This window comes from Jeotgalibacillus alimentarius, assembly GCF_000829445.1.
GTDB classification, from domain to species: domain Bacteria; phylum Bacillota; class Bacilli; order Bacillales; family Jeotgalibacillaceae; genus Jeotgalibacillus; species Jeotgalibacillus alimentarius.
The window spans coordinates 115344-325740 of the sequence record NZ_JXRQ01000008.1 but is presented as its reverse complement, the minus strand read 5'-3'; the positions used below and the strand labels follow the sequence as shown (position 1 = coordinate 325740).

General features: G+C 41.9%; 244 protein-coding genes, 1 other RNA gene, 1 pseudogene, 2 riboswitches and 3 other annotated features (1 of these 251 running past the window's edge). Of the genes and pseudogenes, 58 read left to right on the top strand and 188 right to left on the bottom strand.

Annotation, left to right across the window (positions count from 1 at the left end):
- The first annotated feature begins 166 nt into the window (after positions 1-166).
- Entirely contained in the window at positions 167-778 is a 612-nt protein-coding gene (locus KP77_RS02845; RefSeq protein ID WP_041121193.1) for a hypothetical protein, read from the top strand.
- Between the two features lie 280 nt (positions 779-1058).
- On the top strand, positions 1059-1298 hold the full coding sequence (locus KP77_RS02840; protein WP_041121192.1) for a hypothetical protein: 240 nt from the start codon (positions 1059-1061) through the stop codon (positions 1296-1298).
- Positions 1299-1632: 334 nt separating this feature from the next.
- On the opposite strand, the gene KP77_RS02835 is transcribed toward KP77_RS02840, so the two are convergent.
- Positions 1633-2217 carry a hypothetical protein gene (locus tag KP77_RS02835; protein WP_041121191.1) on the bottom strand — a complete coding sequence of 195 codons (585 nt, stop codon included), beginning with the start codon at positions 2215-2217 and terminating at the stop codon, positions 1633-1635.
- Between the two features lie 160 nt (positions 2218-2377).
- On the opposite strand from KP77_RS02835, the gene KP77_RS02830 reads away from it, so the two are divergent.
- On the top strand, positions 2378-3382 hold the full coding sequence (locus KP77_RS02830; protein ID WP_041121190.1) for an NADP-dependent oxidoreductase: 1005 nt from the start codon (positions 2378-2380) through the stop codon (positions 3380-3382).
- A 135-nt stretch (positions 3383-3517) separates the two neighbouring features.
- On the opposite strand, the gene KP77_RS02825 is transcribed toward KP77_RS02830, so the two are convergent.
- The 4 genes from KP77_RS02825 to KP77_RS02815 are packed head-to-tail and all read right to left on the bottom strand — an operon-like array spanning position 3518 to position 5071.
- Positions 3518-3697, bottom strand: coding sequence for a YjzC family protein (locus KP77_RS02825; protein ID WP_041121189.1), 180 nt, complete (start codon positions 3695-3697; stop codon positions 3518-3520).
- Between the two features lie 5 nt (positions 3698-3702).
- The gene (locus KP77_RS02820; protein WP_052473927.1) at positions 3703-4653 is read right to left on the bottom strand and encodes a DUF2515 family protein; all 951 of its coding nucleotides are present in this window, start codon (positions 4651-4653) and stop codon (positions 3703-3705) included.
- On the bottom strand, positions 4650-4787 hold the full coding sequence (locus KP77_RS18055; RefSeq protein WP_160289494.1) for a hypothetical protein: 138 nt from the start codon (positions 4785-4787) through the stop codon (positions 4650-4652). Before KP77_RS18055 ends, KP77_RS02820 begins: the two co-directional genes overlap by 4 nt.
- Before the next feature lie 23 nt (positions 4788-4810).
- On the bottom strand, positions 4811-5071 hold the full coding sequence (locus KP77_RS02815) for a hypothetical protein (protein ID WP_041121188.1): 261 nt from the start codon (positions 5069-5071) through the stop codon (positions 4811-4813).
- Between the two features lie 152 nt (positions 5072-5223).
- Between KP77_RS02815 and KP77_RS02810 the strand changes: the two genes are divergently transcribed.
- From KP77_RS02810 to KP77_RS17475, 5 genes are all read left to right on the top strand, one after another.
- Positions 5224-5412: a hypothetical protein gene (locus KP77_RS02810; protein WP_041121187.1), complete on the top strand. Its 189-nt coding sequence runs from the start codon at positions 5224-5226 to the stop codon at positions 5410-5412.
- Positions 5413-5516: 104 nt separating this feature from the next.
- Positions 5517-5735, top strand: a complete 219-nt coding sequence (locus tag KP77_RS17780; protein WP_084218566.1) for a hypothetical protein — start codon at positions 5517-5519, stop codon at positions 5733-5735.
- A 46-nt stretch (positions 5736-5781) separates the two neighbouring features.
- Positions 5782-5964 carry a hypothetical protein gene (locus KP77_RS02805; protein ID WP_152614650.1) on the top strand — a complete coding sequence of 61 codons (183 nt, stop codon included), beginning with the start codon at positions 5782-5784 and terminating at the stop codon, positions 5962-5964.
- An 84-nt stretch (positions 5965-6048) separates the two neighbouring features.
- Entirely contained in the window at positions 6049-6897 is an 849-nt protein-coding gene (locus tag KP77_RS02800) for an Hsp33 family molecular chaperone HslO (protein ID WP_041121185.1), read from the top strand.
- Between the two features lie 21 nt (positions 6898-6918).
- The gene (locus KP77_RS17475; protein WP_052473926.1) at positions 6919-7647 is read left to right on the top strand and encodes a MerR family transcriptional regulator; all 729 of its coding nucleotides are present in this window, start codon (positions 6919-6921) and stop codon (positions 7645-7647) included.
- 83 nt (positions 7648-7730) lie between these two features.
- Here the strand turns inward: KP77_RS17475 and KP77_RS02790 are convergent, their stop codons facing one another.
- The 7 genes from KP77_RS02790 to KP77_RS02755 all read right to left on the bottom strand — a co-directional run bounded on the left by KP77_RS02790 (position 7731) and on the right by KP77_RS02755 (position 11762).
- Positions 7731-8381, bottom strand: a complete 651-nt coding sequence (locus KP77_RS02790; RefSeq protein WP_160289493.1) for a DUF2268 domain-containing putative Zn-dependent protease — start codon at positions 8379-8381, stop codon at positions 7731-7733.
- A 218-nt stretch (positions 8382-8599) separates the two neighbouring features.
- On the bottom strand, positions 8600-9064 hold the full coding sequence (locus KP77_RS02785; RefSeq protein ID WP_041121183.1) for a GNAT family N-acetyltransferase: 465 nt from the start codon (positions 9062-9064) through the stop codon (positions 8600-8602).
- Positions 9065-9766, bottom strand: coding sequence for a class I SAM-dependent methyltransferase (locus KP77_RS02780; protein ID WP_041121182.1), 702 nt, complete (start codon positions 9764-9766; stop codon positions 9065-9067). It abuts the gene before it with no gap.
- Between the two features lie 48 nt (positions 9767-9814).
- Positions 9815-10168, bottom strand: coding sequence for a GNAT family N-acetyltransferase (locus tag KP77_RS02775; protein WP_052473925.1), 354 nt, complete (start codon positions 10166-10168; stop codon positions 9815-9817).
- A 7-nt stretch (positions 10169-10175) separates the two neighbouring features.
- Complete coding sequence (locus KP77_RS02770; protein WP_041121181.1) at positions 10176-10664, bottom strand: site-2 protease family protein; 489 nt, start codon at positions 10662-10664, stop codon at positions 10176-10178.
- Positions 10665-10679: 15 nt separating this feature from the next.
- Positions 10680-11003 (bottom strand): DUF3784 domain-containing protein, encoded by a 324-nt coding sequence (locus KP77_RS02765; RefSeq protein WP_052473924.1) that lies wholly within the window; start codon positions 11001-11003, stop codon positions 10680-10682.
- A gap of 306 nt (positions 11004-11309) precedes the next feature.
- Positions 11310-11762, bottom strand: a complete 453-nt coding sequence (locus KP77_RS02755) for a hypothetical protein (RefSeq protein WP_041121179.1) — start codon at positions 11760-11762, stop codon at positions 11310-11312.
- Between the two features lie 165 nt (positions 11763-11927).
- Between KP77_RS02755 and KP77_RS02750 the strand changes: the two genes are divergently transcribed.
- On the top strand, positions 11928-12197 hold the full coding sequence (locus KP77_RS02750; RefSeq protein ID WP_041121178.1) for a hypothetical protein: 270 nt from the start codon (positions 11928-11930) through the stop codon (positions 12195-12197).
- 170 nt (positions 12198-12367) lie between these two features.
- On the opposite strand, the gene KP77_RS02745 is transcribed toward KP77_RS02750, so the two are convergent.
- Positions 12368-13591: an MFS transporter gene (locus tag KP77_RS02745; protein ID WP_084218563.1), complete on the bottom strand. Its 1224-nt coding sequence runs from the start codon at positions 13589-13591 to the stop codon at positions 12368-12370.
- 58 nt (positions 13592-13649) lie between these two features.
- Positions 13650-14222 carry a DUF2087 domain-containing protein gene (locus KP77_RS02740; protein WP_041121177.1) on the bottom strand — a complete coding sequence of 191 codons (573 nt, stop codon included), beginning with the start codon at positions 14220-14222 and terminating at the stop codon, positions 13650-13652.
- A 389-nt stretch (positions 14223-14611) separates the two neighbouring features.
- Here KP77_RS02740 and KP77_RS02735 point away from each other — a divergent pair, with 389 nt between their 5' ends.
- Positions 14612-15058, top strand: coding sequence for a hypothetical protein (locus tag KP77_RS02735; protein ID WP_041121176.1), 447 nt, complete (start codon positions 14612-14614; stop codon positions 15056-15058).
- A gap of 247 nt (positions 15059-15305) precedes the next feature.
- Here KP77_RS02735 and KP77_RS02730 read toward each other — a convergent pair whose 3' ends face one another.
- The 7 genes from KP77_RS02730 to KP77_RS02700 form a co-directional block, all read right to left on the bottom strand.
- Positions 15306-15860: a class I SAM-dependent methyltransferase gene (locus KP77_RS02730; RefSeq protein WP_235420646.1), complete on the bottom strand. Its 555-nt coding sequence runs from the start codon at positions 15858-15860 to the stop codon at positions 15306-15308.
- A gap of 150 nt (positions 15861-16010) precedes the next feature.
- Positions 16011-16361 carry a DUF2200 domain-containing protein gene (locus KP77_RS02725; RefSeq protein ID WP_041121175.1) on the bottom strand — a complete coding sequence of 117 codons (351 nt, stop codon included), beginning with the start codon at positions 16359-16361 and terminating at the stop codon, positions 16011-16013.
- 25 nt (positions 16362-16386) lie between these two features.
- Positions 16387-16989 carry an AAA family ATPase gene (locus KP77_RS02720; protein ID WP_152614648.1) on the bottom strand — a complete coding sequence of 201 codons (603 nt, stop codon included), beginning with the start codon at positions 16987-16989 and terminating at the stop codon, positions 16387-16389.
- Complete coding sequence (locus KP77_RS02715) at positions 16982-17209, bottom strand: type II toxin-antitoxin system Phd/YefM family antitoxin (protein WP_041121174.1); 228 nt, start codon at positions 17207-17209, stop codon at positions 16982-16984. Before KP77_RS02715 ends, KP77_RS02720 begins: the two co-directional genes overlap by 8 nt.
- Before the next feature lie 208 nt (positions 17210-17417).
- Complete coding sequence (locus KP77_RS02710; protein WP_041121173.1) at positions 17418-18284, bottom strand: AraC family transcriptional regulator; 867 nt, start codon at positions 18282-18284, stop codon at positions 17418-17420.
- A gap of 92 nt (positions 18285-18376) precedes the next feature.
- The gene (locus KP77_RS02705) at positions 18377-20329 is read right to left on the bottom strand and encodes an ABC transporter permease (protein ID WP_041121172.1); all 1953 of its coding nucleotides are present in this window, start codon (positions 20327-20329) and stop codon (positions 18377-18379) included.
- Complete coding sequence (locus KP77_RS02700) at positions 20319-21083, bottom strand: ABC transporter ATP-binding protein (RefSeq protein ID WP_041121171.1); 765 nt, start codon at positions 21081-21083, stop codon at positions 20319-20321. Before KP77_RS02700 ends, KP77_RS02705 begins: the two co-directional genes overlap by 11 nt.
- A 246-nt stretch (positions 21084-21329) precedes the next feature.
- On the opposite strand from KP77_RS02700, the gene KP77_RS02695 reads away from it, so the two are divergent.
- The gene (locus KP77_RS02695) at positions 21330-22208 is read left to right on the top strand and encodes a helix-turn-helix transcriptional regulator (RefSeq protein WP_041121170.1); all 879 of its coding nucleotides are present in this window, start codon (positions 21330-21332) and stop codon (positions 22206-22208) included.
- Positions 22209-22318: 110 nt separating this feature from the next.
- On the opposite strand, the gene KP77_RS02690 is transcribed toward KP77_RS02695, so the two are convergent.
- The 6 genes from KP77_RS02690 to KP77_RS02665 form a co-directional block, all read right to left on the bottom strand.
- Complete coding sequence (locus KP77_RS02690) at positions 22319-22879, bottom strand: PepSY domain-containing protein (protein ID WP_041121169.1); 561 nt, start codon at positions 22877-22879, stop codon at positions 22319-22321.
- Between the two features lie 121 nt (positions 22880-23000).
- Entirely contained in the window at positions 23001-23744 is a 744-nt protein-coding gene (locus KP77_RS02685; protein WP_041121168.1) for an ABC transporter permease, read from the bottom strand.
- A gap of 13 nt (positions 23745-23757) precedes the next feature.
- A complete protein-coding gene (locus tag KP77_RS02680) occupies positions 23758-24672 on the bottom strand; it encodes an ABC transporter ATP-binding protein (protein WP_041121167.1) in 915 nt (304 codons plus the stop codon).
- A gap of 23 nt (positions 24673-24695) precedes the next feature.
- Entirely contained in the window at positions 24696-25106 is a 411-nt protein-coding gene (locus KP77_RS02675) for a DUF3021 domain-containing protein (RefSeq protein WP_052473922.1), read from the bottom strand.
- The gene (locus tag KP77_RS02670) at positions 25099-25596 is read right to left on the bottom strand and encodes a LytTR family DNA-binding domain-containing protein (RefSeq protein WP_041121166.1); all 498 of its coding nucleotides are present in this window, start codon (positions 25594-25596) and stop codon (positions 25099-25101) included. The genes KP77_RS02675 and KP77_RS02670 overlap by 8 nt, the downstream gene beginning before the upstream one ends.
- A gap of 300 nt (positions 25597-25896) precedes the next feature.
- A complete protein-coding gene (locus KP77_RS02665) occupies positions 25897-26484 on the bottom strand; it encodes a PepSY domain-containing protein (protein WP_041121165.1) in 588 nt (195 codons plus the stop codon).
- Positions 26485-26701: 217 nt separating this feature from the next.
- Between KP77_RS02665 and KP77_RS02660 the strand changes: the two genes are divergently transcribed.
- Positions 26702-27544 carry an STAS domain-containing protein gene (locus KP77_RS02660; protein WP_041121164.1) on the top strand — a complete coding sequence of 281 codons (843 nt, stop codon included), beginning with the start codon at positions 26702-26704 and terminating at the stop codon, positions 27542-27544.
- A 58-nt stretch (positions 27545-27602) separates the two neighbouring features.
- Here KP77_RS02660 and KP77_RS02655 read toward each other — a convergent pair whose 3' ends face one another.
- The 3 genes from KP77_RS02655 to KP77_RS18295 form a co-directional block, all read right to left on the bottom strand.
- Positions 27603-27908 (bottom strand): TIGR04104 family putative zinc finger protein, encoded by a 306-nt coding sequence (locus tag KP77_RS02655; RefSeq protein ID WP_041121163.1) that lies wholly within the window; start codon positions 27906-27908, stop codon positions 27603-27605.
- A gap of 33 nt (positions 27909-27941) precedes the next feature.
- Complete coding sequence (locus KP77_RS02650; protein ID WP_041121162.1) at positions 27942-28364, bottom strand: hypothetical protein; 423 nt, start codon at positions 28362-28364, stop codon at positions 27942-27944.
- A 368-nt stretch (positions 28365-28732) separates the two neighbouring features.
- Positions 28733-28906 (bottom strand): hypothetical protein, encoded by a 174-nt coding sequence (locus KP77_RS18295; RefSeq protein WP_200889043.1) that lies wholly within the window; start codon positions 28904-28906, stop codon positions 28733-28735.
- A gap of 86 nt (positions 28907-28992) precedes the next feature.
- On the opposite strand from KP77_RS18295, the gene KP77_RS02645 reads away from it, so the two are divergent.
- The 5 genes from KP77_RS02645 (at position 28993) to KP77_RS02615 (ending at position 32634) form a co-directional block, all read left to right on the top strand.
- On the top strand, positions 28993-29610 hold the full coding sequence (locus KP77_RS02645) for a hypothetical protein (RefSeq protein ID WP_041121161.1): 618 nt from the start codon (positions 28993-28995) through the stop codon (positions 29608-29610).
- A 530-nt stretch (positions 29611-30140) separates the two neighbouring features.
- On the top strand, positions 30141-30704 hold the full coding sequence (locus KP77_RS02635) for an AAA family ATPase (RefSeq protein ID WP_041121159.1): 564 nt from the start codon (positions 30141-30143) through the stop codon (positions 30702-30704).
- A gap of 23 nt (positions 30705-30727) precedes the next feature.
- Positions 30728-30946 (top strand): hypothetical protein, encoded by a 219-nt coding sequence (locus KP77_RS02630; RefSeq protein ID WP_041121158.1) that lies wholly within the window; start codon positions 30728-30730, stop codon positions 30944-30946.
- 458 nt (positions 30947-31404) lie between these two features.
- Positions 31405-31713: an ArsR/SmtB family transcription factor gene (locus KP77_RS02620; RefSeq protein WP_041121156.1), complete on the top strand. Its 309-nt coding sequence runs from the start codon at positions 31405-31407 to the stop codon at positions 31711-31713.
- A 12-nt stretch (positions 31714-31725) separates the two neighbouring features.
- Positions 31726-32634, top strand: coding sequence for a cation diffusion facilitator family transporter (locus KP77_RS02615; protein WP_041121155.1), 909 nt, complete (start codon positions 31726-31728; stop codon positions 32632-32634).
- Positions 32635-33022: 388 nt separating this feature from the next.
- On the opposite strand, the gene ccsB is transcribed toward KP77_RS02615, so the two are convergent.
- On the bottom strand, positions 33023-34228 hold the full coding sequence (gene ccsB, locus KP77_RS02610) for a c-type cytochrome biogenesis protein CcsB (protein ID WP_041121154.1): 1206 nt from the start codon (positions 34226-34228) through the stop codon (positions 33023-33025).
- A 342-nt stretch (positions 34229-34570) separates the two neighbouring features.
- On the opposite strand from ccsB, the gene yiaA reads away from it, so the two are divergent.
- Positions 34571-35041 carry an inner membrane protein YiaA gene (gene yiaA / locus KP77_RS02605; RefSeq protein WP_041121153.1) on the top strand — a complete coding sequence of 157 codons (471 nt, stop codon included), beginning with the start codon at positions 34571-34573 and terminating at the stop codon, positions 35039-35041.
- Positions 35042-35081: 40 nt separating this feature from the next.
- Here the strand turns inward: yiaA and KP77_RS02600 are convergent, their stop codons facing one another.
- The 10 genes from KP77_RS02600 to KP77_RS02550 form a co-directional block, all read right to left on the bottom strand.
- Complete coding sequence (locus tag KP77_RS02600) at positions 35082-35612, bottom strand: GNAT family N-acetyltransferase (protein ID WP_041121152.1); 531 nt, start codon at positions 35610-35612, stop codon at positions 35082-35084.
- Between the two features lie 15 nt (positions 35613-35627).
- The gene (fosB, locus tag KP77_RS02595) at positions 35628-36050 is read right to left on the bottom strand and encodes a metallothiol transferase FosB (RefSeq protein ID WP_407637908.1); all 423 of its coding nucleotides are present in this window, start codon (positions 36048-36050) and stop codon (positions 35628-35630) included.
- A 19-nt stretch (positions 36051-36069) separates the two neighbouring features.
- Positions 36070-36495: a cytidine deaminase gene (locus tag KP77_RS02590; RefSeq protein ID WP_041121150.1), complete on the bottom strand. Its 426-nt coding sequence runs from the start codon at positions 36493-36495 to the stop codon at positions 36070-36072.
- Between the two features lie 40 nt (positions 36496-36535).
- The gene (locus KP77_RS02585) at positions 36536-37051 is read right to left on the bottom strand and encodes a GNAT family N-acetyltransferase (RefSeq protein ID WP_041121229.1); all 516 of its coding nucleotides are present in this window, start codon (positions 37049-37051) and stop codon (positions 36536-36538) included.
- Between the two features lie 76 nt (positions 37052-37127).
- Complete coding sequence (locus tag KP77_RS02580; RefSeq protein ID WP_041121149.1) at positions 37128-37631, bottom strand: hypothetical protein; 504 nt, start codon at positions 37629-37631, stop codon at positions 37128-37130.
- A 148-nt stretch (positions 37632-37779) separates the two neighbouring features.
- Complete coding sequence (locus tag KP77_RS02575) at positions 37780-38160, bottom strand: hypothetical protein (protein ID WP_041121148.1); 381 nt, start codon at positions 38158-38160, stop codon at positions 37780-37782.
- A gap of 420 nt (positions 38161-38580) precedes the next feature.
- The gene (locus KP77_RS02565; protein ID WP_041121146.1) at positions 38581-39579 is read right to left on the bottom strand and encodes a S66 family peptidase; all 999 of its coding nucleotides are present in this window, start codon (positions 39577-39579) and stop codon (positions 38581-38583) included.
- Position 39580: 1 nt separating this feature from the next.
- Positions 39581-41134: a YndJ family protein gene (locus KP77_RS02560; protein ID WP_041121145.1), complete on the bottom strand. Its 1554-nt coding sequence runs from the start codon at positions 41132-41134 to the stop codon at positions 39581-39583.
- The gene (locus KP77_RS02555) at positions 41103-41714 is read right to left on the bottom strand and encodes a DUF4166 domain-containing protein (protein WP_041121144.1); all 612 of its coding nucleotides are present in this window, start codon (positions 41712-41714) and stop codon (positions 41103-41105) included. The genes KP77_RS02560 and KP77_RS02555 overlap by 32 nt, the downstream gene beginning before the upstream one ends.
- On the bottom strand, positions 41711-42625 hold the full coding sequence (locus KP77_RS02550; protein WP_041121143.1) for a DoxX-like family protein: 915 nt from the start codon (positions 42623-42625) through the stop codon (positions 41711-41713). Before KP77_RS02550 ends, KP77_RS02555 begins: the two co-directional genes overlap by 4 nt.
- Positions 42626-43170: 545 nt before the next feature.
- Here KP77_RS02550 and KP77_RS18275 point away from each other — a divergent pair.
- Positions 43171-43326 carry a hypothetical protein gene (locus tag KP77_RS18275; protein WP_162483902.1) on the top strand — a complete coding sequence of 52 codons (156 nt, stop codon included), beginning with the start codon at positions 43171-43173 and terminating at the stop codon, positions 43324-43326.
- A 145-nt stretch (positions 43327-43471) separates the two neighbouring features.
- Here the strand turns inward: KP77_RS18275 and KP77_RS02545 are convergent, their stop codons facing one another.
- Positions 43472-44020 carry a GNAT family N-acetyltransferase gene (locus KP77_RS02545; RefSeq protein WP_041121142.1) on the bottom strand — a complete coding sequence of 183 codons (549 nt, stop codon included), beginning with the start codon at positions 44018-44020 and terminating at the stop codon, positions 43472-43474.
- Positions 44021-44278: 258 nt separating this feature from the next.
- On the opposite strand from KP77_RS02545, the gene KP77_RS02540 reads away from it, so the two are divergent.
- From KP77_RS02540 to KP77_RS02510, 7 genes are all read left to right on the top strand, one after another.
- Complete coding sequence (locus KP77_RS02540) at positions 44279-45004, top strand: hypothetical protein (protein ID WP_041121141.1); 726 nt, start codon at positions 44279-44281, stop codon at positions 45002-45004.
- A gap of 12 nt (positions 45005-45016) precedes the next feature.
- Positions 45017-45406 carry a GntR family transcriptional regulator gene (locus KP77_RS02535; RefSeq protein ID WP_041121140.1) on the top strand — a complete coding sequence of 130 codons (390 nt, stop codon included), beginning with the start codon at positions 45017-45019 and terminating at the stop codon, positions 45404-45406.
- The gene (locus KP77_RS02530; RefSeq protein ID WP_041121139.1) at positions 45403-46275 is read left to right on the top strand and encodes an ABC transporter ATP-binding protein; all 873 of its coding nucleotides are present in this window, start codon (positions 45403-45405) and stop codon (positions 46273-46275) included. The genes KP77_RS02535 and KP77_RS02530 overlap by 4 nt, the downstream gene beginning before the upstream one ends.
- A complete protein-coding gene (locus KP77_RS02525; protein WP_041121138.1) occupies positions 46268-47203 on the top strand; it encodes an ABC transporter ATP-binding protein in 936 nt (311 codons plus the stop codon). Before KP77_RS02530 ends, KP77_RS02525 begins: the two co-directional genes overlap by 8 nt.
- Entirely contained in the window at positions 47196-48425 is a 1230-nt protein-coding gene (locus tag KP77_RS02520; RefSeq protein WP_041121137.1) for an ABC transporter permease, read from the top strand. The genes KP77_RS02525 and KP77_RS02520 overlap by 8 nt, the downstream gene beginning before the upstream one ends.
- A 238-nt stretch (positions 48426-48663) precedes the next feature.
- The gene (locus tag KP77_RS02515) at positions 48664-49812 is read left to right on the top strand and encodes a DUF4085 family protein (RefSeq protein WP_041121136.1); all 1149 of its coding nucleotides are present in this window, start codon (positions 48664-48666) and stop codon (positions 49810-49812) included.
- Positions 49813-49847: 35 nt separating this feature from the next.
- Positions 49848-50285, top strand: a complete 438-nt coding sequence (locus tag KP77_RS02510) for a GNAT family N-acetyltransferase (RefSeq protein WP_041121135.1) — start codon at positions 49848-49850, stop codon at positions 50283-50285.
- Positions 50286-50348: 63 nt separating this feature from the next.
- On the opposite strand, the gene KP77_RS02505 is transcribed toward KP77_RS02510, so the two are convergent.
- A complete protein-coding gene (locus KP77_RS02505) occupies positions 50349-50546 on the bottom strand; it encodes a hypothetical protein (RefSeq protein WP_041121134.1) in 198 nt (65 codons plus the stop codon).
- Between the two features lie 124 nt (positions 50547-50670).
- Here KP77_RS02505 and KP77_RS02500 point away from each other — a divergent pair, with 124 nt between their 5' ends.
- Positions 50671-50904 carry a hypothetical protein gene (locus KP77_RS02500; protein ID WP_041121133.1) on the top strand — a complete coding sequence of 78 codons (234 nt, stop codon included), beginning with the start codon at positions 50671-50673 and terminating at the stop codon, positions 50902-50904.
- A 19-nt stretch (positions 50905-50923) separates the two neighbouring features.
- Complete coding sequence (locus tag KP77_RS02495; RefSeq protein WP_041121132.1) at positions 50924-51139, top strand: hypothetical protein; 216 nt, start codon at positions 50924-50926, stop codon at positions 51137-51139.
- Positions 51140-51148: 9 nt separating this feature from the next.
- Here KP77_RS02495 and KP77_RS02490 read toward each other — a convergent pair whose 3' ends face one another.
- From KP77_RS02490 to KP77_RS02475, 4 genes are all read right to left on the bottom strand, one after another.
- The gene (locus KP77_RS02490; protein ID WP_235420645.1) at positions 51149-51994 is read right to left on the bottom strand and encodes a hypothetical protein; all 846 of its coding nucleotides are present in this window, start codon (positions 51992-51994) and stop codon (positions 51149-51151) included.
- Between the two features lie 100 nt (positions 51995-52094).
- On the bottom strand, positions 52095-52604 hold the full coding sequence (locus KP77_RS02485) for a hypothetical protein (RefSeq protein WP_052473921.1): 510 nt from the start codon (positions 52602-52604) through the stop codon (positions 52095-52097).
- Between the two features lie 132 nt (positions 52605-52736).
- Positions 52737-53237, bottom strand: coding sequence for a DUF7878 domain-containing protein (locus tag KP77_RS02480; protein ID WP_041121131.1), 501 nt, complete (start codon positions 53235-53237; stop codon positions 52737-52739).
- Positions 53234-54088, bottom strand: a complete 855-nt coding sequence (locus KP77_RS02475; RefSeq protein ID WP_041121130.1) for an Rgg/GadR/MutR family transcriptional regulator — start codon at positions 54086-54088, stop codon at positions 53234-53236. The genes KP77_RS02480 and KP77_RS02475 overlap by 4 nt, the downstream gene beginning before the upstream one ends.
- A 363-nt stretch (positions 54089-54451) precedes the next feature.
- Here KP77_RS02475 and KP77_RS18050 point away from each other — a divergent pair, with 363 nt between their 5' ends.
- The gene (locus KP77_RS18050; protein ID WP_160289492.1) at positions 54452-54625 is read left to right on the top strand and encodes a hypothetical protein; all 174 of its coding nucleotides are present in this window, start codon (positions 54452-54454) and stop codon (positions 54623-54625) included.
- Positions 54626-54687: 62 nt separating this feature from the next.
- On the opposite strand, the gene KP77_RS02465 is transcribed toward KP77_RS18050, so the two are convergent.
- The 8 genes from KP77_RS02465 to KP77_RS02425 form a co-directional block, all read right to left on the bottom strand.
- A complete protein-coding gene (locus KP77_RS02465) occupies positions 54688-55953 on the bottom strand; it encodes an FtsW/RodA/SpoVE family cell cycle protein (RefSeq protein WP_041121128.1) in 1266 nt (421 codons plus the stop codon).
- A gap of 7 nt (positions 55954-55960) precedes the next feature.
- Positions 55961-56368, bottom strand: a complete 408-nt coding sequence (locus KP77_RS02460; RefSeq protein WP_041121127.1) for a PadR family transcriptional regulator — start codon at positions 56366-56368, stop codon at positions 55961-55963.
- 4 nt (positions 56369-56372) lie between these two features.
- Complete coding sequence (locus KP77_RS02455) at positions 56373-56906, bottom strand: sigma-70 family RNA polymerase sigma factor (RefSeq protein ID WP_041121126.1); 534 nt, start codon at positions 56904-56906, stop codon at positions 56373-56375.
- 130 nt (positions 56907-57036) lie between these two features.
- Positions 57037-57567: a GrpB family protein gene (locus KP77_RS02450; RefSeq protein WP_041121125.1), complete on the bottom strand. Its 531-nt coding sequence runs from the start codon at positions 57565-57567 to the stop codon at positions 57037-57039.
- 49 nt (positions 57568-57616) lie between these two features.
- Positions 57617-58051 (bottom strand): SRPBCC family protein, encoded by a 435-nt coding sequence (locus KP77_RS02445; RefSeq protein WP_041121124.1) that lies wholly within the window; start codon positions 58049-58051, stop codon positions 57617-57619.
- Between the two features lie 57 nt (positions 58052-58108).
- A complete protein-coding gene (locus tag KP77_RS02440; RefSeq protein ID WP_041121123.1) occupies positions 58109-58396 on the bottom strand; it encodes a hypothetical protein in 288 nt (95 codons plus the stop codon).
- A gap of 172 nt (positions 58397-58568) precedes the next feature.
- On the bottom strand, positions 58569-58937 hold the full coding sequence (locus KP77_RS02435; protein ID WP_041121122.1) for a DUF1413 domain-containing protein: 369 nt from the start codon (positions 58935-58937) through the stop codon (positions 58569-58571).
- A gap of 483 nt (positions 58938-59420) precedes the next feature.
- Complete coding sequence (locus tag KP77_RS02425; protein WP_041121120.1) at positions 59421-59972, bottom strand: hypothetical protein; 552 nt, start codon at positions 59970-59972, stop codon at positions 59421-59423.
- A 130-nt stretch (positions 59973-60102) separates the two neighbouring features.
- Between KP77_RS02425 and KP77_RS02420 the strand changes: the two genes are divergently transcribed.
- Together KP77_RS02420 and KP77_RS02415 are read left to right on the top strand one after the other, a co-directional pair.
- Complete coding sequence (locus tag KP77_RS02420) at positions 60103-60390, top strand: hypothetical protein (protein WP_041121119.1); 288 nt, start codon at positions 60103-60105, stop codon at positions 60388-60390.
- Between the two features lie 103 nt (positions 60391-60493).
- Positions 60494-60778 carry a hypothetical protein gene (locus KP77_RS02415; RefSeq protein WP_041121118.1) on the top strand — a complete coding sequence of 95 codons (285 nt, stop codon included), beginning with the start codon at positions 60494-60496 and terminating at the stop codon, positions 60776-60778.
- Between the two features lie 197 nt (positions 60779-60975).
- Here KP77_RS02415 and KP77_RS02410 read toward each other — a convergent pair whose 3' ends face one another.
- Positions 60976-61695, bottom strand: a complete 720-nt coding sequence (locus tag KP77_RS02410) for a nucleotidyltransferase domain-containing protein (protein WP_041121117.1) — start codon at positions 61693-61695, stop codon at positions 60976-60978.
- 376 nt (positions 61696-62071) lie between these two features.
- Here KP77_RS02410 and abc-f point away from each other — a divergent pair, with 376 nt between their 5' ends.
- The 6 genes from abc-f (at position 62072) to KP77_RS02385 (ending at position 68831) form a co-directional block, all read left to right on the top strand.
- On the top strand, positions 62072-63547 hold the full coding sequence (abc-f, locus tag KP77_RS02405) for a ribosomal protection-like ABC-F family protein (protein WP_041121116.1): 1476 nt from the start codon (positions 62072-62074) through the stop codon (positions 63545-63547).
- Between the two features lie 227 nt (positions 63548-63774).
- A complete protein-coding gene (locus KP77_RS02400) occupies positions 63775-64767 on the top strand; it encodes an LLM class flavin-dependent oxidoreductase (RefSeq protein ID WP_041121115.1) in 993 nt (330 codons plus the stop codon).
- Positions 64768-64948: 181 nt separating this feature from the next.
- Entirely contained in the window at positions 64949-65737 is a 789-nt protein-coding gene (locus KP77_RS02395; RefSeq protein ID WP_041121114.1) for an ABC transporter ATP-binding protein, read from the top strand.
- On the top strand, positions 65734-66318 hold the full coding sequence (locus tag KP77_RS17470) for a hypothetical protein (protein WP_052473920.1): 585 nt from the start codon (positions 65734-65736) through the stop codon (positions 66316-66318). Before KP77_RS02395 ends, KP77_RS17470 begins: the two co-directional genes overlap by 4 nt.
- A gap of 3 nt (positions 66319-66321) precedes the next feature.
- Positions 66322-67362, top strand: coding sequence for a hypothetical protein (locus KP77_RS17465; RefSeq protein ID WP_052473919.1), 1041 nt, complete (start codon positions 66322-66324; stop codon positions 67360-67362).
- A 527-nt stretch (positions 67363-67889) separates the two neighbouring features.
- Positions 67890-68831, top strand: a complete 942-nt coding sequence (locus tag KP77_RS02385) for an Ltp family lipoprotein (protein WP_084218560.1) — start codon at positions 67890-67892, stop codon at positions 68829-68831.
- A gap of 42 nt (positions 68832-68873) precedes the next feature.
- On the opposite strand, the gene KP77_RS02380 is transcribed toward KP77_RS02385, so the two are convergent.
- The 3 genes from KP77_RS02380 to KP77_RS02370 form a co-directional block, all read right to left on the bottom strand.
- Positions 68874-69626 carry a hypothetical protein gene (locus KP77_RS02380; protein WP_041121113.1) on the bottom strand — a complete coding sequence of 251 codons (753 nt, stop codon included), beginning with the start codon at positions 69624-69626 and terminating at the stop codon, positions 68874-68876.
- A gap of 106 nt (positions 69627-69732) precedes the next feature.
- Complete coding sequence (locus tag KP77_RS02375; RefSeq protein WP_041121112.1) at positions 69733-70152, bottom strand: hypothetical protein; 420 nt, start codon at positions 70150-70152, stop codon at positions 69733-69735.
- A gap of 46 nt (positions 70153-70198) precedes the next feature.
- Positions 70199-70546 carry a hypothetical protein gene (locus tag KP77_RS02370; RefSeq protein ID WP_152614647.1) on the bottom strand — a complete coding sequence of 116 codons (348 nt, stop codon included), beginning with the start codon at positions 70544-70546 and terminating at the stop codon, positions 70199-70201.
- Positions 70547-70828: 282 nt separating this feature from the next.
- On the opposite strand from KP77_RS02370, the gene KP77_RS18045 reads away from it, so the two are divergent.
- The 4 genes from KP77_RS18045 to KP77_RS02345 all read left to right on the top strand — a co-directional run bounded on the left by KP77_RS18045 (position 70829) and on the right by KP77_RS02345 (position 72582).
- The gene (locus KP77_RS18045) at positions 70829-70984 is read left to right on the top strand and encodes a hypothetical protein (protein WP_160289491.1); all 156 of its coding nucleotides are present in this window, start codon (positions 70829-70831) and stop codon (positions 70982-70984) included.
- 59 nt (positions 70985-71043) lie between these two features.
- Positions 71044-71259, top strand: coding sequence for a hypothetical protein (locus KP77_RS02365; RefSeq protein WP_041121110.1), 216 nt, complete (start codon positions 71044-71046; stop codon positions 71257-71259).
- Positions 71260-71520: 261 nt separating this feature from the next.
- Complete coding sequence (locus tag KP77_RS02355; protein WP_041121108.1) at positions 71521-71715, top strand: hypothetical protein; 195 nt, start codon at positions 71521-71523, stop codon at positions 71713-71715.
- A gap of 432 nt (positions 71716-72147) precedes the next feature.
- A complete protein-coding gene (locus KP77_RS02345; RefSeq protein ID WP_041121106.1) occupies positions 72148-72582 on the top strand; it encodes a hypothetical protein in 435 nt (144 codons plus the stop codon).
- Between the two features lie 76 nt (positions 72583-72658).
- Here the strand turns inward: KP77_RS02345 and KP77_RS02340 are convergent, their stop codons facing one another.
- From KP77_RS02340 to KP77_RS02330, 3 genes are all read right to left on the bottom strand, one after another.
- Positions 72659-73090: an MBL fold metallo-hydrolase gene (locus KP77_RS02340; RefSeq protein WP_052473917.1), complete on the bottom strand. Its 432-nt coding sequence runs from the start codon at positions 73088-73090 to the stop codon at positions 72659-72661.
- A 153-nt stretch (positions 73091-73243) separates the two neighbouring features.
- Entirely contained in the window at positions 73244-74542 is a 1299-nt protein-coding gene (locus KP77_RS02335) for an LLM class flavin-dependent oxidoreductase (protein WP_407637907.1), read from the bottom strand.
- A gap of 227 nt (positions 74543-74769) precedes the next feature.
- A riboswitch (TPP riboswitch) is annotated at positions 74770-74870 on the bottom strand.
- A 125-nt stretch (positions 74871-74995) separates the two neighbouring features.
- Complete coding sequence (locus KP77_RS02330; protein WP_041121104.1) at positions 74996-75748, bottom strand: 3-oxoacyl-ACP reductase; 753 nt, start codon at positions 75746-75748, stop codon at positions 74996-74998.
- Between the two features lie 155 nt (positions 75749-75903).
- Positions 75904-76004: riboswitch (TPP riboswitch) on the bottom strand.
- Between the two features lie 541 nt (positions 76005-76545).
- On the opposite strand from KP77_RS02330, the gene KP77_RS02325 reads away from it, so the two are divergent.
- Positions 76546-77250, top strand: a complete 705-nt coding sequence (locus KP77_RS02325; RefSeq protein ID WP_235420644.1) for an SDR family NAD(P)-dependent oxidoreductase — start codon at positions 76546-76548, stop codon at positions 77248-77250.
- A gap of 485 nt (positions 77251-77735) precedes the next feature.
- On the opposite strand, the gene KP77_RS02320 is transcribed toward KP77_RS02325, so the two are convergent.
- Positions 77736-78308 (bottom strand): NAD(P)H-dependent oxidoreductase, encoded by a 573-nt coding sequence (locus KP77_RS02320; protein ID WP_041121103.1) that lies wholly within the window; start codon positions 78306-78308, stop codon positions 77736-77738.
- A gap of 161 nt (positions 78309-78469) precedes the next feature.
- On the opposite strand from KP77_RS02320, the gene KP77_RS02315 reads away from it, so the two are divergent.
- Positions 78470-79015 (top strand): TetR/AcrR family transcriptional regulator, encoded by a 546-nt coding sequence (locus KP77_RS02315; protein ID WP_041121102.1) that lies wholly within the window; start codon positions 78470-78472, stop codon positions 79013-79015.
- Positions 79016-79512: 497 nt separating this feature from the next.
- On the opposite strand, the gene KP77_RS02310 is transcribed toward KP77_RS02315, so the two are convergent.
- Positions 79513-80178, bottom strand: a complete 666-nt coding sequence (locus tag KP77_RS02310; protein ID WP_041121101.1) for a hypothetical protein — start codon at positions 80176-80178, stop codon at positions 79513-79515.
- 221 nt (positions 80179-80399) lie between these two features.
- On the opposite strand from KP77_RS02310, the gene KP77_RS02305 reads away from it, so the two are divergent.
- Positions 80400-80834 carry a hypothetical protein gene (locus KP77_RS02305; RefSeq protein WP_041121100.1) on the top strand — a complete coding sequence of 145 codons (435 nt, stop codon included), beginning with the start codon at positions 80400-80402 and terminating at the stop codon, positions 80832-80834.
- A gap of 78 nt (positions 80835-80912) precedes the next feature.
- Here KP77_RS02305 and KP77_RS02300 read toward each other — a convergent pair whose 3' ends face one another.
- The 11 genes from KP77_RS02300 to KP77_RS02260 form a co-directional block, all read right to left on the bottom strand.
- Complete coding sequence (locus tag KP77_RS02300; protein ID WP_041121099.1) at positions 80913-81143, bottom strand: hypothetical protein; 231 nt, start codon at positions 81141-81143, stop codon at positions 80913-80915.
- A 114-nt stretch (positions 81144-81257) separates the two neighbouring features.
- Positions 81258-81788, bottom strand: coding sequence for a glycosyl-4,4'-diaponeurosporenoate acyltransferase CrtO family protein (locus KP77_RS02295; protein WP_052473916.1), 531 nt, complete (start codon positions 81786-81788; stop codon positions 81258-81260).
- Positions 81785-81937 (bottom strand): hypothetical protein, encoded by a 153-nt coding sequence (locus tag KP77_RS18040; protein WP_160289490.1) that lies wholly within the window; start codon positions 81935-81937, stop codon positions 81785-81787. Before KP77_RS18040 ends, KP77_RS02295 begins: the two co-directional genes overlap by 4 nt.
- Positions 81938-82050: 113 nt before the next feature.
- Positions 82051-82920 carry a phosphotransferase family protein gene (locus tag KP77_RS02290; protein ID WP_041121098.1) on the bottom strand — a complete coding sequence of 290 codons (870 nt, stop codon included), beginning with the start codon at positions 82918-82920 and terminating at the stop codon, positions 82051-82053.
- A gap of 51 nt (positions 82921-82971) precedes the next feature.
- The gene (locus KP77_RS02285; RefSeq protein WP_041121097.1) at positions 82972-83418 is read right to left on the bottom strand and encodes a hypothetical protein; all 447 of its coding nucleotides are present in this window, start codon (positions 83416-83418) and stop codon (positions 82972-82974) included.
- 20 nt (positions 83419-83438) lie between these two features.
- Positions 83439-83600: a DUF6440 family protein gene (locus KP77_RS18290; protein WP_200889042.1), complete on the bottom strand. Its 162-nt coding sequence runs from the start codon at positions 83598-83600 to the stop codon at positions 83439-83441.
- A gap of 218 nt (positions 83601-83818) precedes the next feature.
- A complete protein-coding gene (locus KP77_RS02280; RefSeq protein ID WP_041121096.1) occupies positions 83819-84478 on the bottom strand; it encodes a FusB/FusC family EF-G-binding protein in 660 nt (219 codons plus the stop codon).
- A gap of 346 nt (positions 84479-84824) precedes the next feature.
- A complete protein-coding gene (locus KP77_RS02275; RefSeq protein ID WP_041121095.1) occupies positions 84825-86156 on the bottom strand; it encodes an alkaline phosphatase in 1332 nt (443 codons plus the stop codon).
- Between the two features lie 159 nt (positions 86157-86315).
- Positions 86316-87335, bottom strand: coding sequence for a DUF1835 domain-containing protein (locus KP77_RS02270; RefSeq protein WP_041121094.1), 1020 nt, complete (start codon positions 87333-87335; stop codon positions 86316-86318).
- A gap of 71 nt (positions 87336-87406) precedes the next feature.
- Positions 87407-88123 (bottom strand): class I SAM-dependent methyltransferase, encoded by a 717-nt coding sequence (locus KP77_RS02265; protein WP_041121093.1) that lies wholly within the window; start codon positions 88121-88123, stop codon positions 87407-87409.
- 189 nt (positions 88124-88312) lie between these two features.
- Positions 88313-89935 (bottom strand): sensor domain-containing diguanylate cyclase, encoded by a 1623-nt coding sequence (locus KP77_RS02260; protein ID WP_041121092.1) that lies wholly within the window; start codon positions 89933-89935, stop codon positions 88313-88315.
- Between the two features lie 463 nt (positions 89936-90398).
- Between KP77_RS02260 and KP77_RS02255 the strand changes: the two are divergent.
- Positions 90399-91506 (top strand): annotated as a pseudogene (locus KP77_RS02255) (DNA alkylation repair protein).
- Between the two features lie 198 nt (positions 91507-91704).
- On the opposite strand, the gene KP77_RS02250 reads toward KP77_RS02255, so the two are convergent.
- The 31 genes from KP77_RS02250 to gpr all read right to left on the bottom strand — a co-directional run bounded on the left by KP77_RS02250 (position 91705) and on the right by gpr (position 121175).
- The gene (locus KP77_RS02250) at positions 91705-92109 is read right to left on the bottom strand and encodes an HIT family protein (RefSeq protein WP_041121091.1); all 405 of its coding nucleotides are present in this window, start codon (positions 92107-92109) and stop codon (positions 91705-91707) included.
- Between the two features lie 40 nt (positions 92110-92149).
- Positions 92150-92932 carry an aminoglycoside adenylyltransferase domain-containing protein gene (locus KP77_RS02245; protein ID WP_152614645.1) on the bottom strand — a complete coding sequence of 261 codons (783 nt, stop codon included), beginning with the start codon at positions 92930-92932 and terminating at the stop codon, positions 92150-92152.
- Between the two features lie 321 nt (positions 92933-93253).
- Positions 93254-94111 (bottom strand): DUF7662 domain-containing protein, encoded by an 858-nt coding sequence (locus tag KP77_RS17460; protein WP_052473913.1) that lies wholly within the window; start codon positions 94109-94111, stop codon positions 93254-93256.
- 200 nt (positions 94112-94311) lie between these two features.
- Complete coding sequence (locus tag KP77_RS17935) at positions 94312-94923, bottom strand: IS30 family transposase (RefSeq protein ID WP_268747441.1); 612 nt, start codon at positions 94921-94923, stop codon at positions 94312-94314.
- Positions 94924-94950: 27 nt separating this feature from the next.
- Positions 94951-95238 carry a helix-turn-helix domain-containing protein gene (locus KP77_RS17760; protein ID WP_084218556.1) on the bottom strand — a complete coding sequence of 96 codons (288 nt, stop codon included), beginning with the start codon at positions 95236-95238 and terminating at the stop codon, positions 94951-94953.
- Positions 95239-95417: 179 nt separating this feature from the next.
- Entirely contained in the window at positions 95418-96188 is a 771-nt protein-coding gene (gene recO / locus KP77_RS02230) for a DNA repair protein RecO (protein ID WP_041121090.1), read from the bottom strand.
- Between the two features lie 24 nt (positions 96189-96212).
- Positions 96213-97118 (bottom strand): GTPase Era, encoded by a 906-nt coding sequence (gene era, locus KP77_RS02225; protein WP_041121089.1) that lies wholly within the window; start codon positions 97116-97118, stop codon positions 96213-96215.
- The gene (locus KP77_RS02220; RefSeq protein WP_041121088.1) at positions 97108-97509 is read right to left on the bottom strand and encodes a cytidine deaminase; all 402 of its coding nucleotides are present in this window, start codon (positions 97507-97509) and stop codon (positions 97108-97110) included. Before KP77_RS02220 ends, era begins: the two co-directional genes overlap by 11 nt.
- Positions 97510-97643: 134 nt before the next feature.
- Positions 97644-98009, bottom strand: a complete 366-nt coding sequence (locus tag KP77_RS02215) for a diacylglycerol kinase family protein (protein ID WP_041121087.1) — start codon at positions 98007-98009, stop codon at positions 97644-97646.
- On the bottom strand, positions 98009-98485 hold the full coding sequence (gene ybeY / locus KP77_RS02210; RefSeq protein WP_041121086.1) for an rRNA maturation RNase YbeY: 477 nt from the start codon (positions 98483-98485) through the stop codon (positions 98009-98011). Before ybeY ends, KP77_RS02215 begins: the two co-directional genes overlap by 1 nt.
- Positions 98482-100629 carry an HD family phosphohydrolase gene (locus tag KP77_RS02205; protein WP_041121085.1) on the bottom strand — a complete coding sequence of 716 codons (2148 nt, stop codon included), beginning with the start codon at positions 100627-100629 and terminating at the stop codon, positions 98482-98484. The genes ybeY and KP77_RS02205 overlap by 4 nt, the downstream gene beginning before the upstream one ends.
- A 211-nt stretch (positions 100630-100840) precedes the next feature.
- Positions 100841-101806: a PhoH family protein gene (locus tag KP77_RS02200; RefSeq protein WP_041121084.1), complete on the bottom strand. Its 966-nt coding sequence runs from the start codon at positions 101804-101806 to the stop codon at positions 100841-100843.
- Positions 101803-102972 carry a sporulation protein YqfD gene (locus tag KP77_RS02195; protein ID WP_041121083.1) on the bottom strand — a complete coding sequence of 390 codons (1170 nt, stop codon included), beginning with the start codon at positions 102970-102972 and terminating at the stop codon, positions 101803-101805. Before KP77_RS02195 ends, KP77_RS02200 begins: the two co-directional genes overlap by 4 nt.
- A gap of 4 nt (positions 102973-102976) precedes the next feature.
- Positions 102977-103249 carry a YabP/YqfC family sporulation protein gene (locus KP77_RS02190; RefSeq protein ID WP_052473912.1) on the bottom strand — a complete coding sequence of 91 codons (273 nt, stop codon included), beginning with the start codon at positions 103247-103249 and terminating at the stop codon, positions 102977-102979.
- 52 nt (positions 103250-103301) lie between these two features.
- Positions 103302-103733: a hypothetical protein gene (locus KP77_RS02185; protein ID WP_041121082.1), complete on the bottom strand. Its 432-nt coding sequence runs from the start codon at positions 103731-103733 to the stop codon at positions 103302-103304.
- Between the two features lie 18 nt (positions 103734-103751).
- Positions 103752-104750: a flotillin-like protein FloA gene (floA, locus tag KP77_RS02180; protein WP_041121081.1), complete on the bottom strand. Its 999-nt coding sequence runs from the start codon at positions 104748-104750 to the stop codon at positions 103752-103754.
- An 18-nt stretch (positions 104751-104768) separates the two neighbouring features.
- A complete protein-coding gene (locus KP77_RS02175; protein ID WP_041121080.1) occupies positions 104769-106085 on the bottom strand; it encodes an NfeD family protein in 1317 nt (438 codons plus the stop codon).
- Positions 106086-106277: 192 nt separating this feature from the next.
- Entirely contained in the window at positions 106278-106724 is a 447-nt protein-coding gene (locus KP77_RS02170) for a GatB/YqeY domain-containing protein (RefSeq protein WP_041121220.1), read from the bottom strand.
- 28 nt (positions 106725-106752) lie between these two features.
- Positions 106753-106926: a 30S ribosomal protein S21 gene (rpsU, locus tag KP77_RS02165; RefSeq protein ID WP_039809800.1), complete on the bottom strand. Its 174-nt coding sequence runs from the start codon at positions 106924-106926 to the stop codon at positions 106753-106755.
- A gap of 240 nt (positions 106927-107166) precedes the next feature.
- Positions 107167-107835: a deoxyribose-phosphate aldolase gene (gene deoC, locus KP77_RS02160; RefSeq protein ID WP_041121079.1), complete on the bottom strand. Its 669-nt coding sequence runs from the start codon at positions 107833-107835 to the stop codon at positions 107167-107169.
- A 97-nt stretch (positions 107836-107932) separates the two neighbouring features.
- Entirely contained in the window at positions 107933-109273 is a 1341-nt protein-coding gene (mtaB, locus tag KP77_RS02155) for a tRNA (N(6)-L-threonylcarbamoyladenosine(37)-C(2))-methylthiotransferase MtaB (RefSeq protein WP_041121078.1), read from the bottom strand.
- 4 nt (positions 109274-109277) lie between these two features.
- The gene (locus tag KP77_RS02150) at positions 109278-110030 is read right to left on the bottom strand and encodes a 16S rRNA (uracil(1498)-N(3))-methyltransferase (RefSeq protein ID WP_041121077.1); all 753 of its coding nucleotides are present in this window, start codon (positions 110028-110030) and stop codon (positions 109278-109280) included.
- Between the two features lie 6 nt (positions 110031-110036).
- Positions 110037-110981 (bottom strand): 50S ribosomal protein L11 methyltransferase, encoded by a 945-nt coding sequence (gene prmA / locus KP77_RS02145; RefSeq protein ID WP_041121076.1) that lies wholly within the window; start codon positions 110979-110981, stop codon positions 110037-110039.
- Positions 110982-111038: 57 nt separating this feature from the next.
- Entirely contained in the window at positions 111039-112160 is a 1122-nt protein-coding gene (dnaJ, locus tag KP77_RS02140; RefSeq protein ID WP_041121075.1) for a molecular chaperone DnaJ, read from the bottom strand.
- 116 nt (positions 112161-112276) lie between these two features.
- Complete coding sequence (dnaK, locus tag KP77_RS02135) at positions 112277-114103, bottom strand: molecular chaperone DnaK (protein WP_041121074.1); 1827 nt, start codon at positions 114101-114103, stop codon at positions 112277-112279.
- A 25-nt stretch (positions 114104-114128) separates the two neighbouring features.
- A complete protein-coding gene (gene grpE / locus KP77_RS02130; RefSeq protein ID WP_041121073.1) occupies positions 114129-114668 on the bottom strand; it encodes a nucleotide exchange factor GrpE in 540 nt (179 codons plus the stop codon).
- A 121-nt stretch (positions 114669-114789) separates the two neighbouring features.
- A complete protein-coding gene (hrcA, locus tag KP77_RS02125) occupies positions 114790-115830 on the bottom strand; it encodes a heat-inducible transcriptional repressor HrcA (RefSeq protein WP_041121072.1) in 1041 nt (346 codons plus the stop codon).
- A 92-nt stretch (positions 115831-115922) separates the two neighbouring features.
- On the bottom strand, positions 115923-117056 hold the full coding sequence (gene hemW / locus KP77_RS02120; RefSeq protein ID WP_041121219.1) for a radical SAM family heme chaperone HemW: 1134 nt from the start codon (positions 117054-117056) through the stop codon (positions 115923-115925).
- Positions 117057-117136: 80 nt separating this feature from the next.
- Positions 117137-118966 (bottom strand): translation elongation factor 4, encoded by a 1830-nt coding sequence (gene lepA / locus KP77_RS02115; RefSeq protein WP_041121071.1) that lies wholly within the window; start codon positions 118964-118966, stop codon positions 117137-117139.
- 82 nt (positions 118967-119048) lie between these two features.
- Positions 119049-120107: a stage II sporulation protein P gene (gene spoIIP, locus KP77_RS17455; protein ID WP_052473911.1), complete on the bottom strand. Its 1059-nt coding sequence runs from the start codon at positions 120105-120107 to the stop codon at positions 119049-119051.
- A gap of 60 nt (positions 120108-120167) precedes the next feature.
- The gene (gene gpr, locus KP77_RS02105) at positions 120168-121175 is read right to left on the bottom strand and encodes a GPR endopeptidase (protein WP_041121070.1); all 1008 of its coding nucleotides are present in this window, start codon (positions 121173-121175) and stop codon (positions 120168-120170) included.
- A gap of 240 nt (positions 121176-121415) precedes the next feature.
- Between gpr and rpsT the strand changes: the two genes are divergently transcribed.
- Positions 121416-121670, top strand: coding sequence for a 30S ribosomal protein S20 (gene rpsT / locus KP77_RS02100; protein ID WP_041121069.1), 255 nt, complete (start codon positions 121416-121418; stop codon positions 121668-121670).
- A 225-nt stretch (positions 121671-121895) separates the two neighbouring features.
- Here the strand turns inward: rpsT and holA are convergent, their stop codons facing one another.
- Positions 121896-122918 (bottom strand): DNA polymerase III subunit delta, encoded by a 1023-nt coding sequence (gene holA / locus KP77_RS02095; RefSeq protein WP_041121068.1) that lies wholly within the window; start codon positions 122916-122918, stop codon positions 121896-121898.
- Between the two features lie 273 nt (positions 122919-123191).
- Here holA and KP77_RS17755 point away from each other — a divergent pair, with 273 nt between their 5' ends.
- Complete coding sequence (locus KP77_RS17755; RefSeq protein WP_041121067.1) at positions 123192-123326, top strand: YqzM family protein; 135 nt, start codon at positions 123192-123194, stop codon at positions 123324-123326.
- Positions 123327-123354: 28 nt separating this feature from the next.
- Here KP77_RS17755 and KP77_RS02085 read toward each other — a convergent pair whose 3' ends face one another.
- The 11 genes from KP77_RS02085 to KP77_RS02035 form a co-directional block, all read right to left on the bottom strand.
- On the bottom strand, positions 123355-125565 hold the full coding sequence (locus tag KP77_RS02085) for a DNA internalization-related competence protein ComEC/Rec2 (RefSeq protein WP_235420651.1): 2211 nt from the start codon (positions 125563-125565) through the stop codon (positions 123355-123357).
- Positions 125566-125606: 41 nt separating this feature from the next.
- Positions 125607-126086, bottom strand: a complete 480-nt coding sequence (locus tag KP77_RS02080) for a ComE operon protein 2 (protein ID WP_041121065.1) — start codon at positions 126084-126086, stop codon at positions 125607-125609.
- A gap of 60 nt (positions 126087-126146) precedes the next feature.
- On the bottom strand, positions 126147-126737 hold the full coding sequence (locus tag KP77_RS02075; protein WP_052473910.1) for a helix-hairpin-helix domain-containing protein: 591 nt from the start codon (positions 126735-126737) through the stop codon (positions 126147-126149).
- A gap of 90 nt (positions 126738-126827) precedes the next feature.
- Positions 126828-127571: a class I SAM-dependent DNA methyltransferase gene (locus tag KP77_RS02070; protein ID WP_041121064.1), complete on the bottom strand. Its 744-nt coding sequence runs from the start codon at positions 127569-127571 to the stop codon at positions 126828-126830.
- On the bottom strand, positions 127571-127927 hold the full coding sequence (gene rsfS / locus KP77_RS02065; RefSeq protein ID WP_041121063.1) for a ribosome silencing factor: 357 nt from the start codon (positions 127925-127927) through the stop codon (positions 127571-127573). The genes KP77_RS02070 and rsfS overlap by 1 nt, the downstream gene beginning before the upstream one ends.
- A 2-nt stretch (positions 127928-127929) precedes the next feature.
- A complete protein-coding gene (yqeK, locus tag KP77_RS02060) occupies positions 127930-128493 on the bottom strand; it encodes a bis(5'-nucleosyl)-tetraphosphatase (symmetrical) YqeK (protein WP_041121062.1) in 564 nt (187 codons plus the stop codon).
- The gene (locus KP77_RS02055) at positions 128483-129034 is read right to left on the bottom strand and encodes a nicotinate-nucleotide adenylyltransferase (RefSeq protein WP_235420643.1); all 552 of its coding nucleotides are present in this window, start codon (positions 129032-129034) and stop codon (positions 128483-128485) included. The genes yqeK and KP77_RS02055 overlap by 11 nt, the downstream gene beginning before the upstream one ends.
- A 20-nt stretch (positions 129035-129054) precedes the next feature.
- Positions 129055-129357: a ribosome assembly RNA-binding protein YhbY gene (gene yhbY / locus KP77_RS02050; protein ID WP_041121060.1), complete on the bottom strand. Its 303-nt coding sequence runs from the start codon at positions 129355-129357 to the stop codon at positions 129055-129057.
- A gap of 4 nt (positions 129358-129361) precedes the next feature.
- Positions 129362-130189: a shikimate dehydrogenase gene (gene aroE / locus KP77_RS02045; protein WP_052473909.1), complete on the bottom strand. Its 828-nt coding sequence runs from the start codon at positions 130187-130189 to the stop codon at positions 129362-129364.
- A 19-nt stretch (positions 130190-130208) separates the two neighbouring features.
- Positions 130209-131315: a ribosome biogenesis GTPase YqeH gene (gene yqeH, locus KP77_RS02040; protein WP_041121059.1), complete on the bottom strand. Its 1107-nt coding sequence runs from the start codon at positions 131313-131315 to the stop codon at positions 130209-130211.
- The gene (locus KP77_RS02035) at positions 131312-131833 is read right to left on the bottom strand and encodes a YqeG family HAD IIIA-type phosphatase (RefSeq protein WP_041121058.1); all 522 of its coding nucleotides are present in this window, start codon (positions 131831-131833) and stop codon (positions 131312-131314) included. The genes yqeH and KP77_RS02035 overlap by 4 nt, the downstream gene beginning before the upstream one ends.
- A gap of 289 nt (positions 131834-132122) precedes the next feature.
- Here KP77_RS02035 and sda point away from each other — a divergent pair, with 289 nt between their 5' ends.
- Both sda and sigK read left to right on the top strand, forming a co-directional pair.
- Entirely contained in the window at positions 132123-132239 is a 117-nt protein-coding gene (gene sda, locus KP77_RS17750; RefSeq protein ID WP_084218553.1) for a sporulation histidine kinase inhibitor Sda, read from the top strand.
- A 111-nt stretch (positions 132240-132350) separates the two neighbouring features.
- The gene (sigK, locus tag KP77_RS02030) at positions 132351-133016 is read left to right on the top strand and encodes an RNA polymerase sporulation sigma factor SigK (protein ID WP_041121215.1); all 666 of its coding nucleotides are present in this window, start codon (positions 132351-132353) and stop codon (positions 133014-133016) included.
- On the opposite strand, the gene mtnN is transcribed toward sigK, so the two are convergent.
- A complete protein-coding gene (mtnN, locus tag KP77_RS02025; RefSeq protein WP_041121057.1) occupies positions 133013-133705 on the bottom strand; it encodes a 5'-methylthioadenosine/S-adenosylhomocysteine nucleosidase in 693 nt (230 codons plus the stop codon). The two genes, sigK and mtnN, sit on opposite strands and share 4 nt — an antisense overlap.
- 196 nt (positions 133706-133901) lie before the next feature.
- Between mtnN and KP77_RS02020 the strand changes: the two genes are divergently transcribed.
- Entirely contained in the window at positions 133902-134102 is a 201-nt protein-coding gene (locus KP77_RS02020) for a YrzA family protein (protein WP_041121056.1), read from the top strand.
- 42 nt (positions 134103-134144) lie between these two features.
- Here the strand turns inward: KP77_RS02020 and KP77_RS02015 are convergent, their stop codons facing one another.
- From KP77_RS02015 to cymR, 14 genes are all read right to left on the bottom strand, one after another.
- The gene (locus KP77_RS02015) at positions 134145-134858 is read right to left on the bottom strand and encodes a DUF1510 family protein (RefSeq protein WP_041121055.1); all 714 of its coding nucleotides are present in this window, start codon (positions 134856-134858) and stop codon (positions 134145-134147) included.
- Between the two features lie 231 nt (positions 134859-135089).
- Positions 135090-135566 carry a transcription elongation factor GreA gene (gene greA, locus KP77_RS02010; RefSeq protein ID WP_041121054.1) on the bottom strand — a complete coding sequence of 159 codons (477 nt, stop codon included), beginning with the start codon at positions 135564-135566 and terminating at the stop codon, positions 135090-135092.
- 115 nt (positions 135567-135681) lie between these two features.
- On the bottom strand, positions 135682-136317 hold the full coding sequence (gene udk / locus KP77_RS02005) for a uridine kinase (protein WP_041121053.1): 636 nt from the start codon (positions 136315-136317) through the stop codon (positions 135682-135684).
- 313 nt (positions 136318-136630) lie between these two features.
- Complete coding sequence (locus KP77_RS02000; RefSeq protein ID WP_327063100.1) at positions 136631-137278, bottom strand: O-methyltransferase; 648 nt, start codon at positions 137276-137278, stop codon at positions 136631-136633.
- A 153-nt stretch (positions 137279-137431) separates the two neighbouring features.
- Positions 137432-138616: an endolytic transglycosylase MltG gene (gene mltG / locus KP77_RS01995; RefSeq protein WP_084218552.1), complete on the bottom strand. Its 1185-nt coding sequence runs from the start codon at positions 138614-138616 to the stop codon at positions 137432-137434.
- A 98-nt stretch (positions 138617-138714) separates the two neighbouring features.
- Positions 138715-138996 carry a DUF1292 domain-containing protein gene (locus KP77_RS01990; RefSeq protein ID WP_041121052.1) on the bottom strand — a complete coding sequence of 94 codons (282 nt, stop codon included), beginning with the start codon at positions 138994-138996 and terminating at the stop codon, positions 138715-138717.
- A gap of 10 nt (positions 138997-139006) precedes the next feature.
- Positions 139007-139426, bottom strand: a complete 420-nt coding sequence (gene ruvX, locus KP77_RS01985; RefSeq protein WP_041121051.1) for a Holliday junction resolvase RuvX — start codon at positions 139424-139426, stop codon at positions 139007-139009.
- Between the two features lie 2 nt (positions 139427-139428).
- Positions 139429-139695 (bottom strand): IreB family regulatory phosphoprotein, encoded by a 267-nt coding sequence (locus KP77_RS01980; RefSeq protein WP_041121050.1) that lies wholly within the window; start codon positions 139693-139695, stop codon positions 139429-139431.
- Between the two features lie 76 nt (positions 139696-139771).
- Complete coding sequence (gene alaS, locus KP77_RS01975; protein ID WP_041121049.1) at positions 139772-142405, bottom strand: alanine--tRNA ligase; 2634 nt, start codon at positions 142403-142405, stop codon at positions 139772-139774.
- A gap of 62 nt (positions 142406-142467) precedes the next feature.
- Positions 142468-142672, bottom strand: a binding site (T-box leader).
- Between the two features lie 45 nt (positions 142673-142717).
- Positions 142718-145096, bottom strand: coding sequence for an SF1B family DNA helicase RecD2 (gene recD2, locus KP77_RS01970; RefSeq protein ID WP_041121048.1), 2379 nt, complete (start codon positions 145094-145096; stop codon positions 142718-142720).
- A gap of 14 nt (positions 145097-145110) precedes the next feature.
- A complete protein-coding gene (locus KP77_RS01965) occupies positions 145111-145779 on the bottom strand; it encodes a tetratricopeptide repeat protein (RefSeq protein ID WP_041121047.1) in 669 nt (222 codons plus the stop codon).
- A gap of 102 nt (positions 145780-145881) precedes the next feature.
- Complete coding sequence (mnmA, locus tag KP77_RS01960; RefSeq protein WP_041121046.1) at positions 145882-146997, bottom strand: tRNA 2-thiouridine(34) synthase MnmA; 1116 nt, start codon at positions 146995-146997, stop codon at positions 145882-145884.
- A gap of 18 nt (positions 146998-147015) precedes the next feature.
- Positions 147016-148158, bottom strand: a complete 1143-nt coding sequence (locus KP77_RS01955) for a cysteine desulfurase family protein (RefSeq protein WP_041121045.1) — start codon at positions 148156-148158, stop codon at positions 147016-147018.
- Between the two features lie 15 nt (positions 148159-148173).
- Positions 148174-148593, bottom strand: coding sequence for a cysteine metabolism transcriptional regulator CymR (gene cymR / locus KP77_RS01950; RefSeq protein WP_041121044.1), 420 nt, complete (start codon positions 148591-148593; stop codon positions 148174-148176).
- 114 nt (positions 148594-148707) lie between these two features.
- Between cymR and KP77_RS01945 the strand changes: the two genes are divergently transcribed.
- On the top strand, positions 148708-149970 hold the full coding sequence (locus KP77_RS01945) for a replication-associated recombination protein A (protein WP_041121043.1): 1263 nt from the start codon (positions 148708-148710) through the stop codon (positions 149968-149970).
- Between the two features lie 42 nt (positions 149971-150012).
- Here the strand turns inward: KP77_RS01945 and KP77_RS01940 are convergent, their stop codons facing one another.
- The 6 genes from KP77_RS01940 to hisS form a co-directional block, all read right to left on the bottom strand.
- Positions 150013-150963 (bottom strand): ABC transporter permease, encoded by a 951-nt coding sequence (locus KP77_RS01940; RefSeq protein ID WP_041121042.1) that lies wholly within the window; start codon positions 150961-150963, stop codon positions 150013-150015.
- Positions 150956-151891, bottom strand: a complete 936-nt coding sequence (locus KP77_RS01935; protein WP_041121041.1) for an ABC transporter ATP-binding protein — start codon at positions 151889-151891, stop codon at positions 150956-150958. The genes KP77_RS01940 and KP77_RS01935 overlap by 8 nt, the downstream gene beginning before the upstream one ends.
- A gap of 92 nt (positions 151892-151983) precedes the next feature.
- Positions 151984-152742 carry a tRNA threonylcarbamoyladenosine dehydratase gene (locus tag KP77_RS01930; RefSeq protein WP_041121040.1) on the bottom strand — a complete coding sequence of 253 codons (759 nt, stop codon included), beginning with the start codon at positions 152740-152742 and terminating at the stop codon, positions 151984-151986.
- Positions 152743-152890: 148 nt separating this feature from the next.
- Positions 152891-153079, bottom strand: a non-coding RNA gene (ssrS, locus tag KP77_RS17745) — 6S RNA.
- A 57-nt stretch (positions 153080-153136) separates the two neighbouring features.
- Entirely contained in the window at positions 153137-154912 is a 1776-nt protein-coding gene (gene aspS, locus KP77_RS01925; RefSeq protein ID WP_041121039.1) for an aspartate--tRNA ligase, read from the bottom strand.
- Between the two features lie 12 nt (positions 154913-154924).
- Positions 154925-156190 (bottom strand): histidine--tRNA ligase, encoded by a 1266-nt coding sequence (gene hisS / locus KP77_RS01920; protein ID WP_041121038.1) that lies wholly within the window; start codon positions 156188-156190, stop codon positions 154925-154927.
- 82 nt (positions 156191-156272) lie between these two features.
- Positions 156273-156490: a binding site (T-box leader), on the bottom strand.
- Positions 156491-156711: 221 nt separating this feature from the next.
- Here hisS and KP77_RS17450 point away from each other — a divergent pair.
- Positions 156712-158247, top strand: a complete 1536-nt coding sequence (locus KP77_RS17450; protein ID WP_052473907.1) for an N-acetylmuramoyl-L-alanine amidase — start codon at positions 156712-156714, stop codon at positions 158245-158247.
- A 38-nt stretch (positions 158248-158285) separates the two neighbouring features.
- Here the strand turns inward: KP77_RS17450 and dtd are convergent, their stop codons facing one another.
- From dtd to KP77_RS01880, 7 genes are all read right to left on the bottom strand, one after another.
- Positions 158286-158723, bottom strand: coding sequence for a D-aminoacyl-tRNA deacylase (dtd, locus tag KP77_RS01910; RefSeq protein ID WP_041121037.1), 438 nt, complete (start codon positions 158721-158723; stop codon positions 158286-158288).
- A gap of 18 nt (positions 158724-158741) precedes the next feature.
- Positions 158742-160934, bottom strand: a complete 2193-nt coding sequence (locus KP77_RS01905) for a RelA/SpoT family protein (RefSeq protein WP_041121036.1) — start codon at positions 160932-160934, stop codon at positions 158742-158744.
- A gap of 157 nt (positions 160935-161091) precedes the next feature.
- The gene (locus KP77_RS01900; protein ID WP_041121035.1) at positions 161092-161604 is read right to left on the bottom strand and encodes an adenine phosphoribosyltransferase; all 513 of its coding nucleotides are present in this window, start codon (positions 161602-161604) and stop codon (positions 161092-161094) included.
- Entirely contained in the window at positions 161595-163946 is a 2352-nt protein-coding gene (gene recJ, locus KP77_RS01895; protein ID WP_041121034.1) for a single-stranded-DNA-specific exonuclease RecJ, read from the bottom strand. Before recJ ends, KP77_RS01900 begins: the two co-directional genes overlap by 10 nt.
- A gap of 76 nt (positions 163947-164022) precedes the next feature.
- Positions 164023-164373, bottom strand: a complete 351-nt coding sequence (locus tag KP77_RS01890) for a LapA family protein (RefSeq protein WP_084218551.1) — start codon at positions 164371-164373, stop codon at positions 164023-164025.
- A gap of 114 nt (positions 164374-164487) precedes the next feature.
- Positions 164488-166758, bottom strand: coding sequence for a protein translocase subunit SecDF (secDF, locus tag KP77_RS01885; RefSeq protein ID WP_041121033.1), 2271 nt, complete (start codon positions 166756-166758; stop codon positions 164488-164490).
- Positions 166759-166919: 161 nt separating this feature from the next.
- Positions 166920-167240, bottom strand: coding sequence for a post-transcriptional regulator (locus KP77_RS01880; RefSeq protein WP_041121032.1), 321 nt, complete (start codon positions 167238-167240; stop codon positions 166920-166922).
- A gap of 99 nt (positions 167241-167339) precedes the next feature.
- Between KP77_RS01880 and spoVB the strand changes: the two genes are divergently transcribed.
- Complete coding sequence (gene spoVB, locus KP77_RS01875) at positions 167340-168839, top strand: stage V sporulation protein B (RefSeq protein WP_041121031.1); 1500 nt, start codon at positions 167340-167342, stop codon at positions 168837-168839.
- On the opposite strand, the gene KP77_RS01870 is transcribed toward spoVB, so the two are convergent.
- Positions 168826-169464 carry a DUF421 domain-containing protein gene (locus KP77_RS01870; protein WP_041121030.1) on the bottom strand — a complete coding sequence of 213 codons (639 nt, stop codon included), beginning with the start codon at positions 169462-169464 and terminating at the stop codon, positions 168826-168828. The genes spoVB and KP77_RS01870 overlap by 14 nt on opposite strands.
- A gap of 79 nt (positions 169465-169543) precedes the next feature.
- Here KP77_RS01870 and KP77_RS01865 point away from each other — a divergent pair, with 79 nt between their 5' ends.
- Positions 169544-169918 carry a TIGR04086 family membrane protein gene (locus KP77_RS01865; protein WP_041121029.1) on the top strand — a complete coding sequence of 125 codons (375 nt, stop codon included), beginning with the start codon at positions 169544-169546 and terminating at the stop codon, positions 169916-169918.
- A gap of 33 nt (positions 169919-169951) precedes the next feature.
- Here KP77_RS01865 and yajC read toward each other — a convergent pair whose 3' ends face one another.
- The 8 genes from yajC to safA all read right to left on the bottom strand — a co-directional run bounded on the left by yajC (position 169952) and on the right by safA (position 175430).
- On the bottom strand, positions 169952-170224 hold the full coding sequence (gene yajC / locus KP77_RS01860; RefSeq protein WP_041121028.1) for a preprotein translocase subunit YajC: 273 nt from the start codon (positions 170222-170224) through the stop codon (positions 169952-169954).
- Positions 170225-170257: 33 nt separating this feature from the next.
- Positions 170258-171397 carry a tRNA guanosine(34) transglycosylase Tgt gene (gene tgt, locus KP77_RS01855; protein ID WP_041121027.1) on the bottom strand — a complete coding sequence of 380 codons (1140 nt, stop codon included), beginning with the start codon at positions 171395-171397 and terminating at the stop codon, positions 170258-170260.
- A gap of 15 nt (positions 171398-171412) precedes the next feature.
- Positions 171413-172438, bottom strand: coding sequence for a tRNA preQ1(34) S-adenosylmethionine ribosyltransferase-isomerase QueA (queA, locus tag KP77_RS01850; RefSeq protein ID WP_041121026.1), 1026 nt, complete (start codon positions 172436-172438; stop codon positions 171413-171415).
- A gap of 14 nt (positions 172439-172452) precedes the next feature.
- Positions 172453-172656, bottom strand: coding sequence for a DUF2905 domain-containing protein (locus KP77_RS01845; protein ID WP_041121025.1), 204 nt, complete (start codon positions 172654-172656; stop codon positions 172453-172455).
- Positions 172653-173651 carry a Holliday junction branch migration DNA helicase RuvB gene (gene ruvB, locus KP77_RS01840; RefSeq protein ID WP_041121024.1) on the bottom strand — a complete coding sequence of 333 codons (999 nt, stop codon included), beginning with the start codon at positions 173649-173651 and terminating at the stop codon, positions 172653-172655. The genes KP77_RS01845 and ruvB overlap by 4 nt, the downstream gene beginning before the upstream one ends.
- Before the next feature lie 11 nt (positions 173652-173662).
- Positions 173663-174274 carry a Holliday junction branch migration protein RuvA gene (gene ruvA, locus KP77_RS01835; RefSeq protein ID WP_041121023.1) on the bottom strand — a complete coding sequence of 204 codons (612 nt, stop codon included), beginning with the start codon at positions 174272-174274 and terminating at the stop codon, positions 173663-173665.
- A gap of 175 nt (positions 174275-174449) precedes the next feature.
- A complete protein-coding gene (locus tag KP77_RS01830; protein WP_052473906.1) occupies positions 174450-174731 on the bottom strand; it encodes a BofC N-terminal domain-containing protein in 282 nt (93 codons plus the stop codon).
- A gap of 63 nt (positions 174732-174794) precedes the next feature.
- Positions 174795-175430 carry a SafA/ExsA family spore coat assembly protein gene (safA, locus tag KP77_RS17445; RefSeq protein WP_052473905.1) on the bottom strand — a complete coding sequence of 212 codons (636 nt, stop codon included), beginning with the start codon at positions 175428-175430 and terminating at the stop codon, positions 174795-174797.
- A gap of 94 nt (positions 175431-175524) precedes the next feature.
- On the opposite strand from safA, the gene KP77_RS01820 reads away from it, so the two are divergent.
- Positions 175525-176061: a transcription repressor NadR gene (locus KP77_RS01820; protein ID WP_041121022.1), complete on the top strand. Its 537-nt coding sequence runs from the start codon at positions 175525-175527 to the stop codon at positions 176059-176061.
- Between the two features lie 221 nt (positions 176062-176282).
- On the opposite strand, the gene pheA is transcribed toward KP77_RS01820, so the two are convergent.
- The 30 genes from pheA to KP77_RS01670 form a co-directional block, all read right to left on the bottom strand.
- Positions 176283-177143 carry a prephenate dehydratase gene (gene pheA / locus KP77_RS01815; protein WP_041121021.1) on the bottom strand — a complete coding sequence of 287 codons (861 nt, stop codon included), beginning with the start codon at positions 177141-177143 and terminating at the stop codon, positions 176283-176285.
- 21 nt (positions 177144-177164) lie between these two features.
- Positions 177165-177620: an ACT domain-containing protein gene (locus KP77_RS01810; RefSeq protein WP_041121020.1), complete on the bottom strand. Its 456-nt coding sequence runs from the start codon at positions 177618-177620 to the stop codon at positions 177165-177167.
- Between the two features lie 16 nt (positions 177621-177636).
- A complete protein-coding gene (gene obgE / locus KP77_RS01805) occupies positions 177637-178923 on the bottom strand; it encodes a GTPase ObgE (protein ID WP_041121019.1) in 1287 nt (428 codons plus the stop codon).
- A gap of 20 nt (positions 178924-178943) precedes the next feature.
- Positions 178944-179495 carry a Spo0B domain-containing protein gene (locus KP77_RS17440; RefSeq protein WP_052473904.1) on the bottom strand — a complete coding sequence of 184 codons (552 nt, stop codon included), beginning with the start codon at positions 179493-179495 and terminating at the stop codon, positions 178944-178946.
- A gap of 108 nt (positions 179496-179603) precedes the next feature.
- Positions 179604-179894, bottom strand: a complete 291-nt coding sequence (rpmA, locus tag KP77_RS01795; RefSeq protein WP_039810086.1) for a 50S ribosomal protein L27 — start codon at positions 179892-179894, stop codon at positions 179604-179606.
- Positions 179895-179907: 13 nt separating this feature from the next.
- The gene (locus KP77_RS01790) at positions 179908-180240 is read right to left on the bottom strand and encodes a ribosomal-processing cysteine protease Prp (protein ID WP_041121018.1); all 333 of its coding nucleotides are present in this window, start codon (positions 180238-180240) and stop codon (positions 179908-179910) included.
- Positions 180241-180254: 14 nt separating this feature from the next.
- Positions 180255-180563, bottom strand: a complete 309-nt coding sequence (gene rplU / locus KP77_RS01785; protein ID WP_041121017.1) for a 50S ribosomal protein L21 — start codon at positions 180561-180563, stop codon at positions 180255-180257.
- A gap of 16 nt (positions 180564-180579) precedes the next feature.
- Positions 180580-180655, bottom strand: a sequence feature (ribosomal protein L21 leader region).
- A 66-nt stretch (positions 180656-180721) separates the two neighbouring features.
- A complete protein-coding gene (locus KP77_RS01780; RefSeq protein ID WP_235420649.1) occupies positions 180722-182101 on the bottom strand; it encodes a ribonuclease E/G in 1380 nt (459 codons plus the stop codon).
- Positions 182102-182136: 35 nt separating this feature from the next.
- The gene (locus tag KP77_RS01775; RefSeq protein ID WP_041121015.1) at positions 182137-182931 is read right to left on the bottom strand and encodes a site-2 protease family protein; all 795 of its coding nucleotides are present in this window, start codon (positions 182929-182931) and stop codon (positions 182137-182139) included.
- Positions 182918-183496, bottom strand: a complete 579-nt coding sequence (locus tag KP77_RS01770) for a M23 family metallopeptidase (RefSeq protein WP_041121014.1) — start codon at positions 183494-183496, stop codon at positions 182918-182920. The genes KP77_RS01775 and KP77_RS01770 overlap by 14 nt, the downstream gene beginning before the upstream one ends.
- A 75-nt stretch (positions 183497-183571) precedes the next feature.
- Positions 183572-184372, bottom strand: coding sequence for a septum site-determining protein MinD (gene minD / locus KP77_RS01765; protein ID WP_041121013.1), 801 nt, complete (start codon positions 184370-184372; stop codon positions 183572-183574).
- Positions 184373-184374: 2 nt separating this feature from the next.
- The gene (gene minC / locus KP77_RS01760) at positions 184375-185046 is read right to left on the bottom strand and encodes a septum site-determining protein MinC (protein ID WP_084218547.1); all 672 of its coding nucleotides are present in this window, start codon (positions 185044-185046) and stop codon (positions 184375-184377) included.
- A gap of 25 nt (positions 185047-185071) precedes the next feature.
- Entirely contained in the window at positions 185072-185590 is a 519-nt protein-coding gene (gene mreD / locus KP77_RS01755) for a rod shape-determining protein MreD (protein WP_052473903.1), read from the bottom strand.
- Entirely contained in the window at positions 185587-186468 is an 882-nt protein-coding gene (gene mreC / locus KP77_RS01750; protein WP_041121011.1) for a rod shape-determining protein MreC, read from the bottom strand. Before mreC ends, mreD begins: the two co-directional genes overlap by 4 nt.
- A 32-nt stretch (positions 186469-186500) precedes the next feature.
- Positions 186501-187502 carry a rod shape-determining protein gene (locus tag KP77_RS01745; protein ID WP_041121010.1) on the bottom strand — a complete coding sequence of 334 codons (1002 nt, stop codon included), beginning with the start codon at positions 187500-187502 and terminating at the stop codon, positions 186501-186503.
- Positions 187503-187598: 96 nt separating this feature from the next.
- Positions 187599-188294, bottom strand: coding sequence for a RadC family protein (gene radC, locus KP77_RS01740; protein ID WP_041121009.1), 696 nt, complete (start codon positions 188292-188294; stop codon positions 187599-187601).
- A 29-nt stretch (positions 188295-188323) separates the two neighbouring features.
- On the bottom strand, positions 188324-188878 hold the full coding sequence (locus KP77_RS01735) for a Maf family protein (protein WP_407637909.1): 555 nt from the start codon (positions 188876-188878) through the stop codon (positions 188324-188326).
- Between the two features lie 73 nt (positions 188879-188951).
- Complete coding sequence (locus KP77_RS01730; RefSeq protein WP_041121007.1) at positions 188952-189620, bottom strand: hypothetical protein; 669 nt, start codon at positions 189618-189620, stop codon at positions 188952-188954.
- 319 nt (positions 189621-189939) lie between these two features.
- Positions 189940-190695 carry a prepilin peptidase gene (locus KP77_RS01725; protein ID WP_041121006.1) on the bottom strand — a complete coding sequence of 252 codons (756 nt, stop codon included), beginning with the start codon at positions 190693-190695 and terminating at the stop codon, positions 189940-189942.
- A 15-nt stretch (positions 190696-190710) separates the two neighbouring features.
- Positions 190711-191151, bottom strand: a complete 441-nt coding sequence (locus KP77_RS01720; protein WP_052473902.1) for a type II secretion system protein — start codon at positions 191149-191151, stop codon at positions 190711-190713.
- Positions 191148-191942: a hypothetical protein gene (locus KP77_RS01715; protein ID WP_041121005.1), complete on the bottom strand. Its 795-nt coding sequence runs from the start codon at positions 191940-191942 to the stop codon at positions 191148-191150. The genes KP77_RS01720 and KP77_RS01715 overlap by 4 nt, the downstream gene beginning before the upstream one ends.
- Positions 191935-192522 carry a PilN domain-containing protein gene (locus KP77_RS17435; RefSeq protein ID WP_052473901.1) on the bottom strand — a complete coding sequence of 196 codons (588 nt, stop codon included), beginning with the start codon at positions 192520-192522 and terminating at the stop codon, positions 191935-191937. The genes KP77_RS01715 and KP77_RS17435 overlap by 8 nt, the downstream gene beginning before the upstream one ends.
- Entirely contained in the window at positions 192519-193433 is a 915-nt protein-coding gene (gene pilM, locus KP77_RS01705; protein WP_041121004.1) for a type IV pilus biogenesis protein PilM, read from the bottom strand. Before pilM ends, KP77_RS17435 begins: the two co-directional genes overlap by 4 nt.
- A gap of 126 nt (positions 193434-193559) precedes the next feature.
- Complete coding sequence (locus KP77_RS01700) at positions 193560-194054, bottom strand: prepilin-type N-terminal cleavage/methylation domain-containing protein (protein WP_041121003.1); 495 nt, start codon at positions 194052-194054, stop codon at positions 193560-193562.
- Positions 194055-194147: 93 nt separating this feature from the next.
- Positions 194148-195359, bottom strand: coding sequence for a type II secretion system F family protein (locus KP77_RS01695; protein WP_041121002.1), 1212 nt, complete (start codon positions 195357-195359; stop codon positions 194148-194150).
- Between the two features lie 12 nt (positions 195360-195371).
- Positions 195372-196397: a type IV pilus twitching motility protein PilT gene (locus KP77_RS01690; RefSeq protein ID WP_041121001.1), complete on the bottom strand. Its 1026-nt coding sequence runs from the start codon at positions 196395-196397 to the stop codon at positions 195372-195374.
- Positions 196398-196408: 11 nt separating this feature from the next.
- The gene (locus tag KP77_RS01685) at positions 196409-198064 is read right to left on the bottom strand and encodes a GspE/PulE family protein (protein WP_041121000.1); all 1656 of its coding nucleotides are present in this window, start codon (positions 198062-198064) and stop codon (positions 196409-196411) included.
- Positions 198065-198082: 18 nt separating this feature from the next.
- Positions 198083-199549, bottom strand: coding sequence for a VanW family protein (locus tag KP77_RS01680; protein WP_041120999.1), 1467 nt, complete (start codon positions 199547-199549; stop codon positions 198083-198085).
- An 18-nt stretch (positions 199550-199567) separates the two neighbouring features.
- Positions 199568-200278: a PRC-barrel domain-containing protein gene (locus KP77_RS01675; RefSeq protein ID WP_235420642.1), complete on the bottom strand. Its 711-nt coding sequence runs from the start codon at positions 200276-200278 to the stop codon at positions 199568-199570.
- Between the two features lie 107 nt (positions 200279-200385).
- The gene (locus KP77_RS01670; RefSeq protein WP_041120997.1) at positions 200386-201765 is read right to left on the bottom strand and encodes a phage holin family protein; all 1380 of its coding nucleotides are present in this window, start codon (positions 201763-201765) and stop codon (positions 200386-200388) included.
- A 92-nt stretch (positions 201766-201857) separates the two neighbouring features.
- Here KP77_RS01670 and KP77_RS17430 point away from each other — a divergent pair, with 92 nt between their 5' ends.
- From KP77_RS17430 to KP77_RS01655, 3 genes are read left to right on the top strand one after another with little or no spacing between them, the layout of a single operon-like run.
- A complete protein-coding gene (locus tag KP77_RS17430; protein ID WP_052473900.1) occupies positions 201858-202361 on the top strand; it encodes a PilV family protein in 504 nt (167 codons plus the stop codon).
- Positions 202354-202953, top strand: a complete 600-nt coding sequence (locus tag KP77_RS17425) for a PilW family protein (protein ID WP_052473899.1) — start codon at positions 202354-202356, stop codon at positions 202951-202953. The genes KP77_RS17430 and KP77_RS17425 overlap by 8 nt, the downstream gene beginning before the upstream one ends.
- Before the next feature lie 12 nt (positions 202954-202965).
- The gene (locus KP77_RS01655) at positions 202966-204588 is read left to right on the top strand and encodes a type II secretion system protein (RefSeq protein ID WP_041120996.1); all 1623 of its coding nucleotides are present in this window, start codon (positions 202966-202968) and stop codon (positions 204586-204588) included.
- A gap of 28 nt (positions 204589-204616) precedes the next feature.
- On the opposite strand, the gene KP77_RS01650 is transcribed toward KP77_RS01655, so the two are convergent.
- The 3 genes from KP77_RS01650 to KP77_RS01640 all read right to left on the bottom strand — a co-directional run.
- Positions 204617-205492, bottom strand: a complete 876-nt coding sequence (locus tag KP77_RS01650; protein ID WP_041120995.1) for an ankyrin repeat domain-containing protein — start codon at positions 205490-205492, stop codon at positions 204617-204619.
- 51 nt (positions 205493-205543) lie between these two features.
- Entirely contained in the window at positions 205544-209116 is a 3573-nt protein-coding gene (locus tag KP77_RS01645; protein WP_052473898.1) for a DUF5057 domain-containing protein, read from the bottom strand.
- Between the two features lie 99 nt (positions 209117-209215).
- On the bottom strand, positions 209216-210397 hold the 3' portion of the coding sequence (locus KP77_RS01640) for a sensor domain-containing diguanylate cyclase (RefSeq protein WP_235420648.1). Its footprint extends 519 nt past the window's final position; the window shows 1182 of its 1701 coding nt (coding positions 520-1701); its start codon lies off the right edge, out of view; the stop codon is at positions 209216-209218.

Here is a 210397-nt window from a genome sequence, read left to right as displayed (position 1 = left end):
AACTGATTAAACGCCGCGGTTATGGGTATCGCAATGAACAAAACCTGTTTCATCGCATTTGTTTAGAAACAGGTTCCCACGACTTTTGGTGATGAACCAGGAAATTGAAACCTTTTTACAATTCTTTCGTATATAAGGTAATTACAAATCGAAAAGGAGGCAAACCATGAATACTTTTCACGAAAACAAAACAATGTTGAGCAAATTGGCCGGTATGATGTTTTTTGTCCTCTCTGTTTTATTAATCACAGGCTGTTCAGATACAGGAGCAGCTGAAGAAACTGATAAAAGTAAGGAAGCCATTCAGGCAGTGATTGAAGAAGAGTTCAATGGCCCTGATGAGACATACATTGAATTATCCAATACTGCTATGGAATTACAGCAGGAGGCTCAGAATCAGGAAGAATATGATGTTTACCTGCAGAGTCCTGAATATCAGGAATGGGAAGATTATATGGCTGATACTTATGCTGCTTATTTTACTGAGGATGGATATGAGGATTTTTTAAATGTCACACCTGCATATTTTTATAGTCATTATGAACATGACTATAACATGAGCACTTCTGACATCGAAATCACCCGAAGCGAAAAGAATCCAAAAATATATCGTTTCACTTTTACAGTTGAATATGAGAGCGGTAACAGCGGAGCAGAACAATACGATCTTGAGGGAGAAGCCATCACAACTGAAGAAGGAAAGATTGAGCGGATTATGTATGGGGATCGCGGAGAATTAAGACAGAGGCTTTCAGATGACTCGAACAATCAGAATTGATGGCTGATGGGCAGGTGAAGGAATAATAACTGAACCTGAAGGAATCAAGTGGCTGTGCTGAAGGAATAAACGCGGACAGTGATGGAAATATGGTGATAACAAGGTCGCTGATGGAATAAATTCTAAAATCGATAGAATAATTTTTAAATTGAAGGAAATAAATACAGCACTGAGGGAATTACAAATCAGCCTGAAGGAATAAATTCCACGCTGTAAGGCTGTCCGCCCAGCCTTTCACCCCAATTCAGCACAAAACCATATTGATTCACAAGGAGGAAATATGGATCCAAAAAAACTAATCTACGCAACATTTTATATTATAGGACCGCTTCTCTACTTCACGGCCTACACAACCATACAGTATTTCAACGGAGCCCCTATCGGAGAGACAATGAGTGATGCGCTCTCAATCATCGCACTCTATTTAATCGGAGTGTCGATTCTCTGGCTGTTCACTATGGACAAGCTTGAGCAGGCAATTGAAGCTGATCGGAAAGCAAAGCAGGCGGATCAGAATTGAAATGCAAAAGCAGATCATTATATCCAAATGTTCAATCGCGTTACAATATGGGTATTTCATCCTATAAACAATCATTCAAAACAAAATCAGAAGCGAGTTTTAATCACACGCTTCTGATTTTTGCCTATGCAATTGAATTACAATGCCAAAATAGTTTTCTGGACACAAGGGGGTTTTAGCTAACTCCCAGATAAGAGGGGTTTACTTATTCTTTATTCAATAATAATCCTCTTACCGGACATCGTTATGTATACTATACGTAAATGCATACACTGGGCGATCAGTGCTGTGATTGATTATTTTCTTTTTGCATGTTCAATAAAAACCGGATTGGTTATTTTTTAATTGGCTTTTTCAATAAAGCCGGGGCAATCAAGAGCATAAGCAGCGCCAGAAGGTAAGAAATGATTCCTACATAGAACGCGCCTGTTGATTCTGCCATTCTTTCAAAAGCACTTCCCCCTAACACAGCTGCAATAAAAATAACGCCAAAAATCAGAAAGCTGGCTTTAGCTATTGCTGATTTGTGAGGTCTTTTCCAGGCACGGAAGATGACTTCACGCTGCCACAGACCTGCAGCCATGACAGCAAAATAAAGCGTCATTAACATCCAAAAAAGAGTTGAGCCAAAAGTAATTCTGAAAATCGGAAACACAGCAAAGATACAAAGGCTGCTCATCGTCATCATATATGCTGTCAACGAACGATACCTGACAATTTCCATTCCATTTTTCCACCAACGCCACGATATAATTAACTGAATACAAGTGATGATCGCAAAAATCAGTAAAAAAAACGGCCATTGATTATTCAATGGGATCATACTGAATAAGATACCAAGGATTCCATTTACAATTAAAATAGCAGATGCATTTCCATTGAAAAATCCCTTTACATCTCTGTCACTAACGAAATTCATTTGAAATCCTCCTTCTCATAAAGTTGAGTGATTAATATATTTTTACGCAACTGACTGTTAAAAGTTTCAACATTTATCCAGAACAAATCGTTTTAACTTTATGTTCAATAAGATTAAGATATGGGTATGACATATAGACACTCACTGGAGGGATTAGATCATGCAAAATACCATTCAATTAATTAACCGACCAAAAGGTACACCGACACATGATGATTTCAAGTTTGTAGATGCGCCGATCGGTTCACCTGAACAGGGTCAAGTACTGGTCCGCACGGTTTACATTTCCGTAGATCCTTATCTTCGCGGAAGAATGAACGAGGGCAAATCCTATATTGAACCGTTTAAGTTGGATGAAGTGCTTTCAAGTGCTGTGATTGCGCAGGTTGAAGAATCCAAGTCAGACCGCTTTTCAAAAGGTGACGTTGTCATCGGTTCACTTGGCTGGCAGGAATATTCTGTTGTAAAAGAAAATGAAATCCGTAAAGTCGATCACAAGCAGGCACCTGCCTCCGCTTACTTAAGCGTACTCGGTATGACAGGCCTGACTGCGTACTTCGGACTTCTTGATATCGGTAAACCTAAAGAAGGCGAAACAGTTGTCGTATCAGGTGCTGCCGGTGCAGTTGGTTCTGTTGTGGGGCAAATTGCTAAAATTAAAGGTGCACGTGTAGTAGGAATCGCAGGATCTGATGAGAAAATCAGCTACCTGAAAGACGAGCTTGGCTTCGATGCTGCGATTAATTATAAAACGGAAAATGTTTATAAATCACTGAAGGAACATTGCCCTGATGGCATTGACGTGTATTTTGAAAACGTAGGAGGCGAAATCGGCGATGCCGTACTGCCACTTCTGAACAACTTCGCCCGTATTCCTGTCTGCGGTGCAATCTCAGGCTACAATAAAGCGGAACGGGATATGGGACCTCGCGTGCAGGGCTATCTGATCAAGACCAGCTCACTCATGCAGGGCTTCACAGTCGGCAATTATTCTTCACGCTTCAAAGAAGGCGCAGAAGCACTTGCAGGCTGGCTTAGTGAAGGAAAGCTGAAGTACGAGGAGACTGTAACAGAAGGTTTTGATCATACAGTCGATGCTTTTCTTGATTTGTTCAAAGGGAAGAATCTTGGTAAGGCAGTTGTGAAGGTTAGTGAGATTCAATGATAGTAAACGATCGTTTCTAACCTATTTATAGTAATTGTTTTTATTGATACAATACGGTTAACAGAACCCACCACGCCTCTTAACAATGCGGACCAAGGTGGGTCATTTTTTATATTATGGGAAAGTTTTCTGAGATTAAGGCTTTCTCTTCGGCATCCAAACCCTATTCTGATTTTTGGTTTCAGGGAATTCATCTCCAGCCTCAAGTTTGATCTGAGCCGGATCGTTAACCTGACTTCCTGTTTCACCTATTTCAACATAATAGCCATTGTTCGGTGCTTTCTGACCCGGCTTAAACTGATGGTTCTGCCCCACATTTTTCACTCCTTTTCCCCTTTAGTATGAGCTTCTTTTATAAATTTATCTTTTAGAGATAGCAAACCCGCACCTGTCCTTACGATCGCAAGCGTACTAGCATATTTTCTGGTGACATCAAGCTTTTCAGGCAGCGTAACTTCCTCAAAATATTGAAGTGCACCACCGGTTTGATACCAGTCTTCATTCGTAAAAACGTGCTCATGGTTTTCCCATGCAGTATTTAGCTCAGGACTAAAAATACCCCTGCTCTGCCTTGAAGAAAATACGTGTGGCCAATAGTCCGATCTCGACCCTGTATGAGTTTTACTCTCAACAAAACGCAAAATGTTTTTCAGCTGGTAAGGAGAGGCATACAGCATGCCATACAATTTCTTACCAAGCTCTATTCTTTGTTCGAGTGGAGCAAAATGACTGACGTTCAACCCGATTACTTTTACACGTTGATCCACCTCATAAGGAAAAATCACATGGTTGAGATGAAAAAATTCCTGATATTTAAAGAGTAAAGATTCATACACATGCGTGCGGTAATACGCATTCGATATCAGACGTGTTTCGATATAATGCTGTTCATTAATAATTAATGCAATCGTTAAAAGCTGTGAATGTTGATGTTGCAGAAATGTTTGCCAGATAGGCTCCATAAAAGCTGATACACCAAATTGAGGAAGCAAATGCATATAGTTCTTATTCTCTTCCTTGCTTTTTTCATATAACAGTAGCTGCGGATAGGCGTCATGAAAAATAAAGGCATTGGCTTTCTCTAAAAAACTGAAAAAGTCTATTCTGGACTGTGCTGTAAAAACATGTTCAAGAAGACTGCCCTTTAAATCGGTCATATTCCAGCCGCCGTTTCTCGATACCAGATGCGCAAGTAGAGCCCAATGAACCTCGGGGTGCTTACAATAAAATTCAAAATACGCTTTCGTTCTGGTTACATTATTGAGGTTCAATAAGACGACTTTTTTTCAATATCTGAAACGATCGCCTCTTCAACGGGAAGCGGATGAGGTGCTGGTTCAGCCTGCTCTGCCCAGAGCCTGATACATTCTTCTTCTTTTGTGATCGTTAATTTGCCGGTAGACATCGATTCAGACCCTTCTTTCATAATTAATGAAGTTGATTCAGCGCATCTTTATTTTTATTCAATCTATCCTGCAGCTCCTGCACCGGTTTACTGTCACCTCTCGCTTGCATTGCATTCGTACAGCTGCGTTCCGCCCTTTCAATCTTTTCAAATGCCTCCTTAATTCTTTCGTATACAGGGTTTGTTCGCGCCTGCCTTACTGCTTCTTCTGCATTTTCAACTGAATTGTGAATCTGTATAATCACCTGATCCTCTTTCCAGCTAACATCTGTCTGCTGATCCATTTCTGATCCCTCCACTGTTTTCTATTTATTACGATGGCTGTCAGGGATCATTTTTATGCGTTTACTGAAAAATTTGGATGAACATTTAATAAATAAAATCAGCGAGGCTGTCCATATTAGTAAGGTACCTTATAAAAAAGGAGGTTTTTCTGTTGAGTCGTTCGAATCATCAAACGCCTTCAAAAAACAAAAGATCTCTTCCCCAGACGCCAAAGGGAATGAAGGTTGAGCATGAAAGAAACAGGACTGAGGAATTTGCTCAGGAACTGGGTCTGCATGGTGAGACTGATTCTGATTGCGGATGCGGGGTTAATAAGGACAAGCAGCATAGTAACAGGTAAAGCAAAGAAGTCAGGTTTCGGCCTGACTGCTTTGTTGTTCAATTTACATATTTTCGAAACTTCTTCTCCCTGAAATCGTACGAGTAACAAAGGGAGTGACTACCATGCCAAGATGTACAAACTGTCATACTAAATGGAACCAGCGTGATATCTGGAGGCTAGGCTTTTCAAACAATGGCCGTGACTGCCCTGTCTGCGGGAAGCGGCAATATATTTCCTCTGAGTCGCAGCGCATTATGACGATCGGATTTTGGAGTGTATTGTTCATTCTTATTTTCCCTTTTGCAATTAAACTTAGTGATCAGGATGAACCGTTGTGGTAAGAAGCTGTAAAATTATACTTTTACCCGGAAAGGGTGTGGAAGTCAGATGATGAAGATTTTCAAGCGTTCTTTGCTGATAGGTGTTTTGATTTTTACATTTGCTGTAATCATGCTGGATATTTTTGATGCTTCTCGACCATTTCTGACTGCTTTGATCATTGCGCTGATCATATCTGAGATTATCTTTGCTTACCGGATTGACCAGTATAAAAAGAAAGAAAATATTTAATAAATGTATTTTACTCTTGAACCTTACGTAACGTCATGTTTTATAGTGAAGTCAACGTCAGTTTATGTATGGGAGAGAGTGCAGATGAGTAATCAGATTAATAAAACGTTAGTCTTTGATGGTCAGGTACGTTTATATTTTGTAAATAATACAGAGCTTGTTCAGGAGCTTTTTGAATTACATGAGAATACTCCACTGCCGCTCAAGCTTATGCTGGGTAAAACTGTATCAGCTATGAGTATCCTTTCAGGAAGTTTAAAAGGGCAAGAACGAATGAATTTGCAGATAACAATGAGTCAGCCTGCATATCAGCTTTTTGCTGAGACAGAAGCGAATGGAAATGTAAGCGGATATTTGAATGAAGGTCTTTTAAAAGCTGAAGTTTATGAAAATGCTTTTATGAAAGACGTGATTGGTCCGAATGGCAGGATCCGTGTGATTAAAGGTACCGGAATGAATCAGTTCACAAGCTTCACAACGATGCCAAATCAGGATATCGATCTGGATATTGCGAATTATTTTGCTCAAAGTGATCAGACGCCTACTTTTATACTGACTGAACTTCAATTAAATGAGAATGCTGAGATTCAATCAAGCAATGCAGTGTATGCCCAGCTTTTACCCGGAGCACCTTCCGCCCTGCTTTCTTTAGTCAAACATGCTTTTAACCAGCAGCCTAATCTGGTAAGCAGGTTAAATACTGCTTTATCTGAAGAGTTAGAAAAGCGATTTGAAAACGTAAAAATGATTGGTTCCAGCTCAACACAATTCTTTTGCGGCTGCACAAAGGAAATGTTTTACGGCATGCTGCTGTCAATGAATGAAGAAGAGATAAAGAAAGCGATTGAACAAAATGAAGAGATTGAAGCATTTTGTCATATTTGCGGTAAAACGTATCGTTTCGGACAACAGGATTTATTCAACTTACTTTGAGGGATCATGGAGGGCAAACAAATGAATGAGCTGTGGAAAATTGGTGAGGTAGCTGAACTAACCGGCCTTACGATCCGTACATTACGTTATTATGATCAGATCAAGCTGTTTTCACCTTCAGAGCATACTGAATCCGGTCATCGTTTATATACAAAAGAGGATTTGATCCGTCTTCAGCCAATCCTGTCCATGAAGCAAATGGGCATGCCGCTTGAAGATATTCATCATTTAACATCAAACAAACCGGAGCAGACTGCTGCAGATGTTCTTAAAACTCAAATTCAGCGTGTCAAACAGAATATCCAGGCTCAACAGACGCTTCTAAAGGAACTTGAAGGTGCTCTAAGAATTACCCAGAGTAATCAGATGATGACCATTCAGGAGCTCACAAGACTGATGGAAGCGATGAAGCTGAGTAAAGAAAAATATTTTACGAAGGAACAGCTTGAAAGAATAAGGGAACATTACGACACACTTGATTCAGATACCCTGTCAGCTGCACAACAGCGGTTTGAAAACCTGATCTCCCGAATCCGCATCGAAATACAAAAAAGCACTTCACCTAACGACGGTTATGTACAGCAGCTTGCAGCTGAATGGAATGAGATGATTAATACTTTTTCAAAAAATGATCCAGCACTTCGACAACAGGCCGAGCAGTTTCATGCTGAAAATCCCGGGAATAACCTGCAGTTTGGGATGGATGTGGAAGTGTATCGATTTATAATGGAAGTACTTGAAGACTCTTGACGGCATAGAAAACAAAATAGACAAAGGTCTATTACAAACACTTTTCTTATTCAGTTATAGCAGCTCGTACGGACATTGCTCATTTATGATATTTGTTCATATAACGCTACTATTTCTTCTGTCTTTTTATACGATAGCTCTTTTAAGGAATATCCTTTCTGCAGTAATAGTGTGATGATCATCACTCCAAAGAAGTAGCCCGACTTCCCGGGAAGATCTGAGTCTGCGTTAGCCATAAAGTATTTAGCAAGGAGTTCAGGAGATAATGGGCTGTCAAAGTCATTTGTCATTTCAGAAACAATCCGTTCAGTTCTCTTTTGCAATGCTTTATATTCTTCAACAGTTATCATCATTGTGCTGGAAAGGTTCTCATTTGTCAGTCGCAGATTATTCATCACAAGCGGTGTGAGTACGGCAAGACCTTCAGCTACTGTCAGCTGTTTGACTGTAAGATGATGTAGATCTTCTACATTCTTTAAATACTGAAACCGGCAAAGGTGATTGAATTCATGTGGAATTAATATACTCAGATCAGAATGATTCATTCTCTCAAGACCAAAAAACAAGAACGGCTTATCTGAAATCGGTGCCGCTCCATCAATCCCATCCAGTCCAACAAGCATAAATACATCAAATGCTATATCCATATTAAAATAAACCATGCATTGCCTGACCATGATCTCTATCTCTGCAACAGGATGGCGTTCCAGAGAATATTCAGCCCGCCTCATCATTTCTTTTAAATCCAAGGTGTTTATGTAAGAGCTCAGATCATCCAGGGTGCTCATATATATTTTTTTAAAGAGCACATCAAATATAGTCTGATATTCTTTATAGTAAGACAACCAGCACTCGAAGTTACTTTCATATAGAGATTCCTTTCGAACAATTGACTTGAAGTGGGTTAATCCAACCGTTATATTTACTGCCACCCCTCCTAATCTCTCCTTATTTAAGTACACTCACCTCTATAAATCTTCACAAAAAAAGACAAAGATAACTGTGAATTGATTTTGATCTCTCCTGTTTTCTTAAAACGATTCTTTAAGTAAAACCTAATTGCAGGAGCATTCTTTGAAGCAGTCGCTACCTTAATCGTTTCCCTCTGTGAACGCGACTTCAAATCCGTCAGCAGCTGCTGTGCGATACCCTGTCTGAAATAATGTGGACTTACGATCAGCCTGTGAATATCAACTTCATTTTGTTCAAGTTTAAAAGAAATAACCCCTGCCAGTTTCTCATCGATAAAATAGCCCAAAAATACTTCTCCTGATTGCTGCAGGTCAGCGGCTGTATCTTTTAGCGGAGGCAAATCCTGATACCCGATGATGTCAGCTTCGATTTTATAAGAAGATAGCTGTAGCTGAAGCACTGCTTCCGCGGTTTTGTTATCCTTTATATCAATGTTTTTGATCATTTAACTCTTCCTCACCACATACGTAATCGCATTCGTCTCAAGTAAAACCTTTCTTTCTCCGCGAACTATCTCGTATACAAGTGGCTTAACCAATTCACGGAGTACTTCCCACCCTGTAAATGCGCGCTCCAGGTTGTTCATCATGACGGCCGTAGAAAGATTCACTTCCATCAATGCATCCAGCTCTTCTCCAGTAAAAAGATCCGTTTCTTTCATCTCAGAGTTCACAATCAGACAGTTGATGCCACATGGCTTTGTACCATCTGCCATCCGCTTTAAGACCTCTTCAAACTCTCTCTCAGAAGCAGTATGCTCAAGCGCTGAAACGGCAACAATTAAGTCATATTGTTCCGTGCTGATTTGATATTGACCTATATCTGCCTGATGCAGTTCAATCTCCTCTTCAACGTCAAATTCTTTCCGGTACTGATTCAGCTTTACAATCGCTGAATCTAACAAATCCACACATATCACTTTTCCGTTATGCGGTTTGACTGCCTGTGCCAAAGGTATACTGTTCCTGCCAACACCGCAACCAAGGTCCAAAATCAGTGGATGATCTTTTTCAACCATATGGAGCAAATCCATCACTGTTTGAACAGGCTTATAAAGCCATGAGCCCTGTTCAAATAATTTATAGTTATCATAGCAATAATCATGATATTTCTTCTCTTCGCTTCTGATATGATTCAGTCTGTTCAAGTTGTGGACCTCCCAGAAATATAATGGCGGATAAAATCACACTCACTATCAAATATTTGCAGCCGCTGTCCCGATCCCTTCCCCCCACAACGTAGGCTCACCGATAAACTGATCAATGCCGTAAACGTTCTGATTCTGATCCAGACCATATGTAACGAAGTCATCCTGCTGAATCGGATAATACTGAATGTAACCAATCGGCTGATTTTGATAGATGGCGATACACGACGTAACATAATGCGATCCTTCTATTCTTGGTCCGTACTTCCGCCGGACTCTTGCCATATCAGAAGGGGGTTCTTCGTAGAACTCCAGCACCTGCGGATTGTTCAGCCATTTAACCATGTGATCAAAGTCACTGGCTGTCATCAGCCTGATATGCAGATCGCCTTTTTCGATCATGACCGTCTCACCTCTTCCATATATCAGCAAGCCACTTCCCATCACTGTCATACCCAGTAGAATATGTAACCGGAATTAATGCTGAAATCATTAACACTGCTGTAAATCCAAAAAAGTAACCATCTAGGAAGTGGTGATGATTTGTATAGACCTTGAATATGATTAAACCCGCAATAGACAATAAATTAAACAAAACTCCTCCCAGCGCTACGAATGATAATCTGATTTTATGGCGATTTTGATCCAGTTTATTGTCATACCTCAGCATCCCCATCATAAAGAACACTTTATTTACCTGTATGTATTTGCCCACTGTAAACAGCGGATCACCAATTCCGACTTCAATTTTTTCAACCTTTCCACCAAACACCCTGGCAAAAGCGGCATGACCGGCCTCATGAATGCATACATTTAATGGCTGAAAAATAAATAGCGCTACGATATAACCAATCAGCATTTCAAACACATCAGCCACCCTTTCAAGAACATGATTCAATCCTGCTTAAAAGGGTTATAGCCCCTTTTTAAAACGATCACCTGTATTGCTGTAAACGACTGCGAAGATGATTAAAACAAATAGGAGTACGATTCCCACACCTAACAAAATCGGGAAATTCAATATCTCACTCAGCCCAAACAGCAACAAGCTAAAGCTCACCCCGTACATGATCTTTCCCATGAACTTGCATAAGGCAACTTCATCATACTTTGCTTTCTCATCTTCAGGCATCGTATTGTATCCCGCGATCAGTGAGGCACCTTTCCCTCTGGAAAATACCACACCTATGATCAAAAAAGGCACCATCAGCACGAAGTTCACAATTGCTGCTTCCATGGCAGTCACCTCCTGAAAGAACCATTGCTATTGGATTTTTTTCTCTTGCGAATTCTCTGTTTTATATACTCAGCGATCAGAACTGCGAGATAGGAAAGCGATATAATCTCCAAAAACAGAGTAGCTCCCAGGCCGGGAATCAGGCTTAGTAGAAAAGCTGTGAGAGAGGATATGGCGTATGCGATCAGGTCTTTGAGATCTTCACTCTCAATGAGCTTATTGAAAGCGTAATGCGCCATTAAGACACCTGCAGCCGTTACCACGATTAATAAAATCAAGTAAGATAAGAATAAGATCATAAGTCTGCTAATACCTCTTTCGCACAACCGGCTGGAATCCGCCTAACTCAACAGCAAGCTTCTCACCGTCCACAGTCACCAGATAATAATCCTCTTCATCCATCGGCTGAATATCTGTGACTGCTTTTCCCTTCTTCCCGAAAAATTCCGTGATTTCATTCCTTTCAGTTTCATCTAAAGTGCTTTTTCTGACCGTAACTTCCGGAGTCTGCTCTTCCACTGCCGGTTTTTCTACATGTGTGGTGAGGATTTGACGATTGTGGATCGACTGAAGCAATTCAATAATTTCTCCAAGCCCAATAAAGATCATCCCTGTTATAAACCCGCTGAAAAAAGTCAGCAGCATTAAAAATGTCGGATTAATCAACGGAAGCTGAATGAAAGTAATCAGGACAGTTAATCCAAAAATGACATAGCCAATCATCTTCAGCAATGATGCAATTCTGTTTTCCTTAGGCATGACACAAACACTCCTTTAAATTTCCAACTATGCTTATACTTCTCAGTTTAACCGAACCGAAATACTGATTCTACTAAACTGTGGGTTTTTTCTAAAAATTCTCATTCCGTAGTTCCTGATCATATTATTTGATGGTAGGATATATCTGTAAGGAGATGATACATAATGGAAAAATATCTGCAGGCAGTGTCAATCATGTTTCTGGGCGTTTGTATAGTAGCTGCCGCCTGGATCATGTCTCAGGGGTTGAATGAGGAATCGGCTCCGGTTGAAAATAACAGCGAGCACAGATATGAGCTGATTTCACCGAATGAGAATAACCTCATTATGTTTGATCATGAAACGGGTGAATACTGGAGAACATTTATCGAAGCAAACGAAGGTCCGACCAGTTGGGAGAAAGAGTATTCTCCGGTTGAGGATCGCGGGGAATAGAAGACTGCAGATTGACCTACCAACTCATTGTAAATATAGAAATCAAACATTCTGAAGTGCCTGATAGGTGTGCTGATGCTGATTGGATAGGTGATTGGGATGCTTGCTCAAAAAAGGTGACAGGTGGCGGTGAGGATTCTTCAGTCACCTCTTTTAACAATACACTACCCTTATCCTGCAACATGACGCCCTCTTCTCAGCCGACTTACAGACCAGCGAAAGTTCACCATTTTAAAAGTAATAAAGAACAATAGCGCAAATCCGATATAAGCAGTCCCGACTATAACAGAAGACTGCAGCGGTGAAAACCATTCAACCAGAAACCCGGCCCCGACCATAGAAACGCCCATCGAACCATTCTGTACCATAGACAACGTGCCAAACAGTGTACCGCGTTTTTCAGCAGGAAGGACTTTCATCAGCACCGTATCAAAACAAATGTTGCTGACACCTCCAGTCATTGCGATCATTTTCGCAAAAATCAGTGCCTGCCAAAAGGACTGGGACTGACTGAGCACCAGATGTCCGGCCCCTTCAAACATGATCATCAGTACACCAAGCAGAATATAGCTTCCTTTCAGCCTTTTCATCACTACAGAACTCAACATCAGACCGGCACCAAGAGAGGCATAGATCAAGCCGACACCCAGATCTCCCTGTTCAAAGACATCCAGCGCAATCAAATTAAAAATGACATTATCTACTCCATTTGCAATTGGCATTAAGAGCATGACCATAAGAAAAACGCGCAGCAACGGCACCTGCAGAATCAGCATCCCTGTTTCTCTAAATGCAACATGACCTCTATCCGTGTCTGACTGTTCTGAGCGGATTCCAATTAGCCTCTTAACAAACAGCGCAGCGATAACCAGGCAGACTGCATGAATCATAAATAATACGTAGACACTCGTCAGAAAGGAAATTACTCCTCCTAAAAGCGAGCCAATCACGAGCGTGAGACCAATGACATTTTGCTCAAGTCCGTTCACTGCAAGGAGATTTTTCCGCTTTACAATGTCAGGAATAAAGGAATATCGCGCAGGCTGATAGATCGCTTCCCCAACAGCCAGAACAAATGAACTGACATAAAGCAGCCAGATAGAATCAGATGTCATTGCAAACAGCGGCAGGACGGCAAAAGGTGTTCTCAACAAATCTGTATAGTATAAAATCTGCGCTTTATCATACCTGTCAGCCAGCATCCCGCTGATTGGAGCAAATATAATCGTCGGGAGGATCCTGACTGCCATTAAAGAACCTAAGACCAACCCTGATTCCGTTAACAGGTAAATGAGCGCATATACACCCACCTGTGAAAAGCGTGCACCAACCCCATTAGTCAAAGCACTCAGAAATAAATAACGATAATGTCTTTCTTCACTTAGCATTTTCATAGTCTCCTCCAATCTAATTAGATACTTATCGAATTAGTAAACAAAAAATGAAGCCTGCTTAAACAGGCCACATTTCCGGTGGATTCAACTCATATATCCCGTCCTGTCGGTACATGAACTGGGCCATGACAAACTCACGGCGGACAGTTGCGAAGTCCGGATAAAATTTCTTAATATGCTCATTCAGCTCTGCTTCCTTATAACTCCTGCCGGCTTCAAGATCTCTCAGCATATATTCAAGCAATATCAGTTTCTTTTTACGTTGGGCTGGAAGAGACTTCAGCGTCCCATCCGCATTCGTAAAGTTTTTAATGATCTTAGCTTTTTCACCTCCATTAAGCTCAAAGGATTCAAACATCTCATCCCCGCCAAGCCTCACTATCGAACTTACCATCTGCTCAAGCTTCCGCTCATTCAGATAAAAATAAATCGTATTCTTCTCTCTTCTCTGATACACCACATCTATTTCTTTCAGTTTGTTGAGATGATGTGTAATCGTCGGCGGCTTCAGTCCAAGCTTTCCCGCAATGGCCTGCCCGTGAAGCGGTCCATTTTTGAGAAGAACAATAATTCTGATTCGGGTTTTATCACCAAGCGTTTTATAAAATGAAACCAGTCTGATTAATTGAATGGGAATTACCTCCCTTTTGTTTTATCTAATTAGATGGTAATCGAATTAGCTTGACTGCGCAAGATGTAATTTTTTGAAGGGAGAGGAGGGAGCCATGCGATCGGGGTTCCTTCAGTGTGGTTAATTTTCTTTCAGCACATCTCCAATTTCCTTCACTAAGTTCCAGGGTTTCATCATTTCAATATTTTCCCCTTCGCCCCTCTGCTACCAGTAACTAACTTAGCAATACCGCTCTGCCTTTTGTAAGGGCAACCTTCTTCCATACCGACAATACTCTATTGCCACACTACGCCTCAGGTCCTATCCCAAATACAGCTCAGGGTCATCGTGTATGACTGAGATAAGTGGTAATATATTACACATCAAGTATTATATTAGGAGCTGAGGAAGTGAAGAAACTCTTTTTTGCAGCAATATTAATGATGGGTATTTCTATCATGTTAATGGGGTGCAGCAGTAATAAAGAAAACGATGTTAACTGGGACCTTGAAAAGGCACAGAAAATTGATATCGTGTCAGCTGATATTGCTGAAGAAGTGCTGAGTACACTTAATCATCAGGAGGAAATTGACAAGTTCGTGAACCGCCTGGAGATTCAGGAGTGGGATAATGATGTTCTACCTTCAGATGCCGTAAAGAGCCATACTTTTTTAATGTATCAGGAAGGTACAGTAAAACCCGGAGATGCTGCTGCAAGTAATAATGAGCTTAACAAAGTCGCTTCTATTACTTCTTTTGAGGGGATTCCATTCATTGAATTTCAGACTAAAAATATGAATTTTATTTTTCAAATTCCCAACGATGCTGCTGAATACCTCTGGAATATCGAACCTTAACGAAGCACTACAAAAAGGGCCTCCCGCAATCAGCAGGAGGCCTCTCACTCTATCTATTCTCAGCAACAATTAAAAACCGATGCTCTTTAGATTCAACATAACCCTTTTCCTCCACCATTCTCTGCAATTCCATCAGCTGCTCCAGCTGCTTCTCAACTGAAAACCCGGGAAATTCCCATTCAATGATCTTAGCGTAGTAAACGATTGCTCCAACATCATAGAAGCGTAGATAAGGAAATGCTTCTTTCTAATCTAATAGATCAAAGCCTGCATCACAAAACTTCGCAGCTTCATTTTTAACAGCAAAACCATCATACTCAGAACGATAGCCCGGCATTAAAAATGAAGAAAGCCATTCATTATTCCGGCCGCCCACCTGCTGGGTAATGAATAGTCCGCCCGGCTTCAGAATTCTTTTAACCTCCGAGACATCATACGCTTCATGACGGTTAATAATCAGGTCAAATGTGTCATCTGCAAACGGCAGGACAGCATCATCGAAAACCTGCTCTACCTGAATACCAAGTGGTTCAAGCTTTTCCCGGCATAGCTCCACATTCGGCTCCCATGCCTCTGTGACAGCAGTCTTTTCATACGGATGCCCAAGCTTCAGCAGAAATTCTCCGCCGCCTGTTCCCATATCAAGTAATTGCATGTCATTCTGCAAAGCATTTAATACAATGTTTTTGTAGTCCCAGGGAATAGCCTGTTCCATTGTTCGGCCTTCCAGCCTGGAAAAATCCCACCCTGAGAAACCTGCTTTTTCTTCCTTTAACCAATCTTCAATATATGTTTTCATCATAACCGCCCCTTTTTCATTTAGTAATTCAATGAAAATGGTGCAGCCATTCGGATAGCTCTATTCATAGCCTGGCACAATCCGCTATCAGAATGTCTGCACCAGGCGGTTACCTGTTTTTAAGTTCATGAATAGGTCACCCCTTTCAACGTGTTACGCCCGTAAAATTTTCTCCATCTTTTTCCCCTTGGCCAATTCATCAACCATTTTATCCAGGTAACGAATCTCCTGCATGATCGGCTCTTCAATATCCTCCACCCTCACACCGCAAATCACACCTTTGATCGCTTTTCGGGAAGGGTTCAGTTCAGGCGCCTGTTCAAAAAACGTTTCAAATTCAGTTTTCTTCTCAATCTCAGCCTCAAGTTCTTCCTGACTGTACCCTGTATGCCAGCGTATGATTTCATCAACCTCTTCTTTTGTACGGCCTTTTCTCTCCGCTTTATTAATGTAATGAGGATAGACACTGGCGAAGCTCATTGTGTAGATTTTGTGTTTAGTCATCATGCTTCATCCTTTCTGTAAACTTTTATAAAAGCGATAAGTACACGAATGCAGAATTACTCTTAATTTCTTTCATTATCTGATCAAGATTGGATAGCTCTGTATGTGTTGTATCATATAGATAACGCTGCTTTAAGCCTTTTTCTTCAAATTCCTGCACCAATTCCAGGCACCTGCCACCCATTTGGTGATCTTTGATTCTCTCTGCGTCTCTTTTCAGCAATTCATCACGATCCGCCCACAGCACAACATACATGATCTCTAAGTCTGGCATTTGGCTGGATACACGCTGCGAAAATAATTCAACTTCTTCTGGAAAAGCTACGTAATCAATGACGACATTTTTACCAGCCTCAATGAAATTAATACTGAGGTCCGCGATATTTTTCCAAACCAGTTCCAGTGAGGCTTCACTTTCCCATGGAGGAAGGTACCCGCCGACCACCATATGATTGATCACATCACCTTCAATATAAGCACTGTGCTCAAATGATTCAGCCAGCATTTTTGAGGTTGTCGATTTCCCGACACCTGCTGGTCCGGATATGATATAGATTCGCTGTATAATGTTCACCTGCTTTGTTGATGTAAATATATTGTAGCAAAAAGGACGTAATTTCTTATTCATTTATCTTAATTTGTTCAATTGACTCAATTAATTTGATCGCATTCTTTGGATTGCGCATCAAATAAATTGTTTCCATCAAACGATTGTATTCCTCCTCCGAAATTACAACTGCATTTTTACCATTGTTTCTTGAAATGACTATAGGTTCACTGTTTTGATGAACCTGATCAAGCACTTTTTTAAAATTTTTTCGTGCATTGCTGTAACTCATTACTGCCATACATGACAGCCTCCCTGATTCACATTCATATTTTAAGGGCATTATGATCGAGCCAGCTCAGCCACGTATGGTCAAAATAGCTTCCACCATTAATCGAAAACCATTCCTTCATGACTATAACCTTCTACTTTGATGTAAGAATCCCTGCCAATTTTCTACACTTTTCCAAAAACAGACCTGACCAAATTGGCCAGGTCTGCTGTATTCATCATTTCTTTTTAACAGGGATCCAAATCTCACTCCTAAAATCCGGCGAAGTGGTGTCCGGCTGCTCATTCCATAGAATTTCAGGTCCTTTTGTCTGCTCGAACTGATTGGAAGGGAACCATTCCGAATAGATTCTGCCCCAGATATTTTGCAGTGTATCAGGGAACGGGCCGACTGCTTCAAACACTGCCCAGCTGGAAGCCTGAACTTCCAGGCAGTCAAAATGATCAGGACAGACTTCGGTTGATGCCACACCTATATAATGGTCAAGCCCGCCCTTTTCTTCCATTCTGCCTTCTGAAAAGTTTACAGAGGCACTGATCATTTCTTTGGGTTCGATATCCGAAAGCTGCTTTAACTCCTGAATATGCTCTGCAGTCAGGCTGTGCCACATTTTTTCAATCTCCGGGTTCACGCCATTGAATACGATCGGCACCCTCTTTTTCAAACCAATCATACGAAATGCATCTTTTTCCACAATGCGTACATTCATATTGTCTCCTCCTCTGATTGTCAGCTGGAAGGTCATTGGAGAGAATGATTTTAACGCTTGATTTGTTGTTCTTGCTTCTGCAGGTGTGATGCCATGATAGCTCTGAAACGCTCTTGAAAAAGCATCAGCCGACTGGTACCCGTATTTCACTGCCAGATCGATGACCCGATGATCCTGCAGGTCAGAAACAGCAAGCGTCAGCCGTCTGAAACGTATATATTCAGATAACGAGACACCCGCAAGAAATGAAAACATTCTCCGGAAGTGGTATTCAGAACACCCTGCCCGCCTCGCAGCTTCTTTCATCTCAATCTCAGCCGTCAGATTTTCTTCAATATAGCTGATAGCTTCGTTAAAATCTTTTAATGTATTCATTCTCATGACCTCCTTGTGAAAAAGGATAACAGCGATTGAAAAGTGTGATCCGACAATTCATGCCGGATTTGATCTGTAAGACTCTGATCACACTATAACCCCTTCACCACAGCAGCCACCATTCTCCACTTCGAATAAAAGTAAAATATAACCTGCAGTATAAAATACAGAGCCGCTATTACCAAAAAATTGACCAGCACCCCCGGGTTCTGCAGAATCCCTCCAATATCAGTGGCCATGGCAATCATGTATAGCAATGCCAGCGTGATACCTGTAAGTGTCGGAATAAAAAAGACAGGAATAAGTTCCTTCGCTATCGCCTTTTTGATTTCAGGAACGGTTACGCCAATTCTGTGAAGATTGCTGAATCTTAAGCGCTCTTTTTCAATATTTGAGAACAAGTTTAGATAGAGAATGACAAATGAGCCGATCAGAAATAAAACGCTGAGAAAGGATATAACAAAGAAGGTCAGTCCATCTGTCTGCCGGTTGATCGCAGCGTCCTCCATTTTTGAAACAACGCTGAAGAGTCGTTCGTCCGAAGTACCTTCATCGGATTCTGATGTTACAGGAGGTGTGCGCTGATTGACCGTTGCAAATGCAGTTTCAAGATTCCTAGTCACTTCAAAAGCTGATTTCCAGTCTGCAATATTGATAAAATTCATCGTGGCATCAAAGCCGTTCAGGTGAGTTTTCAGAGCATCAAAGTCCTCTTCATTGACCAAAATGAATTCCCCTCCGAGATAGTTCAGGGTGCTCTGAACAAATGTATCATCCTGAATATAGGATTGAGCAGGAGCTGTACCTTCAAATTTCAGTTGAAACTCATATGCTCCGTCAGGATCTGCAGCAGGCTGATTGGGATGAAAAATATATTCCCCCGCCTTCACTTCAATAGAATTTGAAGTGATCTGGTTGAACGCCTGAACACTCACTAAATGAAAAGTGCTGATCCAGCCTGCATATTCATCCTCCTGAAAAAACGTGAAAACCGGCAATGTATCATGCGCCTGAACATGATTTTCTTCAGTATCTACAATGCTGTACAGCTGCTCTTCTGTCAGCTGATTCTTCTCAGCGGTTTGTAAGAAGGCAAGATCATAGGGGTGGCGCTCCTCTATCTGACGGGCGGTATCAAGGTAAGTGAATAACACAATCGTGCTATAGAGAACAGTGACCATAATCATGACGCTGACAAGCATAAGCGTGGAGGTTAACTGTTTGAATTTATAGTCCAGGCTGCTTAAGGATAATAAGTTTTTGTAATACATTCTCTTGCTCTTTTTGACCATTTTAATCAGCAGGCTTGAGAGCTGATTGATGCTGAAATAAAGCCCGACCATTGTCAGGATCATCCAGATAAAAATATAGTCATCACCCTGATTTCCTGTATAAGTAAGATAAAGTCCCGCCACAGAAAAAATGATCAGACCGGCTCCTATTCCGCCAAGAAGCGGGCTGTTCAGCTTCACCACCTCTCCGACCCTGTCACTCTTCAAAGTGAGAATCAGATTTTGTGTGAGGATCATATAAAGTGTTCTTCCTACTGCTGTAGCAAATACAAGTAAGTAGACCAGAATCGTTGCTGCAAACATCTGGACGTTCAGTCCGTAAGAAATCGTCTGTATGTTCAGTACTGTTGTTAATAATGAGAAGAATAAGCGGGAGAACAGAAGTCCGCTCATCAGACCTGTGATAATCGACAAACAAGCGATCAATCCATTTTCCATCACAAGCAGCTTCACAACATCCCGATTTGTCATACCCAGTATTCTGAACAGACCAAACTCACGATTTCTGCTTTTAATAAAAAGGTGATGGGCATGACTGATAAAAAAGATGGTAAAGACGATCAGCGCAATCCCCGGAATGGTTAATGCATACTGGATTGTCTCAGCCATCTTCGCCTTTGTGACATCATCGTTGTAAAATAACACAGCATATATAAAAAACAGCATGACAGTAAGGCTGTTGCAGACAAAATAAAATATGTACTTTCTAGCGTCGTGTCTGATCATTTTTCGAACCATCCGGCTAAAAGACATGACTGGATCCTCCAAATGTACGCTGATGATCAATGATCTGCTTTAAAAATGATTCCCGGCTGCCCGGCTTCTGAATTGAGGAATGAATAGCCCCATCCTGTAAAAAGACGACCCGCTGAGAATAACTCGCGGCAAACACGTCATGCGTCACCAGAATAACAGTTGTAGAAAGCTCCTCCACTACCTTTTCAAAACATTCCATGATCGCAGCAGACGAAGAAGAGTCCAGATTACCGGTCGGCTCATCCGCTAAAATAACCCCTGGCTCATTCACAAGCGCACGGCTCACTGCAGTTCGCTGCTGCTGACCGCCCGAAATCTGATAAGGATACTGATCAAGAATAGATTCAATACCAAGCAGTCTCGACAGATAAACAGCTCTCTTATCCATTTCATCCGCTGATTTACCTTCCAATACCATAGGAAGAATGATATTTTCCTTAACGGTTAAGCTGTCCAGCAGGTTAAAATCCTGAAAAATAAATCCCAGTTCCCTCCGTCTGAACAAAGCGAGATCGTCGTCTTTAAGCTCACTGATCTTCTCATCATTAATTGTGACATCACCGCTTGTCGGCTGATCCATACCTGAAAGGATATTCAACAGAGTGGACTTTCCACTCCCAGATGGACCCATAATCGCTATAAAATCACCTTTATTGATAGACAGATCGATTCCCTTTAACGCCGTGGTGGAATGCTCCTGACCTGACTCCCCATACACTTTTACAATATTGCCAGCCTCTAAAATCGGCATATGGCACCCCCTTGTCTTTTACACACCTCTATATGGATATAATATCCATATAGAGGTGTGTAAAGCAAATGGATTTACAGAAAAGGCTGGAGGGTGTGAGTTTTTTGTGGACATGGTCATTCGACTCTGAGGGCGGATACGAGATCACACTTTGAAGATTGCTACCCGACCTGCGTGCACTTAGCAAAAAAAGTCAAAACTACCTCAAATCAGTCTGCTATCATTGATTCAAAGGCAGGTGACAGCATGACAAATGAAGCGATCATTCAGAAGACGATTCACTGGATTGAAGAGCATTTACATGAGGACATAACGGCGGAAGATATTGCTGCTTATGCAGGGTTTTCAAAATACCACTTTCACCGTCTGTTTCAGGCGTCAGTCGGCATGTCATTTTCTGAGTATATAAGAAATAGGAGAATGACAAATGCAGCAGTAGCACTGATCCACACAGATGCACGGATTATTGATATCGCATTCCATTTATGCTTCGATTCTCAGGAAGTATTTACACGGGCATTTAAAAAGGTATACGGGGTTCCACCAGGGCAGTACCGCAGGCAGATGATGAAATTAGTGGATCATAAGGAGGAATTGCAGATGGAAGAAAAGTTAACAGGCTGGTTTCTAAGCGGCAGCCATCCATTTAATTATGAAGCGGGTGCAGATACTGAAAGCGTTCACCAGGGTAAGCAATCCGGTTATTTGAGATCAAAGACGGTGAACCCGGCAGACGGTGAATTTGCGACAATGATGCAGCAGTTCAAGGCTGACAAATATAGAGGGAGACGGATGAAGCTTTCTGCGTTTTTGAAAACAGAAAATGTGCAGCATATGGCTTCTTTATGGATGCGGGTGGACAGCGCGTCTGAGGAAGTGCTGCAGTTTGATAATATGAGTGACCGCCCGCTTCAGGGTACGTCAAACTGGAATCATTATACGATCGTACTTGATGTTCCTGAAAACAGTGCAATGGTTTCTTTTGGCATGATTCTCTCCGGCAGCGGGTGTATATGGGCAGATTCAGTTACGTTTGAAGAAGTGGATAAAAAGACACCGACTACGAACCTACAGACTGAATTTGTGGCGAGAGATGAGCCGGTGAATCTTGCTTTCGAGGAGTGACCACGGATTACTGGCGGACAAGCTGACTTTGCTACAGAAGTGGTCTACACTTGAGCCTGCAATTCATTCCACACAAAAAGCCGGCATCCCAAGCCGGCTTTTTTGCACGATCAGTCCATATCCACTTCAAGAACCTCACCTGTCACAGCATCAATATCAAGACTTGCTTCATCACTGAATGTGCCAGTATCGATTTCCACTTCGTACACAACACTTCCGTCATCACTATCCAGCTTTACACTTTCAAGAGTGCCTTCTACTTCTTCAAGTGCAATATTAATTGCTTCTTCCTGGGAAATATAATCTTCAGTTGAAGCTTCCGGATTTGCTGCCGAACCGTTATCGTCGTCATCATCGCGCTCTTCTTCCACTCTCAAAATGTCACCTGTAGACGCATCCATGTAGAGGTCGTAATCCATATCACCATTATCGATGTCAAGATCATAGACATACCCGTCACGCTTTCCTTCAAGCTCAATACTCTCAATCACACCGTCATATTCAGCGAGCGCTTTCTCCTGCGCTTCTTCCACACTGATCAGATCTGATGGTTCTGAAGCAGCAGGGTTAACTGATTCGAAGTTCTGAAACCCGTCAGTCATTGCACCTGCCCCAATCGCTCCACCTAAAATTACTGCACCTGCTATGGTTCCCACTACAACTTTCTTCATCTATAATTCCTCCTCAGAAATTAGGATATTTTCTGTTCTTGATTCTATATTATCCGGTCAAGATGAGAGGATAGCATGAAGAAGATTAGAATTTGATGAGAAACACGCAGCCTTCTGCAGATCAGCTTTTTGATAACTTTAAATAACGTGGATAAGCAGACAGTGCAATGCCAATACAGACAGCGCCATAAGCAATTAGCACAAGCAGCGAAGCCCAAACATCAAGTACATTTCCTCCGTCAAGAATCACCGTCTGGTAGCCCTGAAGCGCCCAGTAATGCGGCAGGAATTGTGCGATATTCTGCATGATATCCGGCATGAACTCTACAGGCATCCAGAGTCCGCCAAGCATTGCACCTCCTAGCGCAATGACCTGCGTCAGAGCAATCCCCATATTTTCAGTCTTTGCGATAACAGCCATGGCCATCCCGCATCCTGTTGAGACAAAGGCCAGCGCAACCGAAATCATGATCAGCGCAAATGTGTTTCCAAGCGGCATATCATAGACAGCTACCCCAAATCCGAACAGCACGGCAATCTGAATCAGCACAATCAGAATAAAAGGGATCCACTTGCCCATAAAATACTGCAGCGTCGGGAGCGGGGTACTCGCAATCCTGGCTGTCATTCCGCTGTCACGGTCTTTAATAAACGCGATCACAATTGAAATCATGATATAGAACGAAAACATCACCGTATAGCCGGGCACAATCTGAACGACAAGCTGCTCGGAATCAGCACCTGTATTGCCACCAAAAATCGAAATAAATCCAACAATAAAAACAATCGGCAGAATAAATGTCCAGAACCACAGGCCCTTATCCTGTATTTTCTTTTTAAACTCCAGCTTCGCAATAGCATTCATAACAGGCTCCTCCTTATCCTTTATCCCTCAGTTGTGTCCCGGTTAGTTCAAAAAAGATACCTTCAAGCTTCGTCTGGCTTAGTTCCAGCCGCGTCGGCTGAACAGCCTGACTGTGCAGCGCAAGTGCAACCTTTTGAAGTGTGGCCAGCGGGTCAATACTGGTAATGACATAACCATTTTCCCGCACCGTCAATTCTCCATAAGGTGCAAGAACTTCTTCTGTAATCTGTTCTCCTTCGATAAAGATAGAAGAGTGTCGATGTTTCTCGAAAACCTCTTTCATCGTCCCATGTTCAACCACCATGCCCTGATCAATAAAACCGATGCTGTCACACAGCTGCTCAACCTCTTCCATGTAATGACTCGAATAGACAATCGTCTTCCCTTCTGCCTTCAACTCGTGAATCAGTTCAAAAATCGCCCGGCGCGACTGCGGATCGACGCCAACAGTTGGTTCATCGAGGATAATGATTTCAGGCGCGTGCAGCAGAGCACATCCGATATTCAGGCGTCGCTTCATCCCACCGGAAAAAGTTGAGACAATAGACTTCTCACGCTTTTCAAGGCCAATAAGTGTCAGCACTTCACTGATCCGTTCATTCAAATCCTTACCGGATAGACCGTACAACTGACCGAACAGCAGCAGATTATCACGTGCCGTCAGCGTTTCCTCGAGACAAATATCCTGCGGCACATAGCCGATCTGACGCTTAATATCGCGGCGGTATTGATGAACCGGTTTGCCTCCGATCTCCACAGTCCCGCCAAACTCTTCCAGTATCCCGACTAATATTTTCATCAGCGTGGACTTCCCGGCACCATTTGGACCAACCAGACCGAAACAGCTGCCCTTTTCAATATGAAGATCCGCATGCTGCAACGCCTTAATCGGACCGTAACTTTTACTGACTTCACGAATATTAATCATTTTTCGATCCCCTTTCCCTTGTGTTAACGTCGTGTTTGAATGGATTGATTCATTCTTTTTTCAAGCTGTTTATAGTAGGAGTGCCATCCGAACCAGTTCAGGATATAAGTGACTGTAAAAACAATGAAGCCAATGAGCAGCGCGCGCGCATTAAGCGGGAACCACCCCGTTAACAGTGTAAATACCGGAAACATCAGGATAAGTGATAAGCTGTAGTGTATGACAGTCTGCTTCAGCATGCTCCACTTTTCAATACTGAATATCAGCGCAGCGACACTAAAATAAGCACCTGTGAGCATACTGCCCAAGAGGTTTAATGTAATCGCAGTAACTTCCACTTCATCAGACCCATTAAAGGTCAGAATCAATACTACGAGCGTAAAAACCGCTCCAACGCCAAACCCTCCAAAAATACGCAGAATCAAGTTACTCATCACGCTGTCCACCTCCATCCAGCAGCTGCTCCTTCAGGCCATGAACATATTTCCTTGTCACATATTCCTTGCTGCCTGACTTAAAATACACGCAAAGATTCCCATTAAATGAGAGCTCGAAACGGTCAACTTGATCCAGATTGCCAAGAACGGATTTTGAGAATCTAATGAAGCCGTGCGATGACAAAACCTCTTCCAGCTCATAGAGTTTCATTCTCATTTCAAGTGTACGGCCACCTGCCATCGCAAAGACCTTCCGCTTCTCTGCGAAAATATAATCTATCTCTGACGGCTGCAGTAAAATTGAACGATCCTCTTCAAGTGCCACAATCCGTTTTAGCTGAGCGGCACCTTTTGCGTCCGGCATTTCTGACTCATGCTGTCTGAGCATTTTCACAACTGCTTCCACCTCGTCTGTCCATTCCTTCACCTGTATCGTAATGACAGGCGTTTCCTCATGCTGAGGGTCAATGTCAATTTTTATCTTCATTGTGCCTCCCCTTCTTCTACTTCATTATGTAATTTGTTTTGCCAGTCTTGTTCACATTTTGCATCACATGCAGGATTCAGAACATGAGATGCAGGAAACGATACATGACCTGTATGATTGATGTCTTTCTATTATGATTCTCGGCTTCGGGGGTGGATTCCTTTAGGTGGAGGTAAGGATGCTGGGGCTTAGCGGATAACGGGCGGTGCCGGAGCTTGCGACTGGCGGACATTCCTTCACCCTGCACTACAACACGAAAAAGCCGGCCACACCCGGCCGGCTCTCTCTAACCTATTCAACTTAGTCCATATCCATCTCTAAAATTTCTCCTGTCACTGCATCAATATCGAATTCCGCATCATCATCGTCACCGCTGTCAGTATTGATTTCCACTTCATACATTGCTCTTCCATCGTCATCATCAAGCTCTACGCTCTCAAGTGTTCCTGACACTTCAGCCAGCGCAATCTCTACAGCCTCTTCCTGAGTAATGTAGTCTTCACTTGTGCTGCCTGCAGTTCCATTTGAAGCAGCTGTTGTACTGTTATCATCATTACGATCATCGTCATCCGAGTCATCGTCACGTTCTTCCTTCGCTTTCAGGATTTCTCCATTTGATGCGTCAAGGTCCAGGTCATATTCCATATCATCGTTTCTGACATCAATCTCATATTTATATCCATTGGCTTCTCTCTCCAGCTCCACACTCTCCACAACACCCTCATATTCTGCGAGCGCCTTGTCTTTCGCTTCTTCCACTGTAAGAAGATCTGACTTCTCAGCCGGAGCGGGATCTGCTGAACTAAATCCGCCTGTCATCGCACCTGCACCAATCGCTCCACCTAAAATCACTGCGCTTGCCACTGTTCCTACTACTACTTTTTTCATACTTAACGCCTCCTGAAAATTTATTTTGTTTGTTCTTACTCTTATATTAGCCAGGCAAGATGAGAAGAAAGCTTGAGTAAGATTAGAAATTGATGAGAATATATGAGAAAATAAGATTCTAATAATTTCCACAATACAGTTTCATTCTTGTCATAAAGGGAATACAATTTGAAAAAAGAAGTTATATATTTTACGAGTAGCGGAGAGGACTTATAAAATGCTGAGAGATCAAGATTTACATACATTTTTATGTAATAAAGCAGAAGCATTAACTGAAGAATGGTACGACTCATTAGATAAAAACAGAGACGGGGTATACGGATCGACTAATCCGGAGGCTATTCAGAGGATTAAGAGTCAGAACAGAGATTTCCACCTTCGTTTTTGCCATATTTTTAAACCGGACCAGGCAGATTATTTTGAAGGTTTTCAGGACTGGATTGAAAGCATCGCTACAGATGAAGCCCATCAAACCACACCTCTTGAAGATATCATTCAGGAGTTTTTCAGAACGCAGCAGCAATATATGAAAGCTATTGAAGATTTTGTGCTCCAATCTTCAGAGGAAACGACCTATCAACAAATGATGGCCTGGGCTAATAAGGTCGTTGATTCCATTAACCAGATTATCCTGGAATTTACCGTCCAGCATTCTAAAGCTGCAGAGCTGAGACTGCATGCACAACAGGAAATGATCATTGAAATGAGTGCACCTGTCATTTCATTGACAAAAGATATAGGCTTTCTTCCGCTTGTAGGTGAAATCAATACACATAGAGCACAAGTGGTTTTTGGGAAAACACTGACACAAAGTGCCAATCAGCAGTTGAAGAAGTTATTTGTTGATTTATCAGGCGTTCCAATCATAGATACGATGGTTGCCCAGCAAATCTTTCAATTGATCAGCGGCTTGAAGCTGATTGGTGTACAGACAGCTCTGTCCGGCATCAGTCCTCAAATCGCGCAGACAGCTGTTCAATTGGGGCTTAATTTTAAAGACATTGAGATTTACAGCACACTTGCCCAGGCAATGAAGGCAGAAGAATTCAACGGGCAATAATTCAAAAGGTCCGGAACCCTCCGATATATGGAGGTTCCGGACCTTTTATGTTGTTCATTCACCACAAAGGCTCCTGCTCATTTGAAAGCCTGACCGTATAAGGAATATACAAAATATAAGCAATCATAAAAAGGACAACAAGTGTTATGGAAAAGAAACTATTCATACCAATCGACTCCAGTAGCGGCCGGACAAAGAGAAGGATAATTAATGGAATCATATAAATCATATACACAGACTTTCTCGATTTGGTCGAGACATACTGCTTAACGCCACAATTCGGACATTTCCTGCTGTTAGCAAAACCTATCTTCATTGTTTCAAAAAAGCTCCATTTGTATTGACAGTTTTTACAGTTTGGCATGGATCGGTCCTCCAGACTTATTAAAACCGTAATCTACTCAAAGGTGACTTCATTCAAAAACGTTACAGTGTCATACCCTGCCAAAAAATCTTCTAATGACTCAACTGACTCTTCGTCCAGCTGATAAGTGCGGGTGCCTTCAGAGATCAGGCTTTGTATATATCCTTCACCCTGTTCCGAAATCCATAAGTGATAATCCAGATTTTCTTCATCCTGCCTTAATGAATATTTTAAAAGAGGCGGAGTATTGATCACTGTCCCCTCCTCAAGCACTTCAGCATTCTCAGTCGCACTGACAAACGTCTCTATATCGCCATCATCCTTAATAAATTCTTCATTTCCCGCCGGCTCACTCCCATCCCAAAAGCGCAGCGTTACATCATTTGTGTTCTCAAGATCAGGATTGGAGCAGGCGCTGAGTAATAGCATCGTCAGCAGTAAAGTAAACTTTTTCAATTATTCCTCCTCCACTCTTTTTAAAAGTAAACGTTCTCATTTTTAATATAAGATTACCATAACGAAATTGTCATGATAAGGGAATTGTTCTTCTAAAACCAAGCACATCTCGTTTCACAAGGATGATGTTTATTAGATGAAAAAATGACTCCACGTGAAATAGAAAACATTCTAAAGACCATATCAAACAGTAAATATCAAAACGCAATATAAGTACAATTAAACAAGACAGTGATAAGAGGAGATTCCCACTTAAAAATAGTTATTTGGTGAGGTCTTTGACTCTTAAGATCCGAAGCTAATGTTTAAGCGGCGGTAATCATATTAAAAAAAGCGTTCCTTAAGATAAGAAACGCTTTTTCACATGATCAGTTTTCTGAGGACTTTGAAAAGTTCATTCTTGTACCAAAAGCGATCACAATAATTGCTACTAATCCTATGATATTTATAGTTGTTCTAGTGGCTTCACTATCAACAAATAGGTTAATAACAAATGAACCTGCTACTATGATTAAAAGAAGAAAAAATATACTTTTTTTCATAATTACCTCCTATTAAAACTAAAATATGTTAAAATTACTAGTGACCAAATTAGTTACATACAAATACAGTGTAAAGGAGAATTCCAATGAAGAAAAGTCTAAAACAACTAGTCATTACAATGTGCTTATCTTTAATTTTCACTACAGCTTTTGCAATACCAGTAGCTAATGCAGAACAAAATGCCAATATTTCTGATGATCAAATTAATTCAGAAGTTGAACAAATACAGGATACATTAGATCCTTTATTAAAGCTAATTGACCAAATGCCCGAAGAAGTTGCTGAACAAGGCATTAACTCCGGAGTAAAATGGTTAAATCAAAACAAAGGTGATGAATTTAGAGATTATAAATTTGTGGCTGATGGAGAAAATTTAAAAACGATTGAAATAAAAGAACCTGGGCAAATAACTACAATGGGCGTTTGGTCATGTATTTCCAGTGCTGGTAAAGCGCTAGTCATCAATGCGTTACCATGGGCGAAAATTTTAAAAGTGAAGAAGGCTGCCAAATTAATGGGTGGATTAAACTCTATGACAAAAACGATTATCACAGCATACAAACATCAAAGAAACTTAGGTCTTTCCAAGACAAGTTCTATTAAAAAAGCTGTAACACTATCGACAAGAGCATTACCAGGTGAAACACAAAAGGCTGTTTTAGAGTTTTTTAGTTTGGGTGATGTAGTAGATAATTGCTTTTAGAATTTATATTTTAAATATTTTCACCTTAAATATTACACCTTTAAGTAAATAATAGTTTTATTCACAACTAAAATATAAACACCTCAAAATTGATCAACCTTGGATCATTTTGGGGTGTTTATTTGTTTTCTCTCGCAATTTACCTCGACAACAATTACGATAAAAAATTTTCTATTGTCTTTTTGAATAATTGTTAACCAAACGAAAAAATCCTCATTTTTACAATTATATTTCAGAAAATGACCATTACCAGGGAGGGAAACATTTAATTTATGGTATATTAATACAAAGTTATTTCTCAATACATAGAAGGAGCGAAACAAATAGATGGCTCTCATATTCATTACTATACCTCTACTCGGTGTACTATGGTACGTCAATCTGATCATTATTTTAAAGCGTTTAAAGCATAATCAGGACATTCACAATTATACAATCATCGGAGGATTGCTCACGTTCGCCTTTATTTGTGCCGTCATGTTTGGAGTTGCAAGCATGTATTGAAAATCATCAGAACATAGGGAGGTCACATGAAAAGACTCGCGATTATTACAGTTGGTAAAACCCATAGCGGTAAAACTACTTTCGCAAGACAGCTTGAACAAAAGCTGACTAACTCTTTCGTGATGGATCAGGATGCTCATGCTGAGTTTCTGAATACATATTATAAGATGCTGCAGCCAAAAGAAGGACCGAACATTTTAAAGCATTCCTTAACGAAATTAGTTGTTGAGTATGCAAAAGAATATACAGGATTCCATTTTATCGTGAGCAATTCCAATCGTGCTAAAAGCACAAGGCAGTATTTGCTTGAAGAAATCTACAGTGAAAATGAGTTCACCCGTATCCTCGTTCACTTTGACCTTTCAGATGACATTCTGTATAAACGGGTAGAGAATAGCGCGCGTGATACAAATATTTTCAGGGGTCCCTATACTACTTTTAAAGATGTGCTGATCAGACAGGAGAAAGAATCAGAACTGTCGGATATCGCAGACCCTGATGAAGGTGAAGCCGACTATTTATTTGTGGTCAATGATCCGGATGATGTGGATCGTGTGATTGAAGAAATTGTTGCGCTTGCAGATGTTTAACTCATACTGATGGGGTGGTTATTTTGATAAAATTCCTGATTGGATTGGTTATTGGTATTATCCTTTCATTCCTTCTCTTCGATTACAATGGCGGACAGTATTTACTGCAGGGTGTCGGTGAAACTGACTACAGAGAGGTGAGTGAATTCGATTTTAACTTTCTCTTCAATTCACTGATCACGATCATTCTTTGTATTGCCGGGACGTTTTTGATCGGCAGATTTGCTCAGCGAAGATCTTAACAAAAATCATACCAGTGTATTCACTCTTATCGACCACAATCATATAAGGGATGTTTTTTATGAAACTATTTAGAGATATGTCAGAAAGCGAAATGAAAAATTCAACACGCAGCTTAGTCTTTGGTTTTTATGTTTTTCTGTTCTTACTTGCTGGAAATAATTTTTATTACTTAATTTTCGATAAAAATTTAATATCAACCTTTTCTATATTTACGATAGGAATCCTTCTGACGTTTGGTTATGAACTTATCTTAAATAAAAGAAAAACAACATAGCAATCTATAAAAAGATTTTTGAACTAAACAAATATAATATTCAGGACATGACCAATTCAAATTTAATTGTGCATGTCTTTTTTATTTCATCAGACCAGCAAAGTCTTTTGACAAATATATATTTTTCATTTATTGTATCTATATGAACATATGATCATATAGATATTACATGGAGGTAGGATCGTGGATAAAAAAAACCATCAGTTTTTATCAGATAAAACAGTTGAGGAAGCTTCAAGAACGTTTAAAGTACTTGCTGATCCTACCCGGATCAAAATACTATATTTGCTGTCGCAGGAGGAGTGTTCCGTCACGCATATAACAGAAGTGCTGAACATGTCTCAGTCTGCCGTATCACATCAGCTGAGAACATTAAGAGGACTCAGGTTAGTAAAATCAAGACGTGACGGGAATCATTTTTATTATAGCTGCAGTGATCAGCATGTCATTAACACGCTGACTCAGGTGATTACGCATATTGATTGTGAGTAAGGAGGTTACATGATGGCTCATTCACATGACCATGGACATTTTGAAGAATTGAGAGAAGGTAACAAAAAGGGACTACTGATTGCGTTCTCCATTACAACATTTATCATGCTACTTGAGTTCTTTGGCGGTTTACTGACAAACAGTCTGGCATTATTAGCCGATTCAGGACACATGCTCAGTGACGCCAGTTCTCTTTTATTGAGTCTTGTTGCAATCTGGTTTGCCACGAAGAAAGCATCTGACAATAAAACTTATGGATTTTACCGCTTTGAGATTTTAGCAGCACTGTTCAATGGGGTCACATTATTTGTGATTTCAGGATTTATTTTAGTAGAGGCTTATGAACGGTTTCTAGAGCCGCCAACTGTAGCGAGTGGCACGATGATGGGCATTGCGGTAATTGGTCTGCTTGCTAATTTATTGAGTGCCTGGTTTCTCATGCGCAAAGGCGACGTAAAGGATAACGTTAACCTCCGCAGTGCCTATCTTCATGTAATTGGTGACGCACTTGGGTCTGTCGGGGCGATTGCAGCCGGGGTCGTCATGCTGGTGTTTGACTGGTACCTGGCAGATCCGCTTATTTCAGTGCTTGTCTCTCTGCTCATTCTAAAAAGTGCATGGGGCATTCTGAAGCAATCGGTTCATATTCTGATGGAAGGTGCTCCTTCTGCTGTGGATACTGGAGAGTTAAAAGCTTCCTTACAGAGTATTGACGGTGTGATTGATGTACATGATTTTCATCTCTGGACGATCACTTCCGGACTGGATTCATTCAGCTGTCACCTGACAATCCGTGATGAAGCAGATGAACAGCTGGTTCTGCAAAAAGCAATAGAGCTGATTCAGAAGAAGCATCAAATTAACCACTCCACGATTCAGGTTGAAAAATCAGGATTGTGTCATGGTGAGTTGCTGGTGTGAGTATCTTAACCATTTAACTGATGATGCAAAAAAGAGCAAAGCCCAAAAATCTTTAACAGAGATTTTTGGGCTTTTTACTATAACCTTGCTCCACGTTGAAATGTATAATAGTTCACACTGAATGTGATGATACTGAGAATCATTAGAGTGACACCTAATAATATGGGCACATAAGTAAATGTTTGAATCAATTCTGCAGATGTGTCCTATGCTGTCGCATTACCAGGTCTTGAAAATTGAACTGCAAGCCCATTCCCATTAATGCCCATAATCACAAGCAGGGTTCCTGATACTAAAAATAGAATAGGAAGCAAGGCTACCTCTAAAATGATTCTTTTCATCTGTACACCTCAAGTCGTTTTTATTTGACAATTACAATTTAATACATTTATGCATACGAATGCAACCCTGCTATCACCAGGTTCACAAACACCTGATTAAAGATGATTGTGCCAAAGCCGATAATCGCAAGCCATGAAGTCTTCTCACCGGACCATCCTCTCCCAAGACGCAGGTGAAGGAAAGCCGCATAGAATAAGAACGTGATCAGGGCCCACACTTCTTTAGGATCCCATCCCCAGAACCTGGTCCACGCAAGCTGCGCCCAGATCATCGCGAAGAAGAGCCCGCCAAGTGCAAATAACGGAAACCCAATGACAACTGAACGGTATGAAATCTCGTCCATTAAAGACAAATCAACTTTGCGTGTAAGAGGCTGCAGCAGCTGGGCAATCTTTTTCCGTGTGATGATCCTGATCAATAAGTATAGGAGAGATCCCACAAGAAATGACCACAACACTGTATTCAGCTTGGCAGTTTCTATGCTGTTTGGCAGTTCAAGAAGTCCGGCATAGTGATCGGCTGGTTCATAACTGCCTGGCATGCCATCAACAGGGCTGACATGAACTGAATCCATCGGCAGCACAATCGCCGGCAGGTGATAGTCATACACCTGCGTCTCCCCTTCCCGGTTCTCAAATTGATAGCTCGCACTGTAACCCATCACCCGAAATGCAGAAATAACCACGATAAAGCCAACCACGACAACCATGAAATACAATACAAGTTCTAAGAAAAACGAACTTTTACTTCTCTCATTTGTATTTATTTTTTTCAGTAAGTAGATCAATCCTGTGACAAAAGAAATTGATAGTACGGCACTTGCAACTGCTACCGTAATCACGTGAATCGTCAGCCAGTTGCTCTGCAGTGCCGGAATGAGCGGTGTAACCTCATTGTGAAACATGCTGGCATACGCAATAATCAGCAGTGAAACCGGTAAAAGGAACAGTCCCATCACTGGCTGACGGTATATGTAATAGAATACGAAGAAGCTTCCAACGAGCATAATGCCGAAGAATGTAAGAAACTCATTCAGATTGCTGACCGGTGCATGACCACTCGCAATCCACCGTAAGATAAAATAATTGAGCTGAGCGATAAAACCAGCTGCAGTTAAGGTGATTCCTATTCTTGCAGCAATCGGTTTTCTGGATTTCACGGCAATACCAAATGGAATAATCGTAATTAAATAAAGAATAAATGAAACAAATAAAGACGAACTGCTGATCGATACCATTGAACTGACAGACATATTGACACTCCTTCATAATTGATAAGAAAACCAGTATCACTTTTCAGAATGAACGGCAATACTGTTAATTCCAAATATTTCTTTCAATTTATTTTAACGCTGCTGATCGCGCACTGACACAGCAAATCAAAGAAACTGTCTGAAAAGGAGATGAATGTTAATTTATTGTGAACGTAAATCTTCAGGTATGAGCGAAAAAAGAAGGCAGACTTATATATTCATAGAAAAAATGCTGCTTTACATTTTCCTCTGATCAAGTAAGATGAGAGTATACAACATCTGTCAAACCATACAAGGTCATACAACTGGTACCTATAAAAAGAACAGTAAGGAGCGTTGCGAATGGCTGAAGTTAAGGAAAATTCATTTATGCAGGAAGATGATAAGAAACCGAGAGTAAAAGTGGAACGTAAGCCTGGCGAACCGACGCCTGCCTTTAAGGGAGCGAGCTGGGCAGCACTTGCGATCGGACTGACTGCTTACCTGATCGGCCTTTTCAATGCAGCAATGGAGCTGAATGAAAAAGGTTACTATTTTGCTGTATTAGTATTTGGCCTATATGCAGCCGTTTCCCTGCAGAAGGCTGTCCGGGATAAAGAAGAAGACATTCCCGTTTCAGGCATCTATTACGGGCTCAGCTGGCTTGCTGTGATCATTGCAATCCTGCTGATGGCGATCGGCCTCTATAATGCAGGCAGCATTATTCTGAGTGAAAAAGGCTTTTACGGTATGGCATTCGTACTCAGCCTGTTTGCTGCGATTACGATTCAGAAGAATATTCGTGATACTCAGCAGGCGAAGGATCGCGCTTGACCTCACAAAAAATTGGGACGCATGATACGTCCCAATTTTTTTATTCCTTATTCAAATCCCCAGCCAGCATCCCGTACACAATACTGTCTGTCCATTCACCTTTATTCCAGTAATCCTGAACAAAATGCGCTTCTTTCCTCATACCTACCCGCTCACATAACCTGCCGGATGCCTCGTTTCTGGCATCAAGCGTCGCCTGGATGCGATGCACTTTATACTCAGCAAAAAGCTTTTCAAGCAGTCCTTTTAACGCCTCAGTTGCAAACCCTTTTCCTGAGGCGTTCTGTGAAAATGTGTAGCCAATCTCAACTGTATCCTTCATATCTGTATACCACACAGACAGATCACCAATGACCCTGCCTTCATTCACGACCGCTACACTCAGTGCCTGGTTCTGTGTCAGCGAATGATTTGTAAGCTTTTTAGTGAACTTCTCCTGCTTGTTATCATGTGTCCAAGGTTCATGCAGAAGATATCTGCACGTTTCCTGATCACTGTAAATATTGAATACATCGTCCAGATCTTCATTCATAAATGGACGGATGGTTAATCTTTCTGTGTTAAATTCCACGTCTGTCCTCCTGCTTCATTCATCATAAAATGTCATATGCGGCTTTTCCTCTTTGTAATATCTCAAACGATCTTCCAGTGTTCCTGTATGAAATTCAAACTTATGTCCATCCGGGTCTGTAAAGTAGATAGATTGCTTATCCCGCTCATCTCTTTCACGCCCGGATAAAATATTGGCACTGTGACTCATCAGATGATGATACAAATCATCTAATTCTTTTTCGTCTACTGAAAAAGCAGTATGCGTATAAGACTTTTTGATCTCTTCACGCGGAATATCTGCTTCCTCATTCAGTGCAAGCCAAATTCCATTCAAATCAAAATAAGCTGTGCTTCTGCCCTTGACCAGAAGCTTTGCACCAAACACGTTTTGATAGAATTCAATTGAACGGTTCAAGTCAGATACTGAAAATAAAAGGTGATTGATTCCCTTAATCATGATCTACTCACTCCAGAACTTATTGATCTTTCCATTTTTCTTTGAATTCCTCATACGCGGCAGTCCAGTGATAGGGCTGTACCTCTGCCAGTGTCTTGAATGTTAAGCTTTGTGATGGAACTGTTACTGCTACCTTCACTGCCTGGCCCCAGTAAAATAGTCTTTCCTGACAAATTCCGCAGGGGGAAAGAACTTTACACGCTGATTTCTCGTCATCCCGGACTACACAGATCGAGTGTGTCACTTTTCTATTTAACTTATGAGCCTCTAAAATCGCACCTGTTTCTATACAGAGATTAGTCGAATCATTGATAATCTCCGGCGCCACACTGGTTAAGACCGTGCCGTCCTCCAATCTGACCGCAGCAGCGCCTCCCCAGCCTTTTGGATATCTTTCTGTTATTACATGAACTGCTTCATCGTATAATGCCTGTTCAATACTCAAGTAAATGCTCCTCTTCTATGAATAAAATTGATAACAATGCTTAGCTGGGCTTTAAGAGCTTATAGTAAAAAACAGTCGGGTCCAGGCTTCCCTCAGCAGACATCGCATATGAGGGTATCTCGCCGGCGCAGGTGTAACCCATAGACAGATACAGCCGGTTGGATAGATCCCCTTTTCGAGTATCAAGAACAATGAGTGATCGATTACGTTCGACGGCAGCTTCTTCAGCTTTGATCATTAACTCACGGCCGATCCCTTTCCCCTGATAATCGGGGTGGACCATTAACTTTACAAGCTCAGCCCGATGAAGACCATTTGACTTTGTACACAAATCCAACTGAACTGTCCCCACGATTGTCTGATCTATTTCAGCGATCATCAGTACAGTATCCGATCCGGCAACCTGCTGCCAGTATTGATTAGCATCACGATCACCGAATGGAGGAATAAAGCCAATGGATGCCCCCTTTTTGACAACTTCAACAAGTAAGGATGATAGCTGGTTGATATAGGTCTCGGTGACGGTGACTTCAGTGATAATCAGAGCATTTTTCAATTTAACCACCTCTTTATAATAGATGCTTAAAGCTCTTTGAAAAGTCGGCTTCATGCGATATAGTCAATCATTTCATTCACTCAACCTCTTCATCAGTTACGATTCCCTCACCAAACGAAAGGTCTTGATATTGTGTAACCCCATATTTCTTATATATGATTCTCATTTCCTTTAGATCGTTTTCAGCAAAGCCTTCTGTTTTATCTAAACGGATCACCAGGTGGATATCGTTCTCCGGCTGGAACCCATTTACCTCCAACAGCTCTTCTTTTTCAACCGTTTGTTCACCCTGCACACCAATTTTACCTTCCGCTGCGATAAAGGTTGCAGCCTGATCAGCATCAGCGGTTGTGCCGTCTCTTCTGATCAATTCTACACGCTCTAACGTCGGCGTTCCGGTCCCTTTCCACTGCAATCCGTATCCGAGATAGATGGGACTGGTTTGATCAATGAGTTCCTGGCTGGCTGATGAATGACTTTCCAGCGTGAATGTTCCGCTGCGGCTGAAATAGTCAAATAGAAGCCAGACGCCGATAGTCAACAACAGTGCAACAGATGTAATAGCAATGATTTTCTTCAAAGGTAATTCACCCCTGTATCAAAGGTTATGTACTTATTTTTTTCGAAAAAATAAAAAAGCTGTAGTACTCTATTGGCTGAAATTTGTCCTACTAACGTTTTCTACTTTATGTCTATGCCCACCTTTAAAAAGTATCAATTACTTTCATTTATTGCTGATTAAGTTGAATTGTCTCCGTCTTTCCATCCCACTCAATTGTCACCTCAAAATCAGTCTGTTCCGTGACTTTTGCATTCGTAGGGTTCGCTTCGTTCTTATCTACGAAAGTTCCATCTCCCTCTAATTCATTACCGCTCTTCCCGAAAGAGCCAACACTATCCACGTTATAATTAAATTCTCCAACTGATTCCATATCGTCTCCTGTATATGTCAAAAGAAGTTCTTGTGTTTCATAACCATCGTTCGTTTGAGAAACATTCACATCAGCCAACCAATGCTCAGATTCACCAGAAACCGTGAACTCTTTAGAGCCACACGCTGTTAATAATGCTATGATCCCTGCTACAAGTAAAAAGCTTTTAAAGCGCATTGGTTCCTCTCCTTTTAGAAATACCTTTTTAGACATTCCCTCTTCATTAAAAGATTGCCTGCCTTTTATGTCTCACTTTCTTTTCTCTTAAATTTAAAAGCTATCAATAACAACATCCAAAAGATCAGTCCTAATATAAATGGCGACATACTGAGAAAAGTTTGATAGAAGGCAGCCTCTATCGTTTCGTGCTGATCAAAAAAGACATTAGAAACGAAAGCTGAAATGATCCCAACTACATTAATAATGACAAAAATGCCGGATAATATTTTCATTTGATCATCCACCCCCTTGTTCTTTTCAAATCACAATCGATCATATCGCCCCATCCCGGATTTTTTCGTTTTTTATAAACAACTCTCTACCTGATGCAGGTGGGTAAATTTGGATTTTACCTAATTATATCACATGCCAAGCACTTTAAATATTCAGCCAGTCCTCCAAACAAACCACACTCTTAGCCGTTGCATCTAACCTTACCTTCTTACCAATCGCAATCGGATGCATCGGGTGTGTATGGCTGATATCGAATTCCGCCAAAATCGGCAGCTCCCGGCCGTCCAGTTGCTCCAGCAGAAGATCTAATGGCCGTTTATTGGTACCCATATCATCGTATTGTTCGTGCTTTCCGAGAATGATCCCACCTATCTGATCAAAAAGTCCGTGTAATTTAAGCATGGCAAAATTCTTCTCAACGATAGAAGCGGTTTTCATACTGTCCTCAATCAGCAGAATATCGCCTTCTTTGATCTCTGGAAAATAAGGTGTTCCGATAAAGCCGTACATTGCGTTCAGGTTCCCGCCGATTAAGCGGCCTTCAGCTATTCCCTCATGCCCGGTTATTAATTGGTTCTCTATCAGCTTTTTTTCTGTCGTTTTCTCAAGCCAGTTCACATGCTCATCAGACCAGAAGGCAGGAACCGGGATGTTAAATGGTGCCTGATATTGACTGGAGAAATAGTCTTTAAAATATTGATATGTATCAAGCACAAGCGGTTCAAATTCTCCAAAGGAAGGAATGAGTGCCGGACCGTAATAAGTAGTGAGCCCCGTCTTCGCATACAGTGCCAGCAATATAGCTGTTGCATCAGAGTAACCTACAATGATTTTAGGACTGGCACGGAACGCTTCATAATCCAGATAAGGCAGCATACTGTTTGAGTTGGTTCCGCCAATGGTGGACATGATCATTTTAATATCCTTATTCCTTAGCAGCTTATTGAACTCATCCGCCCGCTCTTTCGGGGTACCTGAACGATATGTTTCTGATTTACCTGTGAGCGCTCCTTCAATGATGGTGTAGCCTTTTTCCTGCAGGAATGTTTTCGCGCGCTGAAATCTCTTATGTGCTGTGACTGTTCCAGGGGCTGACGGACTGAATATCCCAATCTGATCCCCTTTTTCCAACCGATTGTACATGTTATCCAAACTCCCTTATCACATAATCTATATGTAGAAAATGAATCCCGAATATGTTCATATCATGGGTTGCCACGAGTTCCCCATTTTTTTCTTCTATCACGAAATACTCATGCAGCGGCAGTTTCAATATATACTTTCCGATCGCCAGATACGTCCCTGCATCCCCGACACCATCACTCGTTAAACGAAGCTGTCCATTTTCAGCAGACAGCTGCAGAATACCGTGCATCGAGGAAAATGGCAGCGGCAGTGCAATGTTCATTAATGTATCCTGACCTGACTGATGATGCGAATAAATGGCTGTAAATACCGTTTCTTCATCAATCATCCGCTTCCACAATCTAGGCCTTGCCCTTCCATCAAGCTTTTCATCCACCATCATGATTTCTCCAGTCATTTCAACCTGTGAGGATGAATAAGGAAGATTAAGCTGACCGATTGAACGGCTGATTAACTGCCAGACCCATGCAAACGGTCTGAACCACGCTGACCATTTTACAGAGGCGAATAGTTGAAATCTTTCAGTGTGTTCATAGAAATTAATGACCTGTGCAGACACTTCTTCCGGATTGACATACATGTTCATTTGATCGACCAGTCCGCTGTGAGGTGATCCGGTTTTTTGCAGCCTGCCACGAATCAGGCTGACAGGAAATTTGTAAGGCTGCTGCGTTGACTCAGGCACTTTTAACGCCCAGCCAATAACAGTCAACGTTCCAAACAATAGACAGTTCAGAAATCCATGAAAGTCGAGCATGTCCGGAATGTTCACGATCACCTGCCCTGATAGGTTGCCGTATGCATATGCGAGTGACCATAGAATCGTGATACATAGCGTGAGAAAAGGAATCCAGACGATTATCCTCTGAATCCCATGAAACTTCAGACGGAACAAATAATAGGTCAGCGCATAGATTGCCAGTACATAAAGCGAGACTGAAATGATTTCAACTGTACGGGAGAATGTGATCCCAATAGCAACCGTAACTGGTCCCGTAGCAATCACAAACGCACAGATCTGATACAGCTTTGTGATTTGAATCCGTCCGACCAGACCAACTGATACACTTAGCATGAAAGCAGAATAGTGGAAGTGAATTGCCGTCAGCCAGGTCAGCATATCGCTGAAGCCTGTGTCAATTCCGCTGACAGAGGCAAGAAACCACCCGCCGCCAATGGCCAGATAGATCATGCCAAGATCAATGAGCCACTCAGGCAGGTTGGTGAATCCGCGGTTTAAAAAGCGCTCAAACCCTTTCCAGGCAACCCAGCATGTCACAAGAAAATAGACGATTGCACAGATCACAGCTGCAGGATAAGGCAGATCCAGACTGATTAATGTGACAGCCAGCATCCCAATCGCAATGATCCCTTTTTCAAACGAACGAAGCTTTACAATCATATGTAATAGTGACGGCACAAAAATCAGCTGTGCAGCCGTCAGATAATAGTAGTAGTCAGCCTGTTTATTCATGGCGAGGCTGAAACAAAAAAGCAGAAGGCCAGTCAAAATCAGAGGTTTAATGAACGCTTTCTTTAAATTCTCCTGCATACATCATCACCCTCCCAAGTACAGCATTGTAAATTGATACATGAATCGTATAGACATCCTTTTGGTCATCGTAGCCCTCAAGGACAGTTACACGTCCTCTTAGGATTTTAGGCAGCGTAAATCCCGCTTTCCCAAGCATCACCTTCTGTACGCCGGACGTAATGATCAGAAAGCCTTCTTTTGTGACATCAAAATGCAGGTCTGAATAGAAGAACGGAATGTCACCCAGAAAATCCTTTACTAACTTCTTTTCCAGATCCACTGTCATCCTGGCGTTAAATTTCCGCTCAGCGTTTTGAAAGTGAAAGGTTCTTTCCCACGCGACTTCCACCTCACCATCCTGATTCATCGCACAGCGGTTAGCAATGGAGAATGGGATCTCTTGCCCGCTCTCGGGAAACAGAAAGTTCGCCTTTGAAGTCAGGCAATAAAAAGGAGATAGCAACCTGCCGCCATTTTTAATCTGACTCATCACACCTGTTGCAAAGAATTCCTGATCTAAAGGCAACGCGTAGCGATGCTGCAGCTTTGGATGCAGCTGCTGAAACTTTTCTCCAAGCAGTGTCGTATAAATCGTCACGCCGCTTTCACCCTCTTTCTTCTGCAGCTTTTCGCACTCGGCAGCTCTTTTGTCAGCAGTAACCCAATGATCGACAGCACCCAAAGCGTCACATTCAGCGTGATCACGTTAAACGGTGCTGTTGCAGTAAATGGGGCTGCAATCACTGCGCTTATTGTTAGTAGAGGGAAAATGATGACCTGGAGCTTAAGCAAATATTTTTGCAGCTTCGGGATGAGCCAGCAGCCGGCAAAAATCATTTCTGCGATCCCCACCCAGATTACTGCAGTGGAGGCCTGCCCTTCAGATAAAGAAGAAAGCTGTGTCAGCATGCTGACTTCTAACGGATGCTGCGTCAGCACTTTCGGTACCAGTCCCTGATAAAGCCAGACAAATGCAAATAAAAAACATATGGTATAAAACACAAAAAAACGCCTATACTGCGTTCCCGGGCGCTCACCTGATTCAATCCACCGCTTTAACACATCAAAGCTGAGCGCTGTTCCCCAGCCAATCAGCGGACGGAACAGCCTGTCAAAAAGCTTTCCCGCTCCACCAAAGCGGACGTCATAATCATACTGCGTCAAAAAAGTGGTACGCCCTTCACTCGGGATATACTGCCAGTACCCCTTCCCTTCAGCAATCGGCGAAATCAGCTGGTCTGTGCCAAAATGCAAAGCAGATGTTTTCTCTCCGCTCTCTTTCTCATGTGTCCCTTTACTCTCACCCCAGCCGGACACTTCAATACCCGGCATTACTTTTGTGGAATAAGTAAACGTCTGCACCGTTTCGCCCAGCGACTTTTCGTTATATGTTATCGAAGAAAACCGGACATCCCACTGCTCATGCAGATCCGGCTGCTGGGTGTAGGTCCAGACTGCATCAATGTTGTCGTGTATATCTATTTCTACGTAAATCGGTTTGTGTGGCATGGTTTCACATCTCTTTTAATAGATTTGAAGGTTAGTGGATATGTAATGATTTTACCATTTAGAGTTGAGTGGAAAAATGAGATTTTCTTTTTACTTCTTAAAGCTGTTTTTGGTAACCTGGTGACTCTTGGCTGTGATGAACGAATGTGACCGGTAAATCAAAGAATGCGACCGATAAAATTCACTTAATGACCTGTAAATATGTAATTGTGACCGATAACTCCTGTATCAGCGTCTTAGTGACCCGTAAAGTTCCTATTGTGACCGATAAACCACAACATGTGACCCGTATTTTGGAGAATGTGACCTGAAAATTTCTACGCAGCCACCTCTGAGGACACAGAGAAAAATGTCTTCTCTGAAGCTAAATCAACAAACATTTATATCAGCGGTTACTTAATGAAGTTTCAGAGATAACTTGATATTTTAGTGCTGAAGTTATACATATGCGCTGGAAATTTTATGACAAACTATGCGCGTAGCTAATATTGTAAGGGTGGATGGTTGTCACTTTTCCTTTTTCTTTCGGGGAGGAGGTGATAACTATGGACATTTTCTTTGAGTTTGCAAGAGAAGTATTGAAAGGCATCACGCGTGCGATTAGCGCGTATCTCTTTCAAAAAACTTTTCTCGACGAAAAGAAAACCACCCCTGCGCCGTCGGAAGCAAAAGGGTGGTTCTCAAAAATAACGTTTAACTGACAACCACCACCCTGACGGTAGAGGCTGCAAGGGAGAAGAGTTAGCGCTCTTCTCTTTTTATTATAATCATTTTAACGCAAAACTATGCAAACTTCAATATTACTGGAATAGCTGCCATGTCGTAAGATCCTTTTAACCCTCAACATCACTGATCAGTTCGTGACTTTGTTAACTTCTTCCATTCACCTTCCAACACACTCATCTCCCACAAACTCCAGTACCCGTCACCCATTTTTCTTGCATCTCTGAGTAACCCTTCCTTCACAAACCCTGCCTTCTCATAACAGGCAATGGCTGAAGCGTTGAAGTCAAAGACGCCAAGACTCACTCGATGTAATGTCAGTTCATCAAATGCTACTTGTAGAATTTCGTTCATCATTTGCTGTCCTGCTCCCTTACCCCTTACACTTTTATCTCCGACCAATACTCTCCCAACTCTCGCTGACCGATTCGTTCGATCAATCCTGCCTAAAGAAATATGTCCAATCACTTTGCCACTCTCTTTTTCAACCACACTATACACAAGAGAAGTTGAGCCTTCTCCATTTGCATGCTCTATGTATCGCTCTAATTGTTTTTCATCTAAAGGAAAAGTGAAATCCGGACCTCCCCATTGCATTAAAAATTCAGGGGTTTCGATCCAGTCGATTAGCTGTTGAAAATCAGAACGGTTAAAATATCTTAACTCAATCATTTGTAACACCTCTTCTATTTAACTTAATGCCATACACATATTCCCTTGAAATGACAGAAACAGATAATATCTCACTAATAAAATTCAGCGCGGCCTCCTTTTCTACTATTATTTCAACAGACATTGTTCATCATCCTCTTTATCAAATATATCCTGACTACTTTTCCAAAAACAGTTGAACTATTCCACCGACTGTTCTATAGTGTGTATATAGACATACACACTTATACACTAAAAAACGGAAAGGAGCTTTTATAGATGAATACTATGCGTAAAGCATTCTGGCTGGCAAAGCTCGAATTGGATGTATCAAAAAAACATTATTTACTCCTGCTTTTCATTGCAGGCATCTACTCTTTTTTCTTTTATCTGACGATGCCTCCTTACCTTGAAGACAACATCTTTCTGCTTGATGCCTTTCTCATTATTTACATCGGCTCCCTCTCATTTTCAATTAAGCCGAAAAACTTTCAATATCAGAAAATGGATGACGGATTATATGCTTCACCCTATGTTGCGATGCTGAACCAGCTTCCTATCAAACGTAATGTACTTGTGGCAAGCCGCTTCATACTACCTTACCTATCTATTTTAATAGGGATCACAATCGTTCTGGTTGGTACCTATTTTTTCTCAGCAGAGCTTCAGTCAGCGATTGAGCCGCTGCCCATGATTGCACTGATCATCATCTGGCTTTGTATCAGTTTTTCTATTGGCGGGATTTTCCCTGCCAGTGATCCGGGTGATCAGATTAAACGTTTTACGTTTTTCTGGTCGTATATGATCATCATCGTGTTTTTTGTTGGCATGTATCTGATTTTTCAAGTATGGCTTGATACAGGGTTTTTCAAATGGACGATCCAGTTAGCTAATGATTTCACTATTCTTTCAATCATTATGTCTATTCTTATTGCATGTCTCGTCATGTGGTACTGGTTCAATCATGCCATGAAGCAAATCCAAAAAAATGATTACTTACAATAAAGGAGGGCTGACATGAATCTTCCAATTCGGCTTTCCAAGTCTTCCCGGGAACCGATCTATCATCAGATCGAAAACCAGATTAAAGCACTGATTGCAAGCGGACAGCTGGCAACCGGAGACCCCCTTCCTTCTATCAGGTTATTGGCGAAGGAGCTAGAGATCAGCTCCATCACAATCAGAAGAGCCTATCAGAACCTTGAGTACAGTGGATTCATCCAGACCTCTCAGGGAAAGGGAACATTTGTCGCAGAGGTGGATCCTGCTATGAAAACATCAATGGCCAGTCAGGCAGTTGAAGATGCAATTTTGAAAGCAATCTCTACAGCACGGCAGCATGAATATTCAGATGAGGGCATCATTCGCATGGTAGAAACACTGCTTCAAAAGGAGGACAACCAATGACTTTTCCAATAACGATCAGGAATATCGAAAAATCCATTGACGAATTTCAATTGAACGTTCAGGACCTTACCTTTGAAGTAGGAACCATTACTGCAGTGGTCGGAACGAATGGCGCCGGCAAGAGTACCTTTTTCAAAATGCTGATGAACCTTGTAAAGCCGGACAATGGAGAGATTGAGGTGTTTGGTCATTCTGTCAGGGGCGAAGATGACGCATGGAAACAACAGATCGCTTATCAACCTCAGACAATGATTGGCTGTGATGCATTTACTGGTGAACAGCTGCGTAATCTGATGGCAGAAGTCTATCCGTCATGGGACGAATCGCTGTTCAGAAGATTCTCCGAAAAGTTGAACATTCCGCTGAATAAGAAAGTTCAGAAGCTGTCTCCCGGTGTGAAGACGAAGTTAAATCTTGCATTAAACTTTGGAAAAAATACTCCCATTCTCATGCTGGATGAGCCGACAGCTGCGATGGACATTCCGTCGAGAAATTATTTTATTCAGTTTTTACTTGAACTGATGGAAAGAGGAGACAGAACGGTGCTGATTGCATCGCATCAGGCAGACGATATTAAAAAGCTTGCTGACTACCTTGTATTCATTAATAAAGGATCTGTTACACGTCTGCTTGAAAAAGATTCGCTCGTATCATCTTACCGGTTGTTCTGGCTAAAGGAAGAGCCGCAAGTAAGCCACATACCTGGTGAAATTAAGCGTACCTATAAGAAGGTTATTTTATCAAATCACCCGGAAACTACGATGGCCTATCTTTCTAAAAACGGGCTGGTCATTGTTGATGAGCAAGTACCTGAGCTTGAGGATATTATTCAGGAAATTTTAATGGAAGGGGAAATGATTAATGTCTGAAATTGCGCTTACCGTCCAAAGTCTTCAGAAGTCATTTAAAGATCAGCAGGTGCTTCACGACGTTTCATTCAATGTAAGAAAGGGAGAAATCACAGCCCTCCTCGGTCCAAACGGTGCCGGAAAATCAACGACCATCAGAAGTATTATGGGCATTCTCTACCCGGATCACGGAACGATCAAATTCCACGGTGAGAAGGAGGGCCAGATTCCAAAGCATAAAATCGGCTACCTGCCGGAGGAACGCGGTCTGTATAAGAACGTGAAGATTATGGATATTCTGCTCTACTTTGCAGAGCTCAAGGACTATCCGCAGAAAAAGGCAAAAGAGCGTGCATTGTCTTATCTGAAAAAGTTTGGTCTTGAGGGAAAAGATAAAGTATCAATTGAAGAGCTCTCAAAAGGAATGGGTCAGAAAGTTCAGTTCATCGCATCTATCATCCATGAACCGGAGCTGTTGATTTTAGATGAACCGTTCTCAGGACTTGATCCTGTCAGTCAGGAAGTATTCAAGGAAGAGATCAGAGAGCTTGCCAGAAATGGAACGGCCATTCTTCTCTCAGCCCACCAGATGAATCTGGTTGAGGAAATGGCAGACCGTCTGATCATGATTCATAAAGGCAGAGAAGTGATTAGCGGGACAATGGATGAAGTAAAAAGAGAGTACGCAAGCTTCAAGTGCACAATTCACGGTCAAAATGATGAGAATAAACTGAAGACGATTCCTTACGTAACAAGGGTTGAGCAGCAGGACAATGTATCTGTTCTGTTTCTGGATCAGAACCTGAAAGCGGCAGAATGGATCCGCAAGCTGCCTTCAGACATTCAGATCGAGGAATTCAGACTGGATCGGATTTCGCTTCATGAAATCTTTATTGACGTTGCCTCAGATCGGACACTTGCAGCAGAGGAGGAAGAAAAATATGCGTAACAGTTTAAAGGTCGCCCGCTGGGAATTCAAACGGAATGTCAAAAATAAATCGTTCATTATTTCACTCCTGTTAACACCGGTGCTTTTCATTCTATTCGCTACCCTCCCGACACTGTTATCAGGATCAGGTGATGACGCAGAACCGGTCAATGTCTCTGTGTCAGATCCGTCCGGCATATGGGCAGAACAAATTGAGCCTTACCTCAGCAATGCTGACCTGAACTGGGAGATCAGCGTTGTAACTGCTTCTCCGGATGAATGGAGAGACGGATTGGATGAGGATGAAAGCGCGGTGTATCTTGCGCTTGATGAAGCTGCTCTTCGCGATGGACAAATCACGTACTACACAACGGAGGAAACACCTGACTCGTTTGCAGGTGAGGTCCAGCTTCTTGCAGCACCACTGCAACAGCTGAATCTGCAAAATGCAGGTTTGTCAGAAGAACAGATGGCTGCTGTGACGAACGGCATTCAGTTCAATGCAGAAGAACTGTCAGACTCAGAACAGGCTGCTGCTGATTCAGGACTTAATGAGCTCGCGCGTATTATTCCGGGGGCATTTGCCGGACTGATTTTATTCTCTATTGTGATGACAGGGATGATGATCTTCCAGAGTGCTTCACAGGAAAAGAAAGAAAAAGTATCTGAAATTGTTCTTTCGTCACTGACACCAAGTGACTTGATGCAGGGAAAAATCATTGGCTACTTCTGGCTCGGTATGCTTCAAGTTGGCGTATGGCTGCTGATTGCACTACCATTTGTGATCTGGAGATTTAATGACTTCCCGATTATGGAATACCTGTTTGTACCGGAGCTTGCGTTGCTGATTGTCATCGCGCTGATTGGCTACCTGTTGTTCGCCGCTCTCTTTGTCGGACTTGGTGCAACAGTCGAAGACATCAGCTCAACAAGTAACTTCCAGGGCATGATTATGATGCTGCCATTTTCTCCGCTGATTCTGATCGGACCTATTCTATCCGATCCAAATGGACTTGCAGCACAGGTTGGTACCTATATTCCATTTACCTCCCCTGCTGTTCTGATCATGCGATTATCATTGCTTGAAGAATGGCCTTGGGTTGAAATCGGTATTGCACTGGCGATTCTGGTTCTATCCGTGTGGCTTGTGATGAAGCTTGCCGGAAAGATCTTTGAAGTCGGCATCCTGTTATACGGGAAAAATGCTTCAATGGGCGAGATTATGAAGTGGGTTCGTTCGTAGTTGGTTAAATCATTTTAGGGCTGGGGTAACTCATCCTCTTTACTGTTTTAGCCGGGTTTAACGGTTGTGACCGGTAAATTGGTGAATGTGATTGGTAAATTTCATTTTATGACCGGTAATTCACCAGATGTGATCTGTAATTTGGCGAATATGACCTCTTTAATTTTACCCGGACCTAAAATTTGTTGTATAGGTTTCCCATCTACCTGAAACAGATAAATGGCAGGGAGCGACGATCATGACAATTGATTCAGCATATACATGGAATATAGATAAGACAGCAAAAGAATTGTTCCGCAGGCAAACGTTGCTGCCGATTCCCGAATCAGACGATGAATGGCACATGCTGTCGCGGGAGGGTGAAGAGGAAGGGATTACCAGGCGGGAGATGCATGCCTCAGAGCTGAATGAAGTAAACGAAGAATTAAAAACGGTACTGCCGGAGCGTTTTATTCCTTATCTTGAAAATGGACAGTTAAATCAGCCTGAGCTGCCTGATGACGTCCGAAAAGATTACCTGCGCTGGATACGCGAATCAGAGATCACCTTTGAACAAAAGCTGGATGCAGCCTATGAGAATAAGAAGAATGCTGCTGCTTTTTTAACTGCAGAGGCCGCGGACGTTTTCACAGATACGCTGCATGATGGCGTGATTCAGCGAATTGAACGGGCAGATGACACACTGCGGGTCTCCATTGATCTTGATAGCGGCTTTTCCCAAAAATCACTGATCATCCTCACCTTCAAAGGCATCGTCTCAGAAGAAGCAGATGAACCACTTCAGACCGGTCAATGGTATATATATGATGAGCTTCAAAAAGGCGAAGATGAATTTGCGCTAAGAGTGTTGTTTGAAAGTCCTGAAAGTCAGTGGACACTCCGCTTTACAGAAGTGGAAGCCGAATGCTTCTTCCGCCCGAAGGAATATGTAAAGTTAAGAGATGAAGAAAAACTTGATGGGCTCTCCATTCATGAATATCTTGGCCTGCTCAATGAGAATCAACACTACCGTTACATCTCACCTTTAGCCAATGAATCTATTTCTCTGACAGATGGATTGGAACCGGAATTCACCGAACAGGACAACCCGATCCGCTATATTTATACTGATATTTTCGAAGATCCTTACGCACACGTTCATGAGCCAATGCCTTCAGAGCAAATTGAACCGGCGTTGTTAAGCGATGACATTGAGCTGCAGGTACAGGCATGGAACACACTTTATCAGAACCCACAGTCACTTGCTGCTGTGATTAATCGGCTCTTGCAAAAGCTTGAACTGACAGACGAAAATGAGATGGTTATCAGTATCTATGTCCAGCATTTTTATGATCATGATGTGTTGGACCAGGAGAACATCAGAAAATTTCAGTCACTGATTGATTAGATAAATGGGACAGTCACGCTGAAAGGAGAATATACATGTCTGAAGAAGTGAAACAATTAACGACAGAACAGGAATGGACAGACGCTTTTCCGGTTATGAAGCAGCTTCGTACGCACCTTGATCTGGATACGTATCTGGAATTAGTGCGGGGAGCACACGAAAAAGACCACTACGAAATGTATGCATTTTATAGCGATGGAGAAATCGTCTCTGTGATTGGCTTCAAGCCAATGATTACGCTGTATTACGGCCGGTTTATCTGGGTATGTGATTTGGTGACTGACCAAAGTCAGCGATCAAATGGGTATGGCGAAAAGCTGATCACTTACGTTCATGAATGGGCAAAGGGGAATCATTATGAAAGTGTCGCCCTGTCTTCAGGACTGCAGCGTGAGGATGCCCACCGTTTTTATGAGGAGAGATTGGATTACGACAAGGTGAGTTATGTGTTTAAAAAGAATTTGAGTAAATAAAAGAATGGGAAGTAATACGCAAATCAATCAATAGGCGATTCACGTATTACTTCCCTTTCTGAATCACTCATCATTCCGATTAATCGTAATTGAAAACGAAACCGTATCCAGTACCCATCTTTCGAACAACTCATGTATCTTCTCTTCAACTTCTTTTTGACTCAACCCGGGTTCAAGGTTTAATTCTTCAATTGAAAAGGACTGCCTGATTTCAGCTTCTTCTCCTTTTGTACTTGCTCTGAACGTAACATGTTTAATCACTTGCATGCCTCCTTTTTTAAAACACTTATCATTCTATAATAAGTAATAGATTCCATTAAATGTATGATATGATCAAATTGAAGAATAACTGTATCAAAGTCCTGCTTTGTAAGGAGGCCGATCATTGGGTTGGAATATGGCAAGCCAGACTGATTTCAGCGGATATCAAATTGAACTTGCGGTCATATACACGATTTTTCTCATTGCTTCAATGTGGGTCTTCTATGATGCCGATCATTATTTTACCGGAATAAAAAGGCACATTTTCTGGATCATGACGCTGGTGACAGGTCCAATAGGAATGATCCTGTATCTTATTTTTAGAAGGTTAGAAAGAAATAATTCGTCTGTACAATAAGAAAACGGGAGTGATTAACATGATTCTGATCGTTCTGTTCATCTGTGCATTCGGTATCTGGATCTACTTCAAGTACGATGTACAATCCATGAACCTGCTCAGCCGGGTTATGGCGAAAGGCTGGAATGATGCGCTTGAGGATGATTCACAATATCTCCGCTGTTCTCACTGCAATGGCGTGATTAAAAGAAGGCATACGACACCTTATTGTATGACGTGCAGGAGATTTACATAGCTTAGTTGCTTATGCAATGACACCACCGTGCATAGAAAATAGATAAAAGTCATCTTCATCTGTTAGTGTCCATCCATCAAAATATGCACTGGCATGAAACACATCTAAAAAAAGATGATCAAACTGCACGATCAGCAGTGGACATTGTTCAAATAACTGCACATCTTCAATGGTTTTACCAACCAGTAATTCTTTGACTTCCTTCCATCCCCTCTGGTTTGACTGGAGGTCTGTCTCTCCCAGTAAGATCCCTCCCGCGTGACGGATTCGCCATGGGCACTCGATAATGACTGCCCCTTTTTCCAATTGAATGATGAAATGAATATCTGAATCAACATCAGTAATCTTTTGGCCTAAGAGGCTTGTAAAGTCTACTTCTTCAGGCTTCATATGCCAAAGCTTCCGTGCGTGTGTTGTAATGATTCTATTTATTTGATCAGTTGTATAACCGTTTACGTTATCTCCATACTGAAAATCATCAATCATGTCACTGACATCCTGCCACCTCACCTGCTCCTCAAAAAATTCATGTGCGATGGTGCATCGATAGATCTCTTTTGCAATCTGATCAGCATGAAGAACAGGCATTAACAATTTTGAGTGCAGTCCCTTTATATAAGCATTCGCACATTCTTCTTCAGAAGGCGCTTTCAATTGAAGACTCTTCATGGCATCATCAAACATCTTTTCAATTTCAAATAGATTGACAAGTTCTTTTAGACTCATACCTGCTAACTTTTTGATTTCACTGTCATCAAGATATAAATGATGCTGTGCCCAGTCTATATAATCTGACGCCTGCACAGTGCCAGTATATTTTTTATAGTATAATGCTAATAATTCTATCTGAACCAACTCCCTTTTAAGCCATCATCATATTCATGACGCCACCTGAATCGACATCTACCGACCATTTGTATAAATGGCTTTCAACCACGCAGCCCGCGCCCCAGAACTATTCATAAAACGTATTAAAAACCCCTGTGTATTGTTTTTTTAATTCTTCTATTTTCTTTATATCATGAGAGATAATATCGATCACATCATTATTCACATATAATAAAAAATCATGATTATAAAATGAAATATATGCCTGCTTTTGTCCTCGAAAAATAGAGATACAGTATTTCACTATGTCATAAAGATCTAAATGACTGATCGTTGTATATATCGTGCTGTCTCTTAAAGAGGGATTTGTAACAATAACTTCCCGCCAATTTTGAATATGTATATACTTCCCAATCTTCGAATTTGAAGAATAGCGCTTATGATTGACAATGTATGCAGATACAAAAATAAGATTAATCGTGTCACCTGTTTGAAAAACAGACTCTATAACGTTTTTTATTTTAGAAACACTCAGATCTTCCATACCAAATCTAATTCTTTGATCTTTTGGGACCTGAAAATAAGGCGTTTCTTGATGAATATCAAAGTTAATTTTAAATTTGCTGAGCTTGACCACTTTTATTCGTCTCCTGCTGCGCTGTCTCCTGTTTACTCATATAAATGGAGATATACATTTTAGTTTTTGAAAGCCATTCCTTTTATCAACTCAATATGCATCACTGACAGTTATCAAAAAGAAAGATGATATCTATGTAATAAAATCATCAATTTTAATCCCGTAATTGCTGATCAATGCTTTGTCTAACCTGTTTAAAAATGAATCTACAGCCCCACTGATTACATCATCAGTTAGTGATTCAGCTAATTCGTAATCCTGCCAGATTGAAAATAAAGACCATTGATTTTCTTCCCGTTTAATAAAGGCTAAAATCGGACCTTCTCTTTCATCATGTTCAATCGTAAAGTAATTAAAATTCTTTTCCTGTTCCCATTTCCTTAAAGCTATCCCAAACTCAAGCAAGGCAAGAGAAGGCTCAGAGAAGAAACCATGACCATTCACTAAAATTTCCAGTCTGCCTTGAATATCAACCAGGAGTTTTCCATTTCTCTTCTTCAGCAGCTTTGGCTCTATATAGCATGTTTGGTCTAATTCAAATTTTAAATGTAACTTATTCATTGCTTCACCAGCTTTTACGGTTGATCTCACAACAGGTATCCTGTCTTGAGTATATTCCTTACTCTTATTCATTGAGTAAATAAACTTCTTTCTTCATCCAATTGTTTAATCAGTTGTTCATCATCCATCACCCTCGCAATGTCGGACGCCTTTTGGATAAAATCTTCTGAATCCGATTTTCTCATCAATCGATTGATCATTCCTTTTCTCTGATAACTGAGTGCAAGCTGCCTGTAAGCATGTTCTTTCCTTAATTCTTCGAGCGTTTCTTCATTTAAAGCATTGGCTTCTTCAAGCATCTCTTCTTTCATCAGTAACATCACCAGATTAAATTTGAATGGAATAAATCGCTTTCTATAATCAGGATAGTTATCATATTTTTTACTCTGCTGCAGTGCGAATCTGGTAATGGAGATCGCAGTTTTAACAGGAAACAAGAACAAAATAACCGCCACCAGTTTGAAGTCATGCAAATACCAGGTATCTGCTTTTTGGAGTCTTTCCCATACTTTTTCTGCATAGGCTGTGGCCGGTTCAAAACTTCCCTCATTTTTAATGAGAATCAGCCCTTTGGATAGATGATACAGATCTTCAATGTACCGATCATCATGCGCTTTAAGATAGTTTCCAGCCAGAGACACTATTTGATTCAGTGCTTCAGTTTCAATGAATTTCTGACTGTTGAACAGATGGATGATTTTCTCCCGCGGAGGGAAATCATAGTCATGATGAATATACATAAATTCATCCAGATCCATCTCAAGTGAATCCAGGATTCTTTTAAACTTTTGTTGGGTCAGCTCAATGCGGCCCAGCTCAAATTTTGAATAGCTTGCCTGATGCATCGCTCCACTACTTACATCAAACTGGCTGTAGCTTTTTGAAAGTCTGATCGCACGCACAGTTTCACCGTAATATTTCAATATATCACCCTCTTCATCATAAGCTTTTACGCTTAAATTACATCATTCATACAAATTATTATATAGAATGAAGACAAATAATTGAAATGAGATGATATTTTGAATCACAATAACTATCTTAAGTTTTCTATTTTATTTCTCCTGTTGGGTCTGGGCGTCTGGATACCGAATTTTATATTCGATTTCGGCACTCCCCTTACCCTAATCGCACCTCTTCTCGGAGCAATAGGGCTGGTTTTTGCAGTCTTATCAAAAAGCCTGTTGTTAATCATCGGAAACAGTTTAGTCATGCTTAGTTTTTTTCTGATCATGGGTCTGGGCTATTACTATTATGCTAATGTGTAAAAGAATGAGGTGAAGCGGATGGGATACAACCTGCTGACAGTCGTTGCAATCCTGGTCGCCGTCTATGGTGTGATCAGGTTATACAAAGACAGCAAGCAAAGTAATGGGGAAAAAAGCTTTGTGAAACGCATAGGGTTAACGCTAGTCGTGTCCTATGTATTTGTCAGTATGATTATTTTTCTTCTGATCTGAAAAAACGTAACGTACTATTCCTTCATACGTTACGTTTCAGATCCAGCTCATCTATTTTGAAACTATGCAAAACTCCCTGATATCAGACTTTTACGGCGGTACACACTTAATACAATCCCAATCAAAAAGGCATTAAACAGCGTTGGCATCAGTCCGTAGCTGATAAAAGGCAGTGAGATTGACGTAAGTGGCAGCAGTCCAAGCATCATGGCGATATTATAGACAAACTGAACAATGAAAAGCGTCATACTTCCCGTGAGAAGCAGCTTGCCAAATGAACTGTTCATATGGCGGGAAATCATGATCATTCTCACGGCGAAAAGTGAGAATATCAAAACAAGAAAAACCGCTAATACATAACCATAGTAGAAGGTCATGGTGGCAAAGACATAGTCAGTGTGTCCAGATGGAATGAACTCAAAACCTCCGGTCGTACCAAACCAGCCCGCTGATGAGAAAGCCCCCTCCAGACGAAGATATAGATAGCCTGCACCATCTTCGTACTTTTCGGGGCTCAAAAACCCAAGGAGCCTTTGCATTTGATATGCGTCTGCTGTCAAAAAGAACAACACCCCTGATGCTGCAGTTAATACAAATGGAACAGCCGTCATCAACAGCACCGTTTTCTTACTGAATTGGCTCCACCATAACATCACAAACACCATCACTGTATAGATCAAGGCAGTTGAAAGGTTCGGGATAGAAAAGAATAGATAGAGTGAGAAGATAAACAACAGTGCGAGATGCCATATCTTCATTTTTGAATTGTTTAGAAAAGATGCCCAGGCGAGAAAAAAGAACGGGAGTGCCATTAAGCTTTCAAGTGTAATGATTCCAAATTGCAAATAAGCCTGTCCATTGATCATCGTCGTTGGAAAATATCTTATCGTAAGTAAAAGACATGCGCCAAGTATGTAAAACACCCACCCAAACCGCTCGATCCTCCGGTAATCAAACAGCATCATACCAACTGCTGCCGCAACACCAAGCAGTACAATGATGATCTTCTGCATTAGAAAAGCTTCTGTATAATCCAGTGTGATTATCGGTAAGAAACCAAGTCCCATTGAAGCTGTGAGCAATACAATCAGCATCCAGTCCACTTTAGGCTTATGCAGCTTATTCAGCTCCTGTCCAAGCTTAACGGGGCTGCCCATCTGTTCGACCGCCTTCTCTTCCGCTGTGTCATCACTTAATCCTTTTTCCTGCCAGAAGCCCTTTGCCTTTTTCAGATGAAATGTCAATTCTGCTGTCACAAAGTCTCTGGCTTCCTTTGATTTAATATGATTGGTGACTTCTTTTAAAAAGTGATCTCCTTTATTGTTCACTGTCCTCTCACTCCTGTGTCAGTTCTTTCAGTCCAAATTGTTTCTTACCAGCAGCTTTCTCTGATTTTTGCAGCACTTTCCTACCTTTATTGGTCAGCTGATAATATTTCGCGCCGTCATGATCCCAGCCGGAATGGATCAAGTGGTCCTGTTCCATGCGGTGCAGCAGCGTATACAATGCACCTTCATTTCTCCCAAAAGACTGGATGCCCCTCCCGCGCAGCAGCTGGGACAAATCGTAGCCCGTCTTTTCGCTGCCCAGAAGCTGTAAGACCGCTAATAGAATATCTTCTTCACGTTCATGAGACTGGGTGATTTTTTCATGTACCCTTTTACGAAGCTGATCGGAAAAATCCATCTGTCTAAAGGTGGTCTGTTTCATAGATTTCCGCAGCCCTTTCAACCGGTCTTCCATCTCGTTATTCCTCCAATCCTTCCCTCAAAAGTTCCTTCGCCCTTCTGAGTCTTGTTTTCACTGTATTTTCTTTTACGTCAATTAACTGTCCAATCTCTTTAATGGGCAATTCCTCAAAGTAAAACAGGTAGATCACTTCACGGTATTGAACCGGTAAGTTCATCACCGCTGCAGCAAGCACGTGATCCTCTTCATTACGAATCACAGCCTCTTCTATATCGTCACTCCGGACACCTGTGAATTCAGCTTCTTTTTCTGTGATGATCACCTTTTTGTGATACCAGCTTTTTACGTAGTCTTTGCAATGGTTAATCGTAATTCTCCATAACCATGTGCGCAGCTTCGCATGCCCTTTGTATGTATGAAGAGACTGATAACACTTCACGAATATATCCTGAGTCAGGTCCTCAGCGATTTCTTTGTTATGTACGTACGAATACACAAGCTGCAGAATCTCCTGCCCATATCGGTTCATGATCTCATCAATCATCGCCGCTTTATCTTCCGTTTCAAACACCTCTGCTATACATTCATCCACTTCAGTGCCCCCTTTCACATTAATAGACGACGTAGTGTGTTAAAAAGTTTTTGAGTTTGTAAAAAATCAGGCACGTAACTGGTCAGTCATTCAATCACCGAATGGCTGATCAGTTACGCGCCCGTTATTTTTAAACCGTTCTTTTTTTAAAAACATCTTTAACAAACGCTTCTTTATGATCCGTGTATTCTGTAATTCCTGCTGATGAATGCTTCAGGTAGTCTAATTTAAGATCTTCATACTGTTTTCGTGCCGTCTCATTTCCATTCAGATAATCTCTGAAGAAAATTAAATTGTTCCAAAGCTCACCTTCAAATTCAACCAGATGGATATAATGTGTTTTTTCCTGATAGGTTGTATCAGTGAATCTCGCAAAGACAATCTCTCCGGGCCTCTCAACTTTCAACCGGAAAAACCCGATCTCCTTAAAACCGCTCATGATCGCTTCATCAACATCCTGCAGATTATCCACGCCTGCTGCGATATCTAAAATAGGTTTTGCTGACATGCCCTCAATCGCCGTGCTCCCAATGTGTTCAACACGATTCCCTTCAAGAGGCGTATGTACTGCTATGTCTTTTTTGACCCTCTCAAACTCTTCTTTCCATTCCGTCGTGTAATCCACTAATCGTACTTCATTTCTTTTTAGACCTAACTTCATACAGTCATCTCCTTAGAAATGTAGTTTTGTATCGCTCATAACAATAAGCTCACTCTTCTTCCGCTAACTCCTTAATCCGCTCCAGTGCCTGCGGCAGCCTAACCGCAAACGTCTCTTCCTGTTCTTTTGGAATATCAGTTTTTATAACCAGAAGCGTACCACCGTTTTCTTCTGTAAGAGTATAGCTCTCCCTACCGCCAGTCCACTCCTGCTCCCGTTCCTGCTGTCCGGTTTCTTTTGTGTCAGTGCTATGTCTGAATGATATATACTCATGAGGACGCAGTTTCTCTACCAGACTCGTTACACCATAGCCGTTTACAGAGGAGATGAATTCGACCGTCTGTCCTTCTTGCAGGAGACCCTTCATATACGTACCTTCATCAATCAGATCAGCCCAATCCCGGAATGTCTCATCATCCCAGAGAATCTTCCAGACACGTTCTCTTGAAGCATGGATATGGATTGAAAAGTGCGTTTCTTTCATGGTGTGATCTTCCTCTCTGTAAAAAGATATGGTTCATGAGTACATTAGATATCATTGTTAATGTTTGTAGTCCTCGTAATATTCCTCTGTGCTCGCATAAGCCTGTATGACTTCTCCATCATCTATGGTGTAAGCGTATGTCACATCTGGTTCATTCTCAAAAACAACATAGAGTTCATGTCCCCACAATTCACTCAGTTCTGTACGATCGTATGTGATTTCCCATTCTTCTCCCGGGTATGTCCGGTCCAGATGCTCCTCAACCAGTTGTTCATATTCGGTATACGCTTCACTGATTCTTTGATCCAGTGTTAATTCATTCACCGTGAAGGCAACTACACACAACCATCAATCCCGCTAAAAAAATCCTCATCTTTTTCTTAACAAAGATTGAAATCATCACGAATATGATGACAGTACCTATTAACAGAGAAAGTCTGACTGCCTGCTCATCCAAGAGCATCCACTCCGTTCTTTTTAATCGGCTGTTTTTAAATCTAAAATTGTTTTACAGCTATCAATCCAGCTTTTTATACAATTGAACACCCTGAGAGTCTTTCCCATCAGGAACAATGTTTTTAAAATCTGTTCCATTATTAACTGAATAGACAACCATCCGCCCTAAGTTTTTACGTACATTCAAAGGAATCTTAGTCCATACCATTTCATTAATCAGATCACTGATTAAAAAACGTTCACCAGTTTCCATATCTTCAATACCAGTTTTTACTTGCCATAAGAGCTTTTCGTAGTCATAGCTTGGTGATTCATTGAACAGCAATTTGAATATATACTCTTTAATCGAAGGGTACTTTTCACTGAATGCTTTCTCCTGCAATCTCTCATATTCTTCATCTGTTAAATCAATTTTAATAATCGGTGTCATAATTTATCTCTCCTTTATTTAGGTTTAGGTTATAGTACCATAACCTAAAATTCATTACAAATAATTAGGAGATTATATTAGTGTAAGCATTGTTTGTAACTTTAGTATGAAGAAAATGAATATGGTTGTTTATTGATTTGAAAGCACTCTTTATCTCATCACATAGATTAAGAAAGAAAATACAGGCACAGTACAAAATAGCAGTATACCTAGTTTTGCAGAAATTTCTTTTTCCAAAAAACTGATTTTGTCTAATACATATAACAGAACTAAAACCACCTCTGCCATAGCCACGTATGTCACGATGCCGTCTACATTTACAACGAAGTCTAAAAACGACAGTATAGTCGCAATTCCAATCGCTATTACCGGGTATTTTATTTTCATAATCAAAAATTAATGCCTTAGCAGACTGATAGGCTTCTTCATGCTTTTTGAACAGTTGATACACAGCATCCGGATCCGCAAAATCAGTCAGCTTAATCAGATGAATGCCAGGCTCAATTTCTTTTGAGGAATATTCAGGCGTATACACCGGTTTTTCTTTCTATGTATCTCATAAACTGCCCGTTCCCCTGATCTATGTTCCACTTCTATTTCTCCAGCCAAAAGCATAACCGGATTCCAGTCCTGCCGCGCCACTTTTTCCTGATAAAGCTGCCTTGCATATGTATCAGCTGCCTCAGGAATGCGTTCCCTATCTACTGAAATGATTTTATCCCCTGATTGAAAACGCGTATCCTCAGACTCGGTGATGTACAGGAAATCCCGATATCTTCTCACTCGAAAACCAGCCCACTCAGCGGGACTTCCATTCTGATCAGCCACAGTAAATGAAACGTGCTTATCTCTGAAATCGAGTAAATAATCCTTCACAATGGCTGTAAAGGCAGCACGTGACGCCGAAGCAGAAGGGTCAAGTGCCTCTACCTTCTTTCTGAATAATTCAGGCTGGTCCCATCCTTTTTTATCAAGAAACCCGGAATAGTCATGGTGCATCACATCAACAATCTTCTCGAACATATCTATATACATATGAATCCCCTTTTCTTTTTCTCCCGAAAATATGTCATACTATTCTTACTATTATAACTGAAAACCTTTTGCATTTGAGGGGTTAAATGGAAATTGTGTTTATCATCATTGGAGATTAGGGGGAAATGTCATGTACAGAGAACAAGACTTCGAGGACCTGCCTGCAGGGTCAAGGATTAGCTATGATCAATTTTTGTTTTATTTGAAACAGGGAAGAGAGATTGAATTCGACTATCAGGGAGCAACATATTTTATCTCTCATTATGCAGAGGGCAGAGCATTATGGGTGGGCGAGCTTCAGTTAAGTGACTATTTCAGTGTGAGTGATCTGTCTTTTTTGGCCTCAGCAAAAATCGATGACATTCCTTTATCTGAATTGCTACTGCAAAATAAAATTACGATTAATAGTGTTTTTTAATTCAGCCCTTTGTTCACACCGCTTCACGGTTTGAAATGAGATAGAGACATACGCCTCATAATTGTTAGTCATTCAAAATACTAGAAAACACTGGAGGAGTTTGATGAAAAACATTTATTCTGCTTTATCGCTCATTTTTATCGTAATCGGAACTTTGTTATTAGGATCAATTCTTAACGAGCAAGTCGTTGCGAAAATCTTGTCCTTCGGTTACCTTGGTCCTGTAACGTTTTTATTTTTAATACTTTATAGTACAGTAGCTTTCGTGCTTGCCATTATGTCTAAAAAAATGAAGTATAAAGCATTGTTGCTGGTTTTAAGCACTATATTGCTTCTTTTTAGCATTATATTTACTTTTGTAGGAGCATTTGCTTTTCAGAGTCCATAAAGCGGAAATTGTGCTAAACCGCTTCATAGAAAACACCTTTCTGTGATGAGGGTTTGGTCGCTTCACACCGTATCATTGGGAGTTACGGAGATAGAAATTGCATACAACGATCAGAAGAGATCATGCTATATCAAAACAGCCGTTCAATCATAAACGACTGTACTCATCATTAAAAATCATTCACACAAAAACAAGATTCACTTTTTTCCCAGTGAAAAACCATTAAACAACTTCCCGCCAAAAGGTTCCAGTACATGATCTGCCAGTTGTATCACTTGTCTCTTGTCACCCGTCTTATAAAAGAGATCAAATGCCTCCACAAAATCATTTGCGAACCCTTCGTCATAATGCCTTAATGAACGTACTGTCCATTTTGATGCGCCCGTCCATTTGCAATTTGTTCTCAAAACGAATTCACTGACTAATTCAGCAAGGGTATTAGCAATAAATATTTCTTCAGTTCTATTTGATGAACCAACAAAATCGTCAAGCGTATCCGTAATAAAGTATCGTTTAGTGTCTATCGTATCTGCTGTCCATTTTGCCGGACCCTTATCCAGTAATTCCTGAGCTTCTTTTTTTATGGCATCAATTACACCCGTGTCTTTCATAATAATGCCTTCTGACACCATCCTTGGTAAAGAAGGTCTGGCTCTTTTGCAATCATCTTCAAAGAAAGGCTTATAAGAGGTTAAGTTATAGACAAAGACCTCGATCGGCCAACCAAAGTCGATTAAAGATTCTCTATATGCTGAACTGAGACTTTTATCGAAAATCACAATATCAAGATCTGATGTCTCTGTTGCTTCTCCCCTCACTACACTCCCGGCTAAAAGAGCGCCTTCACAATCCGGAAAATGTTTATGAACAAAATGATTAGCTGCCTGGACTGGGTTTAACCTATGTATCTCTCCCATTCTTTTCACCTGCCATCCAATTTCTATTTATATAAAACAATTTTCAATTATAATACCAAATAAAACCATGGATGAGGCTTTTTTATGAGCAGGATTTTTACAGCATCGCTTAATCCTGTTTGATTCTCCTGATTTCATGTTCTATACTGTACCTAACTCACAAGAAGGGATGATGGATGGCAGATGATTAACTAATTCTATTTTATACGTCAAAATGTATACGCATTTTTACGAAAAATAGGATCAGTCTGCACATATCTATTCCTTTACGATAAAGGCTTATTTATGCATACACACTTATCCTTCCGCCGCTGCGGGAGGATTTTTTTGAAAAAGATGCGTGTACATTCAACTCATCCAGACTGGAGGTTAATGTATGCCGATTGAATTAAAACATATACACTTTAGCTATGATTTACTGGACCAGCCCCTCTTTGAGGATGTGTCATTCACGCTTGATGATAAGTGGCGGTTCGGGCTTGCAGGTCGCAACGGCCGCGGTAAAACCACACTGCTCAGGCTCCTGATGGGTCAGCTGGGTTACGAAGGAGAGATTGTGACAGACCTTGCGTTTGTCTACTTCCCTCTTCCAATCCGGAGCCCTGAAAGCCCTGTCTATACTGCAATTGATGAGGTCATGCCACTTGAAGTGTGGAGGCTTGAGCGGGAATGTCAGCTACTTGGGATGAATAAAGAAATTGTCTGGGAGCCGTTCTCCCAGCTCTCAGGCGGAGAACAGACGCGCGTTATGCTTGCAGCGTTGTTCTGTGAGGAGAACCGGTTTGCACTGCTTGATGAACCGACCAACCATCTTGATCTGCAGGGACGTAAGCAGCTGGCCCGTTACCTGCAAAAGAAGCAGGGCTATATCGTCGTCAGCCATGACAGACATTTTCTAGATACAGTCATTGATCATACACTCGTCATTGAACGCAGTCAGGTGGCACTCTATCACGGAAATTTTTCAACGTATGAGGAGCAGAAGGAACGGCAGGATCAGTTCGAGCTCGATCAGAATAAATCCTTAAAATCCGAGATCGCACGCATTGAACAATCTGCAAAAGAGAAAGTTGACTGGGGTCAGCAGCGCGAGAAGCCGTCCGGCAATGACCCGTTTGGAAATGCGATTGCCAAGCGGATGATGAAGCGTGGGAAAGCGATTGAACAGCGGACCAATGCCAAAATCGAAGAAAAGAAAAAGCTGCTTAAAAACATCGAAAAAATCAGTGACTTAACGATCAATTGTGTCAGCAGCCACAGAAATCCCGTACTGCGGGTAAAGAATTTCACACTGAGCTACGGGGATGAGCCACTATTTGAGCCAATCACCTTTGAACTCTTTCAGGGTGAGCAGCTCGCGATCACCGGGCCAAATGGTTCCGGCAAAACCACCCTGCTCAACTATCTGCAGGGCATGGCAAAAGGTGTGACGGTCAGCGGAGAAGTACTGATTCCTCAGGGCCTGACAGTAAGCACTGTATCCCAGACCGCTTCACATACCGGCACGCTTAAGGACTTTGCTGAAACACAGGGAATTGACTATACCCTGTTTCTCAATAACCTGCGTATTCTCGGATTCACCCGGGATGTATTCAATGTACCAATCGAAGAAATGAGTGAAGGCCAGAAAAAGAAAGTCGAGCTCGCCAAATCGCTCGGCACTGAAGCCGAATGCTATATGTGGGACGAGCCGCTGAATTACTTGGATGTCTATAACCAGAAGCAGATTGAAAAAATGATTGAGGATTACCAGCCAACGCTGTTATTTGTGGAGCATGATCATGTATTTGTGGAGCGTGTGGCGACGAGGGTTGTTAAGTTGAGGCAGCTGAATGAGGATCGAAAATGGTAAGCCGCCTGTTAATTGTTTTCGACCCTTACATTGCGGTTAGTACAGGGAGTTGTTCAACAGAGAGCAAGCTTATCATTTTAATTGGAAGTCGTTCAGATTGAAAGAATGACTAGATACTGCTATAGTTCACCTCAAACAAAACAACAGACAGGATACATTTATTCTGTTATTTAAGCAGACATATCCCGGAGTAAATAAGGTTATTTTATAAAAAAAGGATGTTTTCAATGAGATTAAGTGTACTGGATCAAGCACCTGTGACGAAGGGCAATACAGCAGTTGATGCACTCAAAAAATCCGAGGAGCTGGCAATATTGGCTGATGAACTCGGCTACCATCGCATGTGGATGGCAGAACACCACGGGTTAGAATCCCACGTCAGCTCTGCACCTGAAATCACTGCAGCAAGACTTGCATCAAAAACAGAAAAGATCAGAATTGGTACCGGCGGCGTGATGATGATGCATTACTCACCATTAAAACTGGCAGAAGTCTTCAAGACACTGAGTGCATTTTCACCCGGCAGAATCGACTTCGGCGTCGGCAGAGCACCTGGTGGTGACAGCGGTGCCATGTATGCACTATCAGAGGGACGAAGACCATTACTCGATAACATGTATGAAAAGTTTAAAATTGCCATGCAGCTGATCAATGACGAGGTCCCGGAAGGAAAACTGCATGGCTCAACCCCTGCAGTTCCGGGGCATGTCACATTACCGGAAGCCTGGATGCTCGGATCAAGCGGCAACAGTGCAGTTGAAACAGCCAAGTTGGGTGCCGGCTACTCATTTGCACAGTTCTTTAATGGCCAGCTGAGCACAGAGATCCTCGAAGCTTACCGATACCATTTCAGACCTTCAGCACTGATGGAAAAGCCTGAAGTCAATGTGTGCTATATGGTCACAGCAGCGGAAACGCAAGAAGAAGCAGAATACGAAGCACTGCCGCAGGACATTGCCGGGCTATGGCTTTCCCAGGGTAAAATCGCTCAGCCCCTCACGCCGGAAGAAGCAAAAGACTACCCGCTGACCGAAATGGATAAAATCAAGATCCAGCACCGCCGTCCACTTCATATCGTCGGCGCAGCCAAAGATGTGGCTGACAGGCTGAAAGCAGAGCAGGAAAAGTACGGTTTCGATGAAGCCATGATCGTCAGCATCCCCCACTCTCAGAAAGCACGATTGAATGTTTATAGATTGCTTGCAAAGGAATTATTGTAAGGCAACACTAATAAAGCGCTGAAGCAGATGTTGCTTCAGCGTTTTATTTATTCAGATTACGATTTAACAGGCTGTAATAGAATTTTGAAACAATCGCTAACAGATGGACGTAATATAGATATAGAGGGAAAGAATGTCACCTGTCAGGTAATTGAGCTTAAAAATAGAAGGGAGTTTTTTGATGGAGCGTCAGGAAGTGATCCGGCTCGAACATGTAACGAAAAGATTTGGGGATAAGCTTGTTTTGGAGGATATTGACCTCTCTGTATATGAAGGGGATATTATCGGATATATCGGACCGAACGGAGCTGGTAAAAGTACGACGGTGAAAATGATGCTCGGCCTTGTCGATGGGTATGAGGGCAATATTTTGATCTTCGGGGAAAACCTGAAAAATCAGGACCATACATATAAAAAACGGATTGGATACGTTCCGGAAAATGCGGAGCTCTATGATTCACTGACCGCACAGGAATACCTCGCATTTATTGCAGGACTTTATGGACTTGAAGAGGAGACGGCCCGTGAAAAAGCGCATCGTCTAATGATGAAGTTTGAGATTGATCACGTCATGAATGCAAGGCTGTCCTCTTTCTCTAAAGGGATGCGGCAAAAGGTGCTGATTATTTCGAGCCTGCTGCACAATCCGGATGTCTTATTTCTCGATGAACCGCTGAGCGGACTGGATGCGAACAGTATGCTGATTGTGAGGGAGATTCTGGCTCAGCTGTCTGCACAGGGGAAAACAATCTTTTACTCTTCTCATATCATGGACATTGTCGAAAAGATCAGTAACAGGATTGTGTTAATTTCAGATGGTCATATTGCCGCTGACGGGACATTTGATGAGCTGAAGGAGCAGAATCAGAAAGGATCTCTTCAGGATATATTCAATAGTCTTACCGGCTTCAGTCAGCATAAGGAAATTGCAGAGGATTTCGTTGCCATCGTTCAGGAGGAGTTGGCATGAACAATTTTGCCACGCTCAGACTGCTGGACCGTTTTGCTCCTTTATTCAGACGCGCGGGAATCGATTATCCGATGCTCCGGCTGATTCTCAGCTTAAAGCTGACGATGGATACAAGAAGAGTGCCGACGGTCTTTGCCCAGTCGAAGGTCAAGGAAGGAAAAAACTACTTCATCCGCTCACTGTGGATTTATGCGCTATATGGACTCTCAGTGATTCCGTTTTTGTTTATTGATAGCTATTTCTTTCAGCTGAGCATTATTTTCGGGATTCTCATGTTCATTTTAATGACCTCGATGATCTCTGATTTTTCATCTGTTCTGCTTGATGTCAGAGACCGCAATATGATGATGACAAAGCCGGTGGACCAGCGTACGATCAGCACGGCCAAAATGCTCCATATTACGATGTATATGTCACTGTTAACGATTGCGACAGCAGGTATCCCATTGATTGTCTCACTGTTTGTGAATGGTATCGGATTTTTCCTGCTGTTTATGGCAGAACTGATTCTGTTGAATTTTCTCATCCTGATGATGACTGCACTTGTTTATTTTGCTATTCTAAAGTTTTTTGATGGGTAGAAATTGAAAAATGCCATCAATTTTATGCAAATTGCTTTAACACTTGGTATCTTCATTGGTTACCAGCTCGTGGCGCGCTCTTTTCAATTCACAAATCTCGACTGGACCTTTACCCCGGCCTGGTGGCAGCTTTTCACCCCGCCCGTCTGGTTTGGTGCACTGCACGAAGCGCTTTTGACTGGAGAGCGCAGCTTATTTGTTCTTGTGCTGGCAGCATTTGCTGTCGTTGTCCCTGTGATTGCCATGATACTTTATGTCAAAATGATCCCTGCCTTCGAATCCTCTCTTCACAAGCTTTCTACGGTTGAACAGGGAAAAGAAAAGCGGACAAATCGATTGAAGCAGGCATTTCTTCGCTTCATTGCACCTAATCAGGCGGAGCGAAATTTCATGAACTTCTCGTTTGCGATGATGAAGAGTGAACGTGAATTCAAGCTGAAGGTCTACCCTCAGGTCGGCTTTACCTTTGTGATTCCATTTCTGTTTATGTTTACGAACATTGAAAATGGATCTTTTGAAGCGCTTAGAGAAGGCAGCTCTTATTATTTGTTTTATTTTACGCTGCTTGTGATTCCGACCGTTCTTTCAATGGTGAAATACTCCGGGGCATATAAAGGGTCCTGGATTTATGCGGCAATGCCTTTAAAAGACCGTGTGCTAATTGACAGGGGTTTGACGAAAAGCGTACTGGTGATGTTTTATCTGCCGGCTATGCTGATTTTAGGACCGGTTTTCATCTGGATTTTCTCAGGGAGAATCTGGCTGGATCTTGTCGTGATCATTGCGACTGCTCTTCTTTATGCGGCGCTCTGTACACTTGTACTAAACGGAAAAAACTTACCCTTCAGCCAGCCCTTTTCGGTCGCGCAGCATCAGGAGGGCATCAAAGCATTCATGATGATGCTGGTGATCGGCGGCTTCTGCCTGATCCACGTCCTGTTTAACAACTGGACATTTGGTCTTGAGATTTATCTCGGTATTCTGTTGGTCGCTATTCTGATTGTGTGGACACTTGGGTTCAGGAGGATTCGAGTGGGTCAGTGAGCATGTGTCAGGAACAAACCTTATACAATTCATTCTGATGAAAGAGGCAGTTAGGGCGTATACCTTAAATCTTCAAAAAGTCGAATAGTTTAAGATATACGCCCCCCTTTTACTCAGAAAAAGCTTTGGAATACATAACAACCCCCAGCATCCCTATAAGCTCCTCTTATACAGTTATTAAGTTTCTCTATCGTTAAATTTTATATAAGTTGCTCCTCTTTATGGTCAATCTCCTTCAGAAAGCTTACAACCAATCTAAATACATCCAAAAACCTTCAGTATAGTATATGCATTTGATTTAAGTGTCAAATTAACAATAATTTTGGAAAAATATTTAAATTTATTGTGTTTAAAGAATTGTTCATCTATAATTATGATATGTCAAAATATTCAGTAAATAAATTTACATAGCAGCTATCAGGTTCAGGATGAATATTCGATCAATTAATCGTGAAGTTCAGCTTTGTGAGAAAGAATTAACTATGACAAGGAGTAATGATCTCTTTGTATAAAAGGGAGGTTCTCACATGGAAAACTTATTTATGGTGCTTTTTTTGATATCAACGTTGGCATTGTTTATCGGTTTGATTAAACCTGACCTGATATTGAGATGGGTACCCAAAAGCGAAAGAAACAGAAAGAAGGTTTTGCTCTATTTCGGTTCATCACTTGTTGTATTCTTTGTGTTAATCGGTGTAACCGCTGACCCTATTGAAGAAGATATTGCAGGCATTGAACAGACAGCAGTTGGCGAAGAAACAGAACAAAAAGCTGTTGAAGAAACAATTCAAGAAACTGAGGAAAAAGCCGAGGAAGTAGAGGCAAATGAGGCAGAAGAAGAAGCTGAGCGGTTAGCTGAGGAAGAAGAAGAAAAAGCAGCTGCTGAAGAGGCGGAGCGAATGGCAGAAGAAGAGGCTCAAAAACTAGCCGCTGAAGAAGCTGAACGTGAAGCCGAAGAGGAAGCTGAAAAGCTGGCAGCTGAAGAAGCCGAAAGAAAAGCTAAAGAGGAAGCAGAGAAACTAGCGGCAGAAAATGCAGAAACAGTATCTCAGCAACAAGCGGTTAATATGGCAGAAAGTTATATAAGTTATACTGCTTTTTCAAAAAGCGGACTTATTGAACAATTGGAGTTTGAAGGCTTTGACAATGCGGATGCCACTTATGCTGTAGAAAATATCGATGTTGACTGGACTGAACAAGCAGTATTGTCCGCTGAAGGTTATTTAGATTACACCGCTTTTTCAAAGAGTGGCTTAGTCGATCAACTGGAGTTTGAAGGTTTTAGTGCTGAAGATGCTAATTTTGCGGTAGAAAACATTAGTGTTGATTGGAGAGAGCAAGCTGTAATATCTGCTCAGAATTATCTTGACTACTCCTCCTTCTCGAGAGCTGGTCTGATCGATCAACTGATATTTGAAGGGTTCAGCGTGGAGGATGCCACTTATGCCGTGGATTCTATAGGACTTTAAAGAAGTAGACAGGTACGTAATGCTAGGTTACGTACCTGTTTTTTATAAAGAAACCTTCCCCAACTCAAAATACTCACTCAGCGAACACCTCCGCCCTTCCTGATCCCACTTATGATACTCTTCAAAAACTGCCTGAATATCATGCTTAAAACGGACCTCAACCAGATGCTTTACATACAGGTAGCTTCTCCAGTAATCGAACATGATGCTTGATAAGCTGGATGTGTACGAGCCGCTGCCAAACTCATCGATCGACCGGCCTCCGTATTCTTCTGAGAACACGTCCACTAACTCTTCCTCGACCGCTGTGATTTCATCACATTCCTTCTCAGTTAAAAGGAACTTTCGCGGTAAATATTCGCACATGCCCTCCTCAAACCAGATGCTGTCCTCCCGCTCATCGTCAAAATCCTCGAGAAACAAATCAGAGTGATGCGTTAACTCATGCCCTAAGATTTGCAGGATGTGATTCTCTGAAAGTTCTTCGTAAAAACGCTCGATATGAGGAAGATCCTTCCCATCTAACTGCTGTAAGAAAAGCTTTCTCCAGGCTGACAGGTCAGGTGTGATGTAAATCGTATTTTTGTTAGTAAACGCAGGTATCGGAATTTCAGAAAACACAGTAGTAGCCGCTTCTGCTGATGTCCATACGATTCCTTTTGGCTGATCCATTAATAAGTAATCCTTCTCTAATATGTATTGATATTCCTCCAGCCGCTTGCTGAAGCGCTGGATGCGTTCCTTGTGAAATTCATATTCCTTGATGTCTTCAAAAGCATAGATGTGTTTCATCATGAACAACCTTTCTTATTAAATGTTTCTCAATCAGCTCACAAAACACGAAGGAACGTAAACGCTGAATCGCAAGCCCTTTGCCATTCACATTCCGTACGCCTGCTATTTATCCTTCTGCAAGAATCCGTTTCTTTGCTATCCAGGTCGCGATAAAAACAAACAGGGTCATTAAAACAGCAAGAATTGCTCCGAAAAACAGGATCATCATCCCTGCCAGTCCAACCCATCCGCTCGTAACTGAGAGAACCAGATTATTAATCAGCAAAGCAGATACAAAGGTTAGAGCAGCTACATGATACGGTTTAATTTTCTTCCATACTAATAGAAGCAAAAGAATGAAAAGGAAGGAGACAGCAGCGTACATCAGCGCTTCATTGGGTGAAAAAAAGAAACGTGACTGTCCGGCATCAGGCCCTGTCCCCGGGTTCGCTGTCTCTACAAATGCAACGATCGTTAAGGCGATTCCAGCAAACAATGCAAAGCCATAGATAACCCAGTTTGTTTTATTAATATCAGAACGAGTCATTGGATCCCCTCCTTAATTTGTTCATTACATTTAGGGCGGTAGATTTTTAATCTTCTTCAATTAATACATGAGGAACATCTGGATATTTTTCATGAAACTCTTTGAAGTTATCGTCTTTAAGCTTAGCTGTCGCTTCTAAATATTTTTGGTATGAACTTTCAAAGTTACTTTTGTTAACTGAGTCTTTCTTCTCTGTATCCTCTTCAATCAAAACATGAGGAACACTCGGATATTTTTCATGCAGTTCCTCAAAGTTATCGTCTGCCAGTTTGGCAGTCGCTTCTAAATACTTTTTATACGAGCTTTCAAAGTTACTTTCTTTAGCTGATACATAATCAATTGAAACTACAGCTAATAAAACTGTAAACAACATACAAAGTTTTAAATATCTCACCTGCTACCCTCCTATAAATTTGACTCCCCTGACTTTTTCAAATGACATAGCGATCAGAAAAAGGTTGCAGGCAAAGGAATTTTTATTCCTTTGATCATCCAACTTGTTATTGTACTTTCACCATGAGTCATTGGATCCCCTCCTTAATTTGGTAATTATAGTATACCAATAACAGAATAGAGATGACAATTTGACTAAAAACTTTATATACTAAAAAATGGTATTATAATTACATACATTTAGCCGCAGCAGATTAGCCTGCGCGTTATGAGGAGTGAGCACATGGAAGTTGTTTTTAGTTTAATAGTTTTAAGTATTGCCCTGATCCTTTTAGGCAATAGGAAAAATGGAGACAGAACAATCACAGTCAAAAAGCTCGGATTAGGACTGGTTGCTACTATAGTGGTCATTAATGTCATCTTGTTTGTGATTTTGTAGATAAAAAAATTCAGAAAAACAATACCTGAGAAGCGTTTTACATAAGAAGGAGCAATCAAATGGATATCTGGTTTTTAGTGAAGGAACGTTCTATGCTATTCACGCTTTTTGCTGTGATCATCATCATAAATCTACTCTTGCTGCTGGCTGTTTGGAAAAAAAGAGCTCAGCTGCCTAAGTGGTTAATCATCATGACAATATTTATTTGTACTTTACTTATCGCTTTATCGATTGGTTTGCTGGTGTTTACGCTATTTGTGGGTTTCAATGGTTAACGAGACCTAAAAAACGTGGTTTATTTTTGATCACGCGTTTATTCAAATGAAGGTGGTTATGCTACTTATGACAAAAACGCCAATATACATATTTAATTTTATTAACGCCGCCACGTTTTTCATCTTGGCAATTGTATTCTCTCAATTCGACTTTAACCTCTATATTACGCTTATCATTTTTGGTTCAGGTTCACTGTATTACCTGCTGCGTGGTATTTATAATTATAAAAAGGCAGCGAAGAATACGGAAGGAGGATTATAATGACCCGACACATCGCGGTGTTCATCGTGATTACTTTAGTGTTAATCACGGTCACGATACCTGGAACAATCGAAGAGTTTAACGATAGCTTATTCAATCAGATTTATTACTCATTTATGATCGTTGCTGCTGGAGTATATTATATTTTATTTGCGTTGAAAATCAGACAGTTGCGCAGAGATGATGAAGATTGAAAGGCTCTAAGCTTCAGGTTCACCACCGCCCCTTCACGTATAAAGAAAAACTTAAAATACCTATGACGGGAGTTTGTCATGCAAAAAATCCTTTCTATACTTGTCACTGTACCCGCGCTTTTGTTTTTGTTAGGAACTTTTTATTTTCAATATGAATTTTTATTTATCACCCGGATTATTCTAGTTGTTTTTGCAATACTGTATATCGTAATCAATATAAAACAGGATTATTTTATAGAAAACAAACAGTTTTTTGTTTTTATTAGCATTGTGAGCATGATCTCTATAGCAGTAGGTCTTCTCTTGGATCTAACTGTGGTAGATAGGGTTTTTAATAGACGTGATTTCTTTATACCTTTATATGTTTTCGTTCTTATCGTGATTATGTATAAAGATTTATACGATAACGATAAAGAAAAGGAGACTGATTAGATGGAAACTTTGCAGGCCTGGCAACCCATTACAACAATGAAAGGTCGTAATCTTGCAGATTTGGGATTTTTTGAAGTGATACCTCACTTTGAATACTTGAAAATTAAATTTGATGATGCAAAAGGGAACAAATTTGAAGTGATATATGATCAGACCATTTCTCCAGTAGAGTATTATGTGTGGTCATACAGATTCTCAACCGAATACGGTAGATTTGATTTAATCAGCAAGCAAATTGACCTGTCAGGTGTGGTTGATGAAGATTCCTTGTACTTCTATAAGGTGTCCAATTCTGAATACATCAAGTGGTTTGATCAAAACCCTCTGATCAACAGTCACACCAATCCTAAATTGGAACATCACCTCTATATGAATGATAGTCAGGTCTTTGAGGTTTTATCGGATTACGAACCAAAATTTTTGAAAATCACATAATCTCGTATGATTAAAAACAGGGACGTATACCTCGAATCATTCTGTCTAATGATTCGAGATATACGTCCCTGTCTATTCATTTCGATTGAATGATTCGATCATTCACAAAAGCTTTTATAAAGAACTGCTCATTGGAATTTGGTTCTTTGCTATTTTGCTCCTCAAAACACTTCATTGCCTCTTCTAAAGAAACAGATGTGGTTGCTTTGCTGGCAGCAATCAGTTCATCCCAGTACAGATCCATCTCGGGTAAGTCACAAATCGATTCATGACCGAGCAGATAATGATCAGCATCATATTTTTGGATGTCTTTGATCATTGGCTCCAATAAAGATTGCTTGTAGTGAAACAAGGAATCTGTTGTCGTTCCGTACGCACAATCGCCTAAAAACAGCACCTTTTCATCAGGAACGTACACAATCGTGGCATCATCAGTGTGCGTACTATTGATTTTTTCAAGCACACAAAGCTTGTTACCCAGATCAATTGTAAGAGACTGTTCAAGCACGACCTCTCATGTTGTACTCATATTGACCGTTGTTATATCCGGAACATACCGGTTATCCACACATTAAACCTTATCATAAAGGTTCACTTTTAAATATATTGGAAAACACAAAAGCAATATTAGCTAAATGTGTTTTGATTAGCTGGAAATGTATTATAAATGCAGATGTTCACGTAGAGTTTTACCTGAATATTGAGTTCTGAAGATATTTCTTTTCTGTAATTCCGGCACAACTAATTCTATAAAGTCATTTAAACTTCCAGGTAAAACAGGAGGCATAAGGTTGAAGCCATCAGCAACTCCCCTCTCTAACCAAGTCTCCATTTCATCTGCAATTTTCTCAGGTGTACCAATTAATGTAAGATGACCTCCACCTGCACTCAAGTAACCCAGGAGTTCTTTAACAGTAGGTTCGGTATCGTTTATAATTTCTAAAATGGTTTCATATCTTCCTACCGGCCCTTTAAATTCCTCGACTGGGGGTAATGAAGGTACTTTCTTATCAATGTCCCAGCTTAAACAATCCTGTTGAAGAAAAAAACTCAACTGGTTTAAAGAGGTTTCCAAAGGTAGTTTTTCATCTAAAGCTGTTTTTTTTGCAAGGGCTTCTTCATAAGTACGCCCGACATATGTAACTAAACCCGGGAATATTTTGACGTGCCGGTTAACATTGTTGTTTTTCTCAACTTGTTTACTCAATTTATTTCGAAATTTTGTTGCCTGGTTCAAGTTCCATGATACAGAATAAACTGCATCTGCATATTTCGAAGCCAGCTCGATACCTTGTGCGGATGCTCCAGCCTGCATCGACACTGGTTTGCCTTGAGGACTTTTAGGCGTCGTTAATGGTCCTTTTACTTTAAAATATTTACCTTGATGATTGATAGGTTTTATATTAGTAGAATTGATCAGTTTGTTTTCTGTACGTTTGTATAAAAGTTCCTTACTATCCCATGACAAAAAGAGTTGATTCATTAAATCAGCAAATTCCTCAGCTTTTTCATATCGTTTATTGCGTGGGGGCAGCTCTTCTAAACTATGATTATGAGCTTCCCAATCTGTCATTGATGTAACTAAATTCCATCCAACTCTCCCTTTTGTTATATGATCGAGACTTAGCAACTGTCTTGCGGCAGTGAAAGGGTTAGAAAAAGTACTTGAAATAGTAGTCACTAAGCCTATATATTTCGTTACTTGCGAAATAGCAGTTAAATTAACCACCGGATCAAGCCAAAAAACCGGTAATACACGATCATTTTCTGCCCGTAAAGATTGGTTGTCAGCAAAAAATACTGCATCGAAACATCCATACTCCGCCAGCTTTGCTAAAGATTGATAATAAGAAACTTCTCCAATCTGTTCAATGCTTGAATCTTCCATTAACCAGGCAGCCTGATGATGACCACATCCGATTAACAGCACACCTAAATGTAATTGTTTTTTACTCTTCATAAGCATTTACACCTTCAATCTGTATATTTGTGTTTTTTCACGAAGATATATGTATCGATGGAAACGATAATATCTGCTAATTGTTCCGGCTTTTGCCTTCCTGTTGAGATCACATGTAATTTTTGGTTCTCATATACTTTCATTCTCAGAGCAGAAAAAATATTAGCTGACACATAAAAACCACTCCAGCGAAGAAGTGGTTTTGGCTATACCTTAAAAATTGTCTCAATATACAGCAACCACTTCCCTACGCCAGTTTCAACCAGATCAGGTTCAAAGGGTCCGGATCTCTCCATCTCAGTCTAAATAGACTCCCCCAGTGTTTTTATATAAAATTTTTAAGAATCAAAGTAATTGTAGCCTCGTCTGCAGTAGATTTATCTCATCGTATAGGGTGTTCTCTAAAAAATAATCCAGCTGAGAAACCTTCGCGCTGAAGTGTAAGTTAAGTCATTAGTTCATTGTTAAACCGCCATCTACTGTAAAATTTTGACCTGTAATGCCATCAGCATTTTCTGAAGCCAGATAAGCGACCATATTGGCTACATCTTCAGGAGTCGTTACCTTTTTTAATGGTGTGGACTGAGCAATTAGCTCAAATACTTCCGGAGTAGTGACGGAACTGGCATCAGTCATCTTTAGCAACCCGCCCGAAACTACATTTGCTTTTATACCATATTGCCCTAACTCAGCAGCGATATTACGTGTAAAGCCAATCAGTCCAGCTTTGGCTGTTGTATATTCATGGTAAGGAACAACAGGGTTCTGATATAAATTAGTTCCAATGCTGATAATACTTCCATTCTTACGTTCTGTGAATTGTGGTAACACGCTTTGAACTACATTAAACGCAGCTTTTAAAGTTCCATCTAATTGCCTTTGATAATCTTCCCAGGAAAGATCTTTAAAAGACTTTTGCCCCTGCGGATCAAATTTGAAGTCTACTAAAGCATTATTCACTACAACGTCTATTTGACCAAAGTGCTGTGTTGCCTGCTCGATTAGCGCTTCCACTTCTTTTCGATTTGTAACATCCGCGCGGATCGCAATTGCATGCTCCTGGCCGAGTTCATTAACAAGTTCTTCAGCGGCATTTTGACTCTTATAGAAATTAATAACTACTTTAGATCCCTGTTGTACTAAGGTTTTGGCGATAGTGGCTCCCAAACCTCTGCTACTGCCTGTTACTAATACTACTTTTCCCATTTTAACCACTCCTACTTATTAGTCTTGATGACACTTAAATAATAAAGTGATAGAAATAGATAAAACAAAAAACGCAGCTTTCCTATAGGAAAGCTGCGTAAATATCCATAATTACATTGAGAAATTAAGGCGCCTGTGACCTTAAAATGTGTTATGTAATGAAATCTACACTTTCCTACGCTAGTTTTAACTAGTTCAGGTTCAAAGGGTTTGAGTAAACACTCATCTCAGTTATATAACACCCCTAGTGATTATATTTAAGTTAGCCCTACTGTATAGTGTTTAGAAATTCAAGTCAAGTTATAGTTGCTTTTTTATGTACAGGATCTATTGAATATCATTCAAACCACACTTGCTCTCTTATAAAATTCACGTTATAAAAATCACAAAGCACTCCTGATTTTACATGAAAAGAAATAAGTTGATGAACTGATTGAACGCTTTGGCATTCATGCTTGTGGCGCAGAGATTCATCCACTTGTCCTTCGTACATTGATGAATATATACACCTATAAACAACTATTCAAAATAGCATTTAAAATGCCATAACAAGCAAACATCAGCCTTTAAGTAGGTTTTTCGTGTTATTGAAAAAAACAAGGAGGTATCAGGGTGAACAAAAAACTTTTTTGATTTTAGCTATTGTTTTTACGGCTGTGACCTTTATCTTGAATAATATCCTGCAAACTGCTATTGGGGGATTTTTGATGACGTTAAGTTTATTAGCATTTGTAGTGGTAATTATAGCAGCTGTATACTACATAATTAAGTTTTATATTAAACAACACTAAGCGTTGGTGACTGGCGGACGTTCAGGGATTGGACGCGCCATCGCCCGCCGATTGTATGCCGAAGGAGCGACGGTGATTACTGCACAGCGCGGAAAAGACAACGAGTTTGATTCGATCTCAGCAGATTTTTCAGATCCCCACACTCCGGAGCGACTCGTTTCAGAAGTCATCGCGCGAAGTGGGAAGCTCGATGTACTGATCAACAACGCAGGTATGATGCAAGAAGCAACAATTGAAGAAATGAGCCTTGAGGACTGGCAACGCACCCTCAACCTCAATTTGACGGCCCCTTTCTTGTTGATACGTGCTGCATTGCCTTACCTGCGCAAGACAAGGGGAAGTATCGTCAATACTGGGTCAGCGGAAGGTATAAGTGCAAATCCAAATCATGCGGCTTACTGTGCCACCAAGGCTGGCCTCCATGGGCTGACGCGTTCAGTGGCAGTGGATCATGGTCATGAAGGTATTCGCTGCAATGCTGTAGCCCCCGGGTGGATCGACACGGATTTAAACATTGAGATAATTGAAAAATCTGTTGATGCAGAGAACTTTCGACGTGATATTGAGCGCATCCATCCGGTTGGGCGTACGGGCTCCCCTGAGGAAGTGGCAGCGCTCGTGGCATTTCTCGCAGCCGCGGAGGCCGGATTCATCACTGGCCAGGTTTATACTGTAGATGGCGGCAGGATGACAAAGCTGAGTCTTCCTTAAAAGCAATAGGCTGTATTCTCACAGTTGTGTTCCATTCTCACTATATCTTTCAGTAAAATCAATAGGTTGCATAAATTTTAGTCTATGTATTAGTAATAAAGATGAGAATAAGTACAAACAATTTATCGACATAAAAGAAAATATTCGTCGTAAAAGTATATTTTTTCTGATAAAAAGGGAGATTAGATGCTAATCAAAACGCAACTTCTCTCCCTTTCTATTTATGCAGCTACCGATAATTCAGGTTATGTAAAACAATATAAAATTACTTCCTATATTGAGAAAAAATTACACATATACTTCCAAATCGTTTGAAAAACCGACTTGAACTCCAAGAAAAAGGAGAAGAGCTGTCAAACCAATTATGGATTTTTGACTAAGCTCTTTTTTCTAAAGAAATAAAATTTATGAAAACGGCATTACATTTAAAAATCACATGAAAGTATTCTTTGATAGTCAAATACATAATCTATTACGAGCGAATGTTATTGTGCAGCGTGTAAGGTAGCACCCACTTTGTCTAGAAATGCCAGCCTATGAGAATCCTCACTTGAGGTTGTAAATTCACAATTTAGCCATTCTATATTTTTTAATCCAATGGATTTAAGAGTAAGATTAATAAAAGTTTCTCCGATTGAATTACTGATAAAAGATGTTGGCACCTCTGAAGTAGTAATTACAATTGTATTTTTGATGTGAGTTAACAAACCTTCTAAACTAGCTTCTTTTTCGTGATAAGCAAAACCTTTAAGCATTACTTTATCAATAAATCCCTTAAGAATTGCGGGCGTGTCGAACCACCATATGGGAAATATAAAAACAATCTCATCTGATTCATCAAGCATCCTCTGATATTTGTGGACCTTTTCATCTGTAGTTTCGCCTCTTGAGAATAAAGAAAGGTCTTTTTTACTTAAAGCGGGATTAAAATTATCTTTGTTCAAGTCAATGATCTGGTATAATTTATTTCGCATTTTTAATTTTTCAATTGTTTTATCTAGTATTGCTCTATTGTAGCTTCCGTCCCAAGGGTGTGCATAAATAACTGTTGTTTTCATTTGAAATTCTCCTCTGTCCTTTTGTAAGTTTAGACATTTGTGTAAATTTGAGCATTTGCGCATCTGCTGTAAGTTGAAGTATAATTAAGTTAAGTTGAACAATCAACTAGTTCATATGTAATTACACACTTTTATTGATATGTTCAAATTTTGGAGGAGTTATGATTAAACAAAAACCTATTAATGCGAATTCTAAAAGATCAATTTCTCTCATTGTCAATGCTATGCTTGAATTATTGAAAAATGACTCGTTTAAAAGTATTACGATATCCCAAATTACACAACAGGCAGGAGTAGTAAGAAATACTTTTTACGCTCATTTTAAAACAAAAGAAGATGTACTTTCACATTATATCTTTGATATTTTTTCAAATAAATTTAATTCTCTTGCAGAAAAAGATGATCTCTTAGAGTTCGATATAATAGAGTTATATTTTGATGTTTGGGTTGAGCATAGTGGGTTCTTAAATCTATTGAAGAATAATAATTTATTAAGAATTTTAAATCGCTTTGAAACTCATCTTGATATTTTCTGTTTTGAATCATATATATTTGAAGGCACTTGTAGTTTTTCAAAAAAATCTACTAAGTATGCAGCTGCTTTTTATGCACATGCAATGGCAGGGATATTAAATAAGTGGATTGCGACAGGGATGAAAGAAAATTCTAAAGAGTTAGCTGATGTTTTTCATGAATTAGGAAGCTAAATAATTAGTATTTATAAATAATAAAATTTCTTATAAAAGCACATACTTAACGTATTACAAAATAAAAAGGTACGTTTTGAAAATTTTCAAAACGTGCCTTTGTTATTAATGGTGGCGTTGTGATTTGTCGTGATTGAAAAGTATTACTTAGGACGTATGCCGATCAATGCATTAGTACAACTTCACATGAAGAGTTAGAATCAAAGGAAAATGTTCACTTTGTTCATTTCCCTTTCTCTCCTTATAAAGTATTACACAAGAAAGTTCCTTAACTCATCGCTTTTTAGTTCGTACACAACATAATCTATATTTTCAGAGAGAAATTATGATGTCGAAAGTAACGTTTTCACTTTATAAGTTAGCTGAGCCGTTGCTATAATTGAATTTGGCAACGTATATGCCATAGGGATGGTTACACGAAAAGCCTTAGAAATAGTTTAGTATTGTTTGAATTAATAGAAATATAGTTTAATACACTGCAGTTACGCCCTTCGAACTTACTTTAATGGCGCATTCCATATCAAATCAAAGAAATGAACATTCGCATAATCTTTATTATAGACTAGACTTTGACCCCTTGCCCGCCACTCTTCTACGAGATCAGTTCTTTCTTTTTCTCTTGCCAGCTTAGCTGCTATTCCATAGACAGCTCCCGATTCCTTATCATTTCCTTCCAAAGTTTTTCTTTCGTATCTGCCTGAAATGGCTCCTTTAGTACTCCACTCTTGTTGAAGCCATTCCCAAAAATGCTTATTTTCAAAATCTAGTTTTTCTAGTTCCAATGCGATTAGCAATTGGTCAACCATATGTACCTCATCTGCCTGCTCAAACTCCTCATGCTCAATATTGTAATATTCATTTTTGAAAATTTGACCTGACTGAGCTATCTGCTGATACAGTTTTTTCATGGAGTCTGCATGAAGTTCGGAAATATTCTCTGTACCATAACTTAGTACAACTCGATTACTGGATTGTTGTTGCTTCCAATCATAGAAATCTGCGGTCATGCCATCTGTCATCTGATATTTTTTTATTGTTTGAATGATACTTTCATTATACGATAAGTAACCCATTACTCTTCTGTCATCAATCCAGGAATTTGCATTAGCTTTTTCATCCTTTTCGATTTGACTACAGCCAAGGGATAGATCCAGTGTTGCCAATACATCGCACTGTTTATCGTTGTTACTTTAGTGTTGATCACGATCACGATACCAGGGACAATCGAAGAATTTAACGATAGCTTATTTAATCAAGTGTATTACTCATTTATAATTATGGCAGCCGGAGTATTTTATATCTTATTTACGATGAAAATTAGCAAGTTGCGCAGAGATGATAAAGATTGAATACGAATGTCTTGTCTAAAAAGGGAGATAATTAGATGGAAACCTTGCATGCCTGGCAACCCATTACATCGATGAAAGGTCGTAATCTTGCAGATTTGGGATTTTTTGAAGTGATACCTCACTTTGAATACTTAAAAATTAAATTTGATGATGTAAAAGGGAACAAATTTGAAGTGATATATGATCAGACCATTTCTCCAGTAGAGTATTATGTGTGGTCATACAGATTCTCAACCGAATACGGTAGATTTGATTTAATCAGCAAGCAAATTGACCTGTCAGGTGTGGTTGATGAAGATTCCTTGTACTTTTACAAGGTGTCCAATTCTGAATACATCAAGTGGTTTGATCAAAACCCTCTGATCAACAGTCACACCAATCCTAAATTGGAACATCACCTTTATATGAATGATAGTCAGGTCTTTGAGGTTTTATCGGATTACGAACCAAAATTTTTGAAAATCACATAATCTCGTATGATTAAAAACAGGGACGTATACCTCGAATCATTCTGTCTAATGATTCGAGGTATACGTCCCTGTACATTTTTATGCCGACTTAATCATTTTCTGCGATAAGAAGTAAGCGATCGTTGCGATCAATAAGATTGCCAGAAAGTGAATCGCCGGAGAACCGCCAAGCGCGACTTCCCCGCCTGTACTTATGCTGCTCATTGATAGATCAGGAACATAGAGAGCTGTTAAAACCAGTCCTGATATGATTTGATAGCTTATGTATAAGACAGCTAAGCTTAAAATAAAGACTGCATACTTCTTCATATGTTACACCCCCTATTTACTGTATACGGGCTCTTAAGTAAAATGTTTCGTTTTGCTTCCCCTGTGGAAATCAAATAACACCCTGCATTACATACTCTTAAAAGTTCAATTCACCTATACTTTATAAACCGACCGATTCAATTCACGACTCGTATCAGATAACTTTTGATTCTGATATTCCATCCTTGATTTCAACCTGAGCAGCCGGGGCCTATTGTACCTTTGAATCAGACAGAATGGTATTTGGATTAACAAGTTAATGATAGAACAAATTAAGGCCATAACCACATAATCAACCGGGTTGACCAGCACACAGGCGAACCCCGCTACAGCCATACCCAGATGACCAACTTCCGAGTACTTTGTTTCTAAAATAAATTGATCAACATATTTCAAACTAAGTTCCTTATCGAGGTTTTTCTTTTCAAAGTTCCACACTTTCCCCCATTCAGGAAGACGGTCTTTCCATTTATTCAAACGAATGATCTTATACAACTTTTTCTCAAACGGGTATTTCTTAAAGAACCACTGATTTTTTGTGTATAAAGATTTTGGAATGAGTCTGACTAAGTAAGCCACTCCAAAGCAGCACACTAACCAAAATGAAGTATTGATGACTACCATCCATAATGTAAACCAAGTCATTGACCCATCACCCAACATAATTCATTTATGTATGTTTCCCCGTCTATATGCAACCTGACATCAGACAAGGTTTTTGCATCTTTCTCATCTGCAGATCTTGTGATGTAACGCAAATCATAAACTTGATATTCTTTCTGTTTGATGATCAAGTCATTTCCTCCCTGGACACCTGATTTCTCACTATGTTTTTTCATTAAATAACAAAGATTTAATTATTTTAAAATAACTTCTAATGCTCTACTTCACGCCATAAACAGGTTATTTACACATTCATTTCAGCCTTTAACAGAGAAAGATTCTGCTCATAAAAAGATCTATTCTTCTCAATCCCGCGTCGCTGGCACCATCCAATACTGTTAAAAGCATCAGTGAAACGATAAAAGTTCAGCACGCGATCCAGATCGATCAGCGGACGGATGCTGCGATAACCATCCTGATACGCTTGATAGAGTGAGGGATCCAGACTCAAAAAATCCCGGTGAATTTTTGAAAAATCCATTTCTGTCGCACCAAAGCGGACACTTTCAAAGTCAATAGAACCGATGATCTGGTCATTCTTAACTAAAATATTTGCCGGACGAAAATCCATATGGATAAAAGCAGGTCCATCCGGGGCAGGAAGCTCTTTTTTCATGTCCATATATTTTTGAATCGATCGCTCATATAAGGACGGTTCAATCACTTTGATCGTATCTTCTGCAAAACCGTAAAACATCCGGTCCACAAACTCAGACCAGTTTGGAAATTCATTATCAATATGTAAAAGGTCCATCCCCGGGGGCGGCTGAATGGCGTGCAGTGACGCATGATACACACCTATTTCATACGCAAGAGCAGTGGAAATCTTCGGAGTGAGAGGCTTACCCTTCAGCTCTGACAATAGCAGCGCTCCGACCGTCTCATCGTCCCCCTCCCAAACATCAAGCAGACGTGGAACCGAAATTCGCCCTTCAAGAATGCTATAAGCCTTTATTTCTCTATGAAACTTTAATTCATTGAACGGAATCTTAATGTAGACAGTTTCTCCATTTGTGAGAAGAACTTTGTAAACCGTTGAACTGTGCGAGTCGGCTACGTCACTGATTGACTGAGTGGACAGGCCGAAATGTTTGATGATGCTAGTTAAAGTCATATGTAATAAGTCCTTTCATTGGAGGCTGGGACAGACCCCAACTTCCACATTTTACATCCAATTCACACCCCGTAAGCTCTGAATCAAAGCCATATAGAGAATCATGATGATACTAAGTCCGATGAACAGTCCGATCATCACTCTATAGCGGTCTGTTTTTCGAAAAGCCATGATCAGTATGAACAACACAGCTGCTGTGACAGCGTAAAACACAAAAAACATGGCATATATCGTGAATGGTCCTACATACAAACTAAAGACGATCAGCTGCAGCAAAAAGGCCGCGATGGCTCCTGCTGCCCACTTTAACGACCCTTTCGCCGCTGCAGTATTCCAAAGTGCAAAGATCATTAGCACAGCAACAAGTGCGTAATAGCTCCATTCGAACATCCAGAAAAGACTCTCTGCATCAACAGCGAACCTATACCCCATGATAAACAGCGGAACCAGCAGGAGCATCAGCCATGCATTTGTTTGAATTCTTTTTGCTTCAGTCATATATCGATTCCCCCTCTACGTCACTCCGGCTTCTCTACGATCACTTCCCCATTCTCGTCCAGCAGAAGCGTTAACCCTCCGCTCTGTCCCATCCATGTATTCATATAGTGCACACCCGTTTTTTTATCAACTAATATAGTAATTCTTCCGTAATCAGGTATGCTTTGGTAGGACTTCACCATGAAACGATCCTCTTCCTGACGGTGGTTACCACGAAAAATTATTCTTCAACACCTCTTTGTATTTCGTTATCAGTTTATTCCTAATATTACCTGTAATACTGTCTGTCTACAAGCTGTCCAAATGAAAATTGGCTGGCATGAGTCCGGTTCACTACCGTCTTCATACCAGCCAATCGGCTACTCTCTATCTTTTCGCGGTATCAACTCTGACCGCCTGCTTACTGAAAAAGATAACCCAGAAAATCTTCTAGCTTTTGTATATCTGTCATATTTTCATTGCACGCCTGACTATCTTTACAAATATAGTTGCCTCTACTAGTGTAAGTCTCTTTTCCGCTTTTAACCTTTGTCATGAATAAAGCAACTTCACCCAGGTGGTTACAAATACTGCAAATGCCTTTGTTATTGCTGTTGGCAAAGTGGCCTGAAATGCCCTTTAACTTCCCCTGATATTCTACGATCAAATACTGTTTATGGGCCCGCGTATCAAACCATCCAAGGTAAGATAACCGCTGAAAGTCCAGGGTATCCAGATCCGGCATCTGAAGCTTTTTCGCTTTCGGAAATAACTTCTCTACTTTTTTCTTAGACAATGTCTGAAACGGGATCACATAATCATGTTTCAACTCACCCAGAAAAGTCCGTGCTTCAGATTCGCTTTCCAGTTCAGTTATACGGTTCAAAAGCGTTTCCTGCTCCTCTGTCAGATCAGGAATCATCTCCCTGACTTTTGCCATCGAATGAAGCCTGACTCCGTCCCGGGTATCCTTGTGATTCACAGTGTTTTGAGTGTGAATAATAAAGTAGACCTGTCGTGCAATATAATTATATTGGTCATTTCGAATAAACATCTGTTCCGTTTTTTTAGCTGTATCCATTTCTATCCGCTCCTTATCTTTTAACATCATTAGATAAGTGCAAAGCCTGAATAGAAAGATACATTGATTGGCGATTAATATACAACCCTTAACCCCACGCAAAGTATCGCCTACTTATTCAGGCTTTGCATGAGTCGGTGCCAATTCTGACGCCTGCATATTTCTTGCGGTTGTCATCAGGTATCACCTCCGAATAGTTATAGAATATACATAAAAAAACATTCGTGCAATACCCCGTAGCAGGCTGGGACAGACCCCAACTTCGCTGCACTGATATATAAAAACGGTGGTTATGCTCTATTTCAGCGCATAACCACCGTTCTGTTAATCTATCGCACTTCACTTTTTAAAACTCAATCTTCATCGCTTCACCCATCAGTTTCGGCAGGTCAGTGTTGTCTAGCAGGCCTGAGAATTTATGTGCCTGCGCACCGTAAGCATATACTGGTACATCTGTTCCAGTGTGTGCTGATGTTGTCCAGCCGACAAGCGCCCGATCACTGATGATGCTGTTGATCGCAGTGGCAGCGTTGTCCGCCTCTGTAATCAATGCAGCTTCTTCTTCCGTCAATTCAATGTTTGCATATTCTTTCAATACATCAGCAGCATTCGAACGATCTTCGTTCAGCGCTGCAGCCATTGTGTCCCCGGTTGCTTTCACACCGTGAAGGACGTCAATATTCAGATCATACTCTCCGTTTGAACCAACAGACATACCGCCTGTTTCGTGGTCTCCCGCGACAACGACGAGTGTGTTTTTATCTTTCTTAGCGTACTCGATGGCTGCTGCTACCGCTTCATCAAATGCCTTTGTATCGTTCATTGCCCATGCGGCATCATGAGCGTGCCCTGCCCAGTCAATCTGGGATCCTTCAACCATCAGGAAGAAGCCATCTTTGTCCTGCTCAAGTGAAGTGATTGCTGCATCAGTCATGTCAGCAAGACTTGGCTGATCTGTGTCGCCGCGCTCAAGCTCCGGTGCCATCGCATCATTTGCGAAAAGTCCGAGCAGCTTGCCGTTTTTAGCAGAAGCAAGCTCTTCTGCATTGGTTACATACTCATAGCCATCTGATTCAGCTGAGTCAATCAGGTTCAGCTCGGGCTGTTTTCCTCCTTCTGATACAGGAAGGAAATAATCACGCCCTCCACCAAGAATGACATCTACTCCATTTTCGAAGTACTGAGGAGCAATTAACGCCTGATCTCCACGGGACTCAACGCTTGATCCGAAAACTGCCGGTGTCGCGTGTGTGATGGTTGAAGTAGCCACAAGCCCTGTAGATTCCCCCGCTTCTTCAGCCGCGTCCAGGATTGAATCCACCTGCTCTCCATCCGGTGTTACACCAACCATTCCATTATTTGTTTTCACACCAGTCGCCATCGCAGTACCCGCTGCAGCCGAATCCGTTACCTCCGTATCTGCTGAATACGTCTGCATCAGCCCTTTTACATAAGGGTCAAATGAAGATTCTTCCCCTTTGAACCAGCGGTAATTCGTCGCATAAGAGGCATTGTAACCATCCGGAATCATATAAATCACATTATGTACTTTTCCATTTCCCTGACCTGCCCAATCCGGCTTACCAGACGCCGTCGATTCTCCGTCCTGCATGCCAATCGCTATCCCCGATAAAACAAGTCCTCCCGAAAGCGCAAGTAAAGCTGTTCTCTTCAACATATCCCTGTCTCCTTTCAAAATAGCTTACGGTTAGAAGATTAACAGGGGATTGTAAAGAGACCATGACAGAATTGTAAATGCTGATAAAAATGGAACTAATATACTTATAATTAGTAGAATATGTAATATAAACAGGAAAATTATTTGGAAATCAATTTTTTATAGAGTCTTGTCTTCTTTCTTTTTCACACTGTAATGCCTCATACTTTTTGGAATTCCTTTAATTTCAAAGACACCACTGTATAAAAGAGTTCTAACCCTATATTCTAAAAACATATCACTGATAACATCATCAATTTGCACCATGGCCTCTCCAACAAGTCTGGCTACTCTAACAAATCCGTCATCCTGATCATTTGTCACATCCGCAGCAGTTAGAATAAAAGAATCATAATAACCCTCATTCACAAAATGAATTTGTTGATCCTTCCATATCCTTAATGTCCCATCCATGCTTGAGAGCGACTCCCATTCCTGTTCATAGCACCTTCTCTCAAAAGTTGTTAAAGGTTGCAAAGCTTTTTCAAGATAAATCTTTTTTAGCTTTTCAGGTTCGATTCCACCGGTATGAGAGTAAAACTCCTGAACTGTTTCAGTAGGATACAGTTCCTGAAAAGCGCTAATAGAATTGATGAGAAAGATGGCGTTTTCCTTTTCCCTGATCAAATAAAGAAAAAAGCGAATACCCGTCTGTTCATCCGCATTTTCTCCACTCCATACAATAATCGGTATATCCTCCGGGATCGCTGCAATTTCTTTTAAAGCATTGGCAAACCTCTTTTCATATTCTTTTTCGAAATAATCATCCTGCCCATTCATATGGTTCCTCAACCACTCAACACGCTGCTTCTGACCGCTATCCTGGTCAAGATGACTGATTGGGCCTTCTGCAAAGAAATCAGGAAAACCAATGACTTTCTGATTACGATCAAGCCCAACCTTCAGAGAACCGGCCGGAGATTCACCACAAACAAGATGAACCGCTTGATACGGTCTTTCTAAGTGACGACTTCCCGCCGAGCGAAGAACTTGCTGTTGCCAGCGATATAACTCCTGAATCATCTTCTCTTTTTCTTCTACCCCTTGAATCGTCTGGATGCGAACCACCGTCTGCAAAAGTATACGCTTTGCATCCTCCTCAGATAATCGTTCAATTAAATCTTTTAAATCATCCATCATTAATCCCCCCGGTAAATTAAAATGATTTTATCATACGAATATCCTGCATGATTCAGGAGGTTCGTCTCAATTTAAACTGTCTTTCTCGAACTCCCTTTAATGATCAGAAAATGAGGACTGGTCATGAGGTAATGATACGACTTTTCCTTCACTTCCTTCATCTTTTCCTGCGGCTGGGGTTCAATTAGCTGATCAAGGTTGAAGAATTGAGTGGTTTCATTCAGGATGCTTTGCATCGGTCTTCTGTAATAGCTGACATCAATCGTGATCGTCGGCTTTTTCCAGGTTTCTGATAAGGAATGAGTGTTAAAGTAATCCTCACAATTGTGCCTGGTGTAGTCCATGAATGGGTGATGTACTGAAAACAACAAGGTTCCGCCAGCTTTTAGCACACGGTTGAATTCCTGAAATGTGTAAGTCCAATCCTTTAGATAATGAAGCGTAAGTGAGCTGACAATGACGTCAAAAGCATCATCATCAAACGGGAGTGCTTCCTGCAGATCATGACAAAGAATCGTCGCGTTTTCACCTACACGCTGCTTCGCTGCTTTCACCATTTCAGGACTTACATCTATACCAGTCACTTCAGCTCCGTACTGCAATAATTCAGAGGCATACCATCCAGCCGAGCAGCCGGCATCAAGCACTTTTTTTCCTTTTAAATGAGGAGGCAGCGCTGCCATCATAGCTGGGCGCTCATAATAAGCGTTGTAAGGACTACCCTCATCAATATCGTGTTGATATGTATGAGCCAGCTGATTGTATATATCTCTTGTATAATGTTTCATTTAATCCCCTTCTTCAGATCAGTCTGCTTTCTTTACCAATGGACACGCTCATTTCATCTCTACCGTTATAGCAGGTACTTTTCCTTCGCGTGTTAATCACTCGTTTCTAAATCTTACTTATGCAATCTGCTTATATTGTCAGAGTTCCTCATTTTTCTGCAGGTCGGGAACGATGCTTTATGACTGATTCTAGGCTCCATAAAAGTGAACATGATTCTTTCCCTGCTTCTTCACTTGATATAAAGAGTCATCTGCCCTCTTGATTGTTTCTTCTATGCTGACAGCGCTTGATTCTGTCCAGAAAGCCGCTCCAATACTGCAACTGACAGAGGCAGATTGGCCATTCAGCCAGTAGGGTTCGCTGATTGCTGAAAGCATGGTTTCCCCCATCCTTTTTCCTTTGGCAGCCATTTCTTCTATTGGGTAATGCAGCACGACGATGAATTCATCGCCGCCTACCCTTGCGATCATTTCTTCCTCTCCTACACTCTCTTTCAGCCTGGCTGCTACTTGAACGAGTAATTGATCACCGGCAAGATGCCCTAATGTATCATTGACTGCTTTGAACCCATCCAGATCAATATAAAAAATAATCGCTCTATCGTAAGCTTGCGTGTATTTGTGTAAAAACAATTCCAGCGCATATCGATTGGACAATCCTGTCAGTTCATCCTTGTGCGCAACTTCCTCCATTTCTTCCAAAGCCGATTCTGTTTTGGTCAGATTGGCGATCAGCTTTCTTAAGGAATCTGATAAGGACTCAAGCTCGGAAATCCCTTTATAGTGTGGAATCTGGACACGTTCTCCAAATCTAAGCCTGTCAGCTGCTGTTGCCAGATTTTTAAGAGGAGAAGCGATTTTTCCAGCAAGAAACCAGCCGAGAACTGCAAAAAGCAATACGAATATGATGCCGGCTATAACGAAGAAAAATAGCATTTCTTTGATAGGTGTAAAAGCAACTTCTATGGGTTGTCTGACTAAAATGGTCCACTCCATACCCGGATACTCATTGTAACCATCTTCAAGCATATAGCCGGTTACATAGTCACCGCCATCCGGCCAGGTTTCAGTTACCCAACCGTGCTGGCTGGTTTGTGCCAAATCAATACTTTCCAGCTGCAGCGTTTGTCCAATCATCTCATCAGGGCCTAATATAATGGCGTTATCCGCTTTACTGACGATAAAGAATTCAATGCTGTCACGGTTTTTAACAGCGTCAAGCATAGCTGCCTCTACTTCTTTCACCCATTCCCAGCTTAAGTGGGTAGCCAAGACCCCAATAAACTGATCGTTGTAATCATAAATAGGGGTACTGATATCAACGAATTTCATTGCTTCTCCTGTCGGGTTCGGCAACAGATCGGCGAGAAGGACTGCTTCATGAACATCCCCGATAAACGGTTTTTCCAATGCTTCCTGATAGACGGGACGAGCGGAAATATCGGCGCCCTTCAGTATCGAATCAGTAGCTGCCAATACTGTGCCATCCTGGTCTGTAAAGCCGATCCAGGAGAAAGAAGGGATCGTTGACTGCAATTGATTCAGCAGATCTTCGATTTCATCGGCACTATCCGGCTGTCTGATAGTAGGCAAGCCGCTTAATAAGATGGTTTCTCCATACCTCGACCACATATACTGATTCAGGTTATTCTCCATCATATAAGCTGTATCGCTTAGTGAATGTCCAATTTCATTTTCCATTTGATTAATGGAACGCTGGCCATACACGATACTGAAAATAAGGATTAATAGAATGGTGGTCATAGCAAATATAATGGCCAGGCGTGCTTGAAGACTTAAAGAAACATTCATGGTTTTCCTCCGAAACTCTTTATGTCAAACGTAGTGATTAGATTAAATTCTCCAAAAGCTGCTGAAAGGGAATTCTAAAGTAAAATGTATTCCCGACTTGATTCGTTAAACAGACCATTCCAGTTGCTCCGATTCAATAAACAAAATCTCGCAGCGAATTTACTCTTCATTTATTTATCGTGCCAGAAAGAGCGTACTTTAATAAGTTTGTATATTTTATCTGAGAGTAACTTGCATGACGGACATATTTGTCGTGGTGCAGTCCTCAGGATCATCAACAACTCATGAGGCTCAGAGGCTGATATCCACCGCTTAAAAATCTGCTGGTTCATGATGCTTAGGTGGACTGTATCAATACGATGAAATGCGTAGGGGTTTGTATGATGACTATGTTTTAAACTATCATCTATCACACTGTTGTGAGGTTATATCTTTTATAATGGATTCAGGGAGATGATGAAAAATGGCCGCACAATTAAAAGATATTTATACGAAAGATTTTTTATTGGATTTCAGTAAAAAAAGTACAATCGGTATACCCTGCTTTTCATCAAGCAGACTTTATCGATTCGATTATGGATGAAACATGGGACAACCTGGCACTCAAGGGTCGTACCAGACGGATTTCAACGCAGCTTGGCGTGTTTTTGCCAGATAAATATGAAGATGCTTTAGACATCATGTTTCAAATCGCGGATGATTGCGCAGGGTTTCCCTACCTTTTCTTCCCGGATTTTGTTGCCGTCTACGGACAGGCAGAAGAACATTGGGACCTTTCTATGAGCGCACTTGAAAACTTCACGCAGAAATCATCTTCTGAGTTTGCCATCAGACCGTTTTTACTGCGTGACCCTGATAAAGTCATGAATCAAATGGCATTATGGGCAAAGCACCCCAATGAGCACGTTCGCCGATTGGCCAGCGAAGGCTGCCGCCCCCGTCTTCCATGGGGTGAGGCACTGCCCGTATTCAAGAAGGACCCGGCACCGGTTTTGTCTGTTTTAGAGATACTGAAAGAAGATGCTTCGTTATATGTACGCAAAAGTATCGCTAACAATCTGAATGACATCTCAAAGGATCATCCTGACCTCGTGCTTGAAACCGCACGCCGGTGGGCAGGTAAAAATCCCGATACAGACTGGATTATCAGACATGGCTGCCGGACATTAATCAAACACGCCAATCCTGAAACGATGGCATTATTCGGTTATGCAATGGAAGCCGCGCTCACCACCCGTGCTTACATATCAGCACAGCCTGACTTGTTAACAATCGGTGAGAAATCCGAGTTCCATTATCAAGTAACGATCCGTCAGGGTGAACCCGTCTATCTTCGGATCGAATATGCGATCGACTTTATCAAAGCCAAAGGAAAGACAAGCCGCAAGTCATTCCTCCTGTCGAATAAAACAGTATCCGGCGGTGCACACCTCACAGGAACGCGGACACATAACTGGTCAGATATGACGACTCGCCGCCACTATCCGGGCGAGCATCGCATTGTGCTTTTGGTTAACGGACAGGAGGTTGCTCATACTGTGGTGAGTCTGCGGCAATCAGCGGATGAATAAGGTTTTAATAGATGTGATCTGTCACTCAGGATGTAAGAAGAACCCATTTTGGATAAAGTTTGATCAAAATGGGTTCTTCTCTTTTACTTTAAAGCTATGATTTGATTAAAATATGCAAAGTCCTCGCCATCTCAGGAAAATGGACGCATCTCACCTTCAGATTCTTGATGAGGCGCATTACTCGAGACTGATGTAGAATCAAGCTTTCTTCCTTCTATTATTCTCCTGCTTCAACCAATATCTAATACCCTTGCCCGCCAAAGGCTCATCATCATATCTCGGAATCACATGAAGATGACTGTGGGAAATTTCCTGATTTGATACCTTCCCTACATTCCACCCCAATGTATAACCATCCGGAGAATACGTTTCATCTAAAAACCGTTTCGCCTCATGCAGGATCTCATAAGTATCCTTCCATTCCTCAGGCGTTAACTCGAACGCATCCTTATGATGATTCTTGGGAACAATCAGTCCGCTTCCCTCCAACACGCCCTGATGTTGATTATGCTGCAGAAAATAGCAGGTTGAGTTCTCCAGTACAATATTTTGCTCGCTATCCTGGTCCGGATTACATAACGGACAGTTTTGATCGTAAGCCATTCTTTCACATCCTAAATTTGATATGTATACTGATAAGCGTTCACTCTAAAATCTGTTCCCTCATATATTCTCTAAACGCAATTAATTCACCTTGATCAAACGTCCTAAAATTTCCAGTATTTTTATAACACAACAGTGCTTTTACAACAGTCTCTCTTTCCCCACCACTAAGCCCTGACACACCCCACTCGCCAGCCTCCTGCTTCGAAGAAATCACACCACTTTGTATGTACCAGTAAACTCTAAGTATATTCAGGATGCAGTAAACGGGGTCCTCTTCAATCTGCTCAAAGCAATCCCGGACGTCATTCATAATAGACGACAGATAATCATCAGCCGGAACCTCAGGGAACACCTGATGAATCGGCCTGCCGTATAGACAAAGCCCCCGATGATTCAAAATCGTAATGTGCGCTGCAAGGTCCGGATCATGACTCACACGATCATTCAAATACTCATCCGTCCCCTCCGACAAATCCTGCTCATACCGCTCACTCCAAAACTCACTATAATGAAAATCGAATGGACACGGATGACTCCAGCTCTTTAATTGACCAGTATTCAAAAAACTGATTTCAATAGGAAAAGAAGAACGATTGGACTGCATCAAAAAGAACCCTGCCAGCTCCCTCTTTGTCTCCAAACTGATCGGCTCTTCCGTCACTACCAGCAGATCAACATCACTGTGGTTCGGGTTGAAGCCACCCATGGCGATTGAACCGTGGATGTAGATGCCGGTTAGGTTGTTTTGGAGGATGTTTGAGATTTTGTTTTGCAGGGTTGATAAAAGGGGTTTGATGGCGTTTCTGTTTAGTTGGTTCATTATATACTCACCTAATTTCGTAACACTTGTTAGATTAACAATTACCTTGAAACATGTAAGGTGACGAGGCGTCTAATAAGACTGCCACTCCATCTGGATGTTATGGCATTAAATGGCCATTTGTATCTACGTCCACCCACTGAAAAAAGGGAACGTGAATTACGAATCATTCGTATGTCTAATGATTCACGGTATACGTCCCCACGCATTGAAACCCCGAACGTTTCTGGTTATATAAAAAATTAGAATCGTGTGGAAGTTGTGTTCAATACGGGTACAAAAGTTAATGTTCCCCATGTACTGATCTTTTTACATCTATATTTAAGAATACGAAACAATAAACTGAGAATTTGAAATGGCTTGTGGTAATAAAACAAGATTTACCCCTTTAAGGTATTGGTGATATTTATTCTGTACAATATCAAATGTCTTGGGTTCAGTTACAAAAAAATATTTATAATCAGCCTCGTTATGCTTTAATTTCTCAAAATCCTTTATGAAATTGCTTTTTTGGTTTGAACCGAGATCATTCTCGTTATATGGAAAAGTAGTCTTCAATTCACCAATTATTCGTTTTCCATCACTTGTATTTTCATCAACGTCTAAACCTGGAGAACCTTGTGGCTTTAATGCCATATTTAAAGCAGAAAATGAATGTCTTTGGTTTAGAAACTCCTTTATAAGTAAACAACCCAGGAAGCTCATATCATTATCTATATTACCGATAATTCTTCTAAAACTTTTTATTACCTCGTGTTGTTTGACCAAATTTTCATTGACAAAGTTCGATGGCATGTCCTCTGTAAAAAAGTTCCTAACTTTATCCAACTTTTTAGATAAACTTTCTATATAGTTTATCTCCTCATTTGATAAACATTCCAACTGAATCACTGAGTCTCTCTTCTGTATTTGATTTCCCTCGTTTTCTTCACTTATGAACTTAACATATTCACCAAACTTTACTTCCCCCACTATGTAATTCGCTTCAAGCCAAGTTGAAGCATGAGAATGAGCGTTACGACTGTTTACCCACCAGGCTTTATATTTATATGCAGATTTGGGTAACGGAGCATTGAGTATAATTTCTATTTCATTAAAAGTTAAAGCAACGTGTGATGATGTTGATTTCTTCAAATAGTTTTGTAAGGGCATGTATTTTCCTTCTACTATCCTTGTCACTTCATATCACTCCAATAAAAATTCATTCACAATCTAAACATTTCAAGCTGATTCTTCCGATCTTTTGATAACTGTATTGATGAATTAGCCTAGATAGGAAACAACTCAGCGTAATTCCAAAACTGTTTTGCTACACTTAGTTGTTTGCTCCCTGTCCTGAAAACCATTTCCACAAAATTCATTCTAGTTATATCAACAAATTAAATTGTGTTAAAGATGTGTTTAGGACAGGGAGTTTTTTTAATGCCATTGTGACGTTCATTTGTGCCACGCTCGAAGGAGGCGTACGGGTGAGAGAAGTAAATGGCGATATTTTCCTTTTCGAACGCTGCGAGCTCGCTGAATTCAGCACCATTGTCAGCTGTGATGCTTTTAAAGACAGCTGAACAGTTGTCCTGGTAAGGCGCGAGAAGTGTCCGTACAGCTTCCTGAACAGCTGAAGCACTCTTACTCGAAATCCTAACCAGTAACTCTTTACGAGTTTTCCTTTCAATCAGCGTCAGTAATGCTTCATCTTTAGACTTTTTACCAAGCACCGTATCGATTTCCCAATGCCCAAACTCTTCACGGGAGTCCACGGATTCACATCTTTCTTCGATACTCTTCCCGTGTATCCGCTTGTTTTTCCGTGCAGGTGTTTTCTTTGTCGAGCGTCTCAGTTTCAGCGGCAGATCAATGTTTCTTACTGACAGCTTACACTGATCAATTAGGTTATAGATGGTTTTGGTGGCTGGGATATAGCTGTCTTTAAAAGCCTCGTGTCGTGTTGCGTGACCGACAATCGCATCCGGAGACCACTTGTCCTCAAGTATCTTTTTCTCTGCGTAACGCAGAAAGTGCTAGGCTTTTAGCGTGACAGACTGGGCTCCGCAGTGCCGACGGTTTTCCCGATAGACACGGGCAGCTGTATCCGGAAAATATTTCGCGAACGGTTTTCTGTTTGTATCCAGCTGCACAACTGTTCCCCGTTTTCTCTCACGGGAAATGGTACTGGGGTGACGCCCGGTTCTTTTAGCGATCTGTCTCAAAGAGAGCCCAAGGTTTAGATAAGCAGAGATTTCTCCTCTTTCTGCATCGGACAAATGTTTAAAGGTTTTCTGTTCTGTGCTAGAATTACTTTGAGCCATAGTGATGACCTCCGTGTATTAATTGTTTTAGTCGACATTAATGTTACACGGTCTCACTATGGCTTTTCTATTTTCAGGTGTTGCATTTCATTTTACAATTAACCACTCAGAACTAAATCTTAATGTCATATGATAATTTGTTGACTTAGTTAATAGTCTTCGTACTAAAATTATACTCTTTACTTGTTCTCAGGACCTTCCATTGTACGTTTCATGCGCTCCATCTGATCAAGGAATGATCTGGATTTTGCATAGACGCCGACGTATTCATCGTAATAGGTTCTGATCACTTTTTTTAACTCCTGCTTGGTCTGTTCCTGCAGGGACACTTTTCCAAGGCGGTGAAGATCAATAAAGTAAAACAATCTTAAAATCCTTACTGCCTTTCCTGAGAGTGGCAGTCGATAGTCATCAAGATGCTTACAGCGATGGCACAAAAAACCGTTCATTCTGAAAGAAAATGAAAAATCCCCTTCACCTGCCCCGCAGTTTGCACACTCATTCAATACTGGCTGAACACCGAACAGTGGAAGAAGCTTCAGCTCGAAAATGTAGCAGATTACTTCTTCATCATAGCCCTCATTAATCAGTGCAAAAGACTGCTGGAGTAATTCAAACAGAAAAGGATCCGGTTTTTTATCCTCAACAGCTTTATCAAGAAGTTCTGCCATATATGATGCATAGGCTGCTTTATAAAGATCTTCTTTCATTGTTCTTGAAGAACTGATCATGTCACCCTGCTGCAGAGATCCCATCCCGCTTCCTCCATGATACATGTAGATCCCATGAGTAAACATTTGTGATACTGAAGACAGTCTGCTGTTCGTTTTTTTAGCCCCTCTGGCCATTAAGGCTACTTTTCCGAGCTCTCTTGTATAAAGAATTACAATTTTATTTGTTTCACCGTAATCCCTTGTCCGGATGACAATTCCTTCACACTTATGAAGCATTCGTCAGGTCTCCTTTAGTGCGGCTTAATATTCCTTATCGTTAAACCCGAAGTCTCTTAAGCTGTTCGCTTTATTACGCCAGTCTTTCTGAACTTTTACCCAGAGTTCAAGATACACTTTTGATCCGAGCAGATTTTCGATATCTTCTCTGGCACGCTGACCAATTTCCTTCAGCATTGCGCCTCTTTTACCGATGACGATTCCTTTTTGTGAGTCTCTCTCAACAACAATTGTAGCCATAATATCTATGACTTCTCGGCCTTTTTCTTTTTTAATCTGTTCAATTGAAACAGCAATCGAGTGAGGGATTTCCTCACGCGTCATATGAAGCGCTTTTTCGCGGATCAGTTCTGAAATGATGAATCGTTCCGGGTGGTCAGTCACCTGATCTGCTGGGTAATATTGAGGACCTTCAGGCAGATAACCTTTTATCTGATCAAGCAGTACTTCTACATTGTTCCCTTCAAGTGCAGAGATCGGTACAGTTTCAGTAAATTCAAATTTTGAACGGTACTGATCGATCACCGGCAGAAGTTCATCCGGGTGAACCGTATCAATTTTATTCAGCACAAGAAATACAGGTGTTTTCACGTCTTTCAGCAGTTCCATGATATATTCATCCCCGCGGCCGAATCCTTCATCCACATTTACCATGAATAATATCAGATCCACTTCGCGGAAAGTATTGGTCGCCATTTTGATCATAAAATCGCCAAGCTTATGCTTCGGCTTATGGATACCCGGTGTATCAATGAAAATCATCTGACTGTCATTTGTTGTCAGCACACCCTGAATTTTATTTCTAGTTGTTTGTGGCTTGTCACTCATGATCGCGATCTTCTGGCCAATCACACGATTCAGAAAAGTAGATTTCCCTACATTCGGCCTGCCGACAATTGAGATAAATCCTGATTTATGTTTATTCTCCATTTAGATCCTCCGGCATAAAAGCACCAGGCAATAATTCAGCTACTGTCAATTCCTGAATATCTCCTGAAAGATTTGTTAAGTATACAGTCATATCCTGCGGGCAAAGCTCTGCAATAACCTGTCTGCACGCTCCACACGGAGGAACCGGCCGTTTTGTATCTGCAACCACTGCGATCGCAGTGAATTTACGTTCACCTTCTGCATACGCTTTAAACAGTGCTGTACGCTCTGCACAGTTACACATGCTGTAAGCTGCATTTTCAATATTACATCCGTGATGGATATTTCCATCCTCTGTCAGCAGCGCTGCACCTACTTTAAATTTTGAATATGGCACGTATGCTTTTTCACGTGCTTTTTTAGCTTCCGTAATCAACTGATTAACATTCATTTGTAAACTCCTTTAATAAAAAATATCGTCATCATTTGCGGGTTAAAAAAAGGAGAAGACTCACCGCACCGGTTAAGTATTTCTCCTTACATTCATTATACTATAAATACACCTGCAATTTATAAAAAACTGTCTTACATAAGCGAAAGGATTTTAGGAATAAAAATGATTCCTCCTGCAATAGCCGCTGCACATGAGAAAATAAAAACTGATGCAGCACCGGCATCTTTTGCCTGTTTCGCAAGTGGATGCTGTTCAGGAGAAATAAGATCCACCGTTCTTTCCACCGCAGTATTCATCAGTTCCAGTGCGAGCACACTGCCAATAGTGATGATAATCACCAGCCATTCGAGGTTTGAAATTTGAAAAAACAAACCTGCTGCAATGACCGCAATTCCTGCGAAAGTATGGATTTTAAAGTTTTGCTCTCTGTAAAACACATCTCTTAAACCATGCGCGGCGTATTTAAAAGATAAAGCAAATTTCTTCGGATTCATCATCAGGACCTCAAAAGTCCGAAATCCTTCAGTATCTGATTTTGTCTGCCGAACATTTCAGCTTCTTCCGTTTCATCCATATGATCATAGCCAAGAAGATGCAAAAAACCGTGCAATGCGAGAAAACCTAGCTCTCTTGAAAAAGAATGGTTGTATTCTTCAGCCTGCTCTTTCGCTTTCTCCACTGAAATGATAATGTCTCCAAGCATCCTTGGCATCTCTGCATCACTGATAATCTCAATTTCTTCCTCAGACATTTCCTCAAGAGCAAAAGAGATCACATCAGTCGATTTATCTTTACCGCGATATTGTTTATTGATTTCCTGTATTTCTTCATTGGATACGAACGATATAGAACATTCAGCTTCACCAACATGTTCTTCTTTAGCAGCAAATGAAAGAAGGTCGCTGATTAGCGCTGTATCTTCCTGTGACAGGAGAGATGTTTCGTCAATAAAATCAATATGAAGTGTTGTCATGCTTCCTTCTTCCTCTCTTCTTTCTTAAATTCGGGGTATTCGATTCTTGAATGGAAAATCCCGTTTAACGTTTCACAAAATACTTTTTTCAGGGTTTCGAGTTGTTTTAACGTAATATCACATTCATTGAACTGACCATCCTGCAGTCTGTCCTTAATGATTGAATCGACCAGTTTTTTAATCTTTTCAGAGGTCGGATCTTTCATTGAGCGGACTGCTGCTTCCACGCTGTCTGCAACAGATATAACGGCCGCCTCTTTTGTCCTGGGTTTGGGACCAGCATACCTGTATGATTCTTCATCAGGTTCAAGCCCTTTTTCCTTCGCTTTGAAGTAGAAAAATTTCAACAGGGTTGTACCGTGATGCTGTTCAGCAATATCGATGAATTCAGCCGGCATTTTATGCTTTCTGAGCATGTCGGCTCCATCTTTAGCATGTGAAATAATAATATCACGCGAAGTCTGAGGATCCAAATGGTCGTGCGGATTATATCCGGATATCTGATTTTCAATAAAATAATGTGGTCTTTTGGTTTTGCCGATGTCATGATAATAACAACCGACCCTCGCTAATAGTCCGTTTGCCCCGATCGCTTCACAGCCGGCTTCAGCAAGGTTTGCTACCATTACACTGTGATGATAGGTACCCGGGGCTTCTGTCAGGATTTTTTTCAGTAAAGGATGGTTCGGATTAGAAAGCTCCACTAATTTCATGGTTGATAAAATACCGAAGCCTGATTCAAACAAAGGCAGAAGACCAATTGTTAAAATAGATGACAGCACTCCTGAGATCACAGCAAATACAGCAAAGAGCGTATAGTCCATCGCTGAAAAGCTGCCGCTTTCAATCAATGTTACTGCAAAAAGAAAAATCATATTAGCTGCTGATACAAATAACCCCGCTCTCAGAAGATGAGTACGGCGTCTGTGATCTGACAGGAATAAAATCCCTGCAAGTCCGCTGAAAAGAAAGTAAAGTGAAACGTCCACATTAACTGAGCCGGTCATCATATCATTAAATATGATACTGGCACAAAACGCCTGCAGCATTGCGATAATCAGCGCTACTCTAGTATTAATCATACTTTTCAGAAGCATCGGCGCCATTGCTGCAGGAAAAAGATAACCGACCTGGAGCACTTCAAGCTCCCTGATTAATTCAGCTGCTTTCATTAAACCGAGTGATAGCAGAAAAATAATACTGACAAGGACCAGATACAATCTTTTTGTATCTTCACTGATTTTCCATGTTGAAAAATGAAAATAAAGAATCAGAACAATTAATAATGAAAATAGAGTGAGTCCGATATACGGTTCGAAACTTGTTTCACTCGTCGTCAGTCCTAGAGCTTCGAGCTGTCTGTATACATCCCGATCAATTAAATACCCTTTTTGAACGATTACCTGACCTTCAAGAATCTGGACCGGTTCTACGGACTCTATTGCCTGAGCAACCCTGGCTTCAGTCTGTTCTGGATCATAAATATTATTTTCAACAACAGCAAATCTTGCAAGGTCCATAGCAGCCTCTTTCAGGTCATCACTCATTGAAAATTGAGCGATATATTCAGCAGCTTCTTCCTGTTTTGCTGCAGCTTCTTCCTGCTTAAAAGGATCCTGCATGACTCTTTCAACCTGATCAATCGTTATGCCTTTTGCATCTTCAAGACCTTGATCTGATGCAGCCAGCAGCCTGTTAAAAGTCTCATCATCAATTGAACCGGTTACATCTTCTGACACATCTTCAGATAAGGCATTCTTCAGCTGTTCAAGCATGTCACCTGTTACAGCCTGCCCCGATTGAGGCTCCTCATCCTCAGTTGACACATTATACTCCTGAGCAAATTCAAAAATTGAACTCACTAATGAAGTTCTGTTATTCATGATTTCCGGCCTGTATTGATATACTTCTTCAACCTCAGATGCAGCTCTTTCCATTTCTGCTTCAGAAAGCCTTTCATCTGTTATGGTCTTTGGAGATCTGATGGTTTCATCCGCTACAGAAAACAGTCTTGTATTATATGTGTCTGGACTGACGTGTGAAAAAAGTAGCAGAAATGAAGCAAGCCCCACAATCGACAGAAGCAGCCACTTGAAAAATGTATAGTTCAAAAGATTCTTTATTTTATGGATCCAGTTCTTCATAAAATCCTCTCCTGAAAACCAGTATGTAAGAAAGTGGTGCAACTTAAGTTGGCTGACATATTATTTATTTATAAAAATAAGCCAATAGCATCACTATGTGTACTAGTATAGCAAAAAATGTATAGTTAAGATATTGAACATTGTAAAACAAAAAAGCCTGAACAAATTTGTCCAGGCTTTTATTATGAATTGATTGCTATTCAGGTATTTTTTACATACTTCCTTTTTGCTCATAAGCACCGATAATTTTACCAACTAGCGGGTGTCTGACTACATCGGCCTGATCAAGATAGTTGAATCCGATACCAGGCACACCCTTCAGGATTTTCTGGGCAGCCACCAGGCCTGATTCCATACCATTTGGCAGGTCAACCTGACTCTGGTCACCGGTAATGACCATTTTCGATCCGAATCCAAGACGCGTTAAAAACATTTTCATTTGAGCATAGGTTGTGTTTTGCGCTTCATCCAGAATAACAAAAGCATCATCAAGTGTACGGCCGCGCATGTAAGCAAGCGGCGCGATTTCAATCACGCCTCTTTCAATGAATCGCTGCGTCTGTTCAGTTCCCAGCACATCATGCAGCGCATCATACAGCGGTCTTAAATAAGGGTCTACTTTTTCTTTTAAGTCACCCGGTAAAAATCCAAGACTTTCTCCTGCTTCAACAGCTGGTCTTGTCAGAATAATTTTTTTCACTTTATTGTTCTTTAATGCGTGTACAGCAAGAACAACCGCAAGGTACGTTTTTCCGGTTCCGGCAGGTCCAATACCGAAAACAAGGTCTTTTTTCCTGATCTCATTAATGTATTGGCGCTGACCCATCGTCTTCGCACGGATCGGTTTCCCTTTAGCATTTTTAGTGATTTCCTCATCATACAGCTCATCAAAATATTCAATCGTACCGCGATGAGACATTTGAACAGCATAAATCACGTCTCTCTGACTGATTTGAACACCTTTTCTGATGACTTCGAGAAGCTGGCTGATTACGCTTTTAGCCTTCTCAATATTTTCACTCTTACCAGTAATCCGCAGCGCTTCGCCACGGGAAATAATTGATATATCCAGATCTTCTTCAATTGTTTTTAAATGTGTATCGGAATTTCCAAAAAGCTGCACTGCTTCATTTGGATCCTCTAATTGAATATCTACTGTAATGCGTTCTTCAATCATTCACGTGTCTCCTCGATAAAAGGTTTTGGTACAGCAATATTTTCTAAAACCTGATAGAAAATTGTTAATTTAACTGTACCATTCTCGATATCTTCATGCAAAATTTTCTCTTCTAAAATCTTACCTTTCCCTTCAACTTTACTTAATACATTTTCAGCTGCAATTGATTTCAACAGGCTGGTGTATTGCGCTTCACTCATCTTCTGTTTATCCTCTGCTACTTCTTTATAGGTTTCAGTTATCAGATGAAAAGGAGTGGCAAAGCCTAAGATTTCTATCTGTTTTTCCTGCTTACGCTTAGTTTGCAGTTCAAACGACTGTCTCTTTACAGGTATATACGGGGTAGTCAGAGAGCCGGCTTTTAATGCATATGCCCGATAAGTACTGCCTGTATATTTTTTGATTCTGCTCTCAAGCGGCATACTCACATTTGCTGTATACCATGTAACAGCTTGTACACTGCCTTTTGCCATCACAGGTTTTTCATGGTCTTCTCTTCCGATATAGCCTGAAACAAGTATATCACCTTTAGAGACAACGTCGTCCTTTTTAACTGCTGGTGTACCGGCACTAACAGATAGTGTATGGACAGTACCTGCTTTTGAAGCAATCAGATGCATCAGCTTTTCATCTTCAGAAGGGTTTGAAACAGTTTTCTCCCTTAATGTAATAATCAGCCTCGAACCTTTTTCTTCAATTTCCGCCCATGACAGCTGTTCAATATGTTTGTAGAGGATTGCTGTACTCTGGAGATTTATGAGAAGCTCAGATTTCAGAACGCCAGCCTTTATACCATGATCTTTTAGTATTTCAGCAGCCTCAGCGCGCACTTCGGGATTTGCACCTTTGATTTCTATTGACCATATGTATTGAAAGGCATATAAAAAGGCTGTAACTGCAATCAGACACGCTGCAGCAGACGGCAGATAAGATCTGAAGAATACATCAATCTGATTCCCTGTGCGGCTAAGAGAAATGCTGCAGCCCGTTTTACGTACTGCTTTTCTTAATCCTCCGAGATTACTGTATCTGATGATGAATTCCGCAGAATCAGAAAGCTGCTTAAGATCTGTAATCTCTATCCGATTCAAAAGCAGACGATTGATCACTTGAATTGTGTGTTCACCACGAATCTTTACTTTTACCCGAACCCATTGTTTTAGCATCAGATCATCCTTTTAAAGAAATAGAGTGAATGTGACCATGAATTGATACTTCATCGTGAGTAAGGCTGCTGACTGATAAATCTTCCCCCTCAATCATGAGTATTCCTGAAGCAATATGAAGCGCAATACATGAATCTGAAAAATGATTTAATCCTTTATGGTTTTCAATTTTTAACGTTCTCATCGCAATCCATTCAATTCTCGGCAAATCCGAGATTAAGTCTTCAGGCAGGTCAAGCCGGGCTGCAGTCCGGCTGATCCAGGTGTTTTTAACCATTAAAAAACCCCCTCTATTTAAAGTATGTTTTAAATAGAGGGGGCATAACTTATTATCTTTCACGATGTCTTCGCTTTGACCTTGGAGGGCCTAGCACCTCAGAGAAAATAATGCCGTTCACGACATCTCTTGGCTTTAATTCTCTGCTGATCGTAATATCGGATTCCTTAATCGGATCAGCAGGTCTTTTTGTTTTTCTGCTTTCAACTGCTATTTCTTTGATAGGTTCGGGCTGTTTCTTTTGAGGTACAGTTTCTTTTTTCTCCTGTCTTGGAGATGTAGAGCTGTTTTCAAAAGATTTTCTTTGTTTTTCGTACTCTTCAGCAAGTTTCTTTGCATGCTGATCAAAGGTTTCTTTCAGATTTCTAGGCTTCGATACTGTCGGCTTTTGCACCGGCGGCTTCTGTTCAGATGTTTCTTCCTTTTTCTGCTTGCTTAAAAGACTGAACACAGCCGCTACGACTGCCATAATAATGAATTCCACGGAGTCAGCCTCCCAGCTTTAGTTTCTGCTGTCACCTTTTTCATCTTTATTTCCTGTAATTTTACCGATTGAATCTCTCATATCAGTATCAGCATCAATATTCTTAATGTTCATGTAATCCATCACACCGATATTTCCTTCACGCAGTGCTTCAGCCATTGCAAGTGGTACTTCTGCTTCTGCTTCCACAACTTTAGCACGCATCTCTTCAACTCTTGCTTTCATTTCCTGCTCCTGTGCTACGGCCATCGCACGACGTTCTTCAGCTTTTGCCTGGGCAATATTCTTATCTGCCTCTGCCTGCTCTGTCTGAAGTTCCGCACCGATGTTTTTACCGATATCCACATCAGCAATATCGATCGACAGAATTTCAAATGCCGTTCCTGAGTCAAGTCCTTTTCCAAGTACTGTCTGAGAAATCAAATCAGGATTTTCAAGAACTTTTTTATGGTTATCACTTGAACCAATCGTACTGACAATCCCCTCACCAACACGGGCTACAATTGTATCTTCACCTGCACCACCGACAAGGCGGTCAATGTTAGCACGTACAGTAATTCTTGCTTTTGCTTTTACTTCGATACCATCCATTGCCACACCAGCGATAAATGGTGTTTCAATTACTTTAGGATTTACACTCATCTGAACGGCCTGAAGTACATCACGGCCAGCCAGGTCAATAGCAGCACAGCGTTCGAACGCCAGTTCAATATTTGCACGCTGAGCAGCGATCAGTGCATTTACAACACGGTCAACGTTACCACCTGCAAGATAATGACTCTCAAGCTGGTTAATACTTACATCCACTCCAGCTTTATGTGCTTTAATCATTGGATTAATAACACGGCTTGGTATAACACGTCTCAGTCTCATACCTACCAGTGTGAAGATACTTACTTTAACCCCTGCTGCCAATGCTGAAATCCATAGTGCTACCGGTACAAATGTAAACAGTACACCAAGTGCAATGACTGCAGCTACTACAATAATAATTAACGTAATTGCCTCTGTCCCCATTCAACTCACTCCTTAAATTTAATCAATCTCTCTCACTACAATACGTGAACCTTCCACTTTTACAACGATTACCTGCTGGTCTTTATTCACGTAACCGCCTTCACTGACTGCATCGATCCGTTCATCATCGATGATGATCGTTCCTGAAGGGCGCAACGCCGTTCTGGCTGTCCCGGTCTTGCCGATTAATTCATGACGATTCACATTGGACACATATCCACTTTCCGTGTTAGTAGAGTCACTCAGTATAATTTTTTTAAGCAAATGAAGGTTTCTGCCAAGGAATTTCACCATAATCACCATCCCAATCACTGCGACTAAAAGAGCCACAGATAATGCAATACCCATAAATGCAATGCTTTCTCCGGCAAGCAGTATACTGACAGCAATCGCCACAAGTCCTGCGATTCCTAAAATACCACCCGGCACAAAAATTTCTGCTATGATCAATCCAATGCCAATTAGGAATAAAATTAGTACTTCCATTCCAGCAAGTCCGGCAATCAGGTGACCGAAGAAAAACAGCAGAAGTGCACCGAGTCCCAATGAACCTGCGATACCAAAACCAGGTGAGTACAGCTCAAGTATCAGCCCGAGACTGGCCATAGATAGCAGAATCGGAATGACAATCGGATTGGTAACGAATCGTGCAAGATTTTCTGTGAATGTTGGTTCTATAGGCACCACTTCTGCATCAGCATAGCCAAGTTCAGCTATCAGTTCATCAAGGCTAGCAAAAGTCCCTTCCGAATAACCATTTTCCTCAGCAGTTGAAGGTGTAAATGTTAACAGCTCTCCTGCATCAACAACTCCTTCAATTTCAACCGATTGATCCACCATCGCTTCAGCGAACTTCGGGTCCCGGTCTTTATCTGAAGACTCTGCAGCATTAATCATCGCTGCAAGCCAGGCGCTCTGAGCTTTTCTGTCTGCATCCCCTCCTGTACTTGTGATCACAGCGGATGCTCCCATTTTTCCTGAAGGCGACATATAAATCTCATCTGCATACATTGCGATATAAGAACCGGCTGATAATGCATTGGGATTAATATATGCAATCAGATCAACTTCACTGTCCTGCATAATTTCTCCGATTTCTTCAGCAGCATTTACAGCTCCGCCTGGCGTATTGATATCAAGTATTAACGCCTCAGCCTTATTTTCCTCAGCTTCATCAATCGAACGTTGGAGAAAAGCTGCCAGACCTCTTTCAACTTCTTTTTTCACCGGTGCCACATATACTTTTTGATCATTAGCAAATGCCGGCTGAATAAATGAAAACACTGACAGCAACACGATCAGAACAGCAAAAAGTTTAACTCCGGTAAATCTCATTTTACTCCCCCCTTCTATATACCAGTGACTCAGGCAGTAATGATTTACTTTATATACGTATGTATCATGAAAAGGTTTCACTTTTATTCTTTCTTTTATTCTGAATGTTCAACATAAAAAAATCAAGCCGCGCTGCACATTGCAAACACGGCTTGATTGATCTGAAAATGATGAAACAAATTCAGTTTAATTTTATGATAAGTGTTGGAGAACCATTTTATTAATACGGGCTCCATCAGCTTTGCCTTTAACTTTAGGCATAATACTGCTCATCACTTTGCCCATATCAGCTTTAGAGGAAGCATTGGTTTCATTGATCGTTTCGATGACAATGACTTCAAGTTCTTCTTCAGATAATTGACGGGGCATATAGGTTTCAATTAAGGCAATTTCGTCAAGAAGCTTATCTGACAAATCGTCTCTTCCAGCAGATTTAAATTCAGCATAAGAATCTTTACGCTGTTTCAGTTCACGCGAAAGTACGGTCAATTCTTCATCTTCTGTTAATTCACTGCGGCCAAGTTTGTAACCTTCATTTTGCAATGAGGACTTTACCATGCGAATGACAGAAAGACGTTCCTTTTCCTTATTTCTCATTGCTGTTTTCATATCTTCATTCAGACGATCCAACATACTCACTTCATGCACCTACTTATTCCTATATTAATTAGAATTTGCGCTTTCTTGCAGCTTCAGACTTTTTCTTACGCTTAACGCTTGGCTTTTCATAGAATTCACGCTTTCTGAACTCCTGAAGAGTACCAGCCTTTGATGTAGTCTTTTTAAAGCGGCGAAGAGCATCTTCGAGTGATTCGTTTTTACGAACGACCGTTTTTGACATCTCTAATTCCCTCCCTCCGAACACTACGCTTACATATTCAAGCAAAGAGAATCACACATGTGTATTCTTCATTGCATGCAGTAAGATAGGGATACTTACTGACATTCATGGGTAATCCCATGTACTTATACAGTATAAACCAACAATTTGCGCTGGTCAACAGGTATTCGAAAGAATAAGAAGCCTTTTCACCTTAGAGTTAAAAGGTGAAAAGACTTACAGTTTAGATGATAGACAGAATCAGTAATCGCTGTCTGCCGTTTCACCCTGAATGATTTTAATACCAGCACTTGCACCCAGACGTGTAGCTCCGGCATCGATCATTGCCTGTGCATCTTCAGCTGAGCGAACGCCGCCTGATGCTTTAACTCCAAGATCCGGTCCGACAGTTTTTCTCATGAGCGCAATATCTTCCGGTGTCGCGCCTCCGCCTGAAAAACCTGTAGAAGTCTTAACGAAATCAGTACCGGCTTCTACTGACAGCTCACATGCTTTTACTTTTTCTTCATCAGTCAGCAGTGACGTTTCGATAATTACTTTTGTCAGTGCCTTACCTTTAGCAGCTGCAGTGACTGCCTGAATATCTCTTTTAACTGTTTCATAATCGCCGCTTTTCAATGCACCGATATTAATAACCATATCTACTTCAGTCGCTCCGTCTTCAATCGCCTGCTTCGTTTCAAATGCTTTTGTTTCTGTCGCACTTGCTCCTAATGGGAAGCCGATAACAGTACAGACTTTCACATCTGTCTTATCTAACAGATCCGCTGAAAGTTTTACCCAGTAAGGATTCACACATACTGACATAAAGCCGTGTTCTGCTGCCTCTTCACAAAGTGTTGTGATCTGGTCTTTTGTAGCTTCAGGTTTTAATAGTGTATGATCGATCATTTTTGCTATAGAAGTCATGTTTAGTTCTCCTTTTCAATTAGATGTACGTACCTATTTTAACATTAAGTTGCCGGATATCCTAATATAATAAAGAAAAACTCTGCAAAAGCAGAGTTTAGACGGTTAATTCTTCATCTTCAAGTACTCTTACAAATTCACCTTTGTTATAAGGGTAGCCTGATTCTGTGATTTTTACTTTAACAAGCTTGCCGACCATTTCTTCTGATGCCGGGAATACGACTTTCAGATAGTTGTCAGTGTAGCCCACATATAATGATCCGGTTTCGTCTTCTTTAAAGCGTTCCTCAGGAATGACTTCAAGTACTTCATCCTGGTGACGGGAAGCGTACTCTTTTGCAAGCTGATCAGACAGTGAAATCAGTCTGTGTACACGTTCGTTTTTCACTTCTTCATCAACCTGGTCATCCATTCTCGCTGCAGGCGTACCAGTACGTTTTGAATACGGGAATACATGAAGCTCTGAGAACTTCTGATCAAGAATGAAATTGTATGTTTCCATGAATTCTTCTTCCGTCTCGCCCGGGAACCCTACAATCACATCTGAAGTAACAGCCAGACCCGGCAGAGCTTTTTTAAGCTTTTCAAGTCTTTCTGCAAAGAATTCCATCGTGTATTTTCTTCTCATGCGTTTCAGGACAGTATTCGATCCTGACTGAAGAGGGATGTGAAGGTGATTGACAACCATTTTGGAACGGTCAATGACATCAATCACTTCATCTGTCAGCTGACTTGCTTCAATTGATGAGATACGGATCCTTTTCAGACCCTTCACTTTACTTTCAAGGTCTGTCAGCAGCATCGCGAGGTTATAATCTTTCATATCCTCTCCATATCCGCCCGTATGAATACCCGTTAGTACAATCTCCTTGTATCCTGCTTCAACAAGCTGCTGAGCCTGTCTGATTACTTCCTCAGGATCTCTCGAACGCATCAGTCCGCGCGCCCACGGAATGATACAGAATGTGCAGAAATTATTGCACCCTTCCTGGATTTTCAGTGAAGCCCTTGTACGGTCTGTGAATGCCGGAACATCCAATTCTTCATAGACCCGGTTTTTCATGATATTAGTTACGCCATTGATCGGCTGTCTTTCCTGTCTGTACTGCTCAATATAACCCAGCATTTTTGTACGGTCCTGTGTACCGACTACGATATCAACGCCTGGAATTGCCATAATTTCAGCAGGAGAGGTCTGTGCATAACAACCTGTCACACAAATTACAGCATCAGGATTTTTACGGATTGCCCGTCTGATGACCTGTCTGCTTTTCTTGTCTCCTGTATTCGTAACTGTACATGTATTAATCACATACACGTCAGAAGGCTGTTCATATTCGACTCTGTCGTATCCGCCTGCCTTAAACAGCTGCCAGATTGCTTCTGTTTCATAATGGTTTACTTTACATCCCAGCGTGTGAAATGCGACTGTTCCCATTTTTTCACCTCATTAATTCAAAATGATAGGAAATCGCAGCCAATATGTATAATGGTGCGGTTTCAGTTCTTAAAATTCTTGGTCCAAGCCCGCAGCTGACTGCTCCTGCTTCAAGTAGCTGCTCTGCTTCCTGTTCAGAAAATCCACCTTCCGGCCCGATGACGGCAAGGATATTACTGCCCGGTGTCAACCCGTTAAGAAATGCAGCAAAGTTTGATGTTTCACCTGTTTTGGCATCTTCTTCATATGCCATCATAATAGCATCATATTCATGAAAAGACGACCCCAGTTGTTTTGTGGATATTGGTTCTGATATGACAGGAATGACAGACCGGTGTGATTGTTCAGCTGCTTCCTTTGCTATCTTATTCCAGCGCTCAGCCTTCTTTTTACCCTTTTTCTGGTCCCATTTCACAATCGACCGTTCAGCACTGAAGGGTTTCAGACTGACCATACCAAGCTCTGTCGCCTTTTGAATGACATACTCAAGCTTATCACCTTTAGGAAGTCCGTGTGCAATAGTGACATGTACCGGGAGCTCAGACGTTTCAGTCAGCTGTTTTTGCACTTTCACCTGTAAAGACGAGTCTTCAATACTGATAATTTCTGATTCGAAAACCTGCTCAGGACCTGTTACTGTAATGACCCTGTCGCCTTCACTCATTCTCATCACACGGACAATATGCTTATAGTCATCTCCGCTGATGACTAAACAGCCGTTTTCATCAGGCAACTGATCTGTAAAATATCGCTGCATATGAACTCACTCTTCCGGTCTGGTCGCAATAATGGCCACCCAGTCTTCCATTGTCATGACTTCATCGATTTCAAATCCTGAAGCTCTGAGTGCATCTTTAACCAGATCTTTCTTCTGCTTAATAATCCCTGAAGTAATAAAAGTACCGCCTGGTTTTGTCAGTGTATAAGCATCATCTGTAAATGTCAAAATGACTTCTGCAAGAATGTTCGCAACAATCACATCTGCAGGCTCTGATGTTCCACTTAAAAGATTACCTTCTGATACAGTTACAATGTTTTCAACATGATTCAGCTTAATGTTCTCCTCAGCTGATTTCACGGCTACTTCGTCCAGATCAAGCGCATGAACGGATTGAGCTTCAAGTAATGCAGCAGCAATACTTAATACACCTGACCCTGTTCCCACATCAATCACTGTATCCCCTTTAACAACGGTACGCTCTAAAGCCTGAATACACATAACTGTTGTCGGGTGAGTTCCTGTACCAAATGCCATACCCGGATCAAGTTCGATAATCAGCTCGTCACTTGATACTCTTTCATAATCTTCCCATGTTGGCACAATGGTGAAAGTTGATGATATTTTAACCGGATTATAGTATTTTTTCCACGCAGTGGCCCAGTCTTCTTCATTCACTTCACTGACTTCCACTTTGTTTTTACCTATATCAATATTAAATGATACAAGGTTACTGACTTCCTGTTTGATACCATCTACAGTTTCAGCCAGAAAGCTGTTAACCGGTAAATAGGCTTTTACCATGACACCTGTATCAGGGTAATCTTCAGGGTTCAGTTCATAGATTTCTCCAAATTGGTCTTCTCTGTCTTTCAGCAGCTCTCCCGGATCTTCAATCACAACACCGCTGGCACCTGCTTCATGCAGGATATTGGAGATCGGTTCAATTGCTTCGTTTGTTGTATGAATACTAATTTCTGACCACTTCATCAGACCAGCTCCATTTCACTTCAGGATGTCAGGGCATAGAGCCCTGACAATTTATTTTTATTGGTCACCTTTGAATGCACGCTTTACCTTATCAAAGAAATTATCATGCTGCTCATCAGGTACTTCACCACTGATTTCTGCGAATTCACGCAGCAGTGTTTTCTGTCTGTCTGTCAGCTTTTTCGGTGTAATAACTTTCACCCGGATATGCTGGTCACCCTGACCGTAACCGTGCACATTCTTAACACCTTTGCCTTTCAGACGGAATGCAGTTCCTGACTGTGTTCCTGCAGGAAGCTTCCACTTTACTTTACCGTGAACAGTTGGTACCTCAAGCTCATCTCCAAGAGCTGCCTGCACAAATGTAATTGGCATATCGAGGAATACATCATCTCCGTCACGCTCAAAGATTTCATGCGGTCTGACACGGAACACAACATAAAGATCTCCCGGAGGTCCTCCGTTAGCTCCCGGTTCACCCTGACCTGCCACTCTCATCTGCTGACCGTCATCAACGCCTGCCGGTATTTTCACATGAATCTTCTTGCGCTTCTTCACTTTTCCGTTTCCGCCGCACGTTGTACACTTATCTTTTACAAGTTTGCCTGATCCTTCACAGTGGTGGCAGACTCTGCGGTTAACAATACGTCCAAATGGCGTCTGTTGCTCTACATTCAGCTGACCTGAACCATTACAATGGTGACAGGTTTCAGGTTTCGTACCCGGCTTAGCTCCGTCACCGCCACATGTTTCACACTGCTCTTCTTTTGGAATTTCAATATCTGTTTCTTTACCAAAAACAGCTTCTTCAAATTTAATCGTCATCGTGTATTGCAGATCATTTCCCTGTCTTGGCGCATTCGGGTCGCGTCTTCTGCCCCCGCCGCCAAAGAATGAACTGAAAATATCTTCAAATCCGCCAAAGCCGTCAAAACCTGCTCCGCCGCCAAAGCCCTGATTAGGGTCTGTGTGACCGAACTGATCGTAGTGAGCGCGCTTTTGATCGTCACTTAATACTTCATAGGCTTCTTTTACTTCCTTGAATTTTTCGCCGGCATCCTCATCCTTATTAATATCAGGATGATACTTTTTTGACAGCTTACGATAAGCTTTTTTAATTTCTTCTTTGGAAGCACCTTCTGAAAGTCCAAGCACTTCATAGTAATCCCGTTTACTCATAATTCCACTCCCCGGTCCTTTTGCATAAAGGTTATTTTATCACTTTTCGGACTGTGCTTGCAACGGCAAAGAAAAAGCCAAAGCACCGTGACTTTGACTTTTCCCTGCATCTGAAATTATTTCTTGTCGTCGTCTACTTCTTCAAAGTCCGCATCGACAACATCATCTTCAGGCTTAGCGCCTTCTCCCTGCTGTTCCGCTTCAGCTTTCTTAGCAGCTTCTTCATAAAGCTTCATCGAAAGTGTCTGAAGGATTTCCTGAAGTGCATCTTTCTTTGTCTTGATTTCCTCAAGATCATTTTTCTCAATCGCTTCTTTCAGCTCGTCACGCGCTGCTTCAGCTTTTTTCTTTTCTTCTTCATCAGCGTTCTCTCCAAGGTCAGATAACGTTTTATCCGTCTGGAATACAAGCTGGTCTGCTTCGTTACGGACTTCTGCTTCTTCTTTACGCTTCTTATCCGCTTCTGCATTTTCTTCTGCTTCATTTACCATACGGTCGATATCTTCATCTGATAGAGAAGTAGTCGATTTGATTGTAATCTTCTGCTCTTTACCAGTACCAAGATCTTTCGCACTTACATTTACAATACCGTTTTTATCGATATCGAATGTCACTTCGATCTGTGGTACGCCGCGTGGTGCCGGCGGAATATCACCTAGCTGGAAACGGCCGAGTGTTTTATTATCCGCTGCCATCGGACGTTCACCCTGAAGGACGTGGATATCAACTGCATTCTGATTATCTGCTGCAGTAGAGAACGTTTGTGATTTTGATGTAGGGATCGTTGTATTACGTTCAATCAGAACTGTAGATACGCCGCCCATTGTCTCAATTCCAAGTGATAGTGGTGTTACATCTAAAAGAACGACATCCTTCACGTCCCCTGTCAGTACACCACCCTGGATTGCTGCACCCATTGCAACAACTTCATCCGGGTTAACGCCTTGAGATGGCTCTTTACCCGTTTCTTTCTTAATCGCTTCCTGTACTGCCGGAATACGTGTAGAACCACCAACAAGGATGACTTTATCAATTTCAGAAGCAGACATGCCTGCATCTTTAATTGCCTGGCGAGTTGGTCCCATCGTGCGTTCAATCAGTGAAGATGCAAGATCTTCAAATTTCGCACGTGACAGGTTCATTTCAAGGTGAAGCGGTCCAGCTTCTCCTGCAGTAATGAATGGCAGTGAAATTTGAGTTGAAGTCACACCTGAAAGGTCTTTCTTCGCTTTCTCTGCTGCATCCTTCAGACGCTGAAGTGCCATTTTATCTTTAGACAGATCAATGCCGTTTTCTTTTTTGAATTCTGCTACTAGGTGGTCAATGATCACCTGGTCAAAGTCGTCACCGCCAAGACGATTATCACCGGCAGTTGAACGTACTTCAAAGACGCCATCGCCAAGCTCAAGAATCGATACGTCGAATGTACCGCCGCCAAGGTCATAGACAAGGATTGTCTGATCTTCTTCCATTTTATCAAGACCATATGCAAGTGCTGCTGCAGTCGGCTCGTTAATAATACGCTCTACTTCAAGACCGGCAATCTTACCTGCATCTTTAGTAGCCTGACGTTCAGCATCGTTAAAGTATGCAGGAACAGTAACAACAGCTTTTGTTACTTCTTCGCCAAGATAGCTTTCAGCGTATCCTTTTAAGTATTGAAGAATCATTGCAGAAATTTCCTGAGGAGAATATTCTTTTCCTTCAGCTTCTACTTTGTGATCTGTACCCATGTGTCTTTTAACAGACATGATTGTGTTAGGGTTTGTAATTGCCTGACGCTTTGCTACTTCCCCAACCTGCTTTTCACCATTTTTAAATGATACAACTGATGGTGATGTACGGTTACCTTCAGGATTAGCAATTACTTTTGCTTCTCCGCCTTCAAGTACAGCGACACATGAATTTGTCGTACCTAAGTCAATTCCAATAATTTTACTCATTTTAACATCATCCTCCCAAATACAATTATTCGTTTACTTTTACCATTGAAGGACGGATTACGCGGTCCTTCAGCTTATAGCCTTTTTGTAATTCTTCAATGACTGTATTTGATTCAGTACCTTCTTCAGATACCTGCATAACCGCCTGATGAAGGTTCGGGTCAAACTGCTGACCCACTGATTCAATCATTTCGACACCTTCAGCTTTCAGTGCTTCAAGAAGGCTTGAGTGAACCATTTGCATCCCTTTTAACAGTGAAGCAGATTCATCATTTGTTGTCTCTATGTTTAGCGCACGTTCAAAATTGTCAAGAGCAGGTAAAATACCTGTAACAACATTTTGAGCACGATACTTTTGCAATGTTTCGTTCTCTTTTTGAATACGGCGTCTGTAGTTATCGAACTCAGCACGAAGCCTTAAATATTTATCTTCAGCTTCTTCTGCTTTTTGCTGCCAGTTTTCTTCAACTGCTGTTTCTGTTTCAGCCGTTTCTTCTGACTCAACAGCCGCATCCTGATTTAGTTCTTCAGTTGTTTCCTGCTGTACTTCTTTTTCTGACACGATCTTTCACCTCCTTGAAATGATTACCCTTTTTAAAAACTGATAAACGCTGTATTGACAGATCATTTATATTGCCTGATGACAGCAAAATACACTGCACGGCATGATTGACCATGCAGGTATTTTATTTATCATCCTGGTCATAAAAGGTTGATAGCGCTTTTGATAAGTCCATGCTGATGACATTCAACAGGCTGATTACTCTTGAGTATTCCATTCTGGTTGGTCCCAGAATGGCGAGTGATCCGCTTTGGCCGCCAATCACCGGAAAAGATGCAGTAATCAGTGATACATCTTTTAATGCTTCATTATTATTTTCTTTACCGATCCTGATCTGAATGCCCGATCCGCTCGTTTCTTTAATTAGCGGGTACAGGTAGTCTTCACGATCAATGACATCCATCAGCATTCTGAGCTTATCAACATCATTAAACTCCGGCTGATTCATCATGTTCATCTTACCGCCAAAGAATAATTTATCATGAACAGGTATATTCATAATCTGCGCAAATGCTTCGATCATCAGATCATAGTTAGCAATATGACGCTTTAAAAATAGTGCAACTTCTTTGTACATTTTATCCTGAAGCTCAACCAGCGGTGTTCCCGTCAGTTTGTCATTCAGGATCTTTACCATACGTTCTATATCCTCCGGGTTCAGGCCGGGCGGGATGGTAAAACGTTTATTCTCCACATGTCCTGTGTCAGTGACAATGATTGCAATGGCACTCTCCAGGTTCAGCGGAATAATCTGTACGCTTTTGACTTTATTTTCATGATGGTCAGGCCCAAGCACGATTGACGTATAATTCGTCATTTGTGAAAGAATTTCAGCTGAACGCTGTACGACGTTTTCAATCTCTAAAATTCTGTCCGCAAAAATGGACTGGATCTGAGACATATCTTTTTTCTTCAGTGCCTGCGGTGAGAGCAGATGGTCTACATAAAATCTGTATCCCTTTTCAGAAGGAACGCGTCCGGAAGAGGTATGGGTTTTTTCTAATAATCCCATTTCTTCAAGATCATACATCTCATTTCTGATCGTTGCCGAACTGAACGGGATGTCTTCCTTCTTCGATAAGCTTCTCGAACCTACCGGCTGGGCAGAGCGAATAAAATCATCAATAATTACTTGAAGAATAAGCAATTGCCGATCAGTTAACATCATTCATCACCCCTGTTAGCACTCACTAATCACGAGTGCTAAATCTAATTTATAAGTTATCAAATGATGATTTTACTGTCAACGGGAATGCATTAATTTAATCCAAGAAAAGATTGAAACACTTCATTTCCTAAAAACCGGCCTTCATTTGTTAATCTGACCCGGTCCTGATGAACTTCCAGGAGCCCTCTCGCAGTCATATCCTTTAATGGATCACGGAAGACATGATCGAGTTCTTCATGATATTTTTCTTTAAAAGCCGGAAGAGCAACACCTTCAGTTTTTCTGAGACCAAGAAACATCTCCTCTTCCATACTTTCAAAGCGGGTCACTTCTGCCTCGTGAAAAACAGGCCGCTTCCCTTCTTCCACTGCCTGAATGTATTTTGATACAGGTCCGATATTAGAATATCTCACGCCGTTTAAATAGCCATGAGCCCCGGCTCCAAAACCATAATATGCTTCATTGTTCCAGTATGTCAGGTTATGCAGACTTTCATAGCCCTGCTTCGAAAAGTTACTGATCTCATATTGATGAATACCTTTAGAGGCCATTTTACCCATCAGCAAATCGTACATCGCAGCTTCAGTGTCTTCCCCTGGTAATGGCAGACGCCCTTTTCTCATCAAATTATAAAACACTGTTTTCGGCTCTACGATCAGTGAGTACCCTGAATAGTGCGGCAGGTCAAGGTCAAGTGCACGGTCAACTGTATCTTCAAAGTCTTCAAGTGTCTGCTCCGGCAGCGCATAGATCAGATCAATACTGATGTTGCTGAATCCTTCTTCCCGCGCTTCTCTGATCGAGCGGTATACATCTTCTGTCCGGTGGTTACGGCCTATTTTCTCAAGCAGTCTGTCGTTGAAAGATTGAACGCCAAAGCTGAGTCTGTTCACACCATGAGCTTTTAAGACACTGATTTTGTCTTTGCTCAAATCTCCCGGATTTGCTTCGAATGTGTATTCAGTAGATTCACTAATCTTAAATACACGGCTGATCCCCTCACAGAGTTTTGCAAGCTGCTTTGCATCAAGCGCAGTCGGTGTGCCTCCGCCGACAAAGATACTTTTCATCGGTTCTGAATGTGTATGAACAGTCTCCATTTCTCTGATCAGCATCTCAATGTACCGATCGACTGGCTGATTTTTCATAAATACTTTATTAAAATCACAATAGTGACAAATATGATGACAAAACGGAATGTGTATATACGCAGCTGATGTCATGATTTCATCCATTCCTTTCACACAGAAAAAGGGACGTATCCTGCTGATCGCAGAACCCGTTCCCTTTCTGTTTCTCTAAATTATTTTTCCCCTTCATCCATCTGAAGGACAGCCATAAACGCCTCTTGAGGGACTTCAACCGAGCCGACCATTTTCATCCGTTTCTTACCTGCTTTTTGTTTTTCAAGCAGCTTACGTTTACGTGAGATATCTCCTCCGTAACATTTAGCAAGAACGTTCTTACGAATCGCTTTAATTGAAGATCTGGCAATGATTTTAGTTCCGATTGCCGCCTGTACAGGCACTTCAAACTGCTGACGCGGAATCAGTTCTTTCAGCTTCTCAACGATCAGCTTACCTCTTTCATAAGCAAAATCTCTGTGAACGATAAAGCTGAGTGCATCCACTTTTTCTGCGTTAAGCAGAATATCCATCTTAACAAGCTTGGACTCACGGTAGCCGATCAGTTCATAGTCAAATGAAGCATAGCCCTTTGTACTTGATTTAAGCTGATCGAAGAAGTCATAAACGATTTCAGCAAGCGGGATTTCATAGACAACATTAACACGTGATTCATCCATGTACTGCATGTCAATGAAGTTACCCCGCTTAGACTGGGAAAGCTCCATGACAGGACCTACATAATCGTTAGGTACCATAATTGTCGCTTTTACATATGGTTCTTCAACGTGATGAACTGATTGTGCGTCAGGCATTGCTGACGGGTTATCCACCATCATGTGTTCACCGTCTTCAAGGTATACATCATAAATTACACTTGGTGCAGTTGTAATCAGATCAATATTAAATTCACGTTCAATACGCTCCTGAATAATTTCCATGTGCAGAAGTCCGAGGAATCCGCAGCGGAAACCGAATCCAAGCGCCTGGGAAGTCTCTGCTTCATATTGAAGCGCTGAATCATTTAACTCGAGCTTTTCAAGCGCTTCACGCAGGTCTACGTATTTTGCTGTATCAATTGGGTAAAGTCCGCAGTAGACCATCGGATTGAGTTTTCTATATCCCGGCAGCGGCTCTTCAGTAGGCTTCACAGCACTTGTGATCGTATCACCTACGCGCGTATCACTGACATTTTTAATGGCAGCAGTGAGATATCCTACATCACCAACAGTCAGTTCTTCCTGAGCGGTGGCTTTCGGTGTAAATACTCCGATCTCATTTACTTCAAATTCTTTACCAGTTGCCATCATACGAATCTTATCGCCAGGCTTTACTCTTCCCTCTACAATTCTGATATATGCAACAACCCCTCTGTAAGGGTCGTATAGAGAATCAAAGATCAATGCCTTCAGCGGCGCTTCAGGGTCCCCTGTAGGAGCAGGTACTTTTTCTACTATCTGTTCAAGAATATCCTCAATTCCGATTCCTGCTTTTGCTGAAGCAAGCACAGCATCTGAGGCATCTAATCCAATAACATCCTCTACTTCCTGACGAACACGTTCAGGATCTGCAGCAGGTAAGTCAATTTTGTTGATAACCGGCAGAATTTCAAGATCATTATCAAGTGCCAGATATACGTTCGCCAGTGTCTGGGCTTCAATACCCTGAGCAGCGTCCACTACAAGGATCGCGCCTTCACACGCTGCAAGTGAACGTGATACTTCATAAGTGAAGTCTACGTGTCCAGGTGTATCGATCAGGTGAAAAGTATATTCCTCACCGTCTTTAGCCTGATATTTTAACTGTACTGCATTTAGTTTAATCGTAATGCCCCGTTCTCTCTCAAGATCCATCGAGTCAAGGAGCTGGGCTTTCATCTCACGGGATGTTAATGCTTTTGTCTGCTCCAAGATACGGTCAGCAAGTGTTGACTTCCCGTGATCAATATGGGCAATAATTGAAAAGTTTCTGATGTTTTTCTGTCTATTTAAACGCTGTTCCTGATTCATTCAATGTCCACTCCTGTTTTTAAGACGCAATTATACTAGTGTAAAGTATATCAGTTTAACAGGCGTGTTTCAATTGCACACTTTACGGGGCATTCACAGGGGTTGATTCAAGCATATATTCACTCATCGCATCTGTGAATATTTCAGCGGTTGCTTCGAGCTCCTCGAACTTGTTATCCACTCCGCCGAGCTCGAGTAAGATTGAGCCCGGAGACAGGTCCTGATTAAACTTTCCGTTGGTGTGCTCACCTTTTTTCACATACACACCACGCGATAGTCCAGGGATTTTGCTGTTCATCCGGTCATGAATCGCTTCAGCAAGTTCTCTGTTTGTTTCACTGCCTTCATGGTCTCCCCCAACGACAAAAGCCACTTTTGCATAACTTTGATCGTTGTATTGTAATGTCGTAGCTTCTCTTCTCACTGAATCCCTGTGCACATCAATAAAATAATCAAGTGTGTCATTAGAAGCAATCGCTTCCTGGACAACACTTTTTGAAACGTCATAAGCCTGCCAGTAATCTTTGCCAATTGTATTCAATTGAGCAACCATATCTGTTGTATCCACTTTTACAGGAATGCCATTTTCATGGAAGAATGTTTTAAAGTATTGGCCGGTTTGGGTGATATTCACTTTTGAATGATGAGCAAGGCTAGGGTTAGAGGTATCCGGCAGATACGGCAAAAAAGATTCCCTGGAATGAGTGAAGTAGATAAAGACACGCGGGTTATCCGACTGTTCTATATCTGCAGGCGCCTGGATAACCTCCACTGCTTCGCCTTCTTCACCGCTGAAAAACCAGTCTGCAGGCGGTACAGATTCTGAGGGCTCAGGAAATTCATTCGCCAGTGCTTCAGTACTGAACCCTTCCAATGCAAGCCAGTTTTCGGGATTGAAGACGGTCCCCGATAATGAAGACCACACATTTCCAAGCTCGTCGCCTGGTGCCAGGTGGGCATATTCAGTTTGGAGCATCAGGAAAACAGCGCGCTGTGGCAGTTCCTCAGGGAGATCAAATGAAAATGACATGACCTCTCTTTTAATATCCGGCATATACAGTCCGGCTGCCATGACTGAGATCAGAAGTAGAAATGTTTTTAAAAATAAATTGATTGAATACAATGACTGCGTTTTTTTCACCAGGGCACCTCCTGATTAAAATCTTTTTGCAGTATATGCATTCAATCAATTTTCAGAACGTTATTCAGGATAGTGGAGGGCCTGATCCAGTGCCGCTGCGAGCATATCAGACGCCTGTTTGATATAGAGGTCCGTTTCTTTTGGTGTGACAATCAGGTTTTGTCCGATCGGAGACAGTATTTCCTTAAACAGTTCCTGCTGCTCTTCTTCAGACAAACCGCCGATTAAGCCCATATAAGCATTTTTTTCATGGGGTTCCGCTTCATTTTGATTTAATTCTTCAATTGACCGCTTCGTCATTAATAAGGAAGACGGTCTTTCATCCTGACTTAACTTCATTTTGATCGTTTTTTCAAAGTAACCGAGCGTGTCTTTCGTAATTGAGGCAGCATCTACTACAGTCGGAATACCAATCGCAATGACAGGTACGCCAAAAAGATGACTGTTGATTTCCTGACGGTTATTCCCAACACCGGCTCCCGGATTAATACCTGCTGAAGACAGCTGAACCGTGGTGTGCAGTCTTGAAGCTGATCTTGCAGCGAGCGCATCGATGACGATCACAGCACCGGGCTTATACTCATTGATCACACCCTTCAGTGTAGAGGCTGTCTCCATACCTGTCAGACCCATCACGCCCGGGGCTAAAGCAGTTGTTCTCCTGAAGCCACCTTCAACTGCTCCAGGCTCCACTTCAAACAGATGATTCGTTACAAACACTTTTCTGCACACTTCAGGACCAAGTGCGTCAGGTGTAATCTGCCAGTTACCGAGTCCAGCAATCAGTATCGGTGTATCTTCTTTAACATCCAGCTCAATCAGAAACTGTCTGATTACACGGGCAAGAGCCTGCGCTGCTTTCTCAACCCATTCTTCACTTTGCGTCCGCAGCTGGGGAGCTTCAAACGTCCAGTAGCTTCCTTCTTTTTTACCGGTTGCAGCAGCAGCTGCCTTACTTACATATATTTTCTTCAGCGAAAATTCGTTAATCGTTTCTTCTTCAATGGTGAGTTCCTGTTTGCCGGCGAGTTCATAAGCTTCAAGTGCGAGGTCAGTCCGGAAAGCCATCTGCTTCACTTCCTTAATGGAATTTTTATTTAGGGTGATACCGAAGCCTCTATTCTATTCTTTATCCAAATAATTATTTTCACGACTATTGCATTCTCCCGGTCTGTTTGATAAAATATCCCTTGTTCTTATGTAATTGAATCTAACCGGTTCCTTACGAGAAACCGTATGCCGTAAACGGCGTGAATCATGTTAATCGAGTTTTTAAAAGTCCTCGATTCAGTTCGGGAGGTGACATAAATGCCAAACATTAAATCTGCAATCAAACGCACAAAGACAAATGCTGCTCGCAACGAAGCGAACATTCAGCAGAAATCATCAATGCGTACAGCGATCAAGCGTTTCGAAACTGCTGTTCAGAACGATTCTGACAACAAGACGGAATTACTTTCAAGCGCTGTAAAACAGCTGGACAAAGCTGCACAAAAAGGGCTTATTCACAAAAACAACGCAGACCGTCAAAAGTCTCGTCTAACGAAGAAGCTTAACGCATAATAAAAGACCGATGCTCAATTTCGAGCATCGGTTTTTTTATTTGGCAATGTTAAAGTTCAATGTTGTGTTAGCACAGCTGGTGATTGCAGCGGAAGGGGGACGACTCCAGCAGGAGCAGCGTGACAGGTGAGACCCCGCAAGCGCCCGCGCTGAGGAGGCTCACCGCACGCCCTGCGGAAAGCGTTCCCCCTGCAGCGGAAATCACCAGCCCCTTTTACAGAGTTTTTATTTTACAAACGCCGGCAGTCTGGTAATAAACATTTCAAGAATCATCTCTTTTCTGCCGGTTGAAGACTTTAAGGCAAGATCGCATGACGCAAGCTCGAGCATCACTTTTTTCAGATGATCACCTGAAAGCCTCGACGCATGCTGACCAGCCAGCTTTACTCTGAAAGGATGGACCTTCAGCCGTGAGGCAATCTGCTGCTGACTGAATCCTTTTTCACTCATATTTTTCACCTGATAGATGAGTCTGAACTGGCCGCTCAGCAGTGCAAGCAGCTTTAACGGTTCTTCTTTCTGCCTGAGCAGATCATGATACAGTTCTATCGCCTGAGCCGTTTTTCCGGTTAATGTGTATTCAATCAGATCAAACACATTATGCTCAACTGACTTAGGAGTCAGCAGCGCTACATCTTCAGCTTTTATCACATCAGCACCCTGGGCATAGAGTGCAAGCTTATCAATTTCCCCTGCAAGCATAAAAAGATTCGTCCCTGCTAAAACGGTCAGCTTTTCAACCGCTTCATCCTCTATTTGCATCCTGTGATCAGCTACTTTGCTTTTTATCCAGGCTCTGATATCATTCACTGTTAATTTTTTCGCCTCAATGACCGTTGCCGACTTTTTCGTCAGCTTCGTAATTTTTTTACGTTCATCAAGCTTTTCTGCAGGAACATGGATAACAAGTACTGTGTAAGGTGCAGGAGACTGAAGATAAGCTTCGAGTACGTCAGTCGGCTGTTTTTCTTTTTTCTTATCCGCTGTATAAAACATCGCCCCGTCGACAAACACAAGCCGCCTCTCCCCCATAAAAGGAAATGACTCAGCATCCTCTACAGCTGCTTCAAGACTACCTTCATCAGCAAGATCATGTAAAGAGAAATTAAAATCCATCTCAGCTTCCGGTATGGCATGCCGGATCAGCAGCTGCTTTGTTTCATGAAGCAGATAGTCTTCTTCACCGTATAATAAATAAACAGGTGCCAGCTGTTGTTTTTTTATCGCAGTCCATTCTTTTACAATCACTAATATCCGCCTCACTTCAATATGTATCTCCACTATTGTATAGGAAATCATCTTCCCTATACAATAGCAGACGGGCAGAAGGTGCCTGCCTTATATAAACACTTTACAACCGGGCCCGGGTCACCGGATGTAAAGCTGTTTGTGCTATAGTATCTGTATCCATTTATGAATTATTTGTGATAAGCTGAGATTAGCGTTGATTTTTATATGGTAACTATGGATTTTTATAAAACGATGCTCTATACTTTAAATTGTATAATAGGAGGGGTAACCATGAATGAATTCGAACAAAATGTTCAATCGAAACGAAACGACCTGATTGATTCCGGCGTGGCATTTGTTGTCTCATTTGGATTTTTCGCTACATTATTCATCGTAGGAACAGTCATCTCAGTCGTGGGATCCTAACTTTCTCTAAAGAGCCTTCAGGGCTCTTTTATTTTTTATTATCATATGGCAATGCATGCTCAAAAGTGCCATGATGACCTTCAAATATATACCTGATCGCTCCATGTTCCGCTGTGATATAGACCTGGCTTCCTGCTGTCTGTAGCCTTTTTAAAACATCTGTATGAGGGTGGCCGTACATATTATCTTTTCCTGCTGAAATAATCGCGGTCTCCGGTTTCACTTTTTCCAAAAACGCCTGTATCGTTGAAGAATTACTGCCATGGTGTGCCACTTTGAGCACATCAATATCATCAAATTGTTCCATCAGAGCAATCTCAGTATTTTCTCCAATATCACCTGTAAACAACCACTTTTTCCCTCCTGCTTCAGCGGATAATATCAGCGAAGCATCATTTCCTTCATAGTTCTCACCCGGGACAAGTAATGTAAATTCTGCATTACCTGCCTGCCATGAAAGCGTTTCTGATATTTCTTTTACAGGCGTTTGCTGCGCCTGCAAAGTATGTAACAGCTCTTTCATTTCTTCTTTCTCTGTTGAACCTGCACTGGTCCATACTTCACTGATATAAAGCTCCTTTGAAAGATCTGCCGCACCTCCAATATGGTCCCAGTCATGATGCGTCAGGATCATCAGGTCTATTTTAGAAACCCCCATACTTTTAAGGTAAGGAAGAACGATATTCTGACCGACTGAATAATCGCTATCTGCTTCACCAAACTGAACCTGACCGCCGGTGTCAATTAATATATTCCCCTGTTTATACGGCAACTGGATCAGCACACTATCCCCCTGCCCTACATTAATGAAAGTAATACTGCCCCTGCTGCTTATATATGGCGCAACAGTCATTGTACCAATTAACAAAACCGTACTTATAATTGAATGTAATTGTTTCTTCCGCTCCGAGAAGTAGAGGATGAGGTAGCAGAAAATAATGAGGATGACTGTTTTGACTAGACCTGGCTTCCCTGTAATCAGGACTGAAAACCTGATATCTGATATAACAGCTGAGATATTCTCTGTATGATGGATGATCAATGAAGGGAAAGATGCCAGAAGAACAGCAGCATCCATTGATAAAAAAGACACGAGATAGATCAGAATAAATGTGGGGAGAATAATCATTGTGTACAGAGGAACATAAAACATATTGACGATAAAAGAGGATAGGGAAAGCTCATAAAAATGCCAAAGTATGATCGGCAGCGCACTCAGCTGTGCAATGGCAGTAACCGCAAGCAGACTGACAGATTTATGCTTAAACCGCAAAATAAGTCCTGATGAACATGCCAGCGCAAAGCTGACGACGTAGCTGAGTTGAAAACCTGCCTGGATCAGTTCAAGCGGAAACAGAAATAAGTGAATCATAAAAACAGTACAGAGGATATGAACGAGCGGGAGCCGTATAAATAAATACTGAAGACATAATCCCAGGAGAACCATTCCAGTTGCACGCAATACAGGCGGTGCTGCACCAGCCATTACAGTATAAAGTGGCAAAATCATAAACATCCCCAGCCTGACAGTCTCTTTCGTCAACCCCAGCCTGAGACCGGTCAGCCAGATCAATAATGTAATCATCCCTACATGCATACCGGAGATCGCGAGCAGATGAATGACGCCGAGACGCTGATACATCCTGACCTGTTCGTCTTCCATTTTACTCCGGTCCCCAAATAATAACGCGTTTGCAATGCCAAGGTTGTTTGAAGGAAAAATATATTCTGTTCTTTCAATTCCTTTGAATCTGATCATGTTTAATTTTTCGAATACTGATTGATCACTCACTTCACAGCTGTTAACGTTCTCGGCCAGGAAAATCCAGTGGATGTTTTGAAAATATAAATAGTTACGGTAATCAAAAGCATGGAAATTCTCTGCAGATGAAGGCCGGATCAGTTCTCCCGTCCATAGACATTGTGATGAGTCCGGCAGCCTGTCAACCAGACTTTTATGCTTTTCAGGAATCATGATGATCAGCTTTTCGTCTTTATGAACCGCTTCTGCTCTTTGACTTTTTGAACCGGTAAAAGGGGATATTATTTCAAGTGTGAGGTTTTTTGTATCCGCGCTGATCGTCGTGGTTAGCGAGTTGAGGTGATGATCTGTATGAAGAAAGAAGAAGATGGATATACATAATGAGGTCAGGATACATAATACTCCGGGAGATTTAAAAAGTATGAACAAAAAGTAAAGTAAGAGGATAGGAATCAGTTCGGGTTGATATGCCCCCACAGCACCAGTTAAGGCTGCAGGGGCACTATACAGCAGAATCTTCAATTTGTACCGCTTTGCTCAGCGGGCGTCATCAGCTGTTCAATTGAAGCGGGGTCAAACGGGACGCACTCAGTTTCGACTCCTGCCTGTCTGAGAAGTTCAATTGCATAAGGATGATTTTTATAATCACTGGCATAATAAATTTTTGAGATACCCGCCTGAATAATTGCCTTAGTACACTGCAGACATGGAAAATGCGTAACGTACAGGCTTGCACCTTCAGTAGCTGCACCAAACTTGGCACATTGAAGGATTGCGTTCATTTCAGCGTGGATCGTTCTGACACAGTGATTATCGATGACATAGCACCCTTCATCGATACAGTGCGTTCCTCCTTTGATCGACCCGTTATACCCGCCGGCGATAATACGCTGCTCACGGACGATTGTAGCGCCTACAGTGAGCCTTGTACATGTACTTCTCAGTGCAAGCAGATGGCTTTGTGCCATAAAGTACTGATTCCAGGAAATCCGATTCATTTTTGTATGCCTCCTGACAGCTGCTGCTGTATATGATTTTGTTTCTGTTAAGATTCGCTGCTAAAACGTGCTGATGAATTCCTTCAGTTGTTCAAATGTTTTTTCACCGATACCTGAGATATTCATAATATCTTCAATCGTTTTAAAAAAACCGTTTTCCTCTCTATACTGAATAATTGCTGCAGCTTTAGATGGTCCAATGCCGGGTATTGTCTCAAGTTCAGCGGCTTTAGCTGCGTTAATATTAATTTTATCAGATTGTACCGTCTGAGTTACAGCCTCTTCAGATAATTTCTCAGGAACAATGATGACCATTTCATCAAATAGTTTTTGCGCCATATTCACTGCAGTCATATCTGCAGAAGGTAATTCCCCGCCTGCCTCATCTATGAGATCAATAACTCTGTCACCGATATTCATCTCGTACACACCTGATTGTTTAATGGCGCCTTTAATATCAACATATATGATACCGGCTTCTTCAGCTGAACCCTGTACTGCTCCTTCTTTAGATTCTGAAGGACTTTCATTGAGCGGGCTTGAAATGGGCGTGGTACTTTGTGAAGGCTGGAAGAATAGAAAAATGGAGATAATAAGTAGCGGGATAAGGAAGAAAATATATTTCTGGTGGTTTTTGAGCCATAACAGCATTGTACAATCCTCCATGAAAGCAGAAGACTGTCAGAAGATTACTTTTATTATAAGACGGATGAAAAAATTGTCAACAAAAAACACGAAGAGTTATCTCTTCGTGCATGTAATAAAGATGCGTTCACTTGTGTCTGAAGGTTCTTCATCTGTAAAATCCGCCGTAACAGACTCCACTTTAAATCCTGCTTCAGTAAGCCACGCTTTATATTGATCGATCGTAAACGTCCGCTGTTTATGAAATTCGTCAAACCTGGCATACAGGTCTCCTTCTTCTTTTATAAAAAAGGTCAGCTCATGCTCAGCGCTGTTTTCAAATTCACCTTCAAATGAGTTCCAGATGTATGCTGCTTCTCCATCATCATAAGAGTAAGTCTGGCCCACAAACAGTTCATTTACTTTATACACTGAATGCACGTCAAACATGAAAATCCCGTCTGAAGCGAGCATGTGATGCATATTGTTAAATGTCTGTCTGACTGCTTCTTCTGTTTCAAGATAGTTCAGGGAATCACAGAAGATTGTAATCAGATCAAACTGCCCAAGTTCACCGGCTTCAGCCATATCCATCTGGAAAAACCGGATGGATTGCCCTGCTTCCATCGCTTTTTGCTGCGCCATGGAGAGCATAGATTCAGAAAGGTCAATGCCGATCGTTTCAAACCCATGAACAGATGCTTTAACCGTCCATTCACCTGTTCCACAGCCGACATCAAGCAGTCTTGTCCCAGTGACCTGAAAATGGTCCTTCTCACGTAAGAGGACACTCATCCATTCGTCATAAGGGACATCACTCATCAGCCGGTCATATACATAAGCAAACTGATCATAAGCCATTAGCTGATCGAGCTCGCCATGTCTTCAATCTGAGCGTCTCCCCAGAGCTTTTCAAGCTTATAATAATCTCTTTCTTCACGATGGAATACATGTACAATGACATTGCCAAGGTCAACAAGCACCCATCTTGCTTCATCGTAACCTTCCAGACGTTTGACAGTGTAACCCTCTTCTTCTGCACGGTCCTTTACTTCTTTAGCAATCGCCTGTACCTGCTTGTCAGAATTACCATGGCAGATCACAAAATAATCTGCGATCAGTGAAATCCCCTGCATATTCAGTGCGACGATATCTTCTGCACGCTTATCGTCTGCTGCTTTATATGCAATTGATAATAATTCGTTTTCTTTAGACATTCTCATTTCTCCTTTTGCGTGAATTCGTTATAGGTTGCCAGCGTATCCGGAAATACCGGCTGGCTTTTGCTGATCAGAAACTGAATGGATTGCTTAAGCGCTATTTTCATTGCCTGGTCAAGGTTCTGACCGGCAGTTTCTCTGACATTTTCAACACCGCTGAATGTTCTGCCCGGTTCTATATAATCTGCAATATAAATGATTTTTTCAAGCTTACTCATTCCCGGTCTTCCAGTTGTATGATATCTGATGGCATTCAGAATATCCTCATTTGTCACGCCGTGCTGTTCTTCTGCCAGCACTGCCCCAACAGGAGCATGCCACAGTTCATGATGAAAGTTCAGTAGTTCAGGATTTAAGTGCCGGCTTAAAATGATTTCTTTCATTTCCTGTTTATCATGAAATTTTGCCATATCATGAAGGGCTGCTGCGAGTGCAGCTTTTTCCGTATCTTCATCATGTGTTTTCGCAAGCTTTATGGCTGTATCAATGACGCCGAGCGTATGGATATACCTTTTTTCAGGAAGTATGCCTTTTACAACCTCTTTTGCTTCTTCAAGCTTCATAAAGTCCCTCCTCGAGAATATATCGGTACGCACGGTCATGAATTAAATATCTGCAATCCTGCTTTTCAGCCAGGCGTTTTCTGATAACGGTTGATGACAGTTCCATCACCGGCCCACTGATCATGGTTACGTGATCAGCCTGACCGCTTTGATAGCCGGGTCTTTCAAATCCGGCAAAGGTAACCAGACACATTAATTCCTCAATACGGTGCCAGGTCTGGAGTGACTCTATCATATCACCACCGATAATAAAGAAAAATGCTGTATCCGGTTCATGATGTGTTAAATGGCTGATCGTATCAAATGTATAAGAAGTGCCTTCTCTTTGGATTTCAGTCAGGTCAAGCTTAAAATAAGGTACATCTTCTATACTTTTTTCGATCAGCCGGCATCTGTCTTCCACACTTGTCTGACTTGACAATTTTTTATGCGGCGGAACGGCATTCGGCAGGAAACGCACTTCATCGAGAGACAGCGCATGATAAGCCTCATTAGCCATAATTAAGTGGGCGATATGGATCGGGTCAAATGTTCCGCCCATCAATCCTACCCTTTTTTTCATTATTTTCTTACTTTCGGCAGTTCAATTTTTTTATTTTCACGGGACTCTTTGTAAAGCACAATTGTATGGCCGATAACCTGTACAAGCTCTGCTTTTGCACCTTTTGAAAGCGCTGCTGCCACTTCATCTTTATCTTCTTCACAGTTTTGAAGAATGCTTATTTTAATCAGTTCACGGACCTCAAGCGCTTCTGAGATCTGCTTGATCATATTTTCATTTACGCCGCCTTTACCCACCTGGAAAATTGGTGATAAGTTATGTGCTTCTGCACGAAGAAATCTTTTTTGTTTACCTGTTAACATAATTTCACTCCTGATTCATATCTTGTGTAATTTTATTGATCATTGACGCTGTATCGGGTTCTCTGTCAGTCCATTTTTCAAATGCCAGGGCCCCCTGGAAGACAAACATACCAACTCCGTTTAGTATATCCGCTCCGGCAGCTTCAGCCTTCTTCAGATATTGCGTCTTTAAAGGATTATAAATAATATCAGCTGCCAGTGATCCTGCTTTCATCTCTGAAGCATCAAGTGCTTCCTGATGAATATGAGGATACATCCCCTGGGACGTTGTATTAATAATGATATCAAAACGGCCAATCTGTTCCTGTGCTGCAGCCAGGTCCATACTGTCACCGGTCAGGCCATGTGATTCGATCAGCTGATCAGCTTTTGTCACTGTACGGTTGGCGATGCTGATTTTTTCCGCACCAAATGAGTGCAATGAGCCCGCAATCCCTTTTGCTGCACCACCTGCACCAACGATCAAAATGTCGCTGCTTTTCACTTCCTGAGCAGTACGCTTTGTCAAAAGAGACTTCAGAAATCCATGGCCGTCTGTATTATAGCCATAACTTTTCCCATTTCTGATTACTACTGTATTGACTGCACCCAGCTCTGCTGCACTGGCATCTATCTCATCCAGATACTGAATAATATTTTCTTTATGTGGAATGGTCACATTATACCCTGTAAAATTTTCTTTTTCGAAGTCTACAACCTGCTCCCGGAGCTGATCAGGAGAAACTTCAAATGCCTCATAGCTTCCTTTTAATCCACATTCCTGCAGCCAGGTATTATGCATAAAAGGCGACTTGGAATGATGAATCGGATAACCGATGACTGCAAGCTTCATAAGTTGCTCCCCCTCCCCATCAGATTAATGACTTTCTGACAATCGCACTTACGCCTTCCGGAACATAAGCGGCAACTTTTACGCCGGGTTCGTTAATTGTAATCCACCCGAGACCTGAAAATACAATATCCATTTTTCCTTCTTTTATATTAAACTCATGACGCTTTAAAGAAGGGAATGATTCGAGATCCTCCTGCCTTGGTGGTGATAGCATGTCTCCGAGGTGACGGTCATATAAATCGTCTGCTTTTTCAAGCTTAGTTCTGTGAATATCCAGTTCATTTGAAAAATAGCATGTGAAAGAATTTCTCTTCCCGCTTATAAAATCAAATCTTGCCAGTCCTGCAATAAAAAGAGTCTGTTCTTCATTCAACTGAAACACTTTTGGTTTCAGTTCTTTTTTCGGCAGCACTTTTTTTAAGTCCTGCTTGTTCACAACGTGAGCCATCTGATCACGGTTAATAATACCAGGCGTATCAATGATAGCCTTACCGTCATCAAGCGGAATTTCAATCATATCAAGGGTCGTTCCAGGGAACTGGGATGTTGTAATAATATCCTGCTCACCTGTTACTTCTTTAATAATACGATTAATTAATGTGGACTTGCCAACATTCGTACAGCCGACAACATATACATCACGGCCTTTACGCTCTCTGTCAATTGCTTCAAGCACATCCTGAATATGATGACCTTTATCAGCACTGCAGAGCAGGACATCAATCGGTTTCAATCCCATCTGACTCGCTTCGTACTTCATCCAGTTAATCAGTTTGTTTGTCTTAACAGACTTAGGCAGTACATCGGCTTTATTACCAATTAAAAGAACAGGATTTTTGCCTACAAAGCGATGAAGCCCTGTCAAGAAACTGCCGTTAAAGTCTGAGATATCGACGACTTTAACGATCAGCGCATCTGCTTGCCCAATACCATTAAGGATCTTCAGAAAATCATCATCTGTCAGCGCAACGTCCTGTACCTCATTGTAGTGCTTCAGCTTAAAGCAGCGCTGGCATACAATCTGCTCTCTTTCTAAGCTGGATGGAGGCGCATAACCCAGACCATCTTTATCAGTCGTCTGAATCTCCACACCGCAGCCGATACAAGTTATTTTTTCCTCGCTCACTTTTTATCCTCCCACTGGATCATGTTTTTTCTTTTAAAGAAGTTCAGCAGTCTTTTTTCAATGACACGGTTAAACTTTGTGAAAAAACCATCCGTTTTTGCTACTGGTACAACTAAAATGGTATAAAGCTTATTTAAGTTACCACCTAATACGTCTGTCATCAGCTGATCCCCAATGACAACAGTTTCATCTTTATTGACATTCATATCTCTGATTGCACGTCGGAAAGCACGTCCCATCGGCTTTCTGGCATGATAGATGAAAGGAATACCAATCGGGTTTGAAAATGCTTCAACTCTCAGCTGGTTATTGTTTGACACAATTGTGACCAGGATGCCTTCTTTTTGCATCTCCTCAAGCCATGCAATCAGCTTAGGTGTGGCATTTTTTCTGTCCCATTCAACCAATGTATTATCAAGATCCGTAATAATCGCTTTTATTCCCTGCTCTTTAAGTTTAGCAGGTGTTATTTCAAACACGCTGTCAACGTATTCATTAGGCAAAAATAGTTTTATCATTGTTCTCCACCTCTTCACTTCAAGTCTATATCATACATCATCTGCATGGTTAGTTCAAAATGAATCTTTTATTAAGCTATTACACAAATCGTTCGACAAATATCGTCTTTCCCTTTTTCCTGTGGATAACTTCACTGCCTGTCAATCGTCTGACCTTATCATATATTTATCCCTTATTAACAACTTTTACACAGGTTATACACGACCGCCTGTGGATAAGGGAACGCTTGTTCTTTATTCAATGGTCTGATACGATTTTGCTATGGATAATTGAAAGGAGAACAACTTCATGAATGAACTATCACTTGAGGCTTTAATTCAGGCTTATGAAGCAGCAAAAAAACAAAAGCTTTCAGACGACTTTCTGGAGCTCCTTGAACAGGAAATTTTAAAGAAAAAGAATTAAAGAAACTCGAGATAAATGAGTAGGACTGGCAAGTTTTCTGATTTTTTTCATACGGTTAAATAACCGGTGAAAGGAGGAGAAGACTTGTCATTTTTTTTAATTTTATCTGCGATGATTGACCTGCCGGCACTGACAGGCTATTTTAAGCAGAACGCTTTTCCTGAACCTTTAAGTAAAGAGGAAGAAAAGGATGCGATTCTGAGGCTTCAAAATGGCGATGATGAAGCAAAAAATCTGCTCATTGAACACAACCTGAGGCTTGTTGCACATATCATCAAGAAATTTGAAAATACAGGAGAGTCTGTAGAGGATCTGATTTCAATTGGTACAATCGGATTGATTAAAGCAATTGACAGCTATTCCTATGATAAAGGAACAAAGCTTGCGACCTATGCAGCCAGGTGTATAGAAAATGAAGTGCTCATGTTTTTACGTTCTCTGAAAAAAACCAAAAAAGATATCTCTCTTCATGATCCAATTGGTGAAGACAAAGACGGACACGCCATCAGCCTGATAGACGTCCTGCAGAGTGAAGATGAAGAAGTGGATGAGCTGATTGCTCAGAAGATGAGCGGTGAGAAGATCAGACAGGTCGTTACAAAACTCGATGACAGGGAGCGTGAGGTGATTACTGCCCGATTTGGTATGAATGGCCAGGATGAAAAAACGCAGCGGGAGATCGCAAAGGAGCTGGGGATCTCGAGAAGCTACGTTTCAAGAATCGAAAAAAGAGCATTAATGAAATTGTTTCATCATTTTGATGATGACCAGGATTAAAGTTCTTCCGTCATTTGCATAATCAGGTTCGCAGAATTGACTGCTGCCGTTTTAAGATACTGATCAAATGATACGTGGGATTCCTTACCCGCAATATCAGAGAGTGATCTGATAATGACAAACGGTGTCTCATATTGATGTGCCACCTGGGCAATTGCTGCTGCTTCCATTTCAAGCGCCTGCAGATTGTCAAATTTACCCTGCAGTGCTTCAACTCTCTTCGGATCATTCATGAAAGAATCACCTGTTGCGATCAACCCGGCAACAGACTTGATATCGCTGATTGATTTTGTACATGAAAGAGCTGTTTCTTTAAGCTTTGCATCCGCCACAAAAGCAGCAGGCATGCCCGGAACCTGTCCATATTCATAATTAAAAGCAGTTACATCAACGTCATGATGTCTTACTTCATTAGAGATGACTACATCCCCAACACTTAACGACGGGTCAAAACCGCCGGCTGATCCTGTATTAATAATACGATCCGGATTGAATCTTTCCATTAGAATCGTTGTTGTCATCGCGGCATTTACTTTACCAATGCCACTCTTAACAAGCACAACTTCTTTTCCGCGAAGAACGCCGGATGTAAATTCACTGTTAGCAATGGTCTCCGTCCGTATATTTTCCATACTGTTACGGAGTAATTCAACCTCTTCTTCCATTGCACCAATTATTCCAATTCTCATCAAAACCCCTGCCTTCTCTGTCAATCTGAAAACTTATTAGAACTTACCATAACAGCCCGTAAAGTTCAATCATCCCGTGGTATAATGTCTTATCATCAGGCTATGTTAAAGTTGTTGTTTTCCGCTGAAATCACCAGTTTTTATAAAACAGCATTGGACTTTAACATATACTAAGCTTAAAGAAGGGAGAACCGGGATGAGTTTTCAGCTTGATTTGATAAAAGATAAGGTAGAGTTTTTTGAAGCGGGCACGTTACCTGAACTTGAGAAAAAAATACAGGTTCAAATTGATAATAACCAGGCATTAATGCTGTATGTACACCAGGTACAGCACCAGACAGTATTCACGCCTGAAGGCAGGCCTTATTATACAGCGAGTGTACATTTCAAATCATAAAAAAGATGCTGCAATGACTGCAGCATCTTTTTTCAGGTTCATTTACAGTTCATCAACTTTTACAGGTTTCCAGCCTTTTTTGTCTATCCATTCCAGGTGTACACTGTATTGTGCAGCGGGAGCATCAGGTGATGACACTTTTACAACTGAGTTTTGCGGGCCTCCGTCATTTCCAACCCACCATACAGTCATCGTATTCATATCAAGACCTGTCGCGTAAGCAGCGGCTTTCAGCTTTTCATTCCAATCCACGCTGCCCTCCACGTAGGATGAAGTGTGTTGCCCTGTTTGTTCTGTGCCAACAGGTTTCCATTCCCCATCATCCGGGCTTGCAGTTTCCCCTTCTGCAGCTGTATCACGCTCTTCTTTTTCACGTTTTTTCTTTTCAGCTTCTTCTTTTTTCTTTGCTTCTTCTTTCTTTTCTTTCTCTGTCTCAGAGGCGTTGTTATCCTCATCAGACTCACGGTTTGTATCGTTATTTTCCTGCTCTTCATCCTCAGCGTCTATTTCAGCTACAGACAGTTCATTGTTTTCAGAGTCTTCATTTTCACTGTCATCATTTTTAGAAGCATTCTCCTGGACCTGTTCAGCAATTGATTTTTCTTCTTCAGGTTCAGCTGCCTGATTTTCATTACTCCCCAGGAAAATAAATGCCGATACACCTGCGATCAGTAATAACACTACTGCAATAGAACCGTTTAACAGTATATTTTCTTTCCTTTTTTTGCTTTGTAATTTTGTTCTGGAATTATTCATTTTCTCACTCCTCGTTCAACTCTTCCCTGATCATATAAATCTAAACCAGCATATCATGAGCACCTGCTCTATTCACAAGAGCCGCTATTCCTTTTATCAAAACAGGACGTCCGACCTGCATGTATTAGACGCATATAACTGATAAAAGTTACATCCAAATAAAAAAAGAGACTGAACAATTTCTTCAGTCTCCGCTAGCGGGGCATTGCACCCTATCTGAGCAGTATATACTCAGTTGATTGATGTAATACGGACGTCCATGTCTCCGCCCGGGGTCTGTACTTTCACTTCATCTCCTACTACCCTGCCAATCAGACTTTTCGCAATTGGTGAATCATTAGAGATTTTTCCTTCAAATGGGTCTGCTTCTGCACTTCCGACGATTGTGTATGATTCTTCGTCACCATCAGGAAGTTCAACAAATGTCACTGTTTTACCAAGAGAAACGACGCCGTCAAGCGCCTGATCATCTTCAATAATTTTTGCATTACGGATCATAGACTCAAGTGTTGAGATGCGTCCCTCAACGAATGCCTGCTCTTCTTTAGCAGAGTCATACTCTGAGTTCTCTGAGAGATCCCCAAAGCTTCTTGCGATTTTAATTCTCTCTACAACTTCTTTTCTTTTTACTGATTTCAGGTTTTCAAGCTCGTGCTCAAGCTTTTGTTTACCTTCTTCAGTCATTGGATATACTTTTTCGTTTGCCAAATCCCTTCACTCCTTTAAAAAATGCATGAGTTCTTTCATGCTATGTGATTGAAACCCCTTTTATGAAGTATGCTAAAAAGAGGATAAATTATCCTCTTCAGCCTTTGCTATCATATTACACAATAGACTTTTGTTCAAGAATTGTTTGAATTTTCGTTACCATCAAATCGATCGCAACGTGATTTTGTCCGCCTTCAGGAATAATAATATCAGCATAACGTTTCGTCGGCTCAATAAACTGATTATGCATCGGGCGTACAACATTGATGTATTGATCAACAACTGAATCAATTGTACGTCCTCTTTCATTAATGTCACGCAGCATGCGGCGGATTATCCGAAGATCAGAATCTGTATCCACATACAGCTTAATATCCATCAGATTTCTGAGACGCTCGTCTTCTAACACTAGAATACCTTCGACGATAATAACATCTTTCGATTCTACAGGAATTGTTTTTTCAGATCTGGTATGAACTGTATAATCGTATACAGGCTTATCAATCGCTTTACGTTCAAGCAGCATACCGATATGCTCGATCAAAAGATCATTATCGAATGCCAGCGGGTGATCGTAGTTTGTTTTTAGACGCTCCTCATAAGGAATATCGCTTTGATCTTTATAGTAGTAATCCTGTTCAATAATGGCGATTGACTGATCCTGAAAGACATCATAGATTGCTTTTGTTACAGATGTTTTCCCTGACCCTGAACCGCCTGTTACACCAATAATAACGGGTTTATTTTTCATTTTGCCGTTAGCTCCTTTCTCATTCTCATTGAGTGGACGCAGCGGCTTATTCACTTTAAATTTTGCAATTTGAAGCGGATGTATAGCAGCGTCTAATTCTATTACTTTCGGCTTTATTAAAGTCAGTTATTGATTTTCGATTTCTCCTGCAGGAGTCGTCCCTTGCGCTACAAACAACAGCTCTGCTAAAGAAATTTATTACTTTAACATCGCTCTCATGTTAAAGCTTCCAAAATATAATTCAATCATAAATTGGGCTGTTTTCACAAGTTTTGAGTTTTCTTTGCAATGCGCGCTGAACGATGGCAGCGAATCATTGAAATGGTTTACTTTTTTTACTGATTGTCAGACCGTCGCCCACAGGAAGGATGACAGTGTGATAATCTTCATTTGCTGCGATCCACTGGTTGAAGCGGTCAAGCTTTCTGAGCATTTGCCTGACGTTCCGGCTTTCGTTGCCTGTCTGTTCAGCTACTAACCCTTTAAACAGGACATTATCTGTATATACCGTCACATCATCAGTAAAGTACTGTTCGTACATTTCAAAGAATCGGATATTCTGGCTTTTCGCAGCATCAATAAAGGCGGCATCGAATAGCCCGAAGGATGAAACCTCTTCAGAAATCTCAAGTGCATCCCCTTCGAGCAGGTGGATACGATCCTGAAAACCTGACTTTTGAACAAATTCTCTGGCCAGCTTCGCTCTGACAGGATCCCGCTCAATTGATACGACCTGAGTCTGTGGGAGGGCCTCAGCCATTCTGACAGCTGAATACCCGATTGCCGTCCCAATTTCAAGGATCCGGGCAGGATTTTGTACTCTTAGCAGCTGAAGAAGTGTTTCAATTCCTTCAGTCTCCATAATCGGCACCTCATGAATACGCGCATATTCAGCCATCTCATCAGCCAGCTCTGAACGCGCGGGATAGAGACTTTTAATATATTGATGGACTTTATCCACTATTTTCTCACCTTTTCTGATCTCAGGATCCATAAAAAAGAGCGTTCACGTACTACCCCTGAAAGGGCTGTAGTGATAAACGCTAAAAAATACTTTACCTATTCTAACATAAAATCAGAGGGAAAGTGAATGTTCTTTCCCTCTTTCATCATTTTATTCCTCATCATTTACACTGTAGATGAACTGTTCTGCTTTCTGCTCATGCTCTTCAAGCGTTTCTGAATAATACATCGCGCCGTCTTCAGCTGATGTCAGGAAGTAAAAGTAATCTGATTCCTCCGGGTTGACTGCCGCTTCGATTGATGTCGCGCCAGGTGCTGCAATTGGCCCCGGTGGAAGTCCCTGTACCTGGTACGTGTTATAAGGATCCTGTATTTCAAGATCCTCAAATAGCACTCTTTCCTGCCACTGACCTTTTGCGTATAGCACTGTCGGGTCTGTCTGCAGCGGCATGTCGTATTCAAGCCGGTTGTAGAATATCCCTGCAATCATGGACCTGTCAGTCGTGGCTGCAGCTTCTTCTTCAAGCAGCGAAGCCATCGTAATCAGATCATGTACAGTCATAACTTTTGCTTCATCAGCACCTGCTCCTGTATAATCACCTGCAGCGAATTCAGGGAGCAGATCCCGGTAAGGCGCTACATTTGTATCCATGGCATCAACCATTTGGGTAATAATCTCTTCAAGAGAAGGATTTTCCTCATAGTATGGATAGGTGGCAGGGAACAGATAGCCTTCAAGTGCGAGCTTTACATCTTCACCTTTCACTGCTTCAGTGATCAGCGAAGGATATTGTTCCATCAGAGAGTTAATAAAAGCTTCATCCGTTACTTTTTCCATAAACTCTTCCTGCGTATAGTCGGTGTTTTCAGCAATAATGTCGCCGATCTCTTCCAGTCTTAATCCTTCTGGAATGGTTACGTTAAACAATGGCTCATGATAAACTCTTCCAGTCTTCAGACTTTCTGTAATTTCACTGAGTGTCATAGCCGGAGACAGATTATACGTACCTGCCTGAAATTCTGATTCATTGTTAAACTTCAGGTAGTATTTATAAACCTGTGCATTTTTGATGACGCCGCTATCCTCAAGCGTCTGTGAGATTCCATCCACTGATGAACCGATTGGAATTTCAACAGAAATCGCGTTTTCATCTGTCTCATCCATTGGTTCTAGCGCTGAACTGATATATGAATAAGCCCCAAGTGCTGCGCCAATTGATAAAAACATAAAGACGATCAATAAAATAAATACAATCTTTCTTACCTGTCTGGCTTCTTTTTTTCTTTCCTGCAAGTTCAGCTTCCACTGATCTATTAAACTTGATTTTTCGCTCAATCAATTTCCCCCCAAAAACTGGTGCTCAATTTTCTCAATGGTCTCATTATACAATAAAAATAAGCGGGGGCAAATAGCTGCCCCCGCTTTCGGATATCTTACTCGTTTTCTTCCTCATCAAGGAAAGTATTCAGCATTTCCTCAATCAGATCCCATTCTTCCTCTGATTCAACAGGCTTCAGTTCGCCTTCAGAATTTTCATCATTCGGTTCGAATGATGACGCATGGATTTCAATCTCTTCTTCCTCTGTATCTCCTACTGGATAGTAAAGTACATAAGATTTTTGAAATTGATCTGAGTCAAAAGTAAATAGTACTTCGCATAGTACTTCATTTCCCTGCTCATCAATTACTGTAATTTGCTTTTCTCCGTGTTCCATTTCAGTCACCTCATTTAGTATTGCTGTCCAGATACCCCTGAAGGATCATAACAGCTGCCATTTTATCAATTACTTTTTTACGTTTACCTCTGCTCATATCTGCTTCAAGCAGAACACGTTCAGCTGCCATTGTACTCAGCCGTTCATCCCAGTAGACAATCTCAGCATCAACTCTTCTGCCGAGCATATCACCATATCGCTGACTGGCTTCAGCCCGTGGCCCAAGCGAATTATTCATATTCTTAGGAAGACCGATGATGATTTTGGAAACGTCGTGTTCTTCAGCTATTTCTATGATCCGCTTAAAGCCGAACTGACCGGCAGCTTCATTAATTTTAACAGTTTCAATCCCCTGGGCTGTCCACCCGAGGTCATCACTGACGGCGACTCCAATTGTTTTAGAGCCGACGTCAAGTCCCATAATTTTCATTTTCAACCCTCTTTATGCTGCTGAAGGTAAAACTTCACCAATTCTTCAATAATTTCGTCCCGTTCCAATTTACGGATAACATTCCTCGCATCCTGATGACGTGGAATATAGGCTGGGTCACCTGATAAGAGATACCCCACTATCTGATTGATCGGATTGTAGCCTTTTTCTTCGAGTGCTTCAAATACCTGAACAAGAACACGCTGTACTTCCTGATCAGCTGAATCATCTCCAAAGTCAAACCGCATCGTTTTATCAAATGAGCTCATCAACAACACCTCACTACGGAATCACATTCATTCCAATTATCCAACTATTGCTATTGTACACCAGATAGCAACAGAATCAAATTGATTTAACCCATTCAGGCACAAATTGAAGAGCTTCCTCTACCCGTGAAGGGTCTTTTCCGCCTGCCTGAGCCATATCAGGACGGCCTCCGCCTCCGCCTCCGCAGATCGGAGCAATTTCTTTGATCAGTTTGCCTGCATGGTACCCCTGATCGATCAGATCTTTCGTCACCCCTGCAATCATCTGTACTTTGTCATCATTCACTGCGATCAATACAAGGACACCTGAACCGATTTTATTTTTCACATCATCAGCCATTGTTCTGAGTGTATTCATATCAGATGCCTGAACTTTTTCTGCAAGGACTGAGATGCCATCGATATTCTGCACGCGATCCATAATATTTTTAGCTTCAATATTAGATAGTTTCGCGTGTAGAGATTCATTTTCACGCTGGACAGATTTAAGGTCAGTCTGAATCGCTTCGATACGGCTTTCAAGATCTTTCGGGTTAGATTTCAGCAGAGCTGCAGAACGGTTAAGAACGTCGATCTGTTCATTCATCAGGCGATAAGCTGACTCACCAGTCACCGCTTCAATACGTCTTGTGCCTGCGCCGATTCCAGCTTCAGATGCAATTCTGAATAACCCGATCTCAGCAGTGTTGCCAACATGGCATCCTCCACAAAGCTCAAGGCTGTAATCGCCGATTGATACAACTCGGACTTCCGAGCCGTATTTTTCACCGAATAGCGCCATTGCGCCCATTGCTTTTGCTTCATCAAGTGACTTAATATCTGTACCCACAGCGTAGCTTGTCCATATTTTTTCATTTACAATCTCTTCAATCTTGCTTAATTCTTCTTTTGTTACCTGACCAAAATGCGAAAAGTCAAAGCGCAGGCGGTCTGGTGAAACTAGTGAACCAGCCTGATTGACATGGTCACCAAGTACATCTTTTAAAGCCTGATGCAGCAGGTGAGTCGCAGTATGATTTTTCGTAATCTTGTTTCGTGCTGTATCACTGACGCTTGCACTTACGCTGTCACCCTTCTTAATTGAACCGCTGACAACCGTACCTGTGTGAAGGTTCTGTCCATTAGGTGCTTTTTTAACATCATTCACTTGAATGACGCAGCCTTCATGTGTAACGGTTCCTTTATCACCAATCTGACCGCCGCTTTCCGCATAAAACGGTGTCTCAGCAAGTACAAACTGGATGTCTGTTCCTTCAGATGCTTGTGTCGCAAATTCACCATTCACGACTAGATCCTCCAGAGTAGTCGTATGTGAAAGTCTGTTATAGCCTACAAATTCACTTTGTGTATGGATATCACCAAGCACGCCACCCTGAACCTGCATGGAGCCGCTTTCCTGGCGTGCAGCTCTCGCACGGCTGCGCTGGCCTTCCATTTCTTTTTCGAAACCTGCCTGATCAATGGAGAGACCATTCTCTTCAGCGTATTCCTGCGTAAGCTCTACCGGGAATCCAAAAGTATCATACAATCTGAAAACGTCTTTGCCACTGATTTCCTTCGAATCGTCTTCCTGCGCTTTTTTCATCAGGTCAGTCAGAATCGTCAATCCTTCATTCAGTGTTTCGTGGAAGCGTTCTTCTTCTGTTTTAATGACTTTCTGGATAAATTCCTGTTTACTTTTCACTTCCGGATAGAAATCAATCATGATATCAGCTACTACCGGTACAAGTTCGAACATAAACGGGCGGTTGATACCGATTTGTTTAGCGTAGCGGACAGCTCTTCTAAGCAGTCGGCGTAACACGTACCCTCTGCCTTCATTTGAAGGAAGTGCGCCGTCCCCAACAGCGAATGCGACTGTTCTGATATGGTCAGCAACTACCTTGAATGCAGTGTCTTCTTCATTATTCTGCCCATAACGTCTTTTGGCAACCAGCTCAGTTGCTTCAATGATCGGCATGAACAGGTCTGTTTCAAAGTTTGTCGGAACATCCTGAACGACACAGGCCATTCTCTCAAGTCCCATTCCTGTATCAATGTTTTTCTTAGGAAGCGGCGTATATGTGTCATCTGCATTGTGGTTGAACTGGGAAAATACCAGGTTCCAGATTTCAAGATACCGCTCATTTTCTCCACCTGCATATAATTCAGGATCAGTCGGGTCGTTCCCGTACTCTTCACCGCGGTCATAGAAGATTTCAGAGTTAGGTCCACTTGGTCCTTCTCCGATATCCCAGAAGTTACCTTCGAGTCTGATGATTCTTTCTGCCGGCACACCAACTTTTTTATTCCAGATATCATACGCTTCATCATCTTCCGGGTGGATTGTTACTGAAAGTTTTTCAGGGTCAAAACCGATCCATTTTTCTGACGTTAGAAATTCCCATGCCCATTCAATTGCTTCTTCCTTGAAGTACTCACCAATTGAAAAGTTCCCAAGCATTTCAAAGAACGTATGGTGTCTCGCTGTTTTACCTACATTTTCAATATCATTTGTACGGATCGATTTTTGAGCATTTACAATTCTCGGGTTTGCCGGAATGACACGTCCGTCAAAATACTTTTTCAACGTCGCAACACCACTGTTAATCCATAACAGCGACGGATCTTCATGTGGCACAAGCGAAGCACTTGGTTCCACATCGTGATTTTTCTCTTTAAAGAAATCTAAGTACATTTGTCTGATTTGTGCACCAGTCCACTTTTCCATCATATATCCTCCTTGTAATTCCCGAATCGTCTGAGACAACAAAAAAAGGGTCCTCAATCCTACACAGGGACGAGACAACGCTCGCGGTACCACCCTGGTTATGGATTGAAAACCCATCACTCTCATTGCTTTAACGCAGCAGACGGCAGTTTTTTAACTGCACTCCGGACCAGCTTTCCACTGAAGCTCCATTAAATTCCTTTCAGCCTGAGGGAATTCTCTCTTTAAATGAGACATTCAGCGTACTTGTTCCTTCTTCGAGATTCATTATTCTACCTGAAATTATATGAGAGATCGTAAGGGTTTGTCAATTCAACCTTGAGATGTTTCAAGGAAATCGTATGGCGTGATCCCTTCCATCCCGATCATCGGGTCAGCACCACCTTCAAAAGGATCAGCGTGTTCATCAGTGCCCGCAACTTCACCGGCCAGTCTTTCAGTCAGTGATGTCATACGTTTTAAGTCATCTTTTCTTTCAACGCCGTACCGGAAAGCATCCTCTTCCCCGCACATAATGAGAAATTTACTGCTTCTTGTGATCGCTGTGTAAAGCAGATTTCTTCTGAGCATTCTTGAGTAACTTTTTACAACCGGAAGAACGACAATCGGAAATTCACTTCCCTGTGATTTATGAATAGAGCAGCAGAATGCATGTGTAATCTGATTCAGATCCTGCCTTGTATAAGTCACTTCGACGCCGTCAAATGACACAAGAATCATATCCTGTTTTTCAGTGTTCTCTTTCGCGTAAAAAATGGAAATCACTTCACCCATATCACCGTTAAACACGTTGCTTTCAGGCTGATTCACAAGCTGCAGCACCTTATCACCGATCCGATAGACAATGTCTCCCCACTTCAGCTCTTTTCTTGATCCATCATCATTCGGATTCATCAGCTGCTGCAAGAGCGCATTCAGCTTATCAATCCCTGCCGGACCTCTGTACATCGGCGCAAGCACCTGAATGTCTTTAGCGGTATACCCTTTTTTCATTGCATTTTTTACAACTTTTCCAACAACCTCATCCATCTGTGGCGCTCTGCAGGGAATAAATGACCTGTCAGCAAAAGGTTGTCTGATGGTATCCGGCACATGGCCTTTTTTCATGTGGTGAGCAAGCTCAATGATTGAGGATCCTTCCTCCTGCCTATAAATATCTGTAAGCTCAACAGCAGGAACCTTTTTTGCTTCAAGAAGGTCCTGCAGCACCTGACCGGGGCCGACTGAAGGGAGCTGATCCTGATCTCCAACCAGTATCACCTGCATGGAATCCGGTACAGCCTGCAGCAGTTTATTTGCAAGCCATGTATCAACCATTGACATCTCATCAATAATTAACAGTCTGCCTGAAACCATTCTGTCATCGTCTTCTTCATCCATATCTTCCTGACCGTTAAAACCAAGCAGACGGTGAATCGTCATAGCTTTCAGACCGGTTGATTCTGTCATCCTTTTCGCGGCTCTTCCTGTAGGGGCAGCTAGCACGACAGGGAAAGGATCATCTTTAGCATATTGATCAGGGTCAAGCGACAGCCCGTGAAGCTCAGCGTATAGCTCAACAATTCCTTTAATAACTGTTGTTTTACCGGTACCCGGCCCGCCTGTCAGGATCATCATTGGAGAAGACAGGGCGGTTTGAATCGCTTCTTTTTGAGAAGGTGCATATGTAACCCCGATTCTCTCCTCCAGATCACCGAGCGCAAGCAGAAATTCCGCCTCAGGAAACTGATCATATATCTCAGTGTTCGAGATCAGACGGTCGATGCTTGAAGCGATTCCAACTTCTGAAAAGTAAAGTGAAGGCAGGTATACTTTTTTATTTTCACCAACGATTTTTGTTTCTTCATGCAATTCAACCAGGCGGCCTGAAATATCACTGTAGTCAATTTTTTCCGGCTGATGTTTTTCAAGCAGTTCCTTCACTTTGATCAAGAGTTGCTTTGAGTCAGCATACACGTGACCTTCCTGCATGGATAATTGCGTGATCGTGTAAAGGCAGGCAGCTTTAATTCTGTCAGGGTGTTTTCCGGACAGGCCCAGCTGCCTCCCAAGCTCATCAGCTTTACCAAAGCCCACTCCCTCAATATCATGGACCAGCTGATAAGGATTTTTTTCAATCACTTCTACAGTATTCTCCTGATAAAACTGATAGATCTTCATGGAAAGCTGCGGACCAAATCCCCAGTCATTTAACAGCACCATAATGCGCTCCAACCCCTGATGCTCGATCAGCACTTCATGAATATGGTGTGCTTTTTCCTCAGAAAGCTTTGGCACTTCAAAAAGGACAGATTCATTTTCCATTATTTTTGAAATGGCATTTTCCCCGAGTGTATCAACAATTTTTTCGGCAGTCTTCCTGCCGATCCCGTTGAATAAATCACTTGAAAGATAGTGGATGATTCCCTGCTTGGTCTGAGGCAGCTCTTTTTTAAACCGTTCAGCGATGAACTGGGGGCCAAAGCGCGGATGCTCTTTCACTTTACCGTAAAAGACGTACGTATCATCCTCCTGCATCGATGGAAAATGACCGGTTACGACCATTTCCTTCTCTGCATTTGCAATATTCGTGTCAGACACACGGATCCTCACCACTGAATACATATTGTCTTCATTATAAAAGATAGAAACGATCAGCGTTCCCTTCACATATAGTTCTTCAGTAAACAGATCCGTCTGCTGCCCCTTCATGGATGACTCCTCCTTTAATTCCCTTCGATTGCCTGCTGCATGATTTTACGTCCGTTCAGTGCAAGGTAATGATCAGGCTGCACCTCAATTGCCTGTTCAAAACAGCTCAGCGCTTTTTCGGCATCCTCTTCAAACCCTGCATACGCTACACCGAGGTTATAAAATGCATCTGCATGTTCACCATCAAGTTCCACTGCACGGCTGAGTGCACTGATCGCTTCAGAGCCGTGTTCAAGCTTTGCAAGCGCCAGTCCATATTGAAAGTGTGCTTCCGCATCTTCAGGTGACAACTCAACTGCCCGCTGAAGATATGGTACAGCCAGTTTCACCTGATCATTGTTCATGAATGACATTCCAAGCATAAAATAGGCATCGTGGTCTTCAAGTCCTGCTTTAAGTGCTTTTTCGTATAATACAGCCGCTTCCTGAAAACGTTCCTGATTATAATACAAATTAGCGAGTGCGTATAAAGCTGCTCCCGCATTCTCATCGAGCGTCAATGCTTTTTGATAAAACCGCTCTGCTTTTTCGCTCTCCTCAAATCTTGCCAGGATGTTTCCAAAATTAATATAAGCGGCAGGGTCTTCCGGGTTTTTCTCAATCTGTTCATTCAGAAGCTTTAAGGCTTCTTCAATTTCACCTTTTTGAATCAGTTCAATTGCTTTTTCGTTTAAAGATTGCATAGATTGTATCTCCTTCGATCATCTTAGTTTGGGCATAGTATACCATACGGCACAAAAAATGACCTGATGTGAGAGCGACTCACAAAAGGTCATGTGATCTGATTATCCGACGTACATCAGCTGCTTTGAGCTTTTAAAGATCTTATCAATTGTACCGCCGCCAAGACATTCATCTCCATTATACAGAACAACTGCCTGTCCAGGAGTGACTGCACGTACCGGCTCATCAAAAACGATCTCTGCGCTGCCATCTTCTTTCATATAGACAGTCACACCCTGATCCGGCTGACGATAGCGGAATTTAGCAGTACAGTGAAATGGCTCTGTTGGCGCATTGTCAGATGTGAAGCCCATTTTAACAGCTGTAATAGAATCTGAGTAAAGCGCTTCATGTTCAAAGCCCTGCCCGACATACAGCTCATTTGTTTCAAGGTTTTTACCAAGTACAAACCATGGCTCCCCTGATCCGCCGATACCAAGTCCATGACGCTGCCCGATTGTGTAATACATCAGACCGTCATGGCTGCCGACTTTTTCACCGTCCATTGTGACCATTCGTCCAGGCTGTGCCGGGAGATACTGGCTGAGGAACTCCTTAAAGTTTCTTTCTCCGATAAAGCAGATACCTGTACTGTCTTTTTTCGTTGCTGTTGCAAGTCCTGCTTCAGCAGCAATTTTTCTGACTTCCTTCTTATCAATGTCACCGATTGGAAACATCACTTTCTCAAGCTGGTCCTGAGACAGCTGATTAAGGAAATAGGTCTGATCTTTATTCTGATCAAGTCCGCGAAGCATTTTCACTTCACCATCAGCCCGGTCAATCCGTGCATAATGTCCTGTTGCAAGGTAATCTGCTCCAAGCTTCATTGCATGATCGAGAAAAGCTTTGAATTTGATTTCCTTATTACACATGACATCAGGGTTTGGCGTTCTGCCTGCTTTATATTCTTCAAGGAAATAAGTAAATACTTTATCCCAGTACTGTTTTTCAAAATTAACCGCATAATAAGGAATCCCGATCTGGTTACACACGCGGATTACGTCATTATAGTCTTCTGTTGCGGTACAAACGCCGTTTTCGTCTGTATCGTCCCAGTTTTTCATAAAAATCCCGATGACGTCATACCCCTGCTGCTTTAATAAATAAGCAGCAACAGATGAATCAACGCCGCCGGACATCCCGACAATTACTCTTGTTTCAGCGGGTGTTTTCGTCATTTATATCACCTTTACTTATCAGCCGCTAAAGCGGGCTGTCATTTTCTTAAGACTTTGTGCAATCGTTACAGCATCTTCAGCCGTATTGTTCATTCCAAAGCTGAACCTTACAGAGTTAAACAGCTTGTCACTTTCAGGCCCATACATCGCTGACAGCACGTGTGACGGCTCCACTGACCCTGCAGTACAGGCTGAACCGCTTGAAGCTGCAATACCTTCAAGGTCAAGGTTAATCAGCAGCGATTCAACCTCGGCACCCGGAATGCTTAAGTTTATCACGTGCGGCAGTGCATGCTCAAGAGATCCGTTCACTTCATATTGTACGCCTGCATCGTTCAGTTCACTCAAAAGCGTTTGCTTTATTTTAACAAGGTGCTTCGCTTTTTCTTCCTGATGATCAAAAGCGTATTTCACTGCTTCAGCAAAACCGGCAATTGCAGCCAGGTTCTCTGTTCCGGCTCTTTTTTTCCGTTCCTGCTCGCCGCCAAATACTGTCGGCTGATGTGGGGTACTGTTTTTAATATACAAAAGTCCGGCTCCCTTTGGTCCATTAATCTTATGAGAAGAGACTGACAGCAGATCAATGCCAAGATCAGCTACCTGAAGATCCATCAGGCCAAATGCCTGAACGGCGTCCGTATGAAAGGCTGCCTGATGACTTTTCAGATGCTGTTCGATTTCACTGATCGGCTGAAGCGTACCTGTTTCATTATTGCCAAACATCACAGTGACAAGAATGGTATCATCACGCAATGCCGCCTTAAACTCTTCTATACTGATTCTTCCATTCTCATCAACACCCAGATACGTTACATCGAATCCCCGACGCTCAAGCTCTTCACAGGGATGCAACACGGCATGGTGTTCAACTGCTGTCGTAATAATATGATTTCCTTTATGTTTCATTGCTTCAACTGTACCGAAAATAGCGAGGTTATCAGCTTCTGTCCCCCCACTCGTAAAATGAATCTCATTAAAATGAACGCCAAGCTTGTCAGCAATCAGCGTTCTGGCATCATCGAGTATTTTTCTTGCTGCTCTTCCTGTCTGATGAATACTTGAAGGATTCCCATAAGTCTCTTCCATGACTTTGATCATCACTGAAGTGACTTCAGGAAGCATCGGGGTAGTTGCAGCATGGTCAGCATAAATTCTATTCACACAAAAACCCTCCTGTTAAATGTAAAACATGTAGGCGTCTGATTCGCCTTCTTCCGTATAATTCGCTAAATCTTCAATCGTAGTGTGATCAAGCACATTCCGCACAGCATCTCTGATTCTGATCCAGAGCTCTTTTTGCGGTGGTGCTTCATTTTCGAGGCCTTCTACAGGACTGATCGGGCCTTCAAGCGTTCTGATAATGTCACCGGCAGTAATGTTTGCAGGTTCATCTGCAAGAATATATCCACCATATGCACCCCGGACACTTTTAACAAAACCTGAATTTCTAAGTGGTGCGATCAGCTGTTCAAGATAATGTTCAGATAAATTATGAGTTGTTGCAATTGATTTCAGGGAGATTGGACCTTCTCCATAATTTTTTGCCAGTTCAATCATGATTGTCAGACCATACCGGCCTTTCGTTGAGACTTTCATGTGTCATCCACCTTTTCGCCTTTTTGCTTTTGCCATTATAGCATATAACCTTTAGAATTGGCATGAATGCAACCTATTGGATTATGATGAAGACATTGAAACGGAGGAGATCTTATGGCTGTTAAACCACTTGCATACAGAATGCGGCCGGCTGAAATTAATGAAATCATCGGACAGACCCACCTCGTCGGGGAGGGGAAGATTATCAGAAGAATGGTCGATGCAAACCAGCTGTCATCGATGATTTTATATGGTCCTCCCGGAATTGGTAAAACGTCTATTGCCTCAGCAATTGCAGGCAGTACGAAATATGCTTTTAGAATGCTGAATGCTGTATCCAATAATAAAAAGGATATGGAAGCAGTTGTGCAGGAAGGAAAAATGTCAGGCAGAGTCATTCTGCTGCTTGATGAAGTTCATCGTCTTGATAAAGCGAAGCAGGATTTTCTGCTCCCGCACTTAGAAAGCGGAACAGTTATTTTAATCGGGGCGACAACGAGTAATCCTTATCATGCGATTAACCCCGCGATCAGAAGCCGAGTCCAGATATTTGAATTAAAACCGCTGAATGAAGATGAAATGAAAGCTGCTGTTGAGCGGGCGATCCACGATCCAGAAAGAGGATTTGGAGATAAAAATATTGAGATCTCAAAAGAAGCTGTCAGTCACTTCGCCACAGCCAGCGGCGGGGATGTCAGAAGCGCTCTTAACGCACTTGAACTTGCCGTATTGTCATCAAAAGAAGATGACGATGGAAACATTTTAATCTCACTTCAAACTGCAGAAGAATGTCTGCAGAAAAAATATTTTTCACATGATAAAGACGGTGATGCCCATTATGATGTGATGAGTGCATTTCAGAAATCAATACGCGGAAGTGATGCCAACGCAGCGCTTCATTATCTTGCAAGGCTGATCGAAGCGGGAGACCTGCCGACAATCGCACGACGCCTGCTGGTCATTGCATATGAAGATATCGGGCTAGCAAGCCCCCAGGCGGGTCAGAGAACACTCTCAGCAATTGAATCCGCTGAAAGGCTCGGCTTTCCGGAAGCAAGGATTCCGCTGGCAAACGCTGTCATAGAATTATGTCTGTCTCCAAAATCAAATTCAGCCATTTCAGCGATCGACACCGCTTTATCTGATATCCGTAAAGGAAAAGCAGGTGCTGTTCCAGATCATCTGAAGGATGCTCATTATCAGGGGGCCGAAAAAATGGGCCGCGGTACTGAATACAAGTATCCACACAGCTATCCAGGCGGATGGGTTGCCCAGCAATATCTGCCTGACACGATAAAAAAGGCTGTGTATTACGAACCGAAAGAAACCGGTAAATTCGAACAGGCATTAAAGCAGATTTATCAGAAACTAAAATAAGGCCGGGACACTGTCCCAGCCTTTTTCATTTACATATCGCGATTATGAAGCGATATCTCTTTTCGTAAATACAGTAAATGCAAGCGTCATAAATACTGCGAAATAAATCACAAGCATGATAATGGAAAACTGCATATTCATACCTTCAACAATTGGCATATTCATTTCATACTGTGAAAGATTTGTATTGGCAAACAAACTGAATTTTGCCCAGTCATAATAAGCAGCAATAAAGCCTGTTGCTGTTCCGCCTACAAACAACAGGAACAGACTGATACCAATAGCAAGAGAACTGTTGCGGAAGACAGCTGAAATCATAAATGCCATCGTTGTCAGCATAATCACATCAAGAGAATTGAAGATGTATAGTCTGACAACATATGCGGCCATACTCTTTTCAACAACCTGACCATCCTCAAATACTAACCGCACCGGAGAACCCGGGTCGAAAAAGATCAGACCTAAAATGACAGAAATGATCGCTGTAATGACCACAAGGAACAAACCAAATGCACCCACTGTAATAAATTTTGATAAAAGTATTTTCCACCTGGCAATCGGCCGGATCATCAGGAGCTTGATTGTCCCCCATGAAAACTCACTTGCTACAATCCCCGAGGCTACAATAATTGCAAATAATCCAATGAGGGAGAGAAGGAAAGTACTGTTTTCAAGATAAGACCAGAAAGTACCAGATATATTCATTGAATTTGGCGCAATGTCATTTTCAAGCGCATATTCGTTAATTGCGATTCGTTCTGCCGGGTCATCACCCATAAATCCGGCTTCACCGGTTTCAATCATTTGTTCAAGTCTTTCATTGTCTGCCTGCAGTTGCTCCTGCCATGTAAGGTTCTGATCTGAACCCAATGAATTGATAAATAACATAATCACTGTTGCTGCAATGGCTGCGAGAACGATTGCTCCGATCATGACATAAGTAGCTGCTCTTGAAAACAGCTTCATCCATTCATTTCTCATCAGATTAAACATTTACAGGTTCCTCCTTTTGTTCTGATGTTACTTCAAGGAATCTGTCTTCAAGTGATTTAGCGGCTTTTGCAGCTCCAAATACAGACAATCCTTCTTCTACACACCATTTAATGATCGCCGGAATATCTTCTTTTTTACAATTGATCAGCAGATCCTCCTGTACGAGTCTGATTTCAAATGCAGGAAATGCCTGTCTCAAACGATCAGCTATTTCCACGGCATTTGAGACTTCAATTTTATAGACATGAGACTGGTTGCCGACAAAATCTTCGATCAGCTGAACATCTTTCAGTTTACCGTTTTGAATAATACCGATCCGGTCGCACATCATTTCCATCTCTGAAAGCAGGTGACTCGATACAATGACAGCCATATCCCGCTCTCTCGCAAGTCTTCTTATGTAATCACGGATTTCACGGATTCCTGCCGGGTCCAGACCGTTTGTCGGTTCATCAAGAATCAGTACCTTCGGGTCATGCAGAAGACTTTGTGCAATACCCAGGCGCTGCCTCATACCTAAAGAATAAGTTTTCACTTTATCGTTAATGCGTTTTTCAAGACCGACGAGCTTTACGACTTCATCGATTTTTTCTTTTGAGATCCCTTTATACATTCTTGAATAATGAATAAGGTTTTTATAACCGGACATAAACTTGTACATTTCAGGGTTTTCTACGATTGCACCCACGTGCTGTACCGCACCTTCAAAATCGTTTTTCACACTTTTACCGTTAACGATGATGTCTCCTGATGACACCTTCATCAGCCCCACAATCATACGGATTGTTGTTGTTTTACCTGCACCGTTCGGACCGAGGAATCCAAATACTTCACCGCTGAAAACGTTAAATGAAATGTTGTCAATAATCGTTTTGCTGCGGATCTTCTTCGTGACATGTTTTAATTCTACTACTGCCTGCTGACTCATTTTCCACTCCCCTTTTTTCTTATTACTATCTGATACGCATATAATGGAAAAAAGTTTCAGGCAAAATAAAAAAACGGCTAGATCGCCGTTTTTTATCTGACTGTTTTTATTTCAATGTCTTTTAAGAATTCTCTCATCACATAGCTTGCAGCGATTAAACCGGCCGCTGACGGTACAAATGCGTTTGATGAAGGCGGCATTTTTGCTTTTCTGATCGGAGCATTTTCTTTTCCGACTGTTTTATTAACTTCTTCACGCGTCACAATCGGACTTTCATCTGAAAAGATTACTGGAATTCCTTTTTGGATACCGTCTTTTCTCAGGTGTTTTCTGATGATCTTGGCAATCGGATCTGTATGCGTTTTTGAAATATCTGCAATCTGGAAACGTGTCGGGTCCATTTTATTTGCAGCACCCATACTTGATATAATCGGAATGTTTCTGTTCAGACATTCTTTCATCAAATGGATTTTGTATGAAATCGTATCAGATGCATCTACCACAAAATCGAGGCCATAGCTGAAGAACTCTTCATACGTTTCTTCTGTATAAAACATCTTTAGTGAATGGACTTCACATTCAGGATTGATATCTGCAATTCTCTCTTTCATCAGATCTGCCTTTGGCTGACCCACTGTTGAAAGAAGCGCAATGATCTGACGGTTAACGTTTGTAATATCCACATCGTCTTTATCTACAAGGATTAAGCGGCCGACTCCACTTCTCGCAAGGGCCTCAGCTGCAAATGAGCCGACTCCTCCGATTCCGAGAACTGCTACTGTTTTACCTTTTAGAAGATCAAGTCCCTCTGACCCGATCGCAAGTTCGTTTCTTGAAAATTGATGAAGCATGTAATCAACTCCGTTTATTGGATTTGCGCCTTTTAGAATAGCGTATTATGATGCCGGATGCAACTTAAATCCGACAAATCTGCCCGATATTAAAATAAAAACAGGCCCGGCGGATATTCCGCCGGACCTGTTCCGTATGTAAGATGTGGTAAATCCCAATTGTGCCGTTCGATGTAGGAATCTATCGTTTTGAACCCGCTCTCAGCAGGTGGGTGCCCTATTTTCAGCGTTATGCTTCCCCGCAAAGGGCGTGCAAGCAACTGAAAAACGTGAACTCCCGGATATTGAAGTGTTCGGTCAAAACTGATGGATATTAAAACGTACACATCAGGACTTACCTTGTGAAATCATCATAGCATACAGAAAATCAAAAAACAATTATTTAGATGAAAAATTATAGATTTTTCTGAAGATTCAGTGATAGCTTTAATTCGTTCAATTGTGCTTCACTTACTTCTCCAGGTGCATCGGTCAGCACGCAGCTTGCACTCGCTGTTTTAGGGAATGCAATCGTGTCACGAAGGTTCGTGCTGCCTGCAAGCAGCATGACAAGACGGTCCAATCCAATTGCAATTCCGCCGTGTGGAGGCGTGCCGTATTCAAATGCTTCAAGCAGGAAGCCAAACTGATCAATGGCCTCTTCTTTTGAAAAGCCTAGCACTTCGAACATTTTCTCCTGAATCTCACGCTCGAAAATACGGAGGGATCCGCCGCCAAGCTCATAACCATTCAGCACGATATCATAAGCCTGCGCTCTGACAGCACCCGGGTCTGTTTCAAGTAAAGACAGATCTTCTCTCACAGGCATTGTAAATGGATGGTGTGCTGCAAAATAGCGGCCTTCTTCTTCATCGTATTCAAGCAGTGGCCAGTCAGTTACCCACAGGAAGTTAAATGCTGATTCATCAATCAGGTCAAGATCTTTACCAAGCTTAGATCGAAGCGCGCCCAGCGCATCAGCAACAACTGATTTTTTATCAGCTACAAACAGCAGCAGATCTCCCGCTTCAGCACCTGCGGCTTCAGTTAATTGAGCCTGTTCGTCTTCATTGAAGAATTTCGCAATTGGGCCTGCGAAGCCTTCTTCAGTCACCTTCAGCCACGCAAGTCCTTTTGCTCCGTAACGTCCGGCAAATTCTCCAAGTGCGTCAATATCTTTACGTGAGTATTGATCTGCCGCCTGCTTGGCATTAATCAGCTTCACCTGACCGCCACCTGCTACAGCACCGCTGAACACTTTAAATCCAGAGTTCTCAACGATAGCAGATACATCAGTCAGCTCCATGCCAAAGCGTGTATCAGGCTTATCTGAACCAAAGCGTTCCATCGCATCAGTGTACGTCATACGAGGGATAGGCAGCTGAATTTCAAGTCCCTTTACATCCTTCATCATTTGATAAAGCATCTGCTCGTTCATCGTCATGATCTCTTCCTGACTCATAAAGCTTGTCTCAATATCAATCTGAGTAAACTCAGGCTGTCTGTCAGCACGAAGATCCTCATCGCGGAAGCAGCGCGCAATCTGATAATAGCGGTCAAATCCGCCAACCATTAACAGCTGTTTGAAAAGCTGAGGTGACTGCGGAAGGGCGTAAAATTCACCTTCATGTACCCGGCTTGGTACAAGATAGTCACGTGCACCTTCTGGCGTACTCTTTGTCAGCATTGGTGTTTCAACTTCAATGAACTGTTCGTCATCAAGGAAACGGCGGACAGACTTGGTAATGCTGTGACGCATTTTGAATGTATTTACCATTACAGGACGGCGCAGGTCAAGATAACGGTGCTTCAGGCGGATCTCTTCTGCTGTCTCCGCTTTATCTTCAATTGCAAATGGCGGTGTTTTAGCACTGCTCAGTACAGTCACTGCTTCAGCCTGTACTTCAATTGATCCTGTCGCAAGATTCGGGTTAACAGTTCCTTCCCCTCTTGCCTGTACTGTGCCTTCGATGCTTAATACATATTCACTGCGAATCGCTTCTGCAGTTTCAAGCGCCTCTTTTGATGTTTCAGGACTGAAGACAACCTGTACGATGCCTGAGCGATCACGCAGATCAACAAAGATCAATCCTCCAAGGTCACGTCTTTTCTGAACCCAGCCTTTTAAAGTAATTTTCTCTCCGATTGCGGCTTCCGGTACTTCACCGCAGTAAAATGAACGTCCAAACATGTGAATTCCTCCCTAAGCTTTCTCTATATATTTAATAATATTTTCAAATGGTACTTCTTCCTGTGAACCGCTATCCATGTTTTTCACTGATGCTTTACCTGCATTCAGCTCATCTTCACCAATAATCACCACATTAGCAGCATGGATCCGGTCAGCAGCTTTAAACTGCCCCTTCATTTTGCGGTTCAGATAATCAAGTTCAGCACTCAGACCCTTTCGTCGTGCTTCATATGTCAGTGAGACAGCTTTTTCTTTAGCCGCTTCTCCCATTGCAACAAAATAACAGTCAACTTTCTCATTAACCGGCAAAGACACACTTTCAGCTTCAAGCGCCGCCATCAGTCTTTCAATGCTGAGTGCAAAGCCGATTCCAGGAGATGCCGGTCCGCCGATTTCTTCAGTCAGCCCGTTATAGCGGCCGCCTCCGCAAAGCGTGGTAATCGCACCAAAGCCTTCAGCATCACTCATGATTTCAAAAGCGGTGTGATTATAATAATCAAGGCCGCGAACCAGATTAGGATCAAGCTCATAGCTGATACCCATTACATCCAGATAACGCTTCACTTTTTCGAAATAATCCTTAGATTCTTCATTCAGATAATCTTTCAGTGAAGGCGCACTTTCAATCAGTTCGTGTCCTCTGTCTTTCTTACAGTCAAGAATCCTGAGCGGGTTCTTATCCAGACGCACCTGACAATCAGAACAGAACTCATCAATTCTAGGACTGAAGTGTTCGATTAAGGCATTTTTGTGTGCGATCCTGCTCTCAGTGTCACCCAGGCTGTTCAGTACCAGCTTGATTTTCTTTAATCCAAGACGGCTGTAAAGTTCCATCGCGAGCGAAATGACTTCTGCATCAATCGCAGGATCGTCACTGCCGATTGCTTCTACGCCAAACTGAACGAACTGGCGAAATCTCCCTGCCTGTGGTCTTTCATAGCGGAACATTGGCCCTGTGTAAAAAAGTTTTACCGGCTGGACAGCATGACCGTGCATTTTGTGCTGAACATATGACCGCACAACGCTTGCTGTTCCTTCAGGACGAAGTGTCAGATTTCTGTCACCCCGGTCTTTAAATGTATACATCTCTTTTTGCACAATATCCGTTGTATCCCCCACGCCTCTTTCAAACAGTTCAGTATGTTCAAAAACAGGTGTCCGGATTTCCTTGTACTGATATTGCCGGCATAATTCAGCAGCTGCCTGCTCGATAAACTGCCAGTGTTCTGATACACCCGGTAAAATATCCTGTGTGCCTCTTGGTATATTAATTGTCACAATTGCTCCTCCTTCAACTCAACTCGAATCCGACGCAGCTGCTAAAATTAGACAGCAAAAAAATCCCGTCCCTTGTTCGAAAACAAGGGACGGGATTTTCCGCGGTGCCACCCTAATTGAAGCTTTAAGCTTCCACTTTAAGCAGTTAACGCATGCTGACGTTTTTCCCTACTGGTGTTTCAGGAAAAAACCTACAGAGTGTTCATTCAACAGGGCGATCTGTAAGTCTGCTTTCAGCCTCGGGCAGACTCTCTCTATGCATTCGTGATCCTGTTTACTGTTCTCTATCATCGGTATTCGTTCATATAATGTAATCAATCATAATCACCAGAACCAGTCTTGTCAAGAGGACGGTAAAAATGAATTGATATCTGTTATTGGGTACTGTTCTTTTCCGCTCCAATTAATAGGTGTACCATGAACATCAGCGGCTTTGACATAACATGCAATTCAAAATTACTAATGACGGTGGAATGGTTTTTACTATATGATGTTAGTAAGAATAAGTTGGGGTGATTTGATTGAAGCTGCTGCCGGTGATAATGTCAATTTTTTTAATAACTGCTCTGCTGCCTGAAACGCAGGTGCATGCAGAAGGAACTGTTGAATCTGCTTATGATAATACGCTGATCCGGGAAGGTCCCGGGCTGTCTTATCCTGCTGTTACTTCAGCGGATGAGGGTGACAGGTTTACAGAACTTCAGCGCGTCAGCGGATGGGTTGAAGTGTCTCTTGAAGAAGGATCAGGCTGGATTGCGGACTGGCTTTTAGTTGGAGCTGAACTTTCAACAGACACCTCTGAAGCACAAAGCTCTGCCGAAAGAGCGTCTGATTATAACAACAATGGTACGATTTTAGTAGACAGGTTGAATGTACGGGATGATTTTTCTTCTGAAGGTAATGTGATTGGCACATTGAATACAGGAGATCAGGTGACGATCAGTGATGAAAAATACGGATGGCTGAACATCACGACCGGTACTTTAACCGGATGGGTCAGCTCAGACTATGTGGAGTATAATGCTTTTTCCACAGTTGCTCCTTCTGAAACTCAGACTGACGATATACATATTACAGTAAATGGCTTACAGGTGCGTGCTGAACCTGACAGAAATGGTGAGGTCATCGGTTCTGTCAATTTATATGAATCTTTTACTGTCGAAGAACAATCTGAGGGCTGGCTGATGATTGAACTCGAGGATGGTCAGACCGGATGGATTGCAGAATGGTTTACTGAACGCGGGATTCACCCGGGTAGTGAAGGGACCGGTGATCCGGATGGACAAGTTACCATTATCTACAACGGTTCAAATATCAGACTGGAACCTTCTACCGATGCAGCTGTTCTCTACAAGGCCGGCGCGGGTGAATCACTTGAGGTTACAGGCGAATCAGGAGACTGGTATGAAGTCCTGATACCCGGTGGTGAACGTGGTTATATTGCTAACTGGATTGTGTCAGCAGAAGGCAAAACAGAGCCCGAAGAAGAGTTAAATGATGAGCCAGTTGAATCGATTTCAGATGCTACAATTGTAATCGATGCCGGGCATGGCGGACGTGACGGCGGTGCGATCGGCGCAGCAGGAACACTCGAGAAATCTCTTACGATCAGAACTGCCGAAGCACTGTATCATATGCTCTCAAGTACCGGAGCGAACGTCATTATGACCCGCGAAGATGACCGTCATGTAGACCTTCACAGCCGCGTTGCTTTATCAAGAGACCACAGAGCCGACGCATTTATCTCACTGCATTATGATGCTATTAATGACCGGAGCGTGAAAGGATTTACTACTTATTTTTACGGAGGACCGGATGAGGCACTCGCCGATTCTGTTCACAGCGGCCTTAGTGACAGTATGACGATTAAAAACCGCGGAATACATCACGGAAACTTCCTTGTGTTAAGAGATAATTCTGCTCCTTCTGTACTGATTGAATTAGGATTTATCAGCAACCCATCAGAAGAAGCATCAGTCAATAATGAGCGTTTTAGAGAGATCGCAGCAACCGGTATCTATAACGGACTGACTGACTATTTTTCTGGCGGGAATTAAAAAATCCGGGACATCTGATTGTGATGTCCCGGATTTTTTCAGCTTTCGACGATCAGTGTGACCGGACCGTCATTGACAAGCGAGACGTCCATCATCGCGCCGAATACGCCCGTTTCCACCCTGAGGCCTTTATCTTTTAATAAGTCGTTGAACTTTTCATACAGCGGCTTTGCGTGGTCAGGTTTTGCTGCGTTCATAAAGTTTGGTCTTCTGCCTTTTTTCGTATCGCCATAAAGCGTAAATTGGGAGATAGATAAAATTTCTCCTCCCTGATCGAGAACAGAATGATTCATTTTTCCGTCGCTATCTTCAAAAATACGCAGATTGGCAATTTTCTCAGCAACATACTCGCAGTCAGATTCATGATCGTTCTGACTGATGCCGACTAAAAGCACCAGCCCGCTGCTGATTTCTCCTTCAACTTGACCTTCTACCGTTACTCTTGCTTCTTTGCTTCGCTGAACAACTACTTTCAAAGTAATGACCCCCCCTGGCTAATTTACAATTCTCTGCACAGCATAAATGTCAGGAATCTGTTTTATCCGGTCAACAACTCTTTGCAGGTGAGTCACATTCTGAATCATAATAGACATATTGATCGTTGCCATTTTATTGCGGTCGCTTTTACCGCTGACAGCTGAGATATTTGTTTTTGTCTCATTTACTGCCTGCAGCACTTCATTCAGCAGACCTCTTCTGTCATAACCGGAAATTTCTATATCAACGTTATACTCTTTCTTGTTTTCAGTTGTGCCTTCCCACTCAACCGGTATGAGTCTGGCTTCAGAATCACCCTGTATATTAGGGCAATCGCTTCTGTGAACAGATACACCGCGTCCTCTTGTAATAAAACCGATAATCTCATCACCCGGTACAGGACTGCAGCATTTAGATAATCTGACTAATAAATTATCAATGCCTTTGACAGTGACACCTGCATCCTTTTTCTTTTTAACAGAAGGCGGTTTAATGTCAGCCATTGCTTTTTCAAGCGTATCTTCTTCATCACGAAGCTTTCTCAGTCTGTCTGTCAGACGGTTTGCGATCTGTGCACCTGTGATGCCGCCGTAACCGACTGCTGCGTATAAATCATCCTCACTTGAGAAGTTATACTTTTCATACACACGCTTCATGTTTTCTTCAGTCAGAACCTCTTTCGGAGAAAAATCAAGCGCACGGATCTCTCTGTCTACAGACTCCCTGCCCTTATCAACATTTTCATCCCGTCTCTGCTTTTTGAAAAATGCTTTAATCTTATTTTTCGCCTGAGATGTCTGAGCAAGCTTCAGCCAGTCCTGACTTGGACCATAAGAGTGCTTAGATGTCATAATTTCTATAATATCACCTGTTTTAAGCGGTGAGTCGAGCGGTACCATTTTTCCGTTCACCTTTGCACCGATCGTTTTGTTCCCGATCTCAGAGTGAACGCGATAAGCAAAATCAATCGGCACTGAACCTGCAGGCAGCTCCATCACATCACCTTTAGGCGTAAAAACATAGACCATATCAGAAAACAGATCAAACTTAAGTGCATCCATGAATTCTTCAGCATCTGAAGAATCCTGCTGGAACTCAAGAATTTCCCTGAACCATGTCAGCTTTTTTTCAATTGTCTGTTTGCTGTCTTCGTTAATGACTGTACCTTCTTTGTATGCCCAGTGTGCCGCCACACCGTATTCAGCAATACGATGCATGTCAGCAGTTCTGATCTGGACTTCAAGCGGATCCCCTTTTGGCCCGATAACAGTTGTGTGGAGAGACTGGTACATATTCGGTTTTGGCATGGCAATATAGTCTTTGAATCTGCCGGGCATCGGTTTCCAGCACGTATGAATAATGCCTAGCACTGCATAGCAATCTTTAATACTGTCCACGATAACGCGCACAGCAAGCAAGTCATAGATCTCATTGAACTGTTTATTCTGAACAGCCATTTTTTTATAAATTGAATAGATATGCTTTGGTCTGCCGACAATATCTACATCGATCCCAACATCTTTTACCTGCTGCTGTATTTCAGTAATAACCTCATCGACATACTCTTCACGTTCATTACGCTTTTTTTTCATCAGATTAACGATCCGGTAGTATTGCTGCGGATTCAGGTACCTGAGTGATGTATCTTCAAGCTCCCACTTAATAGTGGAGATACCGAGTCTGTGTGCGAGTGGAGCGAAAATCTCCAGCGTTTCATTTGAAATCCGGATTTGTTTTTCTACCGGCATATGCTTCAGCGTTCTCATATTATGAAGGCGGTCAGCAAGCTTGATCAGGATTACTCTGATATCCTGCGCCATCGCGATAAACATTTTACGATGGTTTTCAGCCTGCTGCTCTTCCTTGGATTTATATTTAATTTTACCGAGCTTCGTGACGCCGTCCACCAGCATGGCAACTTCTTCATTGAACTTTTCTGTCAAATCTTCATAAGTAAAAATTGTATCTTCAATTACATCATGAAGAAACCCTGCTGCAACGGTTGACGGGTCCATTTGAAGTTCAGCCAGAATGCCTGCAACCTGGACAGGGTGGATGATATAAGGCTCACCTGATTTTCGGAACTGTTCTTTATGAGCTTCTTCAGCCAGCTGGTAAGCTTTCTTCACAAACTCCACCTGACTTTTATTCATATAACTTGCGGTAATCCCGAACACTTCTTCAACGGTAAGCACCCGATCATTTGCCATACGATTTATCACCTTTATCATGTTTAGTAGTTTTGAGTATTGTTTCTATTATTAATAAAAAATCAATTTATGTAAAGCCATTAGCGATAATTCATCCAATCAGAAAGAAATATATGAAAAAGAGCCCTGTATCAAGGACTCTTTAAGCAATTATACATTAAAATTCCATCAGGCGCAGCATGTCATATCCGTTCAGCTTCTCACGGCCGTCTAAATATGAAAGTTCGATCAGGAATGCACATCCTGCTACAACGCCGCCAAGCTCTTCTACAAGCTTGATTGTCGCTTCAATTGTACCGCCTGTAGCAAGCAGGTCATCAGTAATCAGTACGCGCTGTCCCGGCTTAATTGCATCTTTATGAATCGTCAGAACATCTTTACCATATTCTAATCCATAATCAACTTTAACCGTTTCACGCGGAAGCTTTCCTTCTTTTCTTACTGGAGCGAATCCTACTTTCAGTGCATAAGCAACCGGACAGCCGATAATAAATCCGCGCGCCTCAGGTCCCACGACCAGGTCAATGTGCTTTTCCTTAGCGTATTCTACAATCTGATCTGTAGCGTAGCTGTAAGCTTCACCGTTATCCATTAATGTCGTGATATCCTTGAACCGCACGCCTTCTTTCGGCCAGTCTTCTACAATTGTCACGTATTGCTTTAAATCCATACCTTTTCCTCCTCAGGTTGCGCCCAACCGGAACGCTGTTCAAACCATTTTTTCAATTCATGAAATGATGAATATAATAATTCCTGCTCAAGCTCAGCAAGACGCTTTTTCGCTTCATAAGCAGGGGACTCTGACAGGTCACGTTTCTGTAATTGCTCGTTAAGCGAAATGAATCCATCGTTTATTGTAACAAAATCAAGCTCAAAAAACACCTTTGTCATAAAATTAATTGTGTCTAATGACCAACCTTTATGAGAGGCAAGTGCCTGTCCATGCTGTGCCATGTGAAATGTTTTTCTTTTTTTCAAAAAAGCAAAGAACCATGCAAAATCCTCCCGCTTGGGGGTTGAACTGAAAAATTGAGGATCTTCGATATAAAAATGAGCGTAAATTCTTGATGGTGCTGAATCCTGCAGTAGCGCTTCAAGCAGATTTGCATCCTCAGGAAGGTCCAGCAGCACAACAGATCTCCCATCAGTATTTAACTCATTTGCTTCCTCTATTGTGTTGATCAGTTTTACATCATGTCCACTCAGTACCTGATTAAACCGTTCAAACGCTTTCTCCTGATAAGCGATCACAATCGAATCTGACGGGATGGTAGGCGCCCATCTTGTCGGCTGCGCAATACCTCGAATATCAAACAGCTGCCATTCATTAACTCTGATATCCCGCACAAACAGCTGCGGCTTTTTCATATTATTCCATTCATTGATCGAAAGCTCCCCGATTAAATCAAGCTTGGCGATCGGTGAAATCTGATCTGCTATTTCACCCATTCCAAACGCAATCGCATCAAGCGTCTGGTCCCCATGTTTCACTGACAGCTTCAGGTGATTTTGTCCTGCACCGATTTTTCTGATCGACGCAATATCTGTCTGCTCAATCAGCACTTTAGGTTTAGGATTTTTCATACCAAACGGCGCAAGCATTTGAAGCTGCATAATGGCATCCAGATCAATCTCTTCGATTGACGCCTTCACATCAATTCCCGTCACCGGAATAAAGTCTTCATCTTTCATCTGTTCAGCCTGCTGATTCAGGTTCGCTCTTAATTCATCAATGTCATCAATTTGAAGCGTCATACCTGCGGCCATTGGGTGCCCGCCAAAATGTGGAAGTATCGCACGGTTTTCTGATAGTTCTTTGAACATATTAAACCCTTCAATACTTCTCGCAGATCCTTTTGCAGTGCCTTTTTCCGGATCTTCACACAGAATAATGACCGGTCTGTAGAACTTTTCAACAAGCTTTGACGCCACAATACCGACGACACCCGGATTCCAGCCGGTCTTTGAGATGATCAGCACACGGTCATCTTTATATTGCGATTCTGCAATTTCCATTGCTTCTTTTGCAATATCTGCAACAATTGCCTGACGCTCTTTATTCATCGCATCGATTTCAATAGCAAGACCTTCAGCCGCCTGCGAGTCATCTGTCATAAGCAGGTCAACCGCCGGAGCAGCATCAGAAAGTCTACCTACTGCATTTATGCGGGGACCAATTGCAAAGCCCACAGTCTCTTCATCCGCTTCACTGAGTGTAGCGCCTGACTTTTTAAGCAGCGCGTGAAGTCCTTTACGTTCAGTTGCACGCAGCTGTTTCAGTCCTTTTTGAACGAGCAGACGGTTTTCACCAGTCAATGGCACCAGGTCGGCGATCGTCCCGATTGCTACAAGGTCCAGCAGTTCTTCAGGAACGTCCTTTAAAAGAGCATGCGCAAGTTTGAATGCCACCCCTACACCAGCAAGTTCTCTGAAAGGATAAGTTCCGTCCTTCAGGTTAGGGTGAATAATGGCGTATGCATCGGGAAGTTCCGGCCCGGCTTCATGGTGGTCAGTTATTATCAGATCTATTCCAAGGTCCTTGAGTAATCCAGCTTCACTGACACCTGAAATACCATTATCGACTGTGATGATCAGACTGTACCCTTTCTCAGCAGCTTTTTGGAAAGCTTCTTTATTCGGGCCATAGCCTTCAGTAAAACGGTTCGGTATATAAAAATCAGGTTCTGCACCCATTGCCTGAAGTGCACTCAGCATCACTGATGTACTTGTAACTCCGTCAGCATCATAATCACCGTAAATCAGAATAGATTCACGGTTATTTACTGCACGATTAATCCGCTCGACAGCTTTTTTCATATCGTTGAAAAGAAATGGATCGTGGAATTCCTTTTTACCAGTATGTAAAAAATCAGCTGCTTCTTCAGCACTGGTCATACCTCTTTGTACGAGTAATTTTGCAATAAAAAGCGGAATGTTAAGTTCAGCTGCAAGCTTTTCATTTTCAGCCGCGCTGCTTTCCCTAACATTCCATCTTGTTTTAGACGTTAACATAGTTTCACCTCTTCAGATGTCTTCATTATACATGAGCATGTGTCATGATTCAATGAACCAAAAAGGTGACAATGAATTATTCAGCTGCAGAATCACCTGCTGAATCAGGTGCAGTTTTACGGTATTCCTGCCTGCTTGGAAGTTCACCAGCATTGGCTTTCTGAGCTTCAGTCAGCTGCTCATTTAACTGCTTATTTTCCGCTTCAAGATGCTTTACTTTTCTTTGGGCGATAAATAACCTGAACAAACCGACAGACCCCATAATGATACCACCCATTAATACTGAGCCTAGGATGACAAGAATCAGTGGCAGCTGTGCTTCTGAGAATCCGAAATTCACTGTTACAGGATCAACGTTGATCACAGCAAAAATCGCAACAATAAGTGCAAAAACAATTCCTAAAATTAAAGTCCATTGAAATTTCACCTGTGTGACCTCCTTTTTTAATGGCTTTACCCTTTTTAAGGAGGGTTTACTCCTACGGTTGCACCTCCAGCTATATAAAAAACCGGGACAGAATTAACTGTCCCGGTTCTCACATTATACGACTGGTTCGTCAGTCCATTCTTTTTTCTCTTTATACGTAATCAGTACGCCTTTCTTTTTCAGCTGGCGTTTTTTCAGCACATACCACAGTTGTGCTGCGATGAATACTGATGAGTACGTACCCGCGATCAGACCGACCAGCAAGGCAATTGAGAAGTTCAGGATAGAAGTTGCACCGAATACAATCAGCGCCACTACTACAAATACTACGGTCAGAACCGTGTTCACTGAACGGCCGAGCGTTTGTCTGAGTGACTTATTGACAATCAGCGCAAGCTCCTCTTTTTTCTCAATACGCTTCATCTTACGCATGTTTTCCCTTATCCGGTCAAAGGTAACGATGGTATCGTTGATCGAGTAACCGATAACAGTCAACACGGCTGCGATGAAAGTAATATCCACTTCAAGTCTTGTGAGACTGAAGATCGCAATAATAAAGAATGCATCATGGACCAGCGCTACGATTGAAGCAGCTGCCATCTGCCACTCAAAACGGAGTGTTACGTACAGAATAATACCAAGTGATGCGATTGCTACAGCCTTCATAGCATTTTGAGCCAGCTCTTCACCAATCACAGGGTTAACTGTAGAAATATTAGGATCAGATCCATATTCCTCAGTAAAGTAATTTCTCAGATCAGCAATTTCTTCCTGGCTGAGTTCTTCAGAAAATCTTGCTACTCCTATCTCCTGATTGTTACCTGAAATCACGACATTGGAAGCTTCATATCCTGCAGCTTCGATATCCTCTGCAAAAGATTCATTTGTCAGAGGTGTTTCTGACAATACTTCCATACGTGAACCTTCTGTAAACTCAATACCAAGATTCAACCTGAATGCGAGCAATACAGCAAGTCCGGCAACAAGTAGAACGGCCGAAAGGATAAAGAATTTCTTCCGGATTTTCACAAAGTCAAAGCGGTCAAACTTTGTTGGAAGATCAAGAGAATCAGGCTCTTCCTCTTCATTATATTCAAGGATTTCGGATTTTTTTACACCAAACCAGCCTTTACGCTGATCAAGGAATTTACTTCTCACCCACAGGCTCATAAAGAGTCTTGTACCAAATACTGCTGTAATGAAACTTGTCACAATACTGATTAAGAGCATCGTCGCAAAGCCTTTTACAGAACTAGTACCAAAAGTAAATAGTACAATTCCTGCAAGCATAGTCGTCACGTTCGCATCCACAATCGTCAGCAGTGATGAACTGCTTCCTTTTTTCCAGGCTTCACGAACCGACCTGCCGACTCTTAATTCTTCTTTCATCCGCTCATATGTGATGATATTAGCATCAATCGCCATACCAACACCCAGGATAAGTGCTGCAATACCAGGGAGTGTCAGCACCCCATTCAGCCAGTCAAAAATCAGCAGAATCAAATAAATATATACTGAAAGTGTGACTACTCCGATGAATCCAGGGAAGCGGTAGTATGCAATCATAAACAGGAAGATCAGCGCAACACCGACAATCCCTGCTAAAATTGTCTGTTCCATTGCCATCAGACCAAATGACGCACCTACTGAAGTTGAGTAAACCTCTTCAAGTTCAACCGGCAGTGAACCGGCACTTAGCAGGTCAGCAAGGTTGTTGGCTTCTTCAAGTGTGAAGTTACCTGTAATGGTTACTGTATCTGTATTCAGCACCTGACTCACATTCGGCGCTGAAATAAATTTCGGATCTTCTTTTGTTACTTCCTCTGCGTATGAATCTCCTTCTTCATAATCCAGCCAGATCACCAGCTGATTCTGTGGAGCCATCGCAAGAATTTCCTCAGTAATCTGTCCGAACTGATCTGCGTCCTTCAGTTGAACCTGAACAATTGGCGCATTGGTATCAGGGTCAAACGTTTGTGTAGCGCCACCCTCTACCAGGTCTGCCCCTGTCATTTTTATCTCATCGTTGACATCACGGAATGTCAGATTGGCTTCAGTTGAAAGAATCTCTCTTGCCTGATTCTGATCTTCAACCCCTGCAAGCTGAACACGGATTCTGTTCCCGTCTTCAACCTGAATGACAGGCTCACTTACACCGAGTACGTTCACACGGCGGTCAAGTGCTTCAGCTGTATCCGAGACAACATCCGGTGTGATCTTCTGACCTTCTTCAGCCGGTTTTACTTCGTATAGCACTTCAAATCCACCCTGAAGGTCCAGACCAAGTTTGATGTTATTTAAAATCGAATTGGATGTCAGTCCAATCGTGCCGCCTATTAGTATGACTAATAGAAAAAATGCGACAATCCTGCTGCGTTTAATCATTATGTAAAAATCCTCCTCATATATATAGTTTCAAGATGGCAGAAACTATATATGAACTTCCCGTGTGTTGTAACAGGTCTGTAATTGTACTGAAATTTCAGCAACAGACTTATTATGTATTACTTCCCTATTGGTGTCAACGCACCCTCTGATATTGTCAGTTAATGTTCATCATTCGGGTTTCCATGGAGCAGCAGATTTAATTCTTCATCTTCCAAACCTGTTCTGCCTGCTGTCTGCTTATACTCTTCATTGGTCATAAAGTTCATATAGTCTCCTGCTTTGACCTGAAGGATTTCCTGGACAACTTTGTGAAGCCTGAAGCTTTCTGTTTCTCTTTTCCATTTTTTCTGTGTCAGGTAACGCCAGATGTTTTCAGGTGTGGCGGTATCGTATCCATAGAGCCTGAGTTCCTGTGCTTTGCTGATCAGCGCAGGACCGATCACAGGAAAAGCTTCTTCATAACTGGTATGCTGGTTCATTCTTTTACTCCTTTCGAATTTAATGGCATAGCGATACTTTGTTCATGCATATGATTGATTGTATCTAAAATAAGTGTGTTTGAGAAGATGGAGGATCAAGTGTCTAAGCTGATTAAAGGTACTTTACTGCTGATGGCTGCTGCGTTAGTGACAAAAATTCTAGGCTTTGTACATAGGATTATACTTGCAGACCTGGCTGGGGAAGAAGGCGTAGGACTATACATGATGACTTTTCCTGCACTGGTGCTGGCTATTACGGTGACACAGATTGGACTCCCGATCGCGATTTCAAAATATGTCTCTGAAGCTACAGCCAGCCGGAATGAACGTGAGATCCGTAACATTTTATCTGTATCACTCTGGATCACTGGTACTTTAGCGATGATCCTTACGCCTATCCTGTTTTTTACAGCACCTTTTATTTCGACTTCTCTTTTAAATGATGAGCGAACACTTATCCCATTTATCGCTGTGCTTCCTGTCATACCAATCGCGGCTTTTTCAGCAGTTGTCCGCGGATATTTTATGGGGAGACAGCAGATGGGTGTTACTGCTGTCGGTTCGGTTCTAGAACAGGCGGTCAGAATTGTGCTGCTGATGGCAGCTGTCGGGTTTTTGAGCTCTAAAGGAGCAGCGTATGCAGCAGGCGGCGCGATGCTTGCAGCTGTTGCGGGGGAATTATGCTCACTGCTATTTTTACTGATCATGTTTAAAAGAAGAAATCAAAAAACTGCAGAAAAAGCTGACCAGTCATTTCGTTATACTGCAGGCAAACTTCTCAATATTGCACTGCCGAGCGCCGGAAGCAGATTTGCAGGTTCTGTTGCATGGTTTTTAGAACCCGTTATCGTTATGAAATGTCTTGTTTTCACCGGGATGGCTGCGACTGCTGTTACTGCAGATTACGGTTTATTGACAGGCTTTATTCTCCCTGTGCTGCTGTTACCGTCTTTTATTACAGTGTCTCTCAGTATGGCACTGGTGCCTTCAATCAGTGAAGCCAGGGCGCTGTCTCAGGAGAGTACCGTACTATACAGAATCAATCAGGCACTTCGGCTTTCAGCTGTTACTGGCACCCTGTGCTGCCTGCTGTTATTTCTTGAAGGAAAAACAATATTAGTTTTGTTATACGGATCAGATAAAGGAATTGAGTTACTCAAACTGATGTCACTGTTTTTCATCTTTTATTATTATCAGGGCCCTCTTCATGCAGTATTACAGGCTTTTGAAGCTGCAGGCAAAGCAATGATGAACAGTATCACCGGTTCTGTTATTAAACTGGCAGCAATGGCAGGTCTGATGATTTATCTGGAGAGTATTACAGGTGCAGCAATCGGACTTGTGATAGGCACAGCTGCAGTTACTTTTATGCACTTTCATACGGTCAGGAAATTGTGTCATATGCCGCTTCCCGTCGGTCAATACGGAGCAATATGCCTGGTTACAGCATGCTGCTGGCTGATACATAGCGGTATTGCAACGATGGATGCCCCGGTCAGAATTCTGGTCATCATCATCATTTATATGTTCCTGGCTTCCAGGGTTCAATTAATACAGCGTGGAGACTGGTCGTTCATTCACACGCTCAGGAGGAACTGATATACCATTCACCGTCTTCATACGTACAGAAAAAGATTGTCTTTAAGTGATCATAGCCCTGCTTTTTCATTTCACTTCTCAGCCAATTCTCATCTTTTCCTATTAAAGCAAGGTGCCTGCTCTGAATTCTTCCGTCCATAATCAGAGGGAGAGAAAGTTGTCCGGCACTGCGCTCTTTTCTCAGTACGGATAAAGTGCCTGATGGTTCGAGGATTGCAAATGAAACTTCCTGAAGATCAAATACCTCTTTCTCTCTCAATTGCTGCATCAGATCATCCATGTTGTACCGGTTTTTTCTCATTTCATTCACTACAATTTCTCCATTATGAATAAGAATAGACGGCCTTCCATCCATCAGGTCCCTGAACTTCTTCGATTTCAGTGAGAACCAGGATAAAAGAATTTGCAAAAGCATCAATAAGATCATTGGAAATACAGCTTGCATCAGGCTCAGCTCCGTGTCTTCAATTGCAAAAGCAGCCATTTCGGCAATCATCATAAAGACAATCAGGTCAAGAAGACTCAGTTCTCCAATCTCCCTTTTACCCATGACACGGAATATAACCAGAATCAGCAAATACAGGGTAACCGCCCTGAATCCAATCAGACTGTACATCTCTAACATGGGCACACCACCTTTACTCAAATAGTGTGTGCGAAAAAGTGATTTCAATTACATGAGATGATTAAGGAGGGAATTTTTTATGGTCGTGTGGAAAAAAACGGCAGGAGGGATTGCAGCAGCTGTCGTCATATTCTTTCTCATTGCCGCTGTCTATTCGGCTATTGCAGCCACGCTGCTTCATTTTACTGATCTATCTGAGCTTTCTATGGAAAAATGGCACGGAATGACCGGTGCAGCCGCAGTTTTGATCGGGAGCACGGCAGGAAGCGCCTATGCAGGTCAAAAAGGAATGTATATTGGATGTCTGACTGCTGGAATCGTGATTGCCATCTCTCTATTGTTTAATGATGCGACCTTTGAATGGTCACAGCTGATCCATTACGGACTTTTTTTAGCATGCGGGATCACAGGCGGGATTATCGGGGTGAATGTCAGAGGTCCAAAAGAAAAATAAAAAAGCTGCAGCTGCAGCTTTTTTTATTGACTATTACATTGCTGAATCTTTTTCCACTACTTCACGAACTGCATTGCGGTCATAAGTCAACCGGCTTCCATCTCCACACTTAACGACAACCTGACCTTCATCAAGTGCATCAATAATTCCGTGAAGACCGCCAATCGTGACGATTTTATCACCTTTACTTAAGCTGCTTTGCATTTCCATTACTTTTTTCTGACGCTTCTGCTGAGGACGGATTAAGAAAAGGTACATTAAACCGAACATCAGAATCAGTGGCAGTAAAGTTACGATCATATCCATAACGCTAAACTCCCCCTTTCTTTCATATATCTATTAAAAGTTTTTTGCATTCGGCTGGTTGAAACCGTACTGTTCAAAAAACTCTTCACGAAAGTCTCCCAGTCTGTCTTCTTTAATTGCCTGGCGGACATTCCCCATTAAGTTTATCAGAAAATGCAGGTTATGATAAGTCGTAAGTCTAATTCCGAACGTTTCTTCACATTTAATCAGGTGTCTGATATACGCTCTTGAATAATTCTTACAGACATGGCAATCACAGTTAGGATCAATCGGTGAAAAATCACGCGCATATTTCGCATTTTTCACAACGAGTCTTCCTTCGCTCGTCATCAGTGTACCGTTTCTTGCAATACGTGTAGGCAGTACGCAGTCGAACATATCAATACCGCGCATCGCACCGTCAATCAGTGAGTCAGGCGATCCGACGCCCATTAAATAACGCGGTTTGTCTTCTGGCAGCCACGGTGTTGTGAATTCCAGCACGCGGTTCATCACATCTTTAGGCTCACCTACTGACAGACCTCCAACCGCATAACCCGGAAAGTCCATTGAAACAAGATCTTTGGCACTCTGACGGCGCAGGTGTTCATACTCTCCACCCTGAACAATCCCAAAAAGTCCCTGGTCCTCAGGACGATTATGAGCCTGCAGGCAGCGCTCTGCCCATCTAGTCGTACGTTCAACTGAATCTTTCATATACTTTTCTTCAGCAGGATAAGGCGGACATTCATCAAAAGCCATCATGATGTCCGAACCAAGTGCATTCTGGATTTCCATCGCTTTTTCAGGGCTTAAGAACAGCTTGTCACCATTAATATGATTCCTGAAATGAACGCCTTCTTCCTGAATATTACGGAACTTACTTAGTGAAAACACCTGAAAGCCGCCTGAATCTGTTAAAATCGGACGGTCCCAGTTCATGAATTTATGCAGGCCGCCTGCTTCTTTGATAATATCGTGACCCGGACGAAGCCACAGGTGATACGTATTACTCAGGATGATCCCTGCATTTAGTTCCTTCAGATCTTCAGGAGACATTGTTTTTACCGTGGCCATTGTACCTACAGGCATAAATGTCGGTGTCTCAAATGACCCGTGCGGTGTATGGACAATCCCAAGTCTCGCTCCTGTTTGTTTACATGTTTTTATATGTTCATATCTGATTGCACTCAAAGATGTTTCCCCTCTCTATTTGATCAGCATGGCATCGCCAAAGCTGAAAAACCTGTACTTTTCCTCTACTGCTGCACGGTAAGCAGCAAGCGTGTTTTCCCTGCCTGCCATGGCACTGACAAGCATAATCAGCGTGGACTTTGGCAAATGGAAGTTTGTCAGCAGCACGTCTGACGCTTTAAATGTGTATCCCGGATAAATAAAAATATCTGTCCAGCCTGATTGAGGTTTAAAAATTCCTTTTTCATCAGCGATCGTCTCAAGTGTCCTTGTTGACGTTGTGCCGACAGTGATGATCCGTCCCCCGTTTTCACGCGTACGATTCAACAGCTCCGCATTTTCTTCAGACAGCTGATAATATTCGCTATGCATATCATGCTCTTCAATAGAATCTACTGAAACGGGTCTGAATGTACCAAGTCCTACATGCAGCGTGATAAAAGCAATGTTAACACCTCTTGATCTGATTTCATCAAGAATTTCCTCCGTAAAATGCAGACCGGCAGTCGGTGCTGCTGCTGAGCCACGTTCTTTGGCAAATACAGTCTGGTAGCGGTCTTTATCATCAAGCTTCTCCTTTATATAAGGAGGAAGCGGCATATCACCAAGCTGATCAAGCAGCTCATAAAAAATGCCATCATATTTATATTCAAGAATACGTGCACCCTGATCGCCTGTTTCAATACATTCAGCAGTCAGCAGGCCGTCTCCAAAAGTAATCACAGTACCAGGCTTTATTCTTTTAGCAGGTTTCACGAGTGTTTCCCACGTATCCCCTTCAATTTGCTTCAGTAACAGAACTTCAATGGCTGCACCTGTTTCTGTTTTTTCCCCAATCAATCTTGCCGGCAGTACTTTTGTGTCGTTAAGTACAAGGCAGTCTCCTTCATGGAGATAATCAAGTATATGGGTAAACGATTGATGCTCTACTTGTCCCGTTTCTTTATCAAGCACCATCAGTCTGCTTGATGTACGATCTTCAAGTGGAACCTGTGCGATCAGTTCCTCAGGAAGGTCAAAATCAAAATCATTAATATTCATCTGTCTGCAACTCCTTACCTGAACCTTCCGATTAAAAAGAAGATTCCTGTCAAAATTAAACTGATTAAAATTGATGTGACGATTGGAAAATAAAATGTCATGTTTTCCTTTTTAATCACAATATCACCCGGCAGCCTGCCAGCCTTTATAAACTGCAGAAGAAATCCCGCTACCAGCAATGCAGCTCCTGCAATCATCAGCATTTTCGGCAGTGTCATTCAGGCACCTCCAGATTAAAGTGTTCATACACAAGGTGTGTAGCAATTCTTCCACGCGGTGTGCGCTGCAAAAATCCGATTTGCAGGAGGTAGGGTTCATATACATCTTCTATCGTAGAAGATTCTTCCCCAATACTTGCTGCGATTGTATCAAGACCAACAGGACCGCCTCTGAAGCGTTCGATAATTCCTCTTAACAGCTTATGATCTATATGGTCAAGACCGAGCTGATCAACCTGCAGCAATTCAAGTGAAGCCTGCGCGATCGGAAGGGTAATGTCACCATTTCCTTTCACCTGTGCATAATCTCGCACTCTTCTCAGCAGGCGGTTTGCGATACGCGGTGTTCCCCTTGATCTGCGAGCGATTTCAGCAGCTCCTGAATCATCTATTTCTGTATTGAATATATCAGCTGAACGATTTACAATCTCCTGCAGCTGTTCAATGTTATAATACTCCAGTCTGCTGAGCACGCCGAACCTGTCTCTTAATGGAGCTGAGATTGCCCCTGCACGGGTCGTCGCTCCTACTAATGTAAACGGAGGCAGGTCAAGTCTTACTGATCTTGCGCTCGGACCGGTCCCAATCACAATATCGAGACAGAAATCCTCCATTGCAGGATATAAAACTTCTTCGATCGCTCTTGGCAGACGGTGAATTTCATCTATAAACAACACATCACCAGGCTCCAGTGCTGTCAGGATCGCTGCAAGATCACCTGCTCTTTCAATCGCAGGCCCTGCTGTTGTTCTGAGGTTCACACCCATTTCATTTGCGATGACGGCAGCAAGCGTCGTCTTACCAAGACCCGGGGGACCATACAGAAGAACATGGTCAAGGGTCTCCTGACGGTTTTTAGCTGCTTCAATATAGATTGATAAATTCTTTTTCACCTGATCCTGACCGATATACGTCTCTAACAGCTGAGGTCTGATCGTTTGTTCCAGTGACTCATCTTCTATATTTGCTTCCCCTGATAATATCCGCTCTTCCATCTAATCCCTCCTTACTTCAGCTTCAGCATGAGCTGAAGACCTTTTTTAATATACTGATCTGTCGTTAACGATTCTTTTTGTAATACAGGTCTGATTTTCTTCACTTCACGTTCTGAATACCCCAACGCCTGCAGTGCCATAACTGCCTCATCAAGCGCTGTATCATCCAGCCCCTTTTCTTTTGCGGGATCTGTGAAAAGGTTAGGGAAATAATCCGGAACCACATCCTGCAGCTTTCCTTTGAGGTCGAGAATAATCTGTCTGGCTGTTTTTTTCCCTACTCCAGGGAACTTTACAAGCAGTGTCTCATTCTCTTCTTCAATCGCCTGGATGACCTGTTCCGGTGCACCGGATGCAAGGATGGCAAGTGCCCCCTTAGGACCGATTCCTGAAACATTTAAAAGTTTCGTAAACAGCAGCTTCTCTTCCATAGACGGGAAGCCAAACAGTGTGAGCTGGTCTTCCCTGACGTGCTGATACGTAAATACCTGCACAGTTTCACCCTGCTTTGAAGACATCACAATAGGATTAGGCATAAAAATTTTATAGCCTAACCCGTTATGGTCAGAAACGATATACTCTGTTGAAATATATGTAATTTCACCTTTTATATATTCATACATATTGAACTCTTCCTTTCAATGCAACCTTCATTGTAACACAGTTTCAGTGGATCTAGTGTCTGACATTTTCGCCATACCGGATCTGATGTGCGGGTTGGTTATATGAAACATCTGTTCTATTTTATCATGTAGCCTGCAGGTTTTCAGCAAAAGAAAAAACAGCCGCACAGGCTGTTTACTGAACTTCTGCATATCCGCTCCATTCTAAAAGTGGAGACAGTTTTTCAGTTCTCGTTCTCAGGGTGATTTCTTCTTTGTTCATATCAATGATCTGCCAGTCATTGTATTGTGAAAAGAAGTCTTCCATTGCTTCATACGACTCTTGTCTCGTTTCAAATGATTTTTCACCATCTCCGTAGACGGTCTCTATTGATAATGTCAGTGTGAGCGCTGATGCCTGAGTGGTAAAGCATGCAGACAGTGTGAAAATGAATAAGATGAACAACGTTTTAACCATTCGACCCTCTCCTTAATTGCATGTTAAGGTTAGGGTTTGATTAATGACTATTTTTATTCATTCTTAGAATGGCCCTCTGTAAGGGTACGGCTGATGACACGGGCAGCAGCAGTGGGGCATCGGGTGACACCAGGGCTCCATCATATGATGTTCCGGAGCCGGCATCATCATTTGCGGCATTTGCTGCATCTGAGGCATTAACTGCATTTGGGGCATTTGCTGCATGTGTGGCATACAATTCATTTGCGGCATTACCTGCTGTGCTTGAGGTGCTTTTTTACAGGTGCAATATTTTTGTTCAGGTTCTTTCCACATCTTAATGGGTTCTGCTTTAGGCATTTTAGGCGGCTCTGCTATTTTTGGTGCTGTCTGCATTTTAGGTACTTCCTGCATTTTTGGCATTTCAGGCATTTTTGGTATTTCAGGCATTTTAACAGCCTTTGGCATAACCATATTTTTATAAGGCATTTCAAAATCTTCAGGCAGAAGCGGATAAGCAGGTTTATTGTTAGCATACGGGTGCATATATTCTTCTTTTTCAACTGATTTGCCGGCTGGTATTTTAATTTTCATGCCGGGCATGATCATATCAGGGTCTGCTAATTGTGTATTCACTGCCTTCAGTTCCTCAAAAGACACCTGGTAGTTTTTCGCAATTGTCCAGAGGGTATCACCTTTTTGCACAACGTGAATTTTCATCTTGCCACCTCCATCATTCATTCTATATATCCTATGAAGTAAATGGATTTATGATACAATACTTTCAGAATGATCGATGAAAGAAGGGTAATCTATGCCAAGTGACCGCCAGAAAATCGGAGAAGCGAGAAGAGAAAAAATTTTACATACACTTAGACAATCTGTTGGACCAATCACAGGACGTGCGCTTGCAGCAGAGATGAATGTGAGCAGACAGGTGATTGTCAGTGATATCAACTTACTCAAAGCTGGTAATGAGCCAATACTGGCAACGAGCCAGGGCTATTTATATATGCCTGCACAACCAGCGAGCAGAGTTTCAAGGTTGATGGTCTGCAGACATACAGCCGAACAGACAGAAGAAGAATTATTACTGATTGTCAAACACGGCGGAATTGTAAAAAATGTGATGATCGAACATCCTGTGTACGGGGAAATGACAGCTTCACTGATGCTGCATAACGCGACTGAGGTCAGACGATTTATCTATGAGCTTGCTTCTTCAGATTCGACTCTTCTTTCAGTGCTGACTGACGGGGTTCATATGCATGAGGTGGAAGCTGAACATAATGCTGTGTTAGATCGTATTGAAGAGGAATTGAAGCAGGCCGGGATTTTGTATCAGGAATAAAAGAGGCTGAGACGAATGTTTGTCTCAGCCTTTTTCTATGGTAACCGGTTCAATGCGCTGCAGGGGTCGCTTTCCGCATGGGTGCGCCGATTTATGGTGCCATACCGCCTCCTCGGCGCTTTGTGCCTATGGGGTCTCACCTGTCCGGCTTCTCCTGCTGGAGTCGCCGCCTTCCGCTCCGTTACCCTCAAATTTATTTACTATCAATCATCTTTATAATTTTATTTTGCAGGTTCAAGCAGATGTTTTTTATAGCTCCCGAGAACTTTTACGGTGCAGCCGAGTGCTTCTAGTTCTTCTATGGCACCCTGCATGAGTACCCCTCCAACCGGTTTTTCCACATCGATAATAAAAAAGTAATTGCCTAGACCTGTTTTAAGGGGTCTTGATTCAATTTTACTCAGGCTGAGCTGACGCCATGAGAAAGCAGATAATACCTGGTGAAGTGCACCGGCCCTGTCATCTGATGGCAGTGTGATCATCAGAGTGGATTTCTCAGCGTCACGTTCAAACGGCAATAGTTCTGACTCTTTCTCACTCGTTAACACGACGAATCTAGTATGGTTAAAATGAAAATCATGAATATTTTTCTCGACTACAGTTAAACCATATGTATCAGCAGCTAGCGCATTACCGATTGCAGCGATGTTTTCTTCCGGATGCTCACTCGTATATTTTGCCGCAGCAGAAGTTGAAGTTGAAGGTTCAAGCGTCACTCCTCTGAAGCGGTAGTATAAATATTTGTGGCACTGTGCAAGCGCATGGGAATGAGACATAATTTTCTTCACATCCTGAAAGCGTGCAGCGTTATCCGGATGGACCATGAGATGCTGCTCAATCGGTGAAATTAATTCGGCCGTGATGTGAAGATCTACATCATGAAATAAATAATCAATGGTAATAGGTACAGAACCTTCAAGTGCATTCTCCAAGGGAACAACTGCACGCTCCACTTTGTTTTCAGCGAGCGCTTCCAGACAATCAGGAATGGTCGGAAAGGCAATATATTCTTCATTATTAAATATACTTTTCACCGCATGATGGGTGAAGGAAGCTTCCGGTCCCAGATAACCGATTTTCATTTACTCACCTTCTTTATTTAATCAGGCACCAGAGCCCAGTACTTCGACTTTTTCAACAAATTCAAGCTTTTTAAATCTGTTCAGCATTTCATCAAGCGGGACATTCATATCTGTCACATTCAATGATAACGTGACATTAGCCCGTCCCTGTAATGGGATCGTCTGGTGAATCGTCAGGATATTGCCTCCACAGGAAGCCACCAGCCCAAGCAGCTGGGATAAGGTGCCTGAGCGGTCTTCGAGGTGGAAAAAGAGTGTGATGATCTTTTCTTTCACAACTGTATGAAATGGGAAGACAGTATCTCTGTATTTGTAAAATGCACTGCGGCTTAAGTCAACGGAACGCACAGCTTCCCAGACTGATCCTGCATGTCCTCTTTCAAGCAGCTGCTTCGCATCAAGCGTTTTCTGCATCGCTTCAGGAAGCACATCTTCTCTTACCAGATAGAATTTCTCATTTAGATCCTTTTTTGGCACCTTATACCCTCCCGCTTTACTCTACGAAATCAAATTCAAATTCAATAATCTTAACAGTATCACCATTTTTCGCACCTTTTTGACGAAGTGCCTCATCAATACCCATTGCACGCATTTGACGCGCAAAACGTCTAATTGATTCTTCACGGCTGAAGTCAGTCATCTTGAATAGTCTTTCAAGTGAATCTCCCGTGATCACAAAGCTGCCGTCCGGATCACGTGTGATCTCGAACTTCTCTGCTTCTTCATGCTTATAAAGTACACGGTTAACCGTTTCATCTTTTTCAGCTTCATTCAGCGGGAATTCAGGTGTTGATTCCACAAGATCCGCAACTGTATAAAGCAGTTCCTTCAGACCCTGTCTCGAAATAGCAGATACAGGGAATACCTGTACGTCGTCTCCAACCTGCTCTTTAAACTTCTTCAGATTCTCTTCTGAATCAGGCATATCCATCTTATTTGCGACAACGACCTGAGGACGCTCTGTTAGACGCAGATTGTATTCCTTCAGTTCATTATTAATTGTGAGGTAATCCTCATAAGGATCACGGCCTTCAAGTGCAGACATGTCCACAACGTGTACAATAACACGCGTACGTTCAATGTGTCTCAGGAACTGATGGCCAAGCCCTACTCCTTCATGAGCACCTTCAATCAGTCCCGGAAGGTCAGCCATAACAAATGTTCTGTTATCTTCCGTTTCAACCATTCCAAGATTAGGAGCGATCGTTGTGAAGTGATATTCAGCGATCTTTGGTTTTGCAGCTGATACAACTGAAAGGAGCGTTGATTTCCCTACACTCGGGAATCCGACAAGACCTACATCAGCAAGCAGTTTTAATTCCATAATAATATTCTTTTCCTGACCCGGCTCCCCTTTTTCAGAAAGCTCCGGTGCAGGGTTTGCAGGGGTAGCAAAGCGTGAATTTCCTCTGCCTCCGCGTCCGCCTTTAGCGATTACTGCCTGCTGACCATGTTCAGTCAGATCGGCAATAATTTCACCTGTTGCTTCATCTTTCACAACTGTGCCAGGCGGTACTTTTACGATCATATCTGAGGCGCCGCGGCCGTGCTGGTTTTTTGACATACCATTTTCGCCTTTAGATGCTTTAAAGTGACGCTGGTAGCGGAAATCCATCAGCGTTCTTAATCCTTCTTCAACCAGGAAAATAACATTGGCACCCTGACCGCCGTCTCCGCCAGCAGGTCCGCCTTTTGGTACATATTTTTCTCTGCGGAAAGCGACCATACCATCTCCGCCATCTCCGCCTTTTACATATATCTTGACCTGATCTACAAACATAATTGTGGATCCTCCTATTGTTAAACTTTCACCCTTGGTACAGGATAATCAAATGTCAGCTTTATTGAAAAGGATGCGCTTGATTCACAAGTCCATTCAACATGAGCTTCTTTTGGTTCCTGTATAATATCTTCCGGAGATGACTGGAGAGGCTCTCCCTCATATTCAACAACAATTGAAAAGCTTTCATCATGCTGCTCAAATAAAAAGTACAGCTCCTGATCTGATGGTGTATTCAATGCTTTATCCACCACAGCAGCAGTTTTTCTTGCCCAATTAAGGAGCAGTGAATCATATGCTTCCGGAATTTTCATACGTTCTGTAAACTCATAACCGAGCTTTAATGGCCCGGGGCGATACCAGTTATAAGTCAGCAGCCATTCAGAGAAACTTGGTGTGCCGAGTGAAGTAAGCAATGCTTCCTGTCTCGACTCAATCACCATTTCATCAATCATCTGTGCTGCTCGTTCTATATTAGACAGCTCCAGGTTGCCTTTGATCATCTGCAGTTTGTTCATCCAGTCATGTCTGCAGTGCTGCAGCAATTCGAGCTTCAGTTTTGATTCTATCATTGGCCTCCTCCTAAAGAGTTTCACTTACCCTCTAGTATAGCAAAGAGCGCGCTTATGCTGAACATAAAAAGAAACTCTGGCTGTTTATAACCAGAGTTTCTTAAGAAATTAAGCTTCTTGTGCAGCTGGGTATACGCTGACCTTTTTCTTGTCACGGCCCATACGCTCAAAGCGTACAACGCCGTCAGCTTTTGCGAATAGAGTATCATCTCCACCGCGGCCTACGTTTTCTCCAGGATAAATCTTAGTTCCACGCTGACGGTAAAGGATTGATCCGCCTGTAACGAACTGGCCATCCGCACGCTTAGCGCCTAGACGCTTAGAGATTGAATCACGACCGTTCTTAGTTGAACCTACTCCCTTTTTCGAAGCGAAAAATTGAAGATCTAATCTTAGCATGGTTTTCCACCTCCTACTGTTTGAAGGTTATTTTAATGTATTGCCCGTATTCCTGTTCAATTGTCTGCAAAGAGACAATCATGCTTTCCATAATCAGTTGGGTACGGCTGCCTGCTTCACCTGCATCAGCGGGAAACTCAACTCTGAGATATCCGCCATCATCTCCCTGGTCAATAACAGGCTCTGTCTCAGTAAGAGAAAGAACTGCGTTTACTGCACCAAAGGAAACGGCTGATGCACCGGCACAGACTAAGTCTTTGCCATGCTCCGCATAATCAGCGTGCCCTTCCATCTGAAAAGCTCTTATCAAACCGTTCGGCTCTTGTTCGATGATAACCTGTATCATAAAATAGTAACCTATTAAGCGTTGATCTTGCCGATTACAACTTTAGTGTAAGGCTGACGGTGACCAAGCTTACGGTGTTGATTCTTCTTCGGCTTGTATTTGAATACAGTGATCTTTTTAGCGCGACCCTGTTTTTCAACTTTACCTGTAACTGTAGCGCCGTCAACTAGCGGGCTGCCTACCTTTACATTATCTCCGCCTACGAAAAGAACTTTGTCAAACGTAATTTCTTCGCCTGCTTCAGCGTTAAGCTTTTCGATGTAGACCTCCTGGCCTTCAACTACTTTCATCTGCTTTCCGCCTGTTTCAATAATTGCGTACATTCCAATGCACCTCCTCAATTTCACTCAGACTCGCCATATACCAGGTGGCCTTTTGGCGCTTAATGACCTGTTATGAGCGGTTGTAGCACGGGTGCTACAAACAGTAACATATGAATGTTATCACACAGAGATTATCAGTGTCAATGACATTCTTGATATTATCTGATTTGATAATAAGAATGCGGGTGCTCAATATCAATCAGTGTGACCGGAATCTTCAGCTCCTGTTCAATCCATTTGATAAATGATGGATCCTGCCTGATCAGTTCGTGAAGATCTTTTGTCAGACCGATTTCAGCACGCTGAAGACTTCTTCTTTTTTCAAGCAGTTCTTTTTCAAGTTCGAGCAGCCGGCTTTCAGGTGAGAGAACATGTCCTTTTCCTGCACATACCGGACATGGAACGGTATAAGCAGCTTCATAAGAGGCCTTCGTTTTCTTTCTCGTTAACTGGTAAAGTCCGAGTTCAGTAAAGCCTGCAGGATGAATATGCTTTGGATCAAGTTTTGCTTCCTGTCTGATCAACCGGTCAATATCAGCACGATCTGCCGGATTCTTCATATTAATAAAATCAATTAAAATGATGCCGTGTAAGTCTCTGATTCTCATTTGCCTGAGTGATTCAGCTGCTGCTTTCATATTAATGTCTTTTGCTGCAGCCTGGTGCTGTTTCGCACCTGCCTGCTTTGAAGAATTAACATCAATCACAGTGAGCGCCTCAAGTGAATCTATAACAATCTGACTTCCCCCGTCAAGCCACACATACTTTCTGGTCATAAGATGATGAATATCTTCTTTTATATAGGTTCTGAATAGATCCTCATCATCATGATGAAAAGTCACACTCGCGTTCATTTTTAAAGCTGACATAAAATTTTTAATGTCGGCTGACATGTCAGCTGTGTCTGTCACGATCTCATCAGGTACCTGATTGATGATGGCCTCTTTCACTTCTTCTATGAATGGTTCAGCACTTTTTAAAAGGTATTGACCTTTACGCTTGTGAAAGGACTGATTGAGCTGCTGAGAGGCTTGTTTGAGGTCACTCAATTCCTTTGAAAGGTCTGCATCACTTGCAGATGAAGCATCTGTTCTGATCAGCAGCCCCCCTTCGCTGCCTGCAGCACCCTCACCCCATTGCTGAAGTCTGCTTCTCTGTTGACTGCTTATTTTTTTGGAAAGCCTGAGCATCTTGGTGAACGGGAAATAGACCATATACTTACCTTGAAATTCAAGATCAGCAGTAAGTACAGGTCCCTTAGTCGCTTCTTCATCTTTTTTCACCTGTACAGGCATTCTCATTCCCTGATGAACGGACCCATATTGCTCCGGAATCGATTTTAGCGGCAGGTACCCTTTTGGACCATGATCGAACTGGACAAAAGCTGCCTGCAGTGATGGTTTGATACTGGCAATGGTTCCGCTGTAGATATTGCCTATTTTCGTTACTGCAAACGGTGGGTACAGTTCAATCCTGTCGATTCCCTGTTCAGTTAGGATTGCCCACTTTTTTTCACGTGTTTTATGACTGATAATCATTCGTTTCAATTGTGCACCTTCTTATTAATCCGCAGTTAGTCATGCGCGGAAAAGTATCGTTTTATTATCATATCATCACTGAGCGTTCCTATCACCTTTCCGTTTTCTGTGATGAGAAACTGCTGTTTTTTTCCTTTCACCATGCTATTGATCAGTGAATGGAGTGAATAAGAGGCGGGAACATACACGATTTTACTTTCTGTATGCTGCGCCTTCCATTTTTCAAGCAGGAACTGTTTGAACAGAAAATGGCGGGTTCTGTATAAGTGCCACGTACTAAAACCCGCATAGATCAGCAGCAGGAGCCACTGAAGCTGCAACTGCCAGACACTCGCTGCAATCAGTGTAAGCAGAGTAACTGTACTGAAGGCAATAAGTAAATCCAGGCTCTTTTTAAAAGGAAAAAACAGATGAATGAGACAGCTGAGTATTCTCCCGCCGTCAAGCGGCCAGACTGGAAGCAGGTTGAAAAATAGCAGCTGCAGATTGAGATGAATCAGCTCTTCTGTATAGGCAAATGGCAAATGGCTATATAAAAGAAAAATATGGACCAGCAGATGAAAAAACGGGCCGCTCAGCGCAACGACTGCTTCTTCGGTTACAGGCTTGTTCAATATCCCTTTTACTTCAAGGTGGCCCCCAAAAGGCAGCAGCGTCAGACTTTTCACCTGCCATCTGAAAAAAACTGCCGCTATTCCATGAGCAGCTTCATGGGCAAGAACCAGCATGAAAAGAATAAAGAATGAATGAAACTGTCCGGTTATAAAAGAAGCTGCCGCCATCATCCAGAAAAACGGATGGATGGATACCCTGCCTTTAATCAGCAGCATTCAGCTCACGGAAAAAAGCTGTCAAATTAAACGGCGTGTTCTCAGGCTTCAGCATAAAACGGTAGCTCTTCCCCGGCACATACCCGATCTGTTCACCTGCATTGACCAGATCAAATGTTTCCACCTGATCAGCGATGACTGACAGATAGACAGTCTTTTTGCGGTCAGGGTGCTGAAGTACGATCATATCCTCACCCTCAGTCTGACCGGCAAATAACACAATCCCGCTTCTCGGGGCAAAGATAGGTTCGCCTGCAACTGATAAAATAGCGGTTTCTGTACCTTCAAGTGCTTCCCGGGTAAAGTTGGCAGATACAGGTACGACGGTTTTGTCATCTGTCTTAATGCCGCTCGCAAATCCGAGCTGAGTACCAAATGCATCATAATGGGAGGCAAATTCAAACGATGTATGGATCGCCCGCTGCAGATCAACAAGTTGTTCAAGTGACCATAAATCATCTTCACTTGCGGTAAAGCAAACAATCACCAGACCCGCAAGAATTGATTTCACTAAGAGCTTTTCTGATAGCCGGCTGAAAGTACTCGGTTTCTTGAACAGGGTCATGCCTGTACACTCCCTCATTCAGTTTACTCATTCATTGTATGAAAAAAACCGGCAGCTCATGCGCTGCCGGCCATTTTACTTCTTGCCAAGAATTTTAAATATTTTCTTCATCAGTGAAGGTTTCTCATCTGATAGAGACATCAGTGGAATCGACTCACCAAGAATTCTTCTCGCAATGTTCCGGTAGGCAATAGAAGCCTTACTGTCCGGATTCATCGTAATCGGCTCACCTTTATTAGAGGCAGTAATGACCTGGTCATCATCAATGACAATGCCAAGAAGGTCAATTGAAAGATGAGTGGTAACTTCATCAATATCAAGCATATCTCCTGACTCCATCAGATGATTTCTGATGCGGTTAATGATCAATACAGGCGGCTCATCCGTTTCCTGCTCAAGCAGCCCGACAATTCTGTCTGCATCACGCACAGCAGAACGCTCGGGAGTCGTTACAACGATTGCACGGTCCGCCCCTGCAATTGCATTTTTATACCCCTGCTCGATTCCTGCCGGACAGTCAATCAATATGTAATCATAGTCCTGTTTCAGCTGTTCCACAAGCTCTTTCATCTGTTCAGGATTTACTGCTGACTTATCACTGGTCTGAGCAGCAGGGAGCAGATACAGCAGGCCTTCAAAACGCTTGTCTTTTACAAGTGCCTGATTCGGTTTACATCTGCCTTCTACTACATCCACAAGATCATAAATAATTCTGTTATCCAAACCGAGAATCACATCCAGGTTACGCAGGCCGATATCAGTATCGATTAAGCATACTTTTTTCCCCTGCATCGCGATTGCTGTACCTAGATTAGCGGTTGTCGTGGTCTTCCCGACTCCGCCTTTACCCGATGTAATGACAATTGCTTCGCCCACTGCTATCTTCCTCCTTCAATCTTCGTTATGCTTGGACGGATTCTTCTTAAAACCTGCAAGCGGTCAACAACAATCTGATTGCTGCTGTCTATGTAAGCACATTCCATTTCATGAGGGTCGTCATCATGATCCGGTGCACGATTCAGTTTTGAGGCAATACGAAGCTGCGCCGGCAGCATCTGAGAAGCTACAATGACTGCCTCTTCTTTGCCGTAACAGCCTGCATGCGCAATTCCCCTTAACGTGCCTAAAATATAAATGTTTCCTCCGGCCATAATCATGCCGCCGGGATTCACATCTCCAACAAGCAGAAAATCACCTTCAACTTCAATTACCTGACCCGATCTTACAATACCGGTCATTGAAGACATCTCTTTTTCTCTTATTCTCTGCTCAGCATCTTCAACTGTGATCACATTACTCGTTATTTCATCGACAAGAAGGCTCTTTTGCTGATGAACAATCTGTCTGACTTCTTCTTTTTGATCTTCAGTTAAAAAACGGTTTCCCGCTTCAATTCGTGCCTTTACCGCCTGGCCGTCAGCAGGAGCCTTATACTGAACTGAAAGTTTTTCAATCAGCTCTTCTTTCAGCTCCTGATAACCGCACTGGTCATTCAGTTTAAGAATGAAGCCGTCTTTTGTTCCTTTAATCATTACGTTTTGTGCACCCATGTGTTTCACCCCAAACCTCTGCGTATTAATCCTCCAGCTGTCTGAATCTGACTGCTGACATCCATTGCTTGAAAGGATAGGCAGCGATCAGAATAAAAGCAGCATTAAATAATAAAGTTGAATACAGTCTATGGTTTAAAAATGCCTGTACATTCATATCTGCAATGCCAATCAGGAGATAAAACTGGTAAACAATCCACTCCAGCAGCGCAATCATAATCAGTGTCACCAGACCGTTGATGACGATATTCTGGTAGATCAGCCTGAATATTAATGCTGAAATATAAATTAACAGCGGAAACAAAAACATATAAATCCCCAAAACACCTGTAAAGAAAACATCATACATTAAGCCGAATACAAAAGCGTATATATAGGAGGTATTCCGATTGTAGTAAAAACTTAAAAACAACAGAAATACCACCAGAAAGTGCGGAACCAGCAGCCGTGTATCACCTGCTGCCTCTATGGGTGAAAATGTGGCAAAAATACTTTCACTGTAAAAGATGACGATGCCGATTAAAGGAAGTACAAATCGGATCATTCTTCATCCTCCTCAGCTTCCGCTTCAATCTCATCAGCTCCGACAGCGGCTCTTTCAAGTACCATTACATGTTCAATATCATATAGGTTCGCAGCCGGATCTACATACGCCGTCTGGGTCAACCCATATTCGTCTGAAGATACTTCAGTCACTTCCCCGATTAACAGACCCTTAGGAAAAACGCCGCCAAGTCCTGATGTAATCACTTTTGACCCGACTTCAATCGGAACATCAAACGGGATTTTCTTCACCATCAATTCTCCACGCTCTGTATCAAAACCTTCTACAAGCCCATAAATATTCTCTTCTTCTGCCTGGAAAAGTGCTGAGACTCTGTTAACAGAATTTCTGGCACTCAGCAATTCAACAGTTGAAGTGAATTGGCCAGTATCTTTTACTCTGCCAATCATTCCACCTGCAGTCTGAACCGCCATATCTGCTTCAATACCGTTAACCTGACCCTTATCAATGATAATTGTATCCTGCCACTGCTCAGGGTTACGGGCAATAACAGTAGCATTCGTTGTACTGTAGTCGCGGATATCCCCTTCAACATTCGTCTGTTCTCTTAAGGCTTCATTATCTCTAGTCAGATCAGTCACCTGTGTCTGCAGCAGTGCCAATTCTTCAAGTCTGGTCTTCAGCTTTTTATTTTCATTGTACGTATTCAAAAGATCCTGCACACTGTCAAACCCGCCCTGCACAAAACTCGCAGGCTTTGAAGCTATGTTTTGTCCAAAACCGACAATATCTTTAATAAACTGTTCTGGAAGAGAAATATTATCTCTTTCCCTCAGTGAAAAACCAATTAATGCAACAAGCAGTATAATACTGACGAGCAGCACAATCAGCCTTTTATTCCTAAAAAATGAAGGCATTTTCTGCACACTCCAATTACCTGTTTTCCCGGTTATTTCTGTTTCTTAAAGTAATCAATATTATCTAACGCTTTTCCTGTACCAATGGCTACACAGTCAAGCGGTTCTTCTGCAATATGAACCGGCATAGAAGTTTCAGCTGTCATCAGTTGATCAAGTCCCTGAAGAAGCGCACCTCCGCCTGTTAAAACGATCCCACGGTCCATAATATCTGCTGACAGTTCCGGCGGGGTATGTTCAAGCGTACTCTTTACTGATTCAATAATGTTAGCCACTGTATCAGCAAGTGCAATCTGAATTTCACGCTGCGTGATTTCAATCGTTTTTGGCAGACCCGTTAACAGATCACGTCCTCTGATCTCCATTGTTACATCCGTATCAGCTGCAACTGCTGACCCGATTTCCATCTTGACTGCTTCAGCAGTACGTTCACCAATCATCAGGTTGTATTGTTTTCTGATATACGAAACGATTGCATCATCCATTTCATCGCCGGCCACGCGGATCGACTGGCTTGTGACAATGCCTCCAAGTGAGATGACAGCAACTTCAGTTGTACCTCCACCAATATCTACGACCATACTGCCTGTAGGTTCCCAAACCGGAAGACCTGCACCTATCGCTGCTGCAAACGGCTCTTCAATCGGAAACGCATCTTTAGCGCCTGCCTGTCTTGCTGCATCAATAACTGCGCGTCTTTCAACTGACGTAATCCCTGATGGCACACAAACCATAACATAAGGCTTTCTTGAAAATGAACCTGTCTTCAGTGCCTGATTCATATAGTACTTCATCATTGTTGACGTTGTTTCAAAGTCAGCAATCACACCATCTTTCATCGGACGGAGCGCTACAATGTTTCCAGGCGTTCTGCCGATCATATTTCTTGCTTCATTACCGACTGCCACAATGTCTTTCGTATCCTGTCTTAGCGCTACAACAGAAGGCTCTCTTACAACGATCCCCTTCCCTTTTATGTAAACAAGTGTGTTAGCAGTTCCCAAATCAATTCCTATATCTTTCGTTCCAAACATGGAGTATCTCCCTTTCTCATTCCACTAATAACCTTTTTCAGGCCGGTCAAAAACCATAGCTTTAATTATAGCTTACACGCGTCTGTTTTAACAACGTTACATATACCCTTTTTCCTTCAAACTTACATACTTCTTCTCACCAATGATTAAATGATCGAGCACTTCGATCCCGATCATCTTCCCGCACTCTACTAATCTTCTTGTCACATCAATGTCTTCTTTTGAAGGCGCAGGATCACCGCTCGGATGATTGTGAGCGCAGATAATTGAAGCGGCAGAACGCTTAAAAGCTTCCTTAAAAACCTCTCTGGGGTGCACGATTGAAGAGTTTAATGACCCGATAAAAATGGTCTGCTGGTGGATAATCTGATTTTTAGTGTTGAGGTAAAGTGCGACGAAATGCTCCTGTGTAAGAAAACGGAGTTCATCCATTAAAAAAGATGCTCCGTCTTCCGGTGAACGAATTGTGAACCTGTCTTCAAAAGTAATATTCGCTATCCGGCGCCCGACTTCCACAGCGGCGAGTACCTGAACTGCTTTGGCATCCCCGATCCCCTTGATGGAGGTCAGTTCATCATAAGATGCTTCTTTTAAAGATCTCAGCCCGTTAAATTCCTGGAGCAATTTGTTCGCGAGGTTAATGACAGATTCATCTCTTGAACCTGTGCGCAGTAAAATAGCAATCAATTCCTGATTGGATAGACTCTGAGGGCCCTGCTTAATAAACCTTTCCCTCGGCCTGTCCTCATCTAGGTAATCTCTGATCATCAGTGTTTTTTGCGGAATCAGCATCGTTTTCCTCCTTATAAGTCGAAAAACAGCTAAGTCAGCAGGGCAAGTTCTTTATTTAATCGGGATAACGGCAGGCCGACTACAGCATAATAATCGCCGGTAATGCTTTTAACAAAAAGCGCCCCGCCTGACTGGATACCGTAAGCCCCCGCTTTATCAAACGGGTCAGTGGTCTCGATATAGTCGCTGATCTCTTTTTCTGAAAGCTCCCAGAACGTCACATCTGTTCTTTCAGTAAAAGAGGTTTTTACACCGTTTTTAATCAGCACGACCCCTGTATAAACCGTATGGGTCTTCCCGGACAAACGGCTGAGCATGTCCCGTGCTTCCTCAGCTGATTTCGGTTTTCCTAATATCTGTTCATAAAACACAATTGTATCGCTGCCGATCACAATTGAGTCAGGGAACTCTTTCGCAACTTCTGCCGCTTTCCCTTCAGCAATTTTTAAGACGGCCGTTTCGGGATTCTGATCAGTAATAGTGGATTCATCAAATGTGGAAGGATAGACAGTGAAAGGGTATGGAAGCATGTTCATCAGTTCTTTTCGACGCGGAGATTGTGAAGCCAGAATAATTGTCATGATTTACACCTCAGTAAAATGATAATAGGGAGACGGTTACAGTATAACATATCTTCCCTATTATCAATGAGGTTTGTCAGGTGGAGGGCGAGTTATTTTTTATCTGCATAATCAATACAAGACTTTCTAAAAAAGCTGTGTCCTTGTCAGATTCAATGATTTCCTGATAAAAACCTTTCAGCGACTCATTTCCAGGCTCAGCTTCCGGCAGGTGAAAGTCAGATCCGGGCTCATTGAGTTTTGTTTCAATTGATGTGAGTAGAGCCTTGAACCATTGCTGATCTTTTTCGCTTAAAGTGATTTCAACCGGCTCAGTTGAAACTGATTTGACGTATACATCAACCTGTGCGGATCCTCCCTGCTCATTTGCTGCTGCTTCAGACGCTGCAGCCCCAATCCACAGCTGATTCATTTCATTTTGAGTCACCAGCACGTGCGGAGTGCCTGCGGGAAGATTTGAAATAAAGCTGTCAGCCGCTTCCTTTGTACTGAATGCCCCTGCCTGCTGCACCCAGAAAGTCATCGGCTCGATCGTAAAAGAGCTTGTCTCTTCAGCCGGTTCAGCGAGCAGCGGCTGAGTGGGTTTTTCGATAAATAAGTTCAGGATGAACCCGAACAGGATTGCACAGATCACGCCTGATAACACAGGAAGCAAAATCAGCCTTCCTGGATGTTTCTGATCGTGTTTAAGGGGAAACTGAATGATTCTTCCATCTTTATTTTTCGTCGCCGTCTCCTGTTTCATGTCAGCAGCTCCTTCTATCTGTTGGATAGTTTGAGACTAGCATGAGACAGAAAAAAAAGAACAAGACATTTGTCGTCCTGTTCACGGGATATTCTGACATTTTTATTAGAGTTGTTTCTGTGTAAGGTGGCTGGTGATTTCCGCTGCAGGGGGAACGCTTTCCGCATGAGCCGGTTTTTGGCTCCGGTTCAATCGGCCCTCCTCGACGCTTTGCGTCTGTGGGATCTCACCTGTCCGACTTCTCCTGCTGGAGTCGTCCCCCTTCCGCTGCAATCACCAACTGCGCTAAAACAACATTGGTCTTCTTATAGCCTTAAAGTTAAAAAAACATGTTCAGATAAGCATTGACCAGTTGCTCACCCCAGAAGTAGGCAATCAGGGCGCCGGCTGCGATTGAGGGACCGAATGGGATCGGTTCTTTTCTGGATTTCTTTTTAACATAAATTGCAATGAGACCTGCTGCAGTTCCGATAAAGGTGGCGATAAAAAAGGAGAGTAGCGTCAGCTTCACACCAAGTACGAGTCCGATGACTGCATAAAGCTTAATATCCCCTCCACCCATTCCGCCTCTTGATACGATGGCAATTAAAAGAAGCAGCATAAAACCCGCAGCTGCGCCAATTATTGCATCCCACCAGGGGTTAAGCGGAACAAAAATGCGTGATGGGATCAGGACCGCTCCAAAAAACAGTAAAATCCTGTCCGGTATAATCATATATTCAATATCTGACACAGTAATAATGATTAATAGCGAAACAAAGATCAGGCTGACGATTAATTCGCCTGAAAAACCGAATAGGTAAAAACTTAATCCGAACAACAGTCCCGTTGCTGCTTCAATGACCGGATAGACAGCAGGGATTTTCAGACCGCAGCTTTTACATTTCCCTCTCAATAGAAAATATGAAAAAACAGGAATCAGTTCATGCCACTTCAACCTGTGTCCACATTTCGGACAGGCAGACCCTGGAGAGACGATTGACTTTTTTTCAGGAACCCGCAGCCCCACCACATTATAAAAGGAGCCGAAAATAGAGCCGTATAACACAAATAACCCGGTGACAAACATGGACATGAAAATTGACTCCTTTTAATATGGCGTAATGCTATCCCTTGATAACTGACCAAAGGATGACGGTTCTTCTGTATCATCAGTACCGCAGATTTTGTAGTTTTCAGCGTATAAACAGACTGCTACCGGCTCTATTCCGGAAAACACAATATAACTCAGGTTCTCTTCAGAGAGCATACTTCCGGTAAAAGGATCCTGCATTTTTTCAACTAGACCTTCATCAACAAGCTCCTGATACGTCACCTGATCAACAGGCGACTCATCTATACGGTGATAAAGGGCGTATTTTCTTGCAGCTTCCTTCATCGTATAGGCACTCGCAATAAATGCATCCTGCTTTGCTTTTGAAATCGTGGTCTGCATCATCAGCACGCCGATCGATAGAAGTATTCCAAGAATAACCAGTACAGCAAGCAGCTCAATCATTGTAAATCCGCGCTCACCTCTTACCCGTTTCACTCTTCATCTTCCCCGTCGAGATCAGGAAATTGAGAAAGCGGATTATTTTTATCCGCTGGCGGCGGTGCACTGATCAGCGGCAATTCACTGATGAGTTCTTCTAATTCAGGATAATAAAATGCTGCGACAGACAGTGTATAGATGAGCGGTTCTGATAAATCATTCACTGAGATCTGTTCACTGTCATCTGAAAAGCTGATCTGTTCGACTTCCATAATCCGGTTTGATTCTTCTAATACGTCTAAGAACTGCTGCATTTCAAAGTAACTGTCTGATGTGACTGATAAATTCATCAGTACTTTATAAAGACCAGACGGGGCCTGGATATCTGCAGGGGCCGGGTCAGTTTCAACGACAACTTCTTCAGTTCCTGCGTTCACTGCGGCATCATCTTCTGAAGGTGTGTCAAGCGGATTCTCCATCTGGTCCGGTGCTTCCTCAACTTCATTTAATGAAGTCACTTCAGCTTCCGTAATGGCGACAGACCCGATCATGCTTCCCGATACAAGCTCTGCTTTTTCAAGCTCAAGAATCAGCTGGTCCACAAGCGGCTTAACCGGAATCTGTTTTTGAAGCTCTGCACTCGTTTCCAGCGAAACATCCGGCTGGTCATTTCTGCTGAGCAGCATGGCTTCAATCAGCTGTTCTTCAGTTTCGAGCTGCTGCGCTTTCAGTTCCACTTCAGCATTCAGGGGATAAATGAGTGAAAAATAGAGCAGTACAGGCAGCATGACAGCCGCCACACCTAAAGCAATCGTCACGATCGATGTACGGTTTAACCTGTTATTCAACCTCATTCTCCTCTCTTACTAACTGCTGATTCAGCATAATGGTATATTGTGCAATATATCTCGGCAACAGATTCTCTGAAGCTGCTTCAAGCGCATCCACTTCTTCAGCTACAATACTTTGCAGTGAAGCTTCCGTCACTTTTTCTGACTGCTCTAGCTGGTGCAGATAAAAGGCGGCCTCCCTGCTCGTATCAAACTGCACAGTGAGCGTAATCAGACCTGTATCTGTGTACTGAAAAGATTCAAAAAACCCTCTCTCAGGCAGCAGCTCTGTAAAATGGTTCAGCACTTCAACAGTCGGTATTGGATACTGTTCCATAAACGCGATCGCTGACTCCAGACGGTCTATATCCCCTGCAGACTGATTATTCATAGTCTGCTGTTCAAGCAGCAGCTTTTCCTGTTCAGCCTGCTCAAGCTGTGAGTCAATGCGCGCCAGCTCTTCATTTTTTGACCATTGAATGATAAAAATAGAAGCTGTAAGCAATAAGAACGCTGTGACAATAGGCAGAATAAATAATTTACAGAAACGCTGCTTTTTTTGTTTTTTCGGCAGTAAGTTAATTGAAATCTGATTCATCGCAGTCCCTCTTTTAACGCAAGTCCTATTGCCACTTCAAAGCCTTCAATACCTGTATCAATTACATGTTCAAACTCTCTCGTCTTAACCGGCTGTTCAATTTTCACTGACAGAACATCTGAAAGTCCCTCATTGAATGTTTCGATTCGCGGATGATCACCGCTTAGATACACTTTGCCGATCTCACCGTCATCCTGCAAAACAGAATAACGATAAAACCGCATAATCTTTTCGATTTCGCTGTACAGTTCCTCAAATTCGATTTCCTCAAGTGCGATCGGTCTCATGAATAATGGAAACCCTTCGTGAAAAACAGAAATCGTCAGCTGTTTCGGTTCCATATGTATAAACATTAAATGGTCTGTTTCATCAAGGTTACCGGTATAACTGTAATATCTATAAAGTGCAAGCGGCGTGATATCAGCAGTTAACGGCTCAAGATGCACTTTTTCAAGCAAATCCCTGTAGTCGCTGACGATATCAACCGGTGAAGCAAAAAAAACAATCTGCCTCGCATCATCGCCAGGCAATTTTACAAAATCAAATACAGGATCCTCAAACGGAATCTGAATCCTGCTGCCGAGCTCCATATATAAATAACCGTGAATTTCCTGATCGGAAAGTGCCTCTTTTAATTCTACCTGTCTGACAATTACATATGGATCAGGCACGGTAAACTGAACTTTTTTACGTTTGATCTTCCAGTCACGTACACACTGCTCCAGTATCGCTTCAAGCGTCTCCGGATCCTCAATCCTGCCCCGCTCAATGATACCTTCAGGCAGTTCATAGTATTGAACCTGTCTGATATCAAGCGGCTCAAGTGATTTCAACTCCACCATGCGGATCGCTTCTTCTGAAAATACAATATGTATGATTTGATTCGAACGGCTTAATAAAGACTGTATCATTCAACTAATCCTTTCCTGGCTGAGTTCAGCAATCAATGAGTATTGGCCTATGCTGAAATAGGATAATCCTATTATAACGTATTCAGAACTTTTGAATAGTAAAAAAACAAGCCCGGGGGCTTGTTTTTAGTTATCTTCTACTGCATCACGATTTAAATTGCCTTCAGTTACAACTCCACCAGTGCTCGTGGCAACCGATCTTTCTGATCCTTCTAAATAAACACTATACTCTATTTGATTCCCTGTTGAAGATCTAGTTGCTTGAACATATGACCCAGAAGTCGGAGCAGCTACAGTACCTGGGTCGTAATCCCCGCCATCAGGATCTTCAAGCGTTTCAATATAACCTTCACTTTCAAGTGTTATTAAAGGAATATTCACAGTTGCATTTGTCCCTGTTGTCGGAAGAAGAGAATCATCTCCTGCTAAGGCTATCTTCGCCGAACTAATCATCTGCTGCGCATTCGCAACATGGGCATCCTTACGCGTATTATCAATAATCCCACCAATCGCAGGAATCGCAATAGCAGCGATAATTCCCAGGATCACAACGACTGCGAGCAATTCGATCAGTGTAAGACCGCGCTCATTTTTTACGATAGACTTTAATTTTCTGAACATGTTTGTACCCCCAATTTAAATTAAGATGATTTCTATCTTTTATACTACTACATATCTGTATGAAAAATACAGTATAAAATAACTAAAATGTGTTTAATATTGTTGAACATCATTAAATATTTCAAACATAGGGACCATGATTGCAGTTACGATCGTTCCAACAATCGCTGCTAAGAAAACAATCATCAGTGGTTCTATCAATGATTTCAGCTGTTCAGTTGCGTGGTCAACTTCTTTTTCATAGAAGTCAGCTACTTTTCCAAGCATAGAGTCCAATGAACCAGTTTGTTCACCAATCTGAATCATTTGCGAGATCAGGGGAGGAAAGGCCCAGTGGTTTTTCATTGGTTCAGTCAGTGAGTTTCCCCGCTCTAAGGATTCTCTGGATTCCCTGATTACTTTTGCAATGACTTCGTTTTCAACAATTGTTTCTGAAATTGCCATTGCCTGTAGGATCGGCACTGAACTAGAAAAAAGTGAACTTAACGTTCTCGTCATTCTGGCGAGTATTGCTTTTTGGATCATTTTCCCAAACAAAGGTATCTTCAGCACAAAATAATCGAACTGATATTTTGTTTTCGGATGCTTTTTCAGTGCGATTATCCCAGCAAATACTGCAGCAAGCATCAGAATCACGATGTACCACCAATCCACCATAAAGTCACTGGCATTCAGGACAAATTGTGTGATCAGCGGCAGTTCTCCTCCAAAATCAGCAAACATATTCACAAAAGTCGGAACAACCGATGTTAAAAGAAATACGACTACACCAAAAGCAACGATTGCAACGACTATTGGATATGACAATGCAGACCTTATTTTCTGTCGTGTGCTATACTGCTTCTCGTAATGGTCCCCAAGCCGCTCTAGCGTCTCATCCAGATTTCCTGTTGCTTCACCGGATCTCAGCATATTGATAAAAAACGGCTCGAAAATGCGGTTGAACTTGGCAAGTGATTCTGACAGTGTATTCCCTTCACGCAGTTCCGCCTCAACGGACATCAGTGCTTTTCGCAGCGCTTTACTTTCAGTCTGCTTGGCAAGTACAGCTGTTGAGTCGACAACCGTTACGCCGGCTTTCAGCAGTGTTGAAAACTGGCGTACAAAAATAACCAGATGCTGAAGCTTAACAGGATTACCGATTGTGATATCTTTTGTTAACAAGGTCTCCTGCTGCTCTACGATATCTGTAACGCGGATACCGTCAGAGGCAAGCTGCTGGATCGCTTCTTTTCTCGTCACTGCAGAGATGATTCCTTTTTTTAATCCACTTTTCGTTCTGCCCTCATATTTATACCGTGCCATGACAGACTCTCCTTACATATAAGGCTTCGCTGTTTCCTGCGAAATCATATTTTTATCGTACAGTTCCCTTACTGCTGACTGGATGAGCTGCATTCCCTGGGCCATGGATGTCTGGATCACTGATGGCAGCTGGTGAACTTTTTCTGTCCTGATCAGATTTGCAACAGCCGGATTATTAGTCATAATCTCTACAGCTGCAACGCGGCCCTTTTTATCTTTTAAAGGAAGGAGCCGCTGTGAGATCACACCTTTTAAGACACTTGCAAGCTGCAGTCTGATCTGCGGCTGCTGTTCAGGCGGGAATACATCGATAATCCGCTCAACAGTTGATGCAGCACTGGATGTATGAAGCGTTGCAAAGACAAGGTGTCCGGTTTCAGCAGCTGTGATAGCAGTCTGAATGGTTTCAAGGTCTCTCATTTCACCAACCAGAATAATATCCGGGTCCTGTCTGAGCGCACTTCTGAGTCCGTTGGCAAATGTTTTTGTATCATAGCCGACTTCCCGCTGGTCAACGATGCAGCCATCATGACTGTGCAGATATTCAATCGGGTCCTCAAGCGTGATAATATGTTTTTTCTCTGTCTGATTAATATGTTGAATCATCGACGCGAGTGTTGTTGACTTCCCACTTCCCGTTGGCCCCGTTACAAGGACCAGTCCCTGGTGATAGTGGGAAATTTCTTCGAGCACAGGCGGAAGCTGAAGGCTTTTCAAAGATGGAATAGATGTTGGAATCACTCTGATCGCAAGTGACATACAGTTCCGCTGATGATACACATTCACACGAAATCTTGATACCCCAGGCAGTCCATAAGAAAAATCAAGTTCACCTTTCTCTCTTAAATGGTCCCATTTTCCTTCAGGAATAATCGCTTCTGCCATTTTCTCAGTATGATTCATTTTGAGCTTATCTTTCCCAAGCCTTTTCAGACTGCCGTCAATTCTAAGTACCGGCGGCGATCCGACTGACAGGTGCATGTCAGACGCGCCAAGTTCAAATGCGGTTTTCAGTAAATAGTGTATTTCCTCTTTCATGTGTACAGCTCCTATTCTATTGCCACACGCATAATCTCTTCTGTTGTCGTAATCCCCTGCTTTACTTTCAGCAGACCGTCATCGATTAAAAAGATTGTCTTGTTTTTAATTGCCACTTCTCTCAGCTTTGAAAAAGATTCTCGGTTTAAGATAATATTTCTCATCGCTTCATCAATCATGAGTACTTCATGAATGGCAATCCGTCCTTTATAGCCGGTCATATTGCAGGATGTGCATCCACGGCCTTTATAGACGGTTTCAATTTTAATGCCGCGCTTTGCAAAAATTTCTTTTTCACTGACTGATGCTTCGTGTTTCTCTGCACAGTCACGGCAAACTTTCCGCACCAGTCGCTGGGCGACCACACCGCTTAAAGAGGATGCAATCAGAAATGGTTCTACCCCCATATCAAACAGTCTTGTCACCGTACTGAGTGAATCATTCGTGTGAATTGTACTGAGAACGAGGTGACCTGTCAGCGATGCTCTGATCGCAACTTCAGCTGTTTCCTGGTCACGGATTTCCCCGACCATGATAATATTCGGATCCTGTCGGAGAATCGCTCTCAGTCCTTTTGCAAAAGTGAGACCGACATTAGCGTTCACCTGAATCTGATTGATCCCTTCAAGCTGGTACTCCACCGGGTCCTCAACCGTAATGATATTCACGTCTTCACTGTTCAGCTTATTCAATGCGGCATACAGCGTAGATGATTTACCGGAACCGGTCGGCCCTGTAATCAGGACTATGCCTGTCGGCTTTTCAATCATGGACTGAAAACGCTGCAGGTTCAGCCTGTTAAATCCAAGCGTCTGGATATCATTCAGCGAACTGCTCAGGTCAAGAATACGCAGTACGATTTTTTCACCGTATACAGTTGGAAGCGTCGAGACACGCAGGTCAATCGGTTTGTAATCGACATTGATTTTAATTCTGCCATCCTGTGGAATCCGCTGCTCAGTAATATCGATATTGGCAAGAATTTTTATGCGGGCTGTCAGCATCGCCTGGATATGCTTCGGCAGCACACGTTCAGTGCGGAGAACACCATCTACCCGGATCCTGACGAGCACTTTTGTCTCCTGAGGGTCAATATGGATATCACTCGCACGCTGAGAAGAAGCAGCTGATAAAAGCTGATTAACAAGCCTGATAATTGGAGACTCCATATCTGTCAGTTCCTGAGCGGACACTTCCTGCGTCTCTTCTATTCTAAGCTCTTCAAAGCCTTCTTCAGTTTCGTAATACTTATTAATTGAACGGATAATATCATCTTTTGTAGAAATAACCGGCCTTATATCGAAGCCGGTTGATAATCTCAAATCTTCAATTGTATAAAAGTCCATCGGGTCGTTCATTGCAACGTACAGCTTATCCCCTTCTTTTTTCAAAGGGATGATAAGTTTGCGCTGCGCGTCTTCTTTTGGAATCAGCGTAAAAAGGTTTGTATCAAACGGATATCTGTAAAGGCTGACCCGCTCTATACCAAGCTGTACTTCGAGTACTTCGATCAACTGCTGCTCAGTGATGTAACCTCTTTCTAAAAGTGCATCCCCAAGCTTCAGATGCTGCTGTTTTTCAGCCAGTGTTTTCTCCAGCTGTTCCTGTGTGAGCACACCTGCCTCAAGCAGCATATCCCCCAGCCGCTTTTTTGGTTGAACCGCCATCAGCCTTCCCCCTTGCTATTACTTAGGATTTTGTTCCCCTTTTTCTGTATCACTTGGATCGTTTTCTTTTCTGCCGGACTGTCCGTCATTGTCTGAGCCGCTTGTGCCGGACGAACTATTTCCTTCTGAATTGTCTCCTTCAGCATTTCCACCTGAGTCACTGTTTCCAGTTAAACCAGATCCGCCAGAGTTGTCTTCATCAGAGCTGTTTCCTGCATTATTTTCACCATTATTGTTACTATCAGTTCCATTTGAACTCTGATCACCATTAGCATCAGAATTGCTGTCACCTTCTGACTGGTCATCCTCTGCCAGCTGTTCAGGCGTTTCAAGACTGCTGACTTCTACGCGGTGAACAGGAGGATAGAAATCTTCATAGAGAAATTCCCTCTCTAATTCATAAGAATCAGCATCAAATGTCACCCGCTCTACAGGAATCAACTGACCTTCCACGCCATTTTCAGTTACTTCAACTGCTCCATCAGCAACAAACGGACTATACTGGCGGACTGTTCTAAATGGCAGAACATCCGTTTCACTGATCTCTGCCTGATAAGTAAACGGCTGTTCAGGTCCTGTAATTCTGACATAGAGTGTTCCCTGAATAGACTCAGCGCTGATTGTAAATTCGGATTGAGTCGCATTCATTACTTTATAATCATTACCACTTGATGACGTGACTCTTGCTTCTTTACCTTCTGTAGCATATTCAGGCAGCCGCGTACTGATATGACGCTCTGCAATAGTTAAAGGTGTATCAAGTACAGCAGTGTGAACAACAGTCGCAATTTTTGAGAGTTCTTCATCAGTAATCTCGTAATCTTCCACTGATTCAATGACCTGGTTTGATAGATTTAGTACAGAATAATACTGTCCGGGTGCAAGCGTGACTGACTCATGAGTGAATAAGAAGTTCTGCTGTCCTGCAGTTACTGTGAATGTCCCTGCTGCTTCAGCGATTAACGTCTCGCCTGTTCCGGATGACAGCAGTGATTCAAGCTCAATCGGATCATCCTCAGCTGTCTGTAGGTAAGCGATCCGGCTTTCGATCTCGCGCTGCACTTTTGCGGGATCAAGCACGTCTGATTCAGGCAAGCCAAAATCCCTGCTGAGCAGCGTCATGACATCACCCATTTTCACATTCAGCGGCACTGGATTCGCTACGCCGGATTCTGCTGTCTGCACAGCTTCTGAAGGAAAGAACTCGATTAATTCAGGGCTGAGGACAGACTGTTCATCACCATATCCCACAGTCAGATCCGACTGCTGTTTCCAGTTCAGTATATCTTCTGTTACAGCAGCTTCCGCCTCTTCAGTTGTAAGGCCGGCCACATTAGTTCTGCCAATCATTGTTCCTTCAGTGAACACTTCCTCACCCGACGTTGTTCCCGGAAGAAGTGCCGGTCCTGCCTGTGTGGCACCGGCAATGATCACAAATGAAAGCAGCATAACTGCCAGCATTTTTAACGCCACGTTCTGACTCATTGGATGCACCAACTTTCATTATTCAACCGAAGTTGCAAGCTTAGCAAAAGTAGAAGGCCCTCTTTGTTTCGTCATTTCAATCTGATCCTCAGTCAGTACTTCACCTGCTGAAAGGATTTTTTCACCGCTGTAATCAGTTACATCGTTCTTTAGCGTTTTACCAACGAGCATAGACATTTGCTTTTCTTTAAACTGATCGACTTTCGACGTTTCTTCTTCAGGTTCAACGTCTACTACTTCAATTGAATCCCTGATCGCATTCAGTGCTTCTTCTTCTAGCACGATAATATCTTTTCCGTATGTGATAACGAACTCTGCGTCAATAAAACCGCTTTGATCTGTTGCGTCAATGTTTAGTGTTTCAATTGAACCTGACTCTTCACTGAAGTAATATTCTTTAATTTCGCCGGCTAATTGCCCTTTTTTCGTAATCGCTTTTGTATCCGCTACAGAAATTTTTCTATTCAGCAGCTGATTTGCTATCGGGATTTCGTTCAGGTCAATGACAGCACCGCTGTTTTCAACAGTGATCGCGTATCCGCCAAGGCCGATAATTTTTTTGAAAGGGATAGCTCTGACACTTGTCTGCCAGTCTTCGTGTTCAATTGCGATAAAATCCACTGATCTTTTTTCAGGGTTTACTACGATTGATTTCACTGTTCCAATTTCTGTACCGTCTGTAATTGAAATAACCGGCAGGCCTATAAGTTCTGTACTGTTTTTCATCATTTCCCACACCTATTCTTTTTTAGTTTTATCCTGTAGTTTCTGTAAAATCAGGGTATTGATTTCTGCTCCAGCTGTATTGAAGCTGCATTTATCTTTTAAAAAATAATTTAAGAAAACATCCGTCGCAATTCGTTCATTTCACTTCTGATCAGTTCGTGGTCAAATTTATCTGTGACTTCGTTACTTAAAGCCAGCACTTCCGGTATCAGATCCTGGTGCATCATCTGTTCAATTAAAATCCGGTAGAGTGCGAATTGCTGTGAAAGATCATCAGTCAGATTCATCGTTTCACGTATTTCATTTTCCAGTGTTTTGATATCTGACCCACGATAAGATTCAAATTCAGAGGTGATGAGGTTAAAGATCTGTTCATCCACCACAGCCGGCTGCGGGGACTGAGGCAGTTCGATTTCATCAGGCTGATTTGTTTCATCTTCATTTAAATCAGCTGATAATTGTTCATTATGAATTGAGAAGTCAGTATCCTCAGCAGACGCTATGTCATCAAGCTCTTCGTCTATGAGAGAGTCCACAGGTTCTTCCTTCTCTTCATTCTCTAGATCTTCATCAAACAGAAGTTCCTCAAAGGCCACTGCATCATTTTGTTGATCAGATATTTCCATATTCTCTTCTGTTGTTTCTTCATCAGTGTCCTCTAGATCTTCTTCTGAATCATATTCTAGCGTCAGGTTACTGAAAAGAGGCGTTTCATCATCTGATTCTTCCGGCTCCGGTAAATCGTCATGTGATCCGCTATTTTCTTCAGGATTTTCAACCTTTACGTTTTCAGGTGCTTCAATGGCAGTATCATATATTGCGGCACTCTCAAGCCATGACCGGTCCGTGTCGAACACTTCTTCTGTTTCAGACATTTCTTCTTCAAGGCCACCCTGGACTTCATCAGAAGGCTGCAATTCCTCTATTTCCTCTTCTGAAAGCATGAATTGATTACGTGATTCGAGCAGTTCTTCCACTTCATCTGACCCGGATTCCTCAGTTAAGTCTGATTCTTCAAGAGTCATATCCTGTTCAGAGACTTCAGTCAATTCATTTGCTGGAAGTGTATACTCCTCTTCTTCATCAGCCACTGACTCTTCTGTTTCATCCATCCACTGTTCAGTATGTATAATTGTATCGGATGACTCGTCTATTTCTTCCTGAGCCGATTGACCTGTCATATCATTATTATGTAATTCGTCTTCGGTGTCTTCGGCTTCTAAATCATCCCCGTCAGCTTCGACTGGTTCAAGGACGAAAGATTCACCTTTCTTTTGCAAAACGATCGTACTAATAAATATTAACCCGATGCCTGCAAGTAATGCTGTCCAGATATCCAGCACATTCTGAAGTAAAATAAAGAGTAATGCTGCTGTGAATGCGATTCCCACCATCAAAAACGTTCCCCGGGTAGAGAAACCGAGCGGGAGAAAATATAAAACTGGAATCACGATCAGCATTCCAATGATGGCAAAAATGTAAGTTGCCATTACTTCACTCCTAATCACTTGAATTAGTACATATGATATATACGCTTCTTATTGTATAATAAAACTATCTAAATTGAAAGAAGTGAAAAAGCATGTCTTTTTACATACTTCATAATAAAAAAGCATTTACTTTAGTCGAGGTTTTAGCCTCTATTACGCTTTTGAATATTATTATTTTTTCACTTCTGACTTTCTTTTTAAATTCCTATAACTATACTTTTGCAAATCAGGATCAGACAATCGGCAGTAATGTTGCACGCAATACTGTTACGTATATTGAAAGTCAGGATTTTTTACTGTTTCAGGAATACCTGAATGCTGCAGGGAATGTGCGCAAGTTGACATCAGATGATTGTACTGCAACGGTTTCAGGGGATCCTCTGTTTGAAGAAATAAACGCATGTCTGGCCGTATTCGAACCTGTCATTAATAATCAGTCGTATACTGCTGAAGTGGAGCTTTCATTTTACGCAGCTGATACAGTAGAACAGACTGAAGCGTTAAAAAACGAAATGATTCAGGTTGAAGCAAATGTTGTATGGGAACGGAAGAGAAATGATGAAGCGACAGTCAGGGGTGTGCTGCGCCGTGAATAAATTAAATGAAGATGGCATGACGATGATTGAAGTGTTAGCCGGCATTGCTGTTGCTGCAATTTTCAGTGCCTCCATCTATGGGGTTTTTATTTCCGGACTGTCCCTATATGAAAAAACGTCATCACTGGGCCAGGCACGTGATGAAACGGATTATATTGCAACGATGATTATGAATGAATTGTATACTCAAAAGCCTGATTTTGTCAGACCTTTTGAAGCTGATGGCAGGTCCGGGGTGATGCTGACACGGTTTTCTGAAAAAGAAGTTGAAAACTATCTGATTGAACAGCCGGACACGTCAGATGACACCTATATCTACTTTGAACAGAACAGAATCGTTTTTGATACGATTACAGCCGAAGAAAAAGCTGCAGGCAGTCCAGCTGCAGGCGACTCCCCTGATCTGGTCTTAACAGGAGACTCAATTGTGCTGCAGCCGGCTGAAAGCTTTATACGGATGAAGTGCCGGACTGCATGCCCGGAAGGACTTCCAACAGGAATTATTGAATTGAACCTGTCTATCCTGCCTGCAAATTCACGTGTAGCAGAAGAAATGGATCCTATCCAGTTGAGATCGGATTTTGGGTATTAAGGAGTGAGAACTGTGAAAAATGAATCCGGCTATACACTACTGACTGTCATGCTGATTGTGCTCGTTTTTACGACACTTGGGGCTGTGTTACTGACTGTAACCGTCGGCAGCACACAGCGAACTGAGCTGAGAGAAGATACAATTGTAGAGGATTCTGACGCAATCAGGGCGATTGAACAGGGAACGGCTATTTTAAAATATCAGATTCAAAACAATGAATTTTCATCTCCCGGCTCCATTTATCAGGGAGAACTTGATAACGTGATCAGCTCACTTACTGCAGAAGGATTAAATATCAGTATTGCAGATAAGTCAACTGATTATGATATCAATCTATCTAATGATTATACCCGGGTATATGAAATCAGAAGCACAGGTTATAACGATGACTACGCTAAGCTCGTTTATGTTACCGCAATGCCAAGCTTTTTAAAGTATGCAGCCGGTGCACGAGACGAATTAAGTCTTCATGGCGGGATGTATATTGATGGTGACATTTATGCTAACAACCAGCTGAACATATCGAATGAGGCAAAATATATATTTGAAGGCAGCTTGAACACTGTAAAGAATGACTTTCCGACTGTTTCTGAGCGTTCAAGCCTGATACTTGAGGATACTGGGATTGCTACAAGCTGTGATCACCAGAGTGTACCGGGATGTTTCGATGTGAACGCTGGTATGTTTTCAAGATCTGTGCACTGGCAGCAGCGCTCACTCGAAGATCTACTGGCAGGCTCTTTCAGCTATCAATCACCCGTTCAGGGAGAGGTCACTGATTATATCGATGTCAGACTGATCCCAACTGTCACAACTAAAATGAAGGAATTGGACCCCGCTTTTGACGATGCTGATACTGAAGCGGTGGCAGCTGGGGGATCTGTACTGACTGTAAGAGGCTATCCTGATGCGGAGCAATATGAAAATGCGCTTTCTTCAGATACAGTCTTACACGAAGAAAATGTTATAACTTCTCTGCAGCCTGACAGGAATCACTTATATATCTCAGATGCTTTCCTGAATACGTCAACACTTTCTGTTAACCCTGATAAATGGGTTGTCGTGATGGGTGACCTTGTATTGGAAAGTGCAGCCGGCGAAACAGCCGACATCAGTTCGAATATGATTGTTTTCGGGGATGTCATTCTGCGCGGTGATCTGGCGATGGATTCTGTTGTCTATGCGCTTGGGAATACAACTGTTTTCAATGCCAATATTAAAAGACCTGCAGGCGGTGGCGAACTTATTTTGATGAGCAGAGGGAAACTTGATATTGCTTTGCTGAACTCTTTCAGTAACCCGGCTGATTTTACGGAGTTCCCTAATCAGTTAAATGCATTTTTATATACTGATAAAAATGCTGAAATTTATTCTGTGGGATCATATGTATATATTGATGGTGGCGTATTCAGCAAGGGTTCACTCGAATTTAACAGCTTCCGCGGCGATACTGCTGAGGGTGCTGATGACATTATTTTTACAGCTACAAATGAAGATAGTGAAGCCTTTGAAAAGTCCAGGTTATACGTAAGAAATAATCAGCGACTGTTTCTTGATAAGCTTCAGGCTCTTCCTGCAGTTGAAAGACTGGATGTAATTGAAGACGCTTTTCGGAAAGTCAGCAGTAATGAATAGTAAAAGCAGCGGAAGCTCCGCTGCTTTTTTAATACTGATTTAATAGTACGTTTATTTCTTCGTTATCATAATTTGCAGCAATATCTGCTACCGTCTCACCATTACTGTTTTTAATGTCAACGTCTGCTCCAAGTGAAAGAAGTGTTTCTGTCGCTTCTTTGAAACCGTAGTCCACTGCAAACATAAGAGGAGTCCAGCCGTTTTCATTCTGCCAGTTAATATCATCAGTTTCTGCAAATACACTGATCCAATCAGAATTGTTTGATTTTACCGCTGCAGTCATTGGTGTGTCACCATTCACATTAACATTTGCGCCCGGGTATGAAATAGTTTCAGCAACAAATGACACAGCGTCGTATGGATATCTTGCAGCTGTATGAAATAGTGTATCACCTGATGAATTGATCACTTCAGATTTAACCCCTTCTTCTGCCAGCCAGTTGAAAAGTTCCCCATCACGCATTCTCACTGCTTCAAAAAAAAGCGTCTCATCCTGATCATTCAGTTCAAATATTAAGCTGTCATCACCACCATGCATGTCCTGAAGAAGTGCACGCATTTGATCATTAATGCCGGATTCATCAATTGTCGGGTCAATCATGGATCTTGCGGCTAGCCATGCATCGCCTGTTGAAGGATCGGCACCTTCAGTCAGCAATAGCTGTGCAATTTCCGGCTGCACGAAGGTAATGGCAGTCTGTAATGCCGTTAATCCTTCATCACTCTGAACATTCACGTTCTGTCCTTCTTCTATCAGATCTTTTACTGACTCTGTGTTCCCTTCAGTAATAGCTACAAATAGCGCTTCATTGTCGACCTCACCTGATCTGTTCATCAGATAAACGGTTATAAGTATAACGACCAGCAGGATCACAACCAGCACGATCGCCCATTTTTTCTTCATTTTAATACCCCCTGCACGTCATAAAAAAGAAAAGGCTGATTGCTCAGCCTTTTAATATCTGTCTCCATTTTCAAGATCTTCAACGTTTTCACTATCGATGACGATTACCTTGATAGTATCTGTGAAAGTCTCTCCACTGTCGGTGGTAACTGTTACACGGACAATATTATTCCTGCCCGTACGGTTACCAAATACATCTCCATTGCCAGCAAGATTAATAGACGGGTTAGCATTACCCGGTGTGACGTTTGTATAAACAATACTTGCGATATCCGTTGCATCAGAAGGTGTCAGCTGTAGTTCTGAAGATAGCGGATACGTGTCTCCCTTATTAATCGTTACAGAATCCTTACCAAACCCTGCATCAGTCAGTGGGGAAATGACAATCACTGTGACTTCATCACTTACACCGTTTGGTGCCTGAATACGAATGACGGCTGTTCCAGCACCTACACCCCTGATTACGCCAGGTGATATGACTTCAACAATGGATGGATTCAGTGAAGTCCAAGTAAGGGTTTCAACGTCAGCATATTCAGGTTCAACTGATACGGTAAACGAATCAAACTGATCAAACTTTTTGATTGTAATTTCACCCGGCTCCACATTCAGCGCAGTGATTTCCTTCGTTTTCACCTGAATAATGGCTTCAGCTATTACTTCAGTGCCATTTGCGTTAATTCCTCGTGCTACAGCTTTTGTAATGCCTGGCTGCAGTCCGGTTACAGTTCGCGTCGCTGTATTAACTGAAGCGACAGTATTATTTTCAAGTGTGATCTCAATACTGCCTGAGGCGTCAGCCGGATTCACTGTCAACGGAAGTTCAGCCGTTTCACCAACGTAGACCTCAACATTTTCAAGTTCGATAGACTCAATTGGTACCCTGACAGAAACATTAGATGTTTTAGTAATAACATTTCCAAATACATCCGTCACTGTCACAGTAATAACTGCTTCTCCATTACCGATTGCTTTTATGATGCCGCCCTGTGTAACTGTGATGACACCCGGATCAGAGGTGGACCATTCGATACTTTCCACTTCCGCTTCTTCAGGGCCAAAGCTGAAATCGCCTGAGGCAACGAGATTTCTTTCCAGTCCTTTATCGATAGCCATTGATTCTGTTAGATTCACTTCCAATAGTGGGTAACCTGCAACAAAATCAATTCTGTTAAAGTTTTCTGTGAATGTCCCAGCGTAATTTTCTCCATTGTTTGCATTTCCATTGCCGTTATTCTCTTTACCATACATCTGGTCATAGGTTAATGAAGAGTTTGTCAGAGAATAATAGCCGCCCTGAGTAGCTGTAATGCCGATAGAGAATGTTACAGGGTCTGCTCCCCTCCAGCCGCCTCTGTCTGCACCTTCAAAATCTTTAGTATAAGGAATTTCATCTATTGTTCCTGTAACCGTATAACCTGATTCCAGGCTGCCACTTTTCACAAATCCAGCAGGCAGGTTATTAATCTCTACGTTAGGAGGGAACACTTCTGTAAATGTGATATTTTCAAGACTGATTGACTGATTACCAGCCAGCTCACTTCTTCTGACAGGCTTAGGATCAAGTGTGTAGTTCAGTTGAATTAAATCTCTATTGACTTCATACACCGGTTTAACAGGTTGAATGTCTCTGGATAATTCCAGCAGGTTTTCAGTTTCAAACACCCTCACAGTACGCTCTTCTACTGTTTCCGCACCTTTTTCATCGGTTGCGACAATTCTGATGACAACTTCCCCTTCTTCTTCCATCCCATGTTCAAGCTGAAGGTTAATCGTCTCACCATTCCTCGAATTTTCTTTGTGGTGAACAAGTGTATCATTTACATATACTTTGACATCATTTGTTTTAGCAGATAGATCATAGTCCTCTACTGTAAAACTTACCGGGATCGTCTGATTAATTGGGAAGACTTCTTCATCCTCAGGTGTAATGACGGTAATTTCAGGAGCGTGGTTAGCACCAAAGAATGCACGGTACATTGTATTTACAAATAATCGCTGTTCAGCATCCGGGAAATTCGTTGAAGTATGCCCGGTACCGGAATACGTAATATTTCCTTTTGAGTATGTGTAGTAGTGATTCCAGCTATCATTCACATCACGATTACTGCCAATAATGTTATACCATGGGATCACATTTTCATCTTCAAGATCCAGCGTGTAATACTGATTGTGTGTCGTAGCAATAGCTACATTCTCCGGAAGATCAAATGGAAATGAAGTCATTAATCCCTCATTTACTTTTTTAGTGCTTCTTGATGTATTAGGAGCTCCGTTTCCTAAGTTTGTCTCAGGCGCCTTCTGGCCAGTAGCATCCATAAAATTATTAACCCATACATTATTATTGTTAAAAATCGTATCATGAGTAAACATTACACTTTGCTGAGACTCTATAAAACTTTTTAATGAATTTACAGCGCCCTGGCTTAGATTGGCGTAATTATACGTATCGGAAAAACCAAATATAACCATGTCGTACTTGCCATTGATGACTTCATGAGAACTTTGATTATTTTGGCCAGAGGAACCTCGGCTACTATTAAACACATCAAATCCTGTTACATCAATATTAATGTTATATTGGCCATTCTGTGTTAAGTAACTTTGTTTCATATTGTTTGCTTTTTGAAGAGAACTGTTACTATTCCTGTAAACTTGTAAGACGTTAATTTCAACAGGCTTATCTTCGAATAAAAACTCACCTGTTTCATAATCACTCAGTACGAAATCATTGTGAGACTGAACAAGTTCAACCTTCCACATACGAGGCCCTGAAAATCCGAATGGCAGTTTATAATTCAGCTGAGGATTTTTACTGTTTACATCTATTTCTTTTACTACTTCTTCTGCATCAAAACGATCGTTAAAGTCCTGATCAATATATAACCTGAGTTTCATTCGGCTTAATGACTGATTATGAATATTTACTTGATAGTTGATTTCATCTCCAGCTTTGTACGCATTAGAATAAGATGAGTTCCAACCTGAAGGCTTAGAAGTCACTTCAAATGAAGGTTTTTTTGAAAACTTTTCATTCATAAATGTTTTGTAAGCATTATTAAATGACAGTCCATCAGTAATTGTCTCCGGGCAATACCAGCCGTACCACCAAGACCAATTACATCCTCTTAAATCGACCTGGCTTTCGCCACCATAATAAACTGCTGCATCTGCTGATATATTTTTAAATTTCTGCTCAAGCACCCCACCATTATCCATGCTGATTTCATGAATAAAAACGGGTTGGTTTTTATTAATAAACTGATTAATAATCTGCTCTGCTTTAAGATTTGTGATATCATTTTGCACTTCTGAGGTATTATGGTTACGCCCTATTACACCCTGGGTGGAGTAATTGCCCTGGCCAATAATAATGCCATCATATTTACCATCTAATGCTTTTCTATCTGCAACAAATCTTTTCATAGACATTGTATCTACTTTTACATTGTATTGATTTACACCACTAAAATCAGGGTTTTGAGTATTACCATCAACCGTAATCTCCAAAAAGAGCAGATCATTTGCAGAATTGCTCTCCGCACTCACCGTATTCAAAAAGTGGGCGCTGTAAGGCACCCATATCAATATAAGCGTTAACAGGATATATCCCAGTTTCCTCACAACAGCCCACTCCTTTATAACTAATACTATATAATCATTTTACCACATTATTTTAAAAATCCTACTTTTAACTTACATACCCCGCATATTAATCATTTATTACTTCGAATAGACTGCTACTTTATTCCGGCCTTTTTGTTTTGCACCGATATAGAGTGCCCTGTCTGCATTTCTCAGCAGGTTCTTAGAAGAATCTGTATCTTCCGGCGAAGAAGCAACGCCAATACTCACAGTCAGATTCACATGAATAATCTCTCTTGATGTGCTCAGGTCATGCTGAATCTCAAACAGATGCGACTCCACGGCCAGCCTGATTTTCTCTCCAAGCTGCTCTGCCTGGGCTTTTGTTTTATCACTGAGCAGAAGAACGAACTCCTCTCCACCATATCGAGCAATCAGCGCATCTCTTCCGGCTGTTTCAATAAGCAGGCCAGCCAATTCTTTCAGCAGGTCATTTCCACTTTCATGTCCATATGTATCATTGACTCTCTTAAAATGATCGATATCAAGTAAAATGAGTGAAAGTGCATTCAGGTGTCCTTTTTCTAAGCTGCTGAATTCTTTTTCAAGCTGCTCACTGAAATACCTGAAATTATATAAGCCTGTCAGAGCGCAGCGTTCACTTCTTTTTACATTCCGCTGATAATTTCTTGCATTCTGCATGGCAATTGCAAGGTAAGAACACAAAATCTCTAATATCGCTATCAGGTGAGTACCAAAAGCATTTTTCTTTTTTGAAGCAGCAAGCAAAACAGCTACGGTTTTTTTGTTTCTTTGAATCGGTACACAGATAATACTCTCAATATCAGAAGGAATGTAGCCCTCCATCTCTTCAAGCCACTCAGTCTTCTTATTGTAGAGCTTTGCTTCACCCGTTTCCCATACTTTCCCTGAGATCCCTTCTCCTTTACGGATCGGTGACAGGTTGTTTGATTCCACCTGACCGTTTTCAATTCTTCTCAGCAGCGTCATGTTTTCTTCTTTCGTATTGACATCAAGTATATATGTATAATCAGTCGGCATCAGTTCACCGAGCTTGGAAGTAAAGAGGTCCAATACTTCAGTTACATTCAAGCGTTCAGCAAGCTGATGACCAATTTTTGCTGATTTAGCCAGATCGTTATTAACCCGCTCAGATGTATTATAAAGTCTTAAAATGATTGTCATCGCTAAAAATGGTACCCCTAATAAAATCGTTGCAGCCGATCCAATATTAGCCAGCAGATAATACAGCGCGAGACCAAATGGCATACTGAGCATTGTTGAGATATAGTCCATCCT

What these genes read in the sequence shown, in the direction of transcription:
- KP77_RS01700 (WP_041121003.1), bottom strand. Translation starts at nt 194,054, where the DNA reads ATGTTCAGAAAATTAAAGTCTATCGTAAAAAATGAGCGCGGTCTTACA.
- KP77_RS01680 (WP_041120999.1), bottom strand. Translation starts at nt 199,549, where the DNA reads ATGAGTCAGAACGTGGCGTTAAAAATGCTGGCAGTTATGCTGCTTTCA.
- KP77_RS02755 (WP_041121179.1), bottom strand. Translation starts at nt 11,762, where the DNA reads ATGCCTAAGGAAAACAGAATTGCATCATTGCTGAAGATGATTGGCTAT.
- pheA (WP_041121021.1), bottom strand. Translation starts at nt 177,143, where the DNA reads ATGAAAATCGGTTATCTGGGACCGGAAGCTTCCTTCACCCATCATGCG.
- KP77_RS02015 (WP_041121055.1), bottom strand. Translation starts at nt 134,858, where the DNA reads ATGAATAATTCCAGAACAAAATTACAAAGCAAAAAAAGGAAAGAAAAT.
- KP77_RS01670 (WP_041120997.1), bottom strand. Translation starts at nt 201,765, where the DNA reads ATGGCAACTTACATTTTTGCCATCATTGGAATGCTGATCGTGATTCCA.
- KP77_RS02565 (WP_041121146.1), bottom strand. Translation starts at nt 39,579, where the DNA reads ATGTACAATCGGTTGGAAAAAGGGGATCAGATTGGGATATTCAGTCCG.
- KP77_RS17755 (WP_041121067.1), top strand. Translation starts at nt 123,192, where the DNA reads ATGAATGAATTCGAACAAAATGTTCAATCGAAACGAAACGACCTGATT.
- KP77_RS02840 (WP_041121192.1), top strand. Translation starts at nt 1,059, where the DNA reads ATGGATCCAAAAAAACTAATCTACGCAACATTTTATATTATAGGACCG.
- KP77_RS02715 (WP_041121174.1), bottom strand. Translation starts at nt 17,209, where the DNA reads ATGGCAGTAATGAGTTACAGCAATGCACGAAAAAATTTTAAAAAAGTG.
- KP77_RS02765 (WP_052473924.1), bottom strand. Translation starts at nt 11,003, where the DNA reads ATGGAAGCAGCAATTGTGAACTTCGTGCTGATGGTGCCTTTTTTGATC.
- KP77_RS02830 (WP_041121190.1), top strand. Translation starts at nt 2,378, where the DNA reads ATGCAAAATACCATTCAATTAATTAACCGACCAAAAGGTACACCGACA.
- KP77_RS01745 (WP_041121010.1), bottom strand. Translation starts at nt 187,502, where the DNA reads ATGTTTGGAACGAAAGATATAGGAATTGATTTGGGAACTGCTAACACA.
- queA (WP_041121026.1), bottom strand. Translation starts at nt 172,438, where the DNA reads ATGAATATTAATGATTTTGATTTTGACCTTCCTGAGGAACTGATCGCA.
- obgE (WP_041121019.1), bottom strand. Translation starts at nt 178,923, where the DNA reads ATGTTTGTAGATCAGGTCAAGATATATGTAAAAGGCGGAGATGGCGGA.
- KP77_RS02790 (WP_160289493.1), bottom strand. Translation starts at nt 8,381, where the DNA reads ATGATGAGGCGGGCTGAATATTCTCTGGAACGCCATCCTGTTGCAGAG.
- aspS (WP_041121039.1), bottom strand. Translation starts at nt 154,912, where the DNA reads ATGTTTGGACGTTCATTTTACTGCGGTGAAGTACCGGAAGCCGCAATC.
- KP77_RS01790 (WP_041121018.1), bottom strand. Translation starts at nt 180,240, where the DNA reads ATGATACAGGTTATCATCGAACAAGAGCCGAACGGTTTGATAAGAGCT.
- KP77_RS02300 (WP_041121099.1), bottom strand. Translation starts at nt 81,143, where the DNA reads ATGAAGAAGTATGCAGTCTTTATTTTAAGCTTAGCTGTCTTATACATA.
- KP77_RS02445 (WP_041121124.1), bottom strand. Translation starts at nt 58,051, where the DNA reads ATGAAAGAAACGCACTTTTCAATCCATATCCATGCTTCAAGAGAACGT.
- KP77_RS01730 (WP_041121007.1), bottom strand. Translation starts at nt 189,620, where the DNA reads ATGAAACAGGAGACGGCGACGAAAAATAAAGATGGAAGAATCATTCAG.
- KP77_RS02435 (WP_041121122.1), bottom strand. Translation starts at nt 58,937, where the DNA reads ATGACACCGATTATTAAAATTGATTTAACAGATGAAGAATATGAGAGA.
- KP77_RS02710 (WP_041121173.1), bottom strand. Translation starts at nt 18,284, where the DNA reads ATGAATACATTAAAAGATTTTAACGAAGCTATCAGCTATATTGAAGAA.
- KP77_RS02545 (WP_041121142.1), bottom strand. Translation starts at nt 44,020, where the DNA reads ATGATTGAGTTAAGATATTTTAACCGTTCTGATTTTCAACAGCTAATC.
- KP77_RS02480 (WP_041121131.1), bottom strand. Translation starts at nt 53,237, where the DNA reads ATGAATAAGAGTAAGGAATATACTCAAGACAGGATACCTGTTGTGAGA.
- KP77_RS02635 (WP_041121159.1), top strand. Translation starts at nt 30,141, where the DNA reads ATGAAAAGACTCGCGATTATTACAGTTGGTAAAACCCATAGCGGTAAA.
- KP77_RS02260 (WP_041121092.1), bottom strand. Translation starts at nt 89,935, where the DNA reads ATGAATGTTTCTTTAAGTCTTCAAGCACGCCTGGCCATTATATTTGCT.
- KP77_RS01820 (WP_041121022.1), top strand. Translation starts at nt 175,525, where the DNA reads ATGCCAAGTGACCGCCAGAAAATCGGAGAAGCGAGAAGAGAAAAAATT.
- KP77_RS01980 (WP_041121050.1), bottom strand. Translation starts at nt 139,695, where the DNA reads ATGAGCTCATTTGATAAAACGATGCGGTTTGACTTTGGAGATGATTCA.
- KP77_RS01780 (WP_235420649.1), bottom strand. Translation starts at nt 182,101, where the DNA reads ATGATTATCAGTCATAAAACACGTGAAAAAAAGTGGGCAATCCTAACT.
- KP77_RS18055 (WP_160289494.1), bottom strand. Translation starts at nt 4,787, where the DNA reads ATGTCTACCGGCAAATTAACGATCACAAAAGAAGAAGAATGTATCAGG.
- deoC (WP_041121079.1), bottom strand. Translation starts at nt 107,835, where the DNA reads ATGACTTCTATAGCAAAAATGATCGATCATACACTATTAAAACCTGAA.
- gpr (WP_041121070.1), bottom strand. Translation starts at nt 121,175, where the DNA reads ATGGCTTTCCGGACTGACCTCGCACTTGAAGCTTATGAACTCGCCGGC.
- ruvX (WP_041121051.1), bottom strand. Translation starts at nt 139,426, where the DNA reads ATGAAAATTATGGGACTTGACGTCGGCTCTAAAACAATTGGAGTCGCC.
- KP77_RS02220 (WP_041121088.1), bottom strand. Translation starts at nt 97,509, where the DNA reads ATGAATGTTAATCAGTTGATTACGGAAGCTAAAAAAGCACGTGAAAAA.
- mtaB (WP_041121078.1), bottom strand. Translation starts at nt 109,273, where the DNA reads ATGGGAACAGTCGCATTTCACACGCTGGGATGTAAAGTAAACCATTAT.
- KP77_RS17760 (WP_084218556.1), bottom strand. Translation starts at nt 95,238, where the DNA reads ATGGCTCAAAGTAATTCTAGCACAGAACAGAAAACCTTTAAACATTTG.
- KP77_RS02020 (WP_041121056.1), top strand. Translation starts at nt 133,902, where the DNA reads ATGAGTTTTCAGCTTGATTTGATAAAAGATAAGGTAGAGTTTTTTGAA.
- mreC (WP_041121011.1), bottom strand. Translation starts at nt 186,468, where the DNA reads ATGCCTTCATTTTTTAGGAATAAAAGGCTGATTGTGCTGCTCGTCAGT.
- KP77_RS18050 (WP_160289492.1), top strand. Translation starts at nt 54,452, where the DNA reads ATGGGATACAACCTGCTGACAGTCGTTGCAATCCTGGTCGCCGTCTAT.
- aroE (WP_052473909.1), bottom strand. Translation starts at nt 130,189, where the DNA reads ATGAAGCTTGCAGTCATCGGTTATCCGATTCATCATTCCAAGTCGCCT.
- KP77_RS02800 (WP_041121185.1), top strand. Translation starts at nt 6,049, where the DNA reads ATGAGTAATCAGATTAATAAAACGTTAGTCTTTGATGGTCAGGTACGT.
- minC (WP_084218547.1), bottom strand. Translation starts at nt 185,046, where the DNA reads ATGGGTGCACAAAACGTAATGATTAAAGGAACAAAAGACGGCTTCATT.
- KP77_RS02055 (WP_235420643.1), bottom strand. Translation starts at nt 129,034, where the DNA reads ATGGGCGGAACATTTGACCCGATCCATATCGCCCACTTAATTATGGCT.
- KP77_RS01930 (WP_041121040.1), bottom strand. Translation starts at nt 152,742, where the DNA reads ATGCTTCATCAATTTTCAAGAAACGAACTTGCGATCGGGTCAGAGGGA.
- KP77_RS02575 (WP_041121148.1), bottom strand. Translation starts at nt 38,160, where the DNA reads ATGCGCTTTAAAAGCTTTTTACTTGTAGCAGGGATCATAGCATTATTA.
- KP77_RS02205 (WP_041121085.1), bottom strand. Translation starts at nt 100,629, where the DNA reads ATGAAGAACTGGATCCATAAAATAAAGAATCTTTTGAACTATACATTT.
- KP77_RS01770 (WP_041121014.1), bottom strand. Translation starts at nt 183,496, where the DNA reads ATGACCCTGTTCAAGAAACCGAGTACTTTCAGCCGGCTATCAGAAAAG.
- KP77_RS02175 (WP_041121080.1), bottom strand. Translation starts at nt 106,085, where the DNA reads ATGAGATTTACCGGAGTTAAACTTTTTGCTGTTCTGATCGTGTTGCTG.
- KP77_RS02550 (WP_041121143.1), bottom strand. Translation starts at nt 42,625, where the DNA reads ATGCCACACAAACCGATTTACGTAGAAATAGATATACACGACAACATT.
- abc-f (WP_041121116.1), top strand. Translation starts at nt 62,072, where the DNA reads ATGCCGATTGAATTAAAACATATACACTTTAGCTATGATTTACTGGAC.
- pilM (WP_041121004.1), bottom strand. Translation starts at nt 193,433, where the DNA reads ATGATACAGTCTTTATTAAGCCGTTCGAATCAAATCATACATATTGTA.
- KP77_RS02395 (WP_041121114.1), top strand. Translation starts at nt 64,949, where the DNA reads ATGGAGCGTCAGGAAGTGATCCGGCTCGAACATGTAACGAAAAGATTT.
- floA (WP_041121081.1), bottom strand. Translation starts at nt 104,750, where the DNA reads ATGGGGACAGAGGCAATTACGTTAATTATTATTGTAGTAGCTGCAGTC.
- KP77_RS02560 (WP_041121145.1), bottom strand. Translation starts at nt 41,134, where the DNA reads ATGCAGGAGAATTTAAAGAAAGCGTTCATTAAACCTCTGATTTTGACT.
- KP77_RS02670 (WP_041121166.1), bottom strand. Translation starts at nt 25,596, where the DNA reads ATGAAGATAAAAATTGACATTGACCCTCAGCATGAGGAAACGCCTGTC.
- KP77_RS02815 (WP_041121188.1), bottom strand. Translation starts at nt 5,071, where the DNA reads ATGGATCAGCAGACAGATGTTAGCTGGAAAGAGGATCAGGTGATTATA.
- KP77_RS01685 (WP_041121000.1), bottom strand. Translation starts at nt 198,064, where the DNA reads ATGGCGGTTCAACCAAAAAAGCGGCTGGGGGATATGCTGCTTGAGGCA.
- udk (WP_041121053.1), bottom strand. Translation starts at nt 136,317, where the DNA reads ATGAAAAATAAACCCGTTATTATTGGTGTAACAGGCGGTTCAGGGTCA.
- KP77_RS17435 (WP_052473901.1), bottom strand. Translation starts at nt 192,522, where the DNA reads ATGAATCAGATTTCAATTAACTTACTGCCGAAAAAACAAAAAAAGCAG.
- KP77_RS02695 (WP_041121170.1), top strand. Translation starts at nt 21,330, where the DNA reads ATGACAAATGAAGCGATCATTCAGAAGACGATTCACTGGATTGAAGAG.
- KP77_RS02835 (WP_041121191.1), bottom strand. Translation starts at nt 2,217, where the DNA reads ATGAATTTCGTTAGTGACAGAGATGTAAAGGGATTTTTCAATGGAAAT.
- KP77_RS02150 (WP_041121077.1), bottom strand. Translation starts at nt 110,030, where the DNA reads ATGCAGCGATATTTTACAGATCAGTTGCCTGATGAAAACGGCTGTTTA.
- KP77_RS02380 (WP_041121113.1), bottom strand. Translation starts at nt 69,626, where the DNA reads ATGATGAAACACATCTATGCTTTTGAAGACATCAAGGAATATGAATTT.
- sigK (WP_041121215.1), top strand. Translation starts at nt 132,351, where the DNA reads ATGATTGACCTGCCGGCACTGACAGGCTATTTTAAGCAGAACGCTTTT.
- yhbY (WP_041121060.1), bottom strand. Translation starts at nt 129,357, where the DNA reads ATGTTAACAGGTAAACAAAAAAGATTTCTTCGTGCAGAAGCACATAAC.
- alaS (WP_041121049.1), bottom strand. Translation starts at nt 142,405, where the DNA reads ATGGAAAAGTGGACTGGTGCACAAATCAGACAAATGTACTTAGATTTC.
- hrcA (WP_041121072.1), bottom strand. Translation starts at nt 115,830, where the DNA reads ATGTTAACTGATCGGCAATTGCTTATTCTTCAAGTAATTATTGATGAT.
- KP77_RS01900 (WP_041121035.1), bottom strand. Translation starts at nt 161,604, where the DNA reads ATGGATTTAAAGCAATACGTGACAATTGTAGAAGACTGGCCGAAAGAA.
- KP77_RS02365 (WP_041121110.1), top strand. Translation starts at nt 71,044, where the DNA reads ATGGATATCTGGTTTTTAGTGAAGGAACGTTCTATGCTATTCACGCTT.
- KP77_RS02450 (WP_041121125.1), bottom strand. Translation starts at nt 57,567, where the DNA reads ATGAAGTTAGGTCTAAAAAGAAATGAAGTACGATTAGTGGATTACACG.
- KP77_RS02250 (WP_041121091.1), bottom strand. Translation starts at nt 92,109, where the DNA reads ATGGCTTACGATCAAAACTGTCCGTTATGTAATCCGGACCAGGATAGC.
- KP77_RS02035 (WP_041121058.1), bottom strand. Translation starts at nt 131,833, where the DNA reads ATGATAAAACTATTTTTGCCTAATGAATACGTTGACAGCGTGTTTGAA.
- ybeY (WP_041121086.1), bottom strand. Translation starts at nt 98,485, where the DNA reads ATGACAACACTTCATATTGATTTTATTGACGAAACATCTCTCCTGTCA.
- KP77_RS01940 (WP_041121042.1), bottom strand. Translation starts at nt 150,963, where the DNA reads ATGTTTAATCTGATGAGAAATGAATGGATGAAGCTGTTTTCAAGAGCA.
- KP77_RS01945 (WP_041121043.1), top strand. Translation starts at nt 148,708, where the DNA reads ATGGCTGTTAAACCACTTGCATACAGAATGCGGCCGGCTGAAATTAAT.
- KP77_RS01650 (WP_041120995.1), bottom strand. Translation starts at nt 205,492, where the DNA reads ATGAAGAAAAAATGGGCGATCGTGCTGGTTGTGATCCTGCTGGTCGTT.
- KP77_RS01935 (WP_041121041.1), bottom strand. Translation starts at nt 151,891, where the DNA reads ATGAGTCAGCAGGCAGTAGTAGAATTAAAACATGTCACGAAGAAGATC.
- yajC (WP_041121028.1), bottom strand. Translation starts at nt 170,224, where the DNA reads ATGGATATGATCGTAACTTTACTGCCACTGATTCTGATGTTCGGTTTA.
- KP77_RS02330 (WP_041121104.1), bottom strand. Translation starts at nt 75,748, where the DNA reads ATGGGAAAAGTAGTATTAGTAACAGGCAGTAGCAGAGGTTTGGGAGCC.
- KP77_RS02845 (WP_041121193.1), top strand. Translation starts at nt 167, where the DNA reads ATGAATACTTTTCACGAAAACAAAACAATGTTGAGCAAATTGGCCGGT.
- KP77_RS02345 (WP_041121106.1), top strand. Translation starts at nt 72,148, where the DNA reads ATGGAAACTTTGCAGGCCTGGCAACCCATTACAACAATGAAAGGTCGT.
- rpsU (WP_039809800.1), bottom strand. Translation starts at nt 106,926, where the DNA reads ATGTCAAAAACGGTCGTTCGTAAAAACGAATCACTCGAAGATGCTCTT.
- KP77_RS02400 (WP_041121115.1), top strand. Translation starts at nt 63,775, where the DNA reads ATGAGATTAAGTGTACTGGATCAAGCACCTGTGACGAAGGGCAATACA.
- KP77_RS18275 (WP_162483902.1), top strand. Translation starts at nt 43,171, where the DNA reads ATGGACATTTTCTTTGAGTTTGCAAGAGAAGTATTGAAAGGCATCACG.
- KP77_RS02530 (WP_041121139.1), top strand. Translation starts at nt 45,403, where the DNA reads ATGACTTTTCCAATAACGATCAGGAATATCGAAAAATCCATTGACGAA.
- yiaA (WP_041121153.1), top strand. Translation starts at nt 34,571, where the DNA reads ATGGCTGAAGTTAAGGAAAATTCATTTATGCAGGAAGATGATAAGAAA.
- KP77_RS02425 (WP_041121120.1), bottom strand. Translation starts at nt 59,972, where the DNA reads ATGTATATAGATATGTTCGAGAAGATTGTTGATGTGATGCACCATGAC.
- KP77_RS17430 (WP_052473900.1), top strand. Translation starts at nt 201,858, where the DNA reads ATGTCTTTTTACATACTTCATAATAAAAAAGCATTTACTTTAGTCGAG.
- KP77_RS02080 (WP_041121065.1), bottom strand. Translation starts at nt 126,086, where the DNA reads ATGAATCGGATTTCCTGGAATCAGTACTTTATGGCACAAAGCCATCTG.
- KP77_RS02320 (WP_041121103.1), bottom strand. Translation starts at nt 78,308, where the DNA reads ATGAAAACAACAGTTATTTATGCACACCCTTGGGACGGAAGCTACAAT.
- KP77_RS01870 (WP_041121030.1), bottom strand. Translation starts at nt 169,464, where the DNA reads ATGTTAGAGATGTACAGTCTGATTGGATTCAGGGCGGTTACCCTGTAT.
- KP77_RS02215 (WP_041121087.1), bottom strand. Translation starts at nt 98,009, where the DNA reads ATGATGAATCCGAAGAAATTTGCTTTATCTTTTAAATACGCCGCGCAT.
- KP77_RS02705 (WP_041121172.1), bottom strand. Translation starts at nt 20,329, where the DNA reads ATGTCTTTTAGCCGGATGGTTCGAAAAATGATCAGACACGACGCTAGA.
- KP77_RS18045 (WP_160289491.1), top strand. Translation starts at nt 70,829, where the DNA reads ATGGAAGTTGTTTTTAGTTTAATAGTTTTAAGTATTGCCCTGATCCTT.
- ruvA (WP_041121023.1), bottom strand. Translation starts at nt 174,274, where the DNA reads ATGTATGAATATATAAAAGGTGAAATTACATATATTTCAACAGAGTAT.
- KP77_RS01775 (WP_041121015.1), bottom strand. Translation starts at nt 182,931, where the DNA reads ATGCTGCTGATTAAAGGCAGGGTATCCATCCATCCGTTTTTCTGGATG.
- KP77_RS02335 (WP_407637907.1), bottom strand. Translation starts at nt 74,542, where the DNA reads ATGAAGAGTAAAAAACAATTACATTTAGGTGTGCTGTTAATCGGATGT.
- hemW (WP_041121219.1), bottom strand. Translation starts at nt 117,056, where the DNA reads ATGACATCAGCTGCGTATATACACATTCCGTTTTGTCATCATATTTGT.
- KP77_RS02420 (WP_041121119.1), top strand. Translation starts at nt 60,103, where the DNA reads ATGTACAGAGAACAAGACTTCGAGGACCTGCCTGCAGGGTCAAGGATT.
- rplU (WP_041121017.1), bottom strand. Translation starts at nt 180,563, where the DNA reads ATGTACGCAATTATTGAAACAGGCGGAAAGCAGATGAAAGTAGTTGAA.
- KP77_RS02245 (WP_152614645.1), bottom strand. Translation starts at nt 92,932, where the DNA reads ATGAACCAACTAAACAGAAACGCCATCAAACCCCTTTTATCAACCCTG.
- KP77_RS02070 (WP_041121064.1), bottom strand. Translation starts at nt 127,571, where the DNA reads ATGGCTTATGATCAGTTTGCTTATGTATATGACCGGCTGATGAGTGAT.
- recJ (WP_041121034.1), bottom strand. Translation starts at nt 163,946, where the DNA reads ATGTTAACGTCTAAAACAAGATGGAATGTTAGGGAAAGCAGCGCGGCT.
- prmA (WP_041121076.1), bottom strand. Translation starts at nt 110,981, where the DNA reads ATGAAGTGGTCAGAAATTAGTATTCATACAACAAACGAAGCAATTGAA.
- rsfS (WP_041121063.1), bottom strand. Translation starts at nt 127,927, where the DNA reads ATGTCTAAAGAAAACGAATTATTATCAATTGCATATAAAGCAGCAGAC.
- KP77_RS02665 (WP_041121165.1), bottom strand. Translation starts at nt 26,484, where the DNA reads ATGAAAAAAGTAGTAGTAGGAACAGTGGCAAGCGCAGTGATTTTAGGT.
- KP77_RS02680 (WP_041121167.1), bottom strand. Translation starts at nt 24,672, where the DNA reads ATGATTAATATTCGTGAAGTCAGTAAAAGTTACGGTCCGATTAAGGCG.
- KP77_RS02315 (WP_041121102.1), top strand. Translation starts at nt 78,470, where the DNA reads ATGATTAAACAAAAACCTATTAATGCGAATTCTAAAAGATCAATTTCT.
- KP77_RS02270 (WP_041121094.1), bottom strand. Translation starts at nt 87,335, where the DNA reads ATGATGGATGATTTAAAAGATTTAATTGAACGATTATCTGAGGAGGAT.
- KP77_RS02700 (WP_041121171.1), bottom strand. Translation starts at nt 21,083, where the DNA reads ATGCCGATTTTAGAGGCTGGCAATATTGTAAAAGTGTATGGGGAGTCA.
- KP77_RS02195 (WP_041121083.1), bottom strand. Translation starts at nt 102,972, where the DNA reads ATGCTAAAACAATGGGTTCGGGTAAAAGTAAAGATTCGTGGTGAACAC.
- KP77_RS01830 (WP_052473906.1), bottom strand. Translation starts at nt 174,731, where the DNA reads ATGGTTAAAACGTTGTTCATCTTATTCATTTTCACACTGTCTGCATGC.
- KP77_RS02410 (WP_041121117.1), bottom strand. Translation starts at nt 61,695, where the DNA reads ATGGGAGAGATACATAGGTTAAACCCAGTCCAGGCAGCTAATCATTTT.
- KP77_RS02385 (WP_084218560.1), top strand. Translation starts at nt 67,890, where the DNA reads ATGGAAAACTTATTTATGGTGCTTTTTTTGATATCAACGTTGGCATTG.
- KP77_RS01880 (WP_041121032.1), bottom strand. Translation starts at nt 167,240, where the DNA reads ATGAACCAGCATACCAGTTATGAAGAAGCTTTTCCTGTGATCGGTCCT.
- dnaJ (WP_041121075.1), bottom strand. Translation starts at nt 112,160, where the DNA reads ATGAGTAAACGGGATTACTATGAAGTGCTTGGACTTTCAGAAGGTGCT.
- KP77_RS02280 (WP_041121096.1), bottom strand. Translation starts at nt 84,478, where the DNA reads ATGGATACAGCTAAAAAAACGGAACAGATGTTTATTCGAAATGACCAA.
- rpsT (WP_041121069.1), top strand. Translation starts at nt 121,416, where the DNA reads ATGCCAAACATTAAATCTGCAATCAAACGCACAAAGACAAATGCTGCT.
- recO (WP_041121090.1), bottom strand. Translation starts at nt 96,188, where the DNA reads ATGCTTCATAAGTGTGAAGGAATTGTCATCCGGACAAGGGATTACGGT.
- ruvB (WP_041121024.1), bottom strand. Translation starts at nt 173,651, where the DNA reads ATGGAAGAGCGGATATTATCAGGGGAAGCAAATATAGAAGATGAGTCA.
- KP77_RS02285 (WP_041121097.1), bottom strand. Translation starts at nt 83,418, where the DNA reads ATGACTGAAGCAAAAAGAATTCAAACAAATGCATGGCTGATGCTCCTG.
- KP77_RS02200 (WP_041121084.1), bottom strand. Translation starts at nt 101,806, where the DNA reads ATGATTGAAGAACGCATTACAGTAGATATTCAATTAGAGGATCCAAAT.
- dnaK (WP_041121074.1), bottom strand. Translation starts at nt 114,103, where the DNA reads ATGAGTAAAATTATTGGAATTGACTTAGGTACGACAAATTCATGTGTC.
- KP77_RS17440 (WP_052473904.1), bottom strand. Translation starts at nt 179,495, where the DNA reads ATGATAGAATCAAAACTGAAGCTCGAATTGCTGCAGCACTGCAGACAT.
- KP77_RS02525 (WP_041121138.1), top strand. Translation starts at nt 46,268, where the DNA reads ATGTCTGAAATTGCGCTTACCGTCCAAAGTCTTCAGAAGTCATTTAAA.
- KP77_RS02510 (WP_041121135.1), top strand. Translation starts at nt 49,848, where the DNA reads ATGTCTGAAGAAGTGAAACAATTAACGACAGAACAGGAATGGACAGAC.
- era (WP_041121089.1), bottom strand. Translation starts at nt 97,118, where the DNA reads ATGGAGAATAAACATAAATCAGGATTTATCTCAATTGTCGGCAGGCCG.
- KP77_RS02305 (WP_041121100.1), top strand. Translation starts at nt 80,400, where the DNA reads ATGGAAACCTTGCATGCCTGGCAACCCATTACATCGATGAAAGGTCGT.
- sda (WP_084218553.1), top strand. Translation starts at nt 132,123, where the DNA reads ATGAATGAACTATCACTTGAGGCTTTAATTCAGGCTTATGAAGCAGCA.
- KP77_RS18295 (WP_200889043.1), bottom strand. Translation starts at nt 28,906, where the DNA reads ATGAAAAAAAGTATATTTTTTCTTCTTTTAATCATAGTAGCAGGTTCA.
- yqeK (WP_041121062.1), bottom strand. Translation starts at nt 128,493, where the DNA reads ATGAAGCTTGAAGAAGCAAAAGAGGTTGTAAAAGGCATACTTCCTGAA.
- KP77_RS02690 (WP_041121169.1), bottom strand. Translation starts at nt 22,879, where the DNA reads ATGAAGAAAGTTGTAGTGGGAACCATAGCAGGTGCAGTAATTTTAGGT.
- KP77_RS02375 (WP_041121112.1), bottom strand. Translation starts at nt 70,152, where the DNA reads ATGACTCGTTCTGATATTAATAAAACAAACTGGGTTATCTATGGCTTT.
- KP77_RS02685 (WP_041121168.1), bottom strand. Translation starts at nt 23,744, where the DNA reads ATGAATGCTATTGCGAAGCTGGAGTTTAAAAAGAAAATACAGGATAAG.
- KP77_RS01690 (WP_041121001.1), bottom strand. Translation starts at nt 196,397, where the DNA reads ATGAAAGAGGAAATACACTATTTACTGAAAACCGCATTTGAACTTGGC.
- KP77_RS02730 (WP_235420646.1), bottom strand. Translation starts at nt 15,860, where the DNA reads ATGATGAAAACATATATTGAAGATTGGTTAAAGGAAGAAAAAGCAGGT.
- KP77_RS02190 (WP_052473912.1), bottom strand. Translation starts at nt 103,249, where the DNA reads ATGGTTAAAAACACCTGGATCAGCCGGACTGCAGCCCGGCTTGACCTG.
- KP77_RS01965 (WP_041121047.1), bottom strand. Translation starts at nt 145,779, where the DNA reads ATGCAATCTTTAAACGAAAAAGCAATTGAACTGATTCAAAAAGGTGAA.
- KP77_RS02775 (WP_052473925.1), bottom strand. Translation starts at nt 10,168, where the DNA reads ATGATCGAAAAAGGCGATCTGCATATCAGGCTGATGACAGCCAGTGAC.
- KP77_RS02660 (WP_041121164.1), top strand. Translation starts at nt 26,702, where the DNA reads ATGCTGAGAGATCAAGATTTACATACATTTTTATGTAATAAAGCAGAA.
- KP77_RS01695 (WP_041121002.1), bottom strand. Translation starts at nt 195,359, where the DNA reads ATGGCACGGTATAAATATGAGGGCAGAACGAAAAGTGGATTAAAAAAA.
- KP77_RS17475 (WP_052473926.1), top strand. Translation starts at nt 6,919, where the DNA reads ATGAATGAGCTGTGGAAAATTGGTGAGGTAGCTGAACTAACCGGCCTT.
- KP77_RS01845 (WP_041121025.1), bottom strand. Translation starts at nt 172,656, where the DNA reads ATGACACTGCCGAAAATGCTGATGATTGCAGGAGCTGCATTGCTGGTA.
- KP77_RS02275 (WP_041121095.1), bottom strand. Translation starts at nt 86,156, where the DNA reads ATGTTGAAGAGAACAGCTTTACTTGCGCTTTCGGGAGGACTTGTTTTA.
- KP77_RS02785 (WP_041121183.1), bottom strand. Translation starts at nt 9,064, where the DNA reads ATGATCAAAAACATTGATATAAAGGATAACAAAACCGCGGAAGCAGTG.
- KP77_RS02645 (WP_041121161.1), top strand. Translation starts at nt 28,993, where the DNA reads ATGAAGAAAAGTCTAAAACAACTAGTCATTACAATGTGCTTATCTTTA.
- KP77_RS17780 (WP_084218566.1), top strand. Translation starts at nt 5,517, where the DNA reads ATGCCAAGATGTACAAACTGTCATACTAAATGGAACCAGCGTGATATC.
- secDF (WP_041121033.1), bottom strand. Translation starts at nt 166,758, where the DNA reads ATGATTAAACGCAGCAGGATTGTCGCATTTTTTCTATTAGTCATACTA.
- KP77_RS02720 (WP_152614648.1), bottom strand. Translation starts at nt 16,989, where the DNA reads ATGAATAAGAAATTACGTCCTTTTTGCTACAATATATTTACATCAACA.
- KP77_RS01725 (WP_041121006.1), bottom strand. Translation starts at nt 190,695, where the DNA reads ATGTCCATGTTTGTCACCGGGTTATTTGTGTTATACGGCTCTATTTTC.
- mnmA (WP_041121046.1), bottom strand. Translation starts at nt 146,997, where the DNA reads ATGACGAAAACACCCGCTGAAACAAGAGTAATTGTCGGGATGTCCGGC.
- KP77_RS02515 (WP_041121136.1), top strand. Translation starts at nt 48,664, where the DNA reads ATGACAATTGATTCAGCATATACATGGAATATAGATAAGACAGCAAAA.
- fosB (WP_407637908.1), bottom strand. Translation starts at nt 36,050, where the DNA reads ATGATTAAGGGAATCAATCACCTTTTATTTTCAGTATCTGACTTGAAC.
- KP77_RS17470 (WP_052473920.1), top strand. Translation starts at nt 65,734, where the DNA reads ATGAACAATTTTGCCACGCTCAGACTGCTGGACCGTTTTGCTCCTTTA.
- KP77_RS02290 (WP_041121098.1), bottom strand. Translation starts at nt 82,920, where the DNA reads ATGACTTTAACTAGCATCATCAAACATTTCGGCCTGTCCACTCAGTCA.
- KP77_RS01675 (WP_235420642.1), bottom strand. Translation starts at nt 200,278, where the DNA reads ATGATGAAAAACAGTACAGAACTTATAGGCCTGCCGGTTATTTCAATT.
- KP77_RS02355 (WP_041121108.1), top strand. Translation starts at nt 71,521, where the DNA reads ATGACCCGACACATCGCGGTGTTCATCGTGATTACTTTAGTGTTAATC.
- KP77_RS02750 (WP_041121178.1), top strand. Translation starts at nt 11,928, where the DNA reads ATGGAAAAATATCTGCAGGCAGTGTCAATCATGTTTCTGGGCGTTTGT.
- KP77_RS02075 (WP_052473910.1), bottom strand. Translation starts at nt 126,737, where the DNA reads ATGCTGTTATGGCTCAAAAACCACCAGAAATATATTTTCTTCCTTATC.
- KP77_RS02745 (WP_084218563.1), bottom strand. Translation starts at nt 13,591, where the DNA reads ATGAAAATGCTAAGTGAAGAAAGACATTATCGTTATTTATTTCTGAGT.
- KP77_RS02615 (WP_041121155.1), top strand. Translation starts at nt 31,726, where the DNA reads ATGGCTCATTCACATGACCATGGACATTTTGAAGAATTGAGAGAAGGT.
- KP77_RS18290 (WP_200889042.1), bottom strand. Translation starts at nt 83,600, where the DNA reads ATGGTGAAGTCCTACCAAAGCATACCTGATTACGGAAGAATTACTATA.
- KP77_RS02675 (WP_052473922.1), bottom strand. Translation starts at nt 25,106, where the DNA reads ATGAGTAACTTGATTCTGCGTATTTTTGGAGGGTTTGGCGTTGGAGCG.
- KP77_RS02265 (WP_041121093.1), bottom strand. Translation starts at nt 88,123, where the DNA reads ATGAAACATTATACAAGAGATATATACAATCAGCTGGCTCATACATAT.
- KP77_RS02295 (WP_052473916.1), bottom strand. Translation starts at nt 81,788, where the DNA reads ATGACTTGGTTTACATTATGGATGGTAGTCATCAATACTTCATTTTGG.
- KP77_RS02415 (WP_041121118.1), top strand. Translation starts at nt 60,494, where the DNA reads ATGAAAAACATTTATTCTGCTTTATCGCTCATTTTTATCGTAATCGGA.
- lepA (WP_041121071.1), bottom strand. Translation starts at nt 118,966, where the DNA reads ATGAATCAGGAACAGCGTTTAAATAGACAGAAAAACATCAGAAACTTT.
- KP77_RS02725 (WP_041121175.1), bottom strand. Translation starts at nt 16,361, where the DNA reads ATGACTAAACACAAAATCTACACAATGAGCTTCGCCAGTGTCTATCCT.
- KP77_RS02655 (WP_041121163.1), bottom strand. Translation starts at nt 27,908, where the DNA reads ATGCCAAACTGTAAAAACTGTCAATACAAATGGAGCTTTTTTGAAACA.
- rpmA (WP_039810086.1), bottom strand. Translation starts at nt 179,894, where the DNA reads ATGCTAAGATTAGATCTTCAATTTTTCGCTTCGAAAAAGGGAGTAGGT.
- radC (WP_041121009.1), bottom strand. Translation starts at nt 188,294, where the DNA reads ATGCTGATTCCGCAAAAAACACTGATGATCAGAGATTACCTAGATGAG.
- KP77_RS02460 (WP_041121127.1), bottom strand. Translation starts at nt 56,368, where the DNA reads ATGGAAGACCGGTTGAAAGGGCTGCGGAAATCTATGAAACAGACCACC.
- KP77_RS01865 (WP_041121029.1), top strand. Translation starts at nt 169,544, where the DNA reads ATGGTCGTGTGGAAAAAAACGGCAGGAGGGATTGCAGCAGCTGTCGTC.
- KP77_RS02520 (WP_041121137.1), top strand. Translation starts at nt 47,196, where the DNA reads ATGCGTAACAGTTTAAAGGTCGCCCGCTGGGAATTCAAACGGAATGTC.
- KP77_RS01905 (WP_041121036.1), bottom strand. Translation starts at nt 160,934, where the DNA reads ATGGCAAATGATCGGGTGCTTACCGTTGAAGAAGTGTTCGGGATTACC.
- recD2 (WP_041121048.1), bottom strand. Translation starts at nt 145,096, where the DNA reads ATGAAGGGGCAGCAGACGGATCTGTTTACTGAAGAACTATATGTGAAG.
- KP77_RS01990 (WP_041121052.1), bottom strand. Translation starts at nt 138,996, where the DNA reads ATGGAACACGGAGAAAAGCAAATTACAGTAATTGATGAGCAGGGAAAT.
- mreD (WP_052473903.1), bottom strand. Translation starts at nt 185,590, where the DNA reads ATGATCCGATTTGTACTTCCTTTAATCGGCATCGTCATCTTTTACAGT.
- KP77_RS02805 (WP_152614650.1), top strand. Translation starts at nt 5,782, where the DNA reads ATGATGAAGATTTTCAAGCGTTCTTTGCTGATAGGTGTTTTGATTTTT.
- cymR (WP_041121044.1), bottom strand. Translation starts at nt 148,593, where the DNA reads ATGAAAGTCTCAACGAAAGGCCGGTATGGTCTGACAATCATGATTGAA.
- ccsB (WP_041121154.1), bottom strand. Translation starts at nt 34,228, where the DNA reads ATGTCTGTCAGTTCAATGGTATCGATCAGCAGTTCGTCTTTATTTGTT.
- KP77_RS02535 (WP_041121140.1), top strand. Translation starts at nt 45,017, where the DNA reads ATGAATCTTCCAATTCGGCTTTCCAAGTCTTCCCGGGAACCGATCTAT.
- mtnN (WP_041121057.1), bottom strand. Translation starts at nt 133,705, where the DNA reads ATGAGAATTGGAATAATTGGTGCAATGGAAGAAGAGGTTGAATTACTC.
- safA (WP_052473905.1), bottom strand. Translation starts at nt 175,430, where the DNA reads ATGAAAATTCACGTTGTGCAAAAAGGTGATACCCTCTGGACAATTGCG.
- KP77_RS02540 (WP_041121141.1), top strand. Translation starts at nt 44,279, where the DNA reads ATGAATACTATGCGTAAAGCATTCTGGCTGGCAAAGCTCGAATTGGAT.
- KP77_RS02495 (WP_041121132.1), top strand. Translation starts at nt 50,924, where the DNA reads ATGATTCTGATCGTTCTGTTCATCTGTGCATTCGGTATCTGGATCTAC.